Annotated in this window: 206 protein-coding genes, 5 tRNA genes, 7 pseudogenes and 1 riboswitch (2 of these 219 running past the window's edge); of the genes and pseudogenes, 89 read left to right on the top strand and 129 right to left on the bottom strand. The window is 59.6% G+C overall.

The window, feature by feature from the left end; genetic code table 11:
- Positions 1–142 carry the end of an META domain-containing protein gene (locus tag Q8X48_RS02425; RefSeq protein WP_407799319.1) on the top strand. It extends 263 nt beyond the left edge of the window, so only the last 142 of its 405 coding nucleotides appear in the window; the start codon falls outside the window, past its left edge; it ends in the stop codon at positions 140–142.
- A gap of 199 nt (positions 143–341) precedes the next feature.
- Here Q8X48_RS02425 and Q8X48_RS02420 read toward each other — a convergent pair whose 3' ends face one another.
- Complete coding sequence (locus tag Q8X48_RS02420; RefSeq protein ID WP_217836135.1) at positions 342–809, bottom strand: TlpA disulfide reductase family protein; 468 nt, start codon at positions 807–809, stop codon at positions 342–344.
- Positions 810–923: 114 nt separating this feature from the next.
- Between Q8X48_RS02420 and arsC the strand changes: the two genes are divergently transcribed.
- From arsC to Q8X48_RS02405, 3 genes are read left to right on the top strand one after another with little or no spacing between them, the layout of a single operon-like run.
- Positions 924–1,277 carry an arsenate reductase (glutaredoxin) gene (gene arsC / locus Q8X48_RS02415; RefSeq protein ID WP_407799318.1) on the top strand — a complete coding sequence of 118 codons (354 nt, stop codon included), beginning with the start codon at positions 924–926 and terminating at the stop codon, positions 1,275–1,277.
- A complete protein-coding gene (wrbA, locus tag Q8X48_RS02410) occupies positions 1,274–1,870 on the top strand; it encodes an NAD(P)H:quinone oxidoreductase (protein WP_407799317.1) in 597 nt (198 codons plus the stop codon). The genes arsC and wrbA overlap by 4 nt, the downstream gene beginning before the upstream one ends.
- 1 nt (position 1,871) lies before the next feature.
- Entirely contained in the window at positions 1,872–2,297 is a 426-nt protein-coding gene (locus tag Q8X48_RS02405; protein ID WP_126047084.1) for a DUF2069 domain-containing protein, read from the top strand.
- A 103-nt stretch (positions 2,298–2,400) separates the two neighbouring features.
- Here Q8X48_RS02405 and Q8X48_RS02400 read toward each other — a convergent pair whose 3' ends face one another.
- Positions 2,401–3,075, bottom strand: coding sequence for a DNA-3-methyladenine glycosylase I (locus Q8X48_RS02400; protein ID WP_407799316.1), 675 nt, complete (start codon positions 3,073–3,075; stop codon positions 2,401–2,403).
- A gap of 179 nt (positions 3,076–3,254) precedes the next feature.
- Complete coding sequence (ttcA, locus tag Q8X48_RS02395) at positions 3,255–4,079, bottom strand: tRNA 2-thiocytidine(32) synthetase TtcA (RefSeq protein ID WP_015096458.1); 825 nt, start codon at positions 4,077–4,079, stop codon at positions 3,255–3,257.
- A 283-nt stretch (positions 4,080–4,362) separates the two neighbouring features.
- Here ttcA and Q8X48_RS02390 point away from each other — a divergent pair, with 283 nt between their 5' ends.
- The gene (locus tag Q8X48_RS02390) at positions 4,363–4,965 is read left to right on the top strand and encodes a Yip1 family protein (RefSeq protein WP_015096459.1); all 603 of its coding nucleotides are present in this window, start codon (positions 4,363–4,365) and stop codon (positions 4,963–4,965) included.
- A gap of 157 nt (positions 4,966–5,122) precedes the next feature.
- On the top strand, positions 5,123–5,617 hold the full coding sequence (locus Q8X48_RS02385; RefSeq protein WP_126047086.1) for a SprT family zinc-dependent metalloprotease: 495 nt from the start codon (positions 5,123–5,125) through the stop codon (positions 5,615–5,617).
- A 135-nt stretch (positions 5,618–5,752) separates the two neighbouring features.
- On the opposite strand, the gene Q8X48_RS02380 is transcribed toward Q8X48_RS02385, so the two are convergent.
- Together Q8X48_RS02380 and Q8X48_RS02375 are read right to left on the bottom strand one after the other, a co-directional pair.
- Positions 5,753–6,934, bottom strand: a complete 1,182-nt coding sequence (locus Q8X48_RS02380) for a CaiB/BaiF CoA transferase family protein (RefSeq protein ID WP_407799315.1) — start codon at positions 6,932–6,934, stop codon at positions 5,753–5,755.
- Between the two features lie 144 nt (positions 6,935–7,078).
- Positions 7,079–8,413 carry a dicarboxylate/amino acid:cation symporter gene (locus tag Q8X48_RS02375; protein WP_126047090.1) on the bottom strand — a complete coding sequence of 445 codons (1,335 nt, stop codon included), beginning with the start codon at positions 8,411–8,413 and terminating at the stop codon, positions 7,079–7,081.
- 338 nt (positions 8,414–8,751) lie between these two features.
- Between Q8X48_RS02375 and Q8X48_RS02370 the strand changes: the two genes are divergently transcribed.
- Positions 8,752–9,753 (top strand): AraC family transcriptional regulator, encoded by a 1,002-nt coding sequence (locus Q8X48_RS02370; RefSeq protein ID WP_407799314.1) that lies wholly within the window; start codon positions 8,752–8,754, stop codon positions 9,751–9,753.
- A gap of 148 nt (positions 9,754–9,901) precedes the next feature.
- Here Q8X48_RS02370 and Q8X48_RS02365 read toward each other — a convergent pair whose 3' ends face one another.
- The 3 genes from Q8X48_RS02365 to Q8X48_RS02355 form a co-directional block, all read right to left on the bottom strand.
- A complete protein-coding gene (locus Q8X48_RS02365) occupies positions 9,902–11,248 on the bottom strand; it encodes an ATP-binding protein (protein ID WP_015096463.1) in 1,347 nt (448 codons plus the stop codon).
- Positions 11,245–11,922 (bottom strand): response regulator, encoded by a 678-nt coding sequence (locus Q8X48_RS02360; protein ID WP_407799313.1) that lies wholly within the window; start codon positions 11,920–11,922, stop codon positions 11,245–11,247. Before Q8X48_RS02360 ends, Q8X48_RS02365 begins: the two co-directional genes overlap by 4 nt.
- Before the next feature lie 120 nt (positions 11,923–12,042).
- Complete coding sequence (locus Q8X48_RS02355; RefSeq protein ID WP_015096465.1) at positions 12,043–12,645, bottom strand: outer membrane protein H1; 603 nt, start codon at positions 12,643–12,645, stop codon at positions 12,043–12,045.
- 211 nt (positions 12,646–12,856) lie between these two features.
- Here Q8X48_RS02355 and Q8X48_RS02350 point away from each other — a divergent pair.
- Together Q8X48_RS02350 and Q8X48_RS02345 are read left to right on the top strand one after the other, a co-directional pair.
- Positions 12,857–12,934 (top strand): annotated as a pseudogene (locus Q8X48_RS02350) (hypothetical protein); the annotation flags it as partial.
- A gap of 36 nt (positions 12,935–12,970) precedes the next feature.
- Complete coding sequence (locus Q8X48_RS02345) at positions 12,971–13,696, top strand: 4'-phosphopantetheinyl transferase family protein (protein WP_218195145.1); 726 nt, start codon at positions 12,971–12,973, stop codon at positions 13,694–13,696.
- Between the two features lie 124 nt (positions 13,697–13,820).
- Here the strand turns inward: Q8X48_RS02345 and Q8X48_RS02340 are convergent, their stop codons facing one another.
- Together Q8X48_RS02340 and Q8X48_RS02335 are read right to left on the bottom strand one after the other, a co-directional pair.
- On the bottom strand, positions 13,821–15,431 hold the full coding sequence (locus Q8X48_RS02340; RefSeq protein ID WP_407802758.1) for an ATP-binding protein: 1,611 nt from the start codon (positions 15,429–15,431) through the stop codon (positions 13,821–13,823).
- On the bottom strand, positions 15,428–16,150 hold the full coding sequence (locus tag Q8X48_RS02335) for a response regulator (protein WP_007980115.1): 723 nt from the start codon (positions 16,148–16,150) through the stop codon (positions 15,428–15,430). Before Q8X48_RS02335 ends, Q8X48_RS02340 begins: the two co-directional genes overlap by 4 nt.
- 736 nt (positions 16,151–16,886) lie before the next feature.
- Between Q8X48_RS02335 and Q8X48_RS02330 the strand changes: the two genes are divergently transcribed.
- Complete coding sequence (locus Q8X48_RS02330; RefSeq protein WP_007980117.1) at positions 16,887–19,778, top strand: ribonucleoside-diphosphate reductase subunit alpha; 2,892 nt, start codon at positions 16,887–16,889, stop codon at positions 19,776–19,778.
- A 249-nt stretch (positions 19,779–20,027) separates the two neighbouring features.
- Here the strand turns inward: Q8X48_RS02330 and flgE are convergent, their stop codons facing one another.
- Genes flgE through flgB form a run of 4 tightly spaced genes read right to left on the bottom strand, consistent with a single transcriptional unit; the run spans position 20,028 to position 22,983 of the window.
- Entirely contained in the window at positions 20,028–21,359 is a 1,332-nt protein-coding gene (gene flgE, locus Q8X48_RS02325) for a flagellar hook protein FlgE (protein WP_407799312.1), read from the bottom strand.
- 31 nt (positions 21,360–21,390) lie between these two features.
- The gene (gene flgD / locus Q8X48_RS02320) at positions 21,391–22,113 is read right to left on the bottom strand and encodes a flagellar hook assembly protein FlgD (RefSeq protein WP_095963681.1); all 723 of its coding nucleotides are present in this window, start codon (positions 22,111–22,113) and stop codon (positions 21,391–21,393) included.
- A gap of 15 nt (positions 22,114–22,128) precedes the next feature.
- Positions 22,129–22,572: a flagellar basal body rod protein FlgC gene (gene flgC, locus Q8X48_RS02315; protein ID WP_007980123.1), complete on the bottom strand. Its 444-nt coding sequence runs from the start codon at positions 22,570–22,572 to the stop codon at positions 22,129–22,131.
- A 3-nt stretch (positions 22,573–22,575) separates the two neighbouring features.
- On the bottom strand, positions 22,576–22,983 hold the full coding sequence (flgB, locus tag Q8X48_RS02310; RefSeq protein ID WP_407799311.1) for a flagellar basal body rod protein FlgB: 408 nt from the start codon (positions 22,981–22,983) through the stop codon (positions 22,576–22,578).
- A 54-nt stretch (positions 22,984–23,037) separates the two neighbouring features.
- On the opposite strand from flgB, the gene Q8X48_RS02305 reads away from it, so the two are divergent.
- On the top strand, positions 23,038–23,172 hold the full coding sequence (locus Q8X48_RS02305; RefSeq protein ID WP_407799310.1) for a hypothetical protein: 135 nt from the start codon (positions 23,038–23,040) through the stop codon (positions 23,170–23,172).
- Positions 23,173–23,355: 183 nt separating this feature from the next.
- On the opposite strand, the gene cheR is transcribed toward Q8X48_RS02305, so the two are convergent.
- Positions 23,356–24,183 carry a protein-glutamate O-methyltransferase CheR gene (cheR, locus tag Q8X48_RS02300; RefSeq protein WP_007980127.1) on the bottom strand — a complete coding sequence of 276 codons (828 nt, stop codon included), beginning with the start codon at positions 24,181–24,183 and terminating at the stop codon, positions 23,356–23,358.
- Positions 24,184–24,228: 45 nt separating this feature from the next.
- Positions 24,229–25,161: a chemotaxis protein CheV gene (locus tag Q8X48_RS02295; protein ID WP_056853153.1), complete on the bottom strand. Its 933-nt coding sequence runs from the start codon at positions 25,159–25,161 to the stop codon at positions 24,229–24,231.
- 83 nt (positions 25,162–25,244) lie between these two features.
- Here Q8X48_RS02295 and flgA point away from each other — a divergent pair, with 83 nt between their 5' ends.
- The 4 genes from flgA (at position 25,245) to Q8X48_RS02275 (ending at position 27,853) form a co-directional block, all read left to right on the top strand.
- Positions 25,245–26,003 carry a flagellar basal body P-ring formation chaperone FlgA gene (gene flgA, locus Q8X48_RS02290; protein WP_407799308.1) on the top strand — a complete coding sequence of 253 codons (759 nt, stop codon included), beginning with the start codon at positions 25,245–25,247 and terminating at the stop codon, positions 26,001–26,003.
- A 167-nt stretch (positions 26,004–26,170) separates the two neighbouring features.
- A complete protein-coding gene (flgM, locus tag Q8X48_RS02285; RefSeq protein WP_407799307.1) occupies positions 26,171–26,497 on the top strand; it encodes a flagellar biosynthesis anti-sigma factor FlgM in 327 nt (108 codons plus the stop codon).
- Positions 26,498–26,545: 48 nt separating this feature from the next.
- Positions 26,546–27,013, top strand: a complete 468-nt coding sequence (locus tag Q8X48_RS02280; protein ID WP_407799306.1) for a flagella synthesis protein FlgN — start codon at positions 26,546–26,548, stop codon at positions 27,011–27,013.
- A gap of 93 nt (positions 27,014–27,106) precedes the next feature.
- Positions 27,107–27,853 (top strand): flagellar brake protein, encoded by a 747-nt coding sequence (locus tag Q8X48_RS02275; protein WP_407799305.1) that lies wholly within the window; start codon positions 27,107–27,109, stop codon positions 27,851–27,853.
- Positions 27,854–27,916: 63 nt separating this feature from the next.
- Here the strand turns inward: Q8X48_RS02275 and Q8X48_RS02270 are convergent, their stop codons facing one another.
- The 4 genes from Q8X48_RS02270 to Q8X48_RS02255 form a co-directional block, all read right to left on the bottom strand.
- On the bottom strand, positions 27,917–29,287 hold the full coding sequence (locus Q8X48_RS02270) for an MFS transporter (protein ID WP_407799304.1): 1,371 nt from the start codon (positions 29,285–29,287) through the stop codon (positions 27,917–27,919).
- A gap of 70 nt (positions 29,288–29,357) precedes the next feature.
- Positions 29,358–30,602 (bottom strand): glutamine synthetase family protein, encoded by a 1,245-nt coding sequence (locus Q8X48_RS02265; protein ID WP_407799591.1) that lies wholly within the window; start codon positions 30,600–30,602, stop codon positions 29,358–29,360.
- A gap of 201 nt (positions 30,603–30,803) precedes the next feature.
- Positions 30,804–31,496: a sensor histidine kinase gene (locus tag Q8X48_RS02260; protein WP_095963672.1), complete on the bottom strand. Its 693-nt coding sequence runs from the start codon at positions 31,494–31,496 to the stop codon at positions 30,804–30,806.
- Positions 31,493–33,097 carry a response regulator gene (locus tag Q8X48_RS02255; RefSeq protein ID WP_407799303.1) on the bottom strand — a complete coding sequence of 535 codons (1,605 nt, stop codon included), beginning with the start codon at positions 33,095–33,097 and terminating at the stop codon, positions 31,493–31,495. Before Q8X48_RS02255 ends, Q8X48_RS02260 begins: the two co-directional genes overlap by 4 nt.
- Positions 33,098–33,710: 613 nt before the next feature.
- On the opposite strand from Q8X48_RS02255, the gene Q8X48_RS02250 reads away from it, so the two are divergent.
- Positions 33,711–33,836 carry a hypothetical protein gene (locus Q8X48_RS02250; protein ID WP_256589392.1) on the top strand — a complete coding sequence of 42 codons (126 nt, stop codon included), beginning with the start codon at positions 33,711–33,713 and terminating at the stop codon, positions 33,834–33,836.
- Positions 33,833–34,549 (top strand): response regulator transcription factor, encoded by a 717-nt coding sequence (locus Q8X48_RS02245; protein ID WP_407799302.1) that lies wholly within the window; start codon positions 33,833–33,835, stop codon positions 34,547–34,549. Before Q8X48_RS02250 ends, Q8X48_RS02245 begins: the two co-directional genes overlap by 4 nt.
- Positions 34,550–34,834: 285 nt before the next feature.
- Here Q8X48_RS02245 and Q8X48_RS02240 read toward each other — a convergent pair whose 3' ends face one another.
- Both Q8X48_RS02240 and Q8X48_RS02235 read right to left on the bottom strand, forming a co-directional pair.
- Positions 34,835–41,272 (bottom strand): DUF5801 repeats-in-toxin domain-containing protein, encoded by a 6,438-nt coding sequence (locus Q8X48_RS02240; protein ID WP_407799301.1) that lies wholly within the window; start codon positions 41,270–41,272, stop codon positions 34,835–34,837.
- 269 nt (positions 41,273–41,541) lie between these two features.
- A tRNA-Arg gene (locus Q8X48_RS02235) sits at positions 41,542–41,618 on the bottom strand.
- Positions 41,619–41,908: 290 nt separating this feature from the next.
- On the opposite strand from Q8X48_RS02235, the gene Q8X48_RS02230 reads away from it, so the two are divergent.
- The 3 genes from Q8X48_RS02230 (at position 41,909) to Q8X48_RS02220 (ending at position 43,070) form a co-directional block, all read left to right on the top strand.
- On the top strand, positions 41,909–42,130 hold the full coding sequence (locus tag Q8X48_RS02230; RefSeq protein WP_126047121.1) for a hypothetical protein: 222 nt from the start codon (positions 41,909–41,911) through the stop codon (positions 42,128–42,130).
- Between the two features lie 21 nt (positions 42,131–42,151).
- On the top strand, positions 42,152–42,331 hold the full coding sequence (locus Q8X48_RS02225) for a PA3371 family protein (RefSeq protein ID WP_007972182.1): 180 nt from the start codon (positions 42,152–42,154) through the stop codon (positions 42,329–42,331).
- Between the two features lie 412 nt (positions 42,332–42,743).
- Complete coding sequence (locus Q8X48_RS02220) at positions 42,744–43,070, top strand: Arc family DNA-binding protein (RefSeq protein ID WP_003178899.1); 327 nt, start codon at positions 42,744–42,746, stop codon at positions 43,068–43,070.
- 220 nt (positions 43,071–43,290) lie between these two features.
- On the opposite strand, the pseudogene Q8X48_RS02215 reads toward Q8X48_RS02220, so the two are convergent.
- The 9 genes and pseudogenes from Q8X48_RS02215 to ltaE all read right to left on the bottom strand — a co-directional run.
- Positions 43,291–43,500, bottom strand: a pseudogene (locus Q8X48_RS02215) (transposase); the annotation flags it as partial.
- Positions 43,501–43,608: 108 nt separating this feature from the next.
- On the bottom strand, positions 43,609–45,051 hold the full coding sequence (gene mgtE, locus Q8X48_RS02210; RefSeq protein WP_007971042.1) for a magnesium transporter: 1,443 nt from the start codon (positions 45,049–45,051) through the stop codon (positions 43,609–43,611).
- Between the two features lie 464 nt (positions 45,052–45,515).
- Positions 45,516–45,592: transfer RNA gene (locus Q8X48_RS02205), tRNA-Arg, on the bottom strand.
- A 72-nt stretch (positions 45,593–45,664) separates the two neighbouring features.
- A tRNA-Arg gene (locus Q8X48_RS02200) sits at positions 45,665–45,741 on the bottom strand.
- 107 nt (positions 45,742–45,848) lie between these two features.
- A tRNA-Ser gene (locus Q8X48_RS02195) sits at positions 45,849–45,939 on the bottom strand.
- A gap of 62 nt (positions 45,940–46,001) precedes the next feature.
- Positions 46,002–46,190: a carbon storage regulator CsrA gene (gene csrA, locus Q8X48_RS02190; protein WP_002554426.1), complete on the bottom strand. Its 189-nt coding sequence runs from the start codon at positions 46,188–46,190 to the stop codon at positions 46,002–46,004.
- A 189-nt stretch (positions 46,191–46,379) separates the two neighbouring features.
- Positions 46,380–47,621 carry an aspartate kinase gene (locus Q8X48_RS02185; protein ID WP_007971040.1) on the bottom strand — a complete coding sequence of 414 codons (1,242 nt, stop codon included), beginning with the start codon at positions 47,619–47,621 and terminating at the stop codon, positions 46,380–46,382.
- A gap of 91 nt (positions 47,622–47,712) precedes the next feature.
- Positions 47,713–50,334, bottom strand: coding sequence for an alanine--tRNA ligase (alaS, locus tag Q8X48_RS02180; protein WP_095963655.1), 2,622 nt, complete (start codon positions 50,332–50,334; stop codon positions 47,713–47,715).
- Between the two features lie 146 nt (positions 50,335–50,480).
- Positions 50,481–51,485 (bottom strand): low-specificity L-threonine aldolase, encoded by a 1,005-nt coding sequence (gene ltaE, locus Q8X48_RS02175; RefSeq protein ID WP_407799300.1) that lies wholly within the window; start codon positions 51,483–51,485, stop codon positions 50,481–50,483.
- Positions 51,486–51,769: 284 nt separating this feature from the next.
- Positions 51,770–51,940: riboswitch (FMN riboswitch) on the top strand.
- 103 nt (positions 51,941–52,043) lie between these two features.
- Here ltaE and Q8X48_RS02170 point away from each other — a divergent pair.
- A complete protein-coding gene (locus Q8X48_RS02170) occupies positions 52,044–52,553 on the top strand; it encodes a 6,7-dimethyl-8-ribityllumazine synthase (protein WP_015096496.1) in 510 nt (169 codons plus the stop codon).
- Between the two features lie 128 nt (positions 52,554–52,681).
- Here the strand turns inward: Q8X48_RS02170 and astE are convergent, their stop codons facing one another.
- The 7 genes from astE to Q8X48_RS02135 all read right to left on the bottom strand — a co-directional run bounded on the left by astE (position 52,682) and on the right by Q8X48_RS02135 (position 60,586).
- Complete coding sequence (gene astE, locus Q8X48_RS02165) at positions 52,682–53,692, bottom strand: succinylglutamate desuccinylase (RefSeq protein ID WP_407799299.1); 1,011 nt, start codon at positions 53,690–53,692, stop codon at positions 52,682–52,684.
- Between the two features lie 12 nt (positions 53,693–53,704).
- Entirely contained in the window at positions 53,705–53,992 is a 288-nt protein-coding gene (locus Q8X48_RS02160; protein WP_103397753.1) for a topoisomerase II, read from the bottom strand.
- A gap of 61 nt (positions 53,993–54,053) precedes the next feature.
- The gene (gene astB, locus Q8X48_RS02155; RefSeq protein WP_015096499.1) at positions 54,054–55,400 is read right to left on the bottom strand and encodes an N-succinylarginine dihydrolase; all 1,347 of its coding nucleotides are present in this window, start codon (positions 55,398–55,400) and stop codon (positions 54,054–54,056) included.
- A gap of 163 nt (positions 55,401–55,563) precedes the next feature.
- Complete coding sequence (astD, locus tag Q8X48_RS02150) at positions 55,564–57,033, bottom strand: succinylglutamate-semialdehyde dehydrogenase (RefSeq protein WP_407799590.1); 1,470 nt, start codon at positions 57,031–57,033, stop codon at positions 55,564–55,566.
- Entirely contained in the window at positions 57,030–58,055 is a 1,026-nt protein-coding gene (gene astA, locus Q8X48_RS02145) for an arginine N-succinyltransferase (protein ID WP_007971025.1), read from the bottom strand. The genes astD and astA overlap by 4 nt, the downstream gene beginning before the upstream one ends.
- Before the next feature lie 87 nt (positions 58,056–58,142).
- Positions 58,143–59,162, bottom strand: coding sequence for an arginine/ornithine succinyltransferase subunit alpha (gene aruF / locus Q8X48_RS02140; protein ID WP_007971023.1), 1,020 nt, complete (start codon positions 59,160–59,162; stop codon positions 58,143–58,145).
- 203 nt (positions 59,163–59,365) lie between these two features.
- A complete protein-coding gene (locus tag Q8X48_RS02135) occupies positions 59,366–60,586 on the bottom strand; it encodes an aspartate aminotransferase family protein (RefSeq protein WP_407799298.1) in 1,221 nt (406 codons plus the stop codon).
- A 310-nt stretch (positions 60,587–60,896) separates the two neighbouring features.
- Here Q8X48_RS02135 and Q8X48_RS02130 point away from each other — a divergent pair, with 310 nt between their 5' ends.
- Positions 60,897–65,834 (top strand): dermonecrotic toxin domain-containing protein, encoded by a 4,938-nt coding sequence (locus Q8X48_RS02130; RefSeq protein WP_407799297.1) that lies wholly within the window; start codon positions 60,897–60,899, stop codon positions 65,832–65,834.
- 7 nt (positions 65,835–65,841) lie between these two features.
- Here Q8X48_RS02130 and argR read toward each other — a convergent pair whose 3' ends face one another.
- The 7 genes from argR to acs all read right to left on the bottom strand — a co-directional run bounded on the left by argR (position 65,842) and on the right by acs (position 73,894).
- Positions 65,842–66,834 carry a transcriptional regulator ArgR gene (gene argR, locus Q8X48_RS02125; RefSeq protein WP_015096503.1) on the bottom strand — a complete coding sequence of 331 codons (993 nt, stop codon included), beginning with the start codon at positions 66,832–66,834 and terminating at the stop codon, positions 65,842–65,844.
- Positions 66,835–67,081: 247 nt separating this feature from the next.
- Positions 67,082–67,846 (bottom strand): ABC transporter ATP-binding protein, encoded by a 765-nt coding sequence (locus Q8X48_RS02120; RefSeq protein ID WP_007971015.1) that lies wholly within the window; start codon positions 67,844–67,846, stop codon positions 67,082–67,084.
- A gap of 27 nt (positions 67,847–67,873) precedes the next feature.
- On the bottom strand, positions 67,874–68,986 hold the full coding sequence (locus Q8X48_RS02115; protein ID WP_407799296.1) for a M14 family metallopeptidase: 1,113 nt from the start codon (positions 68,984–68,986) through the stop codon (positions 67,874–67,876).
- Position 68,987: 1 nt separating this feature from the next.
- Positions 68,988–69,686, bottom strand: coding sequence for an ABC transporter permease (locus Q8X48_RS02110; RefSeq protein WP_007971009.1), 699 nt, complete (start codon positions 69,684–69,686; stop codon positions 68,988–68,990).
- Positions 69,683–70,372, bottom strand: coding sequence for an ABC transporter permease (locus Q8X48_RS02105; protein ID WP_047532379.1), 690 nt, complete (start codon positions 70,370–70,372; stop codon positions 69,683–69,685). The genes Q8X48_RS02110 and Q8X48_RS02105 overlap by 4 nt, the downstream gene beginning before the upstream one ends.
- A gap of 91 nt (positions 70,373–70,463) precedes the next feature.
- Entirely contained in the window at positions 70,464–71,240 is a 777-nt protein-coding gene (locus tag Q8X48_RS02100) for an ABC transporter substrate-binding protein (protein WP_008049550.1), read from the bottom strand.
- Between the two features lie 698 nt (positions 71,241–71,938).
- Positions 71,939–73,894, bottom strand: a complete 1,956-nt coding sequence (gene acs / locus Q8X48_RS02095; protein ID WP_217836156.1) for an acetate--CoA ligase — start codon at positions 73,892–73,894, stop codon at positions 71,939–71,941.
- A gap of 380 nt (positions 73,895–74,274) precedes the next feature.
- On the opposite strand from acs, the gene Q8X48_RS02090 reads away from it, so the two are divergent.
- The 4 genes from Q8X48_RS02090 to Q8X48_RS02075 all read left to right on the top strand — a co-directional run bounded on the left by Q8X48_RS02090 (position 74,275) and on the right by Q8X48_RS02075 (position 77,312).
- Positions 74,275–74,643, top strand: a complete 369-nt coding sequence (locus tag Q8X48_RS02090; protein ID WP_407802757.1) for a hypothetical protein — start codon at positions 74,275–74,277, stop codon at positions 74,641–74,643.
- A gap of 164 nt (positions 74,644–74,807) precedes the next feature.
- Positions 74,808–75,071, top strand: a complete 264-nt coding sequence (locus Q8X48_RS02085; protein ID WP_407799295.1) for a DUF2790 domain-containing protein — start codon at positions 74,808–74,810, stop codon at positions 75,069–75,071.
- Positions 75,072–75,261: 190 nt separating this feature from the next.
- Positions 75,262–75,537, top strand: coding sequence for a hypothetical protein (locus Q8X48_RS02080; protein ID WP_015096509.1), 276 nt, complete (start codon positions 75,262–75,264; stop codon positions 75,535–75,537).
- A gap of 527 nt (positions 75,538–76,064) precedes the next feature.
- Positions 76,065–77,312, top strand: coding sequence for a ribonucleotide-diphosphate reductase subunit beta (locus Q8X48_RS02075; protein WP_007978181.1), 1,248 nt, complete (start codon positions 76,065–76,067; stop codon positions 77,310–77,312).
- A gap of 104 nt (positions 77,313–77,416) precedes the next feature.
- Here the strand turns inward: Q8X48_RS02075 and Q8X48_RS02070 are convergent, their stop codons facing one another.
- The 6 genes from Q8X48_RS02070 to Q8X48_RS02045 all read right to left on the bottom strand — a co-directional run bounded on the left by Q8X48_RS02070 (position 77,417) and on the right by Q8X48_RS02045 (position 86,824).
- The gene (locus Q8X48_RS02070; RefSeq protein WP_407799294.1) at positions 77,417–79,129 is read right to left on the bottom strand and encodes a DNA cytosine methyltransferase; all 1,713 of its coding nucleotides are present in this window, start codon (positions 79,127–79,129) and stop codon (positions 77,417–77,419) included.
- Between the two features lie 154 nt (positions 79,130–79,283).
- Positions 79,284–79,547, bottom strand: coding sequence for a hypothetical protein (locus Q8X48_RS02065; protein ID WP_407799293.1), 264 nt, complete (start codon positions 79,545–79,547; stop codon positions 79,284–79,286).
- A gap of 38 nt (positions 79,548–79,585) precedes the next feature.
- Positions 79,586–81,649, bottom strand: coding sequence for an AIPR family protein (locus Q8X48_RS02060; RefSeq protein WP_407799292.1), 2,064 nt, complete (start codon positions 81,647–81,649; stop codon positions 79,586–79,588).
- The gene (locus tag Q8X48_RS02055; RefSeq protein ID WP_407799291.1) at positions 81,642–82,610 is read right to left on the bottom strand and encodes a PD-(D/E)XK motif protein; all 969 of its coding nucleotides are present in this window, start codon (positions 82,608–82,610) and stop codon (positions 81,642–81,644) included. The genes Q8X48_RS02060 and Q8X48_RS02055 overlap by 8 nt, the downstream gene beginning before the upstream one ends.
- Entirely contained in the window at positions 82,603–85,350 is a 2,748-nt protein-coding gene (locus tag Q8X48_RS02050) for a Z1 domain-containing protein (RefSeq protein ID WP_407799290.1), read from the bottom strand. Before Q8X48_RS02050 ends, Q8X48_RS02055 begins: the two co-directional genes overlap by 8 nt.
- Entirely contained in the window at positions 85,340–86,824 is a 1,485-nt protein-coding gene (locus Q8X48_RS02045) for an ATP-binding protein (protein WP_407799288.1), read from the bottom strand. Before Q8X48_RS02045 ends, Q8X48_RS02050 begins: the two co-directional genes overlap by 11 nt.
- A 385-nt stretch (positions 86,825–87,209) precedes the next feature.
- On the opposite strand from Q8X48_RS02045, the gene Q8X48_RS02040 reads away from it, so the two are divergent.
- Both Q8X48_RS02040 and Q8X48_RS02035 read left to right on the top strand, forming a co-directional pair.
- Complete coding sequence (locus Q8X48_RS02040) at positions 87,210–87,629, top strand: very short patch repair endonuclease (RefSeq protein WP_407799287.1); 420 nt, start codon at positions 87,210–87,212, stop codon at positions 87,627–87,629.
- Positions 87,630–88,019: 390 nt separating this feature from the next.
- Positions 88,020–88,529: a BRO-N domain-containing protein gene (locus tag Q8X48_RS02035; protein ID WP_407799286.1), complete on the top strand. Its 510-nt coding sequence runs from the start codon at positions 88,020–88,022 to the stop codon at positions 88,527–88,529.
- Positions 88,530–88,919: 390 nt separating this feature from the next.
- Here the strand turns inward: Q8X48_RS02035 and Q8X48_RS02030 are convergent, their stop codons facing one another.
- The gene (locus Q8X48_RS02030) at positions 88,920–90,710 is read right to left on the bottom strand and encodes a SulP family inorganic anion transporter (protein ID WP_407799285.1); all 1,791 of its coding nucleotides are present in this window, start codon (positions 90,708–90,710) and stop codon (positions 88,920–88,922) included.
- Positions 90,711–90,823: 113 nt separating this feature from the next.
- On the opposite strand from Q8X48_RS02030, the gene Q8X48_RS02025 reads away from it, so the two are divergent.
- Entirely contained in the window at positions 90,824–91,789 is a 966-nt protein-coding gene (locus Q8X48_RS02025; RefSeq protein ID WP_015096518.1) for a hypothetical protein, read from the top strand.
- A gap of 119 nt (positions 91,790–91,908) precedes the next feature.
- On the top strand, positions 91,909–92,226 hold the full coding sequence (locus tag Q8X48_RS02020) for a helix-turn-helix transcriptional regulator (RefSeq protein WP_217836162.1): 318 nt from the start codon (positions 91,909–91,911) through the stop codon (positions 92,224–92,226).
- A gap of 127 nt (positions 92,227–92,353) precedes the next feature.
- Here the strand turns inward: Q8X48_RS02020 and Q8X48_RS02015 are convergent, their stop codons facing one another.
- Positions 92,354–93,415, bottom strand: coding sequence for an MBL fold metallo-hydrolase (locus tag Q8X48_RS02015; RefSeq protein ID WP_015096519.1), 1,062 nt, complete (start codon positions 93,413–93,415; stop codon positions 92,354–92,356).
- A 216-nt stretch (positions 93,416–93,631) separates the two neighbouring features.
- On the opposite strand from Q8X48_RS02015, the gene Q8X48_RS02010 reads away from it, so the two are divergent.
- From Q8X48_RS02010 to Q8X48_RS02000, 3 genes are all read left to right on the top strand, one after another.
- Positions 93,632–94,240, top strand: coding sequence for a TetR/AcrR family transcriptional regulator (locus Q8X48_RS02010; protein ID WP_407799284.1), 609 nt, complete (start codon positions 93,632–93,634; stop codon positions 94,238–94,240).
- 156 nt (positions 94,241–94,396) lie between these two features.
- On the top strand, positions 94,397–95,464 hold the full coding sequence (locus tag Q8X48_RS02005; protein ID WP_407799283.1) for a diguanylate cyclase: 1,068 nt from the start codon (positions 94,397–94,399) through the stop codon (positions 95,462–95,464).
- Between the two features lie 81 nt (positions 95,465–95,545).
- Positions 95,546–96,085 carry a DUF1003 domain-containing protein gene (locus tag Q8X48_RS02000; protein WP_126047164.1) on the top strand — a complete coding sequence of 180 codons (540 nt, stop codon included), beginning with the start codon at positions 95,546–95,548 and terminating at the stop codon, positions 96,083–96,085.
- 6 nt (positions 96,086–96,091) lie between these two features.
- Here the strand turns inward: Q8X48_RS02000 and Q8X48_RS01995 are convergent, their stop codons facing one another.
- Positions 96,092–97,033, bottom strand: a complete 942-nt coding sequence (locus tag Q8X48_RS01995; protein WP_407799282.1) for a LysR family transcriptional regulator — start codon at positions 97,031–97,033, stop codon at positions 96,092–96,094.
- 15 nt (positions 97,034–97,048) lie between these two features.
- Between Q8X48_RS01995 and Q8X48_RS01990 the strand changes: the two genes are divergently transcribed.
- Together Q8X48_RS01990 and Q8X48_RS01985 are read left to right on the top strand one after the other, a co-directional pair.
- Complete coding sequence (locus Q8X48_RS01990; RefSeq protein WP_407799281.1) at positions 97,049–97,756, top strand: CTP synthase C-terminal region-related (seleno)protein; 708 nt, start codon at positions 97,049–97,051, stop codon at positions 97,754–97,756.
- Positions 97,753–98,076: an antibiotic biosynthesis monooxygenase family protein gene (locus tag Q8X48_RS01985; protein WP_407799280.1), complete on the top strand. Its 324-nt coding sequence runs from the start codon at positions 97,753–97,755 to the stop codon at positions 98,074–98,076. Before Q8X48_RS01990 ends, Q8X48_RS01985 begins: the two co-directional genes overlap by 4 nt.
- Positions 98,077–98,191: 115 nt before the next feature.
- Here Q8X48_RS01985 and Q8X48_RS01980 read toward each other — a convergent pair whose 3' ends face one another.
- Positions 98,192–98,518, bottom strand: a complete 327-nt coding sequence (locus Q8X48_RS01980; RefSeq protein WP_015096526.1) for a DUF2025 family protein — start codon at positions 98,516–98,518, stop codon at positions 98,192–98,194.
- A gap of 210 nt (positions 98,519–98,728) precedes the next feature.
- On the opposite strand from Q8X48_RS01980, the gene Q8X48_RS01975 reads away from it, so the two are divergent.
- The 3 genes from Q8X48_RS01975 to Q8X48_RS01965 all read left to right on the top strand — a co-directional run bounded on the left by Q8X48_RS01975 (position 98,729) and on the right by Q8X48_RS01965 (position 101,583).
- Positions 98,729–99,853 carry a glycerophosphodiester phosphodiesterase gene (locus Q8X48_RS01975; RefSeq protein WP_407799279.1) on the top strand — a complete coding sequence of 375 codons (1,125 nt, stop codon included), beginning with the start codon at positions 98,729–98,731 and terminating at the stop codon, positions 99,851–99,853.
- Between the two features lie 197 nt (positions 99,854–100,050).
- Positions 100,051–100,359, top strand: coding sequence for a PepSY domain-containing protein (locus Q8X48_RS01970; RefSeq protein ID WP_102700541.1), 309 nt, complete (start codon positions 100,051–100,053; stop codon positions 100,357–100,359).
- A gap of 201 nt (positions 100,360–100,560) precedes the next feature.
- Positions 100,561–101,583: a transporter gene (locus Q8X48_RS01965; RefSeq protein ID WP_407799278.1), complete on the top strand. Its 1,023-nt coding sequence runs from the start codon at positions 100,561–100,563 to the stop codon at positions 101,581–101,583.
- Positions 101,584–101,778: 195 nt separating this feature from the next.
- On the opposite strand, the gene Q8X48_RS01960 is transcribed toward Q8X48_RS01965, so the two are convergent.
- Positions 101,779–102,675: a LysR family transcriptional regulator gene (locus Q8X48_RS01960; protein ID WP_407799277.1), complete on the bottom strand. Its 897-nt coding sequence runs from the start codon at positions 102,673–102,675 to the stop codon at positions 101,779–101,781.
- 122 nt (positions 102,676–102,797) lie between these two features.
- Here Q8X48_RS01960 and Q8X48_RS01955 point away from each other — a divergent pair, with 122 nt between their 5' ends.
- Positions 102,798–103,556: an SDR family NAD(P)-dependent oxidoreductase gene (locus Q8X48_RS01955; RefSeq protein ID WP_126052853.1), complete on the top strand. Its 759-nt coding sequence runs from the start codon at positions 102,798–102,800 to the stop codon at positions 103,554–103,556.
- Between the two features lie 163 nt (positions 103,557–103,719).
- On the opposite strand, the gene Q8X48_RS01950 is transcribed toward Q8X48_RS01955, so the two are convergent.
- The gene (locus tag Q8X48_RS01950) at positions 103,720–104,151 is read right to left on the bottom strand and encodes a multidrug/biocide efflux PACE transporter (RefSeq protein ID WP_407799276.1); all 432 of its coding nucleotides are present in this window, start codon (positions 104,149–104,151) and stop codon (positions 103,720–103,722) included.
- A 90-nt stretch (positions 104,152–104,241) separates the two neighbouring features.
- Between Q8X48_RS01950 and Q8X48_RS01945 the strand changes: the two genes are divergently transcribed.
- Entirely contained in the window at positions 104,242–105,096 is an 855-nt protein-coding gene (locus Q8X48_RS01945; RefSeq protein ID WP_407799275.1) for a LysR family transcriptional regulator, read from the top strand.
- 125 nt (positions 105,097–105,221) lie between these two features.
- On the opposite strand, the gene Q8X48_RS01940 is transcribed toward Q8X48_RS01945, so the two are convergent.
- From Q8X48_RS01940 to Q8X48_RS01930, 3 genes are all read right to left on the bottom strand, one after another.
- Complete coding sequence (locus Q8X48_RS01940) at positions 105,222–106,457, bottom strand: RNA polymerase sigma factor (RefSeq protein ID WP_407799274.1); 1,236 nt, start codon at positions 106,455–106,457, stop codon at positions 105,222–105,224.
- 1 nt (position 106,458) lies between these two features.
- The gene (locus Q8X48_RS01935) at positions 106,459–106,803 is read right to left on the bottom strand and encodes a YciI family protein (RefSeq protein WP_015096538.1); all 345 of its coding nucleotides are present in this window, start codon (positions 106,801–106,803) and stop codon (positions 106,459–106,461) included.
- A gap of 66 nt (positions 106,804–106,869) precedes the next feature.
- Positions 106,870–107,295: a YybH family protein gene (locus tag Q8X48_RS01930; protein WP_407799273.1), complete on the bottom strand. Its 426-nt coding sequence runs from the start codon at positions 107,293–107,295 to the stop codon at positions 106,870–106,872.
- A gap of 140 nt (positions 107,296–107,435) precedes the next feature.
- Between Q8X48_RS01930 and Q8X48_RS01925 the strand changes: the two genes are divergently transcribed.
- Positions 107,436–107,921, top strand: coding sequence for a GNAT family N-acetyltransferase (locus Q8X48_RS01925; RefSeq protein WP_407799272.1), 486 nt, complete (start codon positions 107,436–107,438; stop codon positions 107,919–107,921).
- 136 nt (positions 107,922–108,057) lie between these two features.
- Here Q8X48_RS01925 and Q8X48_RS01920 read toward each other — a convergent pair whose 3' ends face one another.
- From Q8X48_RS01920 to Q8X48_RS01910, 3 genes are all read right to left on the bottom strand, one after another.
- A complete protein-coding gene (locus Q8X48_RS01920) occupies positions 108,058–108,546 on the bottom strand; it encodes a GNAT family N-acetyltransferase (RefSeq protein WP_407799271.1) in 489 nt (162 codons plus the stop codon).
- Positions 108,547–108,644: 98 nt separating this feature from the next.
- Positions 108,645–109,130 carry a GyrI-like domain-containing protein gene (locus tag Q8X48_RS01915; protein ID WP_407799270.1) on the bottom strand — a complete coding sequence of 162 codons (486 nt, stop codon included), beginning with the start codon at positions 109,128–109,130 and terminating at the stop codon, positions 108,645–108,647.
- Positions 109,131–109,197: 67 nt separating this feature from the next.
- Positions 109,198–109,860, bottom strand: a complete 663-nt coding sequence (locus tag Q8X48_RS01910; protein ID WP_407799269.1) for a LysE family translocator — start codon at positions 109,858–109,860, stop codon at positions 109,198–109,200.
- Between the two features lie 139 nt (positions 109,861–109,999).
- On the opposite strand from Q8X48_RS01910, the gene alaC reads away from it, so the two are divergent.
- The gene (gene alaC / locus Q8X48_RS01905) at positions 110,000–111,217 is read left to right on the top strand and encodes an alanine transaminase (RefSeq protein WP_258682287.1); all 1,218 of its coding nucleotides are present in this window, start codon (positions 110,000–110,002) and stop codon (positions 111,215–111,217) included.
- Positions 111,218–111,397: 180 nt separating this feature from the next.
- On the opposite strand, the gene Q8X48_RS01900 is transcribed toward alaC, so the two are convergent.
- Positions 111,398–112,750 carry a GntP family permease gene (locus Q8X48_RS01900; protein WP_015096544.1) on the bottom strand — a complete coding sequence of 451 codons (1,353 nt, stop codon included), beginning with the start codon at positions 112,748–112,750 and terminating at the stop codon, positions 111,398–111,400.
- An 81-nt stretch (positions 112,751–112,831) separates the two neighbouring features.
- The gene (locus Q8X48_RS01895; protein ID WP_407799268.1) at positions 112,832–113,365 is read right to left on the bottom strand and encodes a gluconokinase; all 534 of its coding nucleotides are present in this window, start codon (positions 113,363–113,365) and stop codon (positions 112,832–112,834) included.
- Between the two features lie 215 nt (positions 113,366–113,580).
- Here Q8X48_RS01895 and Q8X48_RS01890 point away from each other — a divergent pair, with 215 nt between their 5' ends.
- Complete coding sequence (locus tag Q8X48_RS01890) at positions 113,581–114,612, top strand: LacI family DNA-binding transcriptional regulator (protein WP_126052851.1); 1,032 nt, start codon at positions 113,581–113,583, stop codon at positions 114,610–114,612.
- A gap of 193 nt (positions 114,613–114,805) precedes the next feature.
- Here the strand turns inward: Q8X48_RS01890 and Q8X48_RS01885 are convergent, their stop codons facing one another.
- Positions 114,806–115,183 (bottom strand): DUF6124 family protein, encoded by a 378-nt coding sequence (locus Q8X48_RS01885; RefSeq protein WP_407799267.1) that lies wholly within the window; start codon positions 115,181–115,183, stop codon positions 114,806–114,808.
- Positions 115,184–115,497: 314 nt separating this feature from the next.
- On the opposite strand from Q8X48_RS01885, the gene Q8X48_RS01880 reads away from it, so the two are divergent.
- Both Q8X48_RS01880 and Q8X48_RS01875 read left to right on the top strand, forming a co-directional pair.
- Complete coding sequence (locus tag Q8X48_RS01880) at positions 115,498–116,004, top strand: hypothetical protein (protein ID WP_407802756.1); 507 nt, start codon at positions 115,498–115,500, stop codon at positions 116,002–116,004.
- 167 nt (positions 116,005–116,171) lie between these two features.
- Positions 116,172–116,810 carry a glutathione S-transferase family protein gene (locus tag Q8X48_RS01875; protein WP_407799265.1) on the top strand — a complete coding sequence of 213 codons (639 nt, stop codon included), beginning with the start codon at positions 116,172–116,174 and terminating at the stop codon, positions 116,808–116,810.
- Positions 116,811–117,246: 436 nt separating this feature from the next.
- Here Q8X48_RS01875 and Q8X48_RS01870 read toward each other — a convergent pair.
- From Q8X48_RS01870 to Q8X48_RS01845, 6 genes and pseudogenes are all read right to left on the bottom strand, one after another.
- A pseudogene (locus Q8X48_RS01870) lies at positions 117,247–117,663 on the bottom strand (methyl-accepting chemotaxis protein); the annotation flags it as partial.
- A 129-nt stretch (positions 117,664–117,792) separates the two neighbouring features.
- A pseudogene (locus tag Q8X48_RS01865) lies at positions 117,793–118,461 on the bottom strand (PAS domain-containing protein); the annotation flags it as partial.
- Positions 118,462–119,173: 712 nt separating this feature from the next.
- Entirely contained in the window at positions 119,174–120,187 is a 1,014-nt protein-coding gene (locus Q8X48_RS01860) for an ABC transporter substrate-binding protein (RefSeq protein WP_407799264.1), read from the bottom strand.
- The gene (locus Q8X48_RS01855; protein WP_407799263.1) at positions 120,184–120,732 is read right to left on the bottom strand and encodes a sigma-70 family RNA polymerase sigma factor; all 549 of its coding nucleotides are present in this window, start codon (positions 120,730–120,732) and stop codon (positions 120,184–120,186) included. The genes Q8X48_RS01860 and Q8X48_RS01855 overlap by 4 nt, the downstream gene beginning before the upstream one ends.
- Positions 120,733–120,970: 238 nt before the next feature.
- Positions 120,971–121,762, bottom strand: a complete 792-nt coding sequence (locus Q8X48_RS01850; RefSeq protein WP_407799588.1) for a phosphate/phosphite/phosphonate ABC transporter substrate-binding protein — start codon at positions 121,760–121,762, stop codon at positions 120,971–120,973.
- 140 nt (positions 121,763–121,902) lie between these two features.
- Positions 121,903–122,844 carry a fatty acid desaturase gene (locus Q8X48_RS01845; protein WP_407799262.1) on the bottom strand — a complete coding sequence of 314 codons (942 nt, stop codon included), beginning with the start codon at positions 122,842–122,844 and terminating at the stop codon, positions 121,903–121,905.
- A 328-nt stretch (positions 122,845–123,172) separates the two neighbouring features.
- Here Q8X48_RS01845 and Q8X48_RS01840 point away from each other — a divergent pair, with 328 nt between their 5' ends.
- Complete coding sequence (locus tag Q8X48_RS01840) at positions 123,173–123,589, top strand: GNAT family N-acetyltransferase (protein ID WP_407799261.1); 417 nt, start codon at positions 123,173–123,175, stop codon at positions 123,587–123,589.
- 131 nt (positions 123,590–123,720) lie between these two features.
- Here the strand turns inward: Q8X48_RS01840 and def are convergent, their stop codons facing one another.
- From def to Q8X48_RS01825, 3 genes are all read right to left on the bottom strand, one after another.
- On the bottom strand, positions 123,721–124,260 hold the full coding sequence (gene def / locus Q8X48_RS01835; RefSeq protein WP_104449174.1) for a peptide deformylase: 540 nt from the start codon (positions 124,258–124,260) through the stop codon (positions 123,721–123,723).
- A gap of 2 nt (positions 124,261–124,262) precedes the next feature.
- Positions 124,263–125,219, bottom strand: coding sequence for a YihY/virulence factor BrkB family protein (locus Q8X48_RS01830; protein WP_217836189.1), 957 nt, complete (start codon positions 125,217–125,219; stop codon positions 124,263–124,265).
- Positions 125,220–125,395: 176 nt separating this feature from the next.
- The gene (locus tag Q8X48_RS01825; protein ID WP_015096558.1) at positions 125,396–125,587 is read right to left on the bottom strand and encodes a CsbD family protein; all 192 of its coding nucleotides are present in this window, start codon (positions 125,585–125,587) and stop codon (positions 125,396–125,398) included.
- Positions 125,588–125,789: 202 nt separating this feature from the next.
- Here Q8X48_RS01825 and Q8X48_RS01820 point away from each other — a divergent pair, with 202 nt between their 5' ends.
- The gene (locus Q8X48_RS01820; protein WP_008054262.1) at positions 125,790–126,167 is read left to right on the top strand and encodes a hypothetical protein; all 378 of its coding nucleotides are present in this window, start codon (positions 125,790–125,792) and stop codon (positions 126,165–126,167) included.
- Between the two features lie 209 nt (positions 126,168–126,376).
- Here the strand turns inward: Q8X48_RS01820 and fadD1 are convergent, their stop codons facing one another.
- The gene (gene fadD1, locus Q8X48_RS01815; RefSeq protein ID WP_407799260.1) at positions 126,377–128,077 is read right to left on the bottom strand and encodes a long-chain-fatty-acid--CoA ligase FadD1; all 1,701 of its coding nucleotides are present in this window, start codon (positions 128,075–128,077) and stop codon (positions 126,377–126,379) included.
- 384 nt (positions 128,078–128,461) lie between these two features.
- Entirely contained in the window at positions 128,462–130,150 is a 1,689-nt protein-coding gene (fadD2, locus tag Q8X48_RS01810) for a long-chain-fatty-acid--CoA ligase FadD2 (protein ID WP_126047215.1), read from the bottom strand.
- Positions 130,151–130,389: 239 nt separating this feature from the next.
- Between fadD2 and Q8X48_RS01805 the strand changes: the two genes are divergently transcribed.
- Both Q8X48_RS01805 and Q8X48_RS01800 read left to right on the top strand, forming a co-directional pair.
- Positions 130,390–131,334, top strand: coding sequence for an alpha/beta hydrolase (locus Q8X48_RS01805; RefSeq protein ID WP_407799259.1), 945 nt, complete (start codon positions 130,390–130,392; stop codon positions 131,332–131,334).
- Between the two features lie 41 nt (positions 131,335–131,375).
- A complete protein-coding gene (locus tag Q8X48_RS01800) occupies positions 131,376–131,846 on the top strand; it encodes a MaoC family dehydratase (protein ID WP_095967928.1) in 471 nt (156 codons plus the stop codon).
- A 125-nt stretch (positions 131,847–131,971) separates the two neighbouring features.
- Here Q8X48_RS01800 and Q8X48_RS01795 read toward each other — a convergent pair whose 3' ends face one another.
- Entirely contained in the window at positions 131,972–132,439 is a 468-nt protein-coding gene (locus Q8X48_RS01795; protein WP_218478048.1) for a ferritin-like domain-containing protein, read from the bottom strand.
- 202 nt (positions 132,440–132,641) lie between these two features.
- Between Q8X48_RS01795 and Q8X48_RS01790 the strand changes: the two genes are divergently transcribed.
- Together Q8X48_RS01790 and Q8X48_RS01785 are read left to right on the top strand one after the other, a co-directional pair.
- Positions 132,642–132,878 carry a DUF3820 family protein gene (locus Q8X48_RS01790; RefSeq protein WP_003227425.1) on the top strand — a complete coding sequence of 79 codons (237 nt, stop codon included), beginning with the start codon at positions 132,642–132,644 and terminating at the stop codon, positions 132,876–132,878.
- A 20-nt stretch (positions 132,879–132,898) separates the two neighbouring features.
- Positions 132,899–134,080 (top strand): aminotransferase class V-fold PLP-dependent enzyme, encoded by a 1,182-nt coding sequence (locus Q8X48_RS01785; protein ID WP_407799258.1) that lies wholly within the window; start codon positions 132,899–132,901, stop codon positions 134,078–134,080.
- 263 nt (positions 134,081–134,343) lie between these two features.
- Here Q8X48_RS01785 and Q8X48_RS01780 read toward each other — a convergent pair whose 3' ends face one another.
- From Q8X48_RS01780 to zwf, 3 genes are read right to left on the bottom strand one after another with little or no spacing between them, the layout of a single operon-like run.
- Entirely contained in the window at positions 134,344–135,009 is a 666-nt protein-coding gene (locus tag Q8X48_RS01780; protein WP_126047221.1) for a bifunctional 4-hydroxy-2-oxoglutarate aldolase/2-dehydro-3-deoxy-phosphogluconate aldolase, read from the bottom strand.
- Between the two features lie 17 nt (positions 135,010–135,026).
- Positions 135,027–135,740: a 6-phosphogluconolactonase gene (gene pgl / locus Q8X48_RS01775; protein ID WP_095967931.1), complete on the bottom strand. Its 714-nt coding sequence runs from the start codon at positions 135,738–135,740 to the stop codon at positions 135,027–135,029.
- The gene (zwf, locus tag Q8X48_RS01770; RefSeq protein ID WP_015096567.1) at positions 135,727–137,196 is read right to left on the bottom strand and encodes a glucose-6-phosphate dehydrogenase; all 1,470 of its coding nucleotides are present in this window, start codon (positions 137,194–137,196) and stop codon (positions 135,727–135,729) included. Before zwf ends, pgl begins: the two co-directional genes overlap by 14 nt.
- Before the next feature lie 228 nt (positions 137,197–137,424).
- On the opposite strand from zwf, the gene Q8X48_RS01765 reads away from it, so the two are divergent.
- The gene (locus tag Q8X48_RS01765; protein ID WP_170948639.1) at positions 137,425–138,285 is read left to right on the top strand and encodes a MurR/RpiR family transcriptional regulator; all 861 of its coding nucleotides are present in this window, start codon (positions 137,425–137,427) and stop codon (positions 138,283–138,285) included.
- Between the two features lie 138 nt (positions 138,286–138,423).
- Here Q8X48_RS01765 and Q8X48_RS01760 read toward each other — a convergent pair whose 3' ends face one another.
- From Q8X48_RS01760 to edd, 11 genes are all read right to left on the bottom strand, one after another.
- Positions 138,424–139,278: a D-hexose-6-phosphate mutarotase gene (locus Q8X48_RS01760; protein ID WP_407799257.1), complete on the bottom strand. Its 855-nt coding sequence runs from the start codon at positions 139,276–139,278 to the stop codon at positions 138,424–138,426.
- 114 nt (positions 139,279–139,392) lie between these two features.
- Positions 139,393–140,739 (bottom strand): carbohydrate porin, encoded by a 1,347-nt coding sequence (locus Q8X48_RS01755; protein WP_407799256.1) that lies wholly within the window; start codon positions 140,737–140,739, stop codon positions 139,393–139,395.
- Between the two features lie 205 nt (positions 140,740–140,944).
- Positions 140,945–142,105, bottom strand: coding sequence for an ABC transporter ATP-binding protein (locus tag Q8X48_RS01750; RefSeq protein WP_095967934.1), 1,161 nt, complete (start codon positions 142,103–142,105; stop codon positions 140,945–140,947).
- Positions 142,106–142,109: 4 nt separating this feature from the next.
- Positions 142,110–142,955, bottom strand: a complete 846-nt coding sequence (locus Q8X48_RS01745; protein WP_007974434.1) for a carbohydrate ABC transporter permease — start codon at positions 142,953–142,955, stop codon at positions 142,110–142,112.
- A complete protein-coding gene (locus Q8X48_RS01740; RefSeq protein ID WP_007974433.1) occupies positions 142,948–143,856 on the bottom strand; it encodes a carbohydrate ABC transporter permease in 909 nt (302 codons plus the stop codon). Before Q8X48_RS01740 ends, Q8X48_RS01745 begins: the two co-directional genes overlap by 8 nt.
- Positions 143,857–144,057: 201 nt before the next feature.
- Positions 144,058–145,356, bottom strand: a complete 1,299-nt coding sequence (locus Q8X48_RS01735) for an ABC transporter substrate-binding protein (RefSeq protein WP_407799255.1) — start codon at positions 145,354–145,356, stop codon at positions 144,058–144,060.
- A 117-nt stretch (positions 145,357–145,473) separates the two neighbouring features.
- Positions 145,474–146,733, bottom strand: a complete 1,260-nt coding sequence (locus Q8X48_RS01730) for a D-mannose isomerase (protein WP_407799254.1) — start codon at positions 146,731–146,733, stop codon at positions 145,474–145,476.
- 242 nt (positions 146,734–146,975) lie between these two features.
- Complete coding sequence (locus tag Q8X48_RS01725; protein ID WP_015096573.1) at positions 146,976–148,403, bottom strand: ATP-binding protein; 1,428 nt, start codon at positions 148,401–148,403, stop codon at positions 146,976–146,978.
- Between the two features lie 31 nt (positions 148,404–148,434).
- Positions 148,435–149,166, bottom strand: a complete 732-nt coding sequence (locus tag Q8X48_RS01720) for a response regulator (RefSeq protein ID WP_015096574.1) — start codon at positions 149,164–149,166, stop codon at positions 148,435–148,437.
- Between the two features lie 176 nt (positions 149,167–149,342).
- Positions 149,343–150,293, bottom strand: coding sequence for a glucokinase (locus tag Q8X48_RS01715; RefSeq protein WP_407799253.1), 951 nt, complete (start codon positions 150,291–150,293; stop codon positions 149,343–149,345).
- The gene (gene edd, locus Q8X48_RS01710) at positions 150,290–152,116 is read right to left on the bottom strand and encodes a phosphogluconate dehydratase (RefSeq protein WP_095967940.1); all 1,827 of its coding nucleotides are present in this window, start codon (positions 152,114–152,116) and stop codon (positions 150,290–150,292) included. Before edd ends, Q8X48_RS01715 begins: the two co-directional genes overlap by 4 nt.
- Positions 152,117–152,336: 220 nt before the next feature.
- On the opposite strand from edd, the gene gap reads away from it, so the two are divergent.
- The 6 genes and pseudogenes from gap (at position 152,337) to Q8X48_RS01680 (ending at position 157,948) form a co-directional block, all read left to right on the top strand.
- Positions 152,337–153,338, top strand: coding sequence for a type I glyceraldehyde-3-phosphate dehydrogenase (gene gap, locus Q8X48_RS01705; protein ID WP_007974423.1), 1,002 nt, complete (start codon positions 152,337–152,339; stop codon positions 153,336–153,338).
- Positions 153,339–153,487: 149 nt separating this feature from the next.
- A complete protein-coding gene (locus Q8X48_RS01700; RefSeq protein ID WP_015096577.1) occupies positions 153,488–153,952 on the top strand; it encodes a methylglyoxal synthase in 465 nt (154 codons plus the stop codon).
- Positions 153,949–154,086 (top strand): annotated as a pseudogene (locus tag Q8X48_RS01695) (DUF454 domain-containing protein); the annotation flags it as partial. The gene Q8X48_RS01700 and the pseudogene Q8X48_RS01695, both read left to right, overlap by 4 nt.
- Before the next feature lie 201 nt (positions 154,087–154,287).
- Positions 154,288–155,568, top strand: a pseudogene (locus Q8X48_RS01690) (PDC sensor domain-containing protein); the annotation flags it as partial.
- Positions 155,569–155,670: 102 nt separating this feature from the next.
- Complete coding sequence (locus Q8X48_RS01685; protein WP_376739137.1) at positions 155,671–156,426, top strand: methyl-accepting chemotaxis protein; 756 nt, start codon at positions 155,671–155,673, stop codon at positions 156,424–156,426.
- Positions 156,427–156,598: 172 nt separating this feature from the next.
- A complete protein-coding gene (locus Q8X48_RS01680) occupies positions 156,599–157,948 on the top strand; it encodes a CoA transferase (RefSeq protein ID WP_407799252.1) in 1,350 nt (449 codons plus the stop codon).
- A 112-nt stretch (positions 157,949–158,060) separates the two neighbouring features.
- On the opposite strand, the gene Q8X48_RS01675 is transcribed toward Q8X48_RS01680, so the two are convergent.
- Together Q8X48_RS01675 and arcD (Q8X48_RS01670) are read right to left on the bottom strand one after the other, a co-directional pair.
- Positions 158,061–158,924, bottom strand: coding sequence for a DNA-3-methyladenine glycosylase family protein (locus tag Q8X48_RS01675; RefSeq protein ID WP_407799251.1), 864 nt, complete (start codon positions 158,922–158,924; stop codon positions 158,061–158,063).
- The gene (gene arcD, locus Q8X48_RS01670) at positions 158,921–160,348 is read right to left on the bottom strand and encodes an arginine-ornithine antiporter (RefSeq protein ID WP_407799250.1); all 1,428 of its coding nucleotides are present in this window, start codon (positions 160,346–160,348) and stop codon (positions 158,921–158,923) included. The genes Q8X48_RS01675 and arcD (Q8X48_RS01670) overlap by 4 nt, the downstream gene beginning before the upstream one ends.
- 444 nt (positions 160,349–160,792) lie before the next feature.
- On the opposite strand from arcD (Q8X48_RS01670), the gene arcD (Q8X48_RS01665) reads away from it, so the two are divergent.
- From arcD (Q8X48_RS01665) to Q8X48_RS01610, 12 genes are all read left to right on the top strand, one after another.
- Entirely contained in the window at positions 160,793–162,220 is a 1,428-nt protein-coding gene (gene arcD / locus Q8X48_RS01665) for an arginine-ornithine antiporter (protein ID WP_407799249.1), read from the top strand.
- A 33-nt stretch (positions 162,221–162,253) separates the two neighbouring features.
- Positions 162,254–163,510 (top strand): arginine deiminase, encoded by a 1,257-nt coding sequence (arcA, locus tag Q8X48_RS01660; RefSeq protein WP_126047255.1) that lies wholly within the window; start codon positions 162,254–162,256, stop codon positions 163,508–163,510.
- Between the two features lie 68 nt (positions 163,511–163,578).
- Positions 163,579–164,589 carry an ornithine carbamoyltransferase gene (locus Q8X48_RS01655; protein WP_007974406.1) on the top strand — a complete coding sequence of 337 codons (1,011 nt, stop codon included), beginning with the start codon at positions 163,579–163,581 and terminating at the stop codon, positions 164,587–164,589.
- 84 nt (positions 164,590–164,673) lie between these two features.
- Positions 164,674–165,603, top strand: coding sequence for a carbamate kinase (arcC, locus tag Q8X48_RS01650; RefSeq protein WP_407799248.1), 930 nt, complete (start codon positions 164,674–164,676; stop codon positions 165,601–165,603).
- 12 nt (positions 165,604–165,615) lie between these two features.
- Positions 165,616–165,978 (top strand): DUF5064 family protein, encoded by a 363-nt coding sequence (locus Q8X48_RS01645; RefSeq protein WP_407799247.1) that lies wholly within the window; start codon positions 165,616–165,618, stop codon positions 165,976–165,978.
- A 201-nt stretch (positions 165,979–166,179) separates the two neighbouring features.
- Positions 166,180–167,688, top strand: a complete 1,509-nt coding sequence (locus tag Q8X48_RS01640) for a sigma-54-dependent transcriptional regulator (RefSeq protein WP_126047257.1) — start codon at positions 166,180–166,182, stop codon at positions 167,686–167,688.
- Between the two features lie 443 nt (positions 167,689–168,131).
- A complete protein-coding gene (gene gcvH, locus Q8X48_RS01635; protein ID WP_007977291.1) occupies positions 168,132–168,515 on the top strand; it encodes a glycine cleavage system protein GcvH in 384 nt (127 codons plus the stop codon).
- Between the two features lie 11 nt (positions 168,516–168,526).
- On the top strand, positions 168,527–171,379 hold the full coding sequence (gcvP, locus tag Q8X48_RS01630) for an aminomethyl-transferring glycine dehydrogenase (RefSeq protein ID WP_407799246.1): 2,853 nt from the start codon (positions 168,527–168,529) through the stop codon (positions 171,377–171,379).
- A gap of 206 nt (positions 171,380–171,585) precedes the next feature.
- On the top strand, positions 171,586–172,962 hold the full coding sequence (locus Q8X48_RS01625; protein WP_015096592.1) for an L-serine ammonia-lyase: 1,377 nt from the start codon (positions 171,586–171,588) through the stop codon (positions 172,960–172,962).
- Between the two features lie 36 nt (positions 172,963–172,998).
- The gene (gene gcvT, locus Q8X48_RS01620) at positions 172,999–174,123 is read left to right on the top strand and encodes a glycine cleavage system aminomethyltransferase GcvT (RefSeq protein WP_407799245.1); all 1,125 of its coding nucleotides are present in this window, start codon (positions 172,999–173,001) and stop codon (positions 174,121–174,123) included.
- A gap of 403 nt (positions 174,124–174,526) precedes the next feature.
- Positions 174,527–174,739, top strand: coding sequence for a cold-shock protein (locus tag Q8X48_RS01615; protein WP_007977299.1), 213 nt, complete (start codon positions 174,527–174,529; stop codon positions 174,737–174,739).
- A gap of 95 nt (positions 174,740–174,834) precedes the next feature.
- A complete protein-coding gene (locus tag Q8X48_RS01610; RefSeq protein WP_407799244.1) occupies positions 174,835–175,323 on the top strand; it encodes an RDD family protein in 489 nt (162 codons plus the stop codon).
- Between the two features lie 135 nt (positions 175,324–175,458).
- On the opposite strand, the gene nadA is transcribed toward Q8X48_RS01610, so the two are convergent.
- From nadA to Q8X48_RS01520, 18 genes are all read right to left on the bottom strand, one after another.
- On the bottom strand, positions 175,459–176,517 hold the full coding sequence (gene nadA / locus Q8X48_RS01605) for a quinolinate synthase NadA (RefSeq protein ID WP_007995624.1): 1,059 nt from the start codon (positions 176,515–176,517) through the stop codon (positions 175,459–175,461).
- A 270-nt stretch (positions 176,518–176,787) separates the two neighbouring features.
- Positions 176,788–176,863: transfer RNA gene (locus tag Q8X48_RS01600), tRNA-Lys, on the bottom strand.
- 63 nt (positions 176,864–176,926) lie between these two features.
- Entirely contained in the window at positions 176,927–177,619 is a 693-nt protein-coding gene (gene queC / locus Q8X48_RS01595; protein WP_407799243.1) for a 7-cyano-7-deazaguanine synthase QueC, read from the bottom strand.
- A gap of 1 nt (position 177,620) precedes the next feature.
- Complete coding sequence (gene queE, locus Q8X48_RS01590; RefSeq protein ID WP_007995628.1) at positions 177,621–178,268, bottom strand: 7-carboxy-7-deazaguanine synthase QueE; 648 nt, start codon at positions 178,266–178,268, stop codon at positions 177,621–177,623.
- Between the two features lie 166 nt (positions 178,269–178,434).
- The gene (ybgF, locus tag Q8X48_RS01585) at positions 178,435–179,274 is read right to left on the bottom strand and encodes a tol-pal system protein YbgF (RefSeq protein ID WP_015096597.1); all 840 of its coding nucleotides are present in this window, start codon (positions 179,272–179,274) and stop codon (positions 178,435–178,437) included.
- A gap of 6 nt (positions 179,275–179,280) precedes the next feature.
- The gene (pal, locus tag Q8X48_RS01580) at positions 179,281–179,778 is read right to left on the bottom strand and encodes a peptidoglycan-associated lipoprotein Pal (protein ID WP_003178634.1); all 498 of its coding nucleotides are present in this window, start codon (positions 179,776–179,778) and stop codon (positions 179,281–179,283) included.
- A 52-nt stretch (positions 179,779–179,830) separates the two neighbouring features.
- Entirely contained in the window at positions 179,831–181,111 is a 1,281-nt protein-coding gene (gene tolB, locus Q8X48_RS01575) for a Tol-Pal system beta propeller repeat protein TolB (protein WP_162831820.1), read from the bottom strand.
- Positions 181,112–181,128: 17 nt separating this feature from the next.
- Positions 181,129–182,208 (bottom strand): cell envelope integrity protein TolA, encoded by a 1,080-nt coding sequence (tolA, locus tag Q8X48_RS01570; RefSeq protein ID WP_095965390.1) that lies wholly within the window; start codon positions 182,206–182,208, stop codon positions 181,129–181,131.
- A complete protein-coding gene (gene tolR, locus Q8X48_RS01565; protein ID WP_172435709.1) occupies positions 182,208–182,660 on the bottom strand; it encodes a protein TolR in 453 nt (150 codons plus the stop codon). Before tolR ends, tolA begins: the two co-directional genes overlap by 1 nt.
- A gap of 23 nt (positions 182,661–182,683) precedes the next feature.
- On the bottom strand, positions 182,684–183,379 hold the full coding sequence (gene tolQ, locus Q8X48_RS01560) for a protein TolQ (protein ID WP_007977321.1): 696 nt from the start codon (positions 183,377–183,379) through the stop codon (positions 182,684–182,686).
- Positions 183,369–183,836 carry a tol-pal system-associated acyl-CoA thioesterase gene (gene ybgC / locus Q8X48_RS01555; RefSeq protein WP_007990726.1) on the bottom strand — a complete coding sequence of 156 codons (468 nt, stop codon included), beginning with the start codon at positions 183,834–183,836 and terminating at the stop codon, positions 183,369–183,371. The genes tolQ and ybgC overlap by 11 nt, the downstream gene beginning before the upstream one ends.
- A 127-nt stretch (positions 183,837–183,963) precedes the next feature.
- On the bottom strand, positions 183,964–185,025 hold the full coding sequence (gene ruvB / locus Q8X48_RS01550; protein WP_015096600.1) for a Holliday junction branch migration DNA helicase RuvB: 1,062 nt from the start codon (positions 185,023–185,025) through the stop codon (positions 183,964–183,966).
- The gene (gene ruvA, locus Q8X48_RS01545; protein WP_007995640.1) at positions 185,026–185,634 is read right to left on the bottom strand and encodes a Holliday junction branch migration protein RuvA; all 609 of its coding nucleotides are present in this window, start codon (positions 185,632–185,634) and stop codon (positions 185,026–185,028) included. It lies immediately after the preceding gene.
- A gap of 114 nt (positions 185,635–185,748) precedes the next feature.
- Positions 185,749–186,273 carry a crossover junction endodeoxyribonuclease RuvC gene (gene ruvC / locus Q8X48_RS01540; protein ID WP_095965392.1) on the bottom strand — a complete coding sequence of 175 codons (525 nt, stop codon included), beginning with the start codon at positions 186,271–186,273 and terminating at the stop codon, positions 185,749–185,751.
- Positions 186,274–186,409: 136 nt separating this feature from the next.
- On the bottom strand, positions 186,410–187,156 hold the full coding sequence (locus Q8X48_RS01535) for a YebC/PmpR family DNA-binding transcriptional regulator (protein ID WP_007995641.1): 747 nt from the start codon (positions 187,154–187,156) through the stop codon (positions 186,410–186,412).
- 128 nt (positions 187,157–187,284) lie between these two features.
- Positions 187,285–189,060, bottom strand: a complete 1,776-nt coding sequence (aspS, locus tag Q8X48_RS01530) for an aspartate--tRNA ligase (protein ID WP_007977331.1) — start codon at positions 189,058–189,060, stop codon at positions 187,285–187,287.
- A 121-nt stretch (positions 189,061–189,181) separates the two neighbouring features.
- Positions 189,182–189,403: an FmdB family zinc ribbon protein gene (locus Q8X48_RS01525; protein ID WP_007977333.1), complete on the bottom strand. Its 222-nt coding sequence runs from the start codon at positions 189,401–189,403 to the stop codon at positions 189,182–189,184.
- Positions 189,404–189,539: 136 nt separating this feature from the next.
- Positions 189,540–189,875, bottom strand: a complete 336-nt coding sequence (locus Q8X48_RS01520) for a ribbon-helix-helix domain-containing protein (protein WP_126047277.1) — start codon at positions 189,873–189,875, stop codon at positions 189,540–189,542.
- 529 nt (positions 189,876–190,404) lie between these two features.
- Here Q8X48_RS01520 and Q8X48_RS01515 point away from each other — a divergent pair.
- Positions 190,405–191,007, top strand: coding sequence for a cold-shock protein (locus Q8X48_RS01515; protein ID WP_015096603.1), 603 nt, complete (start codon positions 190,405–190,407; stop codon positions 191,005–191,007).
- Between the two features lie 90 nt (positions 191,008–191,097).
- Here the strand turns inward: Q8X48_RS01515 and Q8X48_RS01510 are convergent, their stop codons facing one another.
- Both Q8X48_RS01510 and Q8X48_RS01505 read right to left on the bottom strand, forming a co-directional pair.
- Entirely contained in the window at positions 191,098–191,304 is a 207-nt protein-coding gene (locus tag Q8X48_RS01510; protein ID WP_007977339.1) for a SlyX family protein, read from the bottom strand.
- 3 nt (positions 191,305–191,307) lie between these two features.
- Complete coding sequence (locus tag Q8X48_RS01505) at positions 191,308–191,733, bottom strand: HIT domain-containing protein (protein WP_407799242.1); 426 nt, start codon at positions 191,731–191,733, stop codon at positions 191,308–191,310.
- A 910-nt stretch (positions 191,734–192,643) separates the two neighbouring features.
- Between Q8X48_RS01505 and Q8X48_RS01500 the strand changes: the two genes are divergently transcribed.
- The gene (locus Q8X48_RS01500) at positions 192,644–193,972 is read left to right on the top strand and encodes an OprD family porin (RefSeq protein WP_407799241.1); all 1,329 of its coding nucleotides are present in this window, start codon (positions 192,644–192,646) and stop codon (positions 193,970–193,972) included.
- A 141-nt stretch (positions 193,973–194,113) separates the two neighbouring features.
- Here Q8X48_RS01500 and Q8X48_RS01495 read toward each other — a convergent pair whose 3' ends face one another.
- Positions 194,114–194,956 (bottom strand): mechanosensitive ion channel family protein, encoded by an 843-nt coding sequence (locus tag Q8X48_RS01495; RefSeq protein WP_126047283.1) that lies wholly within the window; start codon positions 194,954–194,956, stop codon positions 194,114–194,116.
- Between the two features lie 137 nt (positions 194,957–195,093).
- Positions 195,094–195,579 (bottom strand): YajQ family cyclic di-GMP-binding protein, encoded by a 486-nt coding sequence (locus Q8X48_RS01490; RefSeq protein WP_007977344.1) that lies wholly within the window; start codon positions 195,577–195,579, stop codon positions 195,094–195,096.
- Positions 195,580–195,714: 135 nt separating this feature from the next.
- Here Q8X48_RS01490 and Q8X48_RS01485 point away from each other — a divergent pair, with 135 nt between their 5' ends.
- The 3 genes from Q8X48_RS01485 to Q8X48_RS01475 are packed head-to-tail and all read left to right on the top strand — an operon-like array spanning position 195,715 to position 199,298.
- Positions 195,715–196,632: a putative 2-dehydropantoate 2-reductase gene (locus Q8X48_RS01485; protein WP_407799240.1), complete on the top strand. Its 918-nt coding sequence runs from the start codon at positions 195,715–195,717 to the stop codon at positions 196,630–196,632.
- Positions 196,633–196,677: 45 nt separating this feature from the next.
- Complete coding sequence (locus Q8X48_RS01480; protein ID WP_015096609.1) at positions 196,678–198,714, top strand: sensor histidine kinase; 2,037 nt, start codon at positions 196,678–196,680, stop codon at positions 198,712–198,714.
- Between the two features lie 2 nt (positions 198,715–198,716).
- Complete coding sequence (locus Q8X48_RS01475; protein WP_407799239.1) at positions 198,717–199,298, top strand: cob(I)yrinic acid a,c-diamide adenosyltransferase; 582 nt, start codon at positions 198,717–198,719, stop codon at positions 199,296–199,298.
- 117 nt (positions 199,299–199,415) lie between these two features.
- Here Q8X48_RS01475 and Q8X48_RS01470 read toward each other — a convergent pair whose 3' ends face one another.
- From Q8X48_RS01470 to secA, 4 genes are all read right to left on the bottom strand, one after another.
- Positions 199,416–200,360, bottom strand: a complete 945-nt coding sequence (locus Q8X48_RS01470; RefSeq protein WP_015096611.1) for a Nudix family hydrolase — start codon at positions 200,358–200,360, stop codon at positions 199,416–199,418.
- Positions 200,357–200,989, bottom strand: coding sequence for a glutathione S-transferase family protein (locus Q8X48_RS01465; RefSeq protein ID WP_407799238.1), 633 nt, complete (start codon positions 200,987–200,989; stop codon positions 200,357–200,359). The genes Q8X48_RS01470 and Q8X48_RS01465 overlap by 4 nt, the downstream gene beginning before the upstream one ends.
- Positions 200,990–201,127: 138 nt before the next feature.
- Positions 201,128–202,345, bottom strand: a complete 1,218-nt coding sequence (gene argJ / locus Q8X48_RS01460; protein WP_008015779.1) for a bifunctional glutamate N-acetyltransferase/amino-acid acetyltransferase ArgJ — start codon at positions 202,343–202,345, stop codon at positions 201,128–201,130.
- A 120-nt stretch (positions 202,346–202,465) separates the two neighbouring features.
- A complete protein-coding gene (gene secA / locus Q8X48_RS01455) occupies positions 202,466–205,201 on the bottom strand; it encodes a preprotein translocase subunit SecA (protein ID WP_407799237.1) in 2,736 nt (911 codons plus the stop codon).
- 307 nt (positions 205,202–205,508) lie between these two features.
- Between secA and Q8X48_RS01450 the strand changes: the two genes are divergently transcribed.
- Complete coding sequence (locus Q8X48_RS01450; protein ID WP_095965404.1) at positions 205,509–205,964, top strand: DUF721 domain-containing protein; 456 nt, start codon at positions 205,509–205,511, stop codon at positions 205,962–205,964.
- Positions 205,965–206,083: 119 nt separating this feature from the next.
- Here Q8X48_RS01450 and Q8X48_RS01445 read toward each other — a convergent pair whose 3' ends face one another.
- Positions 206,084–207,562, bottom strand: coding sequence for a helicase HerA-like domain-containing protein (locus Q8X48_RS01445; protein ID WP_407799236.1), 1,479 nt, complete (start codon positions 207,560–207,562; stop codon positions 206,084–206,086).
- Positions 207,563–207,750: 188 nt separating this feature from the next.
- Between Q8X48_RS01445 and Q8X48_RS01440 the strand changes: the two are divergent.
- The 5 genes and pseudogenes from Q8X48_RS01440 to Q8X48_RS01420 all read left to right on the top strand — a co-directional run.
- Positions 207,751–208,782, top strand: a pseudogene (locus tag Q8X48_RS01440) (HAMP domain-containing protein); the annotation flags it as partial.
- Positions 208,783–208,875: 93 nt separating this feature from the next.
- Positions 208,876–209,640, top strand: coding sequence for a methyl-accepting chemotaxis protein (locus Q8X48_RS01435; protein ID WP_428608872.1), 765 nt, complete (start codon positions 208,876–208,878; stop codon positions 209,638–209,640).
- Between the two features lie 198 nt (positions 209,641–209,838).
- On the top strand, positions 209,839–210,951 hold the full coding sequence (locus Q8X48_RS01430; protein ID WP_407799234.1) for a glycosyltransferase family 4 protein: 1,113 nt from the start codon (positions 209,839–209,841) through the stop codon (positions 210,949–210,951).
- Positions 210,944–211,720, top strand: coding sequence for a DUF2334 domain-containing protein (locus Q8X48_RS01425; protein ID WP_407799233.1), 777 nt, complete (start codon positions 210,944–210,946; stop codon positions 211,718–211,720). Before Q8X48_RS01430 ends, Q8X48_RS01425 begins: the two co-directional genes overlap by 8 nt.
- Positions 211,717–212,712 (top strand): lysylphosphatidylglycerol synthase transmembrane domain-containing protein, encoded by a 996-nt coding sequence (locus Q8X48_RS01420; protein WP_015096619.1) that lies wholly within the window; start codon positions 211,717–211,719, stop codon positions 212,710–212,712. Before Q8X48_RS01425 ends, Q8X48_RS01420 begins: the two co-directional genes overlap by 4 nt.
- 23 nt (positions 212,713–212,735) lie before the next feature.
- On the opposite strand, the gene Q8X48_RS01415 is transcribed toward Q8X48_RS01420, so the two are convergent.
- Positions 212,736–212,912 carry a hypothetical protein gene (locus tag Q8X48_RS01415; protein ID WP_193601762.1) on the bottom strand — a complete coding sequence of 59 codons (177 nt, stop codon included), beginning with the start codon at positions 212,910–212,912 and terminating at the stop codon, positions 212,736–212,738.
- Between the two features lie 86 nt (positions 212,913–212,998).
- On the bottom strand, positions 212,999–213,847 hold the full coding sequence (purU, locus tag Q8X48_RS01410) for a formyltetrahydrofolate deformylase (protein ID WP_007977367.1): 849 nt from the start codon (positions 213,845–213,847) through the stop codon (positions 212,999–213,001).
- Between the two features lie 336 nt (positions 213,848–214,183).
- Here purU and mvaT point away from each other — a divergent pair, with 336 nt between their 5' ends.
- Positions 214,184–214,561, top strand: coding sequence for a histone-like nucleoid-structuring protein MvaT (gene mvaT / locus Q8X48_RS01405; protein WP_007933316.1), 378 nt, complete (start codon positions 214,184–214,186; stop codon positions 214,559–214,561).
- Between the two features lie 101 nt (positions 214,562–214,662).
- Here the strand turns inward: mvaT and sbcB are convergent, their stop codons facing one another.
- Positions 214,663–216,093, bottom strand: coding sequence for an exodeoxyribonuclease I (sbcB, locus tag Q8X48_RS01400; protein ID WP_407799232.1), 1,431 nt, complete (start codon positions 216,091–216,093; stop codon positions 214,663–214,665).
- Positions 216,094–216,292: 199 nt separating this feature from the next.
- Between sbcB and Q8X48_RS01395 the strand changes: the two genes are divergently transcribed.
- Genes Q8X48_RS01395 through Q8X48_RS01380 form a run of 4 tightly spaced genes read left to right on the top strand, consistent with a single transcriptional unit; the run spans position 216,293 to position 220,683 of the window.
- Complete coding sequence (locus Q8X48_RS01395) at positions 216,293–217,018, top strand: RDD family protein (RefSeq protein ID WP_407799231.1); 726 nt, start codon at positions 216,293–216,295, stop codon at positions 217,016–217,018.
- A complete protein-coding gene (locus tag Q8X48_RS01390; protein ID WP_407799230.1) occupies positions 217,015–217,992 on the top strand; it encodes a stage II sporulation protein M in 978 nt (325 codons plus the stop codon). Before Q8X48_RS01395 ends, Q8X48_RS01390 begins: the two co-directional genes overlap by 4 nt.
- Positions 217,979–219,523, top strand: a complete 1,545-nt coding sequence (locus Q8X48_RS01385) for a DUF4129 domain-containing protein (protein ID WP_407799229.1) — start codon at positions 217,979–217,981, stop codon at positions 219,521–219,523. The genes Q8X48_RS01390 and Q8X48_RS01385 overlap by 14 nt, the downstream gene beginning before the upstream one ends.
- Entirely contained in the window at positions 219,520–220,683 is a 1,164-nt protein-coding gene (locus Q8X48_RS01380; RefSeq protein ID WP_407799228.1) for a DUF4350 domain-containing protein, read from the top strand. The genes Q8X48_RS01385 and Q8X48_RS01380 overlap by 4 nt, the downstream gene beginning before the upstream one ends.
- Positions 220,684–220,686: 3 nt before the next feature.
- On the opposite strand, the gene Q8X48_RS01375 is transcribed toward Q8X48_RS01380, so the two are convergent.
- Positions 220,687–223,197: a putative bifunctional diguanylate cyclase/phosphodiesterase gene (locus Q8X48_RS01375; protein WP_407799227.1), complete on the bottom strand. Its 2,511-nt coding sequence runs from the start codon at positions 223,195–223,197 to the stop codon at positions 220,687–220,689.
- Between the two features lie 661 nt (positions 223,198–223,858).
- Between Q8X48_RS01375 and Q8X48_RS01370 the strand changes: the two genes are divergently transcribed.
- Positions 223,859–224,860, top strand: coding sequence for an AAA family ATPase (locus Q8X48_RS01370; protein WP_407799226.1), 1,002 nt, complete (start codon positions 223,859–223,861; stop codon positions 224,858–224,860).
- Complete coding sequence (locus Q8X48_RS01365; protein ID WP_407799225.1) at positions 224,857–226,179, top strand: DUF58 domain-containing protein; 1,323 nt, start codon at positions 224,857–224,859, stop codon at positions 226,177–226,179. The genes Q8X48_RS01370 and Q8X48_RS01365 overlap by 4 nt, the downstream gene beginning before the upstream one ends.
- 12 nt (positions 226,180–226,191) lie before the next feature.
- Here Q8X48_RS01365 and Q8X48_RS01360 read toward each other — a convergent pair whose 3' ends face one another.
- Positions 226,192–226,551, bottom strand: coding sequence for a PilZ domain-containing protein (locus Q8X48_RS01360; RefSeq protein ID WP_095965416.1), 360 nt, complete (start codon positions 226,549–226,551; stop codon positions 226,192–226,194).
- 234 nt (positions 226,552–226,785) lie between these two features.
- Complete coding sequence (locus Q8X48_RS01355; protein WP_407799224.1) at positions 226,786–227,169, bottom strand: tetratricopeptide repeat protein; 384 nt, start codon at positions 227,167–227,169, stop codon at positions 226,786–226,788.
- 170 nt (positions 227,170–227,339) lie between these two features.
- On the opposite strand from Q8X48_RS01355, the gene pyk reads away from it, so the two are divergent.
- A complete protein-coding gene (gene pyk / locus Q8X48_RS01350; protein WP_007978464.1) occupies positions 227,340–228,791 on the top strand; it encodes a pyruvate kinase in 1,452 nt (483 codons plus the stop codon).
- A 189-nt stretch (positions 228,792–228,980) separates the two neighbouring features.
- Here pyk and Q8X48_RS01345 read toward each other — a convergent pair whose 3' ends face one another.
- On the bottom strand, positions 228,981–229,730 hold the full coding sequence (locus Q8X48_RS01345) for an enoyl-CoA hydratase-related protein (protein ID WP_407799223.1): 750 nt from the start codon (positions 229,728–229,730) through the stop codon (positions 228,981–228,983).
- 29 nt (positions 229,731–229,759) lie between these two features.
- Positions 229,760–230,686 carry the 3' portion of an iron-sulfur-binding ferredoxin reductase gene (locus Q8X48_RS01340; protein WP_407799221.1) on the bottom strand. Its footprint extends 9 nt past the window's final position, so 927 of the gene's 936 nt are visible here — the last part of the coding sequence; the start codon falls outside the window, past its right edge; the stop codon is at positions 229,760–229,762.

Raw genomic sequence — 230,686 nt, 5'->3', positions numbered from 1 at the left:
CGCGCCGGCGCTGATGGAGCAGGAAAAACGCTTCCTGCAGGCCCTGGAAAACGTCCAGCGCTGGGACGTCTCCCCGATCGAGCAGATCCGCTTCTGGCCAGCCGAAGGCAAGCCGCTGCGTTGGTGGCTTGAGGAAGGTTGATCGCCTCCTCTTCTGCATCCTGATGGATGACTGTGGCGAGGGGGCTTGCCCCCGTTGGGCTGCGTAGCAGCCCTAATCCCGGTCACTTCATTTCGTCAGGCTCACCGTGTGTTTCGGTTTTGCGTCTGCTACGCAGCCGAACGGGGGCAAGCCCCCTCGCCACAAAAAGCCCCTGACCACAATGAATTCGATCACCTGATCAATTCTTCGCCTGCAACGCCTCAAGCTTCGCCATCACCCCCGCCGCCGTCTGTTCACCCATCAACTGCTCACGCACCTTGCCCTTGTTATCGATGATGTACGTCACCGGCAATGCCTCGCTGCGTGGCAATTCGAACAATTCGGCAGGGTCCTGGGCCAACACCGTGAACTTGATCCCCAGTTTCTCGCTCGCGTCCTTCAGTTCCTGACCCTGGACGTTGTCGAAGTTAACCCCGAACACACCGATTTTCTTGCCCTTGAGTTGCTCGGCCAGGGTGTTCAACTCCGGGATTTCGGTACGGCAAGGACCGCACCATTCTGCCCAGTAGTTGAGTACCAGCCATTTGCCATCCAGTCGGTCGGCGGCGATCTTGTGGCCGTCCTGGTCGATGCCATAGTCATTCCCGCAGCCCCCCAGCATCAACGCTCCGATGATCGCCAATGCTGCTGCCAGTCGCCTTGTCATGTCGTGTTCCTTTTCAAAAATTGAATGCACCTGCGACCCATCGCCTCTCACGGTTCTGGATTGCGCGCTGCACAGTTAGAATAGCCGCCACCTTACGCAAGATGCGAACCGCTCATGACCGATCTGACGCTTTATCACAACCCGCGCTGCTCGAAATCCCGCGGTGCGCTCGAACTGCTAGAAGCCCGTGGCCTGACCCCGACCGTGGTGCGTTACCTGGACACTCCGCTGGACACCTCGCAAATCCAGCGCCTGCTGGGCAAGCTGGGGATCAGCGCGCGGCAACTGCTGCGCACCGGCGAGGACGAGTACAAGACTCTCAATCTGGCCGACAGCAGCCTGAGCGAAGCGCAATTGATTAGCGCCATCGCCGCCCACCCGAAACTGATGGAGCGACCGATTCTCGAAGTCGGCGACAAGGCCATCATCGGCCGCCCACCGGAGCAGATCCTGGAACTGCTGCCATGAGTGCACCGTACATTCTGGTTCTGTACTACAGCCGCAGCGGCTCGACCAACGAAATGGCCCGGCAGATCGCCCGTGGCGTCGAACAGGCCGGGCTTGAGGCCCGCCTGCGCACGGTGCCGGCGATTTCCACCGAATGCGAAGCTGTTGCGCCGCAGATTCCCGAGGAAGGCGCGCTGTATGCCAGCCTCGACGACCTGAAGAACTGCGCTGGCCTGGCACTCGGCAGCCCGACCCGCTTCGGCAATATGGCCGCACCGCTCAAGTACTTCCTCGACGGCACCAGCAACCTGTGGCTGACCGGCGCCCTGGTGGGTAAACCGGCCGGCGTGTTCACCTCCACCGCGAGCCTGCACGGCGGCCAGGAGACGACCCTGCTGTCGATGATGTTGCCGTTGTTGCACCACGGCATGCTGATCACCGGCCTGCCTTACAGCGAATCGGCACTGCTGGAAACCCAGGGCGGCGGCACACCCTACGGCGCCAGCCACCACGCCGGTGCCGATGGCAAAAGCGGCCTGGATAGCCATGAAGTGGCGCTGTGCCGCGCGCTGGGCATGCGCCTGGCCAAGACTGCACAGAAACTGGAGAACTGAAATGGCCAGGAAGCCGAAGATACTCCCTGCCATTGACTGGCTCGAGCCTCGGGTGCGGGCGATGCGTGTCATCAGCCTGCTGTGCTTTTTGGGGCTAGTGGGCCTGCTGTGCGTCTACTACCTGCTGATTGCCGACCTGCATGGCGCCCGGCCATGGGTGATTCTGCTGATCGAACTGGTGCCACTGCTGATACTGGCGCCGGGCATGATCATCGGCAGTCCTCGCGGGCATTCATGGATGTGCTTTGTGGTGAACCTGTATTTCATCAAGGGTGCTTTGGCCGCTTATGACCCGAACCGGCAAATCTTCGGTTTGCTGGAGATGGGCGCAAGCCTGGCGGTGTTTTGCTCGGCACTGCTGTATGTGCGCTGGCGTTATCAGTTGAACCGCAAGCTGGCGGGTGAAGGCGGGGCCTCCGTCGCCTGATCTGACGCCTTCTACCCGAGCAAGCCCGCTCCCACAGGGGGATTTGTGAGCGACACAGATCCCATGTGGGAGCGGGCTTGCTCGCGAAGGGGGCGACTCGGTCTTAATGATTCACTGTGTAAGCCAGCATCATCGAAATCTGGCTCATCGGCCGCCCGCCACTTTCCGCATGCCACTGGTTGAACACGTCCTGCACCAACGCCAGGTCGCGCAGACTGCTCGGCACCTTGTCGATGATGTCCTGTGCATTCAAAGCCGCGACCACATCGTAGCTCGGCACAAAGGTGTCCTTGCCGATCATCCGCAGGAAGCGCGGGGCTGACAGGCCACCCAACTGATGCCCGCGTTTTTTCAGGAAGGTCCAGAGCCCGACGATATCGGTCACCGGCCAGTCGGCGATCAGTTCGCCGAAGCTGCCCTTTTTATGGGCCACGTCCAGTATGAATTGCGCATTGCGCGGCACACTCTTGAGCTTGCCCAGGTGACGGATGATCCGTGTGTCCTGCATCAGCCGCTCAAGGTGCTCGGCGCTCATCAGCACGACTTTTTCCGGGTCGAACCTGAAGAACACCTCTTCGAAGGCCGGCCACTTGGCGTCCACCAGGCTGTGCTTGAGCCCGGCGCGGAATACCCGTAGCGCCATCATCGAGAGGTAGCGATCGTCGCTGATCTTGCGCAGTTGCGCGGGAGTCTTGGGAACGGGCAGATGGGCTTCCAGTTCAGCCGCCGAACCGAAGCGGTTCAGACAGTATTCATTGAGCCACTTGTAATCGCGCATGCCCTCTCCTGAGGATTGAAACGAAAAACAAATGTGGGAGCGGGCTTGTGGCGAGGGGGCTTGCCCCCGTTGGGCTGCGAAGCGGCCCCAAGATCTCCGATGTACCAAAGATCTTGTGAGTGCTACGCACTCAAACGGGGGCAAGCCCCCTCGCCACAGGCCCGCTCCCACAGTTTTAATCAGAGGTTGACCACGTTGACGAAGCGCGATGCGGCGCTTTCGTCGATCTTGAGGCTGGTGAAGTCAAACAGGTTGCGGTCCGCCAGTTGCGACGGGATCACGTTCTGCAGGCTGCGGAAAATGCTCTCGGTACGGCCCGGGGTCTTGCGTTCCCAGTCCTGCAGCATTTCCTTGACCACCTGACGCTGCAGGTTTTCCTGGGAACCACAGAGGTTGCACGGAATGATCGGGAATTGCTTGAAGTCCGAGTAGGCCTGGATGTCTTTTTCGTTGCAGTAGGCCAGCGGGCGGATCACCACGTTTCGACCATCGTCGGCGCGCAGCTTCGGCGGCATGGCCTTGAGCGAACCGTTGAAGAACATGTTCAGGAAGAACGTTTCGACGATGTCGTCGCGATGGTGACCCAGGGCCATCTTGGTCGCGCCAATTTCATCGGCAAAGGTGTAGAGCGTGCCGCGACGCAGGCGCGAGCACAGCGAACACGTCGTCTTGCCTTCCGGAATCAGCTCCTTGACCACCGAATACGTGTCTTTCTCGACGATGTGGTACTCGATACCCAGTTCTTTCAGGTAGGCCGGCAGCACGTGCTCCGGGAAGCCCGGCTGCTTCTGGTCCATGTTCACGGCCACGATCTCGAACTTGATCGGCGCGACCTTCTGCAAGTGCATCAGCACATCGAGCATGGTGTAGCTGTCCTTGCCACCGGACAGGCAGACCATGACCTTGTCGCCGTCTTCAATCATGTTGAAATCGGCAACCGCCTCACCGGCCTGTCGGCGAAGGCGCTTTTGCAGTTTGTTCTGGTTGACCGTGAGAGTGCCCATGACGCGAAATCCGTGAGGTGTGACGAAAGGCGGGCATTTTACGCAAATTCTTTGCACTTGTGGCGAGGGGGCAACATCTCTAGCTCACCTACAGACCCTGCAGCGATTAACAACCGGGTTTACAGCGCAATTTGCTCTAAAGCCCCTACACCCTCTGGGGAAACTCCTCCCTATACTGCGACATAAGGTCGCTTACATATTTCAGACCTGTGACTTGCTTGGCCGCATTGGCCCGTAGGCGCTCCACTGGGGGGCGACGGTAAAGACAAGAGGAGTGACTGGCATGATCCATCACGTAGTGGGGCTCTTCACCCACCCTGACCAAGAATGGAAAGAAATCCGTGGCGACCAGGAGGAAAGCATCAGCCACATGTACCTGACCCATACGCTGATCCTGGCGGCCATCCCCGCCGTGTCTGCCTTCATTGGCACCACGCAGGTCGGCTGGGTTATCGGCAATCGGCCTCCCGTGATGTTGACCGTAGAAAGCGCGATATGGATGACGGTCATGTCGTACCTGGCGATGCTCGGCGGTGTAGCGGTAATGGGCGCATTCATTCACTGGATGGCCCGCACCTACGACGCCAACCCAAGCCTGGCCCGCTGCATTGCGTTTGCAACCTACACCGCGACCCCCTTGTTCATCGGCGGCCTCGCGGCCTTGTACCCGCACTTGTGGCTGGGGATGATCGTCGGCACTGCAGCCATCTGCTACACGGTGTACTTGCTGTATGTGGGCTTACCGACGTTCATGAACATTCCATCTGACGAGGGCTTCCTGTTTTCAAGTTCAGTGCTCGCCGTAGGCCTGGTGGTGCTGGTCGCCATCATGGCGTTCACCGTGATTGTCTGGGGACTCGGCGTGGGGCCGGTCTACACCAATTAGCCGCTCATCACCGAAAGTCAGAAATGCCGATAAAGGCCGCCGCAAGGTGGCCTTTTCATTCTTCAGCAAGGAGAAAGTCCACGACCATTCGGCAACCTGGTGATTCGCACGGCCCGAGGGTTGCGGCATACTCGAGCGCTCTGGAGATCCATCAAGCATGCCCGAGCAACTCAATTCCCGCGTCGAAGACTGTTTCCAACTAGCCGAATCCTTTTTCAAACGACCTTTCAAGCGCCCTGTGGTGAGCCTCAAGCTACGCGGGCAAAAAGCCGGTGTCGCGCATTTGCACGAGAACCTGCTGCGCTTCAACCCGCAGCTGTACCGGGACAATACCGAGGATTTTCTCAAGCAGACCGTGGCCCATGAAGTCGCGCACCTGATCGCCCACCAGCTGTTCGGCGACCGCATCCAGCCCCATGGCGAAGAGTGGCAATTGATCATGCGCGGCGTGTACGAACTGCCGCCCAACCGCTGCCACACCTATGACGTCAAACGCCGCAGCGTGACCCGTTACATCTACAAATGCCCATGCGCCGACAGCGACTTCCCGTTCTCGGCCCAGCGCCACAGCCTGGTGCGGCAAGGGCGGCGGTATCTGTGCCGGCGGTGTCGCAACACCTTGGTGTTCAGTGGGGAGATGCGGGTCGAGTAGCGAGATTTGCGGTGGCTGTACTGGCCTCTTCGCGGGCAAGCCCGCTCCCACAGGGACTCGCGTCGATGACAAGTTCTGTGGACAACCCCGGCCACTGTGGGAGCGGGCTTGCCCGCGAAGAGGCCAGTACAAACACTAGAGAATCACGTTGTTACTCCGCAGCTCTTCAATTCGCTCAACGCTAAACCCCAACTCCCCCAACACCTGATCCGTATGCTGCCCCAGCGCCGCGCCGATATACTTCGGCTCAGGCAACCCCTCTGAAAACTTCAGCGGACAAGCCATCTGCGCCTGAACCGAACCATCGCCCCGCGGCACTTCGGCCACCAACTCCCGCGCCTGCAACTGTGGATGACACAGCGCTTCTCCCAGGCTCAACACCGGTTCGACGCACGCATCCAGTTCCGCGAACAGCGCACGCAACTCGGCAAAATCATGCTTTTCGAATTCGACCTTCAGCGCGTCTTTTAGCTTTTTCTGATGCGCCGCTTGCGGTGACAGGCCCAAGCCAGCCAGTTCCTCCAGCCCCAATGCCGTGCACAACTGCTTCATGAACACCGGTTCCAGACTGCCCACCGACAGCCAGCGCCCATCCCGGGAACGGTAGTAATCGTAAAAGCTGCCGCCATTGAGCACCTGGTTTTCCGGCCCCGGCTCGACGCCACAGGCAAGATATCCGGCACCCGCCAGTGCATTCAGGCTGAACGCGCAGTCGGTCATGCTGACATCCAGGTGCTGGCCCTGACCGGTTTGCTGCCGGGCGACTACCGCCGCCAGCAAGCCAATCACCCCGTGCAGCGAGCCACCGGCGACATCCGCCACCTGCATGCCCAACGGCAGTGGCCCACTTTCGGCTCGGCCGGTGTAACTCGCCAGCCCGGACAAGGCCAGATAGTTGATGTCGTGGCCGGCGCGGTCCTTGTAGGGACCGGTCTGGCCGTAGCCGGTGATCGACACATAAATCAGTTTTGGGTTGATCGCCTTCAGGGCCTCATACCCCAGCCCCAGTCGCTCCATGACACCGGGGCGGAATTGCTCCAGCACGATGTCGTAGTCCTGCAACAGCTGCTTGATGACATCCAGCGCCTCAGGCTGTTTGAGGTCCAGGGCCAGGCTACGCTTGTTGCGGTTGAGGTAGGCATGACTGGCCGACACCCCTTGATCGTGGGGCGGCAATACCCGCAGCAGATCCATGCGGGTCGGTGATTCGATGCGCAACACTTCGGCGCCCATGTCCGCCAGCAGCAACGAAGCGAACGGCCCCGGCAGCAGTGTCGAGAAATCCAGAACCTTGAGTGATGCCAATGGACCGAGCATGAACGTTCTCCCTTAACAATGCCCACAGCCTAGGCAGCCGATCGCTTTGCGGCAATCACCTTATGCGCCACGTGCAGTGACCGTTACGCTCAAACCGCAGGCAACAAAAAACCCGCCGAAGCGGGTTTTTCATCAGGACAAGGCTTACTTGGCGTTAGCCGGGGCTCCCTCTTCGACGTGGCCCAAAACATCGTCTTTAGGCTCGTCGGCAATGCCGCGTCCGCCCGAAGCCAGTTCGGCTTGCAGCACGTCGGTGTCCAGTTCCTTGACCCACTTGGCCACAACGATGGTCGCCACGGCGTTACCGATCAGGTTGGTCAGGGCACGGGCTTCGGACATGAAACGGTCGATACCGAGGATCAGCGCCAAGCCGGCAACTGGCAGGTGGCCGACGGCGGACAGCGTTGCAGCCAGTACGATGAAACCACTACCGGTCACACCCGCAGCGCCTTTGGAGGACAGCAGCAACACCACCAGCAGGGTGATCTGGTGCGTGATGTCCATGGGCGTATCGGTTGCCTGGGCAATGAACACCGCGGCCATGGTCAGGTAGATCGCAGTACCGTCGAGGTTGAACGAGTAGCCGGTCGGGATCACCAGGCCTACTACGGATTTCTGCGCGCCCAGACGCTCCATTTTGATCAGCATGCGTGGCAGCACCGATTCCGAAGAAGAAGTACCGAGCACGATCAGCAGCTCCTCACGGATGTAGCGGATCATTTTCAACACGCTGAAGCCGTGCATGCGGGCGATGGAGCCCAGCACGATCAGGATGAACAGCAGGCAAGTGATGTAGAAGCACGCCATCAGTTGACCCAGTTGCACCAGCGAGCCGACACCGTAGGCACCGATAGTGAACGCCATGGCACCGAAGGCACCGATGGGCGCGAGCTTCATGATCATGTTGATGATGTTGAACATCACGTGGGCGAAGCGATCGATGAGGTCCAGCAGCGGCTTGCCGTAGGCTCCAAGGCGATGCAGGGCGAAACCGAAGATCACCGAGAACATCAACACTTGCAGGATGTCGCCGGTGGCGAAGGCGCCGACGATGGTGCTAGGGATCACGTTCAGCAGGAAGCCGACGACGCTTTGGTCGGCACCGGCCGCCACATAAGCGGCAACCTTGGAGGCATCGAGGGTGGCGACGTCGATATGCATGCCATTACCTGGCTGCACGATGTTGACCACGACCAGACCGACCAGCAAGGCAATGGTCGACACGATTTCGAAGTACAGCAGAGCATAACCACCGGTCTTGCCGACGGACTTCATGTTCTGCATGCCGGCGATGCCGCTGACAACGGTACAGAAGATGATCGGGGCGATGATCATTTTGATCAGCTTGATGAACCCGTCGCCCAGTGGCTTAACGGCCACACCGAGCTGTGGATAGTAGTGACCGAGGGCGATACCGATGACAATTGCAACGATCACCTGGAAATACAGGGATTTGTACAGTGGCTGACGAGTCGTCATTGCAAAGTTCCTCAAGGGTGCCCGGTGACAACATCCATCTGTTGCCCGCAACACCGCAATTGCGAACCCTCCTGCACTGGAGGGATTTGTTTTTTCGAGCTGCGCAACGGCAGGCCTCTGGAAGTTGTATCGCAAGGCCCGTGCCACCTTCCGTAAAACCCCTGCATGCCTTTTGATATCAGGGGTTGCAGCAAACTCCCTGTCACCGAATGGTTACATGCATGTGGCGGATTTCCGCCCTTCCACTAAAAGTCGTCCTGCAATTTGGCGGATATCCGCCCTGTTCATGCCCGCAGCGCGCAGCTACCATCCGTCGTTCAACGGTCAGGCCTGCTGCCATGCGCGAACGCACCATCGCCAGTCATTTCGCCCTCGCCGCCCTGGGTGGTGCGCGTCGGCACGGCTACGATTATTCGGGCCTGCTACAACAACTGGGGATCAGCCCCGAGTTGCTTGATGAACCCCGGGCGCGCATCGCTCCAGAGCAATTCACCCAACTGATTCAGGCCTTATGGCTGGCACTGGACGACGAGTACCTGGGGTTCGGGCAAGCCCCGAGCAGACCGGGCAGTTTCGCGATGATGTGCCATGCCGTGATCCACTGCCGCAGCCTGGATAAGGCACTCAATCGCGGCTTATTGTTTTACAGCCTATTCCCCGGGGCTCCACGCTTGACCCTGACTCACGAGGACGAATGGGTCCGCCTGAGCCTGGACGACTCGCAGCTTTGGGACCCGGACCACTTTCTGACCGAGGCTCTGCTGGTGATCTGGCACCGTTTCGGCAGCTGGCTGATCGGCCAGCGCATTCGCCTGGAACAGGCCAGGTTCAGCTACTCCCGACCGGAACACGGCGCCGAGTACGACCTGCTGTTTTCCTGCCCGCTTGAGTTTTCCAGCCCCCAGAGCAGCCTGTTGTTTCACAGCCGCTACCTGGCCATGCCGCTGTTGCAGGATGAGCGCACCCTCAAGCATTTCCTCGAGCGCTCCCCCGCCGACCTGCTCTCGCGCCCGGATGATGGCGACAGTTTGAGCAGCCGCTTGCGGCGCTTGCTGCTCAGCCGCGACAGTTCACGCTGGCCCGACCTGGAAGCCGTGGCCGCGCACTTGCACATCAGCCCGCAAACCTTGCGCCGGCATTTGAGGGAAGAGGGTTCGAGCTTTCAGGAACTGAAGGACCAGTTGCGCCGAGACATCGCGATTTACCACCTGAGCCGCGCTGACCTGTCGTTGCAACAGATCGCCGAGCAACTGGGGTTTTCCGAACCGTCGGCGTTTCACCGGGCGTTCAAGAAGTGGACCGGGCTGACACCGGGGGCCTATCGGGCGCAGGAACACTGAAATTCAAGGGCGATTTTTTTGCTGTCTTCACTGGCCTCTTCGCGAGCAGGCTCGCTCCCACAATGAATCAGTGTCGTTCACAAAAAAGTGTTCAACGCTAATCCCTGTGGGAGCGAGCCTGCTCGCGATGGCGTCCGATAAAACACCGCTAAACCACCGGGAAATGAATCCGGAACGCCGCCCCGCCCATCGGTGAATCCCCCAGGGTCAGTTGGGCGCTGTAGCTCTCGATGATGTCCTTGACCACCGCCAGGCCGATGCCCTGCCCCGGATGCTGACGGTCCAGCCGCTCGCCGCGCTCGAGAATCCGTGCTCGCTGATCCTGTGGTACGCCGGGGCCGTCGTCCTCGACACACAACTCGGTGCCGCTGAGGGTTTCACGCACGCTGATGCGTATTTCGCCGAGGCACAGGCGATAGGCGTTTTCCAGCAAGTTACCCATCATTTCCAATAAAGCACCCTGCTCGATCGGTACATGGCACGGGTCGGGCAGGTCGAACGCAACGTGCACGCGCTTGTCGCGATAGACCTTGTCCAGCGTGTCGCACAGACTTTTCAGCACCGGGTGCAAGTGCACCTGATGACGTACCAGACCGCTCTTGCGCAGACTGGCGCGCTGCAACTGGTAGCTGATCTGCTGGCTCATGCGCTCGATCTGGGTTTGCAGCACCCAGGCCTGATCGCGATCTTCGGGACGCTGGGCCATGTCTTCACTGACGCCCTGCAACACCGCCAGGGGCGTTTTCAGGCTATGGGCCAAGTCGTCGAGAGAATCACGGTAGCGACTGCGCTGCTCACGTTCACTATGCAGCAAGCGGTTGAGGGAACCGGTCAGGCGCAGCAATTCCCGGGGATGTTCCTCGCTGAGGCTTTCGCGGGTGCCACCTTCGATCTGGTCCAGCTCCTGGCTCAAGCGCCGCAATGCCTGCAAACCCCAAGTCAGGCCGATCCACAACAACGCCAACAGCACCAGCAGAGCCGCACCAAAACCCAGATAGAGGTTTTCCCGCAGGCCCTCGAGGGTTAGTTCGTACTCGCGAACCGGCTGCAACGCCACGATGCTGAAGGCTGCACTTTTGCCGCCGAGCAACTTGACCTCGACGTCGTAGACGAAGAACTCCTGGCCGTTGGCTTCTCGGATGCGCGCAAACTCGTTACCACGTCCGTCATAGCGTGGCTTGTAATTGATGCGCTCTTCCCGGGTCGCCTTTGAGCGCCAGACCAGACGCCCTTCACGGTCATAGATATAGCCAAGCAGTCGGCTATCGGTGAGGTTGAAGCGTTCGTCGGGCAATTGCGCCGGCATCTGCAGGCTGTTGTTCTCCACCCGGGCGGCGGAGATCAACGTAGTCACGTCCGATGCCAGACGCTGCTCGATGGAGTCCTGCAACGCCAGGCTGAAGGCACCCTGCATCGCCGGCAGCAACGCCAGCATGAACAACACCGCCAACAGCGTGGCGGCGAGCATCAAGCGAATGCGCAGCGAACGGATCAAGTGCAACGCTCATTGAACAGGTAACCCAGGCCGCGCACGGTGTCGATCGGCTTGAATCCGCCCGGTCCCTCCAGTTTTCGGCGCAGACGGCCGACCAGCACCTCGATCACATTCGGATCACGCTCGTCGTCATCCGGGTAGAGCTGTTCCATCAAGCGGTCCTTGGGCACCACTTGCTGATGGTGGCGCATCAGGTATTCGAGAATGCGGTACTCATACGCGGTCAGTGCCAGCGGCTGTTCGTCGAGGGACGCCTGCTTGCGGTTGAGATCCAGCAGCAAGGGACCGGCGACGATGGTCGACAGGGTGAAACCGCTGGAGCGGCGCAGCAAGGCATTCAGGCGAGCTTCCAGCTCTTCGAACTGAAACGGCTTGACCACGTAATCATCGGCGCCGGCGGCCAGGCCTTCAACCTTGTCCTGCCAGTTGCCACGCGCGGTGAGGATCAGGATCGGGAAGACCTTGCCACTTGAACGCAACTGGCGGATCAGGTCGAGCCCGCTCATGCCCGGCAGACCGAGGTCGATCACCGCCAGGTCAAAGTTGAACTGCGCTGTCTGGTACAGCGCCTCCTCGGCGTTGGCCACGGACTCGACCACATGGCCGCTCTCCGTCAGGCGGGTTTGCAGGTGATGACGCAGCAATGCTTCATCTTCGACGACCAGCAGTTTCATAACGCTCTCCCGGGCAAATCAACATCTCCAGAGGCACAACGTCGCACCTCAATGGCTAACAGGGCAACGCCGGATCAGTCACTCGGGCTGATCCGGCGCAGGCCGTTCACGAAACGCTTGTCAGAAAGCGTAGTTGGCGGACAGGTAAGTCTGGGCGCTGCTGGTCAGGTCCAGCGAACCCTGCTTGCTGCCACCGCGCTCACTCATCTCGGTGCTGGCGTTGCTGCGCAGGTAACGGTAACCCAGTTCAACCGAGGTGTTCTGCGAAACCTGTTGCAGCACACCCACCTGGCCACCGATGGCATAGCCAATATTGCTGTCGCGGCTGAAGCCTGGCGACTCCTGGGTCATTTTGGTCAGGCCCGCCGTGGCGCCGCCGAACAATTTGGTGCTGCCGCCCACCGGGTAGAACAGATCGTAGCTGCCCAGGAGGTTTTCCTGACGCAGTTTAATGCCGCTGTGCGAGCCCGACACGTTGTCGTAAGTGGCGTAGTAACGGCCCTGGCTATTCTGCTGGCCCAAACGAACACCCCAGGTGGTGTCCTTGCCGATCACACCATCGGCGTTCGGGTGATTGAGGCTGTCGTTCAGGGCGTGGGATTTTTTGATCTTGTCGCTGGTCTGTCCAAGAGTAAGGCTGGCGAAGTTGTCGTCGGAGGCGAAGGCTGCGGTGCTTGCGCCCAGAACCGTGAATGCCAGAAGCAGTTTTTTGAATGCAGTCATTGGGGAGTTTCCTCATGTGCCGTTTGTTTTTGGGGTACGGGGCAAGGTTACGCACCGCGCCCTGAACTCCCCCTGAACGCACTCTGAACCTGAGCTGAACCGCCCTTTCCCGAATGTTTCGACACGTTTCAACAGGAGACCCGACCCTGCGCATGTTCTTCGCCGCCCTTCTGCTGGCCTTGAGCGGGCTCAGCCAGGCTGCCATCCCGGTGCGAGGTTTCAGGCCGGGCTCGACCTACTGAAAAAACAACCGCAGACCGATCCACTTAAAATCGCCGCCATCGGCTACTACCCAGTCCCAAGCCAACCCGGCAAAATGCCTGACATGAATTCAACCCCCGCCCTGCCCGTCTGCTGCACCCCCCTCGATGACCACTGGCCGCTGCCGTTGGTGCTGCCCGATACGGTCCTGCTGAGCACTCACTTCGATAGCGCCCGACTGGCCAGCGATGACTTTCAGCGCAGCGCTGTGGAAGTACCGGCGAGCATTCAGCGCTCTGTCGCCAAACGGCAGGCGGAGTTTCTCGCCGGGCGGGTGTGTGCCCGGGCCGCGTTACAGCGTCTGGAAGGTTTGAGCGTCATTCCGGCCATTGGTGAAGACCGGGCACCGGTCTGGCCTGCTCATATCACGGGTTCGATCACCCATAGCACGGGCCGGGCCGCGGCGATTGTCGCGAACAAAAGCCATTGGCGCGGCCTGGGCATGGACCTGGAAAACCTGCTCAATGTCGAACGCGCCGAACGCCTGGCCGGGGAAATCCTCAACCCGCCGGAGCTACAGCGCATGGCGCTCGGTCCTCGCGAGCAACGGGCGTTGCTGGTGACCCTGACGTTCTCGGTCAAGGAAAGCCTGTTCAAGGCACTCTATCCGATCGTTCAGCAACGGTTTTATTTCGAACACGCCGAAGTGCTGGAGTGGCGTGAGTCGGGTGAGGTGCGGTTGCGACTGCTCACGGATTTGTCCCGCGAATGGCGCAACGGCACCGAGCTGGATGCGCAGTTCGGGGTCAAGGATGGGCAGTTGTTGAGTCTGGTCAGTATCAAGGCCTGAGAGTTTTCGGTGCTTGGTATGGCCCCTTCGCGGGCAAGCCCGCTCCCACAGTTGACTTGTGTATGACACAAAACCTGTGGGAGCGGGCTTGCTCGCGAAAGCGGTTGAACATTCACCGGAAATCTCAACGCTTCTCCTGATTACGCGGCCAGCTCAGGCTGAAACACGCCCCACCCAGACTCTTGCTCTTGCCGATCAACGCACGCCCGTCGTGCCAATGAATGATGCGCCGCACGATCGACAACCCCAGCCCATGCCCGCTCGACGCACGGGTGCGGCTGTCGTCCAGACGCAGGAACGGCGTGAAGATCTTCTCCCACGCCGACTCCGGCACCCCCGGTCCGTCATCCTCGATATCCACCCGGCAGCGTTGCTGCCCTACCTGATAGCTGATGGTCACCCGTGATTGCGCATGGCGCATGGCATTGCTCACCAGGTTCTGGATCGCCCGGTGCAGATAACGCGGTTCGGCCTCGACCCAGGCATCGTCGTTATCAGCGGCCGACAGGCACAAACCCCGCTGTACCGTGACATCGGCACGCAACGGCGCCAGTTCCTCAATCACCTGGTTGACCAAGGCATCCAGATCGATCCGCTGGAAGTTCAGTGCCGGAGAACCCTGTTCGAGCCGCGCGTAGGTCAGCATCTCGTCCACCAACCGGTCGAGATCCTCGATGTCGTTATCCATGCCCTGGCAGTATTTTTCCAGGGCTTGCGGCGTGGTGGCCGAGCCGATCATCTCCAGGCCAAAGCGCAGGCGCGCCACCGGCGTGCGCAACTCGTGGGACACCGCGCGCACCAGTTCGCGCTGGATCGCCAACAACTGCTGCAAGTGCTCGGCCATGCCGTTGAACGCCGAGGCCAGCCGTCCCACCGAGTCCGCGCCACGCGCCGGCACGCGGGTTTCCAGGCTGCCCTGGGCAATACGCGTGGCGGCGGCCTCCAGGCCACGCAAACGCCGCTCGAGCTGGCGCACCAACAGATAAACGATCAAACCGATCAGCGTCAGGCCCAGCGCAGCGATCAGCACCAGCCATTGCGGGGGATAAGGATTCATCTGATACAACGGGCCGATTTCCAGGACCCACGGTGTTCCGACCATGCCGGCAAACACCCGGATCGAATCGCCTTCCTTGCCCAGCGCCATCACGGTGTCGCCCTCGGACACCCGGCGGCTCTGGTCTTCGTCCATGTCCGCCTCGTCAACCGTGACAAGGCGCAGGTCGAAGCCAAAGCCCTTGTCCTGCTTCAATTGCGCCAGACGCAGGGGCTGATCGGCAACGGGGGTACGCACCAGCTCATCGGTCAACAGGTAGATGGTCGCCCGGGCCAGTTGCTCGCTGATCTGCTGCACTTCCCCGGTCAGCATCAACTGCTCCTTGTCGCTGACCAGCTTGTAGACCTTCGCCGCGTGCGGGCCGGTCTGCTCCACCAAAGCCTGGCCGCGCAACACACGAGTGCGCTGGGTAAGGTCCAGGTCAGTCTCGGCAAAGGTTTTCAACGCCAGAGGAATGCCCAGCAACCGCCCCCACACCAGCAAGGCCCGATGGCGCTCGGTCTGGTTCATCGGTTGCAGGTTGTCGGCCATCAGCGAAAACGTGCCATGGGCCAGGCGCTCGCGGTATTGCTCGCTGCGCACCTGATTGAGCAGGTGCAAGGCCAGCACACCGAGCACCGCCACCAGAATCAGCGCGGCACACATGCCGCCATAGATACGCAGGAAGATCGAGTTCACAGGGTCTGGTCTACGCAAGCCTCGGGAACGAACAGATAGCCTTTGCTGCGCACGGTCTTGATCAGCCGTGGATGCTCAGGGTCATCGCCGATCTTGGGGCGGATGCGCGAGATACGCACATCGATGGAACGGTCCTGACCGTCATAACCGATACCTCGCAGCGCAGTGAAGATCTCTTCCCGGGAGAGAATGCGCCCGGCATTGGCCACCAACAGCCAGAGCAAGTCGAATTCGGCGCTGGTCAGTTCGATGCCGTTGCCCTGCAACCAGGCCTCGCGCAAGGCGTTGTCGACGATCAGCGGGCCGAACTGCAGACGCCGCTGTTTTTCCGGGGCGACTTCGGGCGTTTCGCTACGGCGCAGCAGGGCCTGGATGCGCGCCAGCAGCAGGCGCGGGCGTACCGGTTTGCAGACGTAGTCGTCAGCCCCCAGGTCCAGGCCGAGAATCTGGTCGGTATCATCGGTGCGGGCGGTGAGCATCAGGATCGGGCCGTCGTAACGGGCGCGGACCTTGCGGCAGATGCTCAGGCCATCTTCACCGGGGAGCATCAGGTCGAGGATCACCAGGTCCGGTTGTTCCTTGATAATGCGGTTCGCAGCGAGGGCGCCATCCCCTTCGATCGACACACGCAGGCCATTGGCTTCCAGGTAATCGCGGGTCAGTTCGGCCAGTCGCTGGTCGTCCTCCACAATCAATACCTGCCAGGCTTCTTGCTCCACGGGTGACCTCTGCTTGCCAAAAACACTAATAAGGAAGGATCCGCCCGTCTTTTTGTAATGATTCGGGGGGACAAATATGTATACACGCTGAGCCGAATGTATAAACGCCGCCCGTCGAGAACACAAGCGGGTAAATGCGTTCGGACAACGCGGTTTTTTGTGATAGGGTTCGCGCCCTTAAAAATCCGAACGGCTGTTTTCAATCGCTGAAAATCAGTGAAAAACAGTCCGCTCCAGCTAGCTCGCGGCCTACACGCCTGTTCCATCTTTCACACACAATTTACGCACAGGTTTATCCACAGGCAGTACGTTGCAACCCCCTCAAAAACGCATTATCTTGTACCTCGGCGCTAAAAAAACCCTACATGTAGGGTTTTAGCTTAAAAGCCCAACCACATTTCCGACCACAAACTCAAGCGCTTATTGCCAGTTTATGGTCGAACCAAGCACGATTTTACAAGCCCAAACCGCACAGGCGGATGGCACCGTTTTTTCAGGCCCGCATGGCCGGAACGGTACGGGTGTTGCAGTCATGACAGGCACCCCAGAAAGGAATCCGGCTTCGAGCTCAGGCTCGGGGCCAAAGACTTCGGCACGGAAGCGGCATCATTAGCCTTTTTCCTACTGTCCCGAAGTTGTTATGCCCGACGCCATGTCGGTTGTAGTGCTTCAGGACAGAACGGTGGGCACCGTGATGGTGCCCAAACAAACATAGAGAATGTGGAGACACTCCCCCATGCAAACCGACACAACTCGCGAGAACCCGCAGGGCACCTTGCCGCAGGCCGCCGATTCGAATTCGGATCTGTCCGCCACCGCGCCTGGCCAACTGCGCGTGATCAAGCGTAACGGCACTGTCGTTCCCTACACCGATGACAAAATCACCGTCGCCATCACCAAAGCGTTTCTCGCAGTTGAAGGCGGCACCGCTGCCGCCTCGTCGCGAATCCACGACACCGTTGCCCGCCTGACCGAACAGGTCACCGCGACCTTCAAGCGTCGCATGCCATCGGGCGGCACCATCCACATCGAAGAAATCCAGGACCAGGTCGAACTGGCCCTGATGCGTGCCGGCGAGCAGAAAGTCGCTCGCGACTACGTGATCTACCGTGATGCCCGTTCCAAGGAACGTGCCGTTCGTACCACCGAAGAGCCGGTACAAGCGCACCCGTCGATCCGCATCACCCGTGCCGACGGCAGCCTGGCGCCGCTGGACATGGGCCGCCTGAACACCATCGTCACCGAAGCTTGCGAAGGCCTGGAGGAAGTCGACGGCGACCTGATCCAGCGCGAAACCCTGAAGAACCTGTACGACGGTGTGGCCCTGACCGACGTCAACACCGCCTTGGTGATGACTGCCCGTACCCTGGTTGAACGCGAGCCTAACTACTCGTTCGTGACCGCGCGCCTGCTGATGGACACCCTGCGTGCCGAAGGCCTGGGCTTCCTTGGCGTCGCCGAAAGCGCCACCCACCACGAGATGGTCGACCTGTACGCCAAGGCGCTGCCGGCCTACATCGCCAAGGGTATCGAATACGAGCTGCTGAACCCTGAGCTGGCCTCCTTCGACCTGGAAAAACTGGGCAAGGCGATCAACCACGAGCGCGACCAGCAATTCACCTACCTGGGCCTGCAGACCCTGTACGACCGTTACTTCATCCACAAGGATGGCGTGCGTTTCGAACTGCCGCAGATCTTCTTCATGCGCGTGGCCATGGGCCTGGCGATCGAAGAGAAAGACCGCGAAGCCCGTGCCATCGAGTTCTACAACCTGTTGTCGTCCTTCGACTACATGGCTTCGACCCCGACCCTGTTCAACGCCGGTACACTGCGTCCACAGCTGTCGAGCTGCTACCTGACCACCGTGCCGGATGACCTCTCGGGCATCTACCACGCGATCCACGACAACGCCATGCTGTCGAAATTCGCGGGCGGCCTGGGCAACGACTGGACGCCGGTTCGTGCGCTGGGTTCGTACATCAAGGGCACCAACGGCAAATCCCAGGGCGTTGTTCCATTCCTCAAAGTAGTGAACGACACCGCCGTTGCCGTTAACCAGGGTGGCAAGCGCAAAGGCGCTGTGTGCGCCTACCTGGAAACCTGGCACATGGACATCGAAGAGTTCATCGAGCTGCGCAAGAACACCGGTGATGACCGTCGTCGTACCCACGACATGAACACCGCCAACTGGATCCCTGACCTGTTCATGAAGCGTGTCTTCGATGACGGCAAGTGGACCCTGTTCTCGCCATCCGAAGTGCCGGACCTGCACGACCTGACCGGCAAGGCCTTCGAAGAGCGCTACGAGTACTACGAAGCCCTGACCGAGTACCCGGGCAAGGTCAAGCTGTTCAAGACCATCCAGGCCAAAGACCTGTGGCGCAAAATGCTGTCCATGCTGTTCGAAACCGGCCACCCGTGGCTGACCTTCAAGGACCCGTGCAACCTGCGTAGCCCGCAGCAGCACGTCGGCGTGGTCCACAGCTCGAACCTGTGCACCGAGATCACCTTGAACACCAACAAGGACGAGATCGCCGTTTGCAACCTGGGCTCGATCAACCTGCCGAACCACATCGTCGACGGCAAGCTGGACACCGCCAAGCTGCAACGCACCGTGAACACCGCCGTGCGCATGCTCGATAACGTGATCGACATCAACTACTACTCGGTGCCGCAAGCGAAGAACTCCAACTTCAAGCACCGTCCGGTCGGTCTGGGCATCATGGGCTTCCAGGACGCCTTGTACCTGCAGCACATCCCTTACGGCTCCGATGCTGCCGTCGAGTTCGCCGACAAGTCGATGGAAGCGGTCAGCTACTACGCGATCCAGGCTTCCTGCGATCTGGCCGACGAGCGCGGCTCGTACGAGACGTTCCAGGGTTCGCTGTGGTCCAAAGGCATCCTGCCGCTGGATTCGCAACAGATCCTGATCGAGGCCCGTGGCCAGAAGTACATCGATGTCGACCTGAACGAAACCCTGGACTGGGCACCGGTTCGCGCCCGTGTACAGAAAGGCATTCGTAACTCCAACATCATGGCCATCGCACCGACCGCGACCATCGCCAACATCACCGGCGTATCGCAGTCGATCGAACCGACCTACCAGAACCTGTATGTGAAATCGAACCTGTCGGGCGAATTCACCGTGATCAACCCGTACCTGGTTCGCGACCTCAAGGCTCGCGGTCTGTGGGACTCGGTCATGATCAACGACCTGAAGTACTACGACGGTTCGGTGCAGCAGATCGAGCGCATCCCGCAGGAACTCAAAGAGCTCTACGCGACCGCCTTCGAAGTGGACACCAAGTGGATCGTCGACGCCGCCAGCCGTCGTCAGAAGTGGATCGACCAGGCTCAGTCGCTGAACCTGTACATCGCCGGCGCCTCGGGCAAGAAGCTGGACGTGACCTACCGCATGGCTTGGTACCGTGGCCTGAAAACCACTTACTACCTCCGTGCCCTGGCCGCGACCAGCACCGAGAAGTCAACCATCAACACCGGCAAGCTGAACGCTGTTTCCAGCGGCGGCAACCACGGTGAAGATTCGGTCCTGGCAGCACCTGCCGGCCCTGCTCCAGTGCCGAAGGCTTGCGCCATCGACGAGCCGGATTGCGAAGCTTGCCAATAAGCTGAGTCGGTAAGCGCCGCAAGGCGCTTGCTCGAAACCCCCGATCTGCCTCTGGCGGGTCGGGGGTTTTCTTTTGCCTGTCTGTAGGAGCGAGCTTGCTCGCGATGATCTGGAGGGCGCCGCGTGTATCCAGACAGCACGCGTTTTCGTTAACGACCATCGCGAGCAAGCTCGCTCCTACAGGTCTTTCTTTCGAGCACAAAAAAAGCCCCTCTCTCGAGGGGCTTTTTTATGCAGCACTTTCCAGCATCAAGCCATCTGAATGATGGTCTGCATGATGGTGCTCTCGGTAGAAATGGTCTTGGCGTTCGCCTGGTAGTTGCTCTGCCCCTTGATCAGGTCGACCAGTTCGTTGGTCAGGTTGACGTTGGACTCTTCCAGGGAATTGGAAACGATCGAACCCAGGGTGCCAGTCTGCGGCGCATCGTAGCCCGGGATGCCCGAGGTGTAGGTTTCTTTCCAGCTGGAGCCGCCTACCGGCTGCAGGCCTTGCTCGTTGGTGAAGCTGGCCAGGGAAATCTGGCCGATCGGCTTGGTCTGGTTGTTGCTGAAGTTGGCCAGCAGAACACCGGTGCCGTCGATGGTCAGGTTGGTGATCTGGCCAGTGGCATAACCGTTCTGCGATGGAATCGAGCGCGCAGTGTCGGCGTTGAACTGGGTGGTGTTGGCCATGGCGATGGTCAAGCCAGCCGGATCGGCTGCTGCGCCGTTGGCTGTCCAGACGCCATTGGTGACACTGCCCGGAGTCCAGTTGGTGATTTTCAGGTCACTGCTGATCACCGAAGTCGGTGGCGTGGTTGGCGGCGTCACGGGCGTGCTGACCGACGTCAGTTTGCCGGTGGAATCGAACGACATGGTCGAAGCAATCGGAGCGGTAACCTTGGGATCACTGCCATCGGGGTTGCGACCATCGATCAGGGTGTAGGTGTCCCAGGTGTTCGCGCCAGTCTTGACCATGTATTGATCCATGGTGTGCTGGTTACCCTGAGTATCGAAGATCGGGGTACTGAACGACTTGGTAAAGGTCTCGGTCTTGGACGGATCGAACTTGTTGGCCGCAACCGTCTGGTCGATCACCGGCGACGTGGAGTTCAGGTTGATCGTCGACGACACGTTGCTGGTGGACTTCGGCGCCAGGTTGGAGGTGTCGATCCGCAGGTCGGTCAGCACGCCATTGAGGATCTTGCCGCTGGAATCCACACCGTAACCTTGCAGGCGGGCAGTACCGTCGCTGTTGGTGACGTAGCCATCCTTGTCGGTCTTGAACGTACCGGCACGGGTGTAGGTCAGCGAACCGTTGTTGCTCAGGACAAAGAAACCGTTGCCCTGGATACCCATGTCGAGCACGTTGCCGGTGTTGCTCACATCACCCTGGGTGAACTGCTGGGAAACGTTGGCCAGGCGCACGCCGTTGCCGACGGTCTTGCTGCCGGTGCCCAGGCGAGTCGCCGAGTACACGTCTTCGAATTCTGCACGGGACGATTTGAAACCGGTGGTCGCGACGTTGGCGATGTTGTTGCCGGTCACGTCCAGTTGTTTGTTGGCTGCAAAGAGACCGCTAAGGCCGATATTGAAAGACATCATCCACTCCTTTATGCCGGGTTAGTCGGCTTTACATACCAATGGTTTGCACTTTGGACAGGGCAACGCTGCCCAGCCCGGCCAGATTGAGCATCAACTCACCGCCGGTCTGGCTGATAGTCACGCTGTTGACAGTCGCGGGCAGGTTGGTGATCAACGCGACGGACTGGCCATCGATCGTGGTCGTGGCGCCGAAGGTGTAGGTGCCCGCAGGTACCGTCTCACCCGCATCGTTCTTGCCGTCCCAGATGAAGCTGGCGTTGCCGGCCTTCTGCGAACCGAGGTCGATGGTGCGCACGGTCTTGCCGGTTGAATCGGTGATCTTCAGGGTGGCGGACGCCACCGAAGACGGCACCACCACCGTGCCGCTGAGGCTCTTGGTGGTATCGACCACAGCTTTGTCGCCCGGGGCGATGACCGAACGGCCGACCAGCGACGACGCCTGCAAGGCCTGGGACGAGTTGTAGTTGCTGGCCAGGCCGCTCACGGTATCGTTGAGCGTGGTGATGCCTTCCAGGCTGCTGAACTGCGCCAGCTGGGCCACGAACGCACCGTTGTCCTGAGGCTCCAGCGGGTTCTGGTTTTTCAACTGGGTCACCAGCAACTGCAGGAACGCATCCTTGCCCAGGGCCTGGTTGCCCGAGGCGCTGCCGGCTGCCGAGGCGAGGCCGTCAGTCGTGGTGTTGGTCTTGATCGAAGAGTTGGCCAGGATGTCGTTGAGGCTCAAACCACTGGTGGAATCGGTAACACTCATCTGAGTCGCCCCTTATCACTGACCGAGAGTCAGGACTTTCTGCATCATGGTTTTGGCGGTGTTCATCATTTCGGCGTTGGTCTGGAACGAACGGCTCGCGGAAATCATGTCGGCCATTTCTTCAACCACGTTGACGTTCGGGTAGTAGACGTAGCCCTTGGCATCGGCGGCCGGATGGTTCGGCTCATAGCGCGCCTCGAGATTGCTCTGGTCTTCGACCACACCCAGCACCTGCACGCCTTGGCCGGCGGCGTCCTGGCTCTGGAACAGCGAGTCGCTGCCGCCGCTCTGGCCACCCTGGAACATGGTGGCGAACACCGGGTGACGCGCGCGGTAGGTCTGGTCGATGCTCGACGAGACGGTCTCGGCGTTGGCGATGTTCGAAGCGACGGTGTTCAAACGCGTGGTCTGCGCACTCATGCCGCTACCGGCAATGTTGAAAACACTGGATAGAGACATGACTTACTCTCCGCGCAGGGCTGATACCAGCCCTTTGAATTTGCTATTGAGCAGGGTGAAGCTGGCCTGGAAATTGACCGCGTTTTGCGCGTAGTTCGATTGTTCCAGCTGAGCGTCCACGGTGTTCTGGTCGATCGACGGTTGCATCGGCGTGCGATACAGCAACGACTCGTCGCCATTGCCCAGACCTTCAGCTTCGATATGACGGCTGTTGGTCATGTTCAAGGCGAAGGTGCCGCTTTTGGTTTTCTCGTTCTGCTCGGCGAGCACTTTCGAGAAGTCCAGGTCCCGAGCCTTGTAGTTCGGGGTATCGGCGTTGGCGATGTTATTGGCCAGGACTTCGGCGCGCTGGGCGCGGAAGCCCAGGGCTTGTTCGTGGATACCGAGCGCTTTATCGAAGCTGATGCTCATGTCGGGAAACCTTCGGGTGACCTGATTTTTCGTAGGATCAACTTAGCAAGCCCCATGCCAATTCAAAAAAGCCCGAAAACCGGGGCTTTGCCGGACATGGCAACGCGGCAATGCCAGAAAAGCGGCAACGGTTTTCCGCCGCCTGCCGCTTTTCTGCCGCTTGGCACCGCTTACGAAGACACCAACTGACCCTGTGGGAGCGGGCTTGCCCGCGAAAGCGGTGTGTCAGGCAAAGTTGATATCGACTGACACGACGCCTTCGCGGGCAAGCCCGCTCCCACAACGGGGTGTGGTGATTTCAAATGATCATTTGCAGGCATAAAAAAACAGGAGCCCCTGAGGACTCCCGTTTTTATACGCACCGCTTTTGCATCATTTCGCCTGGTAAATGATCCCCGGGCTGCACTGGACCATCTGGTAATGATCCGGCAAACCGTTCAACGCTTCGGAAGCACCGAGGAACAGGTAACCGCCCGGCTTCAACGTGCTGTGGATGCGCAACAGGATGTCCTTCTTCACCTCGGCGGAGAAGTAGATCAGCACGTTGCGGCAGAACACGATGTCGAATTTGCCGAGGCTCGCGTAACTGTCCAGCAGGTTGAACGAACGGAACTCCACCCGGCTCTTGATCGGCGCCTTGATCGCCCAGCGTCCCGGCCCTTTCGGGTCGAAATAACGCTGCAGGCGCTCGGGCGACAGACCGCGGCCGATGGCCAGGCTGTCGTACTCGCCGGTCTTGCAGTTGTTCAGCATGGTGCCGGACAGGTCGGTGGCAACGATCTGTACGCCCATCCTCAACTGGCCCATGTTGACCCGTTCGAACTCGTCGATGGACATCGACAGCGAATACGGCTCCTGGCCCGACGAGCACGCCGCCGACCAGATACGCAGGCGCTGGCCAGGGCTGGCCTTGATCGCTTCGGGCAGGACCTTGTTCTTCAAGACTTCAAACGGGTAGGTGTCACGAAACCACAGGGTTTCGTTTGTGGTCATGGCATCCACCACCTGTTCGCGCAAACCGCTGCGCGGCTGGGTCTGCATGCGCTGAACCAGCTCCCCCAAAGACTTGATGCCTTGCTGTTCCATCAGTTTGTTGAGACGGCTGGAGACCAGGTACTGCTTGTTTTCACCGAGCAAAATGCCACAGGCTTTTTCCAGGAATACCCGGAACTGTTCGAAATCCAAATTACCCGTAGACAATGATGCCGCCTCTTAAATCGTGTTGACTGCCAGGGGCGCAGGCCCCTAGCTGATATCTGCTGCTTTGATCCGGTCGACTACCCGGGATGCCAGGTCATCAGGACGGAATTTGGCCAGGAAGTCATCGGCACCGACCTTCTTGACCATCGCCTGATTGAATACCCCCGACAACGAAGTATGCAGGATGATATGAAGCTTTTGCATGCGCGGGTCGTTGCGGATTTCCGCCGTCAGGGTGTACCCGTCCATCTCCGGCATCTCGATGTCGGAGATCATCATCAGGAACTCTTCTTCCGGCTTCTTGCCCTCATCGGCCAGTTTGCGCAGGTAATCCAGCGCTTGCCGACCGTCGTTCAACGCCACCACTTCGACGCCGACCGTTTGCAGGCAACGCGTGACCTGCTTGCGCGCCACCGAGGAATCGTCGACCGTCAGCACGCGCAACGAAAGCGCCTTGTGCTGGGTTTCAACGTCCACCACGCCGACGGAAATCGCTTCCGGCGTCGGAGCCACTTCCGCGAGCACCTTCTCGACATCGATGATTTCGACCAACTGATTGTCGACCCGCGTCACCGCGGTCAGGTAGTGATCGCGCCCGGTGCCCTTGGGTGGCGGATGGATCTCCTCCCAGTTCATGTTGACGATGCGCTCCACCGAGCGCACCAGGAAACCCTGGGTCTTGGTGTTGTACTCCGTGATGATCACGAACGGATTGTTCTTGTCCTTCAACGCACCGGAGCCGGTCGCCATCGCCAGATCAAGGATCGGAATGGTCGCCCCCCGGATGTTCGCCACACCGCACACGACAGGACTGGACTTGGGCATCAACGTCAGTTGGGGGCATTGCAGCACCTCCCGAACCTTGAACACGTTGATCCCGTACAGCTGCTGGCCGTCGAGACGGAACAACAACAGCTCAAGGCGATTCTGCCCCACCAGTTGCGTGCGCTGGTTTACCGAATCCATTACACCAGCCATGCCCAGACTCCTACACCAACGCCAAGTGTTGTTGCGACGCGCCTTCATCACTAAACGGCACGGCGCTTGCTTTTTTAATCGTTATGAACACAGAACCGACATTTTTTCGACGCCTGACCACACCCTTCCGCAAATTGCTCGGCGTGCTGGCGGCTGTTTGCCTGTTCAACGCTGGCAGCCCTGCCCTTGCTGACGCGGTTACCTTGCCTGACATGCTTATCGGCGTCACTCAGGGCTTTCTTGAATTCACCGTAGAGGACTATCTGGCAACCAGTCAAACGGAAGGTCGCTACGAGATCCAGGTCAACCCGCTCGACCCGCGCATGCACATGCCCATGTGCGACAAGGAATTGACAGCAACGCTGGAGAGTCCCAGGCCGCTGGGACGAGTCACGGTCAAGGTCCGCTGCGAGGGCGCCGCCCCCTGGACTGTCTTCGTACCCGCTCAAATCCGCCTGTTTCGCGATGTCGTGACCACCGCCCGACCACTGCGCCGTGCCGCCATTGTCGAGCCTGGGGATGTGGTGCTGCGCGAGCGCGATATCAGCCTGATAAGCCAGGGCTACCTGACCTCCCTCGACCAGGCGATCGGGCAGCGACTGACCCGACCAATGGTCACCGACCAGGTGATTACCCTGGTGCATATCGAACAGGCCGAGGTGATCCGCAAGGGTGATCAGGTGGTGATTACCGCCCGCAGCGGTACGCTCAGCGTGCGCATGCCCGGCGAAGCCCTGTCGAACGGCAGCCTCAGCGAACAGATCCGGGTGAAGAACCTCAACTCCCAGCGAGTCATCAAGGCGCAGGTCATGGCGCCCGGGCAGGTGGAGGTGTCCATGTAAGGCGCTCTGCTCATCGGAATGTGGCGCTTGCCGCGGCGGTTCCCTAGACTGTGCTCCATGCAGGGCAAGCGCTGACGCGCGCGAGGTTCATTGATAAATGAGCCTAAAGTTTTCCAGGGAATGGCCGAAACCATGGCAAGCGTCCAAATTCCCAGAGGTTTTTTATCATGGTCATCGATTTCAGCCGTTTGAACAGCTCCTCGTCCCTGACGGGCAGTACACGTACCAGCGCCAGCAAGGAAAGCGCCGAACCCGGCAAAACCGCGCCGCTGGAATCCGCAGCCGAACAGGCCGGTACCGTCAACAGCGGGGAATCGGTACATCTCAGCAATGAGGCTCAACAGTTGCAGAAGGTCAATGACAAGCTGCGCGATCAGCCTGCCGTCGACAAAGCCCGCGTGGCCGAGTTGAAAGCAGCGATTGCCGATGGCAGCTATAAAGTCGACAGCAACCGTGTAGCCAGCAAACTGCTCAACTTCGAAGCCCAGCGCTAGGCCACCGCCGGCGCCAGGCTTTTGGACGCTTAAAACCCAAGGCCAGCCATGCACGACACCAATTTACTGCAACTGATCACCGACGACTTTGCTCCAGCGCAACAACTGCTGGAATTATTGCAGACCGAATCCCTCGCCTTGCATGGCCGTGACATGCCATTGCTCGAGGGCATCCTGGCGCAGAAACATGCATTGGTCGTCCTGCTCGAACAGCATGGCCGCAAGCGCAGTGAAATTCTCGCCAGCCTCAACCTGCCGACCAACCGCGGCGGGCTGGAGCAACTGGCCAGCCAGTCAAGCATTGGCGACCAGTTGCTGGCGCAAAGTGACGTGCTGACCGATCTCCTGGCCCAGTGCCAGGCCATCAACGCCAACAACGGCCAGTCGATCCTCACTCAGCAGGCCGCTACGGCCACCCAGCTGAAAATCCTCACCGGTGGTGAAACGCCGGCGCTTTACGATGCCAGCGGAACATTCTCCAAGCTTGCTAAGCCGCGCCCGCTCAGTCAGGCTTAGGCCGCTTGATGTGCCCGCTCTATCCAAGACGCGAAAGATGCTGGCAAAATGCTGGCTAGCCGTAGTCAAATTTTGCCTGGAGATTGATTAACCGTGTCCAATGCCTTATCCGTGGATGATGCTCCGCAGCCACCCAAGGTGCTCTCAACGCCCTTGGAAATCTCCAGCAATCTGCGCCAGCTGCTCGAAAGCCATGACCCGCTGATCATCACGTTCCACGAGCGCAGCCAGCGCTTCCAGAGCTATCTGGTGGACCTGGACCGTGAAAGCAACATGATTGCCCTGGACGAAATGATTCCTCGCGATGGCGAGCGCTACCTGATGGCGGGCGAACCTTTCAGGATCGAAGGCTTCCACGAAGGTGTGCGCATTGCCTGGGAAAGCAACGGCCAATTGAAGATCGACGAATCCAGTGGCAGCCGCTGCTATCGCGGCACCCTGCCCGATGAAGTGGTGTACCACCAGCGCCGCAATGCGTTCCGCGCGGCACTGAAGCTGGCACAACTGGTCAACGTCAATCTCGACGGCGAAAAGCTCAAGACCTCCATCAGCGGCAAGCTGCTGGATATTTCCGCTACCGGCTGCAAACTGCGTTTCGACGGCGACATCACGGGCAGCCTGCAACTGGGTCAGGTGTACGACCGCTTCAACGCCGACCTGCCCTTTGGCAAGATGATGGCGCCAGTCGAATTGCGTTATCTGCACTTCGAAGAAAAGATCTCCACCACCTTCGCCGGCGTTCGCTTCCACAACATGAGCGGACTGGTGCAGCGTCAGGTCGAACGCTTCGTCTACCAGTTGCAACGCGAAGCGCGCCGCTTCGACAAAGACGACATCTGATAGAGCCTCCACAAAAAACGGGCAGTCCCTTGCGGTGACTGCCCGTTTTTTTGTGCCCCGGCTTTAAGGCCTGGCCTCGCTGTAGTTAGGGTCCCGCCCTGTATCAGGGTCTTGCGGCGGCTGATCTGTTTCAGTTTCGGTGACGGTTTCAGGTTCTGGCCCGGTACTCACCGGAGTGTGCATCTGATCCTGCACCACCTGTTCATCAACACGCGGGTCGAGGCAGGCCACCAGTGGCGAACTCGTCATATTGTCCGGCATGGCCACGTGATGCAGCGGTGCGTCGTCGACCTGATGCAGATTGGTCACCGCTTTCGGGCGAATCCGCCACACCAGCACCAACGAAAAGAAACTGAAGAACGCATAGAGCATCTGGCTGCCAAACAGTTTCATCAGCACACCTGCCACCAGCGGCCCGATACTCGCACCCACACCGTAGGTCACCAGCAACATCGCCGTCAGGGACACCCGGCGATCACCTTCGACGTGGTCATTGGAGAACGCCACCGCCAACGGATACAGGCAGAACTGCACCAGCGAGCAGAGGAAGCCGGCGATGAACAATACCTCCAGCGGCACCTGCGGCATGATCGCCAGCGGCAGTGCGGCCAGTGCCAGGCTGAACGCGAAACTGCGGATCAGCACGGCCCGGTCGTAGCGGTCGGACAGCCAGCCCAACGGCCACTGCACCAGCAGACCGGCAAAAATGCAGCTACCCATGAACAGACCGACCTGCTCCGTGGACAACCCTTGCTGCGAGGCATACAGCGGCGCCAGACCGTAGAACGAACCGACAATCAGGCCCGCCCCGAGCACCGTACTCAATGATTGCGGGACACGTTTGATAAAGAACCGTGGCTCCATCGGCGCAGGATGCAAGGGTGCAGGGTGAATCCGCCGGGTCAGGGCCACAGGTACCAGACACAGGGCAAAACACAGGGCGACCAGCATCAGCAGCTCCAGCCCCAGCGCCGGGTGCATGACCAGAATCAACTGCCCCAGCACCAGGCCCAGGTACGAAGCGATCATGTAACCGCTAAACACCATGCCGCGCTGATTGGCATCGGCCTGCTCATTGAGCCAGCTCTCGATCACCATGTACTGGCACATCATGCCCAGACCCACTATGACCCGCAGGAACAGCCAGGCCGGCAGCCAATCGACCAGGCCATGGCCCAGCACCGCCGCGCCGACGATCCCGGCACAGGCCGAGTAGGCCCGGATATGCCCGACCCGGGCAATCAAGCGGTGACCAATCTTGCCCCCCAGCACCAGGCCGAAATAGTTGGCGGCCATCAACGCACCGACCCACAGGCTGTCGACATTGTCGGCCGCCAGGCGCAGGCCCAGGTAAGTACTCAACAGGCCCGAGCCGATCAACATCATCAGCGAGGCGAAATACAGTGCTCGAAAGGATTTCCAGATTTGGCGCATCGGCGTTCCGAGCGGCTCCTTGCAGTGAGAATCGGCTATCGCTAAACGATAGCCGGATGTCGACAGATCGTCAGGCCTGGGCGGCTAAAACACGTCGTTCCCAGGGCGTAATTTCATCATGGAAACTGCTCAGCTCCAGGGTCTTCGAAGCGATGTAGCCTTCGATGAATTCCGTGCCGAACAGTTCCTTGGCCAACTGGCTACGTTTCAGACGCTCAAGTGCCGCATGCAAGGTACACGGCAATGAAAGATTGTCCGGCACTTCGAATTCACCCTGGATCGGCGCGCTTGGCTCCAATGCGTTCTCGATGCCATGCAACCCTGCCGCCAGGCTTGCAGCAATGGCCAGATACGGGTTGGCATCGGCCCCGGGCAAACGGTTCTCGACCCGACGAGCCACCGGCAAACTGGCCGGGATGCGCAGGCCGGCCGCCCGGTTGTCGTGGGACCAGCAGGCATTGTTCGGCGAGGCGTAAGGGTGGCACAAGCGCTGATAGGAGTTCACGTTCGGCGCAAACAACGCGGTGAAGTCGGCCATGCACACTTGCTGACCGGCAATGAAATGGCGGAAGGTGGCCGTCTCCTGCCCCGCCTCGTCACTGAACACGTTACGCCCCGAATCGATCTCGACCACGCTCTGGTGAATATGCATCGAACTGCCCGGCGTATGCGCCAACGGCTTGGCCATGCAAACCACGCTCAGGCCGTGCTTGAGGGCCACTTCCTTGAGCAGGTGCTTGAACAGGAACGTCTGGTCGGCCAGCAGCAACGGATCGCCATGCAGCAGGTTGATCTCGAACTGGCTGACGCCCATCTCATGCATAAAGGTATCGCGGGGCAATCCCAAGTCCGCCATGCACGCGTAGACTTCATTGAAGAACGGCCGCAAGCCGTTATTGGAACTGACGCTGAACGCCGACTGACCGTCCTCGCGGCGACCGTCCTGCCCCACCGGTGGCTGGAACGGCTGAGTCGGGTCGGTGTTAGGCGCAAAAACGAAGAACTCAAGTTCGGTCGCCACCACGGGCGCCAGGCCGCGGGCCGCGTAACGGGCAATTACTGCCTTGAGCTGGCCACGGGTCGACAGATTGGAGCTGGTGGTAGTGCCCAGTTCGTCCGCGTCGCAAATGGCGAATGCCCGCGGCGGGTTGCTCCAGGGCAAGCGATGGATTTGTGCAGGGTCCGGAATCAGTGCCAGGTCGCCATCATCGCTGCCGTAAAAACGCGCCGGCGGATATCCGCCCATGATGCATTGCAGCAGCACACCCCGCGCCAACTGCAAACGTCGACCGTCGAGAAAACCCTCGGAGGTCATCACTTTGCCCCGTGGTACGCCGTTCAAATCCGGCGTGACACATTCAACTTCATCAATGCCCGTCAATCGCTGCGCGAGTGAACTCAGGCCAACGGTCGTCATGACGCAATCCTTGTTATTGTGCGGGCCGCGAACGGCGACCGTACAAAATAGGCTCCGCGTGTTCGGAATTTCAAGCAGCGTCGATAAATATGCTGCCTGTCAGGGCAGGCAAAGACGAAACACCCCGCCGCCCAACGGACCGCCATTGCTGATTTCGGTGTGCCCGCCCACGCCGTTGCGTTGATGCAGTGCAGCAATTCGCCCCGCAAAGTACAGGCCCAGGCCGGTGCTGCCGGTGCTTTGATTGATGCCTTGGGCGTAATCGGCCTGACGCTCGATCATCTGCGCCGGATACCCCTCGCCATCGTCATTGATGGTCAACACCAGTTGCCCGGCTTCGTCACTGACACTGATCAGAACGGCATGCCGTGCAAAACGAATGGCATTGTTGATGCAATTGGCCAATACCGACGCGATCAACTCGCGGTCGAAGAAACCCAACGGGCTCAGGGGGTCCACTTCATAGGTGGCCATGATGCCGCGGCTGGCGAACACCTCTTGATGACACGCCAGTTGCGCTTCGATGAAGTCGTCCAGCTCATGGTAGGCCGGTTGCAACGGCATCTGGTTGACGCCGAGCTTATACAGCCCCAGCAACTGCACCAGCATGCCGTTGAGGTGGGCGAACTCGAAGTCGATCACGCCCTGCTCCGGCGTCTGCTGCGCCGATTCCGGCAATCGCGCCAGCCACTGGCTGTGGGCCTGCATCAGCATGGCCAGCGAGTTCTTCATGTCGTGCACGGTGGAGGCGATCACCGTGGAGAAATCCAGTGCCTGTTCATGTTCGTTCATTGGCCAAACGCCTTGCTTTTGAGCTTTTGGTAACGTGGAAAACGCGCGTCGGAGTCGGGCATCAGGCCGACCATTTTCAGGCAGGTCCGGCATTCCTCCAGCTCCGCCGAAGCAACGCTGGTATCGGTGCCGTGCAACAGCGACTGCGCCAGGTTCAGGGCGATACTGATGTTCTTCGGTTGCATCGCCAGGGCTTTGCGAAAGACCTGTCGGGCCTCCACCAGATTGCCGGTCTTGTAGACGCGCACGCCCTGACGGTTGAGTTCAGCGGCGGCGTTGCCGGAATTGAGGATGCTCGGGTCGTCGGTCTGCTTGGCGATGTCCTTCATGACCGCCGGATCGTCGCCGTAGATTTCCACGCAGTTTTTCAGCATCGCGGTGCCGGCCTCGGACTGCCCGAGCATTTTCAGTTGTTTGGCCACCAGCAACGCCGCTTCGGCGCTCATGAACTGCTCCATGCCATCGAGGCGCAACAGGGCCTGCTCGGTGAGCTTGTCGGCCGTTTCCGCATCGTTGATCAGCAGACTGGTGGCCTTCATCAAGCGCGCACGAATTTGCAGGCCAGGGTCGCCAGGGTTGTCCTTGGCCACTGCGCTCAGCGTGGTATTGATTTCCAGCCGGGTGCGGGTATCCAGCCCCCTGTCGCGGCCCTTGCTGATCAAGGCGTGAGCCAGGCCGAGGTTACTTTCAGGGTCCTTGAAACGTGACTGTGCGCCTTGGGCTACCGCCTGACGATAGGCTCTGGAAGCGGTATCGAAGTCCTCGTTGGTCATAGCCAGCTTGCCCAGCAACGCTTGCCGGCGCACCGCCAGCGGCGACAGGCGAATCGCTTCTTCGAGAACGCGCTGCGCCCCCTTGGTATCCCCTTCGGCGACCAGCACGTCAGCCATGCCGTCATACAGCGACGGCATCATCGGGAACACTTTCAGGGCTTTTTCGTAGATACCTTTGGCCTGCCCGACCTGACCGCGCTTGAACAGCAACTTGCCCAGCCCGGCAAATGCCCATGGCAACGGACGGTCGGCGATGATGCCGTCGTACAACCGCTCCAGCGCTTCATTCTGATTGAGGTCGCGCAAGGCATCGGCGCGATAGCGCAGGCACAGTGGCGAATAGCGGATGTCTTGCTTGCACAGGCCGATGCAGGCGTTGAGCACCTCCATCGGCTTGCCCCGATCGAGGGCCTGCAGGATTGGCTTGAGCAAAGCCTTGCGCTGCTCCAGGCGCTCCAGGCGCTGGGCCAGGCTGGAACGGTTGAACGGCTTGGTCAGGTAGGCATCGGGCTCATGCTCCAACGCACTGAGCACCATGGCTTGGCTGGTTTCGGCGGTGACCATCACGAACACCGCTTCATGGCTGATCAACTTTTCTTCCATCAGGTCTTCGAGCACCTGCTGGCCGTTCTTCTTGCCGTCGCCCAGGTGAAAGTCCTGCAGGATGAAGTCGTACTGCTTCTGCGAACACATTTTCAGCGCCTGTTCGCCGGTATCGGCAGTGTCCACTTCCTTGACACCCAGTTCGCGCAGCATCGAGCGAACCGAACTGCGGAAGTCCGAGAAATCATCGACGATCAGAAAACGCTTTTGGTGATACGACAGCATCGAAGATTTCCAGGCAATTTAAGAAGAAGAACCCAAAGGCAAATACACGGACGGACTCAGCTTCGCAGCCCTTGATTTGGCGCGCAGATGATAGCTGGTAGCCCTTAGCCATCAAACAGCTTCTCATCGCCAATCAGCACATGCACTGACCGCCACAGATGAAGAAGCTCGTAACTGTCCGGGTTATCGGCCAGCCATGGCATTCCCTTGAGAACCTCCCCCAACGCTCACTCTGAACAGGTGAAGGCATTTCTGAAAACGAGACGTCGCGCACAAAAAAGTGCTGAAACAGGAACACCAGCAATGCATGAACTCCAGCAATTGCCAGTGGCGGGCCAGGCAGATTTCGCCGATAAATTGACCAGTCCGATATTAGCGCTCCTAAGTTATCGCCACTCGTCGATTAATTGACGACCATGATGTGGATCCGACCTTGGCAATTGGCCATCTATGGCGGGCCTAATACCTTGATTTTCGAGGGTTACTCCCCTTCTCGAGAGCATCGGACAGGCCTGGCCGCACCGGACCTGGATCGAGGACTGACGGACGGGTGGGCCGGTAGCGCTCCGGGTTGACCTAGAATCAGTTGAGAGGCGGGAGGGAGCAAATCATCATGCGTAAACCACTGATAATTACTCGTATTTATCTGCTCTCCCGGGCTTTGGCTGCCTTCTGGAAACGTTCGCGCCGCCTGCCGGTGGAAGCCATCATGGGCTTTTCAAGGGGCTCAGGAAGATGATGACCGACCCAAAAGAGCCCATTGGCGTGATGTTGATCGATTGTCGCCCCCTCGTACTCATGGGCCTTCACGACTTGATCAATGCCAGAAAGCCCCGAATGGAAGTGACAGGACAGGCCACCACCTATACCCAGGCGCTGGATCTTGCCGATCAGTTGCGGCCCGATGTCATTTTTTTCAGTTTCTTTCCGGATGCGCTGAATCCTCTGGATGTCGTCGCAGGCCTCACCCGTAGCGCCGAAATGAAAGTGCTGCTGCTCAAGGGCCTGTACGAAGTCGTCCCCGCTGCCCAGGCGATAGAGGCTGGCGCTCGCGGCATCGTGCTGGCGGAAGACCCGACGGAATCGATTATCCAGGCCATCCTCAAGGTCCACCATAGCGACTGCGCAATGGATAGAGCCTGGGCCGGCGGCCTTTCCGGCTATGCCGCGAACGGACATATCCCCATGAAATGCAATCTGGAGCGGGCAAAACAGGCGCGGTTGACGTTGCGCGAGAGAGAACTGATTCGCGCCATCGTAGGCGAACCGTCCGCCAAATATGTAAGCATCGCCGGGCGCCTGGGGATCAGCGAGCACACCGTGCACAACCACCTCAGCAACATCTATCAAAAGCTTGACCTGATCAACCGCATCGACTTGCTGATGTACGCGCTGAAACACGGGCTCACCAACGAAGCACCGACCGAGTCCGCCTGGGTGGAACTGGATTGAATTTCAGGTCGATACAAGGCGGTCTGCCCCTCACTTTCAGGGGCCTGGCCGTCACTGTTCCACCCTCCTTGTCGCTGGCCCGGAACAGAGTGCCCCCGCAAGACTGATGTCGATCTCGGTAAATCCTGCCTCGCCCACCTGCACCTACCCTCCGCGCTCTTCAAGCCTTGTGCTGCCCGGCAGTTCGCAGCGCATGGGATCATGGGCATCTCGCATCAAAACTGCAAAAAGAATGCGAGAGTGGTTTCCTGCACCACCCTCGCATCTATTCATGCGCGCAAAGCCTCAGGCGCTGCCAAAAAAGATGTCGGTACTCTGAACATCGACCCCGACCAAGGTGATGGTCGTTGTTTGTCCGCCCGTCTCGGCAACCGTCACGACGCTGTCTGCGCCGGTGTTGTTGATCGATTGAACAACAGCGTTCGGGTCTCCGTTGAGCACCAGCTTGTCTTGCGTGCCTGAGCCCACATCGAAGCCGCTGACCTGGTACAGGTTCTCATTGACTGACAGGTCGATGTTGAACGCATCCTGCTGACCGATTGTGCCAACCAGCGAGAAGTCAAAGGTAGCGTTGGCCGGGTCGTTGGCGAACAGGTTGGCGGCAAACGTACTCGTCGCCGAGTCCCCATCCTTGTCCGTCAGCGTCGCGCTGAACGCCAGCTGGACATCGCTGGCCAGACTCTCGCTCTGCTGAATGAACTGGATTACCGGGATCTTGACGTCGCCCCGGCCCATCGTCAGCTGGACAGCGTCGATCAGTGTCGTGCCCTCCTTCTGCACGAGGAAAGACACCTGCCCGCCCGCTTCCGGCGTCAGGGTGTTCACCTCGACGAGGCTCGAATTCGTGCCATCGGCGTAGTAGATCCTGTAATACAGGTCCTCGGTCGCCGTGTTGTAGCCCGCCACGGAGTTGTCGATGAAGACCTTCATTCCCGTCAGCAGGCTCTCTGGATTGATGACGAAACTTTCATCGGCGGCGCTGATTGCCGCCAGGTTGTCTCCCTGGAAAACGTTGTTGCCGACGCCGATGCCGGACGTGCTGACGTTCATCGCCGCCGGGTCTATGTACGACGGCAGGGGGTTGGTCTGCAGCGTGGCTTCGGTAGGGTCGGGTGCTCCGAGCCCGATGCCGGTCAGAATGTCCGCGGTCGACGCAAGCGCCTTCGCGGAAAAGAACACGATCTCCTCGGATGTCGAAGGAATAGCCGGGTTACTCGTCTCAGGAATCAACAATGTGCGCACCGAGTCCGGGCCGCCGGCAGCGAGCGAGCCGTCGGCACTGCTGAGCACGATGGTCGAACTGAAGCCCTGCACCAGATCCAGTGCATAGCGACCATCGGCATAGGCAGTCAACGTGTAGTCGACGGTGGTATTGGCCGTTGCAACGTTGTTGTCGAAATCACCGGTCAAGGTTCCCGCGAACTGGTACGCGCCATTGACATCCGGTGACTGCGCCAGCTCGGTGAGCGTGCCGGTCCCGGTCGTGGTCGTGTTGTCTGGCCTGACGAGGGTGAACTGGTTATTGACCAACGAAATATCCAGACCGGCCGCCCCCAGCCCGTCGGCTCCAGTCGCCATATTCCAGAACCCGGATTGCGCCAGGACGCTACCGGTCCCGATCAGGTTGCCGAAACTGAGTGCCGGCCCGTCGTCCTTGAACACCAGATTCTGCCCGATGTTCAGCGTCGCCTGGGCGCTGTCGCCGTCCCCGTCGGTCTTGATCGCCGTCAGCGTCACCAGGTTGTCCGCGGTCAACGTCCTCGAATCATCCGGATTGTTTGGGTCGGAATGCACCACGGCGCGCAGTTGGTCGAGCGTGACGCTGCCATTGGCGGCGACACTGACGGTGAACACCAGCTGGTTGCTCGTGGCCGTGCGGCCTTCGACCACAGTGCCATTGAGCGACAGGTTCACCGCCTGGCCCGAGGCCGTGTCCGTCAGCCCGGAAGCCCCCGCCACCACGCCCAGCGCATAGGTCAGGGTGCCCGCCCCATCGGCGCCAAATTCCGAGTTGAAGTTGGCGGCGAAGCTCTGGGTGGCGTCGATCGTCAGTAGCGTCTCGTCCACCGTCAGCGTCGGCTCCGCGCCGGTGGTGCTGATGCTCGGTCCGTCATCCTTGAACACCAGGTTCTGCCCGATGTTCAGCGTCGCCTGGGCGCTGTCGCCCTCCTTGTCGGTTATGGTCGCGGTCAGCGTCACCAGGTTGTCCGAAGTCAGGCTCGTCGAATCATCGGGATTGGTTGGGTCGGGATGCACCACGGCGCGCAGCTGGTCGAGCGTGACGCTGCCATCAGCGGCGACACTGACGGTGAACACCAGCTGGTTGCCCGTGGCCGTGCGACCTTCCACTACGGTGCCGTTGAGTGACAGGTTGACCGCCTCGCCCGAGGCCGTGTCCGTCAGCCCGGAGGCTCCCGCCACCACGCCCAACGCATAGGTCAGGGTGCCGGCATCGTCGGCGCCAAACGCCGAGTTGAAGTTGGCGGCGAAGCTCTGGGTGGCATCGATCCCCAGTAGCGTCTCGTCCACTGTCAGCGTCGGCTCCGCACCGGTGGTGCTGATGCTGGGTCCGTCGTCCTTGAACACCAGGTTCTGCCCGATGTTGAGGGTCGCCTGAGCGCTGTCGCCATCCCCGTCGGTCTTGGTCGCGGTCAGCGTCACCAGGTTGTCCGAGGTCAGGCTCGTCGAATCATCCGGATTGCTTGGGTCGGAATGCACCACGGCCCGGAGCTGGTCGAGCGTGACGCTGCCATCGGCGGCGACACTGACGGTGAACACCAGCTGGTTGCCCGTGGCCGTGCGGCCTTCCACTACGGTGCCGTTGAGTGACAGGTTGACCGTCTCGCCCGAGGCCGTGTCCGTCAGCCCGGAGGCTCCCGCCACCACGCCCAGCGCATAGGTCAGGGTGCCGGCATCGTCGGCGCCAAACGCCGAGTTGAAGTTGGCGGCATAGCTCTGGGTGGCGTCTGTCGCCAACAGCGTCTCGTCCACTGTCAGCGTCGGCCCCGTGCCGATGGTGCTGATGCTGGGTCCGTCGTCCTTGAACACCAGGTTCTGCCCGATGTTGAGGGTCGCCTGGGCGCTGTCGCCATCCCCGTCGGTCTTGGTCGCGGTCAGCGTTACCAGGTTGTCCGAGGCCAGGCTCGTCGAATCATCGGGATTGGTTGGGTCCGGATGGACCACGGCCCGGAGCTGGTCGAGCGTGACGCTGCCATCGGCGGCCACACTGACGGTGAACACCAGCTGGTTGCCCGTGGCCGTGCGGCCTTCCACTACGGTGCCGTTGAGTGACAGGTTGACCGTCTCGCCCGAGGCCGTGTCCGTCAGCCCGGAGGCTCCCGCCACCACGCCCAGCGCATAGGTCAGGGTGCCGGCATCGTCGGCGCCAAACGCCGAGTTGAAGTTGGCGGCATAGCTCTGGGTGGCGTCGGTCGCCAACAGCGTCTCGTCCACTGTCAGCGTCGGCCCAGTGCCGATGGTGCTGATGCTGGGTCCGTCGTCCTTGAACACCAGGTTCTGCCCGATGTTGAGGGTCGCCTGGGCGCTGTCGCCATCCCCGTCGGTCTTGGTCGCGGTCAGCGTTACCAGGTTGTCCGAGGCCAGGCTCGTCGAATCATCGGGATTGGTTGGGTCCGGATGGACCACGGCCCGGAGCTGGTCGAGCGTGACGCTGCCATCGGCGGCCACACTGACGGTAAACACCAGCTGGTTGCCCGTGGCCGTGCGGCCTTCCACTACGGTGCCATTGAGTGACAGGTTGACCGTCTCGCCCGAGGCCGTGTCCGTCAGCCCGGAAGCCCCCGCCACCACGCCCAGCGCATAGGTCAGGGTGCCCGCCCCATCGGCGCCAAATTCCGAGTTGAAGTTGGCGGCGAAGCTCTGGGTGGCGTCGGTCGTCAGTAGCGTCTCGTCCACCGTCAGCGTTGGCTCCGCGCCGGTGGTGGTGATGCTGGGTCCGTCGTCCTTGAACACCAGGTTCTGCCCGATGTTCAGCGTCGCCTGGGCGCTGTCGCCGTCCCTATCGGTCTTGGTCGCGGTCAGCGTCACCAGGTTGTCCGAGGTCAGGCTCGTCGAATCATCCGGATTGGTTGGGTCGGGATGCACCATGGCGCGGAGCTGGTCGAGCGTGACGCTGCCATCGGCGGCGACACTGACGGTGAACACCAGCTGGTTGCCCGTGGCCGTGCGGCCTTCGACTACGGTGCCATTGAGTGACAGGTTGACCGCCTGGCCCGAGGCCGTGTCCGTCAGCCCGGAAGCCCCCGCCACCACGCCCAGCGCATAGGTCAGGGTGCCCGCCCCATCGGCGCCAAATTCCGAGTTGAAGTTGGCGGCGAAGCTCTGGGTGGCATCGGTCGTCAGTAGCGTCTCGTCCACTGTCAGCGTTGGCTCCGCGCCGGTGGTGGTGATGCTGGGTCCGTCGTCCTTGAACACCAGGTTCTGCCCGATGTTGAGGGTCGCCTGGGCGCTGTCGCCGTCCCTATCGGTCTTGGTCGCGGTCAGCGTCACCAGGTTGTCCGAGGTCAGGCTTGTCGAGTCATCGGGATTGGTTGGGTCGGGATGCACCACGGCGCGCAGCTGGTCGAGCGTGACGCTGCCATTGGCGGCGACACTGACTGTGAACACCAGCAGGTTGCCCGTGGCCGTGCGACCTTCCACTACGGTGCCGTTGAGCGACAGGTTGACCGCCTCGCCCGAGGCCGTGTCCGTCAGCCCGGAGGCTCCCGCCACCACGCCCAACGCATAGGTCAATGTCCCGGCCCCATCAGCGCCAAACGCCGAGTTGAAGTTGGCGGCATAGCTCTGGGTGGCGTCGGTCGTCAGTAGCGTCTCGTCCACTGTCAGCGTCGGCTCCGTGCCGGTGGTGGTGATGCTCGGTCCGTCGTCGTCGAAGATGATCTTGGAACCGATTTCGGCTTTCGAAATAGAGGCCTGGACCAGCGTGAAACCACCGATATCAAAATCGGCGTGCTCATTGCCCTTGGCATTGACGGCCGCCCCGTTCTCGACGAGCACGCGGTTGTGGTCCGACGTCGTGGTGTATTCAATCTGGTAGCCGGCTTTAACGCCGGTGATTGTTGCAACCCCCGCTGCAAAGCTGATGGTGATGGCCGGATCATTCACCGAGCCGTTTGAGTTCTCGATCACCTGCCCGGCACTGTTGAAGACGCGAACATTGGTGATGGCAATCGACATATCACCCACATATCCATTGATGAAATTCGCGCCAGGTTCAGCAGCAGTGCTGAATGCGCTGACCCTTACCACGGCACTCTTGCCGCTTTGCAACTGCACGACATCGAAACTGGCCGACTTCGCATTGAAGACGTCGGTAAAGTCGACGTTGGCTTCAAGATCGGCTTCGTTCTGGTCCAGGTTGGGAATGGTCACATTCTGCCTGGCACCCGTGACGAACGAAAAGCGGATGCCCTCTTGCTCCACAATCATCTGATTGTTGGTGCCGAAGGTGGTCGGCCCCCCCGCCTGGCTGGTATTGATCGTGTCGCCAGTCGTTATATTGAAACCGCTTGACTGGTCTGCCGGGTTCTTGCCGGTGGCGATGATGGTGGGATCGGTGATCCGCAACACACCACCGACATCGACAACGTTCGGATTCGCCTTCGTGAACATCAGAAAGAGGTTCTGACCGGAGGGCGCATTGGCCAGGCTGAATTCCAGATCCTGGCTGGCTCCGATGAAAACCTTATCCGTCAGATTGAGCGAATCATCGGCATTCGTCATGTCGGGATGTTTGAGCGGTTGGTACTCCACGGTCCAGATCTTGCCGCCCGTGACCGGCGATCCGGTTTCTTCTATATAGGCAGCGAACACGATCGCGCCGGTTGCGCTCCCGGCTCGGCCCACGACGATGTTGTTGTTCGTATCCGTATAGAGAAGGATGCTGGTGCCATCGAGGGTATCCAGTCCGCTGTCCACGCCATTGAGCGGTGCACCGGAGCTGCCGACGAAGCTGATATCGGTAATGGTTGCTCCGGGGTCAGCGGTGATGGTGAATGCATTGCTGCCCGTGTTGCCCACGGCACCGGTATAGCCACTCAAGGCCGCGCCCGTGGCGGTACCTGCCCCCAGTGCGGCTAAACGGGTAGTGAAGGCCGAAGGCAGGGACGCCACCAGAATGTCGTTGTCGTCAGCGTCCCCCGCAAGAATTGGCGTGGCAGTGGCGTTCTGCAACCCGGCCGTTTCATCCAGTGTCACGTCCTCGCCAGTCGCCACAACGCCCAAAACGCTGTCCGTAAACGAAGTTGTCGCCACCGCGTCGTCACCGGTGCCGACGACTCCATCGACGCCTGCAGAGGCCGCGGTGAGCAGAAACGTCGCGCCCGCCGAGTCGTCGGGATTCACGTACCAGGAGGTGGTGACGCTGCCGTTGACCTGGCCGTCGAGATCGCTGGCACCGCCGTCGGTCACGGACCAGGGCTCGTGACCCGCGCCGGTATTGGTATCGAGTACATCGTCGGACGTACCCCACACGCCATCCGCGCCAGCACCGACGGCGTGGTCCACTTCGAGCGTCACAGTACTGCCGGCAGCGAAACCGCTGGCAGTAATGATGGCAGTGCTGCCCGGTGCGTAGTCTTTAAGGTTGGTGGTGACGGTCGGAATGTAGGTAAAAGTCCAGTCGTGGTTGACGGGTGAAGGATGGTCACCGGCGTTACTGGCCAGATCATTCGTTGGCGATGAGGTTTTCTTGCGCATAGCCATGACTTTCTCCTGAGCGGGGGTCCAGTCATCGGAGATCGACCTTGGACCATTTTCTGATCTACAGGTCTCAACTATGAACAAGCACTACAGGCCGCACATCGGCGGATACTCCCAGACGGAATGGGAGATTCAGACTACGAGGGAGAGGAGAAGGAAAGTCGCGAAGGCAGGGTTGATGGCTTCGATAAACCCTGAGCACCTGTATTTGTCGAGTTTTATCTACAAGTCGTGAAAAGGAGGTGTTGGAACAGGCGGGGAGCTGCAGAATATGGTGTCCCAGGGCAGGTTCGAACTGCCAACCTTCCCCTTAGGAGGGGGATGCTCTATCCAATTGAGCTACTGAGACACAAGTCGGCCGCGAAGAAACGCGGTGCGATGGACGGCGTGCATGTTAACGGCCGGGCTGGCTTTTGTCATGTCGTCCGTAGGCTTTTTAAGTGTAGGCAGACGCCTCGGCCGGGCGCGGACTTGTTTACCGTGCAAATTGCATCACTGCAAAAAGCCATCATTGCAAAATGCAATATGGAGCTTTACCAAAAATAACTTAATTCATTGTTTTTAAAGAATTTAATTGTCGATAAACTCTGGCATGCGAGCTGCTTCTGCTGTTCTCACAGAACAACCGAGGTCCGCGCCATGAATTGCGCCCTTTTACTCTTGAATGCAATCGCACTGGCAGTTTTATCGGGATTTCATTTTTTTCCCGAGAGCAGCGCTACGCAGGTTGCCCAACGCATGCCGCATTACCTTCAGTTGCAGAAGGCTCCGCAACTGGCAGCGATAAGCGACCAGCACGGCTTTGTCAGCCAGGAAAACATCACGGCGCCGAACCCGCCTGCTGAACGTTTGGTATTTTGAATCCCCCACCAGGAGCACCGCATGTCCAGATCAGCCGCGAGTTTCTTAATCCTCGCCTTGTTGAGCGGCATTTTTCATCTGTCATTGACCCAGGACATGGTCGTCACCCTCCCCCTGATCGCCTGTGGCGTATTCACCGCTCTGTTCGTGCTTGCATTGATTGCCGGACGCAAGATCAAGTTTGATCCGGTATTGCGCTGACCCTGACTTGGCAGATTCGGCGCAAGGGCCTGCCATCCATCCTGAATTCAGCCGCTCAATACCACCTCTCCTAGTAAATCGGCCATTTGCCACTATTCTGTAGGGTAGGGAAACAGGGATCGAGTCCGCTTTTTCCTCTCGCCAGAGACCTTTCGTCGGTCGGAGAAAACGCAAAGCGAAACGGCCCGGTCAAACTTTTCAAACCAGTGCGCATTTCTGATAATTGGTGCTGGCATAACGCCTTTATCCAGTTCAATATTTGTCACAGAATTGACGCCAAGGATATGGCTTATTTGAGGCATGATGCGCGCCTCTATCAATTCAGGTTGAACATTTGGTCAGAGAGCTTGTCCTATCAGACATCCTGCGGCCAATCCCGAAAACCGCTCCCCTGAACTAACCGGTTAAATATATGCGCCCATTGAAACAGGCAATTTATTCCAGCCGTACGGCTGACAAGTTCGTCGTACGTCTGCCAGACGGAATGCGTGAACGCATTGCCGAGGTGGCTCGCAATCATCATCGCAGCATGAACTCCGAAATCATTGCGCGCCTTGAGCAGAGTCTCATTCAGGAAGGCGCACTGGGAGAAGAGTTGAGCATGCGCCTGGACAGCCCGGAGCTTTCCTTGCACGAACGGGAGCTGTTGCAGCGCTTCCGTCAACTCTCCCATCGACAGCAGAACGCCCTGGTTTCGCTGATCGCTCATGACGCTGAGATGGCCGCCGACGCGTCCTGATTCAGCCAGAAAGCTCAAGCCAGCCTGATCGCTGGCTTTTTTTTTGGTTATTTCACTGGTTTGAGCGTGGGCACGAGCCCCTTATGCTGGTAACGATAACGCGGGTGAACCGGATAAACGCGGCGCACTTGAGTCCATCGCCAGCAGGCTGGCTCCTACAGCTTCCCGGGCTTGCGTGAAGAACTTTTTTGCCTGAAACCCGGGCACAAAAAACCCGCCAGAAGAGGTAGAGTTTGAGCTGATCCGCTGGATGGTAAGAGGGACGGCCGGTGCTTTTGGGAAGTGCTTTATCAAAGCCCAGTCGGGCCAGATCCAGCTTGGCGACGTAAAGATCGAAAACGCGAACGAGGTGATCCTCGGGGATCAACTCTTCCAGCGAGACCGGGAACAGGCTGGTCTGACTGCGCGATTGTCCTTGGATGTAGGCCATAACGAAAAATGCTCCGTATCTTTCGATACGAAGCATTTTCTTTGAGTGCCGCGCAGATTGCTAGGTTTTCACACAATCTGAGAAGGCGGGTTTTCAGTGAGCCGGGCATCAGAGCAGGAAAATTGTCGCCAACCCGAGGAAGATGAAAAAGCCTCCGCTGTCGGTCATGGCCGTAATCATCACACTGGCACCCATCGCTGGATCGCGGCCCATCTTCGCCAGGGTCATCGGAATCAAGACCCCCATCAATGCCGCCAGCAACAGGTTGAGCGTCATCGCGGCGGTCATCACCACCCCGAGCGACCAGCTGCCATACAGCAGATAGGCGACCACACCGATCACCCCGCCCCATATCACACCGTTGATCAAGGCGACTGCCAACTCTTTGCGCATCAGGCGCGAGGTATTGCCGGTGCTCACCTGGTCCAGCGCCATGGCCCGAACAATCATGGTGATGGTCTGGTTGCCCGAGTTACCACCGATGCCAGCCACGATCGGCATCAACGCCGCCAGCGCCACGAGCTTCTCGATCGAACCCTCGAACAAACCGATGACCCGGGAAGCCACGAACGCGGTAATCAGGTTGATCGCCAGCCAGGCCCAGCGGTTACGCAGGGATTTCCAGACCGACGCAAAAATGTCTTCCTCTTCACGCAGACCCGCCATGTTGAGAACTTCGCTTTCGCTCTCTTCACGGATCAGGTCGACCATTTCATCGATGGTCAGACGACCGATCAGCTTGCCGTTCTTGTCGACCACGGGCGCCGAGATCAAGTCGTAACGCTCGAACGCCTGGGCGGCATCGTAGGCGTCTTCGTCCGGGTGAAAACTCACCGGATCGCTGGCCATCACCTCGGAAACCTGTTTGTCCGGATCGTTGACCAGCAAACGCTTGATCGGCAACACGCCCTTGAGGACGCCGTCGTAATCGACCACGAACAGCTTGTCGGTGTGGCCCGGCAGCTCTTTCAGACGACGCAGATAACGCAAGACCACTTCAAGGCTGACATCCTCGCGGATGGTCACCATCTCGAAGTCCATCAGCGCACCGACCTGCTCCTCGTCGTAGGACAGCGCCGAACGCACACGCTCGCGTTGTTGCTGGTCGAGGGTCTCCATGAGCTCATGGACGACGTCTCGCGGCAGCTCGGAGGCCAGGTCAGCGAGTTCGTCGGCATCCATGTCCTTGGCGGCTGCCAGGAGCTCGTGATCGTCCATGTCGGCGATCAGCGATTCACGGACCGAGTCGGATACTTCAAGCAGGATGTCGCCGTCGCGATCGGCCTTGACCAATTGCCAGAGCGTCAGACGATCGTCCAGCGGCAAGGCTTCAAGGATATAGGCGACGTCGGCGGAGTGCAGGTCATCGAGCTTGCGTTGCAACTCGACGAGGTTCTGCCGGTGGACCAGGTTCTCGACCCGGTCATGATGCGGGCCTTCCTGGCGGTGAGTCAGGTCTTCTACCACTCGCTGGCGCTGCAGCAACTCAACCACCTGAGCCAGGCGATCCTGCAAGCTTTCCTGCGTTTTCTTTACTTCAACTTCGGACATAGGCGAACTCCACTCCCAGCAGCGGGGCACGCCGGAAGGATCAATCAGTCAATTCATGATTGGTAAAACGGGGTACTGAGTAACTACTGGGTAAGTCCATGGAGGTATTCCACAAGCCCCGGCGGGGCTGACGGGCGCAATGATACACCGCCTGACGGTTTTAAACGTTAAAAAATCTTGGCTGAAACAAGCGCTTGCACAACAAACCTGAGCATCGTCCTGACCAGTGAAAGTGCGACGACGCATTCTGAAAAGAAAACACACGCCACTTCGAAAATTGTAGTCGCTTGCCTTGAAAAGGAATGTCACGCAGGACGCCCGGGAGCACGCAGAGGCGATCTTCAACCGGCAAGAGCCAGCAAGACGTCAGGCACGCGTGGCGTTCGACGGGAAGGGATGCAAGAAGGGAAAAGCCAAATCCCGGACGGCAAAAAGCCCGCATAAAATGCGGGCTTTTTGTTGTATGGTGCACTCGACAGGATTCGAACCTGTGACCGCTCGGTTCGTAGCCGAGTACTCTATCCAGCTGAGCTACGAGTGCAATTTGTGTTTTTAGACCAGATCACAACTGGTTGAAGCCAAGTCATTCACATTACTGCAGATGACTCTTAAATGGTGCACTCGACAGGATTCGAACCTGTGACCGCTCGGTTCGTAGCCGAGTACTCTATCCAGCTGAGCTACGAGTGCATTTGTTGCCGCGCATTATAGGCCGTCTAATCTCTATGTCAAACACTTTTTCTAGTAATTTCAACAACTTACCGAAAAAGCCAGATTACAACGTACTACGCAAATAATGGCGGAGAACGGGGGATTCGAACCCCCGACACCCTTTTGAGGTGTACTCCCTTAGCAGGGGAGCGCCTTCGGCCACTCGGCCAGCTCTCCGCAACACGGGGCGTATATTAACCAGCTTCTTCCCCGTTTGCAAACATAAAAAACGATAAAAATTAATGGCTTGGTTCTTCGTCCTTCTCTTTCTTGATACGCAGGTAAATTTCTTCCCGGTGAACAGCTACCTCTTTGGGGGCATTAACACCGATGCGCACTTGATTTCCTTTGACGCCGAGTACGGTCACGGTGATTTCGCCATCACCGATAATCAGGCTTTCTGCACACCGACGAGTCAGAATCAGCATACCTTTCTCCTCACGCATTTCATTTCAGGGACAACAGTCTGCAAAAAAAAGGCACTCGACCCACAACCGGAGCGGTCGCAGCCCTACATGCCTGAGTATTGACTAGCGCGAGCAAAAGAACAGGCTCGGGGGGGCACGCCATTCAAAAAAACAAAAGGCGCGGTCAGACCGCGCCTTTTGGCAAACGCATCACTCGCCCTGGCGGGCCGGTGCGTCCAGTTCGAAAGCCGTGTGCAGAGCGCGCACAGCCAGCTCCAGGTACTTCTCTTCGATCACTACGGAGACTTTGATTTCCGAGGTCGAGATCATCTGGATGTTGATGCTTTCCTTGGCCAGGGATTCGAACATGCGGCTGGCCACGCCTGCGTGAGAACGCATGCCGACGCCGACGATCGAGACCTTGGCAATCTTGGTGTCGCCCACGACTTCACGGGCACCCAGCTCGCCAGCGGTTTTTTCCAGCACGGCTTGCGCCGCCTGGTAGTCGTTACGGTGCACGGTGAAGGTGAAGTCGGTGGTGTTATCGTGCGCGACGTTCTGCACGATCATGTCGACTTCGATGTTCGCGGCACTGATCGGGCCGAGAATCTTGAAGGCAACGCCCGGGATGTCTGGCACGCCACGGATGGTCAGCTTGGCTTCATCGCGGTTGAAAGCGATACCGGAAATGATCGGCTGTTCCATGGTTTCCTCTTCATCAATAGTAATGAGGGTGCCCGGACCCTCCTTGAAGCTGTGCAGTACGCGCAGCGGAACGTTGTACTTGCCGGCGAACTCGACCGCGCGGATCTGCAACACCTTGGAACCGAGGCTGGCCATTTCCAGCATCTCTTCGAAGGTGATCTTGTCCAGGCGCTGGGCCACGGACACCACACGCGGGTCGGTGGTGTAGACGCCGTCGACGTCGGTGTAGATCTGGCATTCGTCAGCCTTCAGGGCCGCCGCCAGCGCCACGCCGGTGGTGTCGGAACCGCCACGACCGAGGGTGGTGATGTTGCCGTGCTCGTCGACGCCCTGGAAACCGGCGACAACCACCACACGACCTGCCTTCAGGTCACCGCGAATCTTCTGGTCATCAATCTGCAAGATACGCGCTTTATTGTGCGCGCTATCCGTCAGAATCCGCACCTGGTTGCCGGTGTACGACACCGCCGGCACGCCGCGCTTGATCAGCGCCATGGCCAACAGGGCAATCGTCACCTGCTCACCGGTGGAGACGATCACGTCCAGCTCGCGCGGAACCGGTTGGCCGTCGCCACTGATTTGCTTGGCCAGATCGATCAGACGGTTGGTTTCGCCGCTCATTGCAGACAGCACAACCACCAGGTCATCGCCGGCATCGCGGAATTTCTTAACCTTGTCGGCGACCTGCTCGATTCTCTCGACAGTGCCGACCGAGGTGCCTCCAAATTTCTGTACGATCAAAGCCATTTCAAAGCCGCCTCTGCCCATGAAGGGCGCCCAAATAATCACTCAAACAGCGTTGCGGCCCGCCACTAGACTACGAGCCGCAAACACTGCCTTATAGACCCTGCTCTACAAACGGAACGGTCAGCGCCAGTGCTGCATCCAGTGCGCCAGCGTCGGTACCGCCGCCTTGCGCCATGTCTGGACGACCACCGCCCTTCCCGCCCACTGCCGCAGCGGCTTGCTTCATCAAATCACCGGCTTTGAGTTGGCCAGTCAGGTCTTTGGTTACGCCTGCAACCAGAACGACCTTTTCCTCATGGACACTGCCGAGCAGGATCACTGCGCGGCCGAGTTTGTTTTTCAGTTGATCGACCAGCGCCAGCAGCGCCTTGCCATCCTGACCGTCCAGACGCACGGCCAGCACTTTCACACCCTTGACGTCCTGCGCCTGGGCCGACAGATCGTCGCCCGCGGCACTGGCAGCCTTGGCTTGCAACTGCTCGAGTTGCTTCTCCAGCAGGCGGTTGCGCTCCAGCACAGCCGACAGCTTGTCGATCAGGTTGTCGCGGCTGCCCTTGACCAGGCTCGCCGCTTCCTTGAGTTGTTCTTCCGCCGCGTTCAAGTAAGCCAGTGCCGCAGCACCTGTGACGGCTTCAATACGACGCACACCCGATGCCACACCGCCTTCGCTGATGATTTTCAGCAGGCCGATGTCGCCGGTACGGTTGGCGTGGATACCGCCGCACAGCTCGACGGAGAAATCGCCCATGCTCAGTACGCGCACGCTATCGCCGTACTTCTCGCCGAACAGCGCCATGGCGCCTTTCTGCTTGGCGGTTTCGATATCGGTTTCTTCGGTTTCAACCTCGGAATTCTTGCGAATCTCGGCGTTGACGATCTCTTCCAGCGCTTTCAGTTGCTCAGGCTTGATCGCTTCAAAGTGGCTGAAGTCAAAGCGCAGGCGCTGACTGTCGACCAACGAACCTTTCTGCTGGACGTGGTCGCCCAGTACCTGGCGCAATGCGGCGTGCAGCAAGTGAGTCGCCGAGTGGTTCAGCGAAGTCGCGTGACGCACTTCGGCGTCGACATGAGTCTCCACCGGAGTACCTACGATCAGGCTGCCCGAGTCCAGCACGCCGTGGTGCAGGAACGCACCACCGGTCTTGGTGGTGTCGCGCACGTCGAAACGCGCAGCACCGGCCTGCAGGAAGCCGCAATCACCGATCTGGCCACCGGACTCCGCATAGAACGGCGTCTGATCGAGGACGATCACGCCCTCTTCGCCTTCGCTCAGCACGTCAACCGATTGCCCGTCCTTATAGAGAGCAACAATTTTGGCGGAACCGCTGTGAGCGGTGTAACCGGTGAACTCGGTGTCCACATCGACCTTGACCAGGCTGTTGTAGTCCATGCCGAAGGAACTGGCGGAACGGGCACGGACGCGCTGGGCTTCCATTTCACGCTCGAAACCTTCTTCGTCGATGGTCAGGCTGCGCTCGCGAGCGATGTCGCCGGTCAGGTCCATCGGGAAACCGTAGGTGTCGTAGAGTTTGAACACCACGTCGCCCGGCACCACGTCGCCTTTGAGTTCAGCCAGGTCCTGCTCGAGGATCTTCAGGCCCTGCTCCAGGGTCTTGGCGAATTGCTCTTCTTCGGCCTTCAGCACGCGCTCGATGTGCGCCTGCTGGGATTTCAGCTCAGGGAAGGCCTCGCCCATCTCGGCGACCAGGGCCGCGACGATCTGGTAGAAGAAGCTGCCCTTGGCGCCCAGCTTGTTACCGTGACGGCAGGCGCGACGGATGATCCGGCGCAGCACGTAGCCGCGACCTTCGTTGGACGGCAGCACGCCGTCGGCGATCAGGAAACCGCAGGAACGGATGTGGTCAGCCACGACTTTCAGCGAAGCCTGGGCGTCGTTGGTGCAGCCGATGGCCTTGGCCGACGCGCTCAGCAGGCTCTGGAACAGGTCGATTTCATAGTTCGAGTGAACGTGCTGCAGCACGGCACTGATCCGCTCCAGGCCCATGCCGGTGTCCACCGACGGCGCTGGCAGCGGGTGCAACACGCCATCGGCGGTGCGGTTGAACTGCATGAACACGTTGTTCCAGATCTCGATGTAACGGTCACCGTCTTCTTCCGGCGAGCCCGGTGGGCCGCCCCAGATGTCGGCGCCGTGATCGTAGAAAATCTCGGTGCAAGGACCGCACGGGCCGGTATCGCCCATGGTCCAGAAGTTGTCGGAAGCGTACGGCGCGCCTTTGTTGTCGCCGATGCGCACCATGCGCTCGGCCGGAACGCCGATTTCCTTGGTCCAGATGTCGTACGCCTCGTCATCGCTGGCGTAGACAGTAACCCAGAGCTTTTCCTTCGGCAGGTTCAGCCACTTGTCGGAAGTCAGGAAGTTCCAGGCGTAGCTGATGGCATCACGCTTGAAATAATCGCCAAAGCTGAAGTTACCCAGCATTTCGAAGAAGGTGTGGTGACGAGCGGTATAACCGACGTTTTCCAGGTCGTTGTGCTTGCCGCCGGCGCGCACGCATTTCTGGCTGCTGACCGCGCGGGTGTACGCGCGTTTTTCCTGGCCCAGGAAGCAGTCCTTGAACTGGTTCATCCCCGCGTTGGTGAACAGCAGGGTTGGGTCGTTGCCCGGAATCAAAGAGCTGGAGGCTACACGGGTGTGGCCTTGCTCTTCGAAGAAGCGAAGGAAGGCTTCACGGATTTCTGCGCTTTTCATTAGGTTCTTCCACGGAGGCTGCGGCCAAAGGCCTGTTCGAAACGTCAACAGACGAAGCGACGGCAAAGGGCCGCATTATATCGGCCCTGCGCGCGGGGTACAGCGTGTTTATACGATAGAAACAGTCAATTGGAGCGCTAACGCTATCACTTGCGCGAAAAGTCGACGAATGTCGCGACGACTTGCTCGATTTGCCCACGGCTGACGTCCATGTGCGTGACCATACGCAGACGCGCGGCCGCACTGAGCTTGATCCCGCGCTCAACGGCAAAGGCCTTGAGCGCTTCGGCCTGGTCGCCCATTTGCACATATACCATATTGGTCTGCACCGGCTCGACCTCAAAGCCCGCCGCACGCAGGCCTTCGGCCAGCACTTGCGCGTTGGCATGGTCATCGGCCAGGCGCTGAACGTTGTGATCCAGCGCATACAGGCCGGCCGCCGCGAGAATACCGGCCTGACGCATGCCACCACCGACCATCTTGCGCAGGCGCCGGGCCTTGCCGATCAGCTCGACCGAGCCGCACAACACCGAACCGACCGGGGCGCCCAGCCCTTTGGACAGGCACACCGAGACCGAATCGAAATACCGGGTGATTTCCCGGGCATCCACACCCAGCTTCACTGCTGCGTTGTACAGGCGTGCGCCGTCCAGGTGCAGTTGCAAACCCTGCTCACGGGTAAAACTGCGGGCCCGGGCCAGGTATTCCAGCGGCAGGACCTTGCCTTGCATGGTGTTTTCCAGCGCCAGCAAGCGGGTGCGGGCGAAGTGGAAGTCGTCCGGTTTGATCGCCGCCGCGACCTGTGCCAGGTCCAGCGAACCATCGGCCTGCACCTCCAGCGGCTGCGGCTGGATCGAGCCGAGCACCGCTGCGCCGCCACCTTCGTACTTATAGGTGTGGGCCTGCTGGCCGACGATGTACTCGTCACCGCGCTCGCAGTGGGCCATCAACCCCAGCAGATTGCTCATGGTCCCGGTCGGCACGAACAGCGCCGCGGCAAACCCCAGGCGCCTGGCCAGTTCGGCCTCCAGCTGATTGACCGTCGGATCTTCGCCATACACGTCGTCGCCGGTGGCGGCTTTGGTCATCGCATCCAGCATGCCGGCGCAGGGTTGGGTGACGGTGTCGCTGCGAAGATCGATAACGCTCATGAATCTGGCCTCGGTAAGCAGGGGAAATCCCTTTCAGGAAAGAATTACTGCGGGCATGGCGACGATTAATCAACCCTTGAAGGAGTAAAAGACGAATTGCGCCCATGTGGGAGCGGGCTTGCTCGCGAAGGAGGACTGACAGTCGACATTTGCGCTGGATGTTAAACCGTCTTCGCGAGCAAGCCCGCTCCCACAGGTTCCACACCTTGACTGACCGGTATTGGCCATGCGCATATCGCAAATATGTGATAAAAACGCTGCGCCGCCAAACATTCCGGCGGCAAAAACGTTCTCAGGGCGGGGTGCAACTCCCCACCGGCGGTAATTGCGCGCAATGCGCATAGCCCGCGAGCGCTTGATGGCAGCACGGCTTCGGCGGTGCCTGACAGCAAGGTCAGCAGACCCGGTGTGATCCCGGGGCCGACGGTCATAGTCCGGATGAAGAGAGAACGGGATTGACACCAGAGGGCCTTCCGCCGGCATTCGTGCGAGCGTGCGTACCCTCAGATCCCCTTCGATTCATAACGCCCTGTTTTTCACACAAACAGGAGTCAGAACATGCAACCCACCGCAATTGACAGCAAAAGCAAACACCATCACGGCGAGCGCGTTGCGTTCATCCAGGCCTGCTGGCACAAGGAAATCGTCGATCAGAGCCGTAAAGGTTTCCTCGCCGAAATGATTGCCCAGGGTTATCAGGAATCCGACATCGACTTCTTCGAAGTCGGCGGTGCCTTCGAAATGCCCCTGCACGCCAAGTTGCTGGCCAAGACCGGTCGTTATGCCGGCATCGTCGCGGCCGCCCTGGTGGTGGACGGCGGGATCTACCGTCACGAGTTCGTCGCACAGTCGGTGGTCAGCGGCCTGATGCAGGTTCAACTGGAAACCGAAGTGCCGGTGTTCTCGGTATCCCTGACCCCGCACCACTTCCATGCCGGCGAAGAGCACCAGAAGTTCTTCTTCGAGCATTTCGTGCATAAAGGCCAGGAAGCGGCGAAGACCTGTGCAGATACGTTGCACAAGATCCGTAGCCTGCGTCGTAGCGAGCCACGTGCAGTAGCTGTCTAACCCCGTAATCCCCTGTAGGAGCGAGCTTGCTCGCGATGGTCGTCAACGATAACGCGGGAAGCCTGGCACTCCGCGGCGTTTTCGGATTCATCGCGAGCAAGCTCGCTCCTACAGGGATCCAGGTCGGGTCAGGCCAGGTTTTCGTCGGAGGTCGGCACGACCAGGATGCCGGCACGCAAACCATTCTTCACCCTGGGGTTCGGGAAGATGATCCGGGCGCCCTCTTCCTCGATGATCCAGCGGGTGTTGGCAATGTCTTCCGCCAGCAGGTAACCCACTTCCAGCTCCGAGAAGTTCTCAACGTCCGCCGGCAGGTTCAGGCGAAAGCTATCGCTGTGCTTGATAATTTCCCGCGCCACGCTGTACAGCTGCAAACCGTCCAGTGCCGCTTCAGTCAGTTCCGGCTCGGTGCCTTCGATGATCTGCTTGAGGCGCGCCTCCAGCAGCGAGACGTTGACCCCGGCGTTCTGCCCGAACGGCCGCGCCTTGCCCAATTCCAGGGTGAAGGCCTCGGCACCGAGCTTGTCGTAGGTGTAGGCGCTGAACACGATGGACGGTTTGTTCTGCAGCAACACCGCTTCCATACCGGCGGCACGCAGGCGCGCCAGCTCCTGACGCGAATGCTGGCGGTCTTCTTTCCACGGGTACAAGGCGAACTGCTCGATTTTCGAGCCACGAATCGCCGTGTGCAGGTCGTAGTGCAAGCGCTGACGGTCCGGCAGGCTGAAGAAGCTGGCCGCCAAACGCTCCAGCTCACAGGCACGCAGGGCTTCGGAACCGCTGCTTTGTTCGTGACGGCCGTTGAACAGCCGATTGACGTCCTGCTCGACAAAGCGCTCGCCTTTGCGAATCGCTTCGGGGTTGCCGAACAGGAACAGAATACGTGCGCGCGGCTTCAGATCGCCGCGGGCAATGTCGTGCAACAGACGATCGAGCAACTCGATCGGCGCTGTTTCGTTGCCGTGGATCCCCGCCGACAGCAGCAGGTCCTGGCCATTGTCACGCGCTTGCGGTGGCCGGACTTCCAGCGCACCTTCGCTCAACCAGCGCATGCGCACGCCTTCGACAGTCAGTTGAGTCTTCTCCGCCGGTTCGCGGCCGGCGAGGGTCAGTTCAAGCAGTTTGCCGAGGGCGAGCATAGAGCGGTTTCCTTAGTGATCGTGGTTGCAGTCCGGGCCGTGAACATGGTCCTCGTCGGTGAGGTCGGCAGGTTCCATCTCCAGTTGCAGACTTACCAGATTAGTCGCCAATGGGCGCAGCAGCAGGTTGGCGTATTCGGCATCGCCTTCTTCGACGTCCACGCCGATCAGCAACTGGCCACGGCCGTCCTGCTGGATCCACAGCTCTTTGCCTTGCCACAGGACCGCGACGCGGGTGCAGGACGTCTCCAGTTGCGTGCCGTCGGTGTCTTCAAGGATCAGCTGCAGGGTATCGCTCATGTGTTTACGCTCTCGTTTGAGATGAAGCGACGCGCTGCCATCCGGGGCAGCGCGTCGTCGATCAATTGATCTGGAATGGATAAACCGCGCCCAGTTTAAGGATTTGCGTCAGTTCATCCAGTGCCGTCCGGCACTCAAGCAGCAATTGCGGGTCCGCCAGATCGTTTTCGGTCATGCGGTCGCGGTAGTGCTTCTCGACCCATTCGGTCAGTGTGCCGTACAACGGTGCCGTCATGATAACCCCTGGGTTGACGGCCGCCAGTTCGGTTTCGTTGAGTGCGACGCGCAACCGCAGGCAAGCCGGGCCACCGCCGTTCTGCATGCTCTGCTTGAGATCGAAGACTTTCACTTCGCGGATCAGGCCGCCGGAGCTGGTCAAACCCTGCAAGTATTGCCAGACACGCTCGTTGCCACGGCATTCTTCCGGCACGATCAACAGCATGGAGCCGTCAGGACGCGACAGCAGTTGGCTATTGAACAGGTAGGAACGAACGGCATCTTCCACACTTACTGCGGAACGCGGTACGCAGATCGACTGAAATTTCCCACCGGCCTTGGCGAGTTTGCTCTGCAATTCAGCGAGCATCTTCTCGGTCTCGAGGAACGCGTCCTCGTGATAGAACAGCACCTCGCCATTACCCACGGCGATCACGTCGTTGTGGAACACGCCCTGATCGATCACTGACGGGTTCTGCTGGGCGTAGACCACGCCGTCATCGCTCAAGCCGTGCAGACGGGCAACCGCCTGGGACGCTTCGAGGGTCTGGCGCGCCGGGTACTTCTGCGGAGCCGGGTAGCGGGTGTCGAACGCGCTGCGGCCGAACACGAAGAACTCGACACCGGCTTCGCCGTATTCACGGCAGAAACGCGTGTGGTTGGCCGCACCTTCGTCACCGAACTGCGCCACGGCCGGCAAGGCGGCATGGTGGGCGAAGTGTTTCTGGTCAGCGAACATCGCACCCAGCACGCGGCTGGTGGTCGGGTGTTCGATGCTGCGGTGATATTTGCAGTTGAGGTTGGCAGCGGTGAAATGCACACGGCCGTCAGCGGTGTCAGCGCTGGGGCTGACGGTGGCGGCGTTGGCCACCCACATGCTCGAGGCCGAGCAACTGGCTACCAGCAGCGGCATCGCGTCTTTGGCAGCGCGTTCGATCACTTGAGCGTCGGTGCCGCCAAAGCCCAGGCGACGCAGCGCGGCCACATCCGGGCGCTCCTGCGGTGCCAGCACGCCTTGCTGGAAACCCATTTCCATCAGCGCTTTCATCTTCGCCAGGCCTTGCAGCGCCGCTTCCTTGGGGTTGGAAGACTGCTGGCTGTTGCTCTGGGACGCGACGTTGCCGTAGGACAGGCCGCCGTAGTTATGGGTCGGCCCCACTAGACCGTCAAAATTGACTTCATAGGATTTCATCAGCGAGGCTCCACGAGAATCTGTTGTTATAGGCTTCAGTAACTATTCAGGGTGACCGCGGCGCGGCCTTCGCGGGCAAGCCCGCTCCCACAGGTTCGGTGGTGTTCACACATCTTGTGTTCCACTCAACCACTGTGGGAGCGGGCTTGCCCGCGAATGGGCGCTACGCCATTTTCACGCCAGGCGTAAGAGCAGCAGGCATCACCAGGTTCGGCGTTTCCAGCGAGGCCACCGGGTACGCGCAATAATCCGCCGCGTAGTAGGCACTGGCGCGATGGTTGCCCGAGGCGCCGACGCCGCCGAATGGTGCGCTGCTCGCGGCACCGGTCAGTTGCTTGTTCCAGTTGACGATACCGGCACGGCTTTCCAGCCAGAATTGCTGGTAACGCGCTTCGGAGTCCGACAGCAGACCGGCGGCCAAGCCGTACGCGGTGTCGTTGGCTTCAGCGATCGCTGCTTCAAAATCAGCGTAGCGGATCACTTGCAGCAACGGGCCGAACAGCTCTTCGTCAGGACGATCGGCGACGGCGGTCACATCCAGGATGCCAGGGGTCAGCAAGGCTGATTGAGCCTGAGGCTGGGTCATTTCCAGCAGCGCCACGGCGCCATTGGCCAACAGGTGTTGCTGGGCATCCATCAGCGCTTTTGCCGCACCGAGGGAAACCACCGAGCCCATGAACGGTGCCGGCTGTTGATCAAAGGCACCGACTTCAATAGTCGCGCTGACGGCCACCAGGCGCGCCAGCAGCGAGTCGCCCCAGGCGCCCTGCGGCACCAGCAAGCGGCGGGCACAGGTGCAACGCTGGCCGGCGGAGATGAACGCCGACTGAATGATGGTGTACACGGCGGCATCGAGGTCGGCGACCTGATCGACCACCAGTGGGTTGTTACCGCCCATCTCCAGCGCGAGGATCTTGTCCGGACGACCGGCGAATTGCTGGTGCAGGTGATTGCCGGTACGGCTGGAACCGGTGAAGAACAGACCGTCGATACCCGGGTTCGCCGCCAGGGCGATACCGGTTTCGCGAGCGCCTTGCAGCAGGTTCAACACGCCCGCCGGCAGACCGGCTTCGATCCAGCACTTGACCGTCAGTTCGGCCACTTTCGGTGTCAGCTCGCTGGGCTTGAACAGCACGCTGTTACCGGCCAGCAGTGCCGGCACGATGTGGCCGTTCGGCAAGTGGCCCGGGAAGTTGTAAGGGCCAAATACCGCGACGACACCGTGAGGCTTGTGGCGCAGCACAGCGGTGGCGTCGCCCAGCGGGCCGCTCTTCTCGCCGGTACGCTCGCGGTAGCTCTGCACCGAGATGGCGATCTTGTTGACCATGCTGGTGACTTCGGTCGCCGCTTCCCACAGTGGCTTGCCGGTTTCCTCGCCGATGGTGCGGGCCAGTTCGTCCGCATGATTCTTCAGCGCGGCAGCAAAGGCTTCCAGCACCGAGATACGCTCTTCCAGGGTACGCCGCGCCCAGCCCGGGAACGCCTGACGCGCCGCCTGCACAGCCGACTCGACCTGAGCGACGGTGGCACCGACGCCGGACCACAGCACCTGCTGGGTCACCGGGTTCAGCGATTCGAAGGCTTCGCCCTGACCTGCCAGCCATTCACCTGCGATGTAAAGCGACTTCATTATTTCGACTCCCGAGCTGCGGACAACGCCACGGCGCGCACTTGATCGCCAGCGTTGAGTTGAAGACGTTTGGCGGTCTGCTGATCGACCACCAGGGTGCCGGCGGCCAGACGTGCCGGCGCAGCAGTGATGCGGCAGTCTTCGCGCTTGCGGTTGTGAATGATGAATGGCGTGGCGTCGTCACCCGGCGTGCCGACGGCCAGTACCAGCGCCTGGCTGTCGCGTACCGCACGGATCTTGCCGGTTTCGCATTCGATGGCCGGGCCTGCGTCGAAAATGTCGACGTAGCCCTGGTAGCTGAAACCTTCGCTCTTGAGCATCGCCAGCGCCGGTTCGGTGTCCGGGTGAACCTGACCGATCACGTTACGCGCATCCGGCGACAGGAAGCAGGTGTACAACGGGAATTTCGGCATCAGTTCGGCGATGAACGCCTTGTTGCCCACGCCGGTCAGGTAATCAGCCTGGCTGAACTCCATCTTGAAGAAGTGACGCCCCAGGCTTTCCCAGAACGGCGAACGCCCGGCTTCGTCGGATACACCGCGCATTTCGGCGATGATCTTGTTGCCGAACAGTTGCGGGAATTCGGCGATGAACAGCATCCGCGCCTTGGACAGCATGCGGCCGTTGAGGCCACTGCGGTAATCGGCGTGCAGGAACAACGAGCACAGCTCGGAATTGCCGGTCAGGTCGTTGGCCAGGAACAGCGTCGGGATTTCGCGATAGATGTTCAGCTCTTGGGAAGCGCTGACCGTCAGACCGACCCGGAAGTTGTACCAGGGCTCACGCAGACCGACGGCGCCGGCAATGGCGGAAATGCCCACCACGCGACCGTCGTCGTCTTCGAGCACGAACAGGTAGTCCGCGTCGCCCCGCCCGGCTTCGCCGCGAAAGGTCTTCTCGGCCCAGCCGACCCGATGGGCCAGACGTTCTTCGTTGGCCGGCAAGGTGGTCAGGCCGGTGCCGGTGCTGCGGGCCAGGTCGATCAGAGCGGGTAAATCGCTGCTGCGTACGGGACGAACGATCATGCTATCTCCTCAAACGGGCGGCTCGCGCCACCCGTGAAACTCGCTGCTTTACTAAGCATTCACTCTTTATAGGCATAGCAGCAGGCGTTAAACCGCCACCAGGCGCACGCTGGCACCTTCGCCGACGCCCAGGGCTTCGGCCGCTTCCAGGTCCAGGGTCACCGGTTTACCCGGTGCGTAGTCAAGCTCGAGCATGACTGCGCGGTAGTCCTGCAACTGGGCGTTGGCCACCAGGTACTGACGACCGACACCTTTGACCGGCTCGCCGATCTTCACCGGCACCACGCGGCTCTGGGCGATCGAACGGATCCCCGAAACGCGGGCATGCAGGGTCGGGCCGCCGTCGAAAATGTCGATGTAGTGATCGGTCTCGAAGCCTTCGCGCATCAGGATGTCGAAGGTGATCTGCGCCCGCGGGTGCACCTGGCCCATCGCCTCTTGCGCGGAGTCCGGCAGCAGGGGCACGTAGATCGGGTAATGCGGCATCAGTTCGGCGAGGAACGTACGGCTCTTGAGGCCGCACAAACGCTCGGCTTCAGCGTAATTGAGGTCGAAAAAGTTGCGCCCGATGGCATCCCAGAATGGCGAGTCGCCGTTTTCATCGCTGTAACCGACGATCTCGGTCACCACGGAATCGGCAAAACGCTCCGGATGGCTGGCCACGAACAGCAAGCGGCCACGGGAGTTGAGTTCCGACCACGGCGAACCCACCAGATCGCGCTGCACGTAGAAACTGGTCAGCAAGCTGTTGCCGGTCAGGTCGTGGCACTGGGAGAGCACGTGGATCTTGTTGTGAATCTTCAGCTCGCGTGAAGCGTGGACGAAGGTTTCGTTGCGAAAGCTGTAGAACGGCTCGGAGTAACCGGCCGATGCCACGATGGCCGAGCAACCGACCAGCTTGCCGGTGGCACTGTCTTCGAGGACGAAGAAATAGCTTTCCTCACCGTTGAAGCTCACTTCGGCGGCGAACGAGGCTTCGCTTGCCGCGATCTTGTCGCTCAGGCGCTCAACGTCATCCGGCAAGGAAGTGACACCAATCGGACTGTCCGCAGCCAGACGCTGTACCTCGCCCAGATCAGCCATTTGCGCGGGGCGCATCACCAGCATGGTGTCACTCCTTTTCTCTTAAGGTATCTATAGAAAACATGCCCGAATCCTGTGGGAGCGGGCTTGCCCGCGATGGCGTCCTGTCAGATAACAATGAAGTCGGCTGTCAGGCCCTCATCGCGGGCAAGCCCGCTCCCACAGGGAATGTGCCCGGCATATAAAATTGGGTTCGACGCCTGAACGGTCAGGCGTCAAAGGGTCTATCAGGCTTGCGTCAGTTTTGCCGCGGCACGTTCGAAGCGGTCCAGGCCGGCATCGATATCGGCGTCTTCCACCACCAGGCTTGGCGCGAAACGCACCACGTCCGGGCCGGCTTGCAGGACCATCAGGCCTTCTTTTTCAGCGGCGTTGAAGATGTCCTTGGCCTTGCCTTTCCACGCATCGGTCAACACGCAACCAATCAACAGGCCCATGCCACGGACCTTGGTGAACAGGCCGTATTTTTCGCCGATCTGCTCAAGGCGCGCCTTGAACTTGTCGTGCTTGGCGTTGACGCCAGCCAGCACTTCAGGGGTGTTGATCACGTCGATCACAGCTTCCGCGACCGCACACGCCAGCGGGTTGCCGCCGTAGGTGGTGCCGTGGGTGCCGACGACCAGGTGCTTGGCCAGGTCTTCAGTGGTCAGCATGGCGGCGATCGGGAAACCACCGCCCAGGCTCTTGGCGCTGGTCAGGATGTCCGGAGTCACGCCGTAATGCTGGTAGGCGAACAGATGGCCGGTGCGGCCCATGCCGGTTTGCACTTCGTCGAAGATCAGCAATGCGTTGTGCGCGGTGCACAGTTCGCGGGCACCTTGCAGGTATTCGAGTTCAGCCGGGATGACACCGCTTTCGCCCTGAATCGGCTCCAGCACCACAGCGCAAGTCTTGTCGGAAATGGCGGCTTTCAGCGCGGCCAGATCGTTGTACGGCACGTGGGTGATGCCGGTGATCTTCGGACCGAAGCCATCGGAGTACTTCGACTGGCCACCGACGTTCACGGTGAACAGGGTACGGCCGTGGAAGCTGTTGAGCGCGGCGATGATCTCGTACTTCTCGCTGCCGAAACGGTCGAAACCGACACGACGGGCCAGCTTGAAGGCGGCCTCGTTGGCTTCGGCGCCGGAGTTGCAGAAGAAGGCGCGGTCGGCAAAGGTGGCGTCGACCAGCTTGTGCGCCAGGCGCAGGGCCGGCTCATTGGTGAACACGTTGGACACGTGCCACAGCTTGTTCGCCTGTTCGGTCAAGGCACCGACCAGCGCCGGATGCGCGTGACCCAATACGTTAACGGCAATCCCGCCGGCGAAGTCGATCAGCTCGCGACCGGACTGGTCCCAGACGCGGGAACCGGCGCCACGCACAGGAATGAATGCGGCAGGCGCATAGTTGGGAACCATTACCTGATCGAAATCGGCGCGTTGTACCGCAGCGTGCTCAACGGACATCGGAGTCTCCTGAAGAGAAAACACTCGCCTGAAACTGGCGAGCTTGGTGAGGATTGTAAGGACAGTTTTCAGCCCGGCCTTGCCGCCAAGCGACAACTTCTTATAGCGCAAACCCCGGATTTTCCCGGGTTTACGGCAATGCGACATATAGGGTCGCAAAGGCGCAGTTTAACTGGCGGCGGACGTTTGCGGCAGGTCGCTGTGTCGTAACCCATGCCGATTCCATGAATGCGGTAGATATGTACCGCGCGTCGACTTCGATTACGGGTTTTCCTGACGGTCTATCAACCGCAATGGTGGACCTATCCCGATGAATACCGAAAATCCCGACATCCCTGAGACTTTCAGGCCCGACGCGCATTACCAGCATCTGATGAACGTCATTCCACCCTGGCTTCGCCAAACCACGCCAAAACGGCGTGAAGCGCTGCGCAACATCAAGCCAGTGTTGCCCACCCCCCTCAGGGATGTATCTGACGCTCAGCGCGTCGAACTTGACCGACTCATTACCCTGCAGACGGTGAGCCAGAACCGGGTCGATCAGGCCCTGGCGAATCTGCTGGACCCTGCAGCCTTCGCCGAACCCATGCTCAAGGGCGCACTCAAGACACGATTCGGCCTGGAAGCGGACGTCAGTAAAATCTTTCTGCGCCTTTACATTCCCGCGCACATACCCTGGTTGCGCCTGAAGTCCGGAGCCGCACGCACCTGGACCGTGTCGTTGCTGGACGCCGCGCTGCACAACTTCGAAAGCGCAGAAACTGAGGCCGACGCCTTTGAGCCCGCCTCGACTTACATCACTGCGCCCTCTTCCACCGGGCACTTCAGCACCCTGCCACAGATTCTGGCGACGATGCCCATCACGGCGTTCACCCAACTGTGCCGCGAACTCGACATTGGCGAGCGCTATAAAAGTTACCTGGCCGACAACCTTGGCATCAGCAACCCGGTGGCTGCGGCGATCCTGCAACCGAAAATTCGCGAAAGCCAAAAAACCGCACTGACCGTCGCCCTGCAGATGGCGCAGATGCAAAACCTGCTGACCAGCGACGTTCATCAGCCGCTCCTTCGCCTGCTCTCCGATGCACACGGCCAATCCTGGCGATGCCATGACCTGACGATCATGAATGCCCGCCTGACCGGCATCGTGCTGTTCGCCCCGGGACTGGAGCGCGCCCGCGAAGAGGTCCGGGTGGTGGCCTACATTCCTGACGACCCTGAACATCCCATCAAGCAATACCCCTCATCGGCGGCATTCGCCGAGGAGCTGAGCCAGCGCCTGCGGGCGCCCGACTATCAACAGTTTTTCAGTCGTTTTATCAATCATGAAGACCGCGGCTACTTCTTCGCCGAGCTGAACAACCGCCTCGATCCCATCACCTGGCAACCGGTCCCACCCGGCGATCCACGGCCGACCTGGAGAGAAACCCCCAACCAGCGTCCCGACCTGCAAATGGCAGTAACGCCGATCAGAGGCGACCTGTGGGTTCATCTCTATCAACGCAAACTCGACAAGATTCTCAATGACGCGCGCGTGATCGCAGTGTCGACGGCCACGGTCGACCGCAAGGCCCGATGGGCGTTATGGGACTCCTTCACGGAAATCGCCTCGGCGCTGCTGAACATCGCAGCCTTCATTGCGTTGCCGTTCGTCCCGTTCCTTGGCGAGCTGATGCTGGCTTACACGGCCTATCAACTGCTGGATGACACCTTCGAAGGTGTTGTCGACTGGGCAGAGGGCCTGACCAACGAAGCCTTCGAGCATTTCATGGGGATGGTTGAATCTGCAGTGCAATTGGGCACTTTCGCGGCAGGTGGCATGATCGCCGTCAGCGAATTTCGCGCGGTCCTGCCTCGGGAAGTCGTGCAATTCATCGACCGCTTCAACGCCGTGAAACGCCCCAATGGCGAACCCCGCTATTGGCAGCCCGACCTGACGCCTTACGAACAAACCGTCACGATCCCCAACGACGCGAAACCCGACTCGATGGGACTGCACACCCATCAAGGCAAAACCCTGCTGACACTAGACGACAGCCAATACTCCGTGGTCGAAGATCCGTCGACCGGACGCCATCGCATCCAGCACCCCACGCGTCCCGAAGCTTACCAACCCACCCTGAGGCACAACGGAAAAGGCGCCTGGCACACCGAACTCGAGCAGCCACTGACCTGGGACCAGGCCACCCTGCTGCGGCGTATCGGTCCGGACATGCAGCGTTTTTCCGCGAGCGAACGCGAGCGCATCCTCAGCATCAGCGGCTGCCACGAAAACGCCTTGCGCAAGATGCATGTCGACGCCGAACAACTACCGCCGCTGCTGGCCGACACCCTCAAACGCTTCAAGATTGATCAGGACCTGCAGATCTTCATTGATCAAATCGGCAGCAATCGTGCGGACGATTACCTGAAGGCTGATCCGCTGATGCAACTGGAACTGCTCTGCGACTACGGTAACTGGCCAGCGGACAAGGGGCTGCGACTGGTCGATGCAACAGGAGAAGCCCTCTGGGAGCGCGGCATGGGCAACCAGGTCGTGGTGCAGATCAACCTGGCGCAACTGGACGATGGCGACCTGATCAACACCCTGTTGCAACACCTCGGCAACACCGACGCGCGCTCAGTGCGCCGCTACCTGACAACGCTTGCCGCCGACAAACGGGAAACCCTCTTCAGCCAGCGCTACCGCAAAATCGAACAAGGTGCGCGCCCCTTGGTCCAGCGCATTATCGACAGCGAACCCGGTTTGCCAACCAGCCTCGCCGAAGCACTGCTCGACAGCGCCAGTGCCGCGGAACGCGAGCAACTGGAGCGTGGAACATTGTCCAAACGCCTCACGGAACTGGCACAGGAGGCCGGCCTGCAGGTGCGCGTCACTCGCGCTTATGAAGGGCTCTACCTGTACTCGACGCGCAACCATCTCGACACCGATCGCCTGGCGTTACACACCCTGGAACGCTTGCCTGGCTGGTCGGGACAACTGCGCCTGGAAATCCGCCAATACACCCACAATGGGCCGCTGATCGACAGTATTGGCGAGCCGGACGCGCCCTTGCGCAAGGTGCTGGTGTTGACCGATGAAGGGGCGTATCAGGCCTACGATGAAACCGGTGAACAGCTCAGTAGCACTGACTCCCTCTATTCCAGCTTTTTACAGGCACTGCCCGACAGCGAGCGAATCGCCCTCAACCTCAACATCGGTGAGGGCGAAAGGCTCAAGCAGCTGATTCGCACCCACGCGCTCACTCGTGAAACATTGCGTGCGCTGCTGGCGCAACGGCCGAATCTCAAACCTGCCTACGATCCGGCGGTGATGCGCTTGCTGGGCGGGGGCGATGGTTATCGCTGGATGCCGGCCAATACCCCTTCATTACAAAGCCACATTTATCGGCTGTTTCCCCATCTGAGCGCAGAGGAACTGCAAGCCTTTGCCGCACGTTTGCAAGCCAATCCCGGCGGACCGCGCGCAGAACTCCAGCGCCTGTTTTATCAACACGCGCAATTGTTTGAGCAATTGAGCACCTGGTGCGACGAGATCCCGCTGCATGTTCCGGGCACGCAAATCCGCTTGAGCGTCGAGCAGCTCGCCAGTCAACGGTATGCACGCCGACAAATGATAGCCAGATTGCTCGACTGCTGGCGGCGTCAGGCCACCTACGACAGCACCCGTGGCGTACCGGTTTCCTTTGAATTCTCCCAGCCGGTTGTTGGCGAGCTGCCAAAATTGAACGTCGATTTCCCTCAGGTGCGCAGCGTGACGCTTGAAGGTCATCGTGCCCCCCAGGGCGTGAATGATTTTTTGAAGGGATTTTCCAGTCTCAACCGCCTGGCGCTACGCAACTTCGAACTGGGACAGTTGCCGGACGCCATTGCCCAATGGCCCCAACTCGACGCACTCATCCTCAGCGACTGCGCCGTGACCCTCACAGAGCAGAGTCGCGCCACCCTGTCTGCCCTGAATCAATTGACTGCGCTCGACCTGTACAAAAACCCGCTCGGTCTGTGCCCTTCCCTGGAAAACATGCCGAAGCTGACCTACGTCGATCTTTCCGGTACCGCAATTACCCGCATTCCCGACGGCCTGGTGAATCACCCGAGCATTCGAACCGCCATTTTGAATGACAACCAGATCACCGAATTGCCCACCGCCCTCTTCGATCTGCCCGGCGACATCAGCGAGGGATTTGATTTTGGCAACAACCCTCTGTCCCCGACCACCCGGGAACACATCAAGCGTCACTATCAGCGAACCGAAAAGGACTTTGGAGTCCATGCCGAACAGGTCGATATCGATCGCGTCAAAGCCCTCTACCCAAGTCTGGACAACGAAGAGGCCAGCGACTTCGTCTATCGCTTACCCGGCACCCTCGCAGAGGGTCGAGCTGACCTGACCCGTCGCGAGCTCGAACTCACCCGACTCGGTACCGAGCTGAGCCGGTGGACGGCCGATGTGCCCGACACTCATTCCGATACTGGCGCCCCGCTGACGGCCGACGAGATGTTTGCCGAGCATGTCAAAAGAGACGAATTCAAGCAAAACCTGGAACGCTGCTGGCGCCAGATCCCCATCGAAAGCATTACCGTGGGTGAGTACGGATTCGTCTCACACCTGCCAATCTTGGGTGACCTGCCGACGCTGTCAGCCGACTTCAGTCATGTGCCCGAAATGTACCTGACGACCACCCATGGCATTGCACCTGGACTTGGCCGGTTCCTGGACAGTTTTGCCAACCTGGACACCCTGACCATACGGGGATACCACCTGGGCAATCTTCCCGAAGCCATCTTCAGAATGGGCAGGTTGTCGGTGCTGAGCTTGTCGGAGTGTGGCATTACCCTGACTCCGGAAACCGTAGAGGCCCTGGCGGGCATGGAGCACCTTGACTACTTGAGCCTGCGGGACAATCCACTCGGCCCAAGCCCTGACCTTAGCCATATGACAGAAATATCCTCACTGGACTTGAGCCACACGGGCATCACTGAAATTCCCAAGGGAGTGCTGAGCATCACGACCTGGACCGACGTCGACCTGAGCTTCAACGCCATTACCGAGATGCCGCCCGAACTCATGGAGGTGGACCCGGGTGTCGGAGAAAGCTTTGACTTCAGCGGCAACCCGTTCAATGCGCAAAGCTTGCAACGCATCGCTGCGTACTTTCGCGCAACCGAGAATGATCTGGGTATCGACGAGATAGCCGACATGCCGGAGCCAGTGGATGGGGCGCCCGACACCGACATTGAAGACTGAGTACTGGCTACCCGCGTTCCGGCGGCACCGATGACAACTCGAACGGGCTGCTGCTGCGCCGCTGGTTGCGATCTTCCCGCGGCGTGGCACCGAAGAAGTTGCGATAGGCGCTGGAGAAGTGCGGCCCCGAGGAGAAGCCACAGGACAGGCCGATCTGAATGATCGACTTGCTGGTTTGCATCAACATCTGCCGGGCCTTGTTCAGGCGCAGTTCCAGGTAGTACTGGCTCGGCACACGATTGAGGTATTGCTTGAAGATCCGCTCCAGCTGCCGACGGGACACGCACACGTGCTGGGCGATTTCGTCGGTGGTCAGCGGCTCTTCGATGTTGGCCTCCATCAGCAACACGGCTTGCGTGAGCTTCGGATGGCTGGAGCCGAGACGGTTCTGCAACGGGATACGCTGGCGCTCGCCGCCCTCGCGGATGCGCTCGACCACCAGTTCTTCGGATACGGCACCCGCCAGCTCCGCACCATGGTCGCGAGCCAACACGGCCAGCAGCAAGTCGAGCACCGACATGCCGCCGCACGCGGTCAGGCGATCGCGATCCCAGTCGAACAGGTGACTGGTGGCGATGACCTTGGGGAAACGTTCGGCGAAATCGTCCTGCCAGCGCCAATGCACGGCCGCGCGATAACCGTCGAGCAAACCGAGTTGCGCCAACGGGTAAACACCGGCCGACAGACCGCCGATCACACAACCGGAGCGCACCAGCTGTTTGAGCGCACTGCTGAGTGCCGGCGCCAGTGCGGTCGGTGGCTCGTCAGCGAGCAGGAACAGTTTCTGGAAGTTTTCCAGCTTGCCGGTCCATGCCTCACCCGGCAATTGCCAGGCGCTGTCGGCCGCGGCTTCTGTAATGGCTTCGGCCTGCAGGAACGACAGCTCGTAAACCACGTCCGGATGCACACGCTGGGCAACACGCAAGGCCTCCTCAGCCAGCGCAAGCGTCAGTGCTTTAGTGCTGGGCCAAATCAGGAAACCAATTCGATGGGCAGTCATGGCGGGCAATCCGAAACGAAGAACAGTGATGAAGGCATGGGCCAATGCTAGCCCGTAAATGAACGCAAATCTCGAAACCAACAGAGATCAAACTGTGGGAGCTGGCTTGCCAGCGATGGCGGTATCTCTGTGCCAAAGATGCAAACTGACCCACCGCTATCGCTGGCAAGCCAGCTCCCACAAGGGATCGGGACTGGCCTTTAGGTTGCGAAGCATGCACTATCCCGGTGCACAACGGCAGCCCTGATTACTTCAGGCTGCCCGAGAGGAATTGCTGCAAACGCTCCGATTGCGGATTCACCAGCACTTCGCGCGGGTTGCCGCTTTCTTCGACCACACCTTTGTGCAGGAACACCAGCTGGTTCGACACTTCACGGGCGAAGCCCATTTCGTGGGTCACCACCACCATGGTCCGGCCTTCCTGGGCCAGGGCCTGCATGACTTTCAACACGTCGCCCACCAGCTCCGGGTCGAGGGCCGAGGTCGGCTCGTCGAACAGCATCACCTCAGGTTCCATCGCCAGTGCACGGGCAATCGCCACGCGCTGCTGCTCGCCGCCGGACATGTGGCCCGGGTAAGCGTCTTTGCGATGGGCCACGCCGACCTTGTTCAGGTAGTGTTCGGCTTTTTCCCGAGCTTCGGCCTTGGACACGCCGAGCACGTGCACCGGCGCTTCCATGATGTTTTCCAGCGCGGTCATGTGCGACCACAGGTTGAAATGCTGGAACACCATCGACAGGCGCGAACGCATGCGTTGCAGCTGTTTCGGGTCGGCGGCTTTCAACGCGCCGTCCTTGTTCGCCACCAGCTTCAACTCTTCGTTGTTGAGCAGGATCTTGCCCGCGTGCGGCTGCTCCAGCAGGTTGATGCAGCGCAGGAAGGTACTTTTGCCGGAGCCACTGGAGCCGATGATGCTGATCACATCGCCGGCTGCCGCTTTCAGGGACACGCCCTTGAGCACTTCGTGACTGCCATAGCGTTTATGCAGGTCTTGGACTTCAAGTTTGTACATGCGGTCGGTTCTCACAAAAACAGTCAGTCAGTCGTTGAGCAAGCGCCCGTGACGCAGCGCTTCGCGCCCCGCCACCTTGGCCAGCCAGAAACCGGGTTGGGCATAACGCAGCCGTTCAATGGCAAACAGCACCCCGGACGTACCAGCACACACCGTGCTGACCCGATCCGCCAACGGATCGATCACTTCAAAAATCTCGTCGCCCGCATCAACCCACTCACCGGGCTTACGCAGGAAACTCACCACACCGGGGTGTGGTGCCAACAACAACTCAGTGCCTTCGAACGGCATGCCTTCGCAAGGGTCTTGCGCAGGCTTCGGCCATTCGCCACTGATCAATCCTTGCTCGGCGAGGAACGCCAGAATGCCTTCGGCGTAAGCCTCTGCTTCGGCGCGCCCGGTGTCGGCCTGACCACCCAATTCAATGGTAGTCGCCAGGCAGGCCAGCGGAATTTGCGCCTGCGGGAACAGACGCGACAGGCGCAACCACGGCAACGAACAGGCTTCGTCGAACGAACTGCCGCCGGAATCTTCCGCCAGCAAACCGACCCGCACATTCAGGTGCGCAGCCAGCGAACGCCACTGCGGCCAGTGCTGCGGCAAGGCGTACATGTGCAGTGCCGCTTCGGCGTCGCAATGCAGGTCCAGCACCACATCGGCGGTGCAGGCGTGACTGAGCAGAACGCGCTGCATGCCTTGCAACTGGCTGCTCGCCTCTGGCAAAGCGGTCAGATGATCGACCATCGCCTGACGGATCAGGCGAATGTTGGCGTGCGGATCGTCACCCAGGCTTTCTGCCAGTGCAGCCGCCACAGGTGCGCTCAACTCGACGAAATCGCGGTTGAAGTTCTTGCCGCTGCCCGCCTCGAAACGCCCTTGATGATTGCCCTGAAGCAGTTGACCCAGCCCCAGTGGATTAGCCACCGGCACCAGTTCGACCACACCATTGAGCAAGCCCTGGGCTTCGAGTTCGGCCAGACGCTTTTTCAGCTCGAACGCCGTACGCATGCCCGGCAGCTCATCGGCATGCAGGCTGGCCTGGATATACGCCTTGCGCTCGCCACTCCCGAAGCGGAACACCGAAATCCGGCGTTCGCTGCCCAGGTGGCTCCACGGCAAAGCATGATCGATGCGTTCCATATCAGTGCTTCCGCGGGGCCAGGTAGCCCAGCCAGCGGCGCTCGGCCATCTTGAACAGTTTCACCAGGATGAAGGTCAGGCACAGGTAGAACACGCCGGCGGTGATGTACGCCTCGAACGGCAGGTAGAACTGGGCGTTGACCGTGCGCGCGGCACCGGTGATGTCGATCAGGGTCACGATGGACGCCAGACTGGTGGTCTGCAGCATCATGATCACTTCGTTGCTGTACTGCGGCAGCGCCCGGCGCAGGGCCGACGGCAGCAGGATGCGCTTGTACATCTTGAACCGCGACATGCCCATGGCCTTGGCCGCTTCGATCTCGCCGTTCGGCGTGGCCCGCAGGCTGCCGGCGATGATCTCGGCGGTGTAGGCGCTGGTGTTGATCGCGAATGCCAGGCAGGCACAGAAGGTTGCGCTGGACAGCCACGGCCAGAGGAAGCTCTCACGCACCGCTTCGAACTGCGCCAGCCCGTAGTAGATCAGAAACAGCTGCACCAGCATCGGCGTGCCGCGGATCACGTAGGTATAGAGCCAGGCGGACATGTTGACCACCGAGTTCTTCGAGACGCGCATCAGGCCCAGCGGCAATGCGCACAGCAAGCCGAAGAACAGCGACAGCGCGAGCAGTTTGAGGGTGGTCACCAGGCCGCCGAAGTACAGCGGCAAGGCCTCCCAAATGACGTTGTAGTCGAAGATCATAGATCAGCCGCCCTTACGCCTACCGAGTAGCGCTTCTCAAGGTGACGCAATGCCAGCAACGACACACTGGTGATCACCAGGTACATCGCCGCCACTGCGAGGAAGAAGGTGAAAGGCTCGCGGGTGGCATCGGCCGCCTGCTTGGCCTTGAACATCATGTCCTGCAGGCCGACCACCGAAATCAGCGCGGTCGCCTTGGTCAATACCAGCCAGTTGTTGGTGAAGCCCGGAATCGCCAGGCGAATCATCTGTGGCACCAACACCCGGAAGAACACCTGGAAACTGCTCATGCCGTACGCCATGCCGGCTTCGGCCTGACCCTTGGGGATCGCCATGAACGCACCCCGGAAGGTTTCCGACAGGTACGCACCGAAGATGAAGCCCAGGGTGCCGATACCGGCGGCCAACGGATTCAGGTCGATGTACTCGTCAAAACCGAGCAGCGGTGCGACGCGGTTGAGCAGGTCCTGGCCGCCGTAGAAAATCAGCAGGATCAGCACCAGGTCGGGAATACCGCGGATCACCGTGGAATACAGGTCGCCCAGCCAGGCCAGCCAGCGCACCGGCGACAGACGCAGTGCCACGCCGATCAGGCCCAGAACGATGGCCAGGGCCATGGACGACAAGGCGAGCTGAAGCGTCAGCCAAGCGCCATCGAGGATGACAGCCCCGTAGCCTTTCAACATGATTCAGGTCCTCGAAAGTTGGGATGAAAAAATGGCGCAAACCTCAGAGATCCTGCTGCTTGCGCCATTTCGGACTTGTCGCCGGGGCGTGTTACTTGCCGTAGATATCGAAGGCGAAGTACTTGTCCTGGATTTGCTTGTACTTGCCGTTCTCGCGAATGGCGGCGATGGCGGCGTTGAGCTTGTCCAGCTCAGCCTTGTCGCCCTTGCGAACCGCGATGCCTACGCCGTCGCCGAAGTATTTGACGTCGGTGAACGCAGGGCCGACGAAGGCGAAACCTTTACCGGCGTCGGTTTTCAGGAAACCGTCATCCAGAAGCGTAGCGTCTGCCACGGTGCCGTCGAGGCGGCCGGCGGCCACGTCGAGGTAAATTTCGTTCTGCGAGCCGTATGGCTTGATCTCGGCGCCCAGCGGGGCCAGGACTTCGCGGGCGAAACGCTCGTGGATCGAACCACGCTGTACGCCGATGTTCTTGCCCTTGAGCTCAGTCAGGCCTTCGCTGACCTGGGTGCCGGCCTTCATGACCAGGCGAGCCGGGGTGTTGTAGTACTTGTTGGTGAAGTCCACGGACTTCTTGCGATCTTCAGTGATCGACATGGACGACAGGATCGCGTCGATCTTGCGCACTTTCAGTGCCGGGATCAGGCCGTCGAACTCTTGCTCGACCCACACGCACTTGACCTTCATCTCTTCACACAAGGCGTTGCCGATGTCGTAGTCGAAACCAACGATGCTGCCGTCCGGTGCTTTGGAAGCGAACGGAGGGTAAGCCGCTTCGATACCAATTTTCAGAGGCTTTTCATCGGCGAAGGATGGCAGCGACAGCACGGACAGTGCCAGGGCGCCAAGCAGCACGAGTTTCTTCATCTTGGGACTCCATCGGTAAAGGGCAAAAACGGCAGAGTGAGCGACAGCCCAATATGCGAATGAGTGGAACCGGAAAGCAGTGCTGCGTCCTACATTGCGCGTGCGAAATTTCAACACGAGCAACGACGAGCGAGTGATCGGCATTCTAACGACAGGCCCGAGGCCGATATTTCTTCAATGCGACAACTAATTACAGAAGCACCGAGAAAGTCGTTTTAGCGCATTGACAGCCCTGCGAAATCATGCAAGAGCAAAAGACATGGAACCGATCTATATTGCAAATTGCGGGCCTATTATTGGCAAACCCTTCTAATCCGGCAAGCGCAGCGTGGGGGCTTATTTTTCAGCGGTGGTTTTTAGCCCCCGATGTGGGGCCTTGCGTTTCCCAATGCCCCGCATTGATCCGACGCGGTTACACATTCAGTAACCTGAAAGATCTCGGGTAACAGTAGGAAAACGCCGACAGAGGAAACCGATATTTATTGGTAGATGTTGCTGTAGCGCCTGCCAAACCGCTATCGCGAGCAAGCTCGCTCCCACAGGGATTCGTGGTGTACACACGACCTGAGCCACACCGCAAAAACCTGTGGGAGCGAGCTTGCTCGCGATGGGGCCAGCCCGCCCAACACAAAAACCAGAGAATAAAAAAGCCCCACCCGGCGCAACGCCAGGTGGGGCTTCAGTGACTCAGAAGCCGCTTACGCGACATTCATCGTCTTGTGCGTATCAATCAAATGCTGCACCACACTCGGATCCGCCAGGGTGGAAATATCCCCCAACCCATCATATTCAGCCGTAGCAATCTTGCGCAGAATCCGCCGCATGATCTTGCCCGAACGGGTCTTCGGCAGCCCCGGTGCCCACTGAATCACATCCGGCGAAGCAATCGGCCCGATCTCCTTGCGCACCCAGTTCTTCAGTTCCAGGCGCAGTTGCTCGTTCGGCTCCTCGCCGTTTTTCAGGGTGACGTAGACATAAATGCCCTGTCCCTTGATGTCGTGCGGTACACCGACCACCGCCGCTTCGGCGACTTTCGGGTGCGCGACCATCGCGCTTTCGATCTCGGCGGTGCCCATGCGGTGGCCCGAAACGTTGAGCACGTCGTCCACGCGACCGGTGATCCAGTAATAGCCATCGGCATCGCGACGGGCGCCGTCACCGGTGAAGTACATGCCGCGGAAGGTCTTGAAGTAGGTGTCGACGAAGCGATCATGGTCGCCAAACAGCGTACGCGCCTGGCCCGGCCACGAATCGAGAATCACCAGGTTGCCCTCGGCCTCGCCTTCGATGATGTTGCCCAGGTTGTCCACCAGGGCCGGTACCACGCCGAAGAACGGACGCGCCGCCGAGCCCGGCTTGAGGGCATGAGCGCCCGGCAGCGGGCTCATCATGTTGCCGCCGGTTTCGGTCTGCCACCAGGTGTCGACGATCGGGCAGCGGGACTTGCCGACGTTCTTGTAGTACCAGTCCCAGGCTTCCGGGTTGATCGGCTCGCCCACCGAACCCAACAGGCGCAGGCTGCTGCCATCGGCGCCTTCAACAGCGGCGGTGCCCGAGGCCATCATGGCGCGGATCGCGGTCGGCGCCGTGTAAAGGATGTTGACCTTGTGTTTGTCGACGATCTTCGCCACCCGGGTGATGTCCGGGTAGTTCGGCACGCCTTCGAACAGCAGGGTGGTCGCGCCGTTGGCCAGCGGGCCGTAGACGATGTAGCTGTGGCCGGTGACCCAGCCGACGTCGGCGGTGCACCAGTAGATTTCGCCCGGACGGTAGTCGAACACGCGCTCGTGGGTCATGGCGGCGTACAGCAGGTAGCCGCCGGTGGTGTGCTGCACGCCCTTCGGCTTGCCGGTGGAGCCCGAGGTGTAGAGGATGAACAGCGCTTCTTCGGCACCCATCTCTTTTGGCGCGCACACGGTGCCGGCCACTTTCATCAGGTCCTCAAACCAGATGTCGCGGTGCTGGTTCCACTTGATCTCGCCACCGGTGCGCTTGCACACGATGACTTTCTGGATGCTGCTGGTTTCCGGGTTGGTCAGGGCGTCGTCGACGTTGGCCTTGAGCGGGATCTTCTTGCCGGCACGAATGCCTTCGTCGGCGGTGATCACCACCTTCGAGCGGCAGTCGATGATGCGACCGGCCAGGGCTTCCGGCGAGAACCCGCCGAACACCACCGAGTGGATCGCGCCGATCCGGGTGCAGGCCAGCATGGCGACCACGGCTTCGGGGATCATCGGCATGTAGATCGTCACCACGTCGCCGCGGTGCACGTCCTGGCCGCGCAGGGCGTTGGCGAACTTGCAGACCTGCTCGTGCAGCTCGCGGTAGGTGATGTTGCGGCTTTCGGCAGGGTCATCGCCTTCCCAGATGATCGCGACCTGGTCGCCGCGCTCGGCCAGATGACGGTCGAGGCAGTTGTAGGAAACGTTCAGGGTGCCGTCGGCGAACCACTTGATGTCGACATGGTGATCGTCGAAGGAGGTCTGCTTCACCGTGGTGAACGGCTTGATCCAGTCGAGGCGCTTGGCTTGCTCGCGCCAGAAGCCGTCCGGGTTGACGACCGACTGCTGGTACATGGCCTTGTAGGTCGCCTCGTCGGTCAGGGTATTGGCCAGAACCTCGGGACGAACGGGATACAGGGAAGCCGCACTCATCTTTCTTACCTCGGTGGAATAGTTGTTTTTGTATGACCCTGTTGTAGCCGGGCCGGGCCTATAGAACCATTCGACGATGGTAGTAACAAGCCCACACAAAATGTCGTGAATACCCGTCAACCCCAATACCACCGCGGCACCTGTGGGAGCGAGCCTGCTCGCGATGGTCGTCAACGATAACGCGCCCAATCTGACACCCCGAGGTGTTCTCTGGCTCATCGCGAGCAAGCTCGCTCCTACAAAGCGGTACCTGTAGGAGCGAGCCTGCTCGCGATGGTCGTCAACGATAACGCGCCCAATCTGGCACCCCGCGGAGCTCTCTGGCTCATCGCGAGCAAGCTCGCTCCTACAAAAGCGGTACCTGTAGGAGCGAGCTCGCGATGGTCGTCAACGATAACGCGCCCAATCTGACACCCCGCGGTGCTCCCTGGCTCATCGCGAGCAGGCTCGCTCCTACAAAAGCGGTACCTGTAGGAGCGAGCCTGCTCGCGATGGTCGTCAACGATAACGCGCCCAATCTGACACCCCGCGGTGCTCCCTGGCTCATCGCGAGCAGGCTCGCTCCTACAAAAGCGGTACCTGTAGGAGCGAGCTCGCTCGCGATGGTCGTCAACGATAACGCGCCCAATCTGACACCCCGCGGTGCTCCCTGGCTCATCGCGAGCAGGCTCGCTCCTACAAAAGAACAGGCTATTCAGGGATTGTTACAGGATCTGTCAAAGGTGTTTATCAAAACCACGTCTATATGAACGTATCCAGCCCCCCTAAAATCTGCCACGCCAACAAGGCAACCTGATTAACCAAGTTACAGCCCCCACGAAGGCAGTTAATCAAACACCCAGGTACTGAAGCTCCACACGCAATCTCAAAAGGATTGCGTGCCCCCACTCGACCCTAGAAAGGTAAAACTTAAATGAAAGCTTTATTGGTTCTGGCCCTCGGCAGCGTGTGCGCAACCGCCATGGCAAGCGAGGTGCCGACTGATGTCGCGCAGCAACAACCGCCCGTTGAGGAATACACTTACTCGATGAATCTGGACATCGCCAAAGTGATCTCGATGAGCGAAGCACCGAATGTTTGTGAAGTTGTCCCCATGAAAATGGAATACGAAGATTCCAACGGTCAACGGCATATCCTGCGTTACAGCGCGATGGGCAACGGTTGCTCTAACGGCTGATCCCTGCTTCACACCTCCCCCCAATAAGGTTCGACCCACCCGCCGCGATCAGGCAGATGAAGCGCCGAACCTTAATAATCGATTAATTCGATTGTTTTAAGCATTTATTTGCGCTTTTTAATCAAATTAATCGGCGTAGTATCCAATTCAACCCAAGACAAACAACGCCCACGAATCCGGAGCACTGACCATGAAAACCCAACTGATCCTCGCCCTGACCCTCTCCGTCCTGGCTGCCAACACCTTCGCCGCCGATGGTTACGACCGCACCGGCTCGGCCGCCTACACCACTGAAGCGGCTGTCGCTTCCGACGGTTACGACCACACCGGTTCAGCCCGCCTCGCCGCCGATGGCGCAGACCATGTAGGCGCCGGCAAACTGGCCTCCGACGGCGCTGACCACACGGGCGCCGCCCGCCTCGCCGCCGATGGCGCCGATCACGTCGGTGCAGGTCGCCTGAGCTGATCCACCCGCGTGACTTCACAGCCCGGCTTCGGTCGGGCTTAGTTGTGTCTGGAGCCTGAGAAAACCCCACAGAAACACAAGATGTAGTGAAAAAAACCTTTTTTGGTTATTTCTTGTACAAAAAATTCCCGGGGCAAAAAATTAAGAAAAAAAATCTTCCCCCACCAAAACCGTTCAAAGCCCTGTAAACCCTCGCTCCGACCGAAATACGGCCCCCGTCGACCGATCCGTGAGCCATTTCGCCGCACCACAGCACGCAAAACTTCCCTATAATGCGGCCTTAAACGGGCCTGCAATATCCCCTTACAGGGATGAAAAGCCAGTCTGAAGCCCCGCACAGGCGCTTGCCGCTTGCTGCGCCCATCAGTGGCTCTCGGAACCCCGTACAAAATTCTGTTTGATGCCTGCGTATAGCTGCTGCAAAAAACGATTCCTTTAGATCCAACGCGGCCAGTAAGGCCGTGTGAAAAACCAACCTATCCATTTTCACACGGGCACTCTGGCCCTCACGCAGGAGACGACACGTCATGCTGAGCTGGGACGAATTCGACAAAGAAGACACGGAAGTAGCAGTCAAGAGCGCCAACGCTGGCCACGCCACCGAAGCCAACATGGACCGTCTCGACAGCGCCGGCGGTGCCGCCGCCCTGGAAGCCCGTGCCGTGACCGCCGCTGACTCCGCCGCCGTTGCCCGCGCCAAAGCCGCCCTGGATTCCCTCGACGTCGCCGAAGGCCTCGCCGAACTCGAAGGCGCCTCCGCCCGTGTCGCCGTTGACGAAAAACGCATGATCAACTGCCGCGCCGACCTCAACCAACTCGTGCCATTCAAGTACGACTGGGCCTGGCAGAAGTACCTGGACGGCTGCGCAAACCACTGGATGCCGCAAGAAGTCAACATGACCGCCGACATCGCCCTCTGGAAAAACCCGGAAGGCCTGACCGACGACGAGCGCCGCATCGTGATGCGCAACCTCGGCTTCTTCTCCACCGCCGACTCCCTGGTTGCCAACAACTTGGTCCTGGCCGTGTACCGCCTGATCACCAACCCGGAATGCCGCCAGTACATCCTGCGCCAGGCCTTCGAAGAAGCGATCCACACCCACGCCTACCAGTACTGCATCGAATCGCTGGCCATGGATGAAGGCGAAATCTTCAACATGTACCACGAGATCCCGTCGGTCGCGAAAAAAGCCACCTGGGGCCTGAAATACACCCGCTCGATCTCCGATCCGAAGTTCGAAACCGGCACCGTCGAAACCGACAAAGAACTGCTGCGCAACCTGATCGCCTACTACTGCGTCCTGGAAGGCATCTTCTTCTACTGCGGCTTCACCCAGATCCTCTCCATGGGCCGCCGCAACAAAATGACCGGCGTCGCCGAGCAGTTCCAGTACATCCTGCGCGACGAATCCATGCACCTGAACTTCGGCATCGACGTGATCAACCAGATCAAAATCGAAAACCCGCATTTGTGGGATGCTGAAATGAAGGAAGAAGCTTCGCAGATGATTCTGCAGGGCACTCAGCTGGAGATCGAATACGCGCGTGACACCATGCCTCGTGGGGTATTGGGCATGAATGCAGCGATGATGGAGGACTACCTGAAGTTCATCGCTAACCGTCGTTTGAGCCAGATTGGTTTGAAGGAAGAGTATCCAGGGACGACTAACCCGTTCCCTTGGATGAGCGAGATTATGGACTTGAAGAAAGAGAAGAACTTCTTTGAGACTCGGGTTATTGAGTATCAGACTGGTGGGGCTTTGAGCTGGGATTGATTCTGGGTTTATTAGCGACTCGCTAATCGCATTTAAATAGCAGAACTAAAAAGCCCCGATCTAATCGGGGCTTTTTAGTTTCAACAGCTAATATTCAAGCAAGCTTAGGCGTAGCTCTCTTCACCCTTCGCCTCTTCAGCAAAGCGTTGGTCGTAATCCCTTACCTTGTCGAACAGGATACCAAACACCACTTTCGAGATCTTCGACGCCAGTAATGGGGGCACTGCGTTTCCAACTTGGTGGAACTGGTCGGTTCTGCTGCCTTGGAAGAAATAGTTATCTGGAAATGTTTGAATACGGGCGGCTTCTCTAACAGACAAACTCCGGCATTGAGTTGGATCGTAATGGATAAAATAGTGTCCGTCTTTGGAAATATGACTTGTAATAGTTGTGGCGCACCTATCTTCAACCTGAACTCTAAATCGATCGCTAAACTTTCCTGTTTCCCAGTTCTTATGGTCGGGTGCCAGCCCTTTTAGGAAAAACCCCTCATGCCCTTTAGGCGAAGAACCATGAAGCTTTGCATACACAGCAGCAAATAGGTATCTACGTAGATCCGTCGGCATATGCCCACGAGACTCATGATTTAACCAATAGTCTAATTTTTCGTCTAAATACCATTCGTCCAAGCTCGAACTATTGGTCGAGCCATCATCCTTCGTATCCTTTCTTTTTACCCTTTTCCCGCCAGGGCTCACCGGCACTTCTGGTCCCTCAAAGGCTCTAGACAGATCTTGAAACCCGGACCATAGCTCTACGTTGATAGGATTGGTGTGGCTTTGAAGATGATCCAGCTGTTCTGTAACAACATCAATCCAGCCTGCTTGGCTGTCCTCGGTTTTTGAAAGGCCACTGCGAAGTCTAGGCAGGTTATTTAGCACTTGACCTACTGAAACTCTTGACTCTTTGCATTTCTCAGAAGCCAGCTTTACCCAATCATTCGATGCTGGGAGACTATCTGTAGCAATACCTAAAAGGATTACCCGATGCCTTGCTTGGGGAATACCATAATCCTCCGCCCTAATGATAAAGGCTTTTGGATCAATCTTTTCCACATCCTCACCAGGACCGAAAGAACTGCCAGTTACCAGAGAGTAGATACGGTACTGTTTGCCCGCTCCCTCTAGGTGAAGAGCTTGGCCAGGGTCCGATAGGTCCTTCAAAATGTTCGAAAATATCCGCTCATTGTTCACCTTGGAAGAGAGAATTCCCTTTACATTTTCCATGACGAACATTGTGGGCTGCCTCTCCCGAATGATTCGCAGGTATTCCTTGTATAGGAAATGTCGGTGGTCTTCCTCTGCCTTGTAATCAACCTTGGACTGGTTCCGCGCACGCCCAACAATAGAATATGCCTGACATGGAGGTCCACCGATAAGCACCCATGGTCGCTTATCCTTCAGTTTGTCGTCCAGAACGTCATCTAGAGTTGTATTACCTTCGCCACTCCCCAGAGTGATGCATTGAGCCTCCTCTCCCGCCAGGCCCCACAAGTCCTCCGTATCAACAGATGGCTTAAAAGTGTCAGGGGCTTTTGGATCATTGCAAAAATTGTAGTACTCGAAAAGCAGATCTGGTCTTCGCTTTTTGAGCAACCGATAGAACGCTCGTAACCGAAGGGTTTGCCATGCCTTTGGGTCTTTTTCAGCAGAAATGACAATTTCGAAGCGATTACCCTCGCCGGACGACGTAAAACCCTCGCCAAGTCCTCCGGGGCCAGCAAAGAGATCTACGACCTGGATCGGCTTATTGAGAAATCCGATAGGCTCAGGGGTCACATCTTCTGGAAGATTCAGATTTATCTGGAAATCATTCATGGACATAGTCAGCAAAGAAGTCGGGGCTCGCATGATGGCGAGCATTAGTGATAGCAACTCATCCCCAGAAATCAAAATCCGGCGTTTGCTGCATCGGCATGCCTTCAGGTATCGATTGCACCAATGAAATCTTCCAAGCAAACCCGAGTAAGTGTTAGCTCGTCACCGGGCATGCATCTTCGCTCATGGTTGCTTCTAGCAAAGCCCCCCCCCAAGCAGGCAAACCAAATTCAACCAGAATGTGAAGCATGACCTCAGGAACCGAGACGAGCTGCTCAAGCAAGGCAGGCGAGTAGTCGAACTCTGGTAGTGCGGGATACGCATGCCGGAAGCAGAGATGAAGCAAATTCTGAAAATAATCCCGGATTGTAATCAAAAACACGTATTTTGGCCCGGCTTTTCCGATCGAGTCGCCCAAGCAATCAGCTCACGATGGCCTAAATTAATCGGTTTCACTCAGCTTTCGATCTCCAGTCGCTCCAACAGGTACTTTAATGCCGTCTTCTCACCCTTGGATAGGTTCAGGCGACCGGAAGCAATCTTATTCAAGGCGCTCATATTCTTAGGAGATGCAACCCCGTTCGCTTTAGCCTGAACGATTATGTCGTTCGCTCGGGGCACTAGGCCAAACAACCTAACGTCGAAGTCGACCTCAAGATTCCTAGATGCTTCACGACTGCCTTGTCGTGTTTCGTCGCTGTAGTCCCCAACGGAAACACCGAACTGGAGAGTCATTTCGCTCGGCACGCCGACCCTACCCTTTATATGCTGCTCCCAACAGAAATCCCGTTTGGCGAATTCCGATATATTCCTGACGTTGTCCGGGGGGGATCTTAGGATGCCCGCCACCGAGCGGGCCACTTCGAGCATCGAGCCAAGCAACGGTGCCGGAACGCTTTGCTCTCGCCATATCCGATCCAAGTCGATCTGCTGACCTTTTTCTCGGAATCCATCTGCGCAGGCTGCGATAGCGTACGTGACAATCTGAGCCTTGTAGCCTCTGTCAGTTTGGTACCACGACGACCTCTGAACTGCTTCATCTAGATCGATGAATAGCAGTGCTTTAGCCATGGCTCGGCGGAACCAGGTTTCACTGAGCGAGGCTCCATCTCCAAGCTTCGATAGCACAGATATTGTGTAGCGGTTGAAACATTTCTGGGCGCCTTCACTGACGTGATGGGGACGTCCTTCAAAAGACAACTCGTATTTAGCAAGATCAGTCTTTGTTACAAGCCTTGTCTTCGGATACATCAGCTCTAACTTTTTACGCTCAGACGAAGTTTTGTAGGAAAAGAGATTCTTGTATTGACCTCTCGCTCGCTCATAGAACCACTTGCTGCTGTGAAGCTCGCCCGCTTTCTGCGGCACGGAAACCTCTTTGGAGAAGCGCTCAATTCGAATCTGTACCGGACTGTTGGAGGCAAGATCGGCCAGCGAAACCTTGTTTTGTGTGTTTGCGTACTCAGAAATTCGTGGAACAACATCAGCCAGACGAATCTCGTCGACTACGGACAGTTTTACTTGGACGTATACGTGATCAAGCTTCCTACCTAGACCATCGCGAGCATAGAGCAGCGAAGCAGTGGTTTGCCCCCCATTCACAATCTGGAAGTCTTTGATGTGGGAAATGGCCAACGCACCATTTGCAAACCTTCGAGTCTGAACAGAAGATGCTGTAGCGGTGACACCGTTATTGTAGGCGAAGAACATCCCTGGCTCCTCCGCAATGGTACGCAGGATGCCTTTGTTGACGCCGGTCTTTGCTTGCAGGTAGGTTCTGACATTCTGCTCGAGCAAACGGTTACCGAATGCTGCGAAGACCTCAGCCAATACTGAACCAGGGATTGCAAAGAGAAAGCTCTGATAGCTATCCGCCCCAACCGAGGCTGGCAGGCATTCGATAGCACCATCAAAATCCTCATCAAAATCGACCTCGACTGGTTCACCACCAGTCGAGGAAATCCTCGAGTAGCGCTCAAGGTCGAGGACGTTAATATGCATGGTCACACCGTCGAGATCTCTCGTTTCGAAGATGCTCTTACGAACCCGCAGATGGCCATTGGTGAACAAAATCACCCGAAGTCGCCTGATCCTAGTGCTGTATTGCTGAATCAGAACAGCGAGTTGATAGGCCGGACTGGCCTCTTCCAAGCTCTCAAGAAACTTTCGACTCGTTGCGACCTTGAAGAATCGCTCAACACCATCTATAGCACGATCTATGTCTCGACTATTGACTCCAGGCAGATCATCATCCTGTCGGTAATCACTGACCGCCAAATAGAGATCGCCGGATTCACTGGAGTCCCCTTCCAGCATATCCAGTGCGTATCCGTCAATTCGATAGCCGCCCTGACCTTCTCTGAGAATCGGACAGTAATCCATATCCGGTGTATCGCCGTTCTCTGCTGCAAGCGCTGAAAAGATTCGGAAAAACTCCGTAATCTGGAGTTCGTGATCCGCGATACTCCCGATGCGAACCTCTTCAAGCAAATTCGAGTATTCCTCCTGAAGATCAACCATTGAGCTGAACCTCCAGCTCCGAAGGAGCTACCAGAAAGTCTTTTATCGTTTCACATGCGATTTCATAGCGGACCTTGGTAATCCCTAGTGGGACGTTACTTGGTACTAGCCGCGGGAAATTCTCATCAACCCGATAGACACTCAACTTTTCCAGATTAAATGTCTCGCCGACATAACCGGCATCAGAATCGTAGCCCGCAACGATTAACTTACACTGGAACTCCATGAGCCCAGCTTTGTTGGTTTCAAGCCTAGAGAAAATGGTAGAAGACAAGGACTCCAGACTCAAACCTTCATCTGAAGGGCAGAATCGATTGACCGCGATAAATAGACTGCGGGCATCCCAGTTCAACTGATCCAGTGACGAAATTTTCAGTGTTTGACGCTGAGTTGAAAGTTGCGCCTTCACCTCAATACGCACATTATTCAAGCCAATATCGTTTGTATCGCCGTCTGGCCCGCGCCATCCTCGGACAGCCAATGGGGCATCGACACCACACTCATCGATAGCCCAAACCAACATGCTCAGCTCTCCAAGAAGCCCCAATCTCTCATTGAATGAGAGTTCGCTAGTTCGTCGACGACGCAGTAACTCAGCCCAACGGCTCAACCTCACCCCGAATATTTGGATCGCACCTTTTTGAGTTTCCGCCACAGAGGATGCTTCTGCAAGATCCCAACAGATGCTCGAGAAGAGGTCGGTTAGCCCACGATCTGTTAATCGCAAAGTCAGGCTATGAACCTCCTTGTCATCTGCCTGATGGACGACAATGTTCTCGAATGCGGGGATCTCATCCGCATCGAAGCTAACTGTAGAAGACTCGAGCGTGAACTCTCGCTCACCCGCAACCGAAAACCCGATAAACAGATCAATCAGGTGATCAGGACAGACTCGAAAGCGTCCTGCGCTGTGGCCACGCCCTGAAATTTCATCCCATTTGCCGCTGAAGTCACTATTCATCGAATAGCTCCTCATCGGTCTGGGTCTCTTCTAGTTGTTGTTTCAACAACTGAGCCATTCGCACGGAAATAGCATATTCGCGTGGTTTCGGTGGAACCTGGGTACTGGGGAAGGCCAAGCTCAACGTGACAATTGGCAAGCCATCTTGAAATTTGAGTTCTTTGTCACCCGCTCGCTCTAGGTCAAACTTAAAGTCGACCAAGTGGATTACAAGCAGAGGTCTCTCCCTTGAAAGTAAGCATGACTTCTCCGCACTAATTTTCGGATCCTCCGCTTCGACCTCCTTGATTCGCTTTTCCAGCAGATCCCCGCGCTCGCCATACATGAGGTCATTGGGCGCCGCATCAGCAACAACGTTTTTCTCAGTGATTTTTACGACATCAGGGTCATCCGACTTAGGAATGCCTGAGTGACGTTCACGGCAAAAAACACTATCTGCCCCCTCAATTGCCAGTGGAAACTTGAACGAACCTTTTCTTCTGAAGGGAATTGCAATATCCCACGTGGCGAGTTCACCAGCTGCTCGATCAGAAATGTAGTCCAATGCCAAACTCCTCTCTTCGTTACCCAGGGCGAACTCCAGCTGAGGTAATTTGAACTTCCGAAGCAATTCTTTCACTACGGAAACACTGATGCCTGACCAGACAAACGCTGACTTATCGTCCACACGCTTGTCAGAGAAATCCGAATTTAGAGTCCCCACAAAGGAGCTGACCGCATCAACATGCTTGCGGTTTATTTCCCCATTGTTGAATAGCTCATATGCCTGTAGATGACGACCCGATAAATCCAAGGCAATCAGAAGGGGTTTTGCTGCTCTCATTTTGTTCGCCGCCGTGATGGCGATACCTGTCGGGCTCTGACGAACCTTGAGACCAAACTGATCAGGGGTGAGCCCCATTCTTTCCATTCGAACAAGGTCGTCTCGCAGCTCCTCAACCGAGTCACTAACCTCCCGGAAGTCTCCGAGCATATCCTTGGTTGCATGAACTCGGCAGAGTTTCTCGTATTCGGGACGGTAACCAAACCATCGACCCATCTGGAGAAGAGTATCGGCAGCCCCGACATTTCGAAGCACATATGAAACCGCAAGCCCCTCAAGGGTAAGTCCGCGTGAAAGTGCCAACCCCCCTACAGCGATAAGATGCAGTCCCGACTCAGGTGCTTTGGAGTAGTCCAATCCGCCCCCACGCATGTTAACTAGGCGAACCTCAATCGACGAAATAGCCCGCTGCAGTACTTCTCTCACCTCCCCCCAAGAGAACTCGGAACACATTTCGTATTCTTTCAGCCAAACTGCGTATAATTGACTTAGAACCTCAGATCGCTCCCAAGTTGGACTCATCGCCCATACCTCGACAGTAGCTTTCAACTCTTGAAGCAGGCGATAAATTTCGTCGTGAACCTGTTTCTGAATGGCGTTGAACCTGCTGACGTTCACAAGCATGGAGGAATGACGGTCTCCTTCACCGGCAAGCGTTCGTAGGCACCTGAACAGTGCATATTCGAAAACTGCATTTTTGAGACTTGGTGGCAGTTCTTTTACTAGATCTCCCGACTTATGCTTAATCGGTAGAAGGTCCTGATAGTCGTCAGGAATCGATCTCACACAGGTATCGTAAAATTCACCTTTTTCGGAAAAAAGTTTATCTGCTCCGATATAGTTATCCGGTGGCTCCAATGACTTGATGAAGTGCTCAGGAAAGAGGTCATTTTTGAGCATCTCATCATTTGTGTCCGGATCAATGAAGATATTTGCAAAAGGTGTTGCTGTATATCCCACGTACGACGAACGTCGTGAGCAGTCCAAGAGCTCACGGATACGGGAGTTAATTCTTGTAGTAGCGTTAGGATCCTTTGCGGTATTAATGGAGGCGTTATCGGCCTCATCGTCAATCAACAGCATTGGCCCTTCGAGCTGACCACCTTCTCGAAGTCCTTTCAACCACTCAGCAAGCTGTTCCAAAACTTTGTCATGTTTTTTCGTCACGAAGAGTATCGGGTCAGCAAAGTTTCCTTCCGCAGCAACTATCCCGGTTGCCTTTCCAACGTTGAAATCGGAAGCCTGTGTGGTTCCGCAATATGGATGGCGAATGTCCGAGCTTTCACCTTCGATTCCTTTGAAGACATAAGAGACAGGATAAATCACCGACGCCACTGAATCTCCAAGGGAGGACTTGCCAACGAAGGTCTGATCGAGCCGCACCTGAGTTTGATACCTCAGCGAGTTAGTCAAGCCCGCGAGAACAATAATGACGCGGTAACCAGCATCAGCTGCCTTGGCAATGAGCGCCGAGTAGTTGGTTGTCTTGCCAGACTGAACATGCCCCATCACGAGACCACGACGACGCCACGATTTGGTTTCTTGAGGATTCCCCAGATAGCCAACTATCTCGTCTGTTACGTTGTCTACTGACCCAACAACCTGTACAGGAAGGACTGAATGATCCAACCAGTATTTCTGCAGCCGACGCCAGAAGTAAAAATTAATCTCTCCTTTGCGTTTCGGGTACCACTCCTCGAAATCGGTTTTCAGAACGTGACCTTCACCTTGGTTAGTTCCATAAAAGGTTTCAAGGTGTCGAATTAGTCGCCCAGCAAACTCATCTTCAAGAATTTTTGAAATACCAGAGTTTTCTTTAACGTGTTTTTCGAGAAAACCCTGAGGAACAGGAAATCGTCCCCTCACAATCTTATCGATCTCCATACGGAGGAAACTAAGAGCAGCATCAAAGTCCATTTTTCATTCCCCACTTTTTGGCAGTATTCTTTCGGACATAGCTTTCAGTGTATGTCCATTGACTGGAGAAGGGCTCTACATCCCTTAAGAACTTAAGAAACTCATCAACCTCGAACTCTCCATCGCTACCCTGAAGAAAATTGAGCACACACTGATGGACAAGGGACTCAAACTCCTCAGTGGATGTTGGGCATTGATTGACACGAGCCTCGTTCGCGTCGGCAAGAAATTTATCCATCGGAAAGTAGGACTCTAGCAATCGAAGCACAGCGTCTGCTTTGCCGAACAGAGAATCCATATCCAGCAGACTCGCCACCATCGGGTGATCTCGATTTACTCGATAGCGGATTTGGCCATTCTTGACATATCTGAGCCAAACAGATTGAACTTCGGGCAGGTCAAGCGAAACTCCTTTCTTGCGGTGTACCGAGAATGATCGCCGGTTAAACCGCTTGACAACCTCTTGGAGACGACGCTTGAGAGCTTCTGGAAGTTGGGCGTCAGATTTATCTAAAGTGATTCGCCACTCAGTATCAACTGTGTTGGGAAGGTCTACCCTGACCCTAGTCAACTGAGAGAGTTCACCGTGTGGAACCAACCGAAACCAAGTGCCGAAAATAATCAGGCGTTTGTTTCTATACACGTAGAACCCCTGATTACGAACCATTCCCTCAGGTCCGCCGAGTCGCTCCTGCTCCTCAACAGTCAGCTTCGAGAAATGAGGTAAAACATACGGTTGAATGCTGATAACAGATCCGTTTGCGGTCTTGATGACCTCAGCATCCAAAGTTTGCGTCGCATTGTGGGCAGTCATGAACGGATCGATTGGACGTAGCCGCCGACCGTTAACTGAAATGGTCAAGCGCCGATCAGTCTCTCCTGCTAGATAGCGGTGAAATACTAGAGACAGCCGCTGGCTGGCATGTGCAATGGCAAAAGTAAGTGAATCATCGAAACTGAGACCAACCTCCCTATCAAGCACACGATCGGAGCGTGTCCATATTACTTCCGTACCTGATTTTGACGCTTGGGGTTTAGCTAAGAGACTTTTTGCTTCAGTACCTTCTAAAACCTCCATACTCCAATCATCAATGTTGTCAATATCCCATCGCGCGGCATTGATGATCCCGCCACACCAGGTAACCACTGTAAGCACCCTAGCCTGAGACAGAGAAGCTGATTTCAGTCCCCAGCCGAATCGCCCAAGATCATCAGACTCCCGTGCATCCTGTGGATTGGCACTTGCAGGACGCATGGCGATCACCAGCGTCTCAAAGTCCATACCAGTCCCGTCATCGCGGATCCTGACTACAACATCACTATCCTCAGGCTCAAACGTGATATCCACCCGAGAGGCTTTGGCCTTGATACTGTTATCGATCAGGTCGGCAAGAGCTGCCGCTAGATCGTAATTGCCAAAACTTCGCGCGGTCGCCATCAGATCCTTTGCCTGAGGTGGATTCGAAATCCTCAACTCTCTCTCCTCAGCCCATACGATGGGGCTATATGGCAACAAGCCACTACACTTTATCTGGATAACCAATTTGGGTAAACGATCAGTTTAGACAAGTGATTGTCCGTCCGATGAAATGGCCAGCCCTTCAGTGAACGAGTCCAAAAAAGGCAGCGCGCCAAACAAAAAAGATAAGCAGCTATACCTATAGCAACAACCTTTACATATAGCGCTGAGTTTCTTCGAAAAAACACAACCTCCCTCACCACGCCGGGCGACATAGCTCTAGGTTTCGAGTGAAAAATAAGTAATGTCGTGAGGCGGTCTTAACCAGCAGACTGCGGAATTTGCATGTTTTTCCGAGATTCGCGGCCAAGGCTTTCAATTGGATCGAGAGGAAAACTGAATGTGTGCTGACAGAATTACACCAGAACACCGCTCCAAGATCATGTCCATGATCAAGGGAAAAAACACGCAGCCTGAAATGGTCGTGCGATCGGTGTGCCATGAAATGGGGTTTCGCTATCGTCTGCATAGGAAGGATCTGCCGGGAAAACCTGACTTGGTGTTCCCTAAACACCGACTATGCATATTCGTCCATGGCTGCTTTTGGCACAGACATCCTGGCTGCAAATATGCGTATACGCCCAAGAGTAGGTTGGACTTTTGGCTGCCAAAACTGGAGAAGAACGTGGAACGAGATGCTGATGCACTGCAGGCGCTACACACGCGGGGATGGAGAGTGGCGATCATTTGGGAATGCCACACCAAGAACAGAGAGCTCCTACGCACTGAAATCCAGAAGATATTTGGTTTGAGTGCTTAAGCCCTAGATATTTCCGGTTGAAAAATCATGACCGATTTTGAAAGGTTGACCCTGCGGCACTGAGACTCTAGGCTTTCGATTCGGCGCCTAAGAAACGCCTCAACCAGAGCGGTCCTCCGCACCCGACAGTCATGCGGCTTTTTTTCGTCTGCGGTTTCTCTACGCCTGCGAGAAAATCCCCGTTATGTCGGGAGTGGGCGAATACAAGACCCGAAAGGGGAATATGTCCGGCCCGTCTCTGGTGGGTTTCTTAGCTCCCGACACCCTTAACGAATGCCCTAAGAAAGCAGCCAGAGGTAAAGGAAATGCCTGACTATCCGACCTTCACGATGAAGGTGAATCGCCGTCCCCACAGATCCAACCATGCGCTTCCACTCCTGGAGGCCCGCCATGCCTGAATCGCTCAAACCCACCCAGTTCACTCGTCACAACGTTCACTTGCATGCCCTTCTTTTGGAGAACCAGGCCTGGTTCTGCGCGCATGATCTCGGGCGACTTATGGGTAAACACCTTGATGAGCGCGTGACGCGCAAGCTCGATGCGGATCAGAGGCGATTGATGCTCGTTGATCTCTATGGCGCCGCTAAAGAGCGTTTGATGGTGAGCGAGTCAGGTGTGTATGCGTTGTTGATTTATCACTACTGCCCTGAGAATCGATTGCTGCGAGAGTGGCTGACGCATCAGGTGGTGGCTGCGTTACGTGATGCCCGTCCTTCACGAGCAGTGGAGCGCCCGACTTTGAGCGTGCTGGACTGGCCGAAGATGTCGCTTTGTATGTTGCATTGGCAGGATGAGCCGTGGATTCGGTTGCGGGATATGCCGTGTATGTTGGCGGATGATCCTTTCAATCGACGTGAGTCCTGGTGGCGGAAGGCGTCACGGGTTATGCGTGGATACTGATTGTTTGCCCTTACAAAATTCCGCTGCCTGAATTACAGGCGGCGGATTTTTAGTTTTGCACTCAAATCGTTGGCCGCACAATTCGTGTTTATCTGATGCTCCGCGCTGGCTGGTTTTAGGGCAGCTTCGCAGCCCAACGGGGGCAAGCCCCCTCGCCACAAGGTGGGATGCTTGGCTTGGGTGCTGAGTTGACGTTGAGAATCTCGAGCAGGCTCGCCCCACAAGGGATCTGCGGCGGGTTTAGAAACAGTCGCCCAGCGAATTAGGTGCTCTGTCTGATTGACCGCGTTTGCTGAGTTTGGGGCCGCTTCGCAGCCCAGCGGGAGCAAGCTCCCTCGCCACAGTAAGGTGTCTGTCTGCCAAATCGGTGTGAGAACTGCCAGCCCCCACTCAACGCCCTACCTTCCCTCCTTCATCCCCCTCGACATAACCCACCCGATAATTCGCCACATAACTATCCACCGCCGTCCCAATCGTAGGAAAAAACGCCGTCTCCCCCAATCTTGCAAACAACCCAAACCGCTTCAGCTTGTCCTTCACCGGGTCCTTCATCTCGGCAAAGCACAACTCGATTCCCGCCGCGTGCAGGGTGTCGTCCAGTTCGGCGAGCATGTCGGCGGATGTCACGTCGACGCTGGTGACCGGTTCTGCGGCGACCACCAGCCAGCGCACGGGTGTGGGCGATGCCGCGACGGCGTCGAGCACGCGGTCGCTGAACAGTTCGGCGTTGGCGAAGAACAAGGGCGCATCCCAGCGGAACAGGACCAGGCCGGGGATCAGGTGTGCGTCGGGGTAGCGTTTGATGTCGTGGTAGCCCTTGACCCCGTCGGCGCGGCCCAATACGGCGGAGTACGGGCGCCAGGCGTCCCAGAGGAATTCGATGATCGCGATCACGATGGCCAGGCCGATGCCTTCGATCGCGCCGAACACGGCCACGCCGACGGTGCAGACAATCGATAGCCAGCATTCCCAGCGCTGGATGCGATAGATCCGGCACAGGTCGGTGATTTCGATCAGGCCGATGGCCGAGGCGATCACGACGGCCGCCAGGGCGCTGGACGGTAGATGTTGCAGCAGGTCCGGTGCCATCACCAGCAGCAAGGCAACCGCGAGTGCGCCGACGACGCCGGTCATTTGGGTTTTGGCGCCGGCGGCTTCGGCCACGGGTGTGCGTGACGAGCTGCTGCTGATCGGGAAGCCCTGGAAAAGTCCGGCCGCCAGGTTGGCGATGCCGAGGCCGACCATTTCCTGGTTCGGGTTGACGTAGGTTCGGGTCCGCGCCGCATAGACACGGGAGAGCACGCTGGTGTCGGCGAACGAGACCAATGCGACGGCGCACCCGCCGATCACCACCGGGACGATGTCGGCGGTGGTGATCCAGGGGATGGCGAATCCGGGCAAGCCTTGGGGGAGCGAACCGAGGACCGACACACCGGCACGTGTCGCCAGGTCGAGGACTCCCACGGCGACCGTCGCGCCGACCACGGCGATCAGGATGCCCGGCAGTCGCGGCCATCTTTTGAGCAGCAGGATCACCGCCAGGGTGAGCCCGCCTACCGTGAAGGCGGCCCAGTTGACCTTTCCCTCCATCAGCGCCGAGGCGATGGCCCCTATGTTTCTCAATGGGCCGTCGGACTCAATGGAAAAGCCGAAGAGCTTGGGCAACTGGCTGATCAATACGGTCAGTGCGATGCCGTTCATGTAGCCGTAGCGGATCGGTTTGGACAGCAGCTCGGTGATAAAACCCAGGCGCGCCATACCGGCCAGGATGCACACCGCTCCCGAGACGATCGCCATCATCCCCGCCAGGGCAACGGCACGCTGCGGATCGCCGCCGGAGAGTGGAATGATGACGGCCAGGATGACGGCCACCAGGGAGGAGTCCGGCCCCATCACCAGGATCCGGCTGGGGCCGAACAGGGCATAAAACAGCAGCGGAACGATGGTCGCGTAGAGGCCATAAATGCCGGGCACGCCCGATGCCACCGCGTAGGCGATACCGACGGGCACCAGCATCGTGGTCAGCACCAGGCCGGCCACGATGTCGTAACGCAACCACGCCCATTGGTATTCGCGCAGCACGCCCAATCCCGGCAGCCAGCGACGCCAACCGGTCTGTTCGTCCCGGCGGGCTATGCGGCCCGGTTCCGGGTGAGAGGGCGAAGTATCTGGATGGCTCATGAATCGCCCTCACTAATGGACAGACTCGGCGATATCGAAGTGATCTCAGTGTAGCTATTGCTTCGAATGCGCCATCACTGGAAGCTGTTCACCTAAAGGACCTGGAAGCCGACATGAAATTCGACCTCGCCTACTGCCTCAGCCTCAACGACAAGTTGTCGATCTACGACGTTCGGGATCTGAATTTCGACGAGACGATGGATTTCGACTCCGCCAGGGAACACTTCCAGTGCCCCAACGATGCCTGTCGCCTGGCGTTCGATGCGGCCAATGAGCTGGGCACGTTCAACGCCAAGAATGTGAATTACGTGCGCACGCCGCACTTCAAGAACTTGCCGAGTACGCGGCATGTCGAGGGCTGCCCTTATGTCAGCTTGAAGGCGCCGGCGTCGGGTGTGGAAGAGGCGGAAACGGATGACAGCCGCGAGGAAAATTTCCCGTCGGAATTGTTACTGACTCGACGTGAGTATGTGCGTAAGCCGTCCAGCCCGGAGGTGATTGCTGATGTGGTTCGGGATGAGCCAGTGGCGCCTAAGGGGGCTAGTAATATCGAACAACCGGGCAAAGAGTCGGCCCCGGACAAGACCAGCGTCTTCGCCCACCCGGTGGAGTGTTTCGTATCGAACTTCGACGACAAGGATTTGCTCAAGCGCGTGCCGCTGAAGATCGGCGAGCACACCGCGCCTTATGGCTCGTTTTTCAAGAAGATCGAATACCTGCAGGACAACAAGGGGCTGATTTACTGGGGCAAGGTCAAGGAGATCAAGGACTACACCCAGAGTTTTCGCATCGATTTCGAGAAGAAGGTCTGGTTCGAAAAGAGGCCTTACTCGGTCAATGTCTACCTGAGCAAAAAACTCATCGACAGCTACCGCAAGCGCAAGGCGTTCCTCGAGGAGATCAAGCACGCCATCGAGAGCGGGCGTGAGTTGTACTGCTTCTTTTATGGCGTGACGCCGGAGCTGAAGCAGGTGCCGAGCAAGAAAAACCCCGAGCAGACGTTCGGGGTGTTTAGCGCCAACATCGAGAATCTGGATCACTTTATCGTGCGGGAGGCGCCGGGGTTGGCGGACAAATAAGTGCAGTGCCGTTCGTCTGCCTGAAAAGAATAATCAAAAATTGCGTTTGATCCGGGCTCAAAACAACTGTACAAAAACACAGTATATTTTGACCAACACTCTCGAGCCCGGAGAACACCATGGCCTCTCAAGCGATGAAAATCACCCTGGAACGTATCGCCCTCTTCCAATTCACCCCGGCCCACTGCGCCCAGGCCCGAGCGATGCTGGGCTGGAGTGTGGAAGAGCTGTCGCGCGAATCCCGAGTCTCGGTGGAGGCCATTCAACGCTTCGAGGCACGCCAGGAAGTACTGGATGTCACGCGCCTGGTGCTGGCCTATCGGTTCGAATCGGAAGGGTTGGTGTTCTTCCCCGGGTTTGCGCCGGGTCGAGGAATGAATGTGAAAGGGTCGACGCCAAATCCGGTCGGGCGGGCGGATTTTGCGATGGTGGAGTGAGCCAATTCATCGATTGACGATAAATGGCCCCCTGTAGGAGCGAGCCTGCTCGCGATGGACGTTAACGATAACGCGCAAATCCTGGATAAACGCGGTGTCCTTGAGTCCATCGCGAGCAGGCTCGCTCCTACAGGGCGTTCTGCACCACCACTTGCTCACTCTCCCCTTCCACCGCCAGCCACCACGCACCACCACGCTGCGGATGCATCAGATTGAACGCCTCTCCCATCTGCGGAGTGGTGATCGATACATTGCGTTCCCAGGCCAGGGCCAGGATGCGGTCAAAGGGTTCGTACCAGGCGTGCATCGACAGGTCGAAGGTGCCGTTGTGGATCGGCAGTAGCCAGCGGCCCTTGAGGTCGAGGTGGGCTTGCAGGGTTTGTTCGGGTTGCATGTGCACGTGCGGCCAGTCGACGTTGTAGGCGCCGGTTTCCATCAGGGTCAGGTCGAATGGGCCGTACTGTTCGCCGATGCGTTTGAAGCCGTCGAAGTAGCCGCTGTCGCCGCTGAAGAAAATGCGCGTGTCAGCGTCGATCATCACCCACGAGGCCCAGAGGGTGCTGTTGCTGTCGAACAGGCCACGGCCGGAGAAGTGTTGCGACGGGGTGGCGATGAACCGGATGCCATCGACTTCCGTGCCTTGCCACCAATCCAGTTGGCGGACTTTGCTGGGGTCGATGCCCCACTTGATCAGGGTGTCGCCTACGCCCAGCGGGGCCAGGAAATGTTTGGTCTTGTCCGCAAGTTTCAACACAGCCGCATGATCCAGGTGGTCGTAGTGGTCGTGGGACAGGATCACCGCTTCGATCGGCGGCAATGCCTCCAGGCTGATCGGTGGCTGGTGGAAACGCTTGGGGCCGGCCCATTGCACGGGCGAGGCGCGCTCGGCGAAGACCGGGTCGGTGATCCAGAATTTGTCGCGCAGCTTGAGCAGCACCGTGGAGTGGCCCAGGCGATAGACACTGTGGTTGGGCGCTGCAATCAGCGCGGCTTGCGTCAGGGCTTGCACCGGGACGGGGGCGCTCGGGCGGGTGTTTTGCGGTTTGTGGAACAGCGCGTTCCACAGGATGCCCATGGTTTTGCCAAAGCTTAAAGGTTGAACCGGCGTGAAGTTCTGGTATTGGCCTTGAGCCTGTCGGGACGCTTCAGGTGTGGAGGCGTTGTCCGCCGGGGAGTTTGAATTGGCCATGACTGAATGACTCCAGAAAAACCGCGTTTGACGCGATTCTCCGTTTTGGGACGATAAAGGGCCAAGGCACGCACGCATCAGCCGGACTTTCTATTTTTTACCGGGCAGGATTAACAAAACATTACACTGCACAGTGTAGTTTCTAGGTTGCATCAAAGTCGATGACAAGTAAACTGCTGAGTGTAATTCCCCTTTTCTTCCTGCCGAAGCGTACTTATGACAGCTCCACAGCGCCTCACCGACCGAAAACGCCAAGCGATCATTCAAGCCGCGATCATCGAGTTCCGTGACAACGGTTTCGAGATCACCAGCATGGACAAGATTGCGGCCACTGCCGGTGTGTCGAAGCGCACGGTGTACAACCACTTTCCCAGCAAGGAAGAGTTGTTCGCCGAGATCCTCAATCAGTTATGGATCCGGGTGACGGCAGAACAGGAAACGGCCTACCGTCCCAACCTGCCGTTGCGCGACCAATTGCGCGTGTTGCTGATGGCCAAGCTGCAAATGTTGGGCGATGACAATTTTCTCGATCTGGCCCGGGTGGCGATCGCGGCGACGATCCATTCCCCGGAGCGGGCGCAGGATATGGTGGCGCGAATGGGCGAACGCGAAGAAGGGCTGACGGTATGGATTCGTGCCGCACAGGCGGATGGCCGATTGAAAGCCGTGGCGCCCGAGTTCGCCGCGCAACAGATCCATGGCCTGCTCAAGTCTTTTGCATTCTGGCCGCAGATTTCCATGGGCCAACCCGGCTTGTCAGCCGAGGAGCAAAACACGGTGGCGGATTCCGCTCTGGACATGTTCCTGGGCTATTACCAGCTCTAGTCCAGCCGTTTCAGCACTTGCCTACATTAAATGGCTTCGAAGGACACTGATTATTCCGGCTGGAATAAATGACAATGTGTGCTGCTTTTACCGATGAACGGTAATTCCGCCCCCCATGCAGTAAAGTGTTTCAGAATGAATCTGGTGCAGGAAATCATGGATAGACAACACGGCAAGGGTTTGTCATTTGCCAGACGCATCTACATGCCTCGAACCATTGGCTTGGGCATCGGCAGTCTGAGTGTGGCCGCTGCCCTGTATCCGTTGCACTTGCCGGTGTGGGTCTGGGTTTTGTTGGCGTTCAATGGTTTTGTCTGGCCGCATCTCGCTTATCAACTGTCGAGCCGCTCGGCCTTTCCCTACAAGGCCGAACGCCGCAATCTGCTTTACGATTCGTTGTGCGGTGGTTTTTGGGTCGCGACGTTCCAGTTCAATCCGCTTTGCACCGTGACCATTCTGGCGATGATGGCGATGAACAATGTCGCCGCCGGCGGCCAACGGATTTTCCTGTTGGGTAGCCTGAGCCAAGCGGCGGGCGTGCTGATTGCCTGGTCGCTGTTCGGCGCGGCATTCACCCTGTCGACCACGCAATTGCAGGTGTGGGCCTGCTTGCCGATGCTGTCGCTCTACCCCTTGGCGCTGGGCATGGTCTGCTACCGGTTGGCGATCAAGCTTTCAGAACATAAACGTACCCTGAGCGCCCTGAGCCGCACCGACAGCTTGACCGGATTGCTCAACCACGGTGCCTGGAAGGACTTGCTGCAACTGAAGTTTCGCGAGTGCAGCCAGCGTCATGAGCAGGCCGTCATTGCACTGATCGACATCGACCATTTCAAGACCATCAATGACACCTACGGTCATCTCATCGGTGACTCGGTGCTGCGCCAGTTGAGCGTCGAGCTCAAGTGCAACCTGCGCGAAAGCGACCTGGCCGGCCGCTATGGCGGTGATGAGTTTTGCGTGATTCTGCCCAACATGCCGCTGAATCAGGCCGTGGACGTGATGGAGCGTTTGCGCAGCGTGTTGCAAGACTATCGGCATGGGGAAGTGCCCGGACTGCGGGTCAGCCTGAGTATCGGTCTGGCGGCCTACCAACCGTCGTTTACCGATGCAACGGCCTGGCTCGATGACGCGGACAAAGCCCTGTACACCGCGAAAAACACCGGACGCAACAAGGTCAGTGTCAACACAAACAACACCAGCCTGGAAACGTCGAAAGCATGATGCGATAGCTTGGCGATTACGCTGCTCGAATGACGCCAGGGCTATAGTGAGCCTCAGTCCCAGCGCCAGGCAGAGAGCACCATGAACACCACGCCAACAGACAACGCCACCGCCGCCCCCGTCGATCACCTGCGTTTCCATCGCCATCACGCCCATCTGGCGCCGACCTTTGGCAATGACAAGTTTGCCCTGCGCGCCGAAGCCTTTGCGCGGTTCTTCGGTACCCCGACCTTTCTCGGCGCCCAAACGCTGATCGTGGTGATCTGGGTGTGCCTCAACCTGTTCGGTGTCACCCACTTCGATGCGTACCCGTTCATCCTGCTCAACCTGGCGTTCAGCCTGCAATCGGCCTATGCCGCGCCTTTGATTCTGTTGGCCCAGACGCGTCAGGCCGCGCGGGACAAGGCCCAATCCGATGCCGATGCGCAGCACCGCGAAGCGCTGGCGACCGCCAACAGTGAGCGGCAGGCAGAAGCCGCGAAAAACTCCGCGCAACTGCTGGAACTGCTCGAGCAGAACACCCGCCTCACGGAGATGACCAAGGCCCTCACCGAGCGCATCGAAAACCTGACGTCGGAAATGCATCAACACTTCGTGCGCAAGGATGAACCACAGGCCTGAACGGTTTCACGGCAGTTTCAGCGCCCGCCCCAGCTCATCGAACAAGGTGACCACCGAGCGCAAGGCTCGGCAGTCGGGACGGGTCAGCAGCCACAGCGCGGTGTCGTAACCGTGCAAGGGCTCGCCCAGCGGGCGCAGTCCCTCGCCGATCAAGAAGTCCGGCAACGCCGCGACACCCAGCCCCGCCCTGACCAGCTCGGTAACCGACAGCATGCTGTTGCAACGGTAACCCGGCGTTACGCCCGGCAAGGCCTGGCGACGCCAGGTAACGGTAGGGTGATCCGGCAGGAAGTCATCCGGGGCGATCCAGGTCAATGAGGCCAGGTCTGTGGTGTTGACCGATTGCAGGTATCGCTCGCTGCCACACACGCGGTAGGCAATGTCCGCCAGTCGCCGTCCTACCAGGTGCTCCGGTGGCGTACGGGTCAGGCGCAGGGCGATATCGGCATCCCGGCGGCTGAGGTTGGCAAAGTCATTGGACGTACTGAGCTCGAGCGTCAGGGCCGGATAGTTCGGCATGAACTGCGCCAGCGCCGGCAACAGCAAACCTTGCAGGACCGAATCGGTACAGGTCAGGCGCACGATGCCGCTGATCACTTCACCGCCCTGCTCCACACCGATGCGCGCCGCCTCCAACGCCTGTTCAGCGCGCTCGGCCTGCTCGGCCAGTGACTGCGCCAGGGTGGTGGGCAGGTAACCGGCGCGGCTTTTTTCGAACAATTGCTGACCCAGCGCAGCCTCCAGCCGGCGCACCGCTCGAAACACCGTCGAGACGTCCACCTTCAACAGCTGCGCGGCCCGGGCCAGAGAGCTGCCGCGCACCAATGCGAGGATCAGGGCCAGGTCCGGGTAGTCCAGTCGATAGTGCGTCGCTGCATTGATCACTTGGGAAAACGCCAATATTGAGTGCGTGAACGCCAATCTATAGTGGGCCTCAGGAATCAACAAGTGCAGAGGCCCCTCATGGAAAACCGTACGATTCGCATCGCCCTGATCGGCGACTACGACCCGCAAGTCACCGCCCACCAGGCCATTCCCGTAGCCCTTGAAATGGCCGCTGAACACAGCGGCCTGAAGGTGCAATGGCAATGGCTGGCCACCGATGAAATCCACGCCGGGACACCGCTGCACCCGTTCGATGGCTTCTGGTGCGTACCGGCCAGCCCGTATCGCAACATGGACGGTGCATTGCTGGCGATCCGTTTTGCCCGCGAACAACGGCGGCCGTTCCTCGGCACCTGCGGCGGTTTTCAACACGCGGTGCTGGAATATGCGCGCAATGTGCTGGGCTGGTCGGATGCCGAACACGGCGAGACGGCGCCCGATGCAGCACGGGCGCTGCTGACGCCACTGTCGTGTGCGCTGGTCGAGGCCGTCGATTCCATTCATCTGGTTGAAGGCTCGTTGATCGCACAGGCGTACGAAAGCGCCGAGATTCGTGAAGGCTATCGCTGTCGCTATGGGGTGAATCCGCAGTTCGAAGGGGAGCTGCTCAGGCGCGAGCTGCACGCCGTCGGCCACGATTCGCAACAGGGACTGCGCGCGGTCGAACTCAGCGGCCATCCGTTCTTTGTCGCGACCTTGTTTCAGCCCGAGCGGGCGGCACTCGGGGGCGTCTTGCCGCCGCTGGTTGGCGCCTTTGTCGAAGCCTGTGCGGGACGCTCGTCATGATCGCCGATACGCCAACGGCGCCTTACTACGCGGTGATCTTCACCTCGGTGCGCACCGAGGGCGATCAGGGTTATGCCGAAGCGGCCGCAAGGATGCTGGAACTGGCCCGTGAACAGCCGGGGTTTCTCGGGGTGGAATCGGCTCGGGGTGAGGATGGGTTGGGAATAACCGTGTCGTATTGGGCCAGTGAGGCGGCGATTCTGGCGTGGAAGCAGCATCCGGAGCATACGGCGATTCGCGAGCGTGGGCGTTCGACCTGGTATGCGCGGTGTCATACGCGGGTGTGTCGGGTTGAGCGGGCCTACGGGTTCAGTCTGTAAATGATGCGGTGTTCTTGAGGCCGTCTTCGCGGGCAAGCCCGCTCCCACAGGGATTGATGGCAACCTGTGGGAGCGGGCTTGCCCGCGAAGAGGCCAGAACAGTCACCACAAAAACTCAACCCCGAACCAGACTGCGAACCGCCGATATCTCCGGCACTTCCCCCCGGTTCATGTACACCCGCAATGGCTCGGTGATGTTGATCCGGTCATCGATGTTCTGGTCCAGCAACAACTGGATCAATTCGCGCTTGAGCGTCATGGCCTGCCCGGGCCCTGCGCCCCAGACGAACTCGCTGGTCGGGATGATGCCGTCATCCGCCACGTCCATGCCGAACGAGTCTTCGCTGAAGCGCACGAGGTAGTGGCCGGTCTTGCGGTTGAGGCCGACGAAGCCTTTGAGTTGGTCGGCCGCCTGGCAGATCAGTTGGGAAGTGATGCGCATGGTAAACCCCGCAATGGTGATCGTTGGTTTACACGCAGGGCCTGCGTTTCCCTCTGCCGGGGAAATTGAAGGGCCCAGCGTACTGCAAACGGGCGCACAAAAGTGCTGACGAAAATCAGCTTCAGGCAGATTTATGTCGGTCTCGTGATAGCGCCTGCAAAGATGAGTTGCTAAAAGGGAGCGCTCACTCATTGCGAAAGGATCTCGACCATGCCCGCAACCTTCACTAAAAGCACCCTGTTGTTGAGCCTGCTGCTGGGCCTCGGCCAGGCACAGGCCGCCAGCGAACCCGGTCCCACGGAACTGGCGACTCGCCTGGGCATTCCGCACCCGGCGGTGATCGCCCACCGTGGCGCGTCTTTCGATGCGCCGGAATCCACCGCCGCTGCCTACAAGACGGCCCGCGACCTGGGCGCCGATTACCTGGAACTGGATCTGCAGCGCAGCAAGGACGGCGTACTGTTCGCCTTGCACGACAACAACCTGCAACGCACGACCGACGTCGCCAGCAAATTCCCCGAGCGCAAGGACAGCCCGGCCAATGCCTTCACCATGGCCGAGCTGAAAACCCTGGATGCGGGCAGCTGGTTCAATACCGCCTACCCGGATCGCGCGCGTCCTGCCTTCGCCGGCCTGAAGATTCTGACCCTTGATGAAATCATCGACATCGCCGAGGGCAACGCCCTGCACAAGCCCGGGCTGTACATCGAGACCAAGGAGCCCAAGCAGTTTCCCGGCATCGAACACGACCTCAAGGAAAAACTCCAGGCCCGTGGCTGGCTGAACCCCAGCGAATCGAAACCGGCCAACAGCGCGCTGGCGGTAGGCCAGGGCAACGGCAAGGTGGTTCTGCAGACCTTCGAGAAGAGCAGTCTCGAACTGCTGCAAAAGGAAATGCCGAAGGTGCCGAAGATCCTGCTGTTGTGGGTCGGTGAAGGCAGTATCGAGCCCAAGTCCAGGGTGACCTTTGCCGAGTCCGCCGCCAAGGACAAGGCCGCTTACTACGCCGCACAACAACCGAAGGACAAAGCCGAATTCCAGCGTTGGGTCGACTACGCCAAGGCCCAGGGCGCCATCGGCACCGGCCCGTCCGCAGCCCTGGCCCAGGGTGGCGACCAGAGTTACTCGGACCTGGTGCAACCCTGGATGAACCAGTACACCCACGATCAGGGCCTGCTGGTGCACGTCTACACCATCGACGATGCGGTGGACTACCAGAAAGTCATGGACACCGGCGTCGACGGCATTTTCACCAACCGCGCCAGTGAGTTGTTGAAGTTCTATAAACGTCCGGCGGCGAGTGTGGCGCAGGTGCTACAGAACAACGGCTACTGATCCAGACCTGTGGGAGCGTGGCTTGCCCGCGAAGAGGCCATCAGCCTCAACATCAACGCTGACTGACACTCCGCTATCGCGGGCAAGCCACGCTCCCACAGGCGTTGATGCAGGACAGGTAGCGGGTTTTAAGGATGAATTAAGTTGCTACGACTAACCTGATTCCACTTAAACGACTTAACCAAGGAAAGAAGCCCATGAAGACCCTGACTGCTCTGTTCACCGCGGCGACCCTGATGCTCACTGCGGGTCTGGCCCAGGCTAAAGATGTGCCCGTCGACCAGATCCCTCAACTGGTCAAGGAAGGCAAGATCAAGCCGCTGGAAGAGTTGAACCAGATCGTGTTGAAGCTGCACCCGGGCGCCACCATCACCGACAGCGACCTGGACAAACACTCCACTATCTACGAGTACGAAGTCGAACTGCGTGACGCCAGCAATGTTGAATGGGACGTGGATTTGAACGCCGCCACCGGCGAAGTCCTGAAGAACAAACAAGACGACTGATGCACCCAGCAAAAGCCGCACAATTTGAAAGTCGTGCGGCTTTTTTGCGTCTGGATGATTGATCAGGCGCACGAGCTGACCAGCGAGCCCGACGGGGTTGCCGCCACTACTGGCGTCACAAAAAAGTCATCCGCGCTTGCGATGATGCCGCTCAAGTGAACCTGTAAAACACGCGACAGGCGCCTCCCCTTGCGAGTCCTCATGAACCACAGCATCGATCAAAGCCATCGCGACACGGATCTGTTCGGCCTGCTCTACGGTTTCAGTTTTCGCCCCGGTGAGGCCGGTCGGGAAATCAACTCCGCCCAAGCCTTGCAGTACCTGCAACAACCGCAAAGCGACGAACAGTTTCTCTGGCTGCACCTGAACCTGGCCCATGCCGCGTGCGAGCGCTGGATGAAAAGCCATATGGAACTGCCCGAGGAATTTTTCGAGGCGCTGCACGAAGGCTCGCGCTCGACGCGCATCGAGCATGTCGACTCCGCGTTGCTGGCGGTGGTCAACGACGTGGTGTTCAACCTCAGCAACATGGTCTCCTCGGATGTCTCGACCTTGTGGGTGTGCGCCCGCAGCCGGCTGATCATCAGCGCCCGTCTGCAGCCGCTGCACTCGGTGGACAAGTTGCGCTCGTCGGTGAAGGCCCGGGAATGCTTTCGCTCCCCGCTGGAGCTGCTGGTGCATCTGCTGCGCGACCAGGGTGAAGTGCTGACCCAGATCGTGCGCAAGACCAGCCAGAGCGTGGACCAGATCGAAGACGAGTTGCTGTCCTCGCGCCTGTCGACCAACCGCGCCGAGCTGGGCGCCAATCGCCGGGTGCTGGTGCGCTTGCAACGGCTGCTGGCGCTGGAGCCAGGCTCGTTGCTGCGCCTGCTCAACCGGCCGCCACAATGGCTGCAAAAGGAAGACGTGAAGGAGCTGCGCAAATCCACCGAGGAGTTTGCGCTGATCATCAACGACCTCACGGCGCTGGGGGAGCGGATCAAGCTGTTGCAGGAAGAGATCGCCGCCAACATCAACGAACAGACCAACCGCACGCTGTTCACCCTGACAGTGGTGACGGTGCTGGCGCTGCCGATCAATATCATTGCCGGTTTCTTCGGCATGAACGTCGGCGGCATTCCGCTGGCCGATGACCCGGAAGGTTTCTGGATCCTGGTGGCGCTGGTCGCGACCTTTACCCTGATTGCCGGGCGCTGGGCGTTTCGCAAGCAGCAGGATTATTAAGATAAAAAGATCGCAGCCTTCGGCAGCTCCTACAGGTCAACGGTGATCCTTTGTACTGGTTGTTCACCCAACTGTTCTGAACACCGCAGTACCCTGTGGGAGCGGGCTTGCCCGCGAATGCGTCGGTACATCCGGCAACTATGTGTCAGACAGACCGCTTTCGCGAGCAAGCCCGCTCCCACAAAAAGCCTTGTCTCAGGTTTCCGAGCGGATCACGTCCCCCAGCCAATCCATGAACACCCTCACCCGCAACGGCAAATGCCGCTGCCGGGCATAGAGCAGCGACGCCTCCATGGACGGTGCATTGAACGGCGACAACACCTCGACCAGTTCGCCGCTTTGCAGGTATTGCTGCATGCCCATTCTCGGCGCCTGAATCAGGCCGAAACCACCCAGACAGGCGGCCTCATAGGCATCGGTGCTGTTGACCGTGACACTGCCGGCCATCGGCAGTCGCTGCACCTGCCCCTTGTCGACGTACACAAAGCCTTCCGAACGCGCGCCCAGCACACCGACGTAGTGCACCAGCCGATGCCGTGCCAGATCCTCCAGCCGCTCGGGCACGCCATAGCGCTGCAGATACGCAGGGCTGGCGCAATTGACCATGGTGAAGTCACACAGGTGTCGCGCCACCACCGATTGGTCCGGCTGGGCGCCGATGCGCAGCACGCAATCGAACCCTTCAGCGAGCAGATCGACCCGGCGGTCGGTGCTGCTGATTTCCAGCTCAAGCAGCGGGTGCTGTGCCATGAACGCCGGCAGGCGCGGCATGACCACGCGACGGGCGAGAATGTTCGGCAGGTCGATGCGAATGCGCCCCACCAGCGACGCCTCGTCCTGGCGAAACAAGCCCTCGATCTCGTCCATGTGTGACAGCAGGTCCTTGCTGCGCTCATACAACACCAGGCCATCCTGGGTTGCCTGGACCTTGCGCGTGGTGCGTTGCAACAGCCGGGTACCGAGCAATGCCTCCAGCGCCTGCACATGCTCGGACACCGTTGATCGAGGCAGCCCGAGGCTTTCGCCGGCCTGGGTGAAACTCGACATCTCGCTGACACGGACAAAGGTGCGCAACAGTTCCAGCTTGTTCATCAGCCCGCTCTTTTATTGTTCGTCTTATCCGACCAGTGATTCCGGTTTCACTCTGTTTATCACCCCTGCGCGGATAAATAAACTTCCTCACATCAACCGCCCATTGCACCTGAGGAAGTCCCATGAACCGTAAAATCGCACTGATCACCGGCGCCAGCCGCGGCCTCGGCAAAAACGCAGCCCTGCATCTGGTCGCCCAAGGCATCGACATCATCGGCACCTACAACAGTCGCGCCGATGAGGCCCAGGCACTGGTGGCCGAGATCGAAAGCCTGGGCGGTCGCGCCGTCATGCTGCAACTGGACGTTGCCCGGAGTGAAAGCTTCAGCGCCTTCGCCAGCGAAGTCGCGAAGGTCCTGCACAGCCACTTCGAGTGCGAGGGTTTCGATTTTCTGGTGAACAACGCCGGGATCGGCCTGCACGCCAACTTCGTCGACACCACCGTCGAACAGTTCGACCAGTTGGTGAACATCCAATTCAAGGGGCCGTTTTTCCTCACGCAGAGCTTGTTGCCATTGCTCAATGACGGCGGGCGCATCATCAACATTTCCAGTGGCCTGACCCGTTTCAGCCTGCCGGGCCACAGCGCCTACGCGGCGATGAAAGGCGCGATGGAAGTGTTGACCCGCTACCAGGCCAAGGAACTCGGGGCGCGCAACATCGCGGTGAATATCCTCGCACCCGGCGCGATTGAAACCGATTTCGGCGGTGGCGCCGTACGCGACAACCCCGGGTTGAACACCCTGGTGGCGAACAACACCGCCCTGGGTCGCGCCGGTTTGCCGGATGACATCGGCGCCGCGATTGCGCTGCTGCTGGCGCCGGGCAGCCAGTGGATCAATGGCCAGCGCATCGAGGCGTCGGGGGGGATGTTTTTGTAAGGCTTACTGTTAGACATCAGGCCAAACAAAATCCCTGTGGCGAGGGGGCTTGTCGGATCGCCGCACCGCCCCGTTCGGCTGCGAAGCAGTCGCAAGCTTGGGACCGCTTCGCGCTCCAACGGGGGCAAGCCCCCTCGCCACAAAAAGCCAGCTTCAAACCAGTTCAGTAAACCTGGCGCAGCACCACCCGCTCCCGAACCACGTCATACCCCCAGTGGTACACGTAGGTGTACGGCAGGAAGAACAGCAACACGCCGATATCCAACAGGAACGCCTGCCACAGGCTGACATCCATCCACCAGGCAATCAGCGGCACGCCAAGCGCGACCAGACCGCCTTCGAACAACAGCGCATGCACCACGCGGACCCAGGCGTTGTGGGCGATGGCGAGGCGCTTGAGCACCCGGTCGAACATCCCGTTGAAGACCACGTTCCAGGCCAGGGCCAGGGCGGCGATGAGAACGGTGACCATGCCCATTTCCAGCATCGGTTTCCTCATGATCCAGGCCAGCAGCGGGGTACAGATCAGGATGGCCAGCAGTTCGAAGCCGATGGCCTGGAAAATACGTTCAGTAATGGATTTGTTGGCGCTCATGGCCGAACTCCCTTGAGTGACTGTGGTTGCCATGATCTGCCATCACACCGATACTTCATAACCAATAACCATCGATCAAGGCGATAGTTCATGGCCTCTCACGAAGTGTTGCTGGCGTTTGTCGAAGCCGCGACCCAAGGCTCGTTTTCCGCCGCGGCGCGCAAGCTGGGCCGCAGTCAGTCGACCATCAGCGCGGCGGTGGCCAGCCTGGAAATCGACCTCAACCTGACGCTGTTCGACCGCAGCAGCCGCAAGCCCGGGTTGACCCCGGCCGGACGCGTCATGCTGCAACGGGCCGAAGACATCCTGGCCGCCAGCAGTCGTCTGGAGATGAGCGCCCGCCAACTGTCCGAAGGGGTGGAAGCGAAGCTGACGGTGGCGCTGTCCGATACCTATCAGTCGGACCGTTTCGAGGCGTCACTCAGTGCCTTCGAGCAGCGTTACCCGGACCTTGAACTCGAATGCCTGATCGCCGAATGCGATGACCTGGTGTCGCTGGTGCAAAGCGGCCGGGCGCAGATTGCCTTCGCCGAAATGCAGGACAGCTACCCGCCGGACCTGGTCAGTTCGACGGTGGACGAGCGCACGGAAATCGCCCTGTTCGTGTCCCCTACCCACCCGCTGGCAAGGCTGGACTACGTCGATCAGGACGTCCTGCAGCAACACCGCGAACTGCGCCTGGCGACCATCATCAATCCCTATGAAAGTCGGGCGAAGGGTCGCGTCTGGTCGGCGCCGAGTTATCTGATGCTGCTGGAAATGGCCCAGGGCGGATTCGGCTGGGCGCCGTTGCCCCGTTGGCTGGTGGAGCGCTTCGGGCCCGGCACCCTGCAGGAACTGGTGGTGCGCGGCTGGCCGAAAACGGTGTCGGTGGATGCGTTGTGGTCGCGGCTCAATCCGCCGGGGCCGGCGGGGAGCTGGTTGCTGGGCAAGATGCTGGAGTGAAGGTCCTTCGGCCCTTATCGCGGGCAAGCCCGCTCCCACAGGTTATTGTGTCGGTCACAAAACTTATGTGCACCACTGCCCCTGTGGGAGCTGGCTTGCCAGCGATGAGTCCATCACATTCAACATCACTCCAACGCCTTGAGCCGCGCTTCGATAAACCGCCGCTCCGGCTCTTGCCGGGTCAACTCCAGCGCCCGTTCCCACGCCGCCCGCGCCTCTTGCTTGCGACCCAGCTGTCGACAAAACTCCGCCCGCGCCGAATGCGCCAGGTGGTAATCCAGCAGTTCGCCCCGCGCCAGAATGGCGTCGACCAGCGTCAGCCCCGCCTGCGGTCCATCGCGTTGGGAAATCGCCGCCGCACGATTCAACTCGATCACCGGCGACGGCACCGCCCGCAGCAGCACGTCATACAGGCCGACAATCTGCGGCCAATCGGTTTCCCCCGCCGTCGAGGCTTCGGCATGCACCGCCGCGATGGCCGCTTGCAGGCAATAGGGCCCGAATCGCCCCATACCCAGCGCGTGCTCGATCAGCACGCAGCCTTCAGCGATCAACCCGGCGTCCCACAGCGAACGGTCCTGCTCGTCGAGCACAATCAACTCGCCGCTCGCCGAAGTCCTGGCCGGGCGCCGCGACTCGTGCAGCAGCATCAACGCCAGCAAGCCCATCACCTCCGGCTCCGGCAACAATTCCACCAGTAACCGGCCGAGACGGATCGCCTCGCGGGTCAATTCCTCGCGGACCAGTTCGACGCCGATGGACGCCGAGTACCCCTCGTTGAACACCAGGTAGATCACCCGCAATACGCTGTCCAGGCGCTCGGGCAACTCCGCCAGCGTCGGCACTTGATAAGGGATTTTCGCGTCGCGGATTTTCGCCTTGGCGCGCACGATGCGCTGGGCGATGGTGGCCGGGGCCGAGAGAAAGGCCCGGGCGATTTCTTCCGTGGTCAGGTCGCAGACTTCCCGCAGCGTCAGCGGCACTTGCGCGTCCGCCGCCAGGGCCGGGTGGCAGCAAGTGAAGATCAGCCGCAGGCGATCGTCTTCCACGTCTTCATCACTCCAGTCTGCCTGTTCCAGCTCCTCCAGCTGCGCAATCAGCAAGGGCTGCGACGCGGCAAAACGGGCGCGCCGGCGCAAGGCATCGATGGCCTTGAAGCGCCCGGCGGACACCAGCCAGGCCCGCGGATTGTCCGGCACACCGTCACGCTGCCAGCGTTCGACGGCGATGAAAAACGCCTCGTGCAAAGCCTCTTCGGCGAGGTCGAAATCACCGAGCAAACGAATCAGGGTCGCAAGAATGCGCCGCGACTCTTCGCGATAGACCCGCTCGACCTGCGCCTGAACCGGCAGCCCTGGCATCTTAAGGATTCAACTGCCGAACGGGGCGCACTTCGACACTGCCGACCCGGGCCGCCGGAATGTTCCCGGCGACCTGGATGGCTTCGTTGAGGTCCTTGGCATCAATCAGATAAAAACCGGCCAGCTGCTCCTTGGTTTCAGCGAATGGACCATCGGTGATCGACATCTTGCCGTTGCGCATGCGCACGGTGGTGGCGGTCTGCACCGACTCCAGCGCCTCGGCGGCGACCATCCGGCCACTGCCCTGGATCGACTCGGCATAGGCCATGCACTCTTCGTCCTTCGGGCTTTCCGGCAGCGAATGCAGCAGGTGCTCATCGCTGTAGACCAGGCATAAGTACTTCATCACGCTCTCCTTATCGAACGATCAACTATGGTCGCTGACTGGCATTCTGGCTCGGCTTCCCGACGATCAGGGCTTGAGGTCGAACAGCGTCGCGCCGCTGGTCATGTCGAACGGTGCCGACCAATGTTCGTGGACGATCTGCCACAGCCCGGCTTCCTGTCGATAGCACTGCGAGACACGCATCCAGCAGGCCTGGGTTTCGCCCTTCTCGTTGGTGCCACCGCACTGGGCCAGCCAGTGAGCGAACGCAATCTCCTGGGACGGCTCGATGGTGATTTCGTGGAATTCGAAGATGTGCGGGCCGGGGCACATTTCCATGCAGGCCTGCCAATGCGCGCGATACGCCGGCTTGCCTTTGAATTGCAGGGCCTTGACCGCGTCGAAGGAGACGATGTCATCGGCATACAGGGCCATGACTTTTTCAATGTCCTTGGCCATGACCGCCTGACGATAGTTCTCGATGAGGTTCTGGATCTGGGTTTGCGAGTTCATGGTGGTTCTCCGTGGTTTTATTGGAAGACACCCTTAGTCGTCTGGCGATCCGGCGAATCGACAGAAGAAATAAAAATAATCCAAACGGCCAGAATCGTTAGAATCCGAGGTTCTATTCATGTTGGAAAAAGGACACTCCCGTGACAGCCCGACTCGTGCCTTACGAAAGCCTGAATGCGCAGCAGCGCCAACAGGTCGAGGCCATTGAAGTACATCCGGAGCAGATAAAGTTCTCCGGTGATATCCACGGTGCATTGCACACCTTGTTGTCCAGGCCCGGCCCGGGGGTCAAAGGATTTGCCCTGCTGGCCGAAGACATTCCCGTGGCCTTCCTGCTGCTCAAACGCCCGCCGGTGTTGCCGGCCTGGGCCGACGAACACAGCGCCACCCTGCATGCCCTGCAAGTCGATCAACGCGCCCAGGGCAAAGGCTACGGCAAGGCCTGCCTGCAGGCGCTGCCCGAGGCGGCGCGCCTGGCCTGGCCAGAGATCCGGGGGCTGGAGCTGTCGGTGGATGCTGATAACGAAGCTGCCATCGCCCTGTACGCCAGGTTCGGCTTTGTCGACAGCGGCGAAGCGTACAAGGGCCGGATCGGCTACGAGCGGCGGATGGGGTTGGTGTTTTGAACACGGCCCCCACCAACACCACAAAACCACTGTGGGAGCGAGCTTGCTCGCGATAGCGGATGATCAGTCGACATCTTTGTTGAATGTTACGCCGCCATCGCGAGCAAGCTCGCTCCCACAGAGGATCTAGGTCGGGTCAGAGTTCCAGCACCATCTCATGCCAGGCCATGCCGCCATGGTCCGACGCCGATGGCTTGACGTAGGCAAAGCCGAACCCTGCATACAACGGAATGTGCCGCTCCTTGCACATCAGGTTGATGCTGACCTTGCCCATCGCACGCATACGCTCGATGAATTCGCCCATCAAAAGCTTGGCCAGGCCCTGCCCCTGAAAATCCGGATGCACCACCACCGACATGATTACCACGTGCGGCCCGGCCGGGTCGTGGCCGATCAGTTCCTTGAACGCTTCGTCCGACATTTCCACCTGAAACGCCGCACCGGAGTTGATGAAACCGGCGACGACGCCGTCCACTTCAGCAACGATAAACCCCTCGGGCCAGGTGGCGATGCGGGTGGCGATTTTCTCGCGAGTCGCGGCTTCGTCACCTTCATAGGCAAGGGTTTCGATGGCAAAGCAGCGGTCCAGATCGGCGGGGGTGACGTTGCGGATGACGGTGTTCATGGCGGCTCGGGATCAGCATGGGAAAGGCTGGGGATGATAAATCAGCCGCCGTGGGACATCGAGAGACGAATCGGCTGATCCGCCTCCCGACACCCCTCTCACGCTTTGATCGGTATCCAGATCTCCAGCTTGCCGGTATTGAGCTTCGGGTTGAAGTCTTCGCTGTAGCGCTCCAGCTCCGGCGCATCCAACACCTCATGCCCCGACTGCGGCTGCCAGGTGCCGAAGATGTACTGAAACAGTTGCGGCAAGGTCTCCAGCGGCCCCTTGTGCTCGAACACCGCGTACAGCTGCGGCTGAACTTCCACCCAGCGATAGGTTTCCGGCAAGTCATCGAGCTTGCTGATCTCGACCCCGGCGATGTAATCGAAGCCGCCCTTGCCGTCGAAATTGCAGCAGACGCCGTAGGTGACTTCGCCTTTCTGGCCCGGAATCTGGCCCAGATGCGGGATGAATTTCTCCCAGAGCTCGGGAATGCCCTGGGTGGTTTGCTGGGTGAATGTTCCGCCCAGCCCTGCAATCAGCAGGAAGTGCCCGTGCTCAAAGCGCGGTTGCGTCAGTTCGACGCGTGCTGGCTCATCCATGACTCGACTCCTGACGCATAAAAATGGGTTCGGCTGGGAGTATAGAAGCCAAACCCGATTCGCCCAATTACAGTGCGTGCAACGGCTCGACCGCACCGGCGCCAACGAACTCGTTGTAACCCGATAGGATCACGTAGACCGCGAAATAACAGAAGATCGCCGCCGATGCCATGTAGGAATAACGCAGCAACTTGTCGCCGAGCAACTTGCCGCCGTGGCTCGCGGCAAAGCACAGCCCGACGCACCAGAGAATCCCCGCGCAGAGAAAACCGCCGAGAAACAGCGCGGAGCTGAGGGCGCCACCGCCGCCGGAACGGGCGATCAGCGTGCCACCCACCGCAGCGAACCAGAGAATCGCGCTAGGCGACGACATGGCCAGGAAGATCCCGCGAAAGAACTCCTTGCGATGGGAGTTGTGCCCCACCTCGGCCGATTGCGCCAGCACCGCTTCGTGGTAAATCGCCGAATAGATCATCTTCGCCGCGAAATACACCAGCAGCGCCGAGCCACCGATCCACAACACCCAGCGCACGGTTTCGTACTGCAGCAACACGGTCATGCCGGCCAGCGCCAGTACCGCGTAGATCAGATCGCCCACGCAGGTCCCCAGGCCCAGGGCAAAGCCCTGGAAATAGCCGCGCTGCATGGCCAGGGTGATCATCGCGATGTTGGCCACGCCGATATCCAGGCACAGCGAAAGGCTCAGCAAGAAGCCGCTGGTAAATTCCATCGAACCCTATCCTTCGGAAAAATTTGTTTACTTTGAGGCTGGACAGTCTGCCACAGCTGCCCTTACATTCCGCCACAGGTCACCGCAGTGACCAGCGTCGCTCGGACGGTTCCGGGCGCTTACGTTATCCGAGGCAACAATGGCCGAACAAGGTTCGCCGCGCCGCTTTGCGCGCATCGATCGACTCCCCCCTTACGTTTTCAACATCACCGCCGAGCTGAAGATGGCCGCCCGTCGTCGTGGCGAAGACATCATCGACTTGAGCATGGGCAACCCCGACGGCGCCACGCCGCCGCACATCGTCGAAAAACTCGTCACGGTGGCCCAGCGCGAAGACACCCACGGCTACTCCACCTCCAAGGGCATTCCGCGCCTGCGCCGGGCGATTTCCAACTGGTACAAGGACCGCTACGAGGTCGACATCGACCCGGAAAGCGAGGCCATTGTCACCATCGGCTCCAAGGAAGGCCTGGCACACCTGATGCTGGCCACCCTGGATCAGGGCGACACCGTGCTGGTGCCCAACCCGAGCTACCCGATTCACATCTACGGTGCCGTGATTGCCGGCGCCCAGGTGCGGTCGGTGCCGCTGGTGCCGGGCGTGGATTTCTTCGCGGAGCTGGAGCGGGCCATTCGCGGCTCGATCCCGAAACCGAAGATGATGATCCTCGGTTTCCCGTCCAACCCGACCGCCCAGTGCGTGGAGCTGGACTTCTTCGAGCGCGTCATCGCCCTCGCCAAGCAGTACGACGTGCTGGTGGTGCACGACCTGGCCTACGCCGACATCGTCTACGACGGCTGGAAAGCCCCGTCGATCATGCAGGTGCCGGGGGCCAAGGACATTGCGGTGGAGTTCTTCACCCTGTCCAAGAGCTACAACATGGCCGGCTGGCGCATTGGCTTCATGGTCGGCAACCCGGAACTGGTCAACGCCCTGGCGCGGATCAAGAGCTACCACGACTACGGCACCTTCACCCCGTTGCAAGTGGCGGCGATTGCTGCCCTGGAAGGCGATCAGCAATGCGTGCGCGACATCGCCGAGCAGTATCGGCAGCGCCGTAACGTACTGGTCAAGGGCCTGCATGAACTGGGCTGGATGGTGGAAAACCCGAAAGCGTCGATGTACGTCTGGGCCAAAATCCCTGAGGCTTACGCGCACCTGGGTTCGCTGGAGTTCGCCAAGAAACTGCTGGCCGAAGCCAAGGTCTGTGTCTCGCCGGGCGTCGGGTTTGGCGAGTACGGCGACGATCACGTGCGCTTTGCCCTGATCGAAAACCAGGACCGGATCCGCCAGGCCGTACGCGGGATTCGCGGGATGTTCCGGGCGGATGGCTTGGTCACCAAATCCAACGCCTGACCCATATCTCCTGTGGGAGCGAGCTTGCTCGCGATGGCGTCTTATCGGTCAATAATAATGGCGACTGATACACCGCTATCGCGAGCAAGCTCGCTCCCACAGGGTCTTGTATAGGTCCTTGAAATCGAGCACCCACAAAAAAACCGCATCGCTGCGGTTTTTTTGTGTCTGTCGAATCGCTTAGACGAACAGCGACAACAACAGGATAAAGCCCAGGCCCACCACCGACAGGATGGTTTCCATCGCCGTCCAGGTCTTGAAGGTTTCGGCCACGGTCATATTGAAGTACTGCTTGACCAGCCAGAAACCGGCGTCGTTGACGTGGGACAGGATCAGGGAACCGGCACCGGTGGCCAGCACCAGCAGCTCACGGTTCACGCCCGGAATCATCCCCACCACCGGCACCACGATGCCCGCGCCAGTGATGGTCGCCACAGTCGCCGAACCGGTGGCGATACGAATCACCGCCGCCACCAGCCAGGCCAGCAGGATCGGCGAGATCTGTGCGTTTACCGCCATGTGGCCGATCACGTCACCCACGCCGCTGGTCACCAGCATCTGCTTGAAGCCACCGCCGGCACCGATGATCAGGATGATCGCGGCGGTCGGCGCGAGGCTGGCATCCAGCCATTTCATCATTTGGCTGGAACCGATGCCCTGCTTGTAACCGAAGGTATACAGCGACAGCAGCAAGGCCAGCAGCAACGCCGAAATCGGGTGACCGATCAGGTCCATGAAGGCGCGGAAGATGTTGCCATCGGGCAGCACCACGTCGGCAAAGGTCTTGAGCAGCATCAGGAACACTGGCAGCAGCACGGTCACCAGCGTGATGCCAAAGCTCGGCAGATCGGCAGAATCCGATTCGCGGGCCAGTTGATCCACCAGCTCCTGATTAGGATGACCAGGGATGTGCTTGGCAATGAACGTACCAAAGATCGGGCCGGCGATGATGGCGGTTGGCAGCGCAACGATCAGGCCGTACAGAATGGTCTTGCCGATGTCAGCACCGAACACACCGATGGCCAGCAGCGGCCCCGGGTGCGGCGGCACCAGGCCGTGTACCGCGGACAGACCCGCCAGCAGCGGGATACCGATCTTGATGATCGAAACGCCAGTGCGGCGAGCGACGATGAACACCAGCGGGATCAGCAGCACGAAGCCGATTTCGAAGAACAGCGGAATACCGACCAGGAACGCCGCGAACATCATCGCCCACTGCACCTTGTCCTTGCCGAAGGCGCGGATCAACGTCTGCGCGATCTGATCCGCACCGCCCGATTCGGCCATCATCTTGCCGAGCATCGTGCCCAGCGCGAGGATGATGCCGACAAAGCCAAGCACGCCACCGAAGCCGTCCTGGAACGCCTTGATGATGGTGCCGATCGGCATGCCGGAGGTCAGCCCGAGGAAGGCTGCGGCGATGATCAGGGCAAGGAAGGGGTGCAATTTGAACTTGGTGATCAGGACGATAAGCCCGATCACCGTGACCACTGCATCGAGCAGCAGGAACGTCTCGTGGGACATGCCAAACATTAGGGGTGTCTCCTGGTTGTTGTTGTTATGAAAGCGGGTTAGTCAGAAGCCGCGAGGACAGCGCTGTCTTTGCAAGCACAGTCAAACCGCCTGTTTCAGGCCGTTCGTCTGCCACCAGGCATGAGCCTGCGCAGCCAGTTGCTCGACGCTATGGGTCGAAGCATCCAGCGCCAGGGTCAACGGCTCGCCGACAGGCGATTCGAGGGTGGCGAACTGGCTGGCGATCAGGGTCGACGGCATGAAGTGGCCCGGCCGATGGGACACACGGTCGGCGGCTACCTCGGGGGTCAACTCAAGGAACACGAAGCCCAGGCCCGGCAAGGCGCTGCGCAGACGTTCGCGATAGATGTGTTTGAGCGCCGAACAGGTCAGCACCGGGCGCTCGCCCTTGGCGTCGACACGGCGCAGTTCATCGCACAGGCTGTCGAGCCAGCCGGCGCGGTCTTCATCGTTCAGGGGGATCCCCGCGCTCATCTTTTCGATATTGGCGGCAGGGTGGAAAGAGTCGCCTTCAATGGCCGTAGCGCCGCTCAGTTGGCACAGGGCCTCGCTGACGCACGTCTTGCCGCAACCGGCAACGCCCATGATGACCAGGGCGGTGATGGGATGGTTCATGTAACACCTCAGCGCGCAGACAGCGCTACCTTTGCCAGTTATGACACTAGACCAAAAGCAGAAGTTGCCGACGCCTTTCTTGTCATTTTATGGGTTGCAGCAGGTTAGGTCCCAACACCAAAAAGCGAGGATCAGGCGAACCCTCGCTCACGCATTTGCAGCTGCATCGAGACAGCGCTACCTTAGTGCCTTGAATTTTGTTTGGCAAGCCGTCGATGAACACAACCAAGAACGATAAAAATACCCGCACCACTGGCCGCCCTACCCTGAACGAAGTTGCCCGACTGGCCGGCGTCAGCCCGATCACCGCCTCCCGCGCCCTGCGTGGCGTCAGCACCGTGGCCACCGAACTGGTGGAAAAGGTGCAGAAAGCGGCACTGGAACTCAACTATGTCGTCAACCCTGCCGCCCGCGCCCTGGCCTCGGCCCAGAGCCAATCCGTGGTGGTGTTGGTGCCTTCATTATCCAATTTGCTGTTCATCGATACCCTGGAAGCCATTCATCGGGTTTTGCGCCCCAAGGGCTTCGAAGTGCTGATCGGCAACTTCCACTACTCACGCGATGAAGAAGAAAACCTGCTGCGCAACTACATGGCCTATCAGCCACGCGGCTTGCTGCTGACCGGGTTCGACCGCACCGAAAGCTCGCGGCGGATGATCGAAGCCAGCAACATTCCCTGCGTGTACATGATGGAGCTGGACAGCGCCGCCGGGCTCAATTGCGTGGGCTTCTCGCAACTGGCGGCCGGCGAAACGGCGGCCGAACACTTGCTGTCCCGCGGTCGCAAACGCCTGGCCTACATCGGCGCGCAACTGGACCAGCGCACCTTGCTGCGCGGCGAAGGTTTCCGCAAAGCCCTGCAAAAGGCCGGCTTGTATGACCCGGCGCTGGAAGTGCTGACGCCCCGCCCGTCCTCGGTCGGCCTGGGCGGCGAATTGTTCTTGCAGATGATCGCCAGCCACCCGGATGTCGATGCGATCTTCTTCGGCAACGACGACCTGGCCCAGGGCGCGCTGCTCGAAGCGATGCGACACGGGATCAAGATCCCCGAGCAAGTGGCGATCCTCGGCTTCAACGACCTGCCCATGTCCGAACACATGGTCCCGCGCCTGAGCAGCATCAACACCCCCCGCGAGGCCATCGGCCGCCGCGCGGCTGAGCAGATGCTGACACTGATGGCCGGCAACACCGTGGCCAGGCCGGTGCAGGACATGGGGTTTGAGTTGAAGGTGCGCGAGAGTACTTAAGCCCCTGCATCAATGTGGTCAGGCAAGGGACATTGTGGCGAGGGGGCTCGCCCCCGTTCGGCTGCGGAGCAGTCGTGATCCAGTTCACTTGGTTTAACTGTATGACCGCAGTGTCTGTTTTTGGGGTCGCTTCGCAACCCAACGGGGGCAAGCCCCCTCGCCACAGAAAAGCCCCCTCACCTTCGCTCAGTGTTCAATCCTGCGGATCGAGGTTATCCAGCACGCGATTCACCGCCAGTTCCGCCAGCATGATGATCTGTGCGATCGCCAGCGCCGTGTTGCGCTGGCTGCCTTCCAGAAACGTTGCAAAGTCATTGGTCATCACACTCGCCGAGGCCAGTGACTCGCAGGCGTGCGCCAACAGCGTTTCGTTATTGATGCCGGGTGAGATGGAAAACATCGGGCTGGGATTGCGTGGGGGGGTTGGGCGTGGGTTTGAACATGGCAATGCTCCTAGAGTGATGGAGCTGCCACGTCTCGCTGCGATACGAAGGGTGGCAGCTGTACGCGGGTCGCAGACCGGGACTCTAGAACCCGGTAGACCCGAAGGTCTCCCACGCACAGCCGCCATAAAGTGAAGTGATCACGAATGGTGGACGCTATGCGTCTAGAGATACCCGGGCTGCGAAACCCGATCGCTGAATTTGCAGCGACACGGAACGATAGAGTCCGGATACCAGGCGCACAAGTCGGCGGATTCTGGCGTAGTTGTAGGCAAGGGTGCAAGAAACCGTAATCTGCGGAACGCCTCTGAAGCTGATGACATTCAGACCATTCCTACACAACATTCCGGGACTGTTTAACCGTATTTCGAAACATCTTTTACCCTGCGCGGCCCGAGAGTCGAGTGCAGAATCCGCACACTTTTTTCTCGCGGAGATTCCTGTGCGCAAAGCGATTTTCCTGACCGGCGTGCTGACCTTCCTGCTCGGCCAAACGATTCAGGCACAAGCCTCGGAGCCGAACGACTGGACGCAGTTTCTGAACGATCCTCGTTTCATGCCGGCAATCAAAAACTGCCTCGCCGCGCACCCGAAAGCCGAGGGACCAGCCGTTGTCATGAACGTTTGGCATGCGAACCTGGAAGAAGCCGGGGTCATGACAACCGACCTGAGCGGACGCAGAAACAACTGTTTCGCCCGCAAGGACACGGGTGTTTTAAGGCACTCCCAGACGGTGTTTGACCTGCCCGGACCACTGTTTGTGTCAGTGGACCAAGCCAAGGTTGCGCCCAAGGGCGAGTGCATCGAATCAACCCCGGTGTACATCGACCGGCAGCTTCAGGGCTGGATACTCAGACAACCGATCCTCGACCCGCATATTCCCAGTGCCTGTTCGACCCCGATCTGGACCGACCTGCTGCCGACCAACCAGACTCGGCCAAGTGCCTGAAGCCCAATCAAGAGCCTCCGTCGAGGCATTACCAGGCGAAGCATGGGAACGATCAAGGCGCCCATGCGAGCGGATTTCAACTAACCTTTTAGAGCAACCTATGTCGCCCTCTGGCGGGCACACTGTTAGATTCCCGTAGCGCACCAATTCGCTAACGGAGTAGCTCAATGGAACACACACTGAAGATCCTGGGTAAAGCCTCGTCGATCAACGTCCGCAAGGTTCTGTGGACCTGCGAGGAACTGGGCATCACCTACGAACGCGAGGACTGGGGCAGCGGTTTTGCCTCTACCCACAGCCCCGAGTTCCTCCGGTTCAATCCCAACGCGCAGGTGCCGGTGATCATCGATGAAGCCGGAGTGTTATGGGAGTCCAATACCATCTGTCGCTACCTGGTGGGCAAACACCATCACCATCATGCCGAGCTACTGCCTACCGAACCGGCCGCCCGCGCCCGGGTGGAGCAGTGGATGGATTGGCAAGCCACCGAGCTCAATCCGTCCTGGAGATACCCGTTCATGGCACTGGTGCGCAAGGACCCGGAGTTCCAGGACCCGCATAGCCTCGAGGTCGGCATTCGTGGCTGGAACCAGAAGATGGCCATCCTCGAACATCAACTCGCGACCACCAAGGCCTATGTTGCCGGGCCACGGTTTACTCTGGCCGACATCGTCATCGGCCTGTCCGTCAACCGCTGGCTGATGACCCCGATCGAGCGTCCGGATTACCCCGCCGTCGATGAGTATTTCAAGCGCCTGGCGCAGCATCCCGGCTTCCTGAAGCATTGCTGCAACGGCTTGCCTTGAACGGCCGCAGGTTGCCGATATTACGCGTGTGACCTGGATAAACGCGGTGCGCTTGAGTCCATCGCCAGCAAGCTGGCTCCTACAATTGCGGTCTCCTGTAGGAGCGAGCTTGCTCGCGATGGTCGTTAACGATAACGCGTGCGAACTGGATAAACGCGGCGCGCTTGAGTCCATCGCCAGCAGGCTGGCTCCTACAATTGCGGTCTCCTGTAGGAGCGAGCTTGCTCGCGATGGTCGTCAACGATAACGCGTGCGAACTGGATAAACGCGGCGCGCTTGAGTCCATCGCCAACAGGCTGGCTCCTACAATTGCGGCCCCCTGTAGGAGCGAGCTTGCTCGCGATGGTCGTTAACGATAACGCGTGTGACCTGGATAAACGCGGCGCACTGGAGTCCATCGCCAGCAAGCTGGCTCCTACAGTTGTAGTTACCGCGACTAGTTCAGTTGCAACGTCGAGTTGAACTGGCTGATCGCATCCACCACATGCCGTGAGCCCTGCTGGATTTCCAGGATCACCTCCCCCGCCTCGTGCGCCAGTTCCACGCCCAAGCCGGTTCGGCTCAGGCTCGATTGCATGCTCGACACGGCGCTGAGCGACAAGTCGTGGTTCTTGCGCACCACCTCGACGATCTCCAGCGTCGCCTGGCTGGTACGCGCCGCGAGGCTGCGCACCTCATCGGCCACTACCGCAAACCCGCGCCCGTGCTCACCGGCCCGCGCCGCTTCAATGGCCGCGTTGAGTGCCAGCAGGTTGGTCTGATCGGCAATGCCGCGGATGGTCTGCACGATGGTGCCGATGATGTCGGACTGTTTGCTCACGGCATCGATACTCAGTGCCGCTTCGTTCAGGTCGCGGGAAATGTCCTGGATGATCTGCACCGTCTGCTGCACCACTTCGGAACCCTTGCGCGCGCAGACGTCGTTTTGCACCGAGGTGCTGTGGGCCGATTCGGCGGCGGTTTGCAGGGTGGTCATCTGGGCAGTGATGTCGCTGGCAAACTTGACCACTTTGTACAAACGCCCCTTGGCGTCGAACAAAGGGTTGTAGGACGCTTCGAGGAATATCGTCTGACCTTGCTTGTTCCTGCGCTCGAAACGATGGGAGTGATATTCGCCGCGGTTGAGCGAAGCCCAGAAATTGCGGTAACCCTGGGACTCGGCTTCGGCACGGTGGCAGAACAGGCTGTGATGCTGCCCCACCACTTCGTTGAGCGAGTACTGCATGGTTTTCAGGAAGTTGTCGTTGGCGCTGATGACCTTGCCTTCGGGCGTGAATTCGATCACGGCCATGGAGCGGCTGATCGCGGCGAGTCGGCTTTCGTTTTCGTGTTCCTTGTTGATCCGGGCGGTGATGTCGGTAGCGACCTTGATCACGCTCTTGACCTGCCGGTCGGGGCCCAGCACCGGCATGTAGCTGGCTTCGAGCCAGATTTCACGGCCGCTTTTGTGCAAGCGCAAAAAGGTCCCGCTCAGCGGCTCGCCCCGCGCCAGGTCGCGCCACAGTTTGGTGTAGTCGTCGCTGCGGTAGTACTGCTCTTCACAAAAGATCCGGTGATGCTTGCCACGCACGTCTTCGGCGCTGTAACCCATGGCACTGCAAAAGTTTTCGTTGGCATCGATGATGATGCCGTCCGGGGTGAATTCAATCATCGCCATCGAACGACTGACCGCCGCCAGCTTGGCGTTGGCCTCGGTCAGCGCACAGCTGAAGCGTTCGATTTCCAGCAGGTCAGCCTTGTGATGTAGGTTGAACATTGTTGTATCACCTTGCGCGCAATTTTTTGATTAATGAAAGTTGCAGGTCTTTCACATCCACCACTACGTTCCGTGGAACAGGCACACGCACCCCTCCAAAAAGAAGGACTAGTCAGGTGATAAACGATGATCAATCGGAGGGTCCTTACAGCGACACGCTCATCAAGACATCCTTCTCTTGATAGCCCGCATGCGGGCCAGCCCTAACAGATTCGAATCAAATTCCATTTAGCGGACAGCTCCCTGTGTTCAAGTGTCGGTGCCTTTGATTGCGCACTCTGACGGCCAGTCGACCGCCCCATCACGGTCGACATAACCAATTACAGCTGATCATAGACAGCAAGCTTGGGCTTGCAAGGCCACTAGTCGGCCAGCATTGAGGACAAAAACGGTTCAGCGGCTTGTTGGGGGGATTGCTCGTCGATCAAGGTAGATCAGCGGCCGGCGGTTAAAGCGGCGTTGACCGCCGAACTGGCGTAAGACTTCAAATCGAATCGCGAGCAAGCTCGCTCCCACAGGATTTTGGGGTTCCCAAATACTGCGTCCGCTGCAGTTCCCCTGTGGGAGCGAGCTTGCTCGCGATGGCTACTTTCCAGACATTACAAAACTACAAGCTCGCACTCACCTTGCTAGCCACCTCCCCCGGCACCCAGCCCTTCCACACCTGCGGCTGCTCACGCAAAAACGCTTCGGCGACTTCGCGGGGTTTCTGGCGTTTTTCACTCATCTGGCCCAGGGTCTGGTTCAACAGATCAATCGGCAGGTCGACCTTTTCGAAGAACGTCACCAGGTCCGGGTATTGCGCCTTGAACGGTGCCGACACGCCGATGGCCAGGCTCGCCGGCATCGAGCGCGTGCCTTTGGGGTTCGGGTTGTTGGCGTCGGCCAGGGTTTTCCAGGCTTCGGCGTCGAACGGCGGCTCGTCGAGCTTCACCAGTTTGAATCGCCCCAACAGTGGCGTCGGCGACCAGTAGTAGAACAGCACCGGTTTGCCACGGCGGATCGACGACGCCACTTCTGCGTCCAGCGCTGCGCCGGAACCGGTGCGGAAGTTGACGTAGCTGGCGGTCAGGTCATAAGCCTTGAATTTCTGGCTGTTGACGATTTCCGAGGTCCAGCCGGTGGGGCTGTTGAGGAAGCGTCCACGACTCGGGTCTTCGGGGTCGCGGAATACATCCTTGTACTTCGCCAGGTCGGCAACGGACTTCAGCTCCGGGGCCAAGGGCTTGATGCCGCGCTCGGGATCGCCCTTGATCACGTACTCCGGCACCCACCAACCTTCGGTGGCGCCTTTGACCGTATCGCCGAGGCCGAAGACCTTGCCCTCGGCGGCAGCCTTGACCCAGGCCGGGCTGCGTCCTGCCCACTCTTCACCGATGACCTGGATATCGTTTTTGGCCAGCGCCGCTTCCAGGCTGACGGTACTGCCCGGCAGCGTGTCGGTCGGGTAGCCGTAACCTTTTTCAACGATCAGGCGCAGGATTTCGGTGATGAGGCTGCCGCTTTCCCAGGTGATGTCGCCAAAATGGATAGGCGCCGCTTTTTCCGTGGCCGATGCCGGGTGGGACAACAGGCTCAGGGCCAGCAGCGAACTGCCGAGCAGGGTTTTGATCGATCTCATGCGGACCTCTTGTTCTGGAGTGGGCGGTTCAGGGATTGGTTGGCGCTGTGCCGGTCGCACAGGGCCTGAGAACGGGTCATGTAGTCGCTGACCGAACGCAGGGAGATGCCCAGCGCAGCGGCAATTTGCGGATAGGTCAGGCCGTCGATCCGCGACAGCAGGAAGGTCGAGCGCACTTTGCCGGGCAGCCGCTGAAGACTGCGCTCCACACGGGTCAGGGTCTGGGACCGTTGAACCAGTTCCTCCGGCGATTCGGCGTGGATCGGCTCGGCCTGTTGCAGTTGCTGAAGGTACTGGCGCTCCAGGTCACCTCGACGCCAACGCTGATAGAGCAGGCGCCGGGCGATGGTGGTGAGCAAGGCACGGGGTTCACGGATGGCCGTCAGGCCAGGCGCCTGGAGCAGCTGCAGGAAGGTTTCGCAGGCGATGTCTTCGACAGCGGCGGCATCGTTCAGAGACTGACGCAGACGTGTGCAGAGCCAGTGGTAGTGAGCGCGGAACAGTCCGTCCACGTGTTTGCGGTGAAGAATATCGGCGCCGGACATAGGGGCTCCTGGGTTAGGGGTCGCTGAATGTCCGGTGGTCCGGTGAGGCGAATCCTAGCAAGTAGCCTTATTCATTAAAAATACTTAAAACTTATTTTTATATTCACTTATGGAATTAAAAATCTCTTGCGTCTGACCGTTCGTCATCGCGGGCAAGCCCGCTCCCACAGGTACTCCGAAACCCTGTGGGAGCGGGCTTGCCCGCGAAAAATGGACCTGTCGACTCGACATTTGCGCCCTATCGCAAATCTCCATATCCCAGCATCTCGGCCTCAAGCTGATAATCGAGCACAACCTGATAGTCGCTTTCGCTAGCCGGCAGCACCTGCGGCAAACCGAGGATTTCGACGACGTCAGGCAATTCGCACAACGCCTGATTCATCGCCTGCAATAGCCCTTCCGCCTGCTGATCGCTGACGGTGGCTGCCGTGATGTAGGGCAACGTCGGACTCAATGCACTGCGAGCAATCACGCGCAAACCGGTCACTTCCTCCTCGGCGTATCGGGCCAGACAGGCGAAGGTCACGCTGTCGATGGCCGCCAGATCGGCAAGGCCCTCGCGCAACCAGCGCAGGCTTTCGCGATGACTGCCGCTGACGCCGACCTCGGCAAAAAAACGCCCGTCACGCTGCATCGGCGCCAATCGGTGGCGCAGTAAATTCATGCCGCTGTTGGAGTCATGGCCATTGATCACGCCTCGACTGCCGCGAAAATCCGCCAGAGTCTGTCGCGGATCATCGACCCGTCCCAGGATCAGGCTGCAGTGATTGCCGCCGCGGCTGTCCGGCAGCTCGTAACGCGGTCGCCCCAGCACCCGGACCTTGCCGCGCAAGGCCGTCATCAGCGGATAGCCGCAGGTTTGGGTGAGCAGCAAATGCGGCGACAACCACATCTCCATCAGTGACAGGCCTGCGGCATCGCCGCGGGTTTCGCCCAGGTGCTCGAGGATTCGCGCCAGCCAGCGTTCGTTGGCCTGGTGGATGGGTTCGGGGGCGGTGTACATCAGCAGTTCGGCGATGTGTTGGGTCATCATCGTATCTCCATACAACGAAGTTCCCTGTGGGAGCGGGCTTGCCCGCGATAGCGTTGGATCAGTCACCAGGTGTGCTGGATTTGAAATCGCCATCGCGGGCAAGCCCGCTCCCACAGGGTTTGGAGGTGATCTATGCATCAGTGAAACGGATGCCTTGGGCTGTCGATGGCCTTTACGCCGTATTCACGCCACAGCTGCCCATACCCCTGCACCAGGAATCCACCGCTACGCGCCAGCCATTGCTCGCGGCGGGCCCAATAGGCGCGGGGCAAGTCGTACCAGGGCAACCCCGGCAAGTCGTGGTGCACCAGGTGGAAATTGAGGTTCAGGAACAGCCAGCGCCACGGCCACGCCGCTTCATTGAGCACGGTACGTTGCTCCGGCGCCGCGTGAGGTCGATGCTCATAGTAGGAGCGAATCATGGCGATCGACAGCGCCGGCACGCTGATCAAGAACAGGTAATGCCACACCGGCAACACGCTGTAGCGCGCGATGAACAGCAGCATCAACAGGGTCCAGGCGCCGTGGCTGAGCCACATAAACCAGGCCTGGCGCTCACCGCTTTTCAGGCGTTGCAGTTCTTCCCGGGCCAGCGTCAGCAAGGCGATTGGCGCACCGAGCAGAAAGCGCCCGAGCACGGTTTTGTTCAACCAGTGCAGGCCTTGTTCGAACAACGAACTGCCCTGCCACTGCTCGGCATTCAGGTAACGGCTTTCCGGATCGCGACCGGGGATGGTCAGGTCTTCATCGCGGTGATGCAGCAAATGGCTGTCGCGATACAAGGTGTAGGGATACCAGACGGCAAACGGTGCGTAGCCGAGGGTTTTGTTCAACAGCGGCCAGCGGGTCGGATGACCGTGCAGCAGTTCGTGCTGCACCGACAGCCACAGCACCACCACGGGAATCAGCAACAACGTGCTCAACCACAGGCCCAATGAATCACTGGCCAGAACAAGGGTGAACCACGCGCTGTACACGCCGATCAACAGCAACCAGGTCGGCCACTCCGTGCGGGCGGTGAGGCCTTGGCGCAAGGTTTCGATTTCTTCTCGGTGGGCTGCATCGAAATAATGAGGCATGGCATTGCTCGGATCGGGGACCAGTCCCCTTCTGTGCAATGGCGATGGGAAATCTTGCAGATTATTTTCAGGAAGATCGCTCCCGCATTGCGCGGGAGCGATCGGTCAGCGCAGGCTCAGTGCCCGAACACATTGACCTTTTTGGCTTTCTTGTCAGCGCGCTTTTCGATAGCGGTTTTCGCCGGCTTTTTCTTGTCTGCTTTCTTTGAATCCATACCTTTGGACATGATGCGTACTCCACTCATGGGGATGTGAGATCAGGTATACACCTATCCCGGCGCGCGTGTTCTTTTATAATCGCCGCTTTGCCCACCGACAGTCCGAGACCATGCCCGACACCCACTACACCCTGCTCGACGAGCCGTTATGGCCATTGATGAACAAGTTCTATCGCGCTCACCAATCGTCAATGAAAGCCGTGCGCGACGCGCAGCTCTGGGTGGCCCGGCGTGACGGGATTGTGGCCGCACTGTGTTTGCGCCCGGTGTCCGGCGGGCATTGGCTGACCGGGTTGTTTGTCGATCCACAGTGCCGGGAACAAGGAATAGCCGCCGGGTTGATTGCAGCCGCGGTGAAGGATTGTGAATTGCCGGTGTGGTTGTTCTGCCATCCGGACTTGCGCGGATTTTATGAGCGACGCGGGTTTACGTTCGATCCGCCGATGCCTTATGCGATGGTTGAACGGTTGAGCCGGTATGCGCGCAGCAAGCCGATGATTGCGATGGGGTTGGAGCCAAGCGTTTAACTTACTCAACCCTGTTGGAGATCCAATGTGGGAGCGAGCTTGCTCGCGATGAGGCCCGGTCAGTCAACATTGTTGGCGACTGATACACCGCCATCGCGAGCAAGCTCGCTCCCACAGGGTATGCAGCGAGTCTATTCGTCGGCGTTGGGATCCAGGTCCGGGAACATCACTTCGGTGAAGCCGAACTTGCTGAAGTCGGTGATGCGCGACGGGTACAGGCGGCCGATCAGGTGGTCGCACTCATGTTGCACCACCCGTGCGTGGAACCCCGAAGCAACGCGCACAATGGGCTCGCCCTTGGGGTCGACACCTTCGTAGCGAATCTGCTGGTAACGCTGCACCGCGCCGCGCAGGCCGGGTACGGACAAACAGCCTTCGAAGCCCTCCTCCATGATCGGGCTCAGCGGTGTGATCAAGGGGTTGATCAGGATCGTCTGCGGCACGGCCTCGGCATCCGGATAACGCTCGCTGTGCTCGAAACCGAAGATCACCAGTTGCAGGTCGACGCCGATCTGCGGCGCCGCCAGGCCAACGCCCCCCACACTCTCCATGGTCTGGAACATGTCATCGATCAGTTGCCACAGCTCGGGGCTGTCGAACATCTCGGCCGGTACTGGCGGGGCAATGCGCAGCAGGCGCTCGTCGCCCATTTTCAGAATTTCACGAATCATGATCAGGTTTCATCAATGGTCGGTTTGATTGAGTGATCGCGGCCCAGGCCCGAGACGTGGTGTTTTTCCTCATGGACGGGACCATGCTCGCCAGCCACTTTTTCCCCAGGGTCCTTGCCCTCTCGCGACATGTGTTCGATCACTGCGTTCATCTCCGCGCCCAGCAGCAGCACCGCGGCGGAAATGTAGAAGTACAGCAACAGCACGATGATCGCACCGATACTGCCATACATGGCGTTGTAGTTGGCGAACTCCTTGACGTACAAACCAAAGCCCAGGGAGGCAATGATCCATACCACCACCGCCAGCACCGAGCCCGGCGTGATGAAGCGGAATTCCTGTTTGACGTCGGGCATGACGTAGTAGATCAGCGCCACCGCGACCATCAGCAGAATCACGATCACCGGCCAGCGCAAGAGGGTCCAGAGCGTGACGATAAAGTACTCAAGGCCGACTTGCGCAGCGATCCAACCCATCACCTGCGGCCCGAGCACCATCAGCGCGGCGGCGATCAGCAGCATGCCGGCAATGCCGACGGTGTAGATGATCGACAACGGGAAGCGTTTCCACAGCGGGCGCCCTTCAACCACGTCGTAGGCTGCGTTCATCGCGCTCATCATCAGCCGCACACCGGCGGAGGCGGTATACAGCGCAATCACGATACCCACCGAGAGCAAACCACCCTTGGCCTGCTGAAGCTGGTCGATCACCGGGTTGACCTGTTCCAGCGCCTGGGGCGGCAGCACCAGCTCCGATTGCAGGCGCAGCCAGGAGAAGAAGTCCGGCAGGTGCAGGAAGCCGATCAGGGCAATCAGGAACAGGATGAACGGAAACAGCGAAAACAGCATTTGATAGGCCAGCGCCGAGGCATAGGTCGACATCTCGTCGGCGATGAACTCGGTGACCGTGCGCATCATCACACGGTGCAGGGGCATGCCTCTCATGTCCGGAAAAATCATTCGCGTCTCCATTCGCCGCATACGGAATTGGGTTGAAGTCGTGGCGACTCAGGGGCCGTTTTCTACATCAAATCAGCCTGTTTCGCGACTTTGAAACATTTTCCTCCCTCAAGTTCAGGCTGACACAAAAACGGCCATCTGAGGATGGCCGCTTCTTAACTTTATTAAAGGCCGGATCACGCCTTGTCGATGCCTTTTTTCAGTGCATCCTTGGCTTTACCAACCGCCTGCTGGGCTTCGCCTTTCTTTTCCTGCATCACGCCTTCGGCGCGCATTTTGTCGTTACCGGTGGCCTTGCCCACCCCTTGCTTGACGTTGCCGGCGGCTTCATTGGCCATGCCTTTGACTTTATCGGTTGTGCTGCTCATGGTGATTCTCCTGTGAACGTTTCAATCGGAGGAAAAGTCGTTACACAAGGTTGACCGGGGGCTTTTGCAGGGAGTTTCATTTATTTTCATCACGACATTTCATCGTTCAGTGCAGGTTGCGCTTTATGTTTGCGGGCCAACCCCCGAGAATGCGCAACACGTTCAGGCCATGGCGCTGAAGATCCAATCCCGTAGGAATGTTATGAAACTCGATAAAAAGCAGGCCATTGCCCGCAGAAACCAGGAACTTGGCGGTGCTGTGCTTGGCGTCAACAACTGCCACTTCGCCGAATTGAACCGTAATCGCAACATCTGGTGGTTCGACCTCCCGGTGACGCGCCTGGCAATCGGTCAGTACGAGTGGATCCACCTGCTGATGCACACGCCGGCCACCGACGAGCTGCTGCACCTGAAAGTGCCGACCGTGTTCCTGCGCGAGAAACTCGAAGGGCTGGTGGTGCGCAATGAAGGCAAGCGCAAGGCGGCATTGAGCCTGGAACTGAGCGCCGACAAGGACTCCTTCCTGCAAGACATGCGCCCGGCGGGCACCAACGTCAACTTCGCGCCGTTTCGCCAATAATTCACAGAACTTTGTGGCGAGGGGGCTTGCCCCCGTTGGGCTGCGAAGCGGCCCCAAAACCTGCAACTGAGATTTGTCAGACACACCGAGTTGATCTGATTTGCGACGGCTGCGCCGCCGAACGGGGGCAAGCCCCCTCGCCACAAAAGCCCCCTGCCCCCAAGATTGGCCTCAACAAAAAGCCCCGCATCCGCGGGGCTTTTTGTTGATTACGCGGTGGCTTTCTTCGCGTTGATCTTCTTCAGCTCTTCATCGCGCAATTCACGACGCAGGATCTTGCCGACGTTGGTGGTCGGCAGTGCATCGCGGAACTCCACGGAGCGCGGGACCTTGTAGCCGGTGACGTTGGCGCGCATGTGCTCCATCACCTGCTCCTTGGTCAGGGTCACGCCTGGCTTGGCGACGATGAAAATCTTGATCGCTTCGCCCGACTTCTCGTCCGGCACACCGATGGCCGCGCATTGCAGCACGCCCGGCAGGGTCGCCAGCACGTCTTCGAGCTCGTTCGGGTACACGTTGAAACCGGACACCAGGATCATGTCTTTCTTGCGATCGACAATGCGCATGTAGCCGTCAGGCTGGATCAGCGCGATGTCACCGGTCTTCAACCAGCCTTCGCTGTCGAGGATTTCATCGGTGGCTTCCTGGCGCTGCCAGTAACCCTTCATGACCTGCGGCCCCTTCACGCACAGTTCGCCGATTTCGCCCATCGGTTGTTCGACACCGGCATCGTTGATGATTTTGCACAGGGTCGACGGCACCGGAATGCCGATGGTGCCGATCTGGATGTTCTGGATCGGGTTGACCGTGGCCACCGGGCTGGTTTCGGTCATGCCGTAGCCTTCGCAGATGGCGCAACCGGTGACCGCCTTCCAGCGTTCGGCCGCGGCCAGTTGCAGGGCCATGCCGCCCGACAAGGTGACTTTCAGCGCGGAGAAATCCAGCTTGCGGAAGCCTTCGTTATTGCACAAGGCCACGAACAGTGTGTTCAAACCGACGAAGCCGCTGAACTTCCACTTCGACAGCTCCTTGACCATCGCTGGCAGGTCACGCGGGTTACTGATCAGGATGTTGTGGTTGCCGATCAGCATCATCGCCATGCAGTGAAAAGTGAACGCATAGATGTGGTACAGCGGCAGCGGCGTGATCAGGATCTCGCAACCTTCATTGAGGTTCGAACCCATCAGCGCCTTGCACTGCAGCATGTTCGCCACCAGGTTGCGGTGGGTCAGCATTGCGCCCTTGGCCACGCCGGTGGTGCCGCCGGTGTATTGCAGCACCGCGACATCGCTGCTGGCCGGACTGGCTTCCGCCACTGGCTGGCCCTGGCCTTTGCTCAGCACGTCGTTGAACTTGATGGCTTTTGGCAAGTGATAGGCCGGCACCATCTTCTTCACGTACTTGATGACGCTGTTGACCAGCAGGCGCTTGAGCGGCGGCAGCAGGTCGGCGACTTCGGTGACGATCACGTGCTTGACGCCGGTTTTCGGCACCACGGTTTCCGCCAGGTGCGCCATGTTGGCCAGGCAGACCAGGGCCTTGGCACCGGAGTCGTTGAATTGGTGTTCCATCTCCCGCGCGGTGTACAGCGGGTTGGTGTTGACCACGATCAACCCGGCGCGGATGGCGCCGAAGACGGCAACCGGGTACTGCAACACGTTGGGCAGTTGCACGGCGATTCGATCGCCTGGCTGCAAATCGGTATGCTGTTGCAGGTAAGCGGCAAACGCACCGGACAATTCGTACAGTTCACCGTAGGTGAGTGTCTTGCCCAGGTTGCTGAATGCCGGCTTGTTGGCGAAGCGTTGGCAGGATTGCTTCAACACTGCCTGAATATTCGGATACTCGTCTGGATTGATCTCAGCAGCAATCCCAGCTGGGTACTTATCCTTCCAAAAGTCTTCGATCATGGAAGCCCACTCCTCAGCAACGCGAATTCAGCACCGCATTTGATGCGATTATTATTGGTGTTTGGTCATTGGTGAATCTGGCTGATAGAAGGCCGAGAAGTCACAAAGCGCGCCGAGAGTAGCAGCTTTGCAAAGGGTCGACTAGAGCCAAAAGCGGCCTCTACGGTCACATTTGTGACTCAAGACTTACAAGCAGTCATTTTAGAGCAAAAAACCTATAAAGCCCTGAAAGCCACGGAATTCGGGGCTCTAGCGTACGCCGAAAAGCATCGCGGGCAAGCCCGCTCCCACAAGGTTCGCGTCGTACACAAAGTGTGTGCACAACAGTGAATCTGTGGGAGCGTGGCTTGCCCGCGATCCGCGCGAAGCGCGGCCATTCACCGATCAGGCGATATCACGCAACTCCCGCCGCAGGATCTTGCCCACTGGCGTCATCGGCAGCGACTCACGCAGCACGATGTGCTTCGGTACTTTGTAGGCCGTGAAATTCTCCTTGCAGTAAGCCTTCAGCTCTTCAAGGCTGACGCCCGCTTCACGGGCCACCACGAACAGCTTCACCGCCTCCCCCGACCGTTCGTCAGGCACACCGATGACCGCACAGTTGGCGACGTTCGGGTGAGCCATCACCACGTCTTCGATTTCGTTCGGGTACACGTTGAAACCCGAGACAATGATCATGTCCTTCTTGCGGTCAACGATGCGCACGAAACCGTCCGGGTCGATCACCGCAATGTCACCGGACTTGAACCAGCCGTCGGCATCCAGCACTTCGGCCGTGGCTTCAGGTTTCTGCCAGTAGCCCTTCATGATCTGCGGACCCTTGATGCACAACTCGCCGCGCTCACCCAAAGGTTGTTCGACGCCGTCATCGCTGATGACTTTCAGCGTGGTGCCCGGCACCGGCAGGCCGACCGTGCCGATCCGGGACTGCTCGCCATACGGGTTGGTACAAGCCACTGGCGAGGTTTCGGTCAGGCCATAACCTTCGGTGATGCGGCAACCGGTCAGTTGTTCCCAACGCTCGGCGGTGGCCTTGACCAGTGCGGTGCCGCCCGAGTTGGTCAGCTTGAGGCTGGAGAAATCCAGGGTCTTGAAATCCGGGTGATCCATCAGCGCGACGAACAGTGTGTTGAGCCCCAACAGCGCCGAGAACCGCCAGTTCTTCAGTTCCTTGATGAAGCCGGCAATGTCCCGTGGATTGGTGATCAGCACGTTGTGGTTGCCCGTCACCATCATGCACATGCAGTTCGCTGTGAAGGCATAGATGTGGTACAGCGGCAGCGGCGCGATCATCACCTCTTGGCCTTCACGCAGCAGCGGCTGACCGTCGCTGGCCGACTGGCTGAGGCAGGCCCGTGCCTGCTGCATGTTCGCCACCAGGTTGCCGTGGGTCAGCATCGCACCCTTGGCCAGGCCGGTGGTGCCACCGGTGTATTGCAGCACGGCGATGTCGTCGAGGCCAACCTTCAGCGGCTTGATGCCCAGGCCACGGCCCATGCGCAATGCGCTCTTGAAAGAGACGGCCTGGGGCAAGGAATAGTCCGGGACCATCTTCTTGACCTTGCTCACCACAGTGTTGACCAGCCAACCCTTGGCGGTGGGCATCAGGTCGCCCATCTTCGCTTCGATCAGGTACTGGATATCGGTGTCGGGGAGCACTTCCTGGACTTTCTGGCCGAACATGTTCAGGTACACCAGCGCCCGGGCACCGGAATCCTTGAACTGGTGACGCATTTCCCGCGCGGTGTACAACGGGTTGGTGTTGACCACGATCAACCCGGCGCGCAAGGCGCCGAACACGGCAATGGGGTAATGCAGGACGTTGGGCATCTGCACGGCGATGCGGTCACCCGGCACCAGGTCGGTGTGGGCTTGCAGGTAGCCGGCGAAAGCAGCGCTCTGGCGTTCCAGTTCGGCGTAGGTCAGGGTCACGCCCATGTTGCTGAACGCAGGGCGGTCAGCAAACTTCTTGCAGGAACGCTCGAACACCTCGATCACCGACTTGTAGGCACCCAGATCGATATCCAGGGGGACGCCGGCCGGGCGTTTGTCATTCCAGAAATCAGGTTGCATTGTTCTTGTCCTCTTTACCTGAATCTATCCGGGGCCGCTTTTCTGTCATTTCTCCCTGATCCCTCAAAGGCAGAAAGCGAAAAGCGGAGCTTCACGGACACTAGCAGCTATGGCGATTCAGGCAAATATGCGCAAAGCCGTCATTGATCGTGTGAATCTTCCAGCCTTGCTGTGGGCTGATCAGACGCATGCAACGGGATGCGCTATACAATGCAACGACTCAGTGCAAAGGAACCGCCATGATCCATGACACTTTCTGGCTGACCACGAGCGACCACAGCCGCCTCTTCGTCAACCAGTGGCTACCCGACGGCAGCCTCAAGGCAATGATTCTGCTGGCCCATGGCATGGCCGAACACAGCGGCCGTTATGGAGCCCTAGCGGAAAAACTCTGTGATCAGGGCTACGGCGTGTGTGCGCCGGACCTGCGTGGACATGGCAAAACTGCCGAAAACGGGACCCTGGGGCATTTCGCCGATGACGATGGCTGGTGCAAGGTCGTCAGCGACCTGGCGTGCCTCAACCAGCACATCGGCCAGCAGCACCCTGGCACACCGATTGTGCTGCTCGGTCACAGCATGGGCAGTTACATAGCCCAGGCCTATCTGCTGCACCACAGTGCCAGCCTGCACGGGGCAATCCTCAGCGGCTCGAACTTCCAGCCCGTGACGCTTTATCGCGCGGCACGGCAAATCGCCCGTTTCGAACGCCTGCGCCAGGGCGGCAAAGGACGCAGCGCATTGATCGAATGGCTGTCGTTCGGTTCGTTCAACAAAAAATTCAAACCGGCACGCACGCCGTTCGACTGGCTCAGCCGTGATCCGGCGCAGGTCGACCTGTACGTCAACGACCCGCTCTGCGGTTTCCGCTGCACCAATCAACTGTGGATCGATTTGCTCGGTGGCTTGCAGCAAATCAGCAAAGCGTCCAATCTCGCCCAGATCGACCCGGGCCTGCCGCTGCTGGTGATTGGCGGTGAATGTGATCCGGTGAGCGAAGGCAAACGTCTGAAGGATCTGGCCGACGCGTTGCGGGCGGCCGGCAGCCAGCACCTGCAACTGACCGTTTACCCGCAGGCCCGGCACGAACTGTTCAACGAGAGCAACCGCGATGAAATCGTCGCCGATGTGCTGAACTGGATCGCCCAGGCCTTGAGCACCCCTCGGCCGCACCGATCCGAATAGTTTTTTGTGGATTTTTTAATTCGTCACAGGAATTGAGACAGATGACCCAGGTTACCAACACCCCTTACGAAGCCCTCGAAGTGGGCCAGACCGCCAGCTTCAGCAAGACGGTCGAAGAGCGTGACATCCAGTTGTTCGCCGCGATGTCCGGCGATCACAACCCGGTGCACCTGGATGCCGAATACGCCGCCAGCACCATGTTCAAGGAGCGCATCGCCCACGGCATGTTCAGCGGTGCGTTGATCAGCGCGGCGGTCGCCTGCGAATTGCCTGGGCCGGGGACCATCTATATCGGTCAGACAATGAGCTTTCAGAAACCGGTGAAGATCGGCGACACCCTGACCGTGCGCCTGGAAATTCTGGAAAAGCTGCCGAAGTTTCGCGTACGCATTGCCACTCGTGTGTTCAATCAGCGTGATGAACTGGTGGTGGATGGCGAAGCGGAAATCCTCGCGCCACGCAAGCAACAGAGCGTGACGCTGACGGAACTGCCGGCGATCAGCATCGGCTGATTGACCAGTTAAAAAACAATGTGGGAGCGAGCTTGCTCGCGATAGCGCCAGATCAGTCAACATCAATGTTGAATGTCAGGCCCTCATCGCGAGCAAGCTCGCTCCCACAGTGGTTTCGGCCAGGCTTACGAACGCGCACGCGCCTGGTTACGCAGGGCCTTGACCTGATCGTGATTGCGTTGCGCACCATGGTACTGGCGCTCAACCAGGTCACGAATGCCCACCAGGTTGTGCTTGTTGATCTTCTCCATGGCATCCCGATAAGCCTTCAATGCATGGTCTTCACCGCGCTCGGCTTCGTTGAGCACGGCCTCCTCGTCCTTGCCGGTGAACATCGACTTCACGTCGACCCAGCGACGGTGCAGGTCACCGCTGACACTGGTGGAGGTTTCCGGATCGCCACCCATCGAACGCACCGCGGACTGCAACTCCGCAGCAGCCGTAGCACAATCGGTCGAACGCTTGATAAACAGGGTTTTGAGTTCAGGGTGCTTGATGTCTTCAGCGCAAGTCTTGAACCCGGCCTGACCGTCCTTGCTGGTTTCAATCAGGTCATTGAGTACAGAAATCGCTTCTTTATTCATGTCAGTCATTTTTCAATTCCTTCGGTTGATGAAAGATGCAATGAGTACTGCACCCTGCATGCCAGCTCGGAATTGCTTAACTAATCGTTATTTTTCAAACAGTTATCCATTAACAAAAAATCTGTATCCGCTTTATTTGCATGATCTGTCATTTGGCCTGCATGCAGAATGCCTGTATTTTCCAGACTGACTGAATCAAGACGACCGATCGATGAATCCTGAAAAGCTCGAACTGCTGATCACCCGTGAAATGCCCTTCGGCAAATACAAGGGTCGAATCATTGCCGACCTGCCCGGCCCTTACCTGAACTGGTTCGCCCGGGAGGGTTTCCCGCACGGCGAATTGGGCGGCTTGCTGGCCCTGATGCAGGAAATCGATCACAACGGTTTGTCGGACTTGCTCGAACCGCTGCGCGCCAAACACGGCAAACCGGCCCCGCGTCACTGAATCACCTACCGAGCACCCTCATGCCTGACAACACCCGCCGCGCCCGTGATGAAGCCTTCTGGCAAACCTTTGCCGACCGCTACGATGTCGAACCCGGCCCGATCAACCTGGAGAACGGTTACTTCGGTCGCATGTCGCGCACGGTCGTCGAGGAATACCAACGCAACATCGAGCTGATCAATCGCAGCAATTCGGTGTACGTGCGCCAGCGCTTCGAACAGGGCGACAGCCTGAAGATCCGCGCGCAACTGGCCAGGTTGATTGGCGCCCCCGCCGACAGCATCGCCCTGACCCGCAACGCGTCGGAAGGTTTGCAGTCGCTGATCCGCAACTACAACCGGCTGCAGCCCGGCGATCAGGTACTGGTTTGCGATCTTGAATACGACACGGTCAAAGGCGCCATGCGCTGGCTGGCGCGTAATCGCGGCGTTGAAGTGATCGAAATCGAACACGCACACCCGGCAACCTTCGACAGTCTGCTGAACACCTACCGCGAAACCTTCGCACGGCACCCACGGCTGAAGTTGATGGCCCTGACCCACGTCACCCATCGCACGGGCCTGGTGATGCCGGTGCAGGCGATTGCGGCCGCGGCGAAGGAACAGGGGATTGACGTCATCCTCGACGGTGCCCATGCCCTCGGCCAACTCGAATTTGACCTGAGCGAACTGGGAATCGCCTTCGCCGGCTACAACCTGCACAAGTGGATCGGTGCACCGCTGACGCTTGGCTATATCTACATCGCCCCCGAACGCCTGGCCGACATCGACCCGGACATGGGCGAAATGCATTTCCCGCCCACTGACATCCGTGCCCGAACCTCGTACAGCACCCCCAACATCCCGGCGCTGCTGACCCTGCCGCTGGTGCTCGAAGAACATTGGGCGATGGGAGGAGCCGCGGCCAAGGGCGCGCGGCTCAATTATCTGCGCAACCTGTGGGTGCGCGAAGTTCGCGAACTTCCGGGCATCGAGGTGTTGACCCCGGATGATCCACGGCTGTATTGCGGCATCACCTCGATGCGCTTTACCCAACAGGCCGATCAACAGGTGATGGTCGAAAGGCTGCTCAACGACTACAACCTGTTCACCGTGGTGCGCAGTGGCGCGGCTTGCGGGCCGTGCATCCGCGTGACGCCGGGATTGACCAGCACTGCCGACCATATGCAGCAGTTGATCATCGCGCTGAAAGAACTGCGCTGAACACTCACCATTGTGGGAGCGAGCTTGCTCGCGATGGTCGTGAACGATAACGGGTGAAACCTGATGCCCAGTGTCGCCCTCGGGTTTTTCGCGAGCAGGCTCGCTCCTACAAGGGTTAGCGCCGAACCTGTGGGAGCGGGCTTGCTCGCTCCCACAGGGGGTATGAGCCGATCCAGGCCATTTTTTTCAGGCAAAAAAAACGGTGCACCGACCAAGCGCACCGTAAAGCCGTAGAACACACAACGAAGTGTAGGGTGAAGCGATCAGTCCAGCAGCGCCAGGGCCTCGGCGGTGCATTCCTGAATGCGGGACCAGTCGCCGTTCTTGATCCATTCCGGATCAAGCATCCAGCTACCGCCCACGCACATGACGTTTTTCAGCGCCATGTAGCTCTTGATGTTGGCAGGTCCCACGCCGCCAGTCGGGCAGAATTTCACTTCGCCGAACGGGCCGCCCAATGCCTTGATGGCCGCAACGCCACCGCTGACTTCGGCCGGGAACAGCTTGAAGCGGCGGTAACCCAGACCGTAGCCTTCCATGATGCCCGAGGCATTGCTGATGCCTGGCAACAGTGGAATCGGGCTGGCGACGCTGGCTTCCAGCAAGTCGCGGGTGATGCCCGGCGTGACGATGAACTGCGAGCCTGCCGCTTCCGCCGCCGCCAGCATCTGGCGATCCAGTACGGTGCCGGCACCGGTCACCAGCTCCGGACGCTGCTCGCGCAGAATCTGGATGGCCTTGAGGCCGAATTGCGAACGCAGGGTCACTTCCAGGGCCGTCAGGCCACCGGCCGCGAGCGCGTCGGCCAGCGGCAGGACGTCCTGCTCGCGGGCGATGGTGATCACCGGCAGGATCCGTGCTTTCGCGCAGAGGCTGTCGATCAGGGCAACTTTGTCCGCCATGGAAACGGTCGGGGATGGGTTTGTCATAGCGGCTGTTCCTTGGCTCATGGGCACCAGAAAATCTCTAACGTGGGTTGCAGAAATGCGCGCACCGGCATTGCGGCGACATCGTCGCCGGCCAGTGCGGTACTCAGGGTGGTCAGCTTGGACTGACCGGAAATCGATAGAACCTTGTGTTTGGCCGAGGCCAGCAGCGCGCGGCTCATGGTCAGGCGCTGATGCGGCACGGTCGGCGCCAGCATCGGCCAGCAACGACGGACGCCATCGGCCTGCAATGCCTCGGCAAGGTTCGGGCTGTTGGGGAACAGCGACGCGGTGTGGCCGTCATCGCCCATGCCGAGGATCAGCACGTCGATCACCGGCAGTTCGGACAGCAAGCGGTCGGCCTGCTCCGCCGCCTGTTCAAGGTTGGCGCTGGCGCTGTACAGGCTCAGGAACTGCGCCTTGGCCGCCGGACCTTGCAACAGATAACGCTTGATCAGGCCCGCGTTGCTGTCGGCGTGCTCCACCGGCACCCAGCGCTCGTCGGCCAGGCTGACCACCACGTTCGACCAGTCCAGCGACTGCCTGGCCAGGTGCTGGAAAAACGCCACCGGACTGCGGCCACCGGAGACCACCAGGGTCGCAGTGCCCTGGGCGTCGATCGCGTCGCTCAGCTTTTTCGCCACACTCAGTGCCAGGCTTTCAGCCAGCAGCACCGGGCTCTTGAACCCATGGGCGCTGACGCCCTGCGGCAGTTTCAAATCAGATATCGCCATACCACGACCTCCCGTCCCGCGTGATCAGAGCAATGGAGCTCATCGGCCCCCAGGACCCGGCCGCGTACGGCTTGGGCGCATCACCGGATTTTTTCCACCCGGCGATCAACTGGTCACACCACTTCCACGCGGCTTCGATTTCATCTTTACGGACAAACAGGTTCTGATTGCCGCGCATTACTTCCAGCAACAACCGCTCGTAGGCATCGGGAATCCGTGCGCTGCTCCAGGTGTCGGAAAAATTCAGCTGCAACGGACCGCTGCGCAGCTGCATGCCTTTGTCCAGGCCTTGGTCCTTGGTCATCACACGCAAGGAAATGCCTTCGTCCGGTTGCAGGCGGATAATCAGCTTGTTGCTAATTTGCAGGCGCTGCTCGGGAGCGAAGATGTAGTGCGACGGTTCCTTGAAATGGATGACGATCTGCGACAGCTTCTGCGGCATGCGCTTGCCGGTACGCAGGTAAAACGGCACGCCGGCCCAGCGCCAGTTGCGGATGTCGGCACGCAGGGCGACAAAGGTTTCGGTATCGCTCTGGGTGTTGGAATTGGGTTCTTCCAGGTACCCCGGCACCGCTTTGCCTTCGCTGTAGCCGGCGATGTACTGGCCGCGCACCACCTGGGTGGTCAGGCCTTCCGGGCTGATCGGCGCCAGGGCCTTGAGCACCTTGACCTTCTCGTCACGGATGCTGTCGGCGGACAGGTCGGCCGGCGGGTCCATGGCGATCAGGCAGAGCAGTTGCAGCAGATGGTTCTGGATCATGTCGCGCAGCTGGCCGGCCTTGTCGAAGTAACCCCAGCGGCCTTCGATACCGACCTTCTCGGCCACGGTGATTTCCACGTGGGAGATGTAGTTCTGGTTCCACTGGGTTTCGAACAGGCTGTTGGCGAAACGCAGGGCGATCAGGTTCTGGACGGTCTCTTTGCCCAGGTAGTGGTCGATGCGGTAGGTCCGGTTCTCCGGGAAGAACTGCGCCACGGCGTCATTGACCTTGCGCGAGGATTCCAGGTCCGAACCGATGGGCTTTTCCAGCACCACACGGGTGTTTTGCACCAGGCCGACCTTGGCCAGGTTCTCGCAAATCGCGCCGTAGACGGCGGCCGGCGTGGCGAAGTAGGCAATGACCCGTTGCGTGGTGCCGGCCACTTCAGCCAGGGCCACATAATCTTCGGACTTGAGGAAGTCGACGTGCAGGTAACTCAGGCGCGCCAGAAAACGCTCGACCACGGCTTCGTCCAGCTCTTTGGCACCGACATAGCGGCGCAGCTCGGAGGCAATGAACGTCAGGTGTTCCTGCTCGCTGCCCGGCTCACGGGCCAGCGCGATGATCCGCGTGTCCTCGTGCAACAGGCCGGCGCCGTCGAGTTGATAAAGGGCAGGAAACAGCTTGCGCAAGGCCAGATCGCCAAGGGCGCCGAACAAGGCAAAGGTGCACGGTTCAACCGTAATCGAGAGCATGATGTTTGTTCTTTTATCAAGTTAAGCTACAAATACCTTTTTTCAAGGCATCACTCAAGGGAAAATGTAGTAATAACCACAACATTTTCGCAAAATACAGATTCCGAGTGGTGGTCGGTCGGAGCCATCAGTAGGATAGGCCACCGTCATGGGCCTCACCAAAGGCCCTTTTTGCATTAGCCGCGCGCTTATCCGCGCCGGTGAATCAAGGATACTTATATGGACCGCGTGCGAAATTTACTGGAGCAGATCCAGAATCGCCTTGAAGAGCTGAACAAGGCCGAACGCAAAGTCGCCGAGGTGATCCTGCTCAACCCGCAGCAGGCCACCCGCTTCAGCATCGCCGCCCTCGCCCAGGCCGCCTCGGTCAGCGAGCCGACGGTCAACCGTTTCTGCCGTTCGTTCGGCGTCAGCGGCTACCCCGAGCTCAAGCTGCAACTGGCCCAAAGCCTGGCCAGTGGCGCCGCGTACGTCAGCCGCGCGGTGGAGGCCGATGACAATCCGGAGGCCTATACCCAGAAGATCTTCGGCAGCGCCATCGCCTCGCTGGACAGCGCCTGCCAGGCACTGGACCCGAACCTGATCAGCCGCGCCGTCGACCTGCTGATCCAGGCCCGACAGATCCACTTCTTCGGCCTCGGCGCCTCGGCCCCGGTGGCACTGGATGCGCAGCACAAGTTCTTCCGCTTCAACCTCGCCGTCACGGCCCACGCGGATGTGTTGATGCAGCGCATGATTGCCTCGGTGGCCCATACCGGCGAACTGTTCGTGATCATTTCCTACACCGGTCGCACCCGCGAACTGGTGGAAGTAGCGCGGATCGCCCGGGAAAACGGCGCCTCGGTACTGGGCCTGACCGCCGAGAACTCGCCGCTGGCCAAGGCCAGCACCCTGAGCTTGAACATTCCGCTGCCGGAAGACACCGACATCTACATGCCGATGACGTCGCGGATCATCCAGCTGACCGTGCTCGATGTGCTCGCCACTGGCATGACCTTGCGTCGGGGCGTGGATTTCCAGCCGCATTTGCGCAAGATCAAAGAGAGCCTGAATGCCAGTCGGTATCCGGTGGGTGATGAGTTCAACTAGATCTCTATTGCCGGCTCTGGCCTCTTCGCGGGCAAGCCCGCTCCCACAGTGTCCGCGCCGAACCTAAAATTCGCGAACGCCAATGAAACCTGTGGGAGCTGGCTTGCCAGCGATGAGGCCAGCAGCAACAGCACAAATCTAACCCCCCACCCGCGCCTGCAAACTCAGATACGCCCGCTCCCCAGGCTTCAGGCACAGACTGTCGGTGCCGCCGCTTGCTGCCTCTACGCAAACGAATTCGGATATCTCGTTCCAGGTCACGCCGAGCAACGGCCGCGAACCGGGATGCCACACCACCGTGTCGGCCGTTTCGCCAGTGTCGATGCACAACGCCCGCTGCCAGGCGTGGTCGTTGAGCTGCAATTCGCCGTCATGCTGGAACACCCGCTGACAACCGCCGTCCACGCGCAACTCGCCTTCCTGCTGACACACCTGTCGGCTCAACTGGTCATAACCCTGCGCTCCTTCGAGCCCAGACAGCGCTATCTCACTGACATCGCCAATACGCCAGTAAGCATGCAAAGCCTGGCTCATCTGGCACGGCATGTCGTCCTGATGCTCGGTGCTCAGGCGCAAGTCCATGCGCTCACCCAGGTGCGCGTGCAGGTCCACCTGCCAGTCGCACAACTTCAGCTGCCAGTGCAACCGCACGCCTTCGTCGTCACTGTTGCTTTCGAGCAGCTTCCAGTCGAGCAGCCGCGCCCAGCCATGGGACGGCCAGGCGTTTTCGCTCGGATGCCGGCCATACCAGGGCCAACACACCGGCACACCACCGCGAATGGCGCCGACCTGCGGCCACTTTGCCGCGCACCACAGCCAGGGCTTTTGCCCCTTGGGCTGGAAGTGCAGCAACTGCGCGCCCTGGCGACTGAACACCGCCTGACACAGCGGATGATCGATCACCAGCACGTCGCGCATCTGATAGCGCTCCCACGCGAACACCGGACGTTCGCGCAAGGATTTGAAGAAGCGTTGTAGCGGATGCTCAAGCATGTGCCACGGTCCTGAAAATCATCTGTCACCGGGGTGCGCGGCCCGCAAAAAAAAGCGGACAGCCATGGCTGTCCGCAAATATGCGCACATGGAGAGAAGCTTATCGCAGACGCGTTAGAACACCGACTGAATTTTCAGGCCGGCCACCAGCGCGTTGTCGACTTCATCCACACCACCCGGGTGAGTGACGTATTGCAGGTTGGGACGTACGGTCAGCCAGTTGGTCACGTGGAAGCCGTAGTTGATCTCGTAGTTGTATTCGGTTTCACGAATGGGCGAGAACAGCGGATTGTCGTATTCCGAAACACCGTTGGCCGCGTTGGTCAGTTCGGCGTTTTTCTTCACGTCATCGTTGACATGGATACGGGCGAAACCGATGCCCACGTCATCCTTGGGACGTGCGTCGAACGGGCCCTTGTACACGAACATCAGCGACTGGTAGTTGTCGATGAAGTTGGTGTCCTTGTCGTGGAAGGTGGCGTTGGCCGCAATGTTCAGACCACGGGAAGCATCACCGTTGTGGCTGGTGAGTTGCTGCTGCGCGACGAACCAGTAGCCGTGCTTGCTATCGTGGACGCGATAAGGATTGCCAGTGGTCGCGGCATCCTGGCCGTTGTCGTCCTTGAGAACGTCGTCGGCATTGGCTGTGCTTTTGTAGTAACCGACACGGTATTCGCCTGGCAGGTTGTTGACCTTCGGCGACCAGACCAGCTCGACCGGCAACACGGTGCCCTCAGTGCCACTGCCGCTGAGCTTGAAGCCGTTACCGTGTTCCAGTTGCGTCGGGTTCTGGTTGTACGCACCAATCTGAGCATAGAGCTCGTCATTGATGTGGTACTTCACACGGATCGCCGCCTGGCTGACCGGCCAGTTGTACCAGATGTTGGTGGCCCAGTTACCGACCTGGGATCCGCAGAACGCCAGGTTCTGGAATTCGCACGGGAAGGTGTTGAAGTCTTCACCTTCACCGAAGTAACCGGCCTTGACGTCCAGTTTGTTGTCGAAGAACTGGTGCTGAATCCACAACTGGGTCAGACGCACCATGTGGCCACGACCGTAGACTTCCTGGGAGGAACTCAAGGTGCCGGCACGCGGGTCGCCGATACGGTCGTTGGAGATGTTCTCGCCGTTACGGTTGGTGAGCTGGATCTTGGCCTGGGTGTTGTCCCAGCCGAACAGTTTTTCCAGGTCCAGCGCCGCGCCCAGGCCGAACTGGTCGGCGTAGCGCGCGGTCTTGTCATCGTTGAAGCCGCCATGCAGGTTGCCGCCGACTTCACCGACGTAGTCCATCTTGAGGTCGATGCCTTGCTCGATCAGCTTGGTACGCTCGCCCCCCCAATCGCCCGTCATCCACTTGGAGTCGGAGCTGAACGCTTCATCGGCCATCGCATTGCCGGCCAGAACCAGTGCTGCCGCTGCTGAAACCTGGCAGATCAACCGGGCCTTGTTCTTCATCTTCATCCCTACATCCTCGTTTTATTGTTATTAACTTTTCTTCTTTAACGCGGTTACATCCGGTGCAATGCGCGACAGGCCGCGCATTGCGAATCCCCTCCTGTAGGAGCGAGCTTGCTCGCGAGAAACCTGAGAACACCGTGGGGTGTCAGGTTTCCAGTGTCATCGTTGACGTCCATCGCGAGCAGGCTCGCTCCTACAGGTTTGTTCTTCAGCGGCCTTTGAATTGGGCGACGTTGGCGCTGTGCGCTTCGGTTTTCGGCACGCCGGCCACCCCCAGGCGCTCCCCTGTCTTGGCATCGAACAGCAGCACTTTCGCCGGATCGAATTGCAGGGTCAGGGTCTCCCCCACCGCAGGCGCCACATCCGGCGCCAGGCGGCAGCAGACCTTGGTGTCATTGAGGTTGACGAAGACCAGGGTGTCCGGCCCGGTCGGTTCGGTGACCTGGACTTCGGCACGAATGGTCGGCAAACCGTTCGCTTCACCGTTGGCCAGGATGATCTGTTCAGGGCGCATGCCGAGGATCACTTCGCGATCTTCCAGACCTGCGTCCTGCATGCCCAGCGGCAGCTCGCAACGGGCCTGGCCGCTGTCGAGCAGCGCCAGCAGGCGACCGTCCTTGCGCTGCAGGCGCAGCGGGATGAAGTTCATCGGCGGCGAACCGATGAAGCTCGCCACAAAGAGGTTGGCCGGGTTGTTGTAGATGTCCTTCGGCGTACCGAACTGCTGGATGATCCCGTCCTTCATCACCGCCACCTTGTCGCCCAGGGTCATGGCTTCGATCTGGTCGTGGGTCACGTAGACCGTGGTGGTTTTCAGGCGCTGGTGCATCAGTTTCATTTCGGTGCGCATCTCGACCCGCAGCTTGGCGTCGAGGTTGGACAACGGTTCGTCGAACAGATAAATCTTCGGCCGCCGCGCCAGGGCACGGCCCATCGCCACGCGCTGCTGCTGACCACCGGAGAGCTGGCCGGGCTTGCGGCTGAGCAGGTGTTCGATCTGCAGCAGCTTGGAAACCCGAGCGACTTCTTCGTCGATTTCCGCGGTCGGCATTTTGCGGATCTTCAGGCCGAAGGCGATGTTGTCGCGCACGCTCATGGTCGGGTACAGCGCGTAGGACTGGAACACCATGGCGATGTCGCGATCCTTGGGGCTCATGCCGCTGATGTCGGCGTCATCCACCAGGATCGCACCACCGCTGATGGTTTCCAGGCCGGCGATGCAGTTCATCAGCGTGGATTTACCGCAGCCCGACGGGCCGACCAGGATCAGGAACTCACCGTCATCGATTTTAAGTTCGATGTTTTTCAGGGTGTCCGGCAAGCCGGGGCCGTAGGTCTTGTTGACGTTGCGTAATTCGAGAGTTGCCATCTTTCTACCCCTTGACCGCGCCGGACGTCAGCCCACGCAGGAAATACTTGCCAGCGAATATGTAGACCAGCAGTGTCGGCAGCCCGGCGATCATCGCGGCAGCCATATCAACGTTGTATTCCTTGGCCCCGGTGCTGGTGTTGACCAGGTTGTTCAGGGCCACGGTAATTGGCTGGGCATCGCCGCTGGCGAAGACCACGCCGAACAGGAAGTCGTTCCAGATCTGGGTGAACTGCCAGATCAGGCAGACCATCACGATCGGGATCGACATCGGCAGCAGGATTTTCAGGAAGATCGTGAAGAAGCCCGCGCCATCGAGCCTTGCGGCCTTGACCAGCGCATCCGGAATGCTCACGTAATAGTTGCGGAAGAACAGCGTGGTGAACGCCAGGCCGTAGACCACGTGCACCAGCACCAGGCCGGTGGTGGTGTTGGCCAGGCCGAATTTGCCGAGGGTGAACGAGGCCGGCAGCAGCACGGTCTGGAACGGCAGGAAGCAGCCGAACAGCAACAGGCCGAAGAACAACTGCGAGCCACGGAAGCGCCACATCGACAGCACGTAGCCGTTCATCGCGCCGATGAAGGTCGAGATCAGCACCGCCGGCACGGTGATTTTCACCGAGTTCCAGAAGTAGCCGCCGACCACGTCCCAGGCCTTGATCCAGCCGATGCCGTCGATCACGGTCGGCCAGCTCAGCAGGTTGCCGGTGCGGATGTCTTCCGGGGATTTGAAGCTGGTCAGCAGCATCACCACCAGCGGGATCAGGTACACCGCCGCTGCCAAAAGCAGGGTGGCGTAGATCGCGATACGGCTGAAACTGATGCCTGATTTTCCGAGTTGATTAGTCATGGCGTTTGCCTCGCAGCTCGGAGTACAGGTACGGCACAAGGATGGTCAGTACGGCGCCAAGCATCAGCATGGCGCTGGCCGAACCGATGCCCATCTGGCCACGGCTGAAGGTGAAGGAATACATGAACATCGCCGGCAGGTCGGATGAATAACCCGGGCCGCCCGCGGTCATCGCTGCAACCAGGTCGAAGCTCTTGATCGCGATGTGCGCCAGGATCATGAAGGCACTGAAGAACACCGGACGCAGGCTCGGCAGGACGATCTTCAGGTAGATGGTCGGCAGACTCGCCCCGTCGACTTGCGCGGCGCGGATGATCGACTGATCGACACCGCGCAGACCGGCCAGGAACATCGCCATGACAAACCCGGAGGCTTGCCATACAGCGGCGATCACCAGGCAGTAGACGACGCGATCCTGATCCACCAGCCAATCGAGACGGAAGCCTTCCCAACCCCAGTCACGCAGCATCTTGTCCAGGCCCAGGCCAGGGTTGAGCAGCCATTTCCAGGCGGTACCGGTGACGATCATCGACAGCGCCATCGGGTACAGGTAGACGGTGCGGATGAAGCCTTCCTTGCGAATGCGCTGGTCCAGCAGCACGGCGAGGAACACGCCCAGCACCAGGCTGATGCCGATGAACATACCGCCGAACACCGCGAGGTTCTTGCTCGCGACCCACCAGCGGTCGTTGTCCATCAGGCGCATGTATTGCTGCAGGCCGACCCACTTGTAGCTCGGCATGAAGCTGGAATTGGTGAAGGACAGAATGAACGTCCAGATGATGTAACCGTAGAAGCCAACCAACACGATCAGCATGCTCGGCGCGAGTACCAGTTTGGGTAGCCAGCGTTGCAGCGCATCGAACGGTGAGGCTTTGCTGAAAACCGCCACAGAGCTCATCGGGATAATCCAGGTGGAGAAGTGAAATCCGGACAGAGTTCCCCCCTGTAGGAGCGAGCTTGCTCGCGATGGAATCAAGAACACCGGGTTCTGTCTGGATGAGCGCGGTGTCTGGTAGTCCATCGCGAGCAAGCTCGCTCCTACAATTGGGGCGGAGCTCTCTCTGGGGTTTGCCGCAGGATTACCTGCGGCGATTACGAGTTACTGGGCAGCTTTGACAGCCGAAGCCAGTTGGGCGCTGGCCTTGGCCGGGTCAGCGTTCTTGTCGTTCATGAAGTTGGTGACCACGTCGAAGATCGCGCCCTGCACGGCCAGGGAGGTGGCCATGTTGTGCGCCATGCTCGGTTGCAGGCCGCCGGTCTTGTCGTCCGCGATGAAGTCCTTCGCCGACTTCTGGGCGCACTCGTCGAAACCGAGCTTGTCCATTTCGCCCAGCATGTCGTTACGCACCGGGATCGAACCCTTGTTCATGCTGAAGACTTTCTGGAAGTCGGTGCCCAAGGCGACCTTGGCCAGGTCTTGCTGGGCAGCGATGTCGCCCTTGCGATCAGCCTTGAGCTTGAACACCGCCAGGGAGTCGATGTTGTAGGTGAAGGCCTTTTCAGTGCCCGGGAACGCTACACACAGGTAGTCCTTGCCCGCGACTTTCCCGGCTGCCGTCCACTCGCTTTTCGCCCAGTCGCCCATCATCTGCATGCCGGCCTTGCCGTTGATGACTTCAGCGGCGGCGATGTTCCAGTCACGACCGGCGCGGTTCGGGTCCATGTAGGTGGTGATCTTTTTCAGCTCGGCGAACGACTTGGTCATTTCCGGTCCGGACAGGGTTTTCTGGTCCAGGTCGACCAGCGCTTTCTTGTAGCCGTCGACGCCCATGACCGAGAGCACCACGTCTTCAAACACGGTGCTGTCCTGCCAAGGCTGACCGCCGTGGGCGAGCGCGATGAAGCCTGCGGCCTTGAGCTTGTCACCGGCGGTATAGAATTCTTCGAGGGTCGTCGGGGCTTTTTCGATCCCGGCTTTCTTGAACACTTGCGGGTTGATCCACAGCCAGTTGACGCGGTGGATGTTCACCGGCACGGCAACGTAATCACCTTCGTACTTCACGGTGTCGGAAACTTTCTTCGACAGCAGGCCGTCCCAGTTTTCCGCCTTGGAAACGTCTTTCAACGCGTCGGTGCTGAGCAGGCCGGTGCTGCCCCACTCCTGGATGTCCGGACCCTTGATCTGCGCAACGCCTGGCGGGTTGCCGGCTACGGCGCGACTCTTGAGTACAGTCATGGCCGTGGAACCGCCGCCACCGGCGACTGCGCCGTCCTTCCAGGTGAAGCCGTCTTTTTCGACTTGAGCCTTCAGGACATCGACCGCTGCTTTTTCACCACCGGAGGTCCACCAGTGAACGACTTCAACGGAACCTTTGGATTCGGCGGCCAGGACACTGAGGGGGAGCGCAGACAGGGAAGCGAGAGAAATGACAGTAGCGAGGCGAGAAATCGCATTCATCTAGAAGCACCTTTCTTGTTGTTATGCATGCAAGTCTGTTGCTTGCGCTGCATAAGATTCTAAACAGGGGATATCCCCTCGCAGGTAACGAAGGGATGCGCGAATGTCACCGCATGGTTACATAGAACCGCTCTGGGACAACTGCGCCAGCGCCGTGGCCATGCTCGGCGCCAGCGCCAGGCGCGGAATCAGCACGGCTTGCCAGGCATGGTAAAGGTCAGGCTTGCCGGGCCAGATGTCGGCACTCGGGCGGTTTTGCGGATCGAGTTCGTGATACCAGCTGCCATCACAGCGGTCGATGAAATGACTGTCACAGAATTCCCAGAACAGGCGGTACCACCGCTCGTACTGCACTTCACCCGTGCGTTTGATCAGTGCACTGGCGGCGGCACTGGCTTCGCAATGGGTCCAGTGCAGGCGATGGCGGACCACCGCTTTGTTGTCCCAGTCCAGGGTGTAGACAATCCCCGGCGCGCCATCGATGTTCCAGCCGTGACGACAGTTGTGCTCGAAGAGTTTTTGCGCGTCGGTGACCAGCCAGCCCGGCGTGAGCATCCCCGCGTTCACCCGCGAAGCTTCGAGATGCAGCAACAGCCGCGCCCACTCGAAACCGTGGCCCGGGGTGGTGCCGTAGGGGCGAAAACCGTCCGCCGGATTGTCACTGCTGTAGTCCCGCAGTGGCTGCCAGTCGCGGTCGAAATGCTCGATCACCAGGTAATCGTTGGCAGCGGCGTGACCATGGATCACCCGCTCAACGATGCGCTGGGCACGGCACAACCAGCGGTTGTCTTCAGTGACATCGGCCAAGGCGAGGAAGGCTTCGGTGGCGTGCATGTTGCTGTTTGCGCCGCGATAGGCTTCCTCTTCACTCCAGTCGCGATTGAAAGATTCGCGCATCGCGCCTTCTTCTTCACTCCAGAACCAGGTGTCGATGATGTCGATGGCATCATCGAGCAAGGCTTGCGCACCGGGACGCCGTGCGACCACCGCCGAACTGGCGGCCAGCGCGACGAAAGCATGCAGGTAGGCGTTCTTGCCGGTGTTGCCGTCGCGATGTTCGGCAGTGGCGAACCAGCCGCCATGAACCGCATCGCGCAACGGACCACGCAGGGCCGCAACACCGTGATCGACCAGCTCGGCAAAGCCCGGCAAGCCCTGGATATGGGCCATGGCGAAGCTGTGGGTCATGCGAGCGGTATTCATGGTATGGGCTTGCGCATCGGCCGGGAGGCGGCCCCTTTCATCGAGGTTGCCGAAGCCTTCAGGGAGCCTGGAAGCCTTGGCAAAACTCAACAGGCGCAGGCCTTCGGCGGCGAGCCATTGCTGGTGGGCAGGTGCGATCAGCCAACTGCTGAAGGCGGGTTGGAGGGTGTCCATGGCGTACCTTTTTTGTTGTTATGACTGAGGGGCAGCATAAACAACGGAAGGCGGCGGGCTTGTAACGAAGGGGGTGGGCTATGTCACCAGGTTGTGACATTTGCCGTGAGAGATGTGTTGAATGGTCTGGCGCCATCGCGGGCAAGCCCGCTCCCACAGGTTTTGTGTCGATCACAATATAGTGGTCAACACGAAACCTTGTGGGAGCGGGCTTGCCCGCGATGAACGATAACGCGGTATCTCTAGTCGACACTGCGTGGCAACTGCAGTGTCACCCGCAACCCACCCTCACGCAGGTTCTGCAAGCTGACCTCGCCGCCATGGCTATGGGCAATATTGCGGGCAATCCCCAGTCCCAACCCATACCCCTGCTGCTGCCCGGCCAGGCGGAAATGCGGTTCGAACACCTGCTCCAGCCGCTGCTCCGGCACACCGGGCCCTTCATCATCGACATGCAGGATGAACGCGCGGTCATCGTCATCGATATGCAGGTGCGCGTTCTGCCCGTACTTCAACGCATTGTCGATCAGGTTGCCGATGCAGCGCTTGAGCGCCAGGGGTTTGCCCGGATACGCCGCCAGCGCCCGCCCCTGCTGGGTCACGCGACCATTGCCGTTGGGGGCCAGGTACGGTTCCACCAGACAGTCGAGCACATGGTTGAGGTCCACCGGCTCGATGTTCTCGTGGATGTCGGTGTCCTTCACGCATTGCAGCGCGCCCTTGACCAGCAATTCGAGCTCGTCCAGATCGCGCCCGAACTTGGCTTGCAGCGTTTCGTCTTCGAGCAATTCAACGCGCAGGCGCAAACGGGTGATCGGCGTGCGCAAGTCGTGGGAGATCGCACTGAACAACTGGCTGCGCTCGGTCAAGTAACGGCTGATGCGCTCGCGCATGGTGTTGAAGGCGCGCCCGACCTCGACCACTTCGCTGCCACCGCCCTCGGCCACCGGTTCCACGTCGGCACCCAGCGACAGATCGCGCGCGGCCCGCGCCAGGCGCTTGAGCGGACGACTCTGCCAGTGCACCAGCAGGCCGATGAACAACAGCAGAAAGCCGCTGGTCAGGACGATGAACCACACCTGCTGCGCCGGTAGGCCCTGCTCTTCAAGACTGGTGTAGGGCTCGGGCAACAGCGAGGCGATGTACAGCCATTCGCCCGGCGCCATCTGGATCTGCGTGACCAGCACCGGCGGGTTCACCGGTTCCAGGGTCAACGCGTAGTGCGCCCAGGAGCGCGGCAACTCATCGAGTTTCAGGCCGCCATTGAAGATGCGCAGGTCTTCCGGGCTGACGAAGGTCACCGAGATGTCCGTGTCCTGGCCGAGGGACTGGCGCAGCACCTCGTCCACCGCCTTGAGCACCGCCTCTTTGCGCGGGGTGATGGGCAGCACTTCCATGCCCAGGGGTTTGTCGTTGAGCGTGACCACGAACCGGGTGCCGCCCATGCTGCGCAACTGATCGAGCACCAGAGGCCGAAACGCCACCGGCAACGAACGGAAATAACTGACACTGGCCGTCATCGAATGGGCCAGGCTGCGGGCGCTGGTGACCAGGCCCTCGAGCTGCGTGGCGCGCAGTTGCGACACCCAGATCACGCTCGACAGCGCCTGGGCGAACAGCACGGCCAACAAGGTCAACAGCAACATCCGCCCGAGCAGCGAACGCGGCATCGGCACCCTGGCGGCGAGCTTGCGCAACATCTCAGTGGCCATTGCCGGCAACCACATTGGCCGCCAGTTGATAGCCGCTGCCGCGCACGGTGCGGATCAACCGTGGCGGCTTTTCCGTGTCGCGCAAGCGCTGGCGCAACCGGCTGACCGCCATGTCGACGATGCGATCCAGCGGCATCAGTTCACGGCCACGGGTCGCGTTGCCGATGGTGTCGCGGTCGAGGATTTCCTGCGGATGGTCGAGGAACAGTTTCAGCAGTGCGAAGTCGGCACCGGAGAGAATCACCTCTTCGCCATCGATGTGAAACAACCGATGGCTGACCATGTCCAGGCGCCAGTCATCGAAGGCCAGTACCTCACCGCCGCTCCGTTCCTGACCGAACTGCGCGCGGCGCAGCAACGCCTTGATCCGTGCCTGCAATTCCCGCGGGCTGAACGGCTTGCCGAGGTAATCGTCGGCGCCCAGTTCCAGGCCGATGACACGGTCGGCTTCGTCGGAGCTGGCGGTGAGCATGATGATCGGCACCTGCGCCTGGCGCGGATGCTGGCGAATCCAGCGACACAGGCTGAAGCCGTCTTCGTCGGGCAGCATCACGTCAAGGATCACCAGGTCGGCCGGCGCCTCGTTCAGCGCCTGGCGAAAACCGGCGCCATCGGCAGTGGCACGCACCTGGAACCCGGCGCGAGTCAGGTAGGTGTCCAGCAACTCGCGTATCTCTTGATCGTCATCGACCAACAAAATCGACTTGTTGACTGAGCTCACTTCGAAGGCATCCTTGTTGTTTGAATTGGGCGGATTATGCCTGATGAACCTTGAAAAATTGTTGCCTGTTCTGGCCTCATCGCGGGCAAGCCCGCTCCCACAAGGTTATGTACACATTCTGAAAATGCCGGTGATCCTGTGGGAGCGGGCTTGCCCGCGATGAAGGCGACTCGATCTCAAGCCTGTTCGAGCGCTACTCCCGCGCCAACAAGTCCGGAATACGGCGCCGTCACCAGCCACACCGGAATCCCCTTGAAGTAATCGCTCATGCAACCCTTGTCGGCGAAGCAGCGGGCGAAACCGCTTTCGAGGAAGAAATCGGCAAACCGTGGAATCACTCCACCAACGATGTACACACCACCGCGTCCACCGCTGGTCAGCACGTTGTTGCCCGCCACGCGACCGAGCCAGCAGCAGAACTGCTCAAGCACTTCCACGGCAATCGGGTCGCCCGCCAGCCCGGCGGCAGTGATGGCTTCCGGCGTGTCGAGTACCGGCGTGTGCCCGTCCACCGCGCAGATCGCCCGGTAGACGCGGGGCAAGCCGCCGCCACTCAACGCGGTTTCAGCGCTGACGTGGCCGATCTCGTTGAAGATGTGCTGCCACAGTTGGGTTTCACGCGGGCTGCTCAGTGGCAGGTCGACGTGACCGCCCTCACCTGGCAACGCAGCAAACCGGCCCTCGCCCAGATCGAGCAAGGTGCCGACGCCCAGGCCTGTGCCCGGGCCAATCACCACGGCCGGGCGCAATGGCTCCGGCGCGCCTTCGCAGACCACGCGGAATTCGCCGGGCTGCAAACGGGTCATGCCCAGGGCCATGGCCGAGAAGTCGTTGACCAGCAACAGTTGATCCACCTGCAAGGTCTGGCAGAAACCCTTGCGGCTCAGACGCCAGTGATTGTTGGTGAACTTGAACTCATCGCCACTGACGGGACCGGCCACCGACAGGCACACCGAACCGATCGAGCCCGGCGCCAGCCCCAGACCGTTGAGGTAGAGGTTGATCGCTTCTTCCGGGCTGGGGAAATCCGCCGTTGCCAGCACCTGGACCGATTCCAGCTGCTGGTTTTTCCACAACGCGAAACGTGCGTTGGTCCCACCGATGTCACCGACCAAAGCCAGTTTCAATTAAGCGTCTCCAGGGCAGAAGTAAAGGCGCTGGCGCCCTGCTCCGCCGAGCTGAAGGCCATGCGCATGAAACCAAACAGTTCGCGACCGGTGCCGATGTTGTTGCCCAACAGGCCCTTGGCCGGTGTGCGCGCTGCAAATTCTTCGGCGTCCACCTTAAGCTCCAGGGTGCCTTTGACGCCATCGACGCGGATGATATCGCCCTCTTGCACCCGCGCCAAAGCGCCGCCGACATAAGCTTCGGGGCTGACGTGAATGGCCGCCGGAATTTTCCCCGATGCACCGGACATGCGTCCGTCAGTCACCAGCGCCACCTTGAAGCCGCGGTCCTGCAACACGCCGAGGAACGGCGTCATCTTGTGCAGTTCGGGCATGCCGTTGGAGCGCGGCCCCTGGAAGCGCATCACCGCGACAAAATCCTTCTCCAGCAAGCCGGCCTTGAACGCATCGGCCAGGTCCTGCTGATCCTGGAACACCATGGCCGGCGCTTCGACGATCTGGTTTTCCACGGCGACGGCGGAGACTTTCATCACCCCGCGACCGAGGTTGCCTTCCATCACCCGCAGGCCACCTTCGGCCGAGAACGCGCGGGCCACCGGCCGCAGGATGGTTTCGTCGAGGCTGTCGGTCACGCCTTCGCGCCACACCAGTTCGCCGTTGTCGAGGAACGGCTCCTGGGTATAGCGGCTCAGGCCATGGCCCATCACGGTGTTGACGTTTTCGTGGAGCAACCCGGCTTCCAGCAGTTCGCGGATCAGGAACGACATGCCGCCCGCGGCCTGGAAGTGGTTGATGTCGGCTTTGCCGTTCGGGTAGACGTGGCTCAGGGTCGGCACGACTTCGGAGAGGTCGGCCATGTCCTGCCAGGTCAGTTGAATGCCCGCCGCCATGGCGATGGCCGGCATGTGCAGGGTGTGGTTGGTCGAGCCACCGGTGGCGTGCAACGCGACAATCGAGTTGACCAGCGAACGCTCGTCGACGATTTCGCCGATCGGCATGAAGTCGCCGTTCTGCTTGGTCAGGCGCGTGACCTGATGCGCGGCTTCGCGGGTCAGGGCGTCACGCAGCGGCGTGTTCGGGTTGACGAAGGATGCGCCCGGCAAGTGCAGGCCCATGACTTCCATCAGCAACTGGTTGGTGTTGGCGGTGCCGTAGAAGGTGCAGGTGCCAGGGCTGTGGTAGGACTTCATCTCCGATTCCAGCAGCTCCTCGCGGGTCGCCTTGCCTTCGGCGTATTTCTGCCGCACGTCGGCTTTCTGCTTGTTGGAAATGCCCGAGACCATCGGCCCGCCCGGCACGAAGATCATCGGCAGATGGCCGAAGCGCAGCGCGCCCATCATCAGGCCCGGCACGATCTTGTCGCAGATGCCGAGCAGCAGCGCGCCGTCGAACATGTTGTGGGACAGCGCCACGGCGGTGGACAGCGCGATCACTTCGCGGCTCGGCAGGCTCAGCTCCATGCCCGGCTCGCCCTGGGTCACGCCATCGCACATGGCCGGTGTGCCACCGGCGAACTGGCCGACGGAGCCGATTTCGCGCAGGGCTTTCTTGATCAGTTCGGGAAAGACTTCGTACGGCTGGTGCGCCGAGAGCATGTCGTTATATGACGAAACAATCGCGATGTTCGCGGCGTTCATCATCCGCAGGCTGTGCTTGTCGTCGCTGCCGCAACCGGCCACGCCATGGGCGAAGTTGGCGCATTGCAGCTTGCCGCGCATCGGCCCGTCGCTGGCCGCACCGCGAATCAATGCAAGGTAAGCCTCACGCGTGGCGCGACTGCGGGCGATAAGCCGTTCGGTGACCTCAAGGACGCGGGGATGCATGTGTAGAACTCCAGGCTAACGGATGTGGCGACCTGATTGTCTATGCTGATCAAAGGCCGGTGTCGATGGGATGACAGACGGTTTTCTTGATCGGTTGGACCAGTTGATTCAGGTCACTCGTTGTAGATTGAACAAAATATTGCCATCAAAAAGGCTTGTTTTCTATTTTTTTGCGAATAATCTTGTAATTCCAACAACAAAACGACGGTAGCGCCGCACTATGACTCTTCGAATCGCAATCAATGGTTTTGGCCGCATCGGCCGTAATGTCCTGCGCGCACTCTATACCCAGGGCTACCGTCAGGATCTGCAGATCGTCGCCATCAACGACCTGGGCGACAGCGCGATCAATGCTCATCTACTCAAGTACGACACCGTTCACGGCACGTTCGATGCCGATGTCCAGCACGACCAGGAGAGCCTGACGGTCAATGGCGACCGCATTTCGGTCAGTGCCATCCGCAACCCGGCCGATCTGCCTTGGGCTGCGGAAAAGATTGATGTGGTGTTCGAATGCACCGGCCTGTTCACCGACCGGGCCAAAGCCGCCGCGCATATTACGGCCGGCGCGCGCAAAGTGATTATCTCGGCCCCGGCCAAAGGCGCCGATGCCACCGTCGTTTACGGGGTCAACCACGACATTCTGCGCCAATCGCACCAGATCATCTCCAATGCATCGTGCACCACCAACTGCCTGGCCCCGGTGGCCCAGGTACTGCACCGCGAGCTGGGCATCGAAAGCGGTCTGATGACCACCATCCACGCCTATACCAACGACCAGCACCTGACCGACGTCTATCACGTCGATCCGTACCGCGCCCGTTCGGCCACCCAGAACATGATCCCGAGCAAGACCGGTGCTGCTGAAGCGGTGGGCCTGGTGCTGCCGGAACTGGCGGGCAAATTGACCGGCATGTCGGTGCGCGTCCCGGTGATCAATGTGTCGCTGGTGGACCTGACCGTGCAACTCAAGCGTGAAGCGTCGGCCGATGAGGTCAATGCGTTGATGAAAGAGGCCAGCCAGCACTCGAAAATCCTTGGGTACAACACCCTGCCGCTGGTCTCCAGCGACTTCAACCACAATCCCCTGTCGTCGATCTTCGACGCCAACCACACCAAATCCAGCGGCAAACTGCTCAAGGTCCTGGCGTGGTACGACAACGAGTGGGGCTTCTCCAACCGCATGCTCGATAACTGCCTGGCGCTGTGCAACGCAGAATAAGCAGCACGTCCCCCGGTCTTGCAGGAGCGAGCCTGCTCGCGATGGTCGTTAACGATAACGCGGGGAACCTGATGCCCCGCGGTGCTCTACAGTCCATCGCGAGCAGGCTCGCTCCTACAAGGTGCGTGTCATGTCTGGAGTAACAATCGATGATCGGCATCAGCTTTACGCAAAAGACCATGGCAGCGCGCAAGCGTATCGCCCTGGTCGCCCATGACCACTGCAAGGCGTTCTTGCTGGACTGGGCCGAACGGCAGAAAGACGGACTGGCCCGGCATGATCTGGTCGCCACCGGCACCACGGGGTTGTTGTTGCAACAACGCCTCGACCTGCCCGTGGAAAGCATGATCAGTGGTCCGCTGGGTGGCGATCAACAGCTCGGTGCGCAAATCGCCGAGCAGCGGGTCGACATGCTGGTGTTCTTCTGGGACCCGTTCGAGCCACAACCCCACGACCCGGATATCAAGGCATTGCTGCGGGTCGCAGCGGTGTGGAACATCCCGGTGGCGTGCAACGAATGCAGCGCCGACTACCTGCTCGGCAGCCCGTTGATGGATCAGGCGCATACCCATCGGATTCCCGATTACGCGAGCTATTTGCAGGGGCGCGCGTAAAGCTTCAGTTATGTGCCGGTCTGATGCTGTTGACGCTCGAACACGGCTGGCCGATCTACCTGGCGATTGCCGGGATGGGGCTGGGCAACCTGTGGATCTGGTCACGGCCGGAATCGCTGCCGCAACCCTCCTGAATTCACCCCGCGTTTTTTCCTCTTTTTACCCCCGTTTTCGGCACATTTTTCTGCGCAAACGTTCAACCACTACCGTTCGTCGGCAGCCCATTCATGTAACCTGGCCTTCACGCCGATGTGCATTGATCGGCGCTAAATGGATTTAGCGAGTGAGCCGCAACGGCTCACAGCCAACACTTCATCCATTCGCGAGTTCGCCCTATGTTCGACTCACTGTCCATCCGCCTTAAAATCGTCCTGCTGTCCGGTCTGTGCCTGCTGGGGGTAGTCGCCCTGATAGTGGGCATGAACATCTACCAGACCAATCAGAACGATGATCTGGTCAGCGATTCCAGCAGCAGAATGCTCACCGCCAGTGTGCAGGACCTGCTGCAGGCCAAGGCCGCAGAGCAGGCGGTGCGGGTGCAGAAGACGTTCGGTGAAACCCTGACGGTGGTGAGCGCCCTGGCGGACCAGATCCAGGACATGCGCAACCTGGCCGCCAAGCGTTCCCTTGAGCCCGGCGCCTTGCGTGAAGAGTTGAACCAGAGCCTGAAAACCGCCTTCGAACGCAACGGCAAGGTGCTGGGCATCTGGCTGGCATTCGAACCCAACGGCCTGGACGGCAAGGACAGCGAATTCGCCAACGACGCCGCCCGTCAATCCAACGAGGCCGGTCGTTTCGCCACCTACTGGAGCCGTGCCGGGGGTGAGTCGCTGAACACGATCATGGTCGAAGAGGACATGACCAAAACCACCCTGAACCTCAGCGGCACGCCGTACAACGTCTGGTACACCTGCCCTCGGGACAGCAAGCGCATCTGCCTGCTCGACCCCTACGCCGATACTGTCGGCGGCAAGGAAGTGTTGATGACCACCATTTCCGTACCGCTGCTGGTGGACGGCAAGTCCATCGGTGTGGTCGGTATCGACATCGCCCTCGACGCCCTGCAAGCGGCGGCGGTCGACTCTCAGCGTGAACTGTTCAACAGCGCCGGGCACATGCTGATTGTCTCAGGTACTGGCGTGCTGGCCGCCTACAGCGTCGATGCAACAAAAGTCGGCAAGAGCATCGGCGACACCCTGGGTGCCGACGGCAAGGACATCCTGCAACTGCTTGGCAGCGGTGCACCGAAGATTCTCCAGCAAGGCGACCTGATCCGTGCGGTGTACCCGGTCAGCCCGATTGCCGATGCCAAGGCCTGGGCCGTGGTGATCGACTTGCCCAAACAAGTGCTGCTGGCCGACTCGGTGAAGCTGCAAGCGGTACTCGACGATGCCCAGCATAGCGGCACGATCAAGGCCTTGTCGGTGGCGGTGATTGCCGGTGTGATCGGCCTGCTGCTGATGTGGCTCACCGCGTCCGGCGTGACCCGACCGATCAACAGCGTGGCGCAAATGCTCAAGGCGATTGCCAGTGGCGACGGTGACCTGACCCAGCGCCTGCACTACAGCAAGCAGGACGAACTGGGCGAACTGGTGAGCTGGTTCAACCGCTTCCTCGACAAGCTGCAACCGACCATCGCGCAGATCAAGCAAAGCATCACCGATGCCCGTGGCACGGCCGACCAGTCTTCGGAAATCGCCCGCCAGACCAGTGAAGGCATGCAGGTGCAGTTCCGCGAAATCGACCAGGTCGCCACCGCGTCCAACGAAATGAGCGCCACGGCCCACGATGTCGCCAACAGCGCCTCGAACGCGGCCAACGCCGCCAAGGGTGCCGACCAGTCGGCGCGCGACGGCATGTCAATCATCGAGCGCAGCACCCGCGACATCAATCAACTGGCCGACGAAGTCAGCAAGGCCGTGACCGAAGTCGAAGCCTTGGCGGTGAACAGCGAACAGATCGGCTCGGTGCTGGAAGTGATCCGCAGCATCGCCGAGCAAACCAACCTGCTGGCCCTGAACGCGGCGATTGAAGCGGCCCGTGCCGGCGAAAGCGGTCGCGGCTTTGCGGTGGTCGCCGATGAAGTGCGCAACCTGGCCAAACGCACCCAGGATTCGGTGGAGGAAATTCGCCTGGTGATCGAACGCATCCAGTCCGGTACCCGCGGTGTGGTCGCCACCATGCACTCGAGCCAGACCCAGGCCCACAGCAACGCCGGGCAGATCCAGCAGGCGGTCCAGGCCCTGAGCAAAATCAGTGACGCGGTCACCGTGATCAGCGACATGAACCTGCAAATCGCCAGCGCCGCCGAGCAGCAAAGCGCCGTCGCCGAAGAGGTCAACCGCAATGTCTCGGCGATCCGCACCGTCACCGAAACCCTGACCGGCCAGGCCACCGAGTCGGCGCAGATCAGCAGCCAGCTCAACACCCTGACCACCCACCAGATGAAGTTGATGGATCAGTTCCGCGTTTAAACCATCGCCGCATCCCCCCCTGTGGGAGCGAGCCTGCTCGCGAAGACGACAGCCCATGCAACATCAATGTGGCTGACACAACGCCTTCGCGAGCAGGCTCGCTCCCACAGGTTTCATCTGGCTTGTCACCTGATTTGATCTAAGATCTGGCTCTCGCTCCGGAGGGCCTTCAATGACTGATCTGCTCACGTCCATTCAAGCCGCGCTCGGCTTGCCCAACACCCCGATCTCGTTCACCGCCACGGGCGCCCTGCCCTCGGCATTTGCCGTCACCGAGCTGGCTTGCGCGAGCATCGCCGCCGCCGGCCAGGCCGCCAGCGAACTGCTGCACCAACAGACCGGACGCCTGCCCGACCTTGGAGTTGACCGACGCCTGGCGTCCTTCTGGTTCGCGACCTCGATTCGCCCCATAGGCTGGAGCGTTCCACCGCTGTGGGACCCGGTGGCCGGTGACTACGCCACTCGCGACGGCTGGATTCGCCTGCACACCAACGCGCCCCATCACCGCGCCGCTGCCGAACGCGTGCTCGGTGCCTGTGCCGACCGTACCGCGATGGCCGGCAAAGTGGCGCAATGGGCGAAAAGCGAGCTGGAACAGGCGGTGGTCGATGCCGGTGGTTGTGCCGCCGAAATGCGCACCTGGGATCAATGGCAGGTCCATCCTCAAGGCCAGGCGGTCAATGCCGAGCCCTTGATTCAACTCACCAGCCACCCCGGCCAGGGCAGCAAACCGTGGACAGGTTCAGTGGCTCGACCACTGGCCGGCATCAAGGTGCTGGACTTGACCCGGGTACTGGCAGGTCCCATCGCCAGCCGCTTTCTAGCAGGCCTGGGCGCCGATGTCCTGCGCATCGATCCGCCGACCTGGAACGAGCCGGGGGTGGTGCCGGAGGTCACATTGGGAAAACGTTGTGCGCGTCTTGATCTGAACGACAAGTCCGACCGCGGCGTATTCGAATCCCTGCTCAAGGACGCCGACATCCTGCTCCACGGCTATCGTGCCGATGCGCTGGAGCGACTTGGCTTGGGCACGAATCAACGCCGGTCACTGAACCCGGACTTGATTGATGTTTGCCTCAACGCCTATGGCTGGAGTGGCCCCTGGCAAAATCGCCGGGGCTTCGACAGCCTGGTACAGATGAGCAGTGGCATTGCCGAAGCCGGTATGCGCTGGAAGTCGGCAGACAAACCGACGCCATTGCCGGTGCAGGCACTCGATCACGCCACCGGGTATTTGATGGCGGCCAGTGCGATCAGGTTGTTGGCGCAACGGTTGAGCGGCGGTACAGGCGGCTCGGCGCGATTGTCGTTGGCGCGCACCGCGAAGTTGTTGATCGAGCAGGGGGCCGGCCCGGATGAGTCGTTGCGCGGCGAAGATCAACAGGATCTGGGGATGCTGGTGGAGCAAACGTCCTGGGGGCCGGCGCATCGGTTGCAGGTGCCGCTGAAGATCACGGCGACGCCGTTGCAATGGGCGCTGCCGGCAACGGAACTGGGTTCACATCCCGCGCAGTGGTGGTGACCGTCAGATCGCCTTCGCGAGCAGGCTCGCTCCCACATGTGATCGCGGCCCCCTGTGGGAGCGAGCCTGCTCGCGATGACGCCAGAAGAGGCAACAAAAAACCCGGATCAACTCAGTCCACCCGACTCAATGAAGTCCACAGCACCTGCGCCGCATACCCGCGATAGGGCCGCCACCCTTCAGCCCTCGCCAACAGCTGCTTCGCCGTCACCGGCTCACCCTCCAGGGCCGCCAACGCATTGACCAGCCCTACATCGCCATTGGGAAACCCATCCATCTCCCGCAACTGGCGCAACGCAATGTATTGCGCCGTCCAGTCACCAATCCCGTGCAACGCCAGCAACCGCGCTACGCCCCCCTCCCGACCGGGCTCGAACAATCGCGGGTCATCGAGCAATGCCTGAGCCACACCCGACAAGGTCCGGCCTCGGCTTTTCGGCATGCCCAACGCAGCCAGATCGGCCTGCGCCAACACCTGCGCCGTGGGGAACACATGGCTCAAACCTGCCAACGGCTTACCCAGTGGCACGCCATATTGCGCCACCAGCTTCCCCGCCAGGCGAATCGCCGCGACCACCGTAATCTGCTGCCCCAGCACCGCGCGGATCGCCAGTTCCAGCCCGTCCCACGCCCCCGGCACACGCAGTCCGGGACGCTCGGCAATCAACCGGGCCATCAGCGGATCACCCGCTAAATGCCGATGGATGGTGGCGAGGTCGGCATCGAGATCGAACATCCGCCGCACGCTTGCGACGATGTCGGGCACGGCGCTCGGGTCGGGAAAGTCCAGCCTCAGCTCAAGGGCGTCAGACGTGGCAGGCCGGATAGAAAAGCTGCCGTGCATCCCCTTCAGATCGATGCTGCGCGAGTAGACGCCGTCGGCAACCGTTTCCAGTCCTGCAATCGCCCGAGCCGACAAAAATCCCAGCATGGCCGGCCAGTCATAGGGTGGCTGATACGCCAGCAGCAGCTTCACAGACTCAGCAACCCGCTATACAACCCATAAGCCGCCAGCCCGGCGCCGCCGATGACCGCAGTGAAAATGCCTTTCTCGAGCGTCGTGAACAATGGCATGCCCTGTTCATGGCGGGCCTTGGCAAACAGGATCACACCCGGCGCATACAGCAACGCCGACAGCAGCAAATACTTCAGGCCGCCGGCGTACAGCAACCACACCGCGTAACTCAAGGCGATGACGCCAACCAGCAAATCCTTGCTGCGCTCGGCGCTTGCCTGCTGGTAGGTTTCCCCGCGCACGCACAACAACACCGCATAGGCCGCCGACCACAGGTACGGCACCAGAATCATCGATGACGCCAGGTAAATCAGACTGGTGTAGGTGCCGGCGGAAAACAGCGTGATCAGCAGGAACAGCTGGATCATCGAGTTGGTCAACCACATTGCATTGACCGGCACACGGTTGGCGTTTTCCCTGGTCAGGAATGCCGGCATGGTCTTGTCTTTCGCCGTGGCAAACAGGATTTCGGCGCACAGCAGCGCCCAGGACAGCAACGCCCCCAACAGCGAGATCGCCAGGCCGACGCTGATCAGCACTGCCCCCCAGTGGCCGACGATATGCTCAAGCACCGCCGCCAACGAGGGGTTCTGCAGTTTCGCCAGTTCCGGCTGGGTCATGATTCCCAGCGACAGCACGTTCACCAGCACCAACAGTGCCAATACCCCAATGAACCCGATCACCGTCGCCCGGCCCACGTCGGAACGTTTCTCCGCCCGGGCCGAATAGACACTGGCCCCCTCGATACCGATGAACACGAACACGGTGACCAGCATCATGTGCCGGACCTGATCCATCACACTGCCGAATTCCGGGTTGTTACGCCCCCAGATATCGAGGGTAAAGATGTCCGCCTTGAACGCCACGGCGGCAATCACGATGAACATGATCAACGGCACGATCTTGGCCACGGTGGTCACCTGGTTGATGAACGCCGCCTCCTTGATCCCGCGCATCACCACAAAATGCACGGTCCAGAGCAGCACCGAAGCGCAGGCGATGGCGATTGGCGTGTTGCCTTCGCCAAAGACCGGAACGAAATAACCCAGGGTGCTGAACAGCAGCACGAAATAGCCGACGTTGCCCAGCCAGGCGCTGATCCAGTACCCCCAGGCGGACGAGAAGCCCATGTAGTCGCCGAACCCGGCCTTGGCATAGGCATACACCCCGGACTCCAGCTCCGGCTTGCGATTGGCCAGGGTCTGGAACACGAACGCCAGGGTCAGCATGCCGACGGCGGTGATCGCCCAACCGATCAGGATCGCCCCGGCATCGGCCCTGGCCGCCATGTTTTGCGGCAGGGAAAAGATTCCGCCACCGATCATCGAACCCACCACCAGGGCGATCAATGCGCTCAGGCGAAGCTTGCTCGGTGAATGCGACATCGTTGCATCTCCATTTTTCCGGGGGGCGACAACTGCCGCGAGATCGTCACATATCGGGCGTCAACTAAACTGTTGAAGCGTAATAACGTTTATTGGATAACGCCAACCCATGTCTTTTTTACTTGCACAAAATGGCTATTAAAGGCGCCGATATAATCATTTGTTGTATACGCTTTTCCAATACATCCATTTTGTACAAAAAACCCGTGAGGAAGATTGGCGAATTCTGAAAAACCAACTAGCGTCATAATTCGAAACAGAATACAAAATAACTGAAATAACCAAACAAAAGGCTCTAGATCAGGCATTACAAGCAGCCGCCTTGAAATGATGGCACTCCGCCAAGAAACTGGGAACGCTCTCATTTAGTGATCCAAGTCAGCTGATTGGATAACCAACGGAATTAGTCTGCTGGCCTCTCTTCTCCTGTATTGGAGTCATGCAATGTCTGAAGCTCCCGGAAAACTCAAACTCGGCGCACTGGTTGCATTAGTCGTCGGTTCGATGATTGGTGGCGGGATCTTTTCCTTGCCGCAAAACATGGCCGCCAGTGCCGATGTCGGCGCCATTCTGATCGGTTGGGCAATCACCGCCGTCGGCATGCTCACCTTGGCGTTCGTGTTCCAGACCCTGGCCAATCGCAAACCCGACCTGGACGGCGGGGTCTACGCCTACGCCAAGGCCGGTTTCGGCGACTACATGGGCTTCTCGTCCGCCTGGGGATACTGGATCAGTGCCTGGCTGGGCAACGTTGGTTACTTCGTCTTGCTGTTCAGCACGCTCGGCTACTTCTTTCCGCTATTTGGTGAGGGGAATACCCCTGCTGCGGTGATCGGCGCCTCGGTGCTGCTCTGGGCCGTGCATTTCCTCGTACTGCGAGGCATCAAGGAAGCCGCGTTCATCAACCTGGTGACCACCGTCGCCAAGATCGTGCCGCTGGTGCTGTTCGTGTTGATCGCGTTGTTCGCCTTCAAACTGGACATCTTCACCGCTGACATCTGGGGCCTCAAGAATCCGGACCTGGGCAGCGTGATGGACCAGGTGCGCAAGATGATGCTGGTCACCGTGTGGGTGTTCATCGGCATCGAAGGCGCGAGCATCTTTTCGGCCCGGGCGGAAAAACGCAGCGACGTGGGTAAAGCCACCGTGATCGGCTTTGTCACCGTGTTGCTGTTCCTGGTGTTGGTGAACGTGCTGTCGCTGGGGATCATGACCCAGCCGGAACTGGCCAAATTGCAGAATCCGTCGATGGCAGCGGTGCTGGAGCATGTGGTCGGCCACTGGGGTGCAGTGCTGATCAGCGTCGGCCTGATCATCTCGCTGTTGGGGGCGTTGCTCTCGTGGGTGCTGCTGTGTGCGGAGATCATGTTCGCCGCTGCCAAGGACCACACCATGCCGGCATTCCTGCGCAAGGAAAACGCCAACCATGTACCGATCAATGCCCTGTGGCTGACCAACGCCATGGTGCAGATCTTCCTGATCATCACCTTGTTCTCGGCCAGCACTTACCTGTCGCTGATCTACCTCGCCACCTCGATGATCCTGGTGCCGTACCTGTGGTCGGCGGCCTACGCACTGCTGCTGGCCGTGCGGGGTGAAACCTACGAGGGCGCCTCAGGCGGTCGGCAGAAAGATCTCATCATCGGCGCCGTGGCCCTGGTCTACGCGGTCTGGCTGCTGTACGCCGGCGGCACCAAATACCTGCTGTTGTCCGCCCTGCTCTACGCCCCCGGCGTGATCCTGTTCGCCAAGGCCAAGCTGGAAATCGACAAACCGGTTTTCACCAACGTCGAGAAGCTGATTTTCGCTGCGGTGGTCGTCGGCGCCGTGGTGGCGGCCTACGGTCTCTACGACGGCTTCCTGACCCTGTAATGCAATTGTTTTGTCATCTGGAGGATCACTGTAATGACCACGGAAAAAGTTAAGTACGGCGTCCATTCCGAAGCCGGCAAACTGCGTAAAGTCATGGTTTGCTCCCCAGGGCTTGCCCATCAGCGGCTGACCCCGAACAACTGCGACGAACTGCTGTTCGATGATGTGCTGTGGGTGGCCCAGGCCAAGCGCGACCACTTCGACTTCGTCACCAAGATGCGCGAACGTAACGTCGATGTGCTGGAAATGCACAACCTGCTGACCGACATCGTCGCCATCCCCGAAGCCCTGGACTGGATTCTGGAGCGCAAGATCACCGCCAACTCGGTGGGTCTTGGCCTGATCAACGAAACCGCGTCGTGGCTGCGCAGCCTGGAGCCACGTCACATCGCCGAGTTCCTGATCGGCGGCGTATCGGGCGACGACTTACCGACCAGTTTCGGCGGCAAGGCCATCGAGATGTTCCGCGATTTCCTCGGCCACTCCAGCTTCATCCTGCCGCCGCTGCCCAACACCCAGTTCACCCGCGATACCACCTGCTGGATCTACGGTGGCGTCACCCTCAACCCAATGTACTGGCCGGCGCGCCGCCAGGAGACCCTGCTGACCACCGCCATCTACAAATTCCACCCCGAGTTCACCAACGCCGACTTCCAGATCTGGTACGGCGACCCGGACAAGGACCACGGCAACGCCACCCTTGAGGGCGGTGATGTGATGCCGATCGGTAACGGCGTGGTGTTGATCGGCATGGGCGAACGCTCCTCGCGCCAGGCCATTGCCCAATTGGCCGTGAACCTGTTCAAGAACAAGGCCGTCGAGAAAGTGATTGTCGCCGGCCTGCCGAAATCCCGTGCGGCGATGCACCTGGACACCGTGTTCAGCTTCTGCGATCGCGACCTCGTCACCATTTTCCCGGAAGTGGTGAACCAGATTGTTGCCTTCACCCTGCGTCCCGATGAAAGCAAGGCAGGCGGCATCGACATCCGACGCGAAGAAACCAACTTCCTCGACACCGTGGCCCAGGCCCTCAACCTCAAAGCGTTGCGCGTGGTGGAAACCGGCGGCAACAGCTTCGCCGCCGAACGCGAGCAATGGGACGACGGCAACAACGTGGTGGCCGTGGAGCCGGGCGTGGTCATCGGCTACGACCGCAATACCTACACCAATACCCTGATGCGCAAGGCCGGGGTGGAGGTCATCACCATCAGCGCCGGCGAACTCGGCCGGGGACGGGGCGGCGGCCATTGCATGACCTGCCCGATCATCCGCGATCCGATCGACTACTAACCTATTACCTTGGCCCGCACTTACCGAGTTCGGGCCAAGGGGATAACCGACACCTTAGGAGATCCAAAATGGCGTTCAACATCCATAACCGCAATCTGCTGAGCCTGGAACACCACACCCCTCGCGAATTGCGCTACCTGCTCGACCTGTCCCGCGACCTCAAGCGTGCCAAGTACACCGGCACCGAACAGCAGCATCTCAAGGGCAACAACATCGCGCTGATCTTCGAAAAAACCTCGACCCGCACCCGCTGCGCGTTTGAAGTCGCCGCCTATGACCAGGGCGCCAACGTCACCTACATCGACCCGAACTCCTCGCAGATCGGCCACAAGGAAAGCATGAAGGACACCGCCCGCGTGCTCGGGCGCATGTACGACGCCATCGAGTACCGTGGCTTCAAGCAGGAAATCGTCGAGGAGCTGGCCAAGTTCGCCGGCGTACCCGTGTTCAACGGCCTGACCGACGAGTATCACCCGACACAAATGATCGCCGACGTGCTGACCATGCGTGAACACGCCGACAAACCGATCCACGAAATCAGCTACGCCTACCTCGGCGACGCGCGCAACAACATGGGCAACTCGCTGTTGCTGATCGGCGCCAAGCTCGGCATGGACGTGCGCATCTGCGCGCCAAAAGCCCTGTGGCCGGCGGACGACCTGGTCGCCCGCTGCAAACAGTACGGTGAAGAAAGCGGCGCGCGTATCACCCTCACCGAAGACCCGAAAGCGGCGGTCAAGGGCGTCGACTTCATCCACACCGATGTCTGGGTGTCGATGGGCGAACCGGTTGAAGCCTGGGCCGAACGCATCCAGCAACTGCTGCCGTATCAGGTCAACGCCGAACTGATGAAAGCCACCGGCAACCCGCGCACCAAGTTCATGCACTGCCTGCCGGCGTTCCACAACTGTGATACCAAGGTCGGCAAGCAGATTGCCGAGCAGTACCCGCACCTGAGCAACGGCATCGAAGTGACCGATGACGTGTTCGAGTCGCCGGCCTGCATCGCCTTCGAGCAAGCGGAAAACCGCATGCACACCATCAAGGCGATTCTGGTGTCGACGCTGGCTGATCTTTAACGGCTGACTCGGCTCCCACACTGGTCCGGGTTCCACAGAAAGACCGCGTTGCTTGCAACCTCTTTGCTTAGAAGGACTGACACCATGCGTATCGTCGTTGCTCTGGGCGGTAATGCCCTGCTCCGCCGCGGCGAACCGATGACCGCTGACAACCAGCGCGCCAACATCCGGATCGCCACCGAACAGATCGCCAAGATCCATCCCGGCAACCAACTGGTCATCGCCCACGGCAATGGCCCCCAGGTCGGCCTGCTGTCATTGCAGGCAGCGGCCTACACCTCGGTTTCGCCCTACCCGCTGGACGTGCTCGGTGCCGAGACCGAAGGCATGATCGGTTACATCATCGAACAGGAACTGGGCAACCTGCTGGACTTCGAAGTGCCCTTCGCGACCCTGCTGACCCAAGTCGAAGTCGATGCCAATGACCCGGCCTTCAAGAACCCGACCAAACCCATCGGCCCGGTCTACAGCAAAGCCGAGGCGGAACAACTCGCCGCCGAGAAAGGCTGGGCCATTGCCCCGGACGGCGACAAGTACCGTCGCGTGGTCGCCAGCCCGAAACCCAAGCGCATTTTCGAAATCCGTCCGATCAAATGGCTGCTGGAAAAAAGCAGCATCGTGATCTGCGCCGGCGGCGGCGGCATTCCGACCATGTATACCTCGCCCGACAGACTCGAGGGCGTCGAAGCGGTCATCGACAAGGACCTGTGCTCGGCGCTGCTGGCCGAACAGCTTGAAGCCGACTTGCTGGTGATCGCCACCGACGTCAACGCCGCTTTCATCGACTTTGGCAAACCCACGCAGAAAGCCATCGCCCAGGCACACCCCGACGAAATGGAAAAACTCGGCTTCGCCGCCGGCTCCATGGGACCGAAGGTGCAGGCAGCCTGCGAATTCGCGCGCCATACTGGAAAAGTGGCGGTGATTGGCTCGCTCGCGGACATCGAAGCGATCGTCCAGGGCAAGGCCGGTACGCGCATCAGCACGGCGACCGCCGGCATTACTTACTTGTAGAGAGAGGCGTTTATGGCAACGTTTGATCCAGGTCACTTGCACATCGAGCGCCATGCGCTGAACAAGGATGATGTGAGCTACAACATCCACCTAGACTATGAAGTCAGCAAGAACCCCAAAGGGGAAAAAGGCATTCAGTTCACCATGCATGGCAGCATTCAGGGCAAGGACCTGAAGGAGCCCTTCTTCCTGCCCAAGGAGGAAGCCTACAACTTCGCCAGCAATGTGACGAAAATTGCCGAGAAATATGGCATTCCCAAAGAAAAAATCGCCATTGGTTCGTCACACGAACATTACGACCTGATGTTCGAAGACATCCGCACGCAACTGAAAATGAAATCCGGCGACCCGATAGATCTCGAGAAATTCGAGTAGCCCACATTCCCTGTGGGAGCGAGCCTGCTCGCGAAAGCGGTGTATCAGCCACTATCAATGGTGCCTGACACGACGCCTTCGCGAGCAGGCTCGCTCCCACAGGGGGGATCCTCGCTCTATTGAAGTCCGCGCAGGATTTCACCATTAGCCCGCCCCAAGGCATACTTGCCACCCTCCGCACTGCAGAACCAAAACCGCCCCATGCGTATCCACGTCAGCTTCATCGACCGCGTCGGTATCACCCAGGAAGTCCTGGCCCTGCTTGGCGGGCGCAATCTGAACCTGGATGCGGTGGAAATGGTCCCGCCCAATGTTTACATCGACGCCCCGACCCTGAGCCCGCAAGTCCTCGAAGAACTGCGCGATGCCCTGTTCAGCGTGCGTGGCGTGCAAGCGGTGACGGTGGTCGACATCCTGCCCGGCCAGCGTCGGCACTTGCAGCTCGACGCATTGCTGGCCGCCATGACCGACCCGGTGCTGGCACTGGACAGCGACGGCAAGGTGCTACTGGCCAACCCGGCGTTGATCGCCCTGTACGGCCGCGAACCGAATGGTGAAAGTGTGGCCGAGCTGTTTGCCGACCCGGCCTTGCTCGACGCCCTGCTCGAACACGGCTTTCGCCTGCCGCTGCGGGAAATCATCGTCAATGGCCAGACCTTCCTGCTCGACGCCACACCGATCACCGACGCCGGCGCCCTGCTGACCCTGTACCAGCCGAACCGCATCGGCGAACGCCTGTCCGCACTGCACCATGACCACGCCGAAGGTTTCGATGCACTGCTCGGCGAGTCCCCGGTGATCCGCACCCTCAAGGCGCGCGCCCAGCGGGTGGCGGCCCTCGATGCACCGCTACTGATCCAGGGTGAAACCGGCACCGGCAAGGAACTGGTGGCCCGTGCCTGTCACGCCATCAGCGCCCGGCACAGTTCACCGTTTCTGGCGTTGAACTGCGCGGCATTGCCGGAGAACCTCGCCGAAAGTGAACTGTTCGGCTACGCCCCCGGCGCTTTCACCGGCGCGCAACGCGGCGGCAAGCCAGGGCTGATGGAGCTGGCCAACCAGGGCACGGTGTTTCTCGATGAAATCGGCGAGATGTCGCCGTATTTGCAAGCCAAGCTGTTGCGGTTCCTCAACGACGGCAGTTTTCGCCGGGTCGGCGGTGACCGTGAGGTCAAGGTCAACGTGCGGATCCTCAGCGCGACCCACCGCGACCTGGAAAAAATGGTCAGCGAAGGCCTGTTCCGCGAAGACCTGTTCTATCGCCTCAATGTCCTCAACGTCGAAGTCCCGCCCCTGCGCGAGCGCGGCCAGGACATCCTGCTGCTGGCCCGCTACTTCATGCAGCAGGCCTGTGCGCAGATCCAGCGACCGATCTGTCGCCTGGCGCCAGGCACTTACCCGGCGCTGCTGGGCAACCGCTGGCCGGGCAACGTACGGCAATTGCAGAACGTGATCTTCCGCGCCGCGGCGATTTGCGAAAGCAGCCTGGTGGACATTGGCGACCTCGACATCGCCGGCACCTCGGTAGCCCGCCAGGGCGACCATGACGTCGACAGCCTGGAACAGGCCATGGATGAATTCGAGAAGACCCTGCTGGAAAAACTCTACGTCAGCTATCCCTCGACCCGGCAACTGGCGACCCGCCTGCAAACCTCCCACACCGCGATTGCCCATCGGCTGCGCAAGTACGGCATTCCAAGCAAGGTTTGAAATACTGATTCCAGATCACAGCAGGTCCTTGTGGGAGCGGGCTTGCCCGCGATGGCGTCGGCGCTTGCAACATTGACGGCGACTGGCCTACCGCTATCGCGGGCAAGCCCGCTCCCACAGGATCCGGATTGCCTGCAAGATCTCATCTCTGAAAACGACCTCCATCTGTACTGAAAGCGCTACAGCGGAACGATATCGCTACACACCTCTCCGATCACGGCTGTGCAAGGCTTTGATCCACCTCGGCTTTTATCATTGACATATGCCGTATCGATTTCGCTACAACGAATGAATTTCAGCCTTTGTCAAAATCGCCTAAATCATTGATCAATAACCATAAAAACAACGTTGGCCGCGTTCTTGCTATGTAGTTCTCCATCACAGGGCATCGCCCAAGCATTCAATCGCGTCCACCAGACGAGTCTGGCCCCTTAGGAGTTTCCATGAGCGAGTTGCGTTTTACTGAAGATCACGAATGGCTGCGCACCGAAGCTGACGGCAGCGTCACGGTCGGCATCACCGCTTTCGCACAGAACGCCCTGGGCGACGTGGTTTTCGTTCAACTGCCTGAGCTGCAGTCCTACGACAAAGGCGCCGAAGCCGCCACTGTGGAATCGGTAAAGGCTGCCAGCGGCGTGTACATGCCGCTGGACGGCGAAGTGCTGGAAGTGAACCCGGCGCTGGACAGCAGCCCTGAGCTGGTCAACGAAGATCCGCTGGGTGAAGGCTGGTTCTTCCGTTTCAAACCTGCCGATGCCTCCGCTGTCGGCCAACTGCTGGACCAGGACGCCTACGACCGCCTGATCAAAGCCCAAGCCGAAGCCTGAGGAGCACTGACATGACCCAGATCAATCTGACCACCGCCAACGAATTCATCGGCCGTCACATCGGCCCGCGCGCCGGTGACGAGCAGGCCATGCTCAACAGCCTCGGCTTCGACTCCCTGGAAGCCCTGAGCGCCAGCGTGATTCCCGACAGCATCAAGGGCACCAGCGTCCTCGGCCTGGAAGACGGTTTGAGCGAAGCCGATGCCCTGGCCCTGATCAAGTCCATCGCGAGCAAAAACCAGCTGTTCAAGACCTTCATCGGCCAGGGTTACTACGGCACCCACACGCCGTCGCCGATCCTGCGCAACCTGCTGGAAAACCCGGCCTGGTATACCGCCTACACCCCGTACCAGCCAGAAATCTCCCAGGGCCGTCTCGAAGCGCTGCTGAACTTCCAGACCCTGATCAGCGACCTCACCGGCCTGCCGATCGCCAACGCCTCGCTGCTCGACGAAGCCACCGCCGCTGCCGAAGCCATGACCTTCTGCAAACGCCTGAGCAAGAACAAAGGCAGCCACCAGTTCTTCGCCTCCGTGCATTGCCACCCGCAGACCCTCGACGTACTGCGCACCCGTGCCGAGCCTCTGGGCATCGACGTAGTGGTTGGCGACGAGCGCGAACTGACCGACGTGACGCCGTTCTTCGGCGCCCTGCTGCAATACCCGGCAAGCAACGGTGACGTGTTCGATTACCGCGAGCTGACCGAACGTTTCCACGCCGCCAACGCCCTCGTCGCCGTGGCAGCCGACCTGCTGGCCCTGACCGTGCTGACCGCACCGGGCGAATTCGGTGCCGACGTGGCCATCGGCAGCGCACAGCGCTTCGGCGTGCCGCTGGGCTTTGGTGGCCCGCACGCGGCGTACTTCTCCACCAAGGATGCCTTCAAGCGTGACATGCCGGGCCGCCTGGTCGGTGTTTCCGTAGACCGTTTCGGCAACCCGGCCCTGCGTTTGGCCATGCAGACCCGCGAACAACACATCCGTCGCGAGAAAGCCACGTCGAACATCTGCACCGCGCAAGTGCTGCTGGCCAACATCGCCAGCATGTACGCCGTGTACCACGGTCCGAAAGGCCTGACGCAGATCGCCAATCGTGTGCATCACCTGACTGCGATCCTGGTCAAAGGCTTGAGCGCATTGGGTCTGAACGTCGAGCAAGCGAACTTCTTCGACACCCTGACCGTGAAGACCGGCGCTCAAACCGCCGCCCTGCACGACAAGGCGCACGCCCAGCGCATCAACCTGCGCGTGGTCGATGGCGAACGCCTGGGCCTGTCCCTGGACGAAACCACCACTCAGGCCGACGTTGAAACCCTGTGGAGCCTGCTGTCCGACGGCAAGGCCCTGCCGGACTTCGCCGCCCTCGCCGCCTCGGTGCAGAGCGCCATCCCGGCCGCGCTGGTACGTCAGTCGCCGATCCTCAGCCACCCGGTGTTCAACCGCTATCACTCGGAAACCGAGCTGATGCGCTACCTGCGCAAACTGGCGGACAAGGACCTGGCGCTGGACCGCACCATGATCCCGCTGGGTTCGTGCACCATGAAACTCAACGCCGCCAGCGAAATGATCCCGGTGACCTGGGCCGAGTTCGGTGCCCTGCACCCGTTCGCCCCGGCCGAGCAAAGCGCCGGTTATCAGCAATTGACCGACGAACTGGAAGCCATGCTGTGCGCTGCGACCGGCTACGACTCGGTTTCGCTGCAACCGAACGCCGGTTCCCAGGGTGAATACGCAGGTCTCTTGGCGATCCGCGCCTACCACCAGAGCCGTGGCGAAGACCGCCGCGACATCTGCCTGATCCCGTCGTCGGCCCACGGCACCAACCCGGCCACCGCTCAGATGGCCGGTATGCGTGTGGTCGTGACCGCGTGCGATGCCCGTGGCAACGTCGACATCGAAGACCTGCGCGCCAAGGCCATCGAGCACCGCGAACACCTCGCCGCGCTGATGATCACCTACCCGTCGACCCACGGCGTGTTCGAAGAAGGCATCCGCGAAATCTGCGGCATCGTTCATGACAACGGTGGCCAGGTGTACATCGACGGCGCCAACATGAACGCCATGGTCGGCCTCTGCGCGCCGGGCAAGTTCGGCGGCGACGTGTCGCACCTGAACCTGCACAAGACCTTCTGCATCCCCCACGGTGGTGGCGGCCCGGGCGTTGGCCCGATCGGTGTGAAATCGCACCTGGCGCCGTTCCTGCCGGGCCACGCACAGATGGAGCGCAAGGAAGGCGCCGTTTGCGCGGCACCGTTCGGCAGCGCGAGCATTCTGCCGATCACCTGGATGTACATTCGCATGATGGGTGGCGCGGGCCTCAAGCGTGCTTCGCAGCTGGCGATCCTCAATGCCAACTACATCTCCCGTCGCCTCGAAGAGCACTATCCCGTGCTGTACACCGGCAGCAACGGCCTGGTGGCGCATGAGTGCATCCTCGACCTGCGTCCATTGAAAGACAGCAGCGGCATCAGCGTCGATGACGTGGCCAAGCGCCTGATCGACTTCGGTTTCCACGCGCCGACCATGTCGTTCCCGGTAGCCGGCACGCTGATGATCGAGCCGACCGAAAGCGAATCCAAGGAAGAACTGGACCGCTTCTGCGACGCCATGATCCGCATCCGCGAAGAAATCCGCGCGGTGGAAAACGGCACCCTGGACAAGGACGACAACCCGCTGAAAAACGCTCCGCACACCGCCAAGGAACTGGTCGGCGAGTGGTCGCACCCGTACAGCCGCGAGCAAGCGGTTTACCCGGTTGCGTCGCTGATCGAAGGCAAGTACTGGCCGCCGGTCGGTCGCGTCGACAACGTGTTTGGTGACCGCAACCTGGTCTGCGCCTGCCCGTCGATCGAAAGCTACGCTTAAAGCAATGAGGGGGCGGTTGATCCCGCCCCCCCTTTTGCAAAAACACCACAGTCCCCTGTGGGAGCGAGCTTGCTCGCGATAGCGGTCTTTCAGTCGACATCTATGGTGAGTGTCAGACCGTCATCGCGAGCAAGCTCGCTCCCACAGTGAATTGCGCCAACCTTCCGATTCCGTGAATTCCTATAACAAGAAACCGGAGAACCACCATGTCGTTAAGCGTGTTCGACCTGTTCAAGATTGGCATCGGCCCCTCCAGCTCCCACACCGTCGGTCCCATGCGCGCCGCTGTACGCTTCGTCGAAGGCCTGCGCCGTGAAGGGCTGCTGACGGCCACCACCTGCGTCAAGGTCGAGCTGTACGGCTCGCTCGGCGCCACCGGCAAAGGCCACGGCAGTGACAAGGCTGTGCTGCTGGGCCTGGAAGGCGAACACCCGGACACCGTGGATACCGAAACCGTCGCTGCGCGCCTGCAAGAAATCCGCAGCAACGCACGCTTGAACCTGCTCGGCGAACACAGCATTGCGTTCAACGAGAAAGAACACCTGGCGATGATTCGCAAACCCTTGCCCTATCACCCCAACGGCATGATTTTTCGCGCCTTCGACGCGGCGGGTTTGCAGATCCGCAGCCGCGAGTACTACTCGGTCGGCGGCGGTTTCGTGGTCGATGAGGACGCCGCCGGCGCCGACCGCATCGTCGAAGACGCCACGCCCCTGACCTTCCCCTTCAAAAGCGCCAAGGACCTGCTCGCTCATTGCGCCAAATACGGCCTGTCGATCAGCCAGGTGATGTTGACGAACGAAAGCGCCTGGCGCCCGGAAGCGGAAACCCGCGCCGGTCTGCTGAAAATCTGGCAGGTCATGCAGGACTGCGTCGCCGCCGGTTGCCGTAATGAAGGCATCCTGCCCGGTGGCTTGAAGGTCAAGCGCCGGGCGGCTGCGCTGCATCGGCAATTGTGCAGCAACCCTGAATCGTCCTTGCGCGATCCGCTGTCAGTGCTGGACTGGGTCAACCTGTACGCCCTGGCCGTCAACGAAGAAAACGCCAACGGCGGACGCGTGGTCACGGCACCCACCAATGGTGCGGCCGGGATCATTCCGGCGGTACTGCATTACTACATGCGCTTTATCCCCGGCGCGAATGATGACGGGGTGGTGCGTTTTCTCCTCACTGCCGCCGCCATCGGCATTCTGTACAAGGAAAACGCCTCGATTTCCGGCGCCGAAGTCGGCTGCCAGGGTGAAGTCGGCGTCGCCTGCTCGATGGCGGCCGGAGCCTTGTGCGAAGTGCTCGGTGGCAGCGTGCAACAAGTGGAGAACGCCGCGGAAATCGGCATGGAACACAACCTCGGGCTGACCTGCGACCCGATTGGCGGGCTGGTGCAGGTGCCTTGCATCGAGCGCAACGCCATGGGTTCGGTCAAGGCCATCAATGCGGTGCGCATGGCCATGCGTGGCGACGGGCAACATTTCGTCTCCCTCGACAAGGTCATCCGCACCATGCGCCAGACCGGCGCCGACATGAAAAGCAAATACAAGGAAACCGCCCGTGGCGGTTTGGCGGTCAACATTATCGAGTGCTGATGCGCGCTCATCTGCACCCTTCTTCAGGAGCTGAATATGTCCACCGAACAACTGTTGAAAACCCCGTTGCACGCACTGCACATCGAACTCGGCGCGCGCATGGTGCCGTTCGCCGGCTATGACATGCCGGTGCAATACCCGCTGGGCGTGATGAAAGAACACCAGCACACCCGCGACCAGGCCGGGCTGTTCGATGTCTCGCACATGGGCCAGATCCGCCTGACCGGCGCCGATGCCGCCAAGGCCCTGGAAACCCTGGTGCCGGTGGACATCATCGACCTGCCGGTGGGCATGCAGCGTTACGCGATGTTCACCAATGCGACGGGCGGCATCCTCGATGACCTGATGGTCGCCAATCTGGGCAATGACGAACTGTTCCTGGTGGTCAACGCCGCTTGCAAGGATCAGGACCTGGCCCACCTGCGCAAGCACATCGGTGAGCAGTGCACGATCGAGCCTTTGTTCGAAGAGCGTGCGCTGCTCGCCCTGCAAGGCCCGGCTGCCGTGACGGTACTGGAGCGCCTGGCACCTGAAGTTGCGAAGATGACCTTCATGCAGTTCGCCCGCGTGAAGCTGCTGGGCGTGGACTGTTTTGTCAGCCGCTCGGGTTACACCGGCGAAGACGGTTTCGAAATTTCCGTCCCCGCCGCCAACGCCGAAGCCCTGGCTCGCGCCCTGCTGGCCGAACCGGAAGTGGCCGCCATCGGCCTTGGCGCCCGCGATTCCCTGCGCCTGGAGGCGGGCTTGTGCCTGTACGGGCATGACATGAACACCGAGACCAGCCCGATCGAAGCGAGCCTGCTGTGGGCGATCTCCAAGCCGCGTCGCGCCGATGGCGCTCGGGCCGGCGGCTTCCCTGGCGCCGAAACCGTGTTCGCCCAGCAACAGGCAGGTGTCAGCCGCAAGCGCGTCGGCCTGTTACCGCAGGAACGCACACCGGTGCGCGAGGGCGCCGAGATCGTCAACGAAGCTGGCGACATCATCGGTAGCGTCTGCAGTGGCGGTTTCGGGCCGACCCTGGGCGGGCCGCTGGCCATGGGTTATGTCGACAGCGCCTATATCGCACTGGACACCCCCGTCTGGGCGATTGTGCGTGGGAAAAAGGTGCCTTTGCTTGTAAGCAAAATGCCATTTGTTCCACAACGCTACTATCGCGGCTGATTGAATGTTCCTATAAGTAACGCGGTTGCGTTAACTGTGCACTAATGTGTAACGCAACCGCCATAAAATAGTGCATTGTTTGGCTCTAAGCTTCGATTATGAACTTTGCTTATAACGATCGAAAACATTTGAACAGCGCTAGCGTATAAGGCCCCACTAGTGGACTGACTTTGCCATCAACCTGAGGAAATACGGGGCCTTCACAGGGCTTGTTTTTTCTCCCGTAGTTGGCGTAGAGTTTGTTCACTGTGTTTGCATGGGTCGCTTGGAATCGTGACCTGGGCAGTAGCCTACAAGTTAGCTACATCCCGTTCGACGTCTTCTTACTCTCCTGCAACCAGCCCCAGTACTCTTTCATGAGAAGGAGACTGTCATTAATTTTTTGCGTCAAAGGAAATAAGAAATGTCCCAACGTCAGAGCGGTACCGTCAAGTGGTTTAACGACGAGAAAGGTTTTGGTTTTATCACTCCTGAAAGCGGTCCGGATCTGTTCGTGCATTTCCGCGCCATCCAGGGCAACGGCTTCAAGAGCCTGAAAGAAGGCCAGAAAGTGACTTTCATCGCCGTGCAGGGCCAGAAAGGCATGCAGGCTGACGAAGTACAAGCAGAAGCCTAATCTTCTGTAACGAAAAAGCCCCTGATGCTGACATCAGGGGCTTTTTTGTGCGCGCAAATCCGTAAAATGGCTTCTTTTTCCGCCGAGAGCCTGCCATGTCGAAACACCTGCTTACTCCCCAGGGCGACTTTCCTGCCGCTGGTCTGGGTCGTCGTCTGGCAGCCATGTTCTATGATTTCCTGCTGTGCACCGCCCTGCTGATCGTCACCAGCGGCATCTACAAGATGATCCAGATGGCGATCATCGGCGAAGAAAGGATGCGCACCCTGACCGAAGCCGGCGCGCTGGACGGCGATCCCCTGCTCTCCACAGTCCTGCTGTTCGTACTGTTTGGCTTCTTCGCCAAATTCTGGACCTGGTCGGGTCAGACCTTGGGCATGCAGGTCTGGTGCATTCGCGTCCAGAACGCCGACGGCTCATCCATCAGCCTGTGGCAGGCGCTGTTGCGCTTTGTGGTGTCGATCGCTTCCTTGCTGTGTGTTGGCCTTGGGTTCTTCTGGTCGCTGTTCGACAAGCAAAAACGCAGTTGGCACGACATGTATTCCAACACGCAACTGGTGCGGATTCCGAAGAAGACCAAATAATCGGGGTCGGCAAAAATCACTGTGGGAGCGGGCTTGCTCGCGAAAGCGGCGTGTCAGCCTATATCAATGTTGCCTGACACTACGCCTTCGCGAGCAAGCCCGCCCCCACAATTGTTGCGACCTGCCTGATAAACCTCAGGCGTTCCCGGCCAGCTTCATCCGCGCCGCCTGGGTAAAGTCCAGCATCCGCTTGAGCGGTCGAATCGCCTGCGGGATCAGCGCCGGATCGACAAAGATCTCGTTCGCGCCTTCTTTCAACGCCTTGAGCGTGCGCTCAAGGGTGTTCATGGCCATCCACGGGCAATGTGCACAACTGCGGCACGCCGCGCCGTTACCCGCCGTTGGGGCTTCGATAAAGACCTTGTCCGGGCACAGCTGCTGCATCTTGTAGAAGATGCCGCGGTCGGTGGCAACGATCAGCGTCTTGTTCGGCAGGCTCTGTGCCGCCGCGATCAACTGGCTGGTGGAGCCCACGGCGTCGGCCAGCTCAATCACCGAAGTCGGCGACTCCGGGTGCACCAGGATCGCCGCATCCGGGTACAGCGCCTTCATGTCTTCAAGCTGCTTGGACTTGAACTCTTCGTGAACGATGCAGGCACCGTCCCACAGCAGCATGTCGGCACCGGTCTGACGCTGGATGTAGGTACCCAGATGCTTGTCCGGGCCCCAGATGATGGTCTCGCCGTTGTCCATCAGGCTTTCGACGATTTCCAGCGCACAGCTTGAAGTCACCACCCAATCCGCGCGGGCTTTTACCGCAGCGGAAGTGTTGGCGTACACCACGACCGTGCGCTCCGGGTGTTGATCGCAGAACGCGGAAAACTCGTCCACCGGGCACCCCAGGTCGAGCGAACAGGTCGCTTCGAGGGTCGGCATCAGCACGCGCTTTTCCGGATTGAGGATCTTGGCAGTCTCCCCCATGAACTTCACGCCGGCGACGACCACGGTCTTGGCCGGATGGGCATTGCCGAAGCGGGCCATCTCCAGCGAGTCGGAGACACAACCCCCCGTCTCTTCGGCCAGCGCCTGAATGACAGGGTCACAATAGAAGTGGGCCACCAGCACCGCGTCCTGAGCCTTGAGCTCGGCAGCGATGGCGGCACGGTAGTAAGCCTCTTCATCGGCGGTCAGCGGTTTGGGCTGTTTGGCGTCGAGGTGGGCTTGAACCAGAAGGCGTTCGGATATTTGCGTCATGTTCGCAAGACCTGCAAGCGCATTCGCGCGAAAGTCGAGTATACACCCGGCTCCGACCCCTTCAGGGTACCGCCGGGAAAGTGGGTATTCATCAGGCACGGACAGCGTTGAAGCTGCGCAAGGCTACAGAATATCCGGCAGATGCAAAAGATGATTCTGACCTGCGCCTTGCGCAGCAGCCCGAAGCGAGGCGGACTTTAATCGCGGGCAAAAAAAAACCCGGAAATCCTCACTTTCGTGGGCCTTCCGGATTTTCTAAACCGCCAAAAATGGTGGGTCGTGTGGGATTCGAACCTACGACCAATTGGTTAAAAGCCAACTGCTCTACCAACTGAGCTAACGACCCGCTGTGTGGTGGCGCGTATAATACTGATTTTTAAGGACTATTCAACACCTATTTTGAAAATAATCAAAAATAAGGTGTTGGATCGCTGATTCCGGCCGCTGCAAAGCCTTCCGCGCGCAGTCGGCAGCTGTCGCATTTGCCGCACGCACGGCCATCATCGTCGGCCTGATAGCAGGAAACGGTCAGCCCGTAGTTCACGCCAAGCTTCACGCCCGCCTGGACGACCTGCGCCTTGCTGAGGTTCTGCAGCGGCGCCTGAATGCGGAAGCCATTGCCTTCCACGCCGGCTTTGGTCGCCAGGTTGGCCATGCGCTCGAACGATTCGATGAACTCGGGGCGGCAGTCCGGGTAACCGGAGTAATCCACCGCATTGACGCCGATGAAGATGTCCCGCGCACCGAGCACTTCAGCCCAGCCCAGGGCCAGGGACAGGAACACCGTGTTACGCGCAGGCACGTAAGTGACAGGAATACCCTCACCCAGCTCTTCCGGTATATCGATGCTGCGGTCGGTCAGCGCCGAGCCGCCCATGCCGTTCAGGTTCAGGCCGATTACCTTGTGCTCGACCACACCCAGATCCCGCGCCACGCGCTCGGCGGCGTGCAGTTCGGCGTGAGAGCGCTGACCGTAGTCGAAGCTCATGGTGTAGCAGCTGTAGCCTTCGGCGCGCGCCATGGCTACCACGGTCGCCGAGTCCAGGCCACCGGACAGCAGGATGACCGCACGTTTTTCAGCAGTGTTGAGTTGTTCAGTCATTTCAGCGCCCCGGCTCGTCATTCCATAGATATTTATGCAGCTGCAATTGCAAACGCACTGGCAGGTTGTCCGCCACCACCCAGTCCGCCAGGTCCCGGGCATTGAGATCATGGTGGCTTGGCGAGAACAGGACTTCGCCAGCGCGCTGGTCCAGACCGTACTGGATCAGTTTGGAAACGGACCAGTCATAGTCCTCCCGCGAACAGATGACAAACTTCACCTGATCGTTGGGCGTGAGCAGCTCGATGTTTTCGTAGCGATTGCGGTGCGCTTCCTTCGAACCCGGGGTTTTCAGGTCGACAACGCGACTGACCCGGGAATCTACTGCCGAGATATCGATAGAGCCACTGGTTTCCAGTGACACTTCGTAACCGGCGTCGCACAAGCGCTTGAGCAAGGGAATGGCGTTGGGTTGCGCCAGGGGCTCGCCGCCCGTGACACAGACATAACGCGGGCGGAAACCGGCGACCTGCTCGAGGATGTCGTCGAGGGTGCGAATGGTTCCGCCAGTGAACGCGTAGGCGCTGTCGCAGTATTGGCAACGCAACGGGCAACCGGTCAGGCGCACAAAAACCGTGGGCAGGCCGGCAGTCCGAGTTTCACCCTGCAACGAGTAGAAAACTTCGGTGATTCTCAATGTGTCTTGCATAGTCGCCACGGGCGTAACAGCTAAACAGGCTGTCCGCCTCCGTCAGGCACTTCAAGGAACCCCGGCAATGCGCAGATCCCAAAAAGCGTGTTTCAGAAAAAGGGGGTGAATTCTAACGAAAAAACCCGCGACAAGCGCGGGTTTCTTTGAAACGGCTCAAGCCGCCTTACATTTTCTGCAGGTCACGCTGTGCCAGCTGAGCAGCGGAAGTGCCCGGATACTGGGACACCACCTGCTGCAGAATGCCTTTGACCCGGTCGGTATGACCGAGACGGCGCTCTACATCAGCGAGTTTGTACAGCGAATCAGGCACCTTGGCGTGCTTGGGATACAGCTGCGAAACCTTGGCAAATGCCTGACCTGCACCTTGCAGATCGCCTTTGGCCAGGTTCACTTCGCCCAGCCAGTACTGGGCATTGCCCGCGTACTGACTGTTCGGGTATTTGCGCAGGAATGCGGCGAAAGCCTGGCTGGCCTTGTCGAAATCCTTGGCTTTGATCAGGTCGAAGGCAGCATCGTAATAGAGCTTTTCCTTCGCCGGATCTGCCGGTTCGCTACCCGCGGCAGGTGCTTGAGCGGCGGCTGCGCCAGCTGCTGCACCTGCGGCTGCACCGGGGGCGTTCAATTCACCACCGGTGGAAGAATTTTCAGGAGTCGCGGCTGGTGCAACACCGGTTCCTATGCGCCGATCAAGATCCTGGTATCGCTCCAGGCTTTCCTGCTTCATGCGCGCCACATCATTTTGCAGTTCTTCGATCACACCCTGTTGGCGCGAGATCTGTTCCTGCATTTGTTGCAGTTGGTTGAACAGCTGGCCCTGTGCCGAGACAGGGGTAGAAACCCCTCCCCCGGCATAGGCGCCGTTCGTACCGTAACCTGCAGGCGGATAACTGCTCCCGCTATTGTTATAGCCGGAGTCATTATCGACCACAGGAACCGCAGCCCACGCCGCAAGCGGTGCGAGGCTGAGAGCCAGAACAGTTACAGCACGACGGCACGTTCGCATGACGAATTACTTACGCAGTTCGACGCGACGGTTTTGAGCCCAGGACTGCTCGTCGTTGCCGGTAGCAACTGGACGCTCTTCGCCGTAGGAAACCAGTTCCAGCTGAGCTGGGGAAACACCTTGCAGTACCAGGTAACGCTGAACGGCTTTCGCACGACGCTCGCCCAGTGCCATGTTGTACTCACGAGTACCACGTTCGTCGGTGTTGCCTTCCAGAACAACGCGAGCGCCGTTTGCTTTCAGGTCTTTGGCGTGAACGTCCAGAGCGCGCATGGCTTCTGGCTTCAGGTCCGAGCTGTCGTATTCGAAGTAGAAAGTGGTGATAGCGCGCAGTGCAGCTTCTTCGCTCAGGGAGCCGTCAACTGCACCAGTGTTTGCGCCGTAACCAGCGTTTGGATCTACCGCGCCTTCACCGGCATTGTCGCCGCCTTTGGACGAGCAACCTACAGCTACAGCCATGGCCAGTGCCAGCGCAGCAAATTTACCAAACTTCAGCATTTCCATCGTGAAACTCCTAATGAACCCCAGTGTGTTAAGTACAACGTATAGCGCCGCGTCAGTTCAGGTAAGGGGACCAGGAAGGTTCTCTGACTTCGCCTTGTGCGGTAGGAAGCGGGAGCCTTACGCGTCCATTGATGGACACGAGCATCAAGACTCCCCGGCCCTGCTGGCGGGTGGCGTAGATTACCATGGTGCCGTTGGGCGCGACAGTAGGCGACTCGTCCAGAGTGCTATCAGTGAGGATTTTTACACTACCACGTTGCAAATCCTGGGCCGCCACCTTGAAATTGGTAAAGCCATCCTGACGGTGAATCATGACAAGCGTCTTTTCATCAGCCGACAATTTAGGGTTGGCGTTGTAGTTGCCGACGAAAGTCACGCGTTCGGCACCGCCGCCACCGGCGCTGGTCTTGTAGATCTGCGGTTTGCCGCCACGGTCGGAAGTGAAGTAGATGGTCGAGCCATCCTTGCCCCAGAACGGTTCGGTGTTGATGCCAGGACCGTTGGTAACACGGCTGATCTGACGCGAGCCCAGGTTCATCACATAGATGTCCGGGTTGCCGTCCTTGGACAGCACGAACGCCAGGCGATTGCCATCCGGCGACCAGGCAGGCGCACCGTTCAGGCCTTCGAAGTTGGTGATCTGCTCACGGCGACCGGTGTCGATGTTCTGCATGAAGATACGCGGACGCTTCTGCTCGAAGGAGACATAAGCGATGCGCTTGCCATCCGGTGCGAAACGCGGCGACAGGATCGGCTCACGCGATTGCAACAGGGTCACGGCGCGGGCACCGTCGTAGTCCGAACGCTGCAGGGTGTAGCGAGTGTTGTTCTCGGAGAAACGCTCGGCCGTTACGTACAGCAGGCGAGTCGAGAAGGCACCCTTGATACCCGTGAGTTTTTCGAACGACTGGTCGGAGATGTAGTGCGCCATGTCGCGCAACTGATCGACACCGCCCGACACACTGCCGGTCAGCACTTGCTGCTCGGTGGCTACGTTGAACAGTGCATATTGCACCTGCAGGCGACCGCCCGCCGGAACAATGCTGCCGACCATGACGTACTGGGCACCCAGTGCCTTGAAGTCACGGAAGATGATTTCGCCGGCCTGGCTCGGCTGGCTGATCATGTTCTGCTTTGGAATCGGCGAGTAGTAACCCGAGTTGCGCAGGTCGTTACCAATGATTTCCGCCATGTCGTCCGGCAGCACGCTACCGCCCTGGAAGCCGAACGGTACAACGGCGATCGGGGTCGCCCGATCGCTGCCGCTGGTAACCAGAATGTTTTTCTCATCTGCCATCGCCATCCCTGCCATGCAGCAGATAACGACCAGCATTCCTCGAAGAAGGTTTCTCACAAGGCTAGATCCTCAGGTGTGAATGTCATCTTGAATGAACGATACGGAGCGAAATCACTCGGCTTCATTCCCTGCATTTCTGTCAAACGTCCAATATTCTTCACTGCTGCAACAGCCGATGCGTCAAACGGACCGTCGCCACTGGACCTGGACACGCTGACCGAAGTCACCGTACCGTCCGGCAACATGCCGATTTGCAACACGACCGTCATGCCTTTGCGTGCCGAAGGTGGACGAGCCCAGCCTTCCGCTGCACGCGCACGAATCAGGTCATCGAAACTGCCGGCGACTTCGTCACCCTGCTCATCGGCCAAGGCCTGCTGACGCTGCGGCGTATCGGAAAGCAAATCTGCCAGGGCCTGGGCCTTTTTGTCTTCGGCGGATTTACGCGCCGCGTCCTGCGATTTCTTCTTCGCAGCATCGGCAGCAGCTTTCTTCTTCGCTTCCTCGGCGACTTTCTTCTTCGCCTCTTCAGCCTCGGCTTTCTTCTTGGCGTCTTCCGCGGCTTTCTTCTTCGCGTCTTCGACGATCTTTTTCTTGGCTTCTTCAGCGGCCGCTTTCTTGGCCTCTTCTTCAGCAGCCTTCTTGGCTTCTTCTTCAGCTTTCTTCTTGGCTATATCAGCCAATTGTTTCTCTTCTGCCTTCTTGGCTTGCGCGGCTTTCTTCGCGTCGTCGGCTTTCTTGGCTTCATCAGCCTTTTGCGCCTCGTCCGCTTTCTTCGCCTCGTCGGCCTTCTTGGCTTCCTCGGCCTTTTGAGCCGCCTCTTCTTTCTTTTGTTCCGCAGCCTTCACCGCTTCCTGCTCGACCTTTTTCTGCTCCATCTGCTCGACTTCGGTCTGACGCGCAGCAGATTTCTGCGCCTCTCCGGCAATCTTCTGATTGGTCTGGGTGGTCGCCCGACTTTTCGATTTCAGCTGGTACAAGGTCGCCTGGACAATCGGCTTGGCCGGCGGCAGCTCCGGGGTAAAGGCAAAACTGACGAACAGCATGCCGAACACCAGCACGTGCAAGCCAATCGCCCAGACACTAGGCCAGAAGTAGCTTTCCGAGGCGGACGGCTCTCGCTGTTGCTGCATCAGGGCGCCTCGGTAATCAAGCCAACATTACCGACCCCGGCTTTCTGCAACCCGCCCATGGCCCCCATGACGGAACCGTAATCGACGGATTTGTCGCCGCGAATGAAGACCTGGGTATGCTTGCCGCCTTCGTTGCCGACGCGAATGATCTTGGTCACCGCGTCAGTCATCTGCGGCAACGTCATTGCCCGGTCCTGCTGCTTGTCCGTGTCGACTTCGCTGCCAAGGTTCCAGTAGTAGGTCTTGTCGGATTTGATGGAAATGGTCAGGACCTGGGTGTTGTTGTCCTGCGGCAAGGCTTCGCTGGAAACCTTGGGCAGATCAACTTTCACGCCCTGATTGAGCATCGGCGCGGTCACCATGAAGATGACCAGCAGCACCAACATCACGTCGATGTAGGGCACCACGTTCATCTCGGCGACCGGCTTGCGCTTTTTGCGAGCTCGAGCGATTAAAGCCATTGGAAATTACCTGCTTATTCTTCGCTGGTGTGCACTTTGCGGTGCAGGATCGCCTGGAACTCGTCGGCGAAGGTGTAGTAGCGGCCCAGCAGGGTTTCGCTGCGAGCAGCAAAACGGTTGTAAGCGATAACGGCTGGAATGGCCGCGAACAGACCGATGGCCGTGGCGATCAGTGCTTCGGCGATACCCGGGGCCACAGTGGCCAGGGTCGCTTGCTGGGCGGTGGCCAGGCCACGGAAGGAGTTCATGATCCCCCAGACGGTACCGAACAGACCGATGTAGGGGCTGACGGAACCGACAGTGGCGAGAAAGGGCAGGCTCTGTTCGAGCTTTTCTTCCTCGCGGGAAATCGCAACGCGCATGGCACGGGCCACGCCTTCCATGACCGCTTCCGGATCAACGCCTGACTGCTGGCGCAGGCGGGAGAATTCCTTGAAACCGGCACGGAAGATTTGCTCGACACCCGAATCGGGGTCCGGATTGCTGCCGGCCTGGCGGTACAGCTTGGACAGGTCGATACCCGACCAGAAGCGCTCTTCAAAGCTCTCCAGGGCACGTCGACCGGCGCGCAGCAAGTTGCTGCGCTGAAAGATCATGATCCACGAGGTCACCGATGCGGCTACCAGGGTCAGCATTACCAGTTGCACCACGATACTGGCATTGCTGACCAGGCTCCACATGGAGGAATGGTCGACGACGTTAGCTTCCACGCTTTATCTCCTGCTTTGAGTGTGTACCCGCGCCGCTCACGTCGGCAAAGGCCGCTCGTAGAGCTTCGGGAATGGCCCGGGGTTTCAAACTTTCAGTGCGCACACAGGCCACCAGAAACTGCCCTTCGCAGAGCAGCACATTATCCGTCGCCCGCCTGACCTGCTGCTTGAAGCGCAGGCTGGCACGGTTCAATTCGATTACTTCAGCGCTTACCAGCAGTTCGTCGTCCAGTCGCGCCGGCGCGTGGTAGCGCGCTTCGCTGGAATGCACGACGAACAACAGGTCCTCCCCTGCCAGCTGTGATTGGGCAAAGCCCAGATCTCGCAGCCGCTCGGTTCGAGCCCGTTCCATAAACTTGAGGTAATTGACGTAATACACGATGCCGCCCGCATCGGTGTCCTCGTAATAAACGCGACAACGATGTGCGAAAGGCTCAAGCCCGTTTTGCGCGCGCATACTCTAGTGCTTACTCCTCAGGTTGCCAATCCGGCCAGGCAACTGTTTTTCATTGATCTGCGGCTTTCTTGCGAAAGTACGGTCCTGGGACCCTACATTGCCCGAAAAAATCAGCACGCAACGTTAATTAATCGTCACTGGCACCGAGGAACTCGTCTGCCACGGGCATTTCGCCCAATCGTGACGGAATGTTTAAACCGAAATGCAGATAGGCATGCCGCGTCACCACTCGCCCCCTTGGCGTGCGCATGATGTAGCCCTGCTGGATCAGGTAAGGCTCCAGCACGTCTTCAATGGTGTGACGCTCTTCGCTGATGGCGGCAGCCAGACTGTCGACCCCGACCGGCCCGCCATCGAACTTCTCGATCATGGTCAGCAACAGGCGCCGGTCCTGGTGATCGAAACCACGCTCGTCGACGTCCAGCAGGTTCAGCGCGAGGTCGGCAATCGGCTTGGTGATATGCCCCTTGGCGCGAACTTCGGCGAAATCTCGTACCCGGCGCAACAGTCGGTTGGCAATTCGTGGCGTGCCACGGGCACGGCGGGCGATTTCGAAGGCGCCTTCCGGGTCCAGCGGCAAACCCAGGATGCTCGCCGAACGACTGACGATCGTCGACAAGTCGGCGTTATTGTAGAACTCAAGACGTTGAACGATGCCGAAACGGTCGCGCAACGGATTGGTCAGCATGCCTGCCCGGGTCGTTGCGCCGACCAGGGTGAACGGTGGCAGATCGAGCTTGATCGAACGCGCAGCCGGGCCTTCGCCAATCATGATGTCGAGCTGGAAATCTTCCATGGCCGGGTACAGCACTTCTTCAACGATGGGCGACAGGCGATGGATTTCGTCGATGAACAGCACATCGTGAGGCTCAAGGTTGGTCAACAGTGCCGCGAGATCACCCGGACGCTCCAGCACCGGGCCCGAAGTGCTCTTGATCGACACCCCCATTTCCTGGGCGATGATGTTGGCGAGGGTGGTCTTGCCCAGGCCCGGCGGCCCGAAGATCAGCGTGTGATCCAGGGACTCGTTACGACCGCGAGCCGCCTGAATAAACAACTCCATCTGCTCGCGAACGGTCGGCTGGCCAATGTACTCCGCCAGGCTGACCGGGCGGATCGCCCGGTCCTGGACTTCTTCGCGCTCACGCGGACTGTGCGTGGCGGCGATCAGACGATCAGCTTCAATCACTTAGATCATTCCCTTCAAGGCGCGACGGATCATGTCTTCACTGCTCAAACCTTTCTCCTTGATCGCAGACACCGCCTTGCTCGCTTCCTGCGGCTTGTAGCCCAGGGAGATCAGGGCGCTGACGGCGTCATTTTCAGCAGTGTTCACCGGGGCCGGTCCATCCGGCTGGTTCGGCACCAGGGCAAACATGGCCGGTACGGTTTCCCAGGCCTTGAAGCGATCCTTGAGTTCCACCAGCAAACGCTCGGCGGTTTTCTTGCCCACACCTGGCACCTTGGTCAGCGCCGAAGTGTCCTGGGACTGTACGCAACGAACCAGTTCGTCGACTTCCAGACTCGACATCAAGGCCAGCGCCAGTTTCGGCCCGACACCATTGAGGCGGATCAACTCGCGGAAAAAATCGCGCTCACGCTTGCCGACGAAACCATAGAGTAACTGTGCGTCTTCACGCACGACCAGATGAGTGTGCAACGTCAGCGGCTCACCGACCGACGGCAAGCGATAGAGGGTCGTCATGGGCACTTCGAGTTCATAACCCAGACCGTTTACATCCAGAATCAGGTGTGGAGGCTGCTTCTCAGCCAGGGTGCCGCGCAAACGTCCAATCACGTTACAAATCCTTGAGCGTTGGCCAGCTCTGGGCCAGCGACTGATGGAGCAAGGGAGTGGCGCCGACAACCCAGGCGAAACGCCCTCACCCCATGAAAATGATTGCTGATGCTATCAGAGACGCAGGCGCCCGCCACGACTGCGTGCCGCCCCGAGACCATGGGGCAGCAGACTGGAGCGGGTATGAGCATGACAGATGGCAATGGCCAGGGCGTCCGAAGCATCGATCTGCGGCTTGCTGGTCAGCTTGAGCATGTGCATGACCATCATCTGCACCTGCTCCTTGTTGGCCGAGCCGGTACCGACCACTGCCTGCTTGACCTGGGTTGCGCTGTATTCGGCAATTTCCAGGCTTTCCTCGGCACCCGCCACGATCGCCGCGCCACGGGCCTGCCCCAGTTTCAGGGCGGAATCAGCGTTACGGGCCATGAACACCTTTTCGATCCCCATGGTCACCGGATGGTAGGTCTGAATGATCTCCCGCACCCCGCGATAGACAATCTGCAGTCGCTCAGCCAGCTCGCCGGCACCGGTGCGGATACAACCGGAGGCGACGTACTCGCAGCCACGGCCGGTATCACGAACCACACCGTAACCGGTGATGCGCGAGCCGGGGTCGATACCAAGAATTAAAGTCATAACGCCTGCGGGTTTTAAAGGTAGGAGCGAGCTTGCTCGCAATGAACGTTAACGATAACGATAACGCGGGTTGCCTGAATTGACGCGGCGCTCTCAGGCTCATCGCGAGCAAGCTCGCTCCTACAGAAGAAACAGATCAACCGAGCTGCGCGGCCACCGATTCCGGGATTTCCGCGTTGGAGTAGACGTTTTGTACGTCATCCAGGTCTTCGAGCATGTCGATCAGCTTGAGGACTTTCTCGGCGCCTTCCAGATCGAGCTCGGCGCTGGTGGTTGGCAGCATGACGATTTCCGCGTCGTCACCCTTGAAGCCCGCCGCTTCCAGTGCGTTACGCACGGAATAGAATCCGGCAAACGAGGTGAAAACGTCGATCGAACCGTCTTCGTTGGTCACCACGTCATCGGCGTCGGCTTCCATGGCCGCCTCCATCAGCGCGTCTTCGTCAACGCCGGCGGCGAAGGAGATCTGCCCCTTGCGCTCGAACAGATAGGCCACCGAACCGTCAGTCCCGAGGTTGCCGCCACACTTGCTGAACGCATGGCGAACCGCGGCCGCGGTACGGTTACGGTTGTCGGTCATGCATTCAACCATCACCGCCACACCGCCTGGACCGTAACCTTCGTAGGTCAGCTCGACCACGTCGTCGGTATCGGCAGCGCCGGTACCGCGGGCGACAGCACGATCGATGATGTCACGGCTCATGTTGGCACCCAGAGCCTTGTCCAGGGCCAGGCGCAGACGCGGATTGGAGCCTGGATCACCACCACCCTGACGGGCAGCGACGGTCAGCTCACGAATCCACTTGGTGAAGATCTTGCCCCTCTTGGCATCCTGACGTTCTTTGCGGTGCTTGATGTTCGCCCACTTGGAATGACCTGCCATAACTCGCTCCGAATTCTCTTTGAAACATTGCCCGCCGCGCTGTATTGCGCCGGCCGGCAAACAAAAATCTTGAACAACTCTGCCTATAAAGAAAGGGCGCATCCGCAGATGCGCCCTTCGGGTCAGCCTTACTCGGCCTTTGGCGTTTCACGCAGACGAATGTGCAACTCGCGCAATGCCTTGGCATCCACCTGGCCCGGCGCCTGGGTCATGACATCGGCCGCGCTCTGGGTTTTCGGGAAGGCGATCACTTCACGGATCGACTGGGCGCCGGTCATCAGCATCACCAGACGGTCCAGGCCAAAGGCCAGGCCACCGTGCGGCGGTGCGCCGTATTTCAGGGCGTCGAGCAGGAAGCCGAATTTCTCTTCCTGTTCCACTTCGTTGATGCCCAGCAGACGGAAGACCGCTTGCTGCATCTCTTTGCGGTGGATACGAATCGAACCGCCACCCAGCTCGGTGCCGTTCAGCACCATGTCGTAGGCACGGGACAGAGCGCCCGCCGGGTTGGCTTCCAACTCCGCCGGGGAGCACTTCGGCGCGGTGAACGGGTGGTGCAAGGCGCTGAAGCTGCCGTCGTCGTTCTCTTCGAACATCGGGAAGTCAACGACCCACATCGGAGCCCATTCGCAGGTCAGCAGGCTCAGGTCGTGACCGAGCTTGATGCGCAATGCGCCCAACGCTTCACTGACGATCTTGGCCTTGTCGGCACCGAAGAACACGATGTCGCCGTCAACTGCACCAACACGATCCAGGATCACGTTGAGGTTGGCTTCAGGGATGTTCTTCACGATCGGCGATTGCAGACCGTCAACGCCATTCGCACGCTCGTTGACCTTGATGTACGCCAGGCCCTTGGCACCGTAGATGCCGACAAACTTGGTGTAGTCGTCGATCTGCTTGCGCGGCATGCTCGCGCCGCCAGGCACGCGCAGGGCGGCGATGCGGCATTTCGGGTCGTTGGCCGGGCCGCTGAACACCTTGAAGTCGACTTCCTTGAGCTGGTCGGCCACGTCCACCAGTTCCAGCGGGTTACGCAGGTCTGGCTTGTCGGAACCGTAGCGGCGCATGGCTTCTTCGAAGGTCATGTGCGGGAACTCGCCGAATTCCAGGCCCAGCACTTCCTTGAACAGGTTGCGGATCATTTGCTCGGTCAGGCCCATGATCTCTTTTTCATCGAGGAAGCTGGTCTCGATGTCGATCTGGGTGAATTCCGGCTGGCGGTCGGCGCGCAGGTCTTCGTCGCGGAAGCACTTGGCGATCTGGTAGTAACGGTCGAAGCCGGCCACCATCAACAGTTGCTTGAACAGCTGCGGCGATTGCGGCAAGGCGAAGAACGAACCGGCATGAGTACGGCTCGGCACCAGGTAGTCGCGCGCGCCTTCCGGGGTAGCCCGGGTCAGGATCGGCGTCTCGACGTCGAGGAAGCCGTTCTCGTCCAGGAAGCGACGGATGCTGGTGGTCATGCGCGAGCGCAGACGCAGCTTCTCGGCCATTTCCGGGCGACGCAGGTCGAGGAAACGATAGCGCAGGCGGGTTTCTTCACCGACGTCGGAGAATTCGTTCAGCGGGAACGGCGGGGTTTCCGATTCGTTCAGCACTTCCAGCTCGTAGCCGAGGACTTCGATCATGCCCGACGCCATGTTGGCGTTGGTCGCACCGGCCGGACGCAGGCGAACCTTGCCGGTGATCTTCACGACGTACTCGCTGCGCACGCGATCGGCCGCGGCGAAGGTTTCAGCGCGGTCCGGATCGAACACGACCTGGGCCAGACCATCACGATCACGGATATCGAGGAAAATCACCCCACCGTGGTCACGGCGACGGTGAACCCATCCGCAAAGGGTAATTTCCTGGCCGTCCAGGCTTTCGTTCAGTTGGCCGCAATAATGGCTGCGCATCATGGTCGTGGTTTCACTTCTCGTAATTCGAAATTCGGTTGGAGATCCTACAGCAGCCCCGCCTTTAAAAAGGCGCCGGGTGATGCAAGAACTCGCGTGTGTCGTTCAATTCAGGTGCAGGACCTTAGTCAGCTTTGTCGCCGCCGGCCAGGTTCTTCTTGGAACCGGTCTTGAAATCGGTTTCGTACCAACCCGTGCCGCTGAGGCGAAAGCCCGGCATGGACAGCATTTTCTTAAGCTCTGGCGCCTGACAGGCAGGGCAGTCGACCAGCGGTGCATCGCTGATCTTTTGAATGGCTTCCAACTGATGACCACAGGAAGCACATTGATAATCGTACATCGGCATGGAGGTTGTCTCGGCGATCAGATTGCTACCGCACACGCTGGGTTTCGCGGCAAAGAGCGGGATTATATCCATTAAATGCGGCCTGTGCAGCCGTAAGACTGCACAGACCGACACTCTGCCGTTTTCACCGCCTTGACTAGGCGGTGACGATGCATCCCCCTTCCTTGAGGCTGTGCACGACACAGACAACCCGCACCAATCCACTGAAATTCCTGACACCGCCATGACGCAAGTGAACTTCGCGATCCACATGGGATAACAGGCTACTGACCGAACAACCGTTGGCCCGGGCCATCCCCCCCAAAATATCCCAATAAACCTGCTCAAGCCGCAAACAGGTAGCGAAGCCATTCAATCGTACGGAGCGGGACAAGGGCTGGGCCAATCCCATATCGAACTCACGAACAAACGGATCAACCCTTACATCCCTGTGCGGACCGTATCGCCCCTCTTCTTGCCTTTGATAAACCATAACGCTGACACTCCTTTGCCATCCTGGTTTCTTAAAGCGCAACTGCCTGTCGACTTATAAAAACGCAGGTGCAAAGCTATTTTCCAGCCGACTTTATGACCCTCGACGTAGGATAAGCCAACAACTTATGGCAGACCTTGGAGCTCATCCTACTCCGGACGTTTTCCCACGCTGCGAAGCGATGCCCCCTTCAGAAGCACCTACGCAATGGCGTAGGAAAGAAGAGCGCCAAGCATCCACGCCACTTTTCATGCATCTGCATACGCGGATCAGCAAGTCACCCGCCTTACCGCAGCCGCGAAACTTCGGACAACCTGCGGCAAATCACCACCAAAGAGCCGCCGGACGCCCTGATTTGAGTAGCCTGCGGCTTTGCTGTTAAATAGACGACGTGTCGCCAGTGCCTATTTTTCCGGGCATGGCGCATAGGCTGATACCGGGCACGTGTCCAACGCCTCTTTATTGTCTTGAAGCGAACCGTGCGCCATCAGCTCTTCCTTGTGAGCTGCCTTAAAGTGAGTTAATCAAAATGTTGAAAATCGTCCATCTGTTGATAGGCGCAGCAGCCTTGCTGCTGTCCTTCATCCCTAGCCTGCACCCTGAAGCCTTGCCTTACCTGCAACAACCTGATGCGCTGTACCTGGCCCTCTTCGGCCTGCTCAATCTCACGCTTGCACCTGTCATCCCTTACTGGAACAAAGGTCCGCGCCACCAACTGCAAAACCTGGTCAGTGTCCTGCTGGCTCTGGCGGTAGTCCTGCAGACCCTGACGCTGATCGCGCCGATGCCTGTCATCGCCGGTCAACCTGCCGTTCTGTTCAGCCTGGTCGCAGCCCTGATCGCTGTTGCCCTGCACCTGGGCATCAGCTTCTACAAATCGTCACCGGTCGCTGCCTCGCCAAGCTACGACATGAGCAACCGCGATACCGGCACCGTCAAGTGGTTCAATACGTCCAAAGGCTTCGGCTTCATTTCCCGCGACTCCGGCGACGATATCTTCGTCCACTTCCGGGCCATTCGCGGTGAAGGCCACCGCGTCCTGGTAGAAGGCCAGCGCGTGGAGTTCTCTGTCATGAATCGTGACAAGGGCCTGCAAGCCGAAGATGTGATCGCCGCACTGCCGCGTCGCTGATTCAAGGCTGAAAAAAACCGCGCACAGCCTGGCTGTACGCGGTTTTTTAATGCCTGCATGTTGCTTACTGCAGTTGCTTACTGCAGGTACTTAGTAGTGCGGCGGTGGCGCTTCCTCTTCGAACGATTCGAACTGGCCGACCATTTCCTCCTGCCGTTTGAGCAACGCAGCCATTTGCAGTTGAAGACGCTCAACCACCCGCTGCTGCGCGACCAGCACATCATTCAATGCCTGGATGGTGTCATCCTGAAAGGCCAGGCGGCTTTCAAGGTCGGTAACGCGTTCTTCCAGGCTCATGGTTCAGCCCTCCAGAAACGTAAAGTCATCGGTCAATATCAGACGCAAACGCTCGCGAATGGCGGCAATCTGCTCCGAACTGTAGGGTTTTGCCGGATGCCTGCCCCAAACTGGCGCTGGCCAGGCGGCATCTTCGTGCTTGCGCACAATCACGTGCATGTGCAACTGGCTGACGACATTGCCCAGCGCCGCAACATTCAATTTGTCCGCATCGAACGAGTCCTTGAGCACTTGCGCAAGCGCCGTCGTCTCCTGCCAAAGCTGCAGCTGGTCTGCGACATCCAATTGAAATATCTCGCTGATAGCCTCACGACGAGGTACCAGGATGAACCAGGGATAGTTCGAGTCGTTGGACAACAGTAACCGGCAGAGCGGAAAGTCCCCGATCGGTAACGTGTCTTGTTGAAGTCGTGAATCTAAAGCGAACACTGCGCGTACTCCCGCCGGGTCATCATTTTTCAGCTTAGCGCCCATCCAGAGGAGCGGCGCACCAAGCGACCGGACGGCAGCATACCTGTGAACGACCCACGCTTCACGGCGAACCTTGCACAGACGCCACGAGTACCAGCGAAAAGCTGACAGCCCGCCCCCGAATGAGACACTTTTCGACGTCGCGCACCACCACAGAACCGGTCAGCCGAAAAAAAAACGCCGAAATGACTGATAAACAACGAAGAGTTCGCGCCAGACACTCGATCAACAGGAATGAATTCAGCACAAGGTTAAAATTTTTTGCACCAAGATCGCACAGTGGGTCTACGCTGAATGCTTCGACATCCGCCATTTACTCACTGGCGGGGTGAACCGGTAACATTTTTGGTTGTCAGGCAGTCGGCCAGAAGGGTGCAACATGATGCGAGGCAAAGCGTCAAGCCCAAACCAGAGCGCTTGAACCCCCCGGTTTTATGAGGTTTTTACAGCGTCAGAGCGTCAATTTGAAAAACCGCAGCAAAAACTTGATTTTGTGCACGCTTGTTGCATACATACCCAACATCACCTGAGTGACACCCGCTGGAAGCGGGGGCATTCAGGCAAAAAAAGACAGTGGCAAGGTAGCCCGATGGAGATTCAAACGTTTCACCAGGACTCTTTTTACCGATACCCAGGCTCAGAAAACAGCATTAAAGCTGTCAACCCGGTTGCGTCGGAGCTCGAAATTTGCGACATCTACCTCGCTGTTTGCGACATGGTCGTAAAGAAGGCGAAAGGTTAGGTACGCAAGTATCGCCAACATTGTCGGCGTGATATAAGTTTGCGCCGACACAAAAAGAAAGAGCCGCCCAGATAATAAAACAGGTGGGACGGCAGTACTCTTCTAAAACCAAAGGAGCAAATCACGATGCGCGTGATGAAGTGGAGCATGATCGCACTGGCAGTTGCAGCAGCAGCCAGTACCCAATTGGCTACGGCCGCCCCTTTCGTAAGTGACCAGGCTGAAGCCAAAGGTATTGTTGAAGACAGCACGCTGAACTTGCTGGTTCGCAACTACTACTTCAACCGTGACAACAAGAATGGCGCTAACGACCAGAAAGACTGGACCCAAGGTATCTGGGGCAACTTCAGCTCCGGTTACACCCAAGGCCTGATCGGTGTCGGCGTTGATGCGTACGGTTACCTGGCAATCAAGCTGGACGGTGGCGACGGTACCGGTGGCACCGGCAACATGAGCCGTGACGCTGACGGCGAAGTTAACGACAGCCAGGGCAAGGCCGGCGGCGCCGTTAAATTCCGCGTATCGAAAACCGAGCTGAAAGTCGGCGATATGCAGCCAAGCACTTCCCCAGTGTTCGCTGTGGGCGGCTCCCGTATCCTGCCGCAAACTGCCAGCGGTATCCAACTGCAGAGCAGCGAAATCAAAGACCTTGACCTCGAGGCCGGTCACTTCTACTCGGCGAGCAGCCAGGACAGAAACGCCCGTGACGGCGACCTGTGGGCAAACTACGCCGGCGTTAGCGCCAACAAGATCGACTACTTCGGCGGCAAATACGGCATCACCGACAACCTGTCGGCTTCGCTGTACGGCGCCAAGCTGGAAGACATCTGGAACCAGTACTACGCCAACCTGAACTACACCATCCCGCTGGGCGGCGACGAGTCGCTGAACCTGGACGGTAACATCTACAACACCAAAGACACTGGTGATGCCAAAGCCGGCGATATCAGCAACACCACGTTCTCCCTGGCTGCTGCTTTCTCGTTCCTGAAAGCACACACCATTACCCTGGGCTTCCAGAAGGTCAACGGTGACACTCCGTTCGACTACATCGGTGTGGGCAAGAACAACCGCGGCGGCGACTCGATTTTCCTCGCCAACTCCATCCAGTACTCTGACTTCAACGCTCCGAACGAGAAGTCTGCCCAGGTTCGTTACGACCTGAAAATGGCTGAGTACGGCGTTCCAGGTCTGAGCTTCATGACCCGTTACGTTAAAGGTTGGGACATCGACGGTACCAACACTCCAGCCAACAGCGCTTACGCTGGCCTGTACGGTGCGGATGGCAAGCACAACGAGACCAACTTCGAAGCCAAGTACGTTGTTCAGTCTGGCCCGGCAAAAGACCTGTCCTTCCGTATTCGTCAGGCATGGCACTTCGCTAACGCCGACCAAGGTGAAGGCGACATCAAAGAGTTCCGTTTCATCGTCGACTACCCGCTGTCGGTTTTGTAATCGCATCCAGTTAGTTTGCGGTAACAAAACAAAAGGCCCATCTTCGGATGGGCCTTTTTTGTTGCCCGTGCAAATTGTTCAATTATTGAACAACCGCCCTACATGTCTGACCGAAAAGTCAGGCATATATGACAAAGTCAATCACTGCACTGCGGACTCCTGAACCACGCGAATAACCCGCTGTGGAAATGGAATATCGATACCGGCCTCTCTCAAACGATCACGGGACAGTTCGTTGAACATGAACATCACATCCCAATAATCCGCTGTCTTCACCCAGACACGCAGGGAAACAGTGATAGAACTGTCACCCAATGTCGAAATGACTGCCTGAGGTTCCGGGTCAGTCAATACACGCGAATCCTTGGCCAACTCCAGCAACACTTCCCGGGCTTTCTGCAAGTCCGCTTCATAATCGACGCCTACATCAAACACGACTTTGCGGGTCGGCTGGCGATTGGTGTTGGTGATAATGCCGTTGGACAGATTACCGTTGGGCACGATGATGGTCTTGTTGTCACCAGTGCGCAGTACGGTATGGAAAATCTGGATGCTGTCGACGGTGCCGGCAATCCCCTGGGCTTCGATCCAGTCACCGATACGAAACGGACGGAACAGCAAGATCAACACGCCGCCAGCGAAGTTCGCCAGGCTGCCCTGCAAAGCCAGGCCAATGGCCAGGCCCGCCGCACCAATCGCCGCCACAAACGAAGTGGTTTCCACACCGATCATCGAGGCTACGCTGACGACCAGCAGGATCTTGAGGATGATGTTCGCCAGGCTGCTGATAAAGCCCTGCAGCGCCAGGTCGGCATTGCGCAATGCAATCAGACCGCCGAGCTTTTTCGTGACTTTGTTGATCAGCCACCAGCCGATGGCCAGGGTGATGACTGCCAGCAGTACGCGACTGCCGTATTCCATGATCATCGGGATCCAGGTTTGGGATACCTTGACCAGGTTGTCTACCTCAGCGCTTAAATCCATCTACTTTCTCCTGTTTTCCGGCTATGCGGCATGCGTAAAAAAAGCGGCAGAAAGATCGAACCACGACGGGTTCAATCGTTTCTGCCGTTGCTTGGGTCTGCGACGTCACAAACGCCAAGAGGTTCCCGCTTTCAAGGTCAGTCGCGGAAGTTGTTGAACTGCAGCGGCATACCAAACTCTTTGGCCCGCAGCACAGCAATGGCTTCTTGCAGGTCATCACGCTTCTTGCCGGTAATACGAACCTGCTCGCCCTGAATGGCTGCCTGGACCTTGAGCTTGGCATCTTTGACGTGAGCAACGATTTTCTTCGCCAGCTCCTTGTCGATGCCTTCCTTGAGGACGGCTTCCTGCTTCATCAGCTTGCCCGACGCGAAGGCATCCTTGACTTCGAGGCACTGCACGTCGATTTTGCGCTTGACCAGAGCCAGCTTGAGGATCTCAATCATCGCTTCGAGCTGGAAATCCGCTTCTGCGGTCAGGTTGACGGTCAGGTCTTTTTCCTTGAACTCGAAGCTGCCTTTGCCTTTCAGGTCATAACGACGATCGAGCTCCTTGACGGCGTTCTCGACCGCGTTGGTGACTTCGTGTTTGTCCAGTTCGGATACCACGTCGAACGACGGCATGTAATCTCTCCAAATTTAAAGGCGCACCGATGGAGCGCGCCTGGCTTGCGGTTAAAATCCGCGCTGATTATAACGGGTCTTTCCCATCATTCACTGTGAGCTGCCGATGCACGCCTTAAACAGAGCAAAAAGCTGATGTCCACCACCTGGCATGTACTCGGCGCCGGCAGCCTCGGCACTTTATGGGCGACACGCCTGGCACGGGTTGGAGTGCCGGTCAGTCTGATCCTGCGGGACACCGCGAGACTGCAGGCCTATGAGGCTGCAGGTGGATTGACACTGGTGGAACACGGCCAGACGCAACACTACGCCGTGCCCGCCGAAACAGCGGACAGCAGCGAGCCGATCAACCGCCTGCTGGTGGCGTGCAAGGCCTACGATACCGAAAGCGCGGTGGCCCGACTGGCGTCACGCCTGGCCCCCGGCGCCGAACTGATCCTGCTGCAAAATGGCCTGGGCAGCCAGGACGCGGTGGCCGCACAGGTTCCCCAGGCACGCTGCATCTATGCCTCGAGCACCGAAGGCGCCTTCCGCGATGGCGATTGGCGCGTGGTGTTTGCAGGACATGGCTTCACCTGGCTGGGGGATGCGAGCCATCCGGTCGCGCCGATCTGGCTCGATGACTTGAGCGCTGCCGGCATCCCTCACGAGTGGAGCACCGATATTCTGACCAGGCTGTGGCGCAAGCTGGCTCTAAACTGTGCGATCAACCCGCTGACGGTGCTGCACGATTGCCGCAACGGCGGCTTGCAGCAACATCAGTGCGAAGTGGCCACCCTGTGCGGAGAACTGGTGGAGTTACTTGAGCGTTGCGGTCAGCCGGCGGCGGGCGAAAACCTGCAGCAGGAAGTGGAGCGAGTGATTCACGCCACCGCGGCCAACTACTCGTCGATGCATCAGGACGTCACGAGCCAGCGCCGCACGGAAATCAGCTACCTGCTGGGCTACGCCTGCAAAGTGGCCGGGCGTCATCAACTGAACCTGCCTCACCTCAATCAACTTCAGGCAAGGTTGATCGCGCGCCTGCAAAGCCTTGGATTGCCCAGCGACTGAGCAGCGGCTACGCTGGCCACTTGTTCCTTGTCTGCGATGAATCCGATGCCATTGCGCCAGCGCCTTGAAAACCTGCCCGTCGGCCAGAAACTGCTGGCCGCCCTGCTGGTACTGATGGTCACCGTCCTGCTGGTTGCCAACCTGACCTTTATCAGCGCCGCGTACTACATCTCCCAGGAAAGCATGGCGCCTCAGGCCCTGCAGACCATCGGCCGGCTGGTATCCAACCCCAGCCTGGCCTCCGAAGCCCTGGCGTCACCGCAAAGCGCCGAGCGCCTGCTGAATGAACTCAACAGCTATTCGCCGTTGCGCGCGGCAGCCCTGTATGACGCAAAGGGTGAGCGGTTGGCGCAATTGCAGCATGGCGACAATCTCGAGCTGCCCAAACATTTCCGGCATATCGAAGACTGGCAGGTCACCGAGTTTCGCACCAATCAAGTCATCACCTTGGCCCGCCCCGGCGCTGCACCGGGACATTTGCTGCTGGTCGCGAGCAGTGAACTGCCAGTGGCGTTCTACACCGGGACCCTGACGGCCAGCCTGGGCATTCTGATCTTCAGCGTGCTGCTGTGGCTGATCATTGCCCGCCAGATCAAGCGCCTGATCACCCGGCCGATCCACCAGCTAGAAGAGTTGTCGCGGCAGGTCACCCGTGAAGAAAACTACGCACTGCGTGCTTCGCGAGGAAACCACGATGAAATCGGCAGCCTGGCCGAGGCATTCAACACCATGCTCTCGCGGATCGAGGCCAGGGAGCAGCAACTCAAGCGGGCTCGGGACGACTCCCAGGCCGCATACGACCAGGCCCAGGGCCTGGCGGAAGAAACCCGTCATACCAACCGCAAACTGGAGCTCGAAGTCCAGGTGCGCAGCAAGATCGAGAAAAAGCTCACCGGCTTCCAGAACTACCTCAACAGCATCATCGACTCCATGCCGTCGGCGCTGATCGCCCTCGACGAACAGCTCTACGTGACTCAATGGAACCAGGAAGCCAGTGCCCTGTCCGGCACACGTCTCGATGAAGCCCTTAACCAGCCAATCTTCCTCGCCTTCGAACCGCTCAAGCCGTTCTTGCCGCAACTCAAGGAAACGGTCGAGCAGCATACGGTGGCCAAAATCGAACGTGTCACCTGGCTCAAGGACGACGAGCCCCGCCACTATGCCCTGACTTTCTACCCGCTGATGGGCGGTGCCGGGCGTGGCGTGGTGATCCGGATCGACGACATCACCCAGCGTCTGTCCCTGGAAGAAATGATGGTGCAGTCGGAGAAAATGCTGTCGGTAGGCGGTCTTGCCGCCGGCATGGCTCACGAGATCAACAACCCGCTGGGTGCGATCCTGCACAACGTGCAAAACATTCGCCGACGCCTGTCCCCCGACCTGCCGAAAAACCTGGAAGTGGCCGAACAGGCCGGCATCGAACTGGCGACGGTCAATCAGTATCTGAAAATCCGCGAAGTGCCACAGTTGCTCGACGGTATCCAGCAGGCCGGTGCCCGGGCCGCCAAAATCGTCACCCACATGCTCAGTTTCAGCCGTCGCAGCACCCGCCAGATGGCCCCGTGCGATCTGCCCGCCCTGATTGATCAGGCGGTGGAAATTGCCGGCAACGATTTCGACCTGGCGATCGGCTTCGACTTCAAGGGTCAGGCCATCATTCGTCAGTTCGACCCGGCGCTAGGCCCGGTCCCCGGCACCGCCAACGAGCTGGAACAAGTACTGCTCAACCTGTTGAAAAACGCTGCGCAAGCCATTCACCAGCGCGAGGACGACAGCGAGCCGGGGCGGATCATTCTGCGCACCAGGCTGAACCCGCCATGGGCGGAAATCCAGGTCGAGGACAACGGCATCGGCATGAGTGAAAGCGTGCGCAAACGGACCTTCGAACCCTTCTTCACCACCAAGGAAATCGGTCAGGGCACCGGACTTGGGCTGTCGGTGTCGTACTTCATCATCACCAATAACCACAAAGGGCAGATGGAAGTGCAATCGACCCTGGGCCAAGGCACTTGCTTCACCTTGCGCCTGCCCCTGGCGAGCACGCCACCTGTCGCGCAAGAACTCAATCTGCTATCGAGGTAACCATGGGCTTTCGTCTGTCGAAGATTTACACCCGCACTGGCGACAAAGGCGAGACCGGGCTGGGTGATGGCCGTCGCGTCCCCAAGGATCACCCGCGGATCGAGGCCATTGGCGAAGTCGATACGCTCAACAGTCAGGTGGGCGTGTTGCTGGCCGGGTTAGCGGCGCAAACGGATACTTTTGCCGGCTTGCAGGAAGTGATCGAGGTTTTGGCGCCCTGCCAGCATCGATTGTTTGATCTGGGCGGCGAGCTGGCAATGCCGGTGTATCAGGCCTTGAATGCAACGGAAATCGAGCGCCTGGAAGCGGCGATCGATGTGTGGAATGAAGAGTTGGGACCACTGGAAAACTTCATATTGCCCGGCGGCTCGGCGCTGATTGCCCAAGCCCATGTCTGCCGTAGCCTGGCGCGCAGTGCCGAGCGGCGGTGCCAGCAATTGAATGCGATTGAACCGCTGGCCGGGGTTGGTCTGGCGTACATCAATCGGTTGTCGGATTTGTTGTTTGTCGCAGCACGGCTGATTGCCAAGCGTCAGGGGATTGCCGAGATTCTTTGGCAACCGGCGGCGAAACCTGAGGTTTAGCCGGCGCCTGTCAGGGCCCCTTCGCGGGCAAGCCCGCTCCCACAGGTTTTGTGTGCGCCACAAATCCACTGTGGGAGCGGGCTTGCCCGCGAAAGGGCCAGCAAGAGCGCTACAAAATCAGGCCTCAGGCCAGAATGCCCGAATCCCCGCCACACCCTGCGCACCCGCCGCCCAGGCTTTCTCGACCTCGGCCGGGCCAACACCACCCAGCAGGAACACCGGCTTGCTGAAGCCCTCGATCAAGCTCGACGCCTGCTCCCAACCCAACGGCTCGGCGCCAGGATGCGTCAGGGTGGGTTGCACCGGCGACAGAGTCACGAAATCCACCCCCATCTGTTCGGCCAGCGCCAGCTCTTCAGCGTTATGGCACGACGCCGCCAGCCAGCGCGATGCCGGTAGCGGTCGGCCAGCCGCTGCGTATTTGCGCAACTGCGCCGAGGTAATGTGCCAACCCGCGGACGGAAAGTCGCCCAACCATTCGAACGGCCCCTTGAGCATCAATTGTGCCTTGCCGGCACACAGGCCCACCGCATCGACGGCCAGGTCGCGATACTTGGGATCGTAACCGTTCGGTGCGCGCAACTGGATCAACTTGATGCCACCGGCAATGGCTTTCTGGATGCCACGCAGCAACGCCGGGGTTTCCAGATCTTCCGGGGTAATCAGGTACTGCGATGACAATCGGGCCGCCGCGACGATCGGCTGATTGGCCGCCGGGAACTCGTAACCCGGCAGATCGCGGGGCGACACCCAGGCCAGCGGTTGACCTTCGGCGCCGTGGGGCTCGCCGCTAAACGCCGAGACCTCCCAGACATCCAGCAACACCTGCTTGTCCGGGTAATCGTGCCGGACCTTGATCAGCGGGCGCGCCGCGTCGACCACGATGCCCAGCTCTTCATGGAGCTCACGGGCCAGTGCGGTTTCGACCGACTCGTCGGCCTCGACCTTGCCCCCGGGAAACTCCCACAGGCCGCCCTGGTGCTGCGAATCGGCACGGCGGGCGATCAGGATCTGGCCACTGCCATCGCGGATGACGGCGGCGGCGACATGGACTCGCTTCACTTTTCCAACTCCTCCAGTCCGGCCTTCTGCCAGGCCTTGAACGCCGGCCATTGGTAGAGGGTTTCAACATAGGCTTCGTCAGCCGCGGACAGTTTCACCCGATAGGTACGCAGACGAACGGCGATGGGTGCAAAGAACGCGTCGGCCAACGTGATGCGGCCAAACAGGTACGGACCGCTCTCGGTCGCAGCGGCACGACACTCGGCCCACAGCGCCGACATGCGCTCGATGTCCGCCTGGACATCGGCCGGGACCGGCGACAACGCTGCGTCATGGCTCAGGTCGAACGGCATGTTGCCGCGCATGGCGAAAAAGCCGCTGTGCATCTGCGCGCACGCCGAACGCGCCTGGGCACGGGCGGCGGTGTCTTTGGGCCACAGGTTCGCGTCGGGGAACAGTTCTGCCAGGTATTCGGCAATCGCCAGGGAGTCGGCGATGGTGCCGTGTTCGGTCTTCAGCAGCGGGACCTTCCCGGTCGGCGAATGCTTGAGCAGGCGCTCGCGGGTGTCCGGCTGGTTCAGCTTGATCAGTTCTTCGGTGTAGGAGGCGCCAGCCAGATCGAGGGCCAGAGCGCCGCGCAGGGACCAGGAGGAATGCAGTTTGTCGCCGATGATCAGGTGCAGGCTCATGTTCGGGACCTTTTGATGGGGGGGACAGGCCAAAATCTCTAGCGTCTGGTCGTCAGCCTTCGCGAGCAAGCCCGCTCCCACAGTGTCACCATTGAACCCTGTGGGAGCGGGCTTGCTCGCGAATGGAGCGACTCGGTCTTAAGTACGGTACTCGGCGTTGATCTTCACGTACTCGTGGGACAGGTCGGTGGTCCAGATGGTTTCGCTGCAATCGCCACGACCCAGCTCGATACGAATGGTGATTTCTTCCTGCTGCATCACCGCCGCGCCCTGGGCTTCGGTGTAGGTCGCGGCGCGCGCGCCACGGCTGGCAATGCACACGTCGCCGAGGAATACGTCGATCTTGCTCACGTCCAGGTTCGGCACACCGGCACGGCCAACAGCGGCCAGGATACGGCCCCAGTTCGGGTCGGAAGCAAACAATGCGGTCTTGATCAGCGGCGAGTGAGCCACGGTGTAACCAACGTCCAGGCATTCCTGGTGATTGCCGCCGCCGTTGACTTCAACGGTCACGAATTTGGTCGCGCCTTCGCCGTCGCGAACGATGGCCTGGGCCACGTCCATGCACACTTCAAACACCGCTTGCTTCAATTTGGCGAACAACTCGCCCTCGGCGCGGGTGATTTCCGGCAGCGCAGCCTGACCGGTGGCGATCAGCATGCAGCAGTCGTTGGTCGACGTATCACCATCGATGGTGATGCGGTTGAATGACTTGTTGGCACCATCGAGCATCAGGTTTTGCAAAACATCGCGGGAGACTTTGGCGTCGGTCGCGATGTAGCCGAGCATGGTCGCCATGTTCGGGCGAATCATGCCGGCGCCTTTGCTGATACCGGTCACGGTGACGGTCACGCCGTCGTGCTGGAACTGACGGCTGGCACCTTTGGGCAGGGTGTCGGTGGTCATGATGCCGGTGGCGGCAGCTTCCCAGTTGTGGATCGACAGGTCGTCAAGGGCCGCTTGCAGCGCGCCTTCGATTTTCTCCACAGGCAACGGTTCGCCGATCACACCGGTGGAGTACGGCAGCACCTGGCTGGCATCGACGCCAGTCAGCTCGGCCAGTTTGGCGCAAGTGCGCTCGGCGGCGGCCAGGCCTGGCTCGCCGGTACCGGCGTTGGCATTGCCGGTGTTGGTCAGCAGGTAACGCACAGGGCCTTGTACGCGTTGCTTTGCCAGGATCACCGGGGCAGCGCAAAAGGCGTTCAGGGTGAACACGCCGGCTACCGTGGAGCCTTCAACACAGCGCATGACCACAACATCCTTACGCCCCGGGCGCTTGATGCCAGCCGAGGCGATACCGAGTTCAAAACCGGCAACCGGGTGCAACGTTGGCAAAGGACCAAGACCAACAGCCATGAATGCGCTCCTTTATAAATGATGTCAGCACCGTTTCAGGAAGACGGTGGTTCGAATGGTAAAACGCCGCGACGGCAGAAGCCGGTCGCGGCGCGGGTATTTCAGCGATTGAAACGGGTTTTACTGGATCTGCCCGTGGCAATGCTTGAACTTCTTGCCCGAACCGCAGTAGCACAGCTCATTGCGACCCAGCTTGTGCTCGCTGCGAACCGGGGCAGCGGCGAGAGCCACATCGACCTCTTCGCCCAGCACTTCCGGTTGCTCCAGACCTGGAGCTTCTTCATGCAGGAACTGCATGCGAGCGGCCAATGCCTCGGCTTCCTGGCGCAGGCGCTGCTCTTCCTCGATAGGGTCTTCGCGGCGAACCTGAACGTGGGACAGCACACGGATCGAGTCGCGCTTGATCGAGTCCAGCAACTCGGAGAACAGGGTAAACGACTCGCGCTTGTATTCCTGTTTCGGGTTCTTCTGGGCATAACCACGCAAGTGGATACCGTGACGCAGGTGGTCCATGGTCGACAGGTGGTCTTTCCACAGGTCGTCCAGAACGCGCAGAACGATTTGCTTCTCGAAGGTGCGCAGCGCTTCGGCGCCCGCCTGGTCTTCTTTCTCGTTGTACGCCGCGACGAGCTCGTTCATGAGCTTCTCGCGCAGGGTTTCTTCGTACAGGTGATCGTCTTCGTCGAGCCATTGCTGGATCGGCAGCGTCACACCGAAGTCGCTCTGCAACGCAGCTTCCAGACCGGCCACGTCCCACTGTTCAGGCAGCGATTGCGGAGGAATGTGTGCGCTGACGGTAGCGTCGAGCACGTCCTGGCGGAAGTCAGTGATGGTCTCGCCGATGTTGTCGGCGGCCAGCAACGTGTTACGCATGTGATAGATCACTTTACGCTGTTCGTTGTTAACGTCGTCGAACTCGAGCAGTTGCTTGCGGATGTCGAAGTTGCGGCCTTCAACCTTGCGCTGGGCCTTTTCAATGGCGTTGGTCACCATGCGGTGCTCGATCGCCTCGCCAGGCTGCATGCCCAGGGCCTTCATGAAGTTCTTCACCCGGTCAGAGGCGAAGATGCGCATCAGGCTGTCTTCCAGCGACAGGTAGAAACGGCTGGAACCGGCGTCGCCCTGACGACCTGCACGACCACGCAGCTGGTTGTCGATACGGCGCGATTCGTGACGCTCGGATGCAATCACCTGCAAACCACCCGATTCGAGCACTTGCTGGTGACGCTTCTGCCAGTCGGCCTTGATCTGGGCAATCTGCTCAGGGGTCGGGTTTTCCAGGGAAGCCACTTCCACTTCCCAGTTACCGCCCAACAGGATGTCGGTACCACGACCGGCCATGTTGGTGGCGATGGTCAGTGCACCCGGACGACCGGCCTGGGCAATGATCTCGGCTTCCTTTTCGTGGAACTTGGCGTTCAGAACCTTGTGTTCGATGCCTTCCTTCACGAGCAGGCTGGACATGTGCTCGGAGGTTTCGATGGTGGCGGTACCCACCAGCACCGGACGACCTGCGGCCATGCTTTCCTTGATGTCGGCCACGATTGCCGCGTATTTCTCGTCGGCGGTCAGGAACACCAGGTCGTTGTAGTCTTTACGCGCCAGCGGCTTGTTCGGCGGAATCACCATGACCTGCAGGCCATAGATCTGGTGGAACTCGAACGCTTCGGTGTCGGCCGTACCGGTCATGCCGGACAGCTTGTTGTACAGACGGAAGTAGTTCTGGAAGGTGGTCGACGCCAGCGTCTGGCTTTCGGCCTGGATGTTCAGGTTTTCCTTGGCTTCGATGGCCTGGTGCAGGCCTTCGGACAAACGGCGACCCGGCATGGTACGACCGGTGTGTTCGTCGACCAGTACGACCTGACCGTCCTGCACGATGTATTCGACATTGCGATGGAACAGCTTGTGCGCACGCAGGCCGGCGTAGACGTGAGTCAGCAGGCTCAGGTTGTGCGCCGAGTACAGGCTTTCGCCTTCAGCCAGCAGGCCGATGCGGGTCAGCGTTTCTTCGACGTACTGGTGACCGGCTTCGTTGAGTTCGACCTGACGGGTCTTCTCGTCGATGGTGTAGTGACCGGCCTGGGTCACTTCGCCTTCGACTTCTTCAACGTGCAGCTTGAGCTGCGGGATCAGCTTGTTGACCTCGATGTACAGCTTGGAGCTGTCCTCGGCCTGACCGGAGATGATCAGCGGCGTACGGGCTTCGTCGATGAGGATGGAGTCGACTTCGTCGATCACGGCAAAATTGAGTTCGCGCTGGAATTTTTCTTCCATGCTGAACGCCATGTTGTCGCGCAGGTAGTCGAACCCGAATTCGTTGTTGGTGCCGTAGGTGATGTCGGCGGCGTAGGCAGCACGCTTCTCTTCCGGCGGCTGGAACGGCGTGACAACGCCGACCGTCAGGCCGAGGAATTCATACAGCGGGCGCATCCAGTTGGCGTCACGGCGGGCCAGGTAGTCGTTCACCGTCACAACGTGCACACCGTTGCCGGACAGCGCGTTGAGGTAAACGCCCAGTGTTGCCACCAGGGTCTTGCCTTCACCGGTACGCATTTCCGCGATCATGCCTTCATGCAAGGTCATGCCGCCGATCAGCTGGACATCGAAGTGGCGCATGCCCATGACGCGCTTGCCGGCTTCACGGGCGACCGCAAAGGCTTCTGGCAGGAGCTTGTCGAGGGACTCCCCTTTGGCGATACGGGCCTTGAACTCGCTGGTCTTGGCACGCAATTGATCGTCCGAAAGGGCCACCATTTGCTCTTCGAAGGCATTGACGAGTTGCACCGTCTTGAGCATGCGTTTGACTTCACGCTCGTTCTTGCTTCCAAAAAGTTTCTTTAACAAAGGCGCAAACATATCGGCAGGATCTTCCACACTAAAGGGATGGAGGGCGGCCCCGTGAGTCGCCCGTGCAGCCCTCATGGCCGCATGCGAACGAGCATTCTACCCGGAAACGGTGGTGAGGAAAGTGGCGATATTCCACGATGCTGGCACAGCGCTTTGACGGGGCTCACTTAAAATAGGGGCGTTTTGCTCAATTTCAAGCCGTTCAAGGCAGAAGTTAGTTGTTGATTTAATGGGTAAAGCGCCCACAAAAGCAATGGGCGGGCGCATCCGGTGCTTTCTGCTACCATGGCGGCTCTGTTACTTCAGGTGTCTGATCATGGCATTTCGCCCACTTACGGCCAAAGTACCCGCCGTTCTACTACGCGAAGCCAAGCCGCTGAAAGCCATTCTCGGCCACGCTCAACGCCTGGGTCATTTGCAACGTTTGCTCGAAAGCCAATTGCAACCCGCCGCTCGCGAGCATTGCCACGTGGCGTCCTGGCGCGAAGGCAGTTTGTTGCTGATTGTCACCGACGGTCATTGGGCGACCCGCCTGCGCTACCAGCAGAAGCGCCTGCAACGGCAACTGCAACTGTTCGACGAGTTTGCCAACCTGACGCGAATCCTGTTCAAGGTGCAGCCACCTACCGTCCAGCGGGGCGCGGCCGGGCACACCATGGATCTGTCGGACGATGCTGCGGCCACCATACAGGCCACGGCCGACGGGATCAGCGACCCGAATCTGCGGGCAGCGCTGGAGCGACTGGCGGCGCACGCCAAGACCAAATCCTGACACAGAAACCCTGTGGGAGCGGCCTTGCTCGCGAATGGGTTTATCAATCGACATTTTCGTTGAATGACACACCGCATTCGCGAGCAAGCCCGCTCCCACATTGACTGTGTTCGCTCAAGCTAGCGGCGTTTGCTGCCACCCAGCAATGAGCCCATCAAGCCGCGCACCAACTGTCGGCCAAGCTGGTTCGCCGCCTGTTGCATCGCCGATTTCAGCGCCTTCCCTGCTGCTGTACCGAGGAACTCACCCGCCTGTTCGGTGAAACTCGGTTCCTGTTTGCCCTGCTCCGCTTCGGGCTCGGGCGCCAGGCCCTTGCGTCCCATCAGCACTTCATAGGCCGATTCGCGGTCAATCGGCTTGTCATAACGCCCCTGCAACGGCGAACCGGCAATCAGCGCCGTACGCTCGGCACCGGTCAAAGGCCCGATCCGCGATTGCGGCGGCGCTACCAGCACCCGCTGCACCATTTCCGGGGTGCCTTTTTCCTGCAGCGTGCCGACCAGTGCTTCACCGATCCCGAGTTCGGTCAACACCGACAACGTATCGAACGCCGGATTCGGCCGGAAACCTTCGGCCACTGCACGCAGGGACTTTTGCTCCTTGGCGGTAAACGCACGCAGTCCGTGCTGGATGCGCAAGCCCAACTGAGCCAGCACATCATCCGGCAGGTCACCCGGCGACTGGGTGACGAAATACACACCCACGCCTTTTGAACGAATCAGCCTCACGACTTGTTCCAGACGATCACGCAATGCCTGGGGCGTGCCGTTGAACAACAAGTGGGCCTCGTCGAAGAACAGCGCCAGCAATGGTTTGTCGGCATCGCCACGCTCCGGCAGTTGTTCGAACAGCTCGGCCAGCAGCCACAGCAGGAACGTCGCGTAGACTTTCGGCGCTTCATGCACCAGACGGCTGGCATCCAGCAAATGAATGCGCCCGCGGCCATCGACAGTCGGTTGGAGGATGTCTTCGAGTTGCAGCGCCGGCTCGCCGAACAAGGCATCGGCGCCCTGTTGCTCCAGGGTCGCCAGACGTCGCAGCAGCGCCTGGCTCGAGCCGGTGGTCATCAATGCCGCATCGTCGCCCAGCAACTCGGGGTTGTCCCGCAGATGATTGAGCAACGCCTTCAGATCCTTGAGATCGAGCAACAACAGGCCTTCGCGGTCCGCCACCTTGAACGCCGCGTACAGCGCCGACTGCTGACTGTCGGTCAGTTCCAGCAGGCTGCCCAACAGCAGCGGCCCCATTTCACTCAAGGTTGTGCGCAAAGGATGACCGGACTGACCCTGAACGTCCCACAACGTCACCGGATAAGCCTGAGGCTTGTGGTTGAGCCACGGCATACCGGCAATCCGCTCGGCGACCTTGCCCTGGGGGTTGCCCGCGGCACCGAGGCCGCACAGGTCACCCTTGATGTCGGCGGCGAACACCGCCACGCCGGCATCGCTGAAAGCTTCGGCCATTCGTTGCAACGTCACGGTTTTTCCGGTGCCGGTCGCGCCTGCGATCAAACCGTGGCGATTGGCCAGGCGCATAGCCTGGGCAATCGGCTGCCCTTTGAGGTCGGCGCCGATAACGAGTTGCAGTGAGTCAGGCATTTGGTCACCCATGATTAATCTTTGGTCCTACACGGCCGATAGAGATAACGACAAAGCAGTCAGACACGATCTGGTAGGAAATTTCCCTAAGGAGAGTCGGAAAATTCAATTGCTTTTAACCTTGCCCGTCGTGCGTCCCTTTATAAAAGCACGCGCTGGACATTAAGACCTTAGCGGAACCCCAAGCCATGAACAAAAATCTGCGTTTCAGCCATAAAATCCTGCTTGCCGCCGCCCTCATTGTTATTGCCGCCTTCGCCTCATTCACGCTGTACAACGACTATTTGCAGCGCAATGCCATCCGCGAAGACCTCGATAACTATCTCCACGAGATGGGTGACGTCACCGCCAACAACATCCAGACCTGGCTGGCCGGGCGTATCTTGCTGATCGAGAACCTCTCGCAAAACATCGCCATCAACCCCGAACAAGCCAATGTCGCCAGCCTGCTTGAGCAGAAAGCCCTGACGTCGACTTTCATGGCGTCCTACCTGGGTGATGCCACCGGACACTTCACCATTCGTCCGGACGCGAAGATGCCCGACGGTTTCGATCCGCGTGTTCGCCCCTGGTACAAAGGCGCTGAAAACAGCAGCACGCCGACCCTGACCGAACCCTACATCGATGCGGCAACCGGTCAACTGATCATCTCGATGGCCACGGCTTCGAAAAAAGCCGGACAGAGCGTCGGTGTGGTGGGCGGCGACCTGAGCCTGCAAACCCTGATCGCGACCCTCAGCGCCCGCGACTTCGATGGCATGGGCTACGCGTTTCTGGTCAGCGCCGACGGCAAGATCCTGGTTCACCCGGACAAAGCGCTGGTGATGAAGTCCCTGAGCGAGGCGTATCCGAAAGACACCCCGCGCATCGGCAACGGCTTCAGCGAAGTGGACGTCGACGGCAAGATCCGCATTGTCAGCTTTACCCCGATCAAGGGCTTGCCATCGGTCAACTGGTACATCGGTCTGTCGGTCGACAAGGAAAAAGCCTACTCGATGCTCAGCGAGTTCCGCACCTCGGCTGTGGTTGCAACCATCATTGCCGTGGCCATCATCATCGCCCTGCTCGGCATGTTGATTCGCATCCTGATCCAGCCGTTGCACGTCATGACCCGCGCCATGGCCGACATCGCCGACGGCGAAGGTGACCTGACCAAACGCCTGACCATCCAGAACAATGACGAATTCGGCACCCTCGGCACCGCGTTCAACCGTTTCGTCGAGCGCATTCACGGCTCGATCCGCGAAGTGTCCTCGGCCACCGGGCAAGTCAACGAAGTGGCGTTGCGCGTGGTCGCGGCCTCCAACTCGTCGATGTTCAACTCCGACCAGCAAGCCTCGCGCACCAGCAGTGTCGCGGCCGCCATTAATCAGCTCGGCGCCGCCGCGCAGGAAATCGCCCGCAACGCCGCTCAAGCTTCGAGCCAGGCCAGCGATGCCCGCAGCCTGGCCGAAGACGGCCAGCAAGTGGTGGACCGCAGCATCGTGGCGATGAATCAACTGTCGAGCATGCTCAGCGCTTCGAGCACCAATATCGAATCGCTCAACAGCAAAACCGTGAACATCGGGCAGATTCTCGAAGTGATCACCAGCATTTCCCAGCAAACCAACTTGCTCGCACTCAATGCCGCGATTGAAGCCGCGCGTGCCGGTGAAGCCGGTCGAGGTTTTGCCGTGGTGGCGGACGAGGTGCGCAACCTGGCACACCGCACGCAGGAATCGGCGCAACAGGTACAAACCATGATCGAGGAGCTGCAAGTCGGCGCCCGGGAATCGGTGAGCACCATGAGCGACAGTCAGCGCCACAGTCAGGACAGCGTGGAAATCGCCAACCTCGCGGGCGAACGCCTGAACAGCGTGACCTTGCGTATCGGGGAAATCGACGGCATGAACCAGTCGGTGGCCACCGCGACCGAAGAACAGACCGCCGTGGTGGAGTCGATCAACGTCGACATCACCGAGATCAACACGCTGAACCAGGAAGGCGTGGAAAACCTGCAATCGACCTTGCGCGCGTGCTCGGACCTTGAGCAGCAGGCGGCGCGGTTGAAGCAGTTGGTGGGTAGTTTCAGGATCTGAGGCGCGCTCACCGGCCCCTTCGCGAGCAAGCCCGCTCCCACAAAGTTTTCACTGAACCTGTGGGAGCGGCCTTGCCCGCGAAGGCGGCCTGTTAAACACTACAAAACCCGCTGACACCCCACCCGCACAACCCCAACCGAACATCTATCCTTCATAAAGGTCAACCAAGGGAATACCGGGACCGGAGGATCGTTCATCGTGCATATCGCTGACATCACCATGTTCTACGCCCCTGCCAGTGGTGGCGTGCGCACTTATCTGGATGCAAAGCACCGTCGCCTGGGCATCAAGCCGGGCATTCGCCACAGTTTGCTGATCCCCGGATCGTCCTTGAGCGAGCAGGATGGCATCTTCACCGTTCCAGCCCCGGCCCTGCCCTTCGGCAAAGGCTATCGTTTCCCGCTGCGTCTCGCGCCCTGGCGCAATGTCCTGCAGGATTTGCAACCTGACCTGATCGAAGTCGGCGACCCCTACCTCACCGCATGGGCAGCGCTGGACGCACGGCGGCAACTCGATGTACCGGTCATAGGCTTCTATCACTCGGACCTGCCGCTGCTGGTCAGCAACCGCATGGGCAACTGGGTGACCAATAACGTCGAGGCCTATGTCAGCAAGCTCTACGGCAACTTTGACCGGGTCCTGGCGCCCAGTCGGGTCATGGCCGACAAACTCACCGGGCTTGGGGTCAGGAATGTGTTCGTGCAACCCTTGGGCGTCGACCTGCAAACCTTCAATCCCGATGCCAGAGACCCCGGGCTGCGGGCCGAGTTGGGCCTGGACGACAACACCCGTCTGCTGATTTTCGCCGGGCGCGGTTCCAAGGAAAAAAACCTGCCAGTGCTGCTCGACTGCATGAAACGCCTGGGCCGTCGCTATCACCTGCTGCTGGTTGGCTCATCGATGCCGACAGCCGTGCCGTCCAATGTGACAGCGATCAACGAGTTCTGCCCGGCGCCACAGGTGGCCCGCCTGATGGCCAGCGCCGACGCCTTGCTGCACGCCGGCGATCAGGAAACCTTCGGTCTGGTGATACTCGAAGCCATGGCCAGCGGTATTCCGGTGGTGGCCGTGGCGGCCGGGGCTTTCGAGGAAATCGTCACCGAGGACTGCGGCCGGCTTTGCGCGCCGAACGATCCAGCCGCGATGGCCACCGCTGTTCGAGAACTGTTCGGCTCGGGCAGCGTAGCGCTGGGCCGCCAAGCGCGGTTACATGTCGAACGACATTACGCCTGGGACACGGTGGTCACCAGTTTGCTGTGCCACTACCACGCCGTGCTCGGCAGCCAATGGCCGCTGACAGCCAATGGTTGAGTCCATGAACAGGCCCGCTTTACTGCTGGTACTGCACGACGTGGCCCCCCCCACCTGGGCCGATTACCAACCGTTCGTCAAAGCCGTCGACGCCTTGGGGGACGTGCCGATCACCTGGCTGGTGGTTCCCGATTACCACAAACACAACAAACTGGACGCCCATCCGCCGTTTTGCCGCCAGCTCAGTGCCAGGGTCGCCCGGGGCGACGAACTGGCTCTGCATGGCTATTTCCATAGCGACGAGGGGCCGATGCCCCTCAATCCCCGCGACTGGTTCATGCGTCGGGTCTACACCCACGAAGGCGAGTTTTATCGTTTGTCACAAGAAGCCGCCCTCACCCGCCTGCGCTCGGGCATCGAGATGTTCCACCGACATGACTGGCCGCTGGAAGGGTTCGTCGCCCCGGCCTGGCTGATGAGCCAGGGCACTCGCCAGGCATTGCGCCAACTGCCGTTGAGTTACACCAGCGACTCGCAGCATTTATACCGGCTACCGGATTTCACCGCGATCGAGGCGCCGGGGCTGGTCTGGAGTGCGCGCAGTGCCTGGCGCCGGGGTGTATCGAAGCTCGTCAGCGACCACCGTGAACAACGCTGGCAGCACGCCCCGGTGATTCGCCTGGGCTTGCACCCGGTGGACATGCGCCACGAGTTCTCGCACCAATACTGGCTGCAAACCCTCGAGCGTCTGCTCGATAAAGGACGCGTTCCGATGACCAAGTCCCAGTGGCTGGCGCTGCAAAACAACCGGATGGGCTGCGCCGCATGAGTCGCGCCCTGCTATTGCTCGTCGGCCTGCTCGCGGCAGTGCTGATTCCGTTACTGTTGGGCGGCAGCGAAATCGGCTCCCGGCTGAGCGGTTTTCCGCTGCCGTGGCTGTTGATCATGTTCGGCATGATCCTGCTGTGCTGGGGCGTAAACACCCTGCGTTTGCGCCTGTTGCTGGGGGATCAATGCCACAAGGTCAGCCGGCTCAGGAGCCTTGGCGTGGTGATGGCCGCCGAATTTGCCTACTGCGCCACGCCCGGCGGCAGCGGCGGGCCGCTGACGATCATGGCGTTGCTGGCGCGTCACGGCGTGCGTCCGGCCAGGGGCAGTGCCGTGTTTGCCATGGACCAACTGAGCGACTTGCTGTTTTTCCTCTGCGCCCTGAGCGGGATTCTTGTTTACGCCCTGTTCCAGCACCTCAGCCAGCGCATGGAATGGATGCTGATGGTCAGTGCTGTTTCGCTGTTCGGCGGCTTGATCACCTGCGCCATGGTCGCCCGCTATCACCGCTCGTTGATTCGCCTGAGCGGTCGATGGCTCGCCCGAGTCAATGTCAAGGCAACCACGCGAATGCGCTGGGCACGCAAGCTCCTGCAGTTTCTGGCGGCGTTTACCGACACGCTGAAATTGCCCGCGCAGACCTTGGTCAAGGTTTTCGTCCTGACCTGTGTGCATTGGCTCCTGCGCTACAGCGTGCTCTATCTGGCGTTGCGCGGGCTCGGCGCGGATTTGCAGTGGGCCTGGAGTTTTCTGATCCAGATGCTGGCCCTCAGCGCCGGGCAATTCAGCCTTCTGCCGGGCGGAGCCGGGGCGGCGGAGCTGACGTCGGCGGCGCTTTTGGCACCCATGGTAGGGAAATCCACGGCAGCCGCGGCGATTCTGATTTGGCGGGCGGTGACGTATTACTTCTACTTGCTGGTCGGTGGGCCGGTGTTTTTGCTGATGCTGGGGCGGCCGCTGCTGAAGAAACTGATGAAAATCAGGCAGGCCTGAAAAGATCGCAGCCTGCGATTTTTTTAATCCTTCCCGGTTTCATCGTCAGACTCCTGCTGCAGCTGCTCCCACAACTCAGCCGCCCCCGGAAACTCCGTACCGTCTTCAGGCCCCATATCATCGGGGTCGTAGCGGCTCAGGCAACCCTCGCCCAGCGTGGCGGGAGCCCTGGATGTGGCTTTGTCCAGTGGATCGGCCATGGTCATGTCCTCGGTGCAGAAACGGCGAAGGGCCTGGAGCGATTGAACGCCCAGGCCCTTCGAATTTCAACTGCGTCGTGCGTCTATCAGAAGACGACGGTTTTGTTGCCGTGCACCAGCACCCGGTCTTCCAGGTGATAACGCAGGCCACGGGCCAGCACCATCTTCTCGACATCGCGGCCGAACCGCACCATGTCTTCGATGCTGTCGCTGTGGCTGACACGCACCACGTCCTGCTCGATGATCGGGCCGGCATCCAGCTCTTCGGTCACATAGTGGCAAGTCGCGCCGATCAGCTTCACACCACGCAGGGAGGCCTGGTGATACGGCTTGGCACCGACGAACGACGGCAGGAAGCTGTGGTGAATGTTGATCACCTTGTGCGCGTATTCGCTGCACAACTCGGGCGGCAGGATTTGCATGTAACGGGCCAGCACCACCACTTCGGCGTCGTGCTGTTTGACCAGACGCGATACCTCGGCGAAAGCCGGCTGCTTGTCCTGCGGATTGACCGGGACGTGGTAGTACGGAATGCCGTGCCACTCCACCATGCTGCGCAAGTCATCATGGTTGGAAATCACGCAGGAGATTTCGCAGTCCAGTTCATCGCTGTGCCAGCGATGCAGCAAGTCGGCCAGACAGTGCGACTCGCGGCTGGCCATCAGCACGACACGCTTCTTTTGTTCGGTATCGGTGATGCGCCAGTCCATCGAGAACTCTTCGGCGATCGGGGCAAAGGCTTCGCGCAACGCTTCGATACCAAATGGCAGGGAGTCGGCACGGATTTCGTGACGCATGAAGAACCAGCCACTGAGATTGTCCGAGTGATGGCTCGCTTCAGTGATCCAACCGTTGTGTGATGCCAGAAAGTTACTGACTTTGGCAACGATGCCAACACGGTCCGGGCAAGAAATCACCAGACGAAAAGTGCGCATGAGGGGGAAACTCCAGAACTTCGCAAAGGCCGCCATTCTAGCGATTGCGCAGCAAAACTGCAGTATTGTTGACGTTTCGCCCTGCCGGAAGGTCGGTGCAGCTGGACCGACAACACCCGTGCCGGTTCGTCCGGATGCTCTAGCGGTGCCGGGCAATTGTTAAATTATGTATATCTGATGGACCTGAACCACACTAATAACGGCATTACCAATGTGCGCCCAAGACACGGCAATTAAATTAAATAAAGTTGGCTTAAATGTTTACTTGATGAAACACCGTGACTATTATTGCCGCACTGTCAGTTGCCATCCAGCGTACAACATAAGGTAGTTACCATGTCCTTGATCAACGAATATCGCGCCACCGAAGAAGCTATCAAAGAGCTGCAAGCCCGTTTGAAGAACCTGTCCCAAGACGACAAACTGCAAACAGAGCTGGAATTCGAAGGCAAACTGCGCACCCTGATGGGTGAATACTCCAAGTCCCTGCGTGACATCATCGCGCTGCTGGATCCAGAATCCAAAACCAAGGCACCACGCGGCGGCGCAGTGAAAACTACCGGCACCAAGCGTGCTCGCAAAGTTAAACAATACAAAAACCCGCACAACGGCGAAGTCATCGAAACCAAAGGTGGCAACCACAAGACTCTGAAAGAGTGGAAAGCCAAGTGGGGCGGTGACGTGGTGGAAGGCTGGGCTACCCTGCTGGGCTAAGCTTCAGAGCTTGTCGCAGATGGATCCGTGACAAAAAAAGGAACGCCAGCAAATGCTGGCGTTTTTTTATGCGCGGTATTTAAGCACCGGCAGGTTCGATTTCAAAGATGCAAACGCTGACGCAGTCCCCGGACATACTCCTGCCACTCACCGAGCACCCCCTGCTGAAACGCAGTGGCACTAACGCTCAATTGGGCCGCAGCCTCTACAAAACTTTCGAGGGTATTTGGCGCCCCCCATCCGGGATCTGACAAACGCTTCTGACAGAATATTCGCCAGCGCTCTTGCTCCTCGGCGTTCAACGTATCGGGAAAGTTGCGTGCGCGATATCGAAACAATAATTCAGGCAAGCGTTCGTCATCGAAAGGCCACTGCTCTTGTGCCAACTGCATCGGGTCAACGGTTCTGACTTGTTCGCACAAACGCCGGTCCCGATCACCGATGAATCCATCGTATAACTGTTGCTCCGGGTCCTGGCTCTGGGAAAAATCTTCGCGGGCATAAATCGCCAGGACTTTATCCAGCCAAACTTTCCGCGCGTCATTTAGCTGCAACACTCGCTGCTGATACAGCGCCATGTCCAGACCCAGGCGCTGCTGATCATCCTGGCGAAGTACCGACAACGGGGCCACCACCGGGCACTTGTTGATGTGAATCAGCTTCAACGGCACCGGCAATTCCCCCTCGGCCAGTTCGTCGTGGCGGGTATACAAGCGCTGACGCAAACTTTCGGCATCCAGGTCGAGCAGGCCCTGGGGATCGAGGTGCAGGTCACAGACAATCAGGGCGTTCTTGTTGCGTGGGTGCCAGGCCAGGGGCAACACCACCCCCACATAGCTGCGCGCCGCCGAAAAGCGTCCGGAAACATGCACCAGCGGTTGCAGCAGGCGTATCTGGTCCATGACTTTTTGCTTGCTGCGCAGTTGAAACAGCCAGGCGTAGAGCTTTGGCTGTTTTTCCCGAATGAGGCGCGCCAGGGCAATTGTCGCGCGAACATCCGACAGCGCCTCATGGGCATTGCCATGATCGATGCCGTTGGCCGCGGTCAGGCGTTCGAGCTTGAGCGTGACCCGCCCTTCGTCGTCCGTCGGCCATTGCAGGCCATCGGGGCGCAAGGCATAAGCGGCGCGCACCACATCAATCAGGTCCCAGCGGCTGTTGCCGCCCTGCCACTCCCGCGCATAAGGGTCGAAAAAGTTTCGGTACAGGCTGTAGCGGGTCATCTCGTCATCGAAACGCAGCGTGTTGTACCCCGCGCCACAGGTGCCCGGTGCCGCAAGCTGGGCATGCACCCGTGTCATGAAATCGGCTTCGCTCAAGCCCTGCGCCTGCAGTTGCCCGGGCGTGATTCCCGTGATCGCACAAGCGGCCGGATGCGGCAGGATGTCGTCGCTGGGTTGGCAATACAGATTGACCGGCTCGTCGATTTCATTGAGATCGAAGTCGGTGCGCAGGCCGGCCATTTGCAACGGACGGTCGCAACGGGGATTGATGCCAGTGGTTTCGTAGTCGTACCAGAAGATGGAGGTCACGGGCGATTCCTGAACTGAAGATCGGCAAAGTCTAGGCGTTCACCTCCCGCCACGGCCAGTAGTCTGTCATTCAAGCACCTTGCGCGGCCCGCCAGGCCATACATAGTTATGTCGTTTCCCTGCACCCCCGTCCCTCGAATAGGCTGCTAGCATCGAATGGATACACAATCCCGATCCAGGCCACATCATCAGGTTGCCCATGCTCGAGACCACAGCACAGCCACGGAATGCGCCGCTGTCACCCCCGCTGGATACGCGGTACCAGGTCGAAACGCCGGAGGGCGTCGACCTGCCACTGCGCCCGGCCGGGTTGATGGTTCGTACGCTGGCGTTCGCCATCGATCTTGGTTTGCGCGGCCTGGTCCTCGGTGTGCTGTTCATTGCGCTGGCGATGCTCGGCAAATTGGGCGCCGGGCTCGGGTCGATCCTGCTGTTCGTGGTGAGCTGGTGGTACATGGTGCTGTTCGAGGTGCTCAACCAGGGTCGCTCGCCGGGCAAGCAATGGATGGGACTGTGGGTGGTGCACGACGATGGCACTCCGGTCGGCTGGTCCGCATCGCTGCTGCGCAACCTGCTGCGCGTTGTCGACCTGTTGCCCTTCGGCTACTTCCTCGGGGCCATCAGCTGCCTGCAACACCCCCACTTCAAGCGCCTTGGCGATATCGCCGCCGGGACCCTGGTGATCTACCGCGAACGCTCGCACACCCGCCCCGAACTCCCCGAAGCCCAGCCCCGCCGCACGGCATTTGCCCTGACGCTCAGCGAGCAACGGGCCATTCTCGGGTTTGCCGAGCGCCAGGGCGAACTCTCCCGGGCGCGGGTCGATGAACTGGCTGCGATCCTCGCCCAACCGTTGCACGTCCCAGCCCCGCAGGCGGTGACCGAGCTCAATGGCATCGCCCGCGGCCTGTTGGGGCCGACATGAAGCAAAGCCTTTTTGAATGTCGGCACAAGGCCGAATGGGAACGTTTCTCCAGGCTGCTCGAGCAGTTGGAACGGGACGGAAAAGCCACCGACGCTGGCAGTTTCCCGAAGGACTACCGACGCCTCTGCCAACACCTGGTACTGGCACGGGAGCGTGGCTACAGCAGTTTTCTGATCGACTCGTTGCAGCAACAAGTGCTGCGCGGGCATCAACAGCTTTACCGTCACCGCAGCCGCCTGGGGGCCAATGCGCTGGCTTTCGTCCTCGCGGATTTCCCGCGCCTGGTGCGCGAACAGTGGCGTTTCGTGCTCGCCGCCAGCCTGATGTTCTTTGTCAGTCTGGCCGGTTTCGCGCTGCTGGTGTACCTGTTCCCGGACCTGATCTACAACCTGATCCCCGCCGAGCAGGTCAGCGAAATGCAAAGCATGTACGACCCCGTTGCCGGTCACCTCGGGCGCTCGGTGCAACGGGCCGCCAGTGAAGACTGGGTGATGTTCGGCTACTACATCATGCACAACATCGGCATTGCCTTTCAGACCTTCGCCAGCGGTTTGCTGTTCGGCCTGGGCAGCGTGTTCTTCCTGATTTTCAACGGCCTGATGATTGGTGCGGTGGCCGGGCACCTGACCTACGTCGGCTACGGGCAGACCTTCTGGTCATTCGTGATCGGTCATGGCGCTTTCGAACTCAGCGCCATCGCCCTGGCAGGCGCCGCCGGTCTGAAGCTGGGTTGGGCGTTGGTCGCCCCGGGGCGCCTGCCCCGCGCCGAGTCCTTGCGATTGGCGGCGCGCAAGAGCGTGCTGCTGATCTGCGGAGTCATGCTGTTTCTGTTGATCGCGGCGTTTATCGAAGCCTACTGGTCATCGATGACTCGCCCTTCGTACCAGACCAAGTACCTGGTCGGCGCGGCACTCTGGTTGCTGGTGGTGATTTATTTCGTATTCGCCGGACGTCGCCGCCATGCGCCTGAATGACGCCAGTGTGGTCATTCGCCCGCGCTCGACCTGGGAAGCCATGGACCTCGGCGTGCTCCTGAGCCAGCGCCACCGACGCCTGCTGATGACCAGTTGGGCGTTGCTCACGTTACCGGTGTTCGCGTTGCTCAGTTGGGGGCTCTGGGACTCGCCTTCTCTCGCCGTGTTGATTTTCTGGTGGCTGAAACCGGCATTCGACCGCTTGCCCTTGTATATCCTGTCCAAAGCCATGTTCGGCGAAACACCCACGCTCAAGCAGGCCCTACGGCAATGGCCGCGGCTACTCAAAGGGCAATTGCTGGCCAGCCTGACCTGGCGACGCCTGAGTCTGCAGCGCAGTTTCGTGATGCCGGTGGCGCAACTCGAAGGCCTCGACGGACAACAGCGCCAGCAGCGTTTAGCGGTGCTGTTGCAGCGGGACGCCGGCGCCGCACGCTGGCTGACGATCATCGGCGCGCACCTGGAAGGCGCGCTGTGGATTGGCTTGATGGTGCTGTTCTATCTGCTGCTGCCACAACAGGTCGCGCTCGACTGGAGCTGGCAGTCGCTGATCTCTGCGGCCACCCAGGACTGGCGCTGGCTGGAACACCTGACCAACCTGTTTTATGCACTGGTGCTGGTGGTCTGGGAACCGATCTATGTCGCCTGCGGTTTCAGCCTTTATTTGAACCGGCGCACTGTGCTGGAGGCCTGGGATATCGAACTGGTGTTCCGCCGGATGCGCCAGCGTCTGATCAGTGCGAGCAGCGTGCTGTTGATCGCCGTGATGTTGCTGATGTCACCTGCACACAGCGTGTGGGCCGCCGAACCGGCCATTTCACCCGACAGCCCGCGCCTGCTGGACCAGCCCCTGAACACTCAGGTCGCCAGGGACAGCATCAAGACAATCCTCGAACAGCCACCCTTCAAGAACCGGGAAACGCAGACGCGCTATCGCTTCAGCAAAGACCCGCCGGGCGCGCAAGCGTCGGGCGACGGGCAGACACCGCAATGGTTGAAGTCCCTGTTGCAGCTGTTTGAGGGACAGCGCTTCAGAGCCTTGGCGAACCTGATTGAAATCGCGCTGTGGGCCATCGTCATCGGTGCTGTCGGCCTGTTGATCTGGCGCTATCGCGACTGGGTGCAGGCGTTCGTCAGCCGGCGACCGACCCTCGACGCCAAAGCCGTGCGCCCCTTGCCGCAACATGCGTTTGGCCTGGACCTCAAGCCTGAGTCCCTGCCCGCCGACATTGCCACCCGCGCCGAAAGCCTCTGGCAGAGCCATCCGCGCGAAGCCCTCGGCTTGCTCTATCGCGCCCTGCTCAGCCGCCTGTCGCACGACTTCAACATCGCGCTCGAGGCCGCCGACACTGAAGGGCAGGTGCTGCAGCGCATCGAGCAATTACAGCAACCAGCCTTGCTGGCCTACAGCAAAAACCTGACCGGGCACTGGCAAGACATGGCCTACGGTCACCGCCTGCCCCCCGCACAGGTGCAACAGGAACTGTGTAACGGCTGGCGCGTGTTGTTCGACCCGGAAGCGCTCCGTTGAGTCGGCGCCGGGGGACGATCGCCATTGCCCTGCTCGCTGTGCTGGTGGCTGCACTGGGTGTTTATCTGTACCTCAAGGCAACCCCTTACCAGGTCGAAATCGACCACGGCCCTTCTCCCGAAGCCAGGGCCAACCCTTATCTGGCGGCGCAGCTTTTCCTGCGCCAGCAAGGCCTGAGCGTCGACCACGCCAACGGCCTGGACATCCTGCCCGGCCTCGATCCGCATCGACACAGCCTGTTGTTGCTCGGGGACCGCTACAACATGACGCCACGGCAGATCGACCAGGTGATTAACTGGACCCGGGGCGGCGGCCGGCTGCTGTTCGTCGCCGAGTCGTTGTGGGATGAAAAACTCGGCCACAGCAATGACCTGCTGCTTGACCGGGTACAACTGCGCCAGTCCTTGAGCAAGGACCTCAAGGAGCCGCCTCCGGATGTCGGTGACGATCCTTACCCACAACTGACCAAGCTCTATCTGGAAGACGAAAACGCCCCGGCCTATGCCGGTTTCGATACCGCTTTCCATCTCGAGGACCCGAAAAACCTCGCCCAGGCCTGGGCCAACAGCGCCAGGGCGACGCACATGATGCAACTCGATTACGGACTCGGCTCGATCATCGTGGTCACCGATGCCGACCTGTGGAAAACCCCGGCCGTCGAGCAATACGACAACGCCTGGCTGCTCTGGTACCTGACCGCCGACACCCGCGTGACGCTGATCTTCAATACCGATCACGACAGCCTGCCGACCTTGCTGCTGCGTTACTTCCCCCAGGCGCTGGTCGCGTTGTTCGCCTTGATCGGCCTGGGTTTCTGGCACTTTGGCGTGCGTCAGGGGCCCTTGCTGGAACCGGCACCGAAAGCACGCCGGCAACTGCAGGAGCACCTGCGCGCCAGTGCCGACTTCCTGTTGCGCCGCAACGGTCAAGCCGGCCTGCTGCAAGCCTTGCAGCAGGACATTCTGCGGCGCGTGCGACGTCGCCATCCCGGCTTTGAACAACTCGCCGTCGCCGAACAATGGTTGCTGCTCGCACGCCTGACCGGCCAACCCACACGCGCTATCAGCCAGGCCATGAGCCCGCGTCCGAATCAACGGCTTTCCAGCGTTGAATTCAGCCGTCAGGTCGCCCACCTGCAATCCCTGAGGAACGCCTTATGATCTTTATGGCGATTCAGTCTTGGTCCATGGGAAATCAGTGCTCGCCATGAATCTTTCGCGAACATACTCCACAAATTGTTCGGCTGGCAGTGGCGGGGAAAACAGGAAACCCTGGTAGGTCTGGCAGCCATGCTTGACCAGAAAGGTGCGCTGAGCTTCTGTCTCCACACCTTCTGCAATCACCGAAAGCCCCAATATCTTGCTCAGGCTCACAATCGCGCAGGCGATGGCGGCATCGTTGGAATCAACCAGCACATCTCTGATAAAGGACTGGTCGATCTTGAGTTGATCCAGCGGAAGGCTCTTGAGGTATGACAGTGACGAGTAGCCGGTACCGAAATCATCCAGCGAAAGGCCTATGCCGATCTCTTTCAACTCGATCATTTTGGCGACAGTACCTTCCATATCCTCAATCAGCAGGCCTTCGGTCAGTTCCAGTTTCAATTTCTTCGGATCGGCCCCCGTGTATCTCAGTACTTGCAGTACCTCCTCGACGAAGTCCGGATGGTGAAACTGACGGGCGCTGACATTCACAGCCATACCCAGCCGGGCGGTTTCCGAATGCCTTGCCCAGGCAACCAGCTGAGTGCAGGCTGCCTGCAGCGCCCAACGGCCTAACGGCAGAATCAACCCCGTTTCCTCTGCCAATGGAATGAACTCGCCTGGAAACACGACTCCGCGTTCAGGATTCTGCCATCTCATCAGTGCCTCTGCGCCAATGATACGGCCCTCACTATTGACCTGCGGCTGGTAATGAAGAATGAATTCGTTGTCCTGCAAGCCTTGGCGCAAGTCTACTTCCAGTCTGGCGCGTGCCGTGGCAACCGCCTGCATTTCCGGATCGAAGAAGCGCATGGTATTGCGGCCCGCCGCCTTGGCGCGATACATCGCCAGGTCAGCGCGCTTCAAAATATCGTCCGCTGTGCTCAGCTGCCCCTGGAACAGCGCAATGCCGAGGCTGGGGGTGCTGTGGTGCTCATATCCATCCAACTGGTAGGAAATGTTCAGAGATTTGAGAATCTTTTCGCCAATAGCCTTGGCCTGGATAGCTGCTTCTGGAGGATTTTCATTAAGGCCATCCAGCAGGACGACGAATTCGTCTCCGCCCAGGCGAGCCACGGTGTCGCTCTCGCGTATGCAGCCGCAAAGGCGCAAAGCAACCTGCTGCAGCAACATGTCGCCTCTGTCATGCCCCAGCGTGTCGTTCAGTGCCTTGAAGTTATCCAGGTCAATGAGAATTATCCCGCTCGTATGCAGCCTACGGGAGCTGCCCGCCAACAGATGCTGTAACCGGTCCAGCATGAGCCGCCTGTTGGCCAGCCCGGTCAACTGATCGTAGAAGGCCAAACGCTGGACCTCTTGCTCAGCGGTCTTGCGGTGGGTGATGTCAGTATTGATCGACAGAACGGATTGCGGCTGGCCATCATCGTCTCGCACCAGGGTGCGATGACTTTCGAGCGTGATGGTGCAGCCATCCCGGCGTCTAAGTGTCACTTCGTCCGCCCAGTCACCCGTTTCTATCAGGCTGTTAGTGGCCGCATTGAATGCGGCGCTACCCTGGTAGATCAACTCCTGTGCCGATTTGCCGAGTGCCTCCTCCTTTGACAGACCATAGAGACGCTCGGCACTTTTGTTCCAGTACAGGATGCGGTTATCCATCCCGTGAACGACAATGGCGTCCTGGGCCTTGTCCAGCAGCGATGCTTGCTGGCGGGCCTGCTTCTCGCTTTCGCGCAGCACTGCCAGATAACCCTCCCTTTCAGCTGCTTGCGACTCCATTTCGCGCCTGATCTTGCCCCCGTAGATCATGGCCGCACTGACCATCAACAGCACGAACACCATGATTGCGTATTCGACCCGGCGCAGTTCTTCGACCGACTCAAGCTCCTCTTCCAGGAGCTTGCTTTGAATCAGGCCAACGCGATCGCGCACGGTACTGAGTGAGGCGAGCAACAGGGCAAACTTCCTGTCCATCGTTGCCATGCGTTTGCCAGCATTATCCGACTGCCCCTCCCTGAAGTAGGAAAAGATCAGCAAGGCCTCGTTCACCATTTCGACCATCGCAGCATCAACTGCACCCACCTCATCCTTCAATGCAAGGGTAAAGGCTTGTATATCTGCACTGTGTTCAGCCTCATGGGCGATCCGTACTTCCAACTGTTTTTTGGCCATTGCCAAATGCTCGTTGAAGACGCGCAAGGCTTCATTCATGTTCCGCGATTCGGCTTCAACATTATGTGTATCGAACACATTATTGCCCGGCGCATTGACTGTGGAAGCCAGGCTGCCCAGCGTTGAATAGCTCGACAGCTGTTGGACCCATGACTGGTTTGCCTTGATGGAGCGGTGATAGGTATCGACGATCAGGTGATTCAATAGCACGCTCAGCACAACAACCAGCACGTCGAATCCCGCAAGAAAAAAGTACATGCGGTGCCACTTGGTCGAACGTGGCTTATTTGGACTGGTGGGTATGGCTTGCTTTGCGGCGCTTTTATCCCTGAAAGAATCCATTTCACAATCTCCAAACATAATCCTTCTAAATTGACCAATAGAAGCGGTATTCGGAAACCAATCAAGCTTTTGTGCCGACACTAAGCAATGCATTTGGCGATGCTAATTTCATGGTGAAATTTTTTACTCTCGGAAGCAGTCTCTTAATATTTCGGCGATAAAGCGAAATCATTTTCATTTGTTGTGTTTGACATCATCGTTCCAGGTAACGATTCTCCTCGCTCTCCATTGTAGAACTGAACGTCGGCAATCACTTTTGCCAGATGTTCTGTACCTTTCAATTTCCTCAGCCTCGTTCTGCACCTATGGCGAGCGTGCAGACCAAGCTTAGCTACTAATTTGCCATTATTCTGTTCGCCGACTGCTCCAGGTCGGTAGTAGCCCTTGATGGTCGGCAGCTTTGCGCCAGAAGCTGACCTTCGATCGAGGCAGGCAATGTCGGCAGTTGCACTTCAGGGTGGGCGAGTGACGGCTGAGATAGACTAACCTCCACCTCTGACGAATGCTCAAATGTGGGGTTGCCATGGGATTGCAATGAAGCAGATTGGCAGTCACTCACTCCTTCCACGCGTAAAAAAACACGTGAAAAAAGTTAGATTAGGTAAGTGACTGATTTATGGAAGATAAAACCAATGTAGCAGTTAGCAAGGCTCCGGAACCAATGAATGAGCCGATCGAGTCCGACGCAACGAGCCATGCCGCTCAACAGCGTCAGCGTGCCGGCCATCTGGCCCAGGCCGTACGCAAAGAATTGCAAAAAGCCGTGATTGGCCAGGACAGCGTGATCGACGACGTGCTGACCGCGCTGATCGCTGGCGGCCACGTATTGCTCGAAGGCGTGCCGGGGCTGGGCAAGACCCTGTTGGTACGCGCCCTCGCCCGTTGCTTCGGCGGTGAGTTCTCACGCATCCAGTTCACCCCGGACCTGATGCCCAGCGACGTCACCGGGCACGCGGTGTATGACATGCAGACCGAGCAATTCAAACTGCGCAAGGGGCCGCTGTTCACCAACCTGCTACTGGCCGACGAGATCAACCGCGCCCCGGCGAAAACCCAGGCGGCGCTGCTCGAAGCCATGCAGGAACGGCAAGTCACCCTCGAAGGCCAGCCATTGCCGATCCCTCAACCCTTCATGGTGCTCGCCACGCAAAACCCGATCGAACAGGAAGGCACTTACCCGCTGCCGGAAGCCGAACTGGATCGCTTCATGCTCAAGGTGCGCATGGATTACCCGGACGCCGAGCAAGAGCTGGACATGGTGCGTCAGGTCAGCCGCTCGACCCGGGCCGACATGCTCGATGTCCAGCCGATGCGCACCTTGTTGCAAGCCAGGGATGTGCTGGCCCTGCAACGCATCGCCAGCGACCTGGCGCTGGACGATCAGGTGCTCGATTACGCCGTGCGCCTGGCCCGCTCCACCCGCAGCTGGCCCGGCCTGACCCTCGGCGCCGGCCCGCGCGCGTCCATCGCGCTGGTGCGGTGTGCCCGTGCCCGTGCGCTGCTGCGCGGCGGGGAGTTCGTGATTCCGGACGACATCAAGGGTTGCGCCCTGGCTGTGTTGCGTCATCGTGTGCGCATCGCGCCGGAACTGGACATCGAAGGGCTGGATGTCGATCAGGTGCTCCGGCAGATGCTCGACCAAGTACCGGCACCGCGGCAGTGAAACCCTCGCGCCTGCTATTGATCTGGTTAACGTCGCTACTGGCCATCGGCATCGTGCTCGGCAGTCTGCGGGCGTTGGAGCTGGCGGTACCGGCGAGCATCACGCAGATCAATTGGGGACTGCTCCTGGCATTGCTGGTCCTGGCCCTGCTCGATGCCTTTGGGCTGAAGCGACTACCCTCGCCCCGGCTGAGCCGTGAGATACCCGGCAGTCTGGCCCTCGGTCGCTGGAGCGAAGTGCAACTGATCCTTGAACACGACTTTTCACAACCGCTGAGCGTACAGATCTTCGACCATGTACCCTTGGGCCTGGACTTCGAACACCTGCCGCTGACTGTCGAGTTGCAACCGGGCCAGCACAGCCGAATCGACTATCGGCTACGTCCACTCAAACGCGGGCACTTCAGCTTTGAGCACTGCGAAATCAAACTGCCGAGCCCCTTGGGTTTGTGGTCCGACAAACGCATTCTCGACGTCGCGGACCACACCCGCGTCTATCCCGACTTCGCCCGCCTCTATGGCGGCCAGTTACTGGCTGTGGATAACTGGCTCAGCCAGCTCGGCGTACGTCAACGCCAGCGTCGAGGCCTGGGTCTGGAGTTTCATCAGCTACGAGAATTTCGCGAAGGCGACAGCCTGCGCCAGATCGACTGGAAAGCCACCGCCCGCCAGCGCTCGCCCATTGCCCGGGAGTATCAGGACGAACGCGACCAGCAGATCATCTTCATGCTCGACTGCGGCCGGCACATGCGCAGCCAAGACGGCGAGCTGTCGCACTTCGACCATGCGCTTAATGCCTGTTTGCTGCTCAGCTACGTCGCGCTACGCCAAGGCGACGCGGTGGGCCTGACTACCTTTGCCAGCGAGCAGCCGCGCTACCTTGCGCCGGTAAAAGGCACCAGCCATCTCAACACACTGCTCAATCGCGTCTATGACTTGCACAGTAGCCAACGCAGCGCCGACTACCAGGCCGCCGCTACGCAACTGCTGGCACGGCAAAAACGCCGGGCACTGGTGGTACTGGTGACCAACCTGCGCGAAGAGGACGACGATGAGTTGCTCCCGGCGGTCAAGCGCCTGAGCCAGCAGCACCAGGTGCTGGTCGCGAGCCTGCGCGAGGACGTGCTCGACACCTTGCGTCAGTCACCGGTACAGACCTTGCCCGAGGCGCTGGCCTATTGCGGGACCGTGGACTACCTCAATGCACGCGCCGAACTCCATGAGCGCTTGAACGCTCATGGTGTGCTGGTGATGGATGCGCTACCCGGCGAGTTGGGGGCGGCGTTGGTGACGCGGTATCTGGGCTGGAAAAGAGCTTGAGCCTGAGTGATCTCAAGCCGAGGCCGGCAATGACTGAAAGCTGAAGTACTGCTTCAACGCCCTCACCAATTGCCCATACTCCGGCGGTGCCCGTTGCAGGCTGAAACCGGCGTCGTAATGTTGGGGGGTCGCGTCTTCGTGGCACCACAGGCAACAGGCCTGCAGGTCGATGATCCGCTGGCCGCCTTCGGTCGCCGGGATTTTCAGGCGCAGGTTGAAGTCCGCGCCGATCATCATTGGCAGCTGGCTGATCAGCATCAGCCCGTCTTCGGAGACATTGCCCAGGTAGCCGATGGGTTTGCCGGTGATACCGTTGAATACTTTCAGGAAATACGGCAGTTGATGCCGCTCGATTCGGCGGTCGGTGAACATGTGCGTTTTCGCTATGCAAGGCTCTTAAGCAGAGCCGCACTACTGCTTCGGAACGGGTACTCATTGAGTCTTGGCCCGCTCTCCCCGCTCCCGGTGCGCCAGTCCTTACGGCGCTGAGTCCTGCTTATGCCGGTCACAGGTGTTGCCCCGGTTCAGAGACAAGGCTCTAAAACCGGTTCCTTGGACTATAGCTCAGCGCCGCCGGGGAGCCAGCGATGGAATGCTCGCCTGCCATCAGAACTGCGTCGGTTTTACCGCCGCGGCACTGCGCAACGGGTAGTGGCCCAGGCTCTGCAAGGTTTCCAGGCGGGCGCGGGCGCGGTAGGCGTATTCGCTTTGCGGATAGGCGGCAATAATGAACTGGTAGGTCTGGGCCGCGTCGATAAACATCTTCTGCCGCTCCAGGCACTGGCCGCGCATCATCGACACTTCCGGCCATACGTAAGGCCGCGCGCGGCTGTCGCGTTCGACCTTGGACAGTTCGAGCATCACCTGCTCGCAATTGCCCCGGTCATAGGCGCTGTAGGCATTGTTCAAGTGGTGGTTCATTGCCCAACGGGTGCAGCCCGTGACACTGAGGGCACCGGCGGCAAGGGCAGCAATGAGTACGAATCGCATGGGGATCTCCTGTCTTGAACGTTGTATCGACCCGTGGGCGAAAATCTTCAGGCTGCCTGGCGCAAAGTTGTCAGGTTCAATAAAGAAAGAAAAAAGTAGTGCATACGAACAATGACTACACCTTCGGAGCATAGTAGCCTCACTCAGCGCTTGAACTCAGGAGTCTTTGCATGTCCGTCCGTCGTACCAAAATCGTCGCCACCCTTGGCCCGGCCAGTAACTCGCCGGAAGTTCTCGAACAGCTGATTCTGGCTGGCCTGGACGTCGCCCGCCTGAACTTCTCCCACGGCACCCCCGACGAGCACAAGGCTCGCGCGAAGCTGGTGCGTGACCTCGCTGCCAAGCACGGCCGCTTCGTCGCCCTGCTGGGTGACCTGCAAGGCCCGAAAATCCGTATCGCCAAATTCGCCAACAAGAAGATCGAGCTGAAGATCGGTGATCAATTCACCTTCTCCACCAGCCATCCTCTGACCGAAGGCAACCAGCAAGTGGTCGGCATCGATTATCCGGACCTGGTCAAGGACTGCGGTGTGGGCGACGAGCTGCTGCTCGACGACGGTCGCGTGGTGATGCGCGTCGATACCGCCACGGCCACCGAACTGAACTGCACCGTGACCATCGGCGGCCCGCTGTCCGACCACAAAGGCATCAACCGTCGCGGTGGCGGCCTGACCGCTCCGGCCCTGACTGAAAAAGACAAGGCTGACATCAAGCTCGCTGCGGAAATGGAAGTCGACTACCTCGCCGTGTCCTTCCCGCGTGACGCCGCCGACATGGAATACGCCCGTCAACTGCGCGACGAAGCCGGCGGCACTGCCTGGCTGGTGGCGAAGATCGAACGCGCCGAAGCCGTGGCCGATGACGAAACCCTCGACGGCCTGATCAAGGCGTCCGACGCGGTGATGGTTGCCCGTGGTGACCTGGGTGTGGAAATCGGCGACGCCGAACTGGTGGGCATCCAGAAGAAGATCATTCTGCACGCACGCCGCCACAACAAGGCGGTGATCGTCGCGACCCAGATGATGGAGTCGATGATCCAGAACCCGATGCCGACCCGCGCCGAAGTGTCCGACGTGGCCAACGCCGTGCTCGACTACACCGACGCCGTGATGCTCTCGGCCGAAAGTGCCGCTGGCCTGTACCCGCTGGAAGCCGTTCAGGCCATGGCGCGTATCTGTGTCGGTGCCGAAAAGCACCCGACCAGCAAGACCTCCAGCCACCGCATCGGCAAGGAGTTCCAGCGCTGCGACGAGAGCATTGCGCTGGCGACCATGTACACCGCCAACCACTTCCCCGGCGTGAAGGCGATCATCGCCCTGACCGAAAGTGGCTACACCCCGCTGATCATGTCGCGCATCCGCTCCTCCGTGCCGATCTACGCGTTCACCCCGCACCGCGAAGCCCAGGCTCGCGCGGCGATGTTCCGTGGCGTGTACACCATCCCGTTCGACCCGGCTTCGCTGGCGCCGAACGAAGTCAGCCAGAAGGCGATCGACGAGCTCGTCAAGCGCGGCGTAGTACAGAAAGGCGACTGGGTCATCCTGACCAAGGGTGACAGCTACCACACCACCGGCGGCACCAACGGCATGAAGATCCTGCACGTTGGCGATCCGATGGTCTGAGTGACCGGTTGCTGAAAAACAAAAGCCCCGCCATGTGAATGGCGGGGCTTTTTGCTGTCTGATCCATTTTTTGTTTTGCCTGATCCGCCCCCTTCGCGGGCAAGCCCGCTCCCACATTTTTTGCGGTGAATCCCAATCCCTGTGGGAGCGAGCTTGCTCGCGATGGGGCCGGCCCAGTCAGCGAAAGATTCAATGCCGCTTGATAAACCCGGTCAACGCCGCCAACGCCTCCGGTGACCGCAACCGCTGGGTGAACAACGCCCCCTCCTCTTCAATCACCTTGCGCAACAGCTCCCGATCCGGCGCTTTCATCAATTGCTTGCTGATCCGCACCGCTTCCGGCGGCAGCGACTCAAAGCGCAAGCCCATCTCCCGCCCCTTGGCCAAGGCCTCTTCGCCACTGCCCAAGGCTTCATTGGCAATGCCCCAGGCAGCCGCCTGTTCACCGCTGAAACCTTCACCCAGCAGCAACAACTCCGCCGCTTTGGCCTGCCCGAGCAAGCGCGGCAGGATCAGGCTGGAACCGAACTCAGGGCATAACCCAAGATTGACGAACGGCATGCGCAGGCGCGCATCGCGGCTGACGTAAACCAGATCGCAATGCAGCAGCATCGTCGTGCCAATGCCCACCGCCGCCCCGGCCACGGCGGCGATCACCGGTTTGCGGCATTCGAGCAGGTTGAGCATGAACTGGAACACCGGGCTGTCGAGGCTGGTCGGCGGTTGCTGGATGAAATCGGCGATGTCGTTGCCGGCGGTGAAGCATTCGGCTGAGCCGCTGATCAGTACGGCATTGATCCCCGGGTCGTTGTCGGCCTGTTTCAGCGCCTCGGCCAGTTGGTTGTACATGGCGCGGGTCAGGGCGTTTTTCTTGTCCGGGCGATTCAGGCGCAGGGTCAACAGGCCGCGTTCGCGTTCAACTTGGATGGCTTCGGTCATGGCAGGTCTCGCGTCTGAAAAGTCAGCGCTCAACCACGGGGCAGGAACACATCGGCCAGCAGTTGATTGCGCGGCAATCCCGCCAGGTACAGGCGCCGGGCAAAGGCATCGACACTGTCGGGGGCTCCGCAGAGTAAGGCCAGGGTTTGCCGGGAAACAAGCCGCAGTTGCGCCAAAGCCGCTGGCAACTCGGCCGGAGTCCAGAGTTCGACACTCAAGTTCGGACGGCTGGCGACCATGGCCTGCAGAGGCTTGGCCAGGTAGTGCTCATCGGCATCATGGGCCAGGTGAATGACACGGATGGCACCCTGGTGATCCTGGCGCAGCGCTTCGCGCAACACACCAAACAATGGCCCCAACCCGGTGCCGGCCGCCAGCAACCACAATGGCCGGGTATGCCAGTCCGGATCGTAATGCAAGGCACCGCCGCGCAATTCACCGAGACGGATCGGATCGCCGATGCGCAATTGCCGGGCGGCATCGCTGAATTCCCCGGGCTGGCGGCAATCGAGATGAAACTCCAGAAAACGGTCTTCCTGCGGCAGGCTGGCGAGGGAATACGGCCGCGCCACGTTACCCGCCCACAACACCAGGTGCTGGCCGGCGCTGTAGCGCAGCGGTCGCTGCGCGATCACCCGCAAGCGCAACACCGTGGCACTCAGCCAATCCATCGCGGCGACCTCGGCCGGTTGACCATCGACCTGCGGGTCGAAAGCATGCACCTGCAAGTCCTCGACCACCTGGCACTGGCACGCCAGGCGCCAACCCTGTTCTCGCTGCTGCGCACTCAGGGCATCGGGGCGACTGTCGCTCGGCAGACCCCGTACACACTGCACCAGGCACGCATGGCAACTGCCGGCGCGGCAACTGTAAGGCACCGGCACGCCGTTCTGATTCAGTGCGTCGAGCAGATTGCTGCCCGCCGCTACCGACCAGTGGCGCTCGCCAACCCGCAA

This window comes from Pseudomonas sp. QLc11A, from assembly GCF_052112305.1.
Lineage (GTDB): Bacteria > Pseudomonadota > Gammaproteobacteria > Pseudomonadales > Pseudomonadaceae > Aquipseudomonas > Aquipseudomonas laurylsulfatiphila.
The sequence above is the reverse complement of the archived record's forward strand: the minus strand, read 5'-3'. Positions and strand labels throughout refer to the sequence as shown.

Bases quoted from the DNA above. Each gene is read 5' to 3' on its own strand.
- Q8X48_RS02260 (WP_095963672.1), bottom strand. From the start codon at position 31,496: ATGAACGAACATGAACAGGCACTGGATTTCTCCACGGTGATCGCCTCC.
- Q8X48_RS01465 (WP_407799238.1), bottom strand. From the start codon at position 200,989: ATGAGCCTGCACCTGATCATCGGCGACAAACTGCATTCCTCCTGGTCC.
- Q8X48_RS01395 (WP_407799231.1), top strand. From the start codon at position 216,293: ATGCTCGAGACCACAGCACAGCCACGGAATGCGCCGCTGTCACCCCCG.
- Q8X48_RS02010 (WP_407799284.1), top strand. From the start codon at position 93,632: ATGACAGCTCCACAGCGCCTCACCGACCGAAAACGCCAAGCGATCATT.
- Q8X48_RS02070 (WP_407799294.1), bottom strand. From the start codon at position 79,129: ATGAATGATTTCCAGATAAATCTGAATCTTCCAGAAGATGTGACCCCT.
- Q8X48_RS01515 (WP_015096603.1), top strand. From the start codon at position 190,405: ATGTTGAAAATCGTCCATCTGTTGATAGGCGCAGCAGCCTTGCTGCTG.
- Q8X48_RS01845 (WP_407799262.1), bottom strand. From the start codon at position 122,844: ATGCCTCATTATTTCGATGCAGCCCACCGAGAAGAAATCGAAACCTTG.
- Q8X48_RS02270 (WP_407799304.1), bottom strand. From the start codon at position 29,287: ATGCGCCAAATCTGGAAATCCTTTCGAGCACTGTATTTCGCCTCGCTG.
- Q8X48_RS01890 (WP_126052851.1), top strand. From the start codon at position 113,581: ATGAACACAACCAAGAACGATAAAAATACCCGCACCACTGGCCGCCCT.
- Q8X48_RS01535 (WP_007995641.1), bottom strand. From the start codon at position 187,156: ATGGCAGGTCATTCCAAGTGGGCGAACATCAAGCACCGCAAAGAACGT.
- Q8X48_RS02100 (WP_008049550.1), bottom strand. From the start codon at position 71,240: ATGAAGAAACTCGTGCTGCTTGGCGCCCTGGCACTGTCCGTGCTGTCG.
- Q8X48_RS01970 (WP_102700541.1), top strand. From the start codon at position 100,051: ATGAAGACCCTGACTGCTCTGTTCACCGCGGCGACCCTGATGCTCACT.
- Q8X48_RS02405 (WP_126047084.1), top strand. From the start codon at position 1,872: ATGGCCAGGAAGCCGAAGATACTCCCTGCCATTGACTGGCTCGAGCCT.
- Q8X48_RS01760 (WP_407799257.1), bottom strand. From the start codon at position 139,278: ATGCTTGAGCATCCGCTACAACGCTTCTTCAAATCCTTGCGCGAACGT.
- Q8X48_RS02160 (WP_103397753.1), bottom strand. From the start codon at position 53,992: ATGAGCGATACCCTGCAGCTGATCCTTGAAGACACCGACGGCACGCAA.
- Q8X48_RS02265 (WP_407799591.1), bottom strand. From the start codon at position 30,602: ATGACCTCCGAGGGTTTTCTCGACGGTCGACGTTTGCAGTTGGCGCGG.
- Q8X48_RS02000 (WP_126047164.1), top strand. From the start codon at position 95,546: ATGAACACCACGCCAACAGACAACGCCACCGCCGCCCCCGTCGATCAC.
- Q8X48_RS01740 (WP_007974433.1), bottom strand. From the start codon at position 143,856: ATGAGCTCTGTGGCGGTTTTCAGCAAAGCCTCACCGTTCGATGCGCTG.
- Q8X48_RS01840 (WP_407799261.1), top strand. From the start codon at position 123,173: ATGCCCGACACCCACTACACCCTGCTCGACGAGCCGTTATGGCCATTG.
- ltaE (WP_407799300.1), bottom strand. From the start codon at position 51,485: ATGAGCGTTATCGATCTTCGCAGCGACACCGTCACCCAACCCTGCGCC.
- Q8X48_RS01390 (WP_407799230.1), top strand. From the start codon at position 217,015: ATGAAGCAAAGCCTTTTTGAATGTCGGCACAAGGCCGAATGGGAACGT.
- Q8X48_RS01360 (WP_095965416.1), bottom strand. From the start codon at position 226,551: ATGTTCACCGACCGCCGAATCGAGCGGCATCAACTGCCGTATTTCCTG.
- Q8X48_RS01920 (WP_407799271.1), bottom strand. From the start codon at position 108,546: ATGAACACCGTCATCCGCAACGTCACCCCCGCCGATCTGGACCGCTGC.
- Q8X48_RS02055 (WP_407799291.1), bottom strand. From the start codon at position 82,610: ATGAATAGTGACTTCAGCGGCAAATGGGATGAAATTTCAGGGCGTGGC.
- alaC (WP_258682287.1), top strand. From the start codon at position 110,000: ATGGCCGAACAAGGTTCGCCGCGCCGCTTTGCGCGCATCGATCGACTC.
- Q8X48_RS01370 (WP_407799226.1), top strand. From the start codon at position 223,859: ATGAATGAGCCGATCGAGTCCGACGCAACGAGCCATGCCGCTCAACAG.
- zwf (WP_015096567.1), bottom strand. From the start codon at position 137,196: ATGCTCTCGATTACGGTTGAACCGTGCACCTTTGCCTTGTTCGGCGCC.
- Q8X48_RS01425 (WP_407799233.1), top strand. From the start codon at position 210,944: ATGGTTGAGTCCATGAACAGGCCCGCTTTACTGCTGGTACTGCACGAC.
- queE (WP_007995628.1), bottom strand. From the start codon at position 178,268: ATGCAAGACACATTGAGAATCACCGAAGTTTTCTACTCGTTGCAGGGT.
- Q8X48_RS01790 (WP_003227425.1), top strand. From the start codon at position 132,642: ATGAATCCTGAAAAGCTCGAACTGCTGATCACCCGTGAAATGCCCTTC.
- astB (WP_015096499.1), bottom strand. From the start codon at position 55,400: ATGAAATCCTATGAAGTCAATTTTGACGGTCTAGTGGGGCCGACCCAT.
- csrA (WP_002554426.1), bottom strand. From the start codon at position 46,190: ATGCTGATTCTGACTCGTCGGTGTGCAGAAAGCCTGATTATCGGTGAT.
- tolA (WP_095965390.1), bottom strand. From the start codon at position 182,208: ATGCAGCAACAGCGAGAGCCGTCCGCCTCGGAAAGCTACTTCTGGCCT.
- gcvT (WP_407799245.1), top strand. From the start codon at position 172,999: ATGTCCACCGAACAACTGTTGAAAACCCCGTTGCACGCACTGCACATC.
- astA (WP_007971025.1), bottom strand. From the start codon at position 58,055: ATGATCGTTCGTCCCGTACGCAGCAGCGATTTACCCGCTCTGATCGAC.
- Q8X48_RS02385 (WP_126047086.1), top strand. From the start codon at position 5,123: ATGCCCGAGCAACTCAATTCCCGCGTCGAAGACTGTTTCCAACTAGCC.
- Q8X48_RS01735 (WP_407799255.1), bottom strand. From the start codon at position 145,356: ATGAATGCGATTTCTCGCCTCGCTACTGTCATTTCTCTCGCTTCCCTG.
- Q8X48_RS01955 (WP_126052853.1), top strand. From the start codon at position 102,798: ATGAACCGTAAAATCGCACTGATCACCGGCGCCAGCCGCGGCCTCGGC.
- Q8X48_RS01935 (WP_015096538.1), bottom strand. From the start codon at position 106,803: ATGAAGTACTTATGCCTGGTCTACAGCGATGAGCACCTGCTGCATTCG.
- Q8X48_RS02250 (WP_256589392.1), top strand. From the start codon at position 33,711: ATGCGTAAACCACTGATAATTACTCGTATTTATCTGCTCTCCCGGGCT.
- Q8X48_RS01490 (WP_007977344.1), bottom strand. From the start codon at position 195,579: ATGCCGTCGTTCGACGTGGTATCCGAACTGGACAAACACGAAGTCACC.
- Q8X48_RS01915 (WP_407799270.1), bottom strand. From the start codon at position 109,130: ATGGATGAGCCAGCACGCGTCGAACTGACGCAACCGCGCTTTGAGCAC.
- Q8X48_RS01895 (WP_407799268.1), bottom strand. From the start codon at position 113,365: ATGAACCATCCCATCACCGCCCTGGTCATCATGGGCGTTGCCGGTTGC.
- ybgF (WP_015096597.1), bottom strand. From the start codon at position 179,274: ATGCGAACGTGCCGTCGTGCTGTAACTGTTCTGGCTCTCAGCCTCGCA.
- Q8X48_RS01950 (WP_407799276.1), bottom strand. From the start codon at position 104,151: ATGAGCGCCAACAAATCCATTACTGAACGTATTTTCCAGGCCATCGGC.
- Q8X48_RS02305 (WP_407799310.1), top strand. From the start codon at position 23,038: ATGCCAATTCAAAAAAGCCCGAAAACCGGGGCTTTGCCGGACATGGCA.
- Q8X48_RS02020 (WP_217836162.1), top strand. From the start codon at position 91,909: ATGGCCTCTCAAGCGATGAAAATCACCCTGGAACGTATCGCCCTCTTC.
- Q8X48_RS01980 (WP_015096526.1), bottom strand. From the start codon at position 98,518: ATGCGCATCACTTCCCAACTGATCTGCCAGGCGGCCGACCAACTCAAA.
- arsC (WP_407799318.1), top strand. From the start codon at position 924: ATGACCGATCTGACGCTTTATCACAACCCGCGCTGCTCGAAATCCCGC.
- purU (WP_007977367.1), bottom strand. From the start codon at position 213,847: ATGCGCACTTTTCGTCTGGTGATTTCTTGCCCGGACCGTGTTGGCATC.
- Q8X48_RS01645 (WP_407799247.1), top strand. From the start codon at position 165,616: ATGGCAACGTTTGATCCAGGTCACTTGCACATCGAGCGCCATGCGCTG.
- pyk (WP_007978464.1), top strand. From the start codon at position 227,340: ATGTCCGTCCGTCGTACCAAAATCGTCGCCACCCTTGGCCCGGCCAGT.
- Q8X48_RS01610 (WP_407799244.1), top strand. From the start codon at position 174,835: ATGTCGAAACACCTGCTTACTCCCCAGGGCGACTTTCCTGCCGCTGGT.
- Q8X48_RS01485 (WP_407799240.1), top strand. From the start codon at position 195,715: ATGTCCACCACCTGGCATGTACTCGGCGCCGGCAGCCTCGGCACTTTA.
- Q8X48_RS01745 (WP_007974434.1), bottom strand. From the start codon at position 142,955: ATGACTAATCAACTCGGAAAATCAGGCATCAGTTTCAGCCGTATCGCG.
- alaS (WP_095963655.1), bottom strand. From the start codon at position 50,334: ATGAAAAGCGCAGAAATCCGTGAAGCCTTCCTTCGCTTCTTCGAAGAG.
- arcD (WP_407799249.1), top strand. From the start codon at position 160,793: ATGTCTGAAGCTCCCGGAAAACTCAAACTCGGCGCACTGGTTGCATTA.
- Q8X48_RS02355 (WP_015096465.1), bottom strand. From the start codon at position 12,645: ATGACTGCATTCAAAAAACTGCTTCTGGCATTCACGGTTCTGGGCGCA.
- Q8X48_RS01965 (WP_407799278.1), top strand. From the start codon at position 100,561: ATGAACCACAGCATCGATCAAAGCCATCGCGACACGGATCTGTTCGGC.
- Q8X48_RS01615 (WP_007977299.1), top strand. From the start codon at position 174,527: ATGTCCCAACGTCAGAGCGGTACCGTCAAGTGGTTTAACGACGAGAAA.
- Q8X48_RS01850 (WP_407799588.1), bottom strand. From the start codon at position 121,762: ATGACCCAACACATCGCCGAACTGCTGATGTACACCGCCCCCGAACCC.
- Q8X48_RS02390 (WP_015096459.1), top strand. From the start codon at position 4,363: ATGATCCATCACGTAGTGGGGCTCTTCACCCACCCTGACCAAGAATGG.
- Q8X48_RS01510 (WP_007977339.1), bottom strand. From the start codon at position 191,304: ATGAGCCTGGAAGAACGCGTTACCGACCTTGAAAGCCGCCTGGCCTTT.
- Q8X48_RS02135 (WP_407799298.1), bottom strand. From the start codon at position 60,586: ATGTCCGTTGAGCACGCTGCGGTACAACGCGCCGATTTCGATCAGGTA.
- Q8X48_RS01700 (WP_015096577.1), top strand. From the start codon at position 153,488: ATGATCGGCATCAGCTTTACGCAAAAGACCATGGCAGCGCGCAAGCGT.
- Q8X48_RS02375 (WP_126047090.1), bottom strand. From the start codon at position 8,413: ATGACGACTCGTCAGCCACTGTACAAATCCCTGTATTTCCAGGTGATC.
- Q8X48_RS01795 (WP_218478048.1), bottom strand. From the start codon at position 132,439: ATGACTGACATGAATAAAGAAGCGATTTCTGTACTCAATGACCTGATT.
- Q8X48_RS01855 (WP_407799263.1), bottom strand. From the start codon at position 120,732: ATGTCCGGCGCCGATATTCTTCACCGCAAACACGTGGACGGACTGTTC.
- gcvP (WP_407799246.1), top strand. From the start codon at position 168,527: ATGACCCAGATCAATCTGACCACCGCCAACGAATTCATCGGCCGTCAC.
- Q8X48_RS01830 (WP_217836189.1), bottom strand. From the start codon at position 125,219: ATGATTTTTCCGGACATGAGAGGCATGCCCCTGCACCGTGTGATGATG.
- Q8X48_RS01415 (WP_193601762.1), bottom strand. From the start codon at position 212,912: ATGGCCGATCCACTGGACAAAGCCACATCCAGGGCTCCCGCCACGCTG.
- tolB (WP_162831820.1), bottom strand. From the start codon at position 181,111: ATGCTGGTCGTTATCTGCTGCATGGCAGGGATGGCGATGGCAGATGAG.
- Q8X48_RS01680 (WP_407799252.1), top strand. From the start codon at position 156,599: ATGACTGATCTGCTCACGTCCATTCAAGCCGCGCTCGGCTTGCCCAAC.
- pal (WP_003178634.1), bottom strand. From the start codon at position 179,778: ATGGAAATGCTGAAGTTTGGTAAATTTGCTGCGCTGGCACTGGCCATG.
- Q8X48_RS01985 (WP_407799280.1), top strand. From the start codon at position 97,753: ATGATCGCCGATACGCCAACGGCGCCTTACTACGCGGTGATCTTCACC.
- Q8X48_RS02105 (WP_047532379.1), bottom strand. From the start codon at position 70,372: ATGTTGAAAGGCTACGGGGCTGTCATCCTCGATGGCGCTTGGCTGACG.
- arcD (WP_407799250.1), bottom strand. From the start codon at position 160,348: ATGTCGCATTCACCGAGCAAGCTTCGCCTGAGCGCATTGATCGCCCTG.
- astE (WP_407799299.1), bottom strand. From the start codon at position 53,692: ATGCTCGCCCTCGGCAAACTGCTTGAACTGACCCTCGCCGGCCGCGAA.
- gap (WP_007974423.1), top strand. From the start codon at position 152,337: ATGACTCTTCGAATCGCAATCAATGGTTTTGGCCGCATCGGCCGTAAT.
- aruF (WP_007971023.1), bottom strand. From the start codon at position 59,162: ATGCTGGTGATGCGCCCCGCGCAAATGGCTGATCTGGGCGAGGTACAG.
- Q8X48_RS02025 (WP_015096518.1), top strand. From the start codon at position 90,824: ATGAAATTCGACCTCGCCTACTGCCTCAGCCTCAACGACAAGTTGTCG.
- Q8X48_RS01500 (WP_407799241.1), top strand. From the start codon at position 192,644: ATGCGCGTGATGAAGTGGAGCATGATCGCACTGGCAGTTGCAGCAGCA.
- Q8X48_RS02040 (WP_407799287.1), top strand. From the start codon at position 87,210: ATGTGTGCTGACAGAATTACACCAGAACACCGCTCCAAGATCATGTCC.
- Q8X48_RS02280 (WP_407799306.1), top strand. From the start codon at position 26,546: ATGCACGACACCAATTTACTGCAACTGATCACCGACGACTTTGCTCCA.
- Q8X48_RS01900 (WP_015096544.1), bottom strand. From the start codon at position 112,750: ATGTTTGGCATGTCCCACGAGACGTTCCTGCTGCTCGATGCAGTGGTC.
- mvaT (WP_007933316.1), top strand. From the start codon at position 214,184: ATGTCCTTGATCAACGAATATCGCGCCACCGAAGAAGCTATCAAAGAG.
- flgA (WP_407799308.1), top strand. From the start codon at position 25,245: ATGAACACAGAACCGACATTTTTTCGACGCCTGACCACACCCTTCCGC.
- Q8X48_RS01940 (WP_407799274.1), bottom strand. From the start codon at position 106,457: ATGCCAGGGCTGCCGGTTCAGGCGCAGGTCGAGCGGGTCTATCGCGAA.
- Q8X48_RS01655 (WP_007974406.1), top strand. From the start codon at position 163,579: ATGGCGTTCAACATCCATAACCGCAATCTGCTGAGCCTGGAACACCAC.
- pgl (WP_095967931.1), bottom strand. From the start codon at position 135,740: ATGGCGATATCTGATTTGAAACTGCCGCAGGGCGTCAGCGCCCATGGG.
- Q8X48_RS01825 (WP_015096558.1), bottom strand. From the start codon at position 125,587: ATGAGCAGCACAACCGATAAAGTCAAAGGCATGGCCAATGAAGCCGCC.
- flgE (WP_407799312.1), bottom strand. From the start codon at position 21,359: ATGTCTTTCAATATCGGCCTTAGCGGTCTCTTTGCAGCCAACAAACAA.
- ruvC (WP_095965392.1), bottom strand. From the start codon at position 186,273: ATGACTTTAATTCTTGGTATCGACCCCGGCTCGCGCATCACCGGTTAC.
- Q8X48_RS01990 (WP_407799281.1), top strand. From the start codon at position 97,049: ATGGAAAACCGTACGATTCGCATCGCCCTGATCGGCGACTACGACCCG.
- Q8X48_RS01725 (WP_015096573.1), bottom strand. From the start codon at position 148,403: ATGCCGCGTTCGCTGCTCGGGCGGATGTTGCTGTTGACCTTGTTGGCC.
- Q8X48_RS02060 (WP_407799292.1), bottom strand. From the start codon at position 81,649: ATGGTTGATCTTCAGGAGGAATACTCGAATTTGCTTGAAGAGGTTCGC.
- Q8X48_RS02240 (WP_407799301.1), bottom strand. From the start codon at position 41,272: ATGGCTATGCGCAAGAAAACCTCATCGCCAACGAATGATCTGGCCAGT.
- flgC (WP_007980123.1), bottom strand. From the start codon at position 22,572: ATGTCTCTATCCAGTGTTTTCAACATTGCCGGTAGCGGCATGAGTGCG.
- arcA (WP_126047255.1), top strand. From the start codon at position 162,254: ATGACCACGGAAAAAGTTAAGTACGGCGTCCATTCCGAAGCCGGCAAA.
- Q8X48_RS02110 (WP_007971009.1), bottom strand. From the start codon at position 69,686: ATGATCTTCGACTACAACGTCATTTGGGAGGCCTTGCCGCTGTACTTC.
- Q8X48_RS01450 (WP_095965404.1), top strand. From the start codon at position 205,509: ATGGCATTTCGCCCACTTACGGCCAAAGTACCCGCCGTTCTACTACGC.
- Q8X48_RS02170 (WP_015096496.1), top strand. From the start codon at position 52,044: ATGCAACCCACCGCAATTGACAGCAAAAGCAAACACCATCACGGCGAG.
- arcC (WP_407799248.1), top strand. From the start codon at position 164,674: ATGCGTATCGTCGTTGCTCTGGGCGGTAATGCCCTGCTCCGCCGCGGC.
- Q8X48_RS02295 (WP_056853153.1), bottom strand. From the start codon at position 25,161: ATGGCTGGTGTAATGGATTCGGTAAACCAGCGCACGCAACTGGTGGGG.
- Q8X48_RS01800 (WP_095967928.1), top strand. From the start codon at position 131,376: ATGACCCAGGTTACCAACACCCCTTACGAAGCCCTCGAAGTGGGCCAG.
- Q8X48_RS02370 (WP_407799314.1), top strand. From the start codon at position 8,752: ATGCGCGAACGCACCATCGCCAGTCATTTCGCCCTCGCCGCCCTGGGT.
- Q8X48_RS01805 (WP_407799259.1), top strand. From the start codon at position 130,390: ATGATCCATGACACTTTCTGGCTGACCACGAGCGACCACAGCCGCCTC.
- Q8X48_RS01875 (WP_407799265.1), top strand. From the start codon at position 116,172: ATGGAACACACACTGAAGATCCTGGGTAAAGCCTCGTCGATCAACGTC.
- Q8X48_RS02050 (WP_407799290.1), bottom strand. From the start codon at position 85,350: ATGGACTTTGATGCTGCTCTTAGTTTCCTCCGTATGGAGATCGATAAG.
- Q8X48_RS02005 (WP_407799283.1), top strand. From the start codon at position 94,397: ATGGATAGACAACACGGCAAGGGTTTGTCATTTGCCAGACGCATCTAC.
- def (WP_104449174.1), bottom strand. From the start codon at position 124,260: ATGATTCGTGAAATTCTGAAAATGGGCGACGAGCGCCTGCTGCGCATT.
- Q8X48_RS01445 (WP_407799236.1), bottom strand. From the start codon at position 207,562: ATGCCTGACTCACTGCAACTCGTTATCGGCGCCGACCTCAAAGGGCAG.
- Q8X48_RS01525 (WP_007977333.1), bottom strand. From the start codon at position 189,403: ATGCCGATGTACGATTATCAATGTGCTTCCTGTGGTCATCAGTTGGAA.
- Q8X48_RS02035 (WP_407799286.1), top strand. From the start codon at position 88,020: ATGCCTGAATCGCTCAAACCCACCCAGTTCACTCGTCACAACGTTCAC.
- flgD (WP_095963681.1), bottom strand. From the start codon at position 22,113: ATGAGTGTTACCGATTCCACCAGTGGTTTGAGCCTCAACGACATCCTG.
- ybgC (WP_007990726.1), bottom strand. From the start codon at position 183,836: ATGCGCGCGCAAAACGGGCTTGAGCCTTTCGCACATCGTTGTCGCGTT.
- Q8X48_RS02380 (WP_407799315.1), bottom strand. From the start codon at position 6,934: ATGCTCGGTCCATTGGCATCACTCAAGGTTCTGGATTTCTCGACACTG.
- Q8X48_RS02130 (WP_407799297.1), top strand. From the start codon at position 60,897: ATGAATACCGAAAATCCCGACATCCCTGAGACTTTCAGGCCCGACGCG.
- Q8X48_RS02345 (WP_218195145.1), top strand. From the start codon at position 12,971: ATGAATTCAACCCCCGCCCTGCCCGTCTGCTGCACCCCCCTCGATGAC.
- Q8X48_RS01640 (WP_126047257.1), top strand. From the start codon at position 166,180: ATGCGTATCCACGTCAGCTTCATCGACCGCGTCGGTATCACCCAGGAA.
- nadA (WP_007995624.1), bottom strand. From the start codon at position 176,517: ATGACGCAAATATCCGAACGCCTTCTGGTTCAAGCCCACCTCGACGCC.
- flgM (WP_407799307.1), top strand. From the start codon at position 26,171: ATGGTCATCGATTTCAGCCGTTTGAACAGCTCCTCGTCCCTGACGGGC.
- queC (WP_407799243.1), bottom strand. From the start codon at position 177,619: ATGACTGAACAACTCAACACTGCTGAAAAACGTGCGGTCATCCTGCTG.
- Q8X48_RS01960 (WP_407799277.1), bottom strand. From the start codon at position 102,675: ATGAACAAGCTGGAACTGTTGCGCACCTTTGTCCGTGTCAGCGAGATG.
- Q8X48_RS01480 (WP_015096609.1), top strand. From the start codon at position 196,678: ATGCCATTGCGCCAGCGCCTTGAAAACCTGCCCGTCGGCCAGAAACTG.
- Q8X48_RS01475 (WP_407799239.1), top strand. From the start codon at position 198,717: ATGGGCTTTCGTCTGTCGAAGATTTACACCCGCACTGGCGACAAAGGC.
- Q8X48_RS01625 (WP_015096592.1), top strand. From the start codon at position 171,586: ATGTCGTTAAGCGTGTTCGACCTGTTCAAGATTGGCATCGGCCCCTCC.
- gcvH (WP_007977291.1), top strand. From the start codon at position 168,132: ATGAGCGAGTTGCGTTTTACTGAAGATCACGAATGGCTGCGCACCGAA.
- Q8X48_RS01730 (WP_407799254.1), bottom strand. From the start codon at position 146,733: ATGGACACCCTCCAACCCGCCTTCAGCAGTTGGCTGATCGCACCTGCC.
- mgtE (WP_007971042.1), bottom strand. From the start codon at position 45,051: ATGTCCGAAGTTGAAGTAAAGAAAACGCAGGAAAGCTTGCAGGATCGC.
- Q8X48_RS02085 (WP_407799295.1), top strand. From the start codon at position 74,808: ATGAAAGCTTTATTGGTTCTGGCCCTCGGCAGCGTGTGCGCAACCGCC.
- edd (WP_095967940.1), bottom strand. From the start codon at position 152,116: ATGCATCCCCGCGTCCTTGAGGTCACCGAACGGCTTATCGCCCGCAGT.
- Q8X48_RS01495 (WP_126047283.1), bottom strand. From the start codon at position 194,956: ATGGATTTAAGCGCTGAGGTAGACAACCTGGTCAAGGTATCCCAAACC.
- Q8X48_RS01820 (WP_008054262.1), top strand. From the start codon at position 125,790: ATGAAACTCGATAAAAAGCAGGCCATTGCCCGCAGAAACCAGGAACTT.
- Q8X48_RS02420 (WP_217836135.1), bottom strand. From the start codon at position 809: ATGACAAGGCGACTGGCAGCAGCATTGGCGATCATCGGAGCGTTGATG.
- Q8X48_RS02230 (WP_126047121.1), top strand. From the start codon at position 41,909: ATGAATTGCGCCCTTTTACTCTTGAATGCAATCGCACTGGCAGTTTTA.
- Q8X48_RS01420 (WP_015096619.1), top strand. From the start codon at position 211,717: ATGAGTCGCGCCCTGCTATTGCTCGTCGGCCTGCTCGCGGCAGTGCTG.
- flgB (WP_407799311.1), bottom strand. From the start codon at position 22,983: ATGAGCATCAGCTTCGATAAAGCGCTCGGTATCCACGAACAAGCCCTG.
- Q8X48_RS02090 (WP_407802757.1), top strand. From the start codon at position 74,275: ATGGTCGTCAACGATAACGCGCCCAATCTGACACCCCGCGGTGCTCCC.
- Q8X48_RS02400 (WP_407799316.1), bottom strand. From the start codon at position 3,075: ATGCGCGATTACAAGTGGCTCAATGAATACTGTCTGAACCGCTTCGGT.
- Q8X48_RS02245 (WP_407799302.1), top strand. From the start codon at position 33,833: ATGATGACCGACCCAAAAGAGCCCATTGGCGTGATGTTGATCGATTGT.
- Q8X48_RS02330 (WP_007980117.1), top strand. From the start codon at position 16,887: ATGCAAACCGACACAACTCGCGAGAACCCGCAGGGCACCTTGCCGCAG.
- Q8X48_RS02080 (WP_015096509.1), top strand. From the start codon at position 75,262: ATGAAAACCCAACTGATCCTCGCCCTGACCCTCTCCGTCCTGGCTGCC.
- wrbA (WP_407799317.1), top strand. From the start codon at position 1,274: ATGAGTGCACCGTACATTCTGGTTCTGTACTACAGCCGCAGCGGCTCG.
- Q8X48_RS02120 (WP_007971015.1), bottom strand. From the start codon at position 67,846: ATGTACAAACTTGAAGTCCAAGACCTGCATAAACGCTATGGCAGTCAC.
- Q8X48_RS01860 (WP_407799264.1), bottom strand. From the start codon at position 120,187: ATGAGATCGATCAAAACCCTGCTCGGCAGTTCGCTGCTGGCCCTGAGC.
- aspS (WP_007977331.1), bottom strand. From the start codon at position 189,060: ATGATGCGCAGCCATTATTGCGGCCAACTGAACGAAAGCCTGGACGGC.
- secA (WP_407799237.1), bottom strand. From the start codon at position 205,201: ATGTTTGCGCCTTTGTTAAAGAAACTTTTTGGAAGCAAGAACGAGCGT.
- Q8X48_RS01685 (WP_376739137.1), top strand. From the start codon at position 155,671: ATGCAGGTGCAGTTCCGCGAAATCGACCAGGTCGCCACCGCGTCCAAC.
- argR (WP_015096503.1), bottom strand. From the start codon at position 66,834: ATGACTGCCCATCGAATTGGTTTCCTGATTTGGCCCAGCACTAAAGCA.
- Q8X48_RS01780 (WP_126047221.1), bottom strand. From the start codon at position 135,009: ATGACAAACCCATCCCCGACCGTTTCCATGGCGGACAAAGTTGCCCTG.
- Q8X48_RS01375 (WP_407799227.1), bottom strand. From the start codon at position 223,197: ATGGATTCTTTCAGGGATAAAAGCGCCGCAAAGCAAGCCATACCCACC.
- Q8X48_RS02115 (WP_407799296.1), bottom strand. From the start codon at position 68,986: ATGGAACGCATCGATCATGCTTTGCCGTGGAGCCACCTGGGCAGCGAA.
- Q8X48_RS02255 (WP_407799303.1), bottom strand. From the start codon at position 33,097: ATGCTGTCGTATCACCAAAAGCGTTTTCTGATCGTCGATGATTTCTCG.
- Q8X48_RS02185 (WP_007971040.1), bottom strand. From the start codon at position 47,621: ATGGCTTTGATCGTACAGAAATTTGGAGGCACCTCGGTCGGCACTGTC.
- Q8X48_RS01785 (WP_407799258.1), top strand. From the start codon at position 132,899: ATGCCTGACAACACCCGCCGCGCCCGTGATGAAGCCTTCTGGCAAACC.
- Q8X48_RS01975 (WP_407799279.1), top strand. From the start codon at position 98,729: ATGCCCGCAACCTTCACTAAAAGCACCCTGTTGTTGAGCCTGCTGCTG.
- ttcA (WP_015096458.1), bottom strand. From the start codon at position 4,079: ATGGGCACTCTCACGGTCAACCAGAACAAACTGCAAAAGCGCCTTCGC.
- Q8X48_RS02030 (WP_407799285.1), bottom strand. From the start codon at position 90,710: ATGAGCCATCCAGATACTTCGCCCTCTCACCCGGAACCGGGCCGCATA.
- acs (WP_217836156.1), bottom strand. From the start codon at position 73,894: ATGAGTGCGGCTTCCCTGTATCCCGTTCGTCCCGAGGTTCTGGCCAAT.
- Q8X48_RS02015 (WP_015096519.1), bottom strand. From the start codon at position 93,415: ATGGCCAATTCAAACTCCCCGGCGGACAACGCCTCCACACCTGAAGCG.
- Q8X48_RS02225 (WP_007972182.1), top strand. From the start codon at position 42,152: ATGTCCAGATCAGCCGCGAGTTTCTTAATCCTCGCCTTGTTGAGCGGC.
- Q8X48_RS01345 (WP_407799223.1), bottom strand. From the start codon at position 229,730: ATGACCGAAGCCATCCAAGTTGAACGCGAACGCGGCCTGTTGACCCTG.
- Q8X48_RS01435 (WP_428608872.1), top strand. From the start codon at position 208,876: ATGTTCAACTCCGACCAGCAAGCCTCGCGCACCAGCAGTGTCGCGGCC.
- Q8X48_RS01930 (WP_407799273.1), bottom strand. From the start codon at position 107,295: ATGAACTCGCAAACCCAGATCCAGAACCTCATCGAGAACTATCGTCAG.
- fadD2 (WP_126047215.1), bottom strand. From the start codon at position 130,150: ATGCAACCTGATTTCTGGAATGACAAACGCCCGGCCGGCGTCCCCCTG.
- Q8X48_RS01385 (WP_407799229.1), top strand. From the start codon at position 217,979: ATGCGCCTGAATGACGCCAGTGTGGTCATTCGCCCGCGCTCGACCTGG.
- Q8X48_RS01755 (WP_407799256.1), bottom strand. From the start codon at position 140,739: ATGAAGATGAAGAACAAGGCCCGGTTGATCTGCCAGGTTTCAGCAGCG.
- Q8X48_RS02075 (WP_007978181.1), top strand. From the start codon at position 76,065: ATGCTGAGCTGGGACGAATTCGACAAAGAAGACACGGAAGTAGCAGTC.
- Q8X48_RS01885 (WP_407799267.1), bottom strand. From the start codon at position 115,183: ATGGCGGCTGTGCGTGGGAGACCTTCGGGTCTACCGGGTTCTAGAGTC.
- Q8X48_RS01750 (WP_095967934.1), bottom strand. From the start codon at position 142,105: ATGGCAACTCTCGAATTACGCAACGTCAACAAGACCTACGGCCCCGGC.
- Q8X48_RS01355 (WP_407799224.1), bottom strand. From the start codon at position 227,169: ATGCGATTCGTACTCATTGCTGCCCTTGCCGCCGGTGCCCTCAGTGTC.
- fadD1 (WP_407799260.1), bottom strand. From the start codon at position 128,077: ATGATCGAAGACTTTTGGAAGGATAAGTACCCAGCTGGGATTGCTGCT.
- Q8X48_RS01910 (WP_407799269.1), bottom strand. From the start codon at position 109,860: ATGGAATTTACCAGCGGCTTCTTGCTGAGCCTTTCGCTGTGCCTGGAT.
- Q8X48_RS02360 (WP_407799313.1), bottom strand. From the start codon at position 11,922: ATGAAACTGCTGGTCGTCGAAGATGAAGCATTGCTGCGTCATCACCTG.
- Q8X48_RS01520 (WP_126047277.1), bottom strand. From the start codon at position 189,875: ATGGTTTATCAAAGGCAAGAAGAGGGGCGATACGGTCCGCACAGGGAT.
- argJ (WP_008015779.1), bottom strand. From the start codon at position 202,345: ATGGCTGTTGGTCTTGGTCCTTTGCCAACGTTGCACCCGGTTGCCGGT.
- Q8X48_RS01945 (WP_407799275.1), top strand. From the start codon at position 104,242: ATGGCCTCTCACGAAGTGTTGCTGGCGTTTGTCGAAGCCGCGACCCAA.
- Q8X48_RS02220 (WP_003178899.1), top strand. From the start codon at position 42,744: ATGCGCCCATTGAAACAGGCAATTTATTCCAGCCGTACGGCTGACAAG.